The organism is Pedobacter hiemivivus (assembly GCF_005144565.1).
Taxonomy (GTDB): domain Bacteria; phylum Bacteroidota; class Bacteroidia; order Sphingobacteriales; family Sphingobacteriaceae; genus Pedobacter; species Pedobacter hiemivivus.
Genome location: NZ_SWDX01000004.1, coordinates 115,343 through 346,028, shown reverse-complemented (window position 1 = coordinate 346,028; position 230,686 = coordinate 115,343). Strand labels below are relative to the sequence as shown.

Sequence of the window (230,686 nt, the reverse complement as noted above, 5' to 3'; positions counted from 1 at the left end):
CCTCTGGCGTAGTTGCCAATTGGCCAAGTTCCGTCAATGCATCTCCAATTTTTTGGTCTTCCTTTAAAAACTCTGGAAAATTCGCTAAAATCCTTCCGGCTAAAGAAATATCCCTGCTTTCTACGTCAATACCAGCTGAGGCTGTAAAAGCTTGTACAATTGGTAATAATGAATAGGTTGCCAACATTGGCGCTTCATCTGTCTTGGTATAGATAATTTTTGATGTGTTTGACATATTGTTATAAATACGATTATATGAATGAAAAATAAAGCTGATTGTTTATGATAAACATGCTTTTGATTAAATCGCCTAAAGATAGAATAAACTGATGAAATATGAGTGACAAGCTTGTAAAATTTAAATAGCAGATATAAGAGCGTAAATAGCCAAAATGTGAGTTAGAATTATTCGTACTAAATTTTAGCTTTGCTTTAGATGAAAGCAATTTTTACAGGCTGTTTGATTGTGCTTGGTTTTTTTAGCATTGCACAAACAAAACAAGACACCACGAAAAAACTAAATGAGGTTGTTATTCACCCTTATTTCTCGGCGCAACCGCTATTAAGATCAACAGGTTCAATCGGTTTAATAGATCAGGCGGTCATGGATAAGCAACCCTCGGCTTCATTTGTTTCTACAATAAACACCATACCCGGTGTCCGCATGGAAGAACGCTCACCGGGTAGTTACCGCCTTTCTATTCGCGGGAGTTTACTGCGATCGCCCTTCGGAGTAAGAAATATTAAAATATACTTTGATGACTTCCCCTTAACCGATGCAGGTGGGAATACCTATTTCAATGCACTTGATGTATCTGCTGCACAAAATTTACAGATTTTAAAAGGTCCACATGGCAATATCTTTGGCGCAAACTCTGGCGGCGTAATATTAATCCAACCACAGGGGGCCGTTCCAGATAGTACAACGTTAGGTTTGAAACTTGAAGGCGGTTCTTATGGTCTCTTTCGGGAAAACTTAATTTTAAATCAACAGTTTAACAAATACAGCTTTAACCTTACGCAATCCTATCAACGTAGTGATGGCTACCGTGACCACAGTGGAATGGATCGTAAATACTTCCAGACTTTCCACAAATGGGATTATGCAAAGAATGCAACCCTAAAAGCATTTGTATTTTATTCAGATCTCCATTACAATACACCCGGTGGGTTAACCGAAGCGCAATATTTGCAAAATCCAAAATTATCAAGACCTGCAGCGGGGGCCCTAAAAAGTGCGATACAACAAAATGCAGGGATCTATAGCAATACATTATACGGAGGTATTGCCAACAACTGGCAAATCAATGATCAGCTTAAGCATGTAGTGGCTGTTTTTTCTTCCTATACGGACTTTAAAAACCCGTTTATTACCAATTATGAGAAACGCAAAGAACTTACACTTGGCCTGAGGTCATATCTTGAATATGAACGGAAACTGACTGATTTGAACTGGAAATTCGATTTGGGTATGGAGAGTATGCAGACCACAACGGATATAGACAATTACGTAAATAATTTAGGCGTTCCTGCTGCGCTTCAAGCTTCAGATAAATTAAAGGCCGCTGCTAATTTTGCCTTTGCTCATCTCACAGTAGATTTACTTGACAAATGGCTATTTGAGCTTTCTGCCAGTGCCAATTTGTATAAATATGGTTATGAAAGCATCGCTCCTATAGCTATTCCAAAAAACACAAACAGCTTTGACATTCAGGTGATGCCAAGAGCCGCAGTATCTTACCTTGTAGACCAACGTTTATCTTTAAGAGCCTCAGCGAGTAAAGGCTATTCCCCTCCTACACTGGCAGAAATCAGAGCCTCAAACAATGTGATCAATGTTGACTTGCAACCGGAATATGGTTGGAATTTCGAAACTGGCTTAAAATATCAAACGTTAAACAATAGATTATTTATAGATGTAGCGGGCTTCTACTACAATCTGAAAAGTGCAATCGTGAGACGCTTAGACGAGAATAATGCAGAATATTTTATCAATGCCGGCGGCACTAAGCAATGGGGATTGGAAAGTACGCTTGCTTTTTGGGTGATTCCAACTAATGCTTCAAATTTTGTACGAAGCTTGCAGTTTCGCAATGCTTATACCTTAAGTCACTTTAAATTTGACAAGTATCAGGATAAAACGACTAATTTTTCAGGTAATGACCTTACAGGTGTTCCGAAAACTACGGTACTGAGTAGTATTGATCTACAGTTACCTAAAGGTTGTTATGCTTTTTTCCAACACAACTTTACTTCGCGAATTCCTTTAAATGATGCCAACACAGCCTATGCTAAAAAGTACCACCTCCTGCAGGCTAAAGTTGGATACAGAAACTTACGCATTGGCCGTATGCCTGTTGAGATTTTTGCTGGGGCAGACAATCTTTTAAATGAGAACTACAGCCTGGGTAACGACCTCAATGCTTTAGGAGGTCGTTACTTTAATGCTGCTGCTAAACGTAATTTTTATGGGGGCTTAGCGGTAAGGTTTAATAAACCTTAAGCCTCCACTTTTTTTTCTATTTCCACTTTAGACTCCCTTTCCTTTTCCTCCTCCATCTTGTCTTCCTTCTTCCTTTTTATTTCCAAAACGTCCAATTCAATCGCACTTACGACAACCTCAGTAGAATAGCGGAGATCCCCAGCTTTGTCTTTATAACTTTGCATGTTTAGTTTTCCTTCAATACTAAATCGTGTCCCCTTCCTAACCGCTTTTTCCACCAACTCTACTCGTTTGTTCCAGAAAATTAAACTAAACCATTGTGTTTGGTTTACCGAAACTCCCTGGCTATTTTTATAAACCTCATTCACTGCAATACTTAGCCGCGCCATTCTTTTTTCATTTGCAAAATTGATGATAACCGGATCAGTCCCTGCAAACCCGGTTAACCGGACACTGTTTCTTACTTTTTCCATTTTTCTAGATATTTAGTTAGTATTGACTTCATTCACAGCTGTTAGTGCGACTGTCAATTAAGCAAATGTGTATAGAATGGACACAATAAACATGACGTTACACGGGTATATCCGGTTACATCCGTATAATTAAGATAATTGAAATACAACTCTGTATATTTACAATAATTAATCTGAAAAAATATTAACCTATTGTATAGCCCCTGTAAATTAAAGCTATGACCTCACCAATAACACGTTTATGTTTGGATTGCGGCAGCCCCCTACACGGGCGGATTGATAAGAAGTTCTGTGATGATCAGTGTAGAAGTAGCTATAACAATAAGATAAAGGCAGAAAACAATGGTATGATCAAATCCGTTAACCTCATCTTAAAAAGAAACCGCGACATACTGGAAAAACTGAATCCTGCAAAAGAAACAAAAGTTAGCGGGAGCAAGTTAATGGCCTCTGGATTCAATTTTAATTACCATACACATAGCTACGAGAAACATAAGGGTAACATTTACACCTTCTGCTATGAATATGGTTACATCCGGCTACCCAACGACGAATATTTATTGATCAAGGAAGTCCTAAAATAAAATATTTACTACCTTAGGTGCAAACTAATGAACTATGCCTAAGATTTTCACCTCCTTTATAGCAACCAGCCTACTGGTACTGTTTTTTGTAAACCCTGTAGCGGCAAAGAAAAAAATCCTCGTATTTTCTAAAACAGCTGGCTTTCATCATACCTCTATAAAAGTAGGAGTCGCTGCAATTCAAAAATTAGGACTTGAAAATAAATTTCAAGTAGACACCACTATTGATGCCACAAAATTCACCTACAAAAACCTTAAAAAATATGAAGCTGTCGTTTTTTTAAACACAACAGGGGATGTTCTTAATGAGCAGCAACAAGCCGCTTTTGAACAATATATCAAAAATGGTGGTGGCTATGCGGGCATACATGCCGCTACAGATACAGAATATAGCTGGCCATGGTATGGAAGACTTTCCGGTGCTTATTTTACAAGTCACCCCGCCCAACAAATGGCAGATTTAATTGTACTTACCAGAAGTACTATTGCTACCAAACATTTACCTGAAATATGGAAAAGAAAGGATGAATGGTATAATTTCAAAGAAATTGGACCAGATTTGAATGTATTGATAAAGATTGACGAAGGTAGCTATACCGGCGGTAAGAATGGCGATAACCACCCTGTTGCCTGGTACCATAATTTTGATGGAGGAAGGTCATTTTATACTGCACTTGGTCATACAGAAGCATCTTATACAGACCCTCTATTTTTAAAACACATTCTTGGTGGCATCCAATATGCAATGGGGATAAAGAAAATGGAGCAATAGCCTTTTTCTTATACTTGATTATTAACCTTTACAGGGCGCCTGCGCTTCAATATTGGTGTTGAAGGATATTTCCGATGCCTTAAATTGTTAAATATCAATGCAACAGCAAAGAGGATCAGTACTCCGGATAATACTGGCGACAATACATACAAATAACCCAGCTCCTCTATCTTTTTACCACCGGTAACCGCAATTAGCGCCGTTGCTCCACCCGGAGGATGCAAGGTTTTGGTAATTTGCATAGCTACAATGGATAGGGAAACCGCCAGGGCACAGGCAAACCATAGCTCTCCGGCAAAGAGTTTAAAGACAGTCACCCCAATAATTGCGCAGATCACGTGGCCACCAATTAGGTTACGCGGCTGAGCTAGTGGGCTATTGATAATGCCGTAAACCAGCACAGAAGATGCCCCGAACGAACCAATAAGAAATAAATTATCACTTGCTACCAGGTATTGACTATTTAACAACCCTATTAAACCAATACCAACAAAAGACCCTATAAAGGTGAGTACATGTTCCTTGGCATCGATAAGTGTTTCACGATACAAGATGTATCGCGCTTTGCGGTATTGTTTTCTAATAATTCTTCTGGGCATCGCTTTTCTATATTCGCCGCAAAAATAACACAATACCTAGTCATCTACTAGTCATTATTTCTTATCCATCTGATCAATCTTGGCGAAGTTATTGAGTATGCTCAGCCATGGTTAATGCCAGTGCTATTTTACGCTTCTCATCTTCTATTTGTCTGATTTTATTGACACTTTTTTGTGCCTCCTGTAAAAAAGAGCATAAAACATCAATGTCCTTTTATTACTGGAAACAAAACTTTCAGCTAAGCAAAGGACAGACTGATATTTTAACGGAGACTAACAGCAAGAAGCTTTACATTCGTTTTTTTGATATTAAATGGAATACGAAAGCTCAAAAACCTTACCCCGAAGCTATCATTGACTTTCGGCAACAGTCGCCATCTCTGGACATTATTCCTGTAGTATTCATTACCAACCAAACCTTTGAAAAACTGGACCAACAAGGTGTAGACAGCCTGGCTATAAAGTGTAATGAACTGCTAAAAAATCTTTCGGTTAGACAAAAAATCAATTGCAAGACTATCCAGATAGATTGTGATTGGACGGTTGGCACAAAGGATAAATACTTTAATTTTTTACACTCATTAAGGGCCCTTACCAAAAAGACACTGGAGGCGACCATCAGGTTACACCAAGTTAAGTATCAATTTAAAACTGGTATTCCTCCTGTAGATCGTGGAGTACTGATGTTTTACAATATAGGCAAGTTATCTGCTGATCTAAAAGAGCCCAATTCTATCTATAATACCCAGACAGCAGAAAAATATGTGGGCAGCTTAAACAATTACCTTTTACCTTTGGATATTGCATTACCTGTATTTTCCTGGGCTTTACAAATCAGAGCAAACAAAGTGATACAGGTATATGGAAAAATAGGAAGGACTGAACTGAGCAATGCCCAAAACTTTAGTCCCACTGCACAAAAAGACATATATAGAGCGGTACGTAATTTCTTTACAGGTGGCATCTACATAAAAACGGGGGACCTGTTTAAACTCGAAGAAATAGACAAAGCATTATTAAAACAGGCTGCAGTACAATTAGCAGCGCATTTAAAGAAAAACGAAAAAAGAACAATCATCTACTATGAACTGGGCAATCTCAATTTATCAGCATTTAAAGCAAAGGATTTCGAAGAAATTTCTACTTATTTTTAGTCTTTTCGGACTTTCTGCCGGTGGCATAGTGTGGGCCTGCTCAGACTACGGATTTGATTATGAGTATTCAAGCTTCAGTCCCGAAGCCTTCGTAAGCAAAGAATACACCCCCTTCTTTTATACGGAATACATTTCTTACTATGGGGATTACTACTATTCTGAAAACAATACCTCCCGTTACAACGATGTGATTGTAAATGAATGGCAGAGTTATTTTGACGGTAAACTCGATAAAAAGTCCCTCCAATATTTGCTAACAACAGCCACGGCTAAAGGCGTCGATTCGGTATATGAGCACATGAAGGGCAAAATAGCTGTACTGCCCAATGAGATGCCGCAATTAAAGTCTTTAAAGCTTGACAAAAAGAAAGTAAATGCTTTTTTCGATTATCTTCGGCTAGCAAAATCAACAGAGCTTTTTGCAGCTACTGATGTCACCCATTCATGGGAACCGCAGCCACAAATAACTGTACCCGCTGAACTGGAAGAACAGATACTAAAGCATTTTAAAAAGGCAAAAGATCCCTTTATAAAGCAAAGGCTGTGGTTTCAATTGGTCCGCTATTATTATTTTATAGAACGCGGAGACGAGACCATATCAGCAGATGCTTCTAAAACCCTAAATACATTTAACATTTATAAAAATGCATTCCCGCAAAACATGATGTACCATCGTACCTTAGGTTATGTGGCTGGCTGGTATTATAAAAATAAGGACTATGCCAGGTCCAATTACCTCAATAGCTTATGCTACAATTATTCCATGGAAGCAAAGATTCCTGCAGAATGGAGTTTCCATCCGCAGGAGGAGGCCGACTGGATCAGGACACTACAAATGGCAAAAACTACTGCAGAAAAGGCTACGTTATGGCATTTACTCGGCATTCATTATGATACCCAAAGGGCAATTCAGGAGATTATCAGTTTAGATTCGAAGTCGGAGAAACTGGACCTTTTGTTGGCCAGAATTGTAAACATTACAGAACACAGCCTTGGCAACTTTTATCAATCTTCGCCCGACTCGGCTTCCCTACAAACCTTAAAGCAAAACACCACCCTGATCAGCAGCATAGCTTTTAAAAACAATACGGCTAAACCTTATTTCTGGAACCTGGCAGCTGGTTACTTAAATTTCATGAGCAAGGATTATACCGCCGCCAGATCTTTCTATAATACAGCAAAACAACAACTTCCAAAAGACGACAAACTCGTTATGGCCCAATACAAAATACTAGATTGGACTTTATACGTCAAGGAATTGAAAAATATTGATGCAAAGGTCGAGGCCCAAATGATAGAACCTTTAACGTGGTTTGCGAATCTCAAAGATAGAAAAGATACTATCCCTTCATTAAGGTTTTATAAGGCATTGGATGAAAGTATCAGTAACCTGGCAGAGCTCTATAAGAAACAAGGAGATGTAGTTAAGGCTAATGCTTTTAAAAGTTACTACGAATTTTATGCGGATAACAATAAAATAGAACAGATGAAAGCTTTGCTACAAAAACAGCATAAATCAGCTTTTGAACAGATTATGCTCCGTTATTATCCATTCGATATGCACGACCTCTATTATCATCAATCGCAAGTGCTTACCTATCAAGATAAAATTGATGAAGCAATTGTAATGATGAATAAAAGTGAAAGCACCGGTTTTATTATGCCGGCCAATCCTTTTAACATCAGAGTAAATGATTGCCATGATTGTGATCATGAGCGCAAACCTGCTAAGGACTTATACGCTATCGACGTTTTAAAAACCATACAAAGCATAAAAGCTGAAATAAAGCAGGGCAAAAACGTTTACAAAAATGCGTATTTACTCGCCAATGTTTTTTACAACATCACGTTTTACGGTAATTCGAGGACGTTTTATCAAGGAAAAGTGATGCAGGTTGAAGGGAATACTCCTTTTGAAATCCCTAGCACATTCAGAACAATGCTACTATCCAATAAGATTGCCGAAAAATATTACCTGATGGCAGCCAATGTCGCTAAAACCAAGGAACAAAAGGCCAGGTGTATCTTTATGGCGAGCAAATGTGAGCGCAACGAGAGTTACAATCGGTCTTATAATAAACCAGAGAATGCAAACTCCGGTTATTGGGATGTGAATATAGAGCCGGTTTTCTTTGGGAAATATTTCTCCGTTTTAAAGACCCAATATGAGGATACTAAATTCTATGACGAAGCCATAAAAGAATGTGGATATTTCAGGAGTTATGATGATAAATAATAGCTTTTTAAAAAATATGATGTCCCACACAATATTCTCTATTGTAAAGCGTCTATATATGTGAGAGCGTTAATTTAGATGAGCGGGAAGGGTCGGTAGGATCTTTCCCGCTTTCTTTTTATAGGGTAAATGATAGATTAGCCAGTGGCTGTAATTAGTTCTTTTTTATTTTGTTGATGGCCGAGATCCGGTTAGTTACATGAAGTTTTTTATAAATATTTCTAACATGAGTTTTAACTGTCCCTGTACTGATAAAAAGCAGATCTGCAATCTCTTTATTGGAAGTACCCTGAGCTAACAGCTCTATAATTTCCTGTTCTCGAAAGCTCAGACCGTTATCAATTTTCAATACAGATTCATGAAAAGCACATACTACTTTCCTCGCTATAAAGGGACTCATTGGGGATCCGCCATCACGAAGTTCCTTAATAGCCATCTGAACCTGTACTGTAGTAGAATCTTTAAGCAGGTAACCCAATGCGCCTGCTCTTAGCGCCTCAAAAATACTGTCATTATCGTTGTGGGTACTGCAGACCATTAGTTTGGCATCTGGAAGAATCACCTTTAGCTTCATAATGAGTTCAATACCCGACATACCAGGCAAACGCAGATCAATTAGCATAATATCAGCTGGCTGAACATATATTTTACTAAGCATATCTTCTGCTGAGTTGTATATACCACGAACATTAAATCCATCAATTGCATTTATAATATCTCTCAATACCAATCCGAACTCAATATGATCTTCAACGATAGAAACATTTGTCATGTACCAAATATTATTTGCAATTTTATAATGAAAGGTTAAGTAGCATGAAAAATAACCAATTTTCTATTCTAATCATAAGTATCTGAAAAAAATATTACTAACTATATCAATTGTTATTTTGCTTGCAGCGAAAGTGTTTGCACAGGCGTCAGCTTTCAGCTCGATCAAAGGATTTCCAACAAATGAGGTTTATGATCTGCTTGTTGATAAGAAGGGTTTTCTATGGGTGGGTCATGACCTTGGTCTATCCAGATATGATGGAATCTCCATCACCAATTTTTCGAACCCCAGTCAAATGTCGCTCAGCATAACAGATCTTGCAGAAGATAAATACGGACGTGTCTGGTGTCATAATTTTAGTAATCAGATCTTTTATACTAAAAATGAAAGGCTTCAGCTATTAAATGCTTATAATAACAAGTCTGAGTTGAGATTTCCGAGACTAGCGTTAACAGATGATGAGCTAATTGCAACAACCAACAAGGGGCTATTTATTTGTGACTTAAAGACACTAAGTTCAAAATACCTTTCCCTGAAAGGGAAAAATAGCGCTACTACTTCATTAATTAGTTTTAACCGCCTGGTAATTGCCTATGGCAACGGACAATGGTATTGTTATTCCAGAAATAATGGACTAAAGCCACTTAAAGCAGATTTCAAATTAATAAATACACAGGATTTTTATCTTCATCCGGTTCTGTATAAGGATACAATGCTAATCACCTCCTCGTCTTCAGGTGAAATAAAAAAAATAATGCTAAGTGGGGATTCGATCAAATTAGTGAAACCGGAGAAAAAAGGAGATTTTATAAACACCGTAGTTCTCCATCAGCAAAAATTATGGATAAACACCAAATCCGATAGTTATTCGACCACTGGAAACCTACGCATTAGCGGACTGAATTTAACCGATATGGTTACAGATGACGAAGGAAATACCTGGTATAGCAGCCTTAAGAATGGAATAATGGTAAAGTATGGTAAGGCGGGCTTTGCGCTGAATAATTTTATGATTCCAAATAAGGGCGATTTTATTAGATCAATGGCCATGCAAGAAAACATTATTGCAGCGGGAACCCAAAATGGTCAATTGATCATGTATAACGCCATTAAAAAGCAAGAACTTTATCGTCTAGAAATTCCTGAAAAATCTGGGTCAATTGAGCGGATAAGCAGATATTTTAATGGCAACTTCTTGCTTTCGGCTTCAGTCGATAATTTTGTTTTAGATGTAAAGACAAAAAAACTGACATTAATTGATCATACTATATCCAAAGACACAGACTATCATAAAAATCTATTTTTTAATGCCACCTCAAAAAGTATTATCATCAAACCAGCTATTGATGGAGATTATACAGCTACAAATGCAAGATCATTACTTTTCCCTTCAATGGCTATAGGAAATGATGAATGGGGCTCTTTTTTATATAAAGATGTACGTTGCAGGGCCTTGAAATATGATTCTTTATCAAAGAACCTGTATGTTGCACTTATAAATGGGCTACATGTTATTAATAAAAGTGGGATTAAAGCCATTTATTATAAAAATAGAGCCATTAATACATCCTCAATGGCATATAGTAAGGATGGTCTTTTTATTGGTGATTTTAATAGAGGCCTTATAATTTTTAAGGGCGATAGTATTCAAAACTTTTCCGTGGCCGATGGTCTTTTATCAAATACCCAGTTAAAAGTTAAATTATTTGACAATCACCTTTGGCTAATTGGAAAGAAAGGAATTCAGCTATTTAACACCAGAAATAGAAGAATCGTAAACGATTTGCAATTCCCTACTCTAGAGCAGGGAATTGTATATGATGTACATGAATTTAAAAACAATGCTTACATATGTACTTCAGAAGGTATTTATGAAGTCCCCCTTAAAACGAAAAAAGAGCCAAAAACTTTAAACAATAGCCTACTGTATACTTTGGTGAACAATATAGACACCGTTTTTTCTGCATACAAGGAGTTTCCATATTATAAAAACAATATCCTTTTTGAAATAGCTGCACCATGGTTTAGTAACCCTCAGGGTATACATTTTAAATATCGTTTGCTTAATGGATCTAATCAGGAGTGGTTAGTAACAAATCCGGCTGAAAGAAAAATCAATTACCCTTCACTTGCTCCTGGCCGTTATACATTTGAAGCAAGGGCGACTGCGGCCAGCGGCGAAGTGGCTTCAAAACCTATTAAATTTGATTTTATCATTAACAAACCCTGGTGGACCCAGCCTTGGTTTATTTTGCTGAGCTCACTATTTGTATTGGGAATTATTTTTACTGTTGTATGGGCCTATTTCCGGAATCGCTTAAAACAAGAGCGCATATTATATGAAAAGAAGCTTGCAGTAGAAATTGAAAGACAGAGAATAGGCAATGAAATTCATGACGATATTAGTGCAGGCCTGTCTGCTTTACGTCTACATACTAGTCTGACAGAAATAAAAGCTAGCTCAGAACCTGTACAGCAAGACATTATAAAGATTAACTCAGGGATCAAAGAGCTATCTTCTCAGCTGAGGGAAGTTATATGGGCACTAAACACCGACCATGATTCGATCGAAAACCTTATCTATTATATTCATCAGCAATCAATTTCCTTTTTCCAAACATCAGGAATCACTATAAAAGTAGATTTACCTGTGTTCATTCCCGAGCATACTATAGGTGGTGAAAAACGCAGGCACATTTATCTTGCTATTAAGGAATCATTCCAGAATATCATCAAACATTCATCGGCAACACTTGTGAATTTAACTATACATACTGAAAAAAATCAATTAATCATTGTAGTGAAGGATAATGGTATCGGCTTTGTAAAAAAGAGTAGTGTTGAAAGTTCTGGTATCAAAAGCATGACAAGTCGAATGGAAAAAATCGGCGGAAAAATGGAAATCGTTTGCGATCACGGAACACACATAAACTTCTACATACCTATTAGGGCAATATAAACTCTTGCTCATTTGCTTTTAGAAAGTAGAGTTATTTCATTACAATGATCCTCCCCTCTTCAACTTTAAAGTGTACATCGCCTGTTAATTCAAGCTGACTTAACACCTTGGAAACATGAGCAAAACGCGAAACACTTCCGTCAAATAGCTTCTTTTTATCTACGCCCTCGTATACAACATCTACATCATACCATCGGGATACCTTTTTCATGATGCTTTCCAAAGGTTCGCCATCGAATATAAACAGGCCATTCTTCCATGCCAAAACCTCCTGAAGATCAGCCTTAATTACGGTAATGACACGATGATTTATAACAGATTGCTGACCAGGCTTAAGGATTACCTTATTCCCGTTTGTAGCTTGTAGATTATTCACTTTAACAGCGCCTTCAAAAAGTGTAGTTTTCACGAATGAATCATCAGCATAGCTACTGATATTGAAATGTGTACCCAAAACTTGTACTTCTTGTATTTTAGCCACTACTTTAAAAGGATGTTTTGCATTCTTCGTTACTTCAAAATAGGCCTCTCCGCTCAATTCAATCTTTCTTTCGCTCAGAGAAACAAAACTCGTTGGGAATCTAAGGGTTGAAGCGGCATTTAGCCATACTTTAGTGCCGTCCGGCAATATAACCTGATAAGTTCCACCTTTAGGCGTTGAAATCGTATTGTAAGTATATCCCTTATTTTCAGTATCACCACCAACAACTTCATATACCAATTGTCCATTTCCAGTTTTACGAACTATAGTACCCGCATCTTTTGCTAACTCGCCATCAGCAGCCTCATTGAGTGTAATGGTTTTCCCATTGGCTAATGTTAAAGTTGCTCTATTACCACCAGGTGGAATATCATGGGAAACAAATTCGGCGGCCAGATTCTTAAAATTGACATTCGGATAATTCTTATGGAACATTGCGGCTATTCCAGTTACAATTAAAGCAATGCAAGCGATAGAAAGATAAATAAAGGCTCTTTGCTTATAGAAAGGAATCGGAGCAGTCTTGCCATCATTGTCGGCCTTTAACTGCTCTTTATTCTCATTTTCTGATTGCTGTGTTCGCATTTTTATAATTAATGATAAGCTTAGTTAAGATCCGAAAAAATAATGGATCATGCTACCAATATTATATATAATTTCTGGATTAAGTACAATAACGAGCATTTTTGGCACCATTTATCTACAAAAAAGCGTATTTTAGAAACAACTCCCTCATCGACTTGTTATAACCTCATAATTATTTTAGCATGAAATCAACAATCCTAATACTGGCAGCCTTTTCATTAATCATGGTGTCCTGCAACAATGAGAATAAAGAGAAGCATGACGCCAACCAAGCGAAAATAACCGCGAAAGACACTGGTACAGAACCAAAAATAAATAGTAACGACTGCTATGCCCACTTCAAAAACAGGGATACGGCTACCCTTAAAATAAATATTGAAGGCAATAACCTGATTGGAGATCTAGACTATAAATTATTTGAAAAAGATAGCAACAAAGGTAAAATTGCCGGTCAAATAAAAGGCGATACCATCATTGCTGAATATACCTTCATCTCTGAAGGCGTAAAATCGGTAAGAGAAGTTGCTTTTCTGAAAAAAGCAGATGGCAATCTATATGAAGGCTTCGGAGAAGTCATGGAAAAGAACGGCAAAATGGTTTTTAAAAACCACTCTGCCTTAAAATTTGATGATTCAATGGTATTCACCAAAACAGACTGCAAATAAGTCTACGCTCTTATTTTGAGCGACTTCAGATTAGCTCCGGCCCTATAAATCGCTTGTTTTTTTGCTTTTCTTAAATCCCCACCGTCAATGGTAATACCTTCGTTTGAGGTTCCCTCAAGACTTAACAATGCCTGACAAGGTGTTAAAACACGGACAGCGGTAAACAACAGATCCTTTGAGTTCACAACTCTTAACAATGATTCTGCGCTCATACTCCCCTGTACACTTAAACCGTTGATGGCAGCATCTTGTACATTATCCAAAACTACGGCAGGACGGGCATCTTCAGCAGCAAATTCAAAACGTACATTTTGAAGCGTTAAGCCTTTTACATTCCTTGCATATAGTCCATAAGCAGGCGGACCACCCGGAGCAGTGTCCCATACCCCAAAATACTCAGCAGCTACTTTCGGCACATCTCTTTTACCCGCTTGCGCCACAGTACCACCGCCCGCATATTTCACATGAACATCAGTAAAAGATATATTTTCAAGATAATGATCACCCATTGCATTTAAAGTAATGCAGGAGTTTTTTTCCCCTTCCCAGGTATGCAGATCAAAATGAATATCTGGATGCGGAACTGGCAAAGCAATAACCGAAGCCCGGATGCCATTAAATGAAATATTTCGGATATAGGATTTGGTTGTGGGTTGATTATTGTCTGGATTTTTATTACTGCTTACCCCACTAAAACCAATACCAATAGGCCCTGTCACATTCTTCATGATGATATTCGAGAAGGAGAAGTTCTCTATGTTTGCCCTTCCAGAACTAATCTTTATCGGACAGCCATAGGTATCATAAATCAGGCAATTGGAAATAGCTATATTTTGAGAATCACCCCCACCAAAACGAAATATAGACCAACGTGTGCTAAAGCTACAATTGGTAATGGTTACAAATCGGTTGCTCCCAAACAATGCACAGGCATCATCCTGACACTGCACATCGCAATTGGTAATGTGCACATACTGACAACTAGAAAAATGAAAACCATCATTATTTTTATTTACGCGATTATAAATCCTTACCCCATCAATATAAACTTGTTTACACTGCAATAAGCGGATGCAATGATAGGCGCTGGCTTGTAAAAAAACATCATGCAACCGAAGTTCAGTACATTGATGGAAAATGAAAAGATGTGGACGGTCGAAATTGCCACCAACACCATTTTGTCCGGGCCCGGTATTGTCTCCTTTACCAGTATAAAAGGCCAAACCATTGCCATCTACAGTCCCTTTTCCTTCAATACTTAATCTTTCTGCATTTACCGCATATAGAAAGACGATATTGCCGTTGCCCGAAGGGACACCTTTTCCGGCAGTGTAATCTTCTCTTTTCGGACTGCCCAACAACCTACCTCCTGCCGACAAATGAAAGGTTACATCTGACTTAAGTTGCAGTGTACCCGACAAAAAAACTCCGGTAGGAAGCAATACTGTTCCTCCTTTAGCTACATTACATGCATCAATTGCGGCTTGAATAGCTAGCGTGTCCAAGGTTTTTCCATCGCCCTTTGCGCCATAATCCATTACATTATAAACATTGGATTTACCCGGCTCAACACCAGGTATTTTGGCACTTATCATTGCGGCCCCCGCTACTGTTAAGGCAGGAACGGAAACTTTACCCAACCAGGCACGGCGGGATAATTGGTCTGAAGCGTCTTTATTTATCATTCTTTATAGAATTTAAGGGTTAATTCTGCTTTTGGAGCTTCCAAAATTTCTCCGGTATCTTTATCTTCATATTTAATATTGGTAAAATTCGCTTGCCAGGTCATCTCCTTTTCCGTTATATCAGTCAAAGTCCATACACTAGCATTAAATATTTCGGCATCATTCAATTTCATGTAAATCAAGTTCCGCTCTTCTGCCACATTGTATGGCGTATTCACAACTGTGGAATCCTGAGTTTCGATTTTAGCCTTTGCACCCTTTACAAAACTGACATTTGTAGCCTGACTGTTAGCAACCAATACTTCTTCATATTCTTTTTGTCCCGACTGATCAAAATAAATCATATGATTTGATTGAACCGACCACTTCCCTATCAGGTCATCGTTGATTTTAGCCACCTGCGAGCCATCTTTTTTGCACCCAATAGCAACTATTGCCATAAATGCGATAAACAACAACCTAATCTTCATGCTTATTTAGCTGGGAATAATTGAACCATCACCACACCATGTTGAGCGACATCAGTAGAAAATTCCTGATCAAAAGTCCCAAGATCCTTCTGGCGCCATAAGTCGCGCACCACATACTTCCCTTTAATGCCCAGATCTGACCACTTTAACACCATCTTTTGCACACCATTGTCTGCAAGATTAAACAAGCCTGCAGCTTTACTACCATCTTCCATATCCTTTGCCATTACACCAATATCTCCTTCGTTTATAATTACAGTTGCTTGTTTACCCAACGGGTCCTGATTTACAGCATTTACTTCATCATTGGTGAGTAGGCCCAGTGTAAAATCATCCAATTTCGATATATCATTGCCCAACAATAGCGGCACAGACATTAAACACCAGGCGGTCATGTGTGTGTATTGCTCGTCAGGAGTTAATTTTGAACGCCATTTTTCCGGCGCATTCCAACCTACAACCCCCACAATCATCATATCAGGATCATTCCAATGACCAGGACGCGCGTATTTCGCCCATTTATCCTGGGTAAAGATTCTGCTCTTTAAACTTTTCCAATTGTCCTTAATATCGCCACCGGTGCGCCATGCATTGGAAACTTTAGACAAGTCGGCAATGGTTGCAAACGGGGTGCTGTTGGATAAACTATATACAACATCACGCCCGCTGTTTCTGAGGGCGTCATACATCGCCTTTGTCTCGGTTAGTTCTATCGGATTCCAATCGTACTTTAAATAATCAAAGCCCCAATCGGCAAATTGCTTAGCATCATTATCCCAAAAATGGTGTGTTCCTATGGCATAAGGCAATAATTTTTTATTACGCGCTACATTTTCCTTTGTACGCTCAAATGTTCCTTCAGGATTCAAAGCAGAGCCACCAATACGATGTCCATACGACTCGATCCATGGTGTTGAGTAAGTACCTATTTTAAGTCCGAGCCCGTGTACCTGATCGACCAATTTCTGGATATCAGGAAAACGACTGCTGTCCGGAAGGATAGCAAAGTGCTTCCCCCCCCTTTTTCCCTGCCAGCCATCATCAATATTCATATAAGACCAGCCATAGTTAATTAAACCAGTCTCTGCCATTGCTTTCGCTTGTGTTAACACTTGCGCCTGTGTAATTCGGGTACCATAGATATTATAATGATTCCATCCCATTGGCGGAGTCAATGCGATTTCTTCTCCAACGATTATTTTAAAATCCCTATTAGATTTACCTAGAGCGTTGGAAGCCTCAACCTTGATGACATACTTACCAACTTTAGCTATTGATCCGGAAATCCGCCCTGTCTTAGGATCAACTTTAACTCCTTTAGGTAATTGACTGGCAGAAAAAATCATTGGTCTGTTGCCCGAAGCTGGGATGGTAAATAAAATAGGATGCCCCGGACGGACGCCAAATACTTTAGGTCCATTTATTCGAGGTTCTGGCTTAGCCTTAGGTGTTAAAGTAACGGTAGGACTTACTTCCTGAGCAATTACGGAAGGACAATAGCAGCTCATAAAAAGTACTGCTACTGATAACATTTGTTTGGCAGAAGTTAGTTTCATTTACACTTGTGTTAATGAAACTAAAATTAGGTAATCGCCTAAGGAAATAATTGTACTTTATACGCTTAATTGTCAATCATCTTGACATTGATTAGTACGATCGTCATGACGAACCGCATAAAAAAGGGATTCTTTAGAATCCCTCAAATTTTTCCCAGAAGCCATCTACAGGCAACTTTGCAAAAATATTGACCGGTTCCTTTTTAACCGGATGAATAAATTGGAGTCTGCGCGCATGTAGACAGATACTGCCTTTGCGACTACCACGTGGGTAGCCATATTTATTGTCGCCCACAATCGGACAGCCTAATGTAGACAGCTGTACCCTGATTTGGTGCGAACGCCCCGTTAATGGATCTACTTCAATTAAATAATAACCATTTAGTTCTCCAATAAGCTTATAGCTTAATTCAGAACGTTGGCTACCCGGCACTTCCGTATTATAAGGGGTAACTACGTTTTTTTGTGGATTCTTAATCAGCCAATGAACCAGCGTACCAGATGGCTTTGCAGGTTTATTGCGCACCACAGCCCAGTAAGTCTTTTTAACCTCCCGGTTTTTAAACATTGCATTGATCCGTTCCAACGCCTTGCTTGTTTTAGCAAAAAGGATTACGCCACTTACGGGTCTATCCAAACGGTGTACTACACCTAAAAATGCACTATTGGGCTTATTATACTTTGCTGCCAGGTATTTTTTAACCTGTTCGTCTAATGGCTCATCGCCGGTATCATCAACTTGTACAATATCCCCTGCACGTTTCATTACGGCAATAAGGTGATTGTCTTCGTAAAGTATGTCTTTATCAGTTACAGGCATTAATATTGTTCCTTTTCGTTTGGAAAATCGTTCCCTTTAACATCTCTGATATAGGATTGAGCAGCTTCTTTAATGCCTTCATATAAATCCAGGTATTGACGTAGGAAGCGTGGTTTGAAACCTTTCGTCAAACCGATCATGTCATTCACTACCAAAACCTGTCCGTCACAGTCACCACCAGCACCAATACCAATAGTTGGTATATGTAAGTTCTGTGAAACTTCCTTACCTAATTTGGCAGGGATTTTCTCTAATACTATAGCAAAACATCCAGCTTCCTGCAAAGCCAGGGAATCAATTCTTAATTTCTCAGCCTCTGCCTCATCTTTTGCTCTTACCGTGTAAGTACCAAATTTATATATAGATTGAGGAGTAAGTCCCAAATGGCCCATTACAGGAATACCGGCTGTAATGATACGCTGTATAGAGTCTACCACTTCAGTTCCACCCTCAAGCTTCACGCCATGTGCGCCTGATTCTTTCATGATGCGGATAGCAGAGTTTAAGGCTTCTTTTGAATTACCTTGGTAAGAACCAAAAGGCAAATCGACCACTACAAAAGCACGGGCAGCACCTCTAACAACTGATTGTGCATGATAGATCATTTGATCTAATGTAATAGGAAGTGTGGTTTCGTGACCAGCCATAACATTGGAAGCCGAATCGCCGACTAACAATACGTCTAGCCCTGCATCATCGAGGATGGTTGCCATTGAATAATCGTAAGCAGTTAACATGGAGATCTTCTCACCACGTTGTTTCATTTCCTGTAATATATGAGTAGTTATTCTTTTTACTTCTTTATTTACCGACATGCTTTATAGTTTTGTTAGCGCAAAATTAGGTTTTACATTCGTAATAAAGGGAATTTATTGTTTTTCTGACATTCTGCCTTTAATTTGGCAGCAAAAAACTGAACTAAATTAATGAAAACTCAAACCCATCCCCCCACTCTTCAGGTCGAAAACAAAAAAAGATTTGACGAATGCGAGAAAAAAATATATCCCGAAAGGCTATTCCCGGCCAGTATACAGATAGATTTAGGAAATGTTAAAAAAAATCTTGAATAAAACCTACAAAACCCTATCTTTGTACCCCGAAATGCAGGGCTTAATTAACAGCACATTTGTTAAAGACATAATCGGTGTAAAAACCGAAGCGAAGACCTCATTTTTCCTTTTTTTTACACCCATAATTTCTCATTATAATTACCATGACTAACTACACCAAGTTACCTGCTATCTTGTTATTGGCTGATGGAACCGTATACTATGGCAAAGCTGCCGGAAAAATAGGCACTACCACTGGCGAGATTTGTTTTAACACCGGAATGACAGGATACCAAGAGATTTTTACAGATCCTTCTTATTTCGGTCAGATCATGGTAACCACCAATGCGCACATTGGAAATTACGGAATTCATAAAGAAGAGATCGAATCTGAAAGCATTAAAATTGCTGGACTGGTTTGTAAAAACTACAACATCGGCTTTAGTCGTAAAGAAGCTTCGGAATCTATTCAGGATTATTTCCAGAATGAGAACATTGTAGGTATTTCAGATATTGATACTCGTGCACTTGTACGTCACATCAGAAACAAAGGTGCCATGAACGCTATTATTTCTTCTGAGATTACGGATTTAGAAGAATTGAAAAAGAAATTAGCTGAAGTACCTTCTATGGATGGCCTTGAGCTTTCTTCTCAAGTTTCGACTAAAACACCATATTTCTACGGTTCTCCGGATGCTACTTATAAAATAGCGGCTTTAGATCTTGGAATTAAAAAGAACATCCTTCGCAATTTTGAACACAGAGATGCTTATGTACAAGTATTCCCTGCAAAAACCACTTTCGAAGAAATGGATAAATGGGGTGCTGATGGTTATTTCATCTCTAACGGTCCCGGCGATCCTTCGGCCATGCCTTATGCTATTGAAACCGTCAAAAAAGTTTTAGCAGCAGACAAACCTATGTTTGGTATTTGCCTTGGTCATCAGCTACTGGCAGAAGCCAATGGTATCGGTACCATGAAAATGTTTAACGGACACAGGGGATTAAATCACCCGGTTAAAAATATCATTAAAAACCACTGTGAAGTAACTTCTCAGAATCACGGTTTTGGTGTGATTCCTGAAGAAGTAAAAAGCTCTGATAAGGTTGAGATCACGCATCTCAACTTAAACGACCAGTCTATTGAAGGGATCCGCGTAAAAGGAAAGAAAGCATTCTCGGTACAATATCACCCAGAATCTTCTCCAGGTCCTCATGATTCACGTTACTTATTCGATGATTTCATCGAAATGATTAAAGGTGAACTGGCCTGGTAATGTCAACTAAAAATGCCATTATCAGTGTAAAAAACCTGGTAAAAAAATATGATGATTTCACAGCCGTTCAAGGCATTAGCTTTGAAGTGTATGAAAACGAAATCTTCGGACTTTTAGGACCTAATGGTGCTGGAAAAACCACCACCTTAGAGATCATTGAAACACTTCGTGAGAAAACTTCAGGAGAAATCCTGGTAGATGGCTATTCGGTAGAAAAAGACGCCAATAAGATCAAAAGAATTATTGGCGTTCAATTACAAGCTGCCGGCTATTATCCAAACTTGAACTTGGTTGAGCTGATGGAGCTTTTCTCAGGTTTATATGGAGTAGACATTAAGCCAATGGAGATGCTTGAAAAAGTAAACCTTCAGGATAAGGCCAAAGCAAAATACAAAGCGCTTTCTGGTGGACAGAAGCAACGCTTTTCTATTGCAACGACCTTAATCAATGCGCCAAAAATAATCTTCCTTGATGAACCAACTACGGGCTTAGACCCACAGGCTCGTCGCAATTTATGGGACTTGATCATCAGCATTAGAAATAATGGAACAACTGTAGTGATCACTACCCATTATATGGACGAAGCGGAGCAATTGTGCGACCGCGTTGCTTTTGTAGAACGAGGAGAAATCATTGCACTTGATACCCCAGATAATCTAATAGATAACCTGGTGAACAGTGGATTCGAAAGAAAAAAAGAAGTTAAAAAGGCCAACCTCGAAGACGTCTTCATTAACCTGACCGGTAAGGAATGGCGGGAGGACAATTAAAATAAACATGGGCAAACCCTACAATAATACCAAAGCTACCCTCGCACTTGCCAAAGCAAGTTTCCGTTCCATCATGCGCAGTCCTTCTGCAGTTGTTTTTACACTTGCCTTTCCTTTAATATTTATCCTTGTTTTTGGCTTTATAGGAAGTAGTGAGATCAAAGTAAAACTAGCTGTGGCTCCGGGTTCTGATCTGCAAAATCCAGTGATCCAGGCATTGGAACACCATTCAATGGTTAGCCTGGTTAAAGATACAGATACTGCTGACATCAGAAACGGGCTGGAAAAGGGGAATATTGATGCCCTCATTAATGTTAAAAAGAATGAAGCAGGCACACCTGCTTATCTCGCAAACGTTCAATATACATCAGCATCTATGGATAAAGGCAGCATACTTAAATCTGTCCTAAACAATTTGCTAAGTACGCTTAACGCTAAAGATGTAAAACCTACTGTTGCCGAACTTTACGAAAGTACAGTACAAGGTAGGGTTTATCGCAGGATAGATTTTATCTTACCGGGACAATTGGGCTTTTCGCTACTCAGTACTGGTGTATTTGGTACTGCATTCGTGTTTTTCAGCTTACGTCAAAACCTGGTAATCAAACGCTTTTTCGCTACACCAGTTAAAAGATCAAGCATTGTTTTTGGAGAGTGTTTGGCCAGAATAGGCTTTGCCTTATTGGGGGCAATTTTCATCATTGTAATCGGCCATTTCTTTTTTCATTTTACCTTGATACATGGTGCAATTACAGTCTTAAATATGCTTTTGCTTTCTATCATAGGGCTCATTGTCTTTATGGGTTTCGGCTTTGTCGTATCAGGCATCGCTAAAAGTGAAAGCACCATCCCGCCAATCTCAAACATCATTACGCTCCCTCAATTCTTATTATCGGGAACCTTTTTTTCTATTGATGTATTCCCTACCTGGCTTCAACCAATCAGTCGTGCTTTACCCCTAACCTATCTAAATGACGCCATGAGAAAGGTGGCATTTGAAGGTGCCGGATTATGGGATGTAAAACACCAGATTTTGATCATGGCGATTTGGGGAATTGGCATATATGCCGTTGCGGTCAAAACATTTAAGTGGGAGTAAACCCTGTCTGAACCTATAATTTCCCTATTGGAATATTAAATATTTGTAGTTAATTTCATTGTAAACAAACACCTTGAAAACAAACTACATATGAAAAAATTTGCCGCAGAATTTATTGGAACATTTTGGTTGGTATTAGGCGGTTGCGGAAGCGCCGTTTTAGCCTGTAATTACCCAAGTGCCGGGATCGGCTTTTTAGGCGTTGCCCTTGCATTTGGACTAACTGTAGTCACTATGGCTTATGCGATAGGACACATTTCTGGTGCACATTTAAACCCCGCCGTGTCTGTTGGTTGTTGGGTTGCCGGCCGTTTAGATGGCAAAGACCTTATTAGCTATATCGTAGCACAGGTTTTTGGGGGTATAGCCGCCGCAGGTGTTCTGTACCTCATTGCGACCGGCAATGGGAGCTCAATTGGCAGCTTTGCCAGCAATGGTTATGGTGATCTTTCGCCAGGCAAATACAGTCTGGGGGCAGCCATGGTTTGCGAAATCGTAATGACCTTTATCTTTTTACTGGTTATACTTGGCGCTACCGATAGCAAAGCACCAAACGGCTTTGCAGGATTAGCAATAGGCTTATGCTTAACCTTAATCCACTTGATTAGCATCCCAGTAACCAATACTTCAGTAAATCCTGCCAGGAGTACCAGTCAAGCATTATTTGCTGGTAGTGACGCCTTGGGACAGCTTTGGTTATTCTGGCTTGCCCCAATTGCAGGTGCAATTTTAGCTGGTATCGTTTATAAAACCTGCTTTGCTTCTCCACCAGAAGGCAGATAAACCTTCATAAAAACATTAAAATAAAGGGCCGTAAGTAATTACGGCCTTTTTTGCTGATAATTTAAAATTTATTATAACTTTGGATATTGTCTTAGTAATTGTACTTTTTACACTAAGGCAGATTTACTAATAAAAACCAACTAAAATGAGTTTAATAATCGATGTTCATGCACGGCAAATACTTGACTCCCGTGGCAATCCTACAATTGAAGTAGACGTAATGACAGAAAATGGTGTTCTTGGTCGTGCAGCAGTGCCGTCAGGTGCCTCAACAGGTATTCATGAAGCAGTTGAGCTTCGCGACAATGACAAGGCTGTATACATGGGTAAAGGCGTATTAAAAGCTGTTGCCAATGTTAATGATATAATTGCTACCGAATTAAGAGGTGTGGATGTATTTGAGCAAGTTGCAATCGATAACTTACTAATCAAATTAGACGGAACTGAAAACAAGGGTAAATTAGGTGCCAATGCTATTTTAGGTGTTTCTTTAGCTGTAGCTAAAGCTGCTGCACAAGAAAGCCGTCAGCCTTTATACCGTTACATTGGTGGTGTTAATGCAAACACATTGCCTATTCCAATGATGAACATCGTAAATGGTGGTTCTCACTCTGATGCTCCTATTGCTTTCCAGGAATTCATGATCATGCCTGTTGGTGCTGCTTCTTTCTCTGAAGCATTGAGATGGGGAACTGAAGTATTCCATAACTTAAAAGCAATTTTACACAGTAGAGGTCTTTCTACTGCTGTAGGTGATGAAGGTGGCTTTGCGCCAACTTTTGAAGGTACTGAAGATGCTGTAGAAACCATTATGCAAGCGATTGAAAAAGCTGGTTATACACCAGGTAAACAAATTGCCTTAGCATTTGACTGTGCTGCTTCTGAGTTTTACAAAGACGGAAAATACGATTACACTAAATTTGAAGGTGATAAAGGAGCGATTCGCACAAGTGCTGAACAAGCTGAATATCTTGCATCTTTAACTGAAAAATATCCTATCATCTCTATTGAGGATGGAATGGGCGAAGATGACTGGGCTGGCTGGAAATTGTTAACTGAGAAAATCGGTGACCGCGTTCAGTTAGTAGGTGATGATTTATTTGTAACAAATGTTAAAAGATTACAAACTGGTATCGATACCGACACTGCAAACTCTATCCTTGTAAAAGTAAACCAAATCGGTTCTTTAACAGAGACAATCAATGCAGTTTCTTTAGCACAAACCAATGGTTATACTTCGGTAATGTCTCACCGTTCGGGTGAAACTGAAGATGTTACCATCGCTGATTTAGCCGTAGCATTAAACTGTGGTCAAATTAAAACAGGTTCAGCTTCACGTTCTGACAGGATTGCAAAATACAATCAGTTGTTACGTATTGAAGAAGAATTGGGTTCTGCTGCCAGATTTATTGGCAAAGACTTTAAATACGCAATAAAGTAGTTTAAAAACAATACGCTAAAGGAGAGCCTGTTTCAGTCATGATCAGGCTCTTTTTTTATGTCCAGTATTTATTTAATATTTTTTCCTACTTTAGTTCAATGCAAGCTCTACCCGCTCACAAGTCATAGCATATGAACTATAACCATCAGGGTATCATAAAAAATTGGAAACTCCTGATAGAGGGTGAAAAACAAGGTCTATACGCTTGTTTTTCTCTCTTCTACGACGACTTGTATCGATTTGGGATGTCTTTATACAGAAATCATGAATTGATTAAGGAAAGTATCCAGAACCTTTTTATTGAGTTATGGAAAATCAGAGAGAAACTTGCTGAGGTAGAAAACATCCAGCAATATGTCTTTACCATTTATAAACGGATCATCTATAAAACTCATCAAAAACAGATCAATAAGGAAGGCTTGGTAGACATAAACACTGAAGAAATTGCGGAACATTATATCTCAGTTAGTTCTTACGAAGAGATTTTAATCGCAAGCCAAGAGGATGAACACCTTAAAAAACGTTTAACACACGCACTAGCCACCCTTAGTCCCCGCCAGAAGGAGATCATTCAAATGCGATACTTTGAGTGTCTGTCTTTTAAAGAGATTTCGCACAAAACGCTTTTAACAGAAAGAACGGTTTATAACACCCTTCATAATGCAGTTAACGTTTTGCGCGAAACACTTCTTTTTATTTGGATAATGATCAATTTGGACTAAATTTTCAATCGAATATTTCTTTTCTCCAGTAGTCCTGTAATACTGACAATAATCAATGCATAAATAAGTGATTTGAATAGACCGGGCACACCAGTTCTCATGATTTCAGGCAACTGTGCAAGGCCCAATAAACCAATCAATGCATAATGAATATATGGCAACAAATAACAGGTTAATGTACTTGTTCCAGCAGGTTTAATATACTTATACCAGGTTACCATCTTCTTTAAATCAGTAATGTATACAAACATTAAAAATCCAATGACACTTATACCGGAACAAATTGCTGTCCACGATGGAGTTGCCTTAATTTTAGAAATCCCCCAAATGGGACGGGTAACCAGACCAAATACCATAAGGCCAACAGCAAACAAGACCATGATCAACCAGAACTTTTTATTTGCCGAAGTAAGTTTTTTGTAAGTAATTGAAGCTATGATGCCAGCCATACTCAATGCGGGCATAGCCCCATCGCCAACAATCCATACATAATCCTTTATCTTCTCAATCGGAGCAAGCCATCCTAAAAAGTAGCCACAGCTAAAAAGCATAAAGAATAGGAATGCTGCAACCTGAATTATCGGTTTTCCTCCCGAGAAAAGATAAATACAGGAAGCTATCAAATAGGCCCAACCAATCAAGCCAAGAATACCCCACCAGTGGATACCCATCGCGGCCAACCCACTGCCCCTATTTGTTTTATAGAGCATCGCCAATATAACCAGCAGTAAGATCCCTATTATCTTTAATAGTTTTACCATTTGTGATTCTGGATTTTTATAGGCCATCCATATCAGAAAGAAAGCACCAATTAATAGTATTGTCCAGATCCCTTTGGGCAAGATGGCACTTTCAGCATAATTCTCAGCATTGACCAAAAACAGCCCCATAACCAATAATGCTACGGACCTTGATAAGATATGAAAAAAGATTTTTGACGTTGTATCACCTTTTTTTCTTCGATTTTGAATGGCATAGGGCACTGAAAGGCCTACGATAAACAAAAATGCCGGAAATACGATATCCGCCAGTCCCATACCATCCGCATCTGCGGAAACATGGTCCAGCCATTTTGGAATATCAATCAATGTCCAAAGGTCATTCACAAAGATCATTAAGATCATAATCACCGCCCTAAACGCATCTATGGAGACTAACCTAGGCAATGTAATAACTGCGGCCACTGTCATTTAAGGATCTGGCTTATGGCTTTCATTAATGAATTGTCACCCTCTCCATCATAATCACCTGCCCAAAGGTATGCTCCTTTAAAGCCATTTTGTTTGATGTAATTGGCCTTTTGTGTAACCACCGGAATCCCATTAAAATACACCCCCTTTGCTATTGCTCCCGTAAATTCCTTTTGGACAGCAGTAGGATCAGCCTTTAAGATATCCTTAAATGGCAAGTAGTTATAAGATCCCCAACTAAGATTATTACCATTTCCATCCAATTCAAGATACCTTAAACCAAAGGCAGGCATACCTAGAACAATTTTGTTTGCCGCAAAACCTTTATTACGCCATATCCCTGCTCCAGAAATCATCCAATTAAGAGAAGATTGCTGCCCTAGGGTAGCACCTGGGCCCACGTGATTACCATCTTCAAAAGCATGGACATTAACCCAGTCCACTTTCGAAAGATCGGTATAGTCCCAATGTAAGTAATTCACCGTTACAGTAGCAGTAACAAGCTTGCCCGCTGGCAATGCAGCTTTTAATTCAGAAACAAATGGACCAACTGCTGCAAGACTTGCAGAGACATCCCCACCACCTAAATCTGTCATCATGACATCTATACCATCTAATCTTCTATCTGCAACATACGTTACCAATGTTTGAACCAACTGAGCTCTTTTGGCAACATCAGTAATCACCGAGCCAAAATCGGAGCTCGCATATAATGACCATCCATCTACGCCGGATAATCTTCCCGAAACGCCCAATAAAACAGGTACACCAGCAATGTGCCCTCTAGCTACAATTTCATCCAAATTCTGATTTTGATTCCCTTTGGAGAAATCAACACCCCCTTCTGGGAGTACTCTTGCACCATTAAAAGCTACATGAGTAACATTTACCCAATTCACATTTGCTGCAACCCCGCCGTCTGAGAGGTAAGACATATTCACAAAAGGACTAGGTTTTGGCGTATACGTTGTGGGAGACACCAAAACTTTAGATAAGCGCGTTGCAGTTTGTCCATTAAATGTGGCTTCCAGTTTAATTACATACTCTCCACCTGCAGTTGGCGTAAAGGTGAAAGCAGTATCTGTAGACACCTCTTTTCCATCTACTTTCCAGCTTACTTTCATTTTAGCTCCCGGTGCTGGCGAATACTGCAATCTGTTATAGACTGCAGACTCACCTTCCTTTATAATTCTTGAAGGTGATTGAAACACAAGCCCTCCGTCAAAAATCCGGGGATGAAAATCTCCTGCAGATTCAACTTTATCTTTTTTACACCCAAGCATAAATACCAGCAAGGGGAATATAAGGTATATTATTTTTTTCATTTGAATATCTTTAAGTTTTCTCTTAATTATGCTTAACGGATTGAGGTATTTATAGCAGTCAAAAGTGATTTATCACCCGTTGCGTCGCCCAGCAATTGCCAGATCATTACTCCTCCCGCCTGTTTCTTTAAAGCAAAGTCGACCTTTTTCTTTATGGTAGGCAATCCATTATAATAGATTGTTCCCTGATTTGGCACCACAACAAAATCAACCAACTCGGCACCACGGAAACCTTTTACAATATCACCGTAAGTATAACTTTCCTGAATAGCAGGGCCAAAGCCATAGCCATAAAAAGGAAGCCCTAGTGTAAGTTTACTCGCGGGTACTGCTCTCGATTTATTCCAATATGAAAAATCAGTTTCAGCAGCTTCATAAGTTGAATGTGGCCCTGGTCGGTCTTTACCCCATGGTCCCGTTTGATCATAGGACATAATGTTGACCAGATCAAACAAAGCCAATGCTTTATCTGATATCGCACTCCCGTTCCAGGTTGCAACAGCTGCTGTTAACAATTTTTTATGTGGCTTCAAGGCATTGGAAAGCTCAACAATTAAGTCTTCATAATTTAGGTCGATAAAATCCCCTTCCAGATCAACATCTACCCCATCAAAATTGTAGGTATTTGTCAATTTAACCAGTTCCTTAATCAGCTCTGTCCGTTTACCAGGCTTTATCAGTTCTTTTAAATGTACCGGAGCATTTCCTCCACCAAAAGAAAACAACACCTTTACTTTATTTTCATGAGCCCTGGTTATAGCCGCGGCCAGCCCGGTTGAGGGGGCAATTACCCCCTGAGCATCCGGATTTAGGAACGCAATATTTAGATGTGTAATCTTAGTAAAATCAAGCTTTGCCGATTCTGTATCCAGATTACCATGCCCAAATAGGTAACCAACAACAAAAAAAGCCTTACCCTCCTTTTTGTCGGGAATATCTGGCGCTAATGCCTTTGATTTAGCACAAGAAGTAAGTGCGATAACCAAACAGATGACCTGTATAAATATCTTTGAATTTTTCATTAGTTTAAAAATTATGGTTTATCCCACCAAACTCTATTGGCCCAGGTATTACCACCGGGACCAATAGCTGCTATCGCAGCAGCAGCATTTACTGCATTTTGTTCCAATTCAAAAATTGGATATTCAAACCTTCTTGGCGTAATCAAAACTGATGACTCACCATTGAGTGATGAAGCTAAAACGGGGAAACCTGTCCTTCTCCAGTTTGCATAAGCTTCTGGGCCGTTTAAAAGTAATGCTATCCAAAGCTGTGTATTGATCAGCTCAATTTCCCGTCCCGGAAGTAGACTATTACTGGTTATAAAAGCATTGATTTCTGTTGAACTGATAGTCGGTCCGCCCGGAAAAAGACTCAATTGAACCATTGCGCCCTCAATCCCTTTTGCATAATGCTCAGCAGCAGCCCCTCCAAAAAGCACGCCCCATCTCACCGTAGCTTCGGCAAGAAGAAATTCTACCTCTGCATAAGTCTGGTGTAGGAAAGGGGCATTATTACGAATAAGAAAATTAGCAAGTTGTGCTTTTTGATCGTTGTTAACAACCTCTTTTGGCCCTACTCCTGGTATATTTATGGTAATTGGATCTATCCAGCCGTCCCAGACATATTCGTTTGCAGCAACTCCTTTATATCCATTCACCGCCTTTACGGGGTCGGTGATGTCTATCCGGTCAAAAGGCCTGTTCATAATGTCAATGTAGTATCTCGCAATATGTTTAAGACGAGGGTCGTTGGTGCCATTCAATTGATTAATAAAAGGATCCTGCAACCTAGGGATCACTTCGGCCTGGCAAAAGGCAGCCGACACCCCATTTCCCCTGATATCGTTATACCCATTTTGTACATCCTGATGAACGATTTTACACATGTCCGCATTACTTGTAAACACACCAGCTGTATACGCTGCCAGCGCTTCTGCTTTTGCTTTTACAGGGTTAATCTTTACCAGGCGCATGGCATACCTTAACCGCAAAGAGTTCGCAAATTTTTTCCAGGCAACAATCCCACCATTATAAAACAAATCTCCTTTTACAGCATCTTTAGCCGCATCAAGTTGATTCGAAGCTGCTGTAAGCTCCTTGAAAAAGTCGTTGTAAATATCTTCCTGCCTATCAAATTTTGGTTGTATAATCCCGTTTGTAAATGCTTTTCCCGCTTCAAAATATGGAATATCTCCATACACATCCGTCATTCTCGCAAATTCATATACCTTCATGATGCGACAAACGGCATTCAAATTCGTTTTTAATGGATCATTATTCGTTCTGGTAACCGCGTCAACAATATTTACAATATCATCATCGTAAGTATTATTCCATAGGGAAGAAAGATAGTTTCTATCGTAGATATAAAACTGTCCATTTCTATTCAACCAGATTCCTCCAATTTGTTGCACCAGGGGCATCGTAAATACAAGCCCAAATTTTTCATTTACCTCCAAATCTCCAGAAAAGCGCAATTGAACGTTTGTCAACTGCAAGGAAGGATCAAGATTACTTGATCTTGTGGGGTCAATATTTACATCCCCAAATTTCTTACAAGAATTGAGCATTAGTACCAGTATACCAAGTAAGAATGCATATTTTTTTAAATTCGTTTTCATGTTTCTCTCTTAATGAATCTCTTAAAACTTAAAGTTTAAATTAAAGCCCCAGCTGCGTCTTGTTGGCAAGGAACCATATTCCAGACCCTGTCCGTTTCCATTGTTATAATTGGAATCCGGATCCACATTTGGAACATCACTATAAAGAATAAATGGATTACGACTCACCAATGCGATTTGTATATTTCTAACACCCCACTTTGCTGAGATTTTCTCAGGAATGGTGTATCCAATTGTGATTTCACGCAGTTTTACATAAGTACCATCGTAAATATATGGTCTTGCTACTCCTCCGCTTGCCACAATCTGAGGCCAGTAAACAGATGGATCAACGGCTTTTGTGTTTTTAACAAAATTACCCGCTCCGTCTTTCACAACACCCTCAGGAACCAAGCCCCTAACTTTCCCCATATCCTTCCACTGATCAGCAGTATACCCTTGCGCTTGTCTGTCTTCTTCAGATGCGATCCACTCTGCACGACCAGCTAGCGTGGTATTTAAACTACCACGACTGGCGGCAGAAAGATTAGTCATTGAAAACAGATCAGATCCATACTTCACATCAATAAGTGCACTAAAACTAAAGTTCTTGAAATAGATAGCATTACTAAAACCCCCTGTCCAATCGTATATCCCTTTACCAACCACCTGTCTTTCATCGCTCTGCAATGGCAAAAGGGTTACGGGATCTAGTATTACATTACCAGCAGGGTCCTTTTGGTAATCAAATGACAAGATCGACCCATAGTTTTGTCCGGGTTTTGCGATTACAGCAACGCCCATCCATCTTGCTTCAGATAAAGTTAAAAATGGCACTCCTTCTGCCAGAGACTCAACTTTATTTACATTCCTTGCAAAATTGAAACTCACATCCCATCTAAAATCCTTTTTCGCAACAGGACTTGCGGTAAGTAAAACCTCCACTCCCCTATTTAAAACTACTCCAGCATTGATCATCCGGGTAGGGAAACCCGATGATAAAGGACTTGGAACATTATTGATCTGATCTCTTGACTTTTGGTTGTAATAAGTAACATCCAGGCCTATTCTATTCTTAAAAAATTTCAGCTCTGTACCGACCTCCCATGAACGGGTACGTGTAGGCAGTAGGTCCGCATTTGGCATTCTTGATGTGTTTAACCCCCCATATGATAATCCATTAAAAGACAACGGATTTACAGAATAGTACAGATCTAGTAAGTAGGGATCTGTATCGCTCGCTACTTCTGATATCGCAGCCCTTATTTTACCCATGGTTAGTACCTTATTACTCAATTTAAAGGCATCAGAAAAGACAAAGCTTGAAGATAAGGATGGATAAACATAATCTTTGTTTAATGTTGAGTAAGCATCATTTCTAACTGTTGCATCTAAATATAAGTAGCCTTTATAGCCTACGCTAAGCAATCCATAAACAGAATTTAATTCTTTTGAATAAGGTACAGGAGTAATGCTCTTATCGCTAAAGCTTGTCGGAGTGATTGCATCAGGAACGTTAAGGTTAGTGAACAGCATAAAATCTGCCTTGTTATGTACTCTAGAGATACTTCCTCCTATACGAGCGGCGAGATAGAGCGAAGGGGTGACTTGCTTTTGTGCGGTAAGCAACACATCTGCTTCTGTTGTAACGTGTTTTCTGTTGATCTGATCTAAAGCTCCAGTTACAAAGCCTGGGGTTGTTCTAGGCGTAAATTTCTCAAAATTTATATAGGTAAGATCCGTTGATCCTCTACCCTGCAGACTTAACCAGTTTGTAATGTTATAATTGAGTTGCACAGCGCCCAAAAAACGATTTTTACCCGTTGTATTCTTCATCTCATTGATAACCCAATAAGGATTTAAACGGTATTGGCCGCCTCCCCAATCTATATATGAGCCATCAGTATTTTTATATTTATTGGCGAACCATGCCTGATCTACATTATTTGCTAATCCTATAAATGCATTTCCAATATTTCCAGGATCATCCGCAAGAGCCGGGCGATTATCTACATGTTCATCCATATAAAAGGCTCTCGCTTCAAGTGTTACCTTAGACCCAAATTTTGAAGTGCCATTAAAAGTAAAACTATTTCTTCTTATGCCACTTTCAGGAATGATGTCATTGTTTCTTAGATCCGTTGCAGAAAACCGAATAGAGGATTTTTCATTTGCATTGCTAAAAGAAACATTATTTGTAAATGTTGTTCCTGTTCTAAAAAAACCACCAATGTTATCCTCAATCTTTTGATACGGTCGATAAACATCATCATAAGATATCACCATTAAATCAGGATCTAACCTGGCACCAAAATTATTAAACATTGATGTTCTCGCCTCTGCTGCTGTAGCATTAATGGTCTGCTTACGTCCCTGACCATATAAATACTGATACCCATCAAAAGAGGTTAACTGATTCTCAAAAGATGCAGTGCTATTTACTTCTATTCCCAGATCTGAATTGGCTTTACCTCTTTTAGTGGTGATGAGTATAACTCCGTTAGCGGCTCTTGCCCCATACAAAGCTGATGCTGACGGGCCTTTCAATACACTGATCTTATCTATGTCATCCGGGTTTATGGCAGAAATTGCATCTCCAAAATCATACCCTTGCGCATACATTTCAGACCCAGTGCCACCATAATTAGAGTTATCTATCGGAACACCATCCACTACATATAAAGGTTGATTGTTTCCTGTTACAGTGGTATTTCCCCTAATAATTACTCTTGAAGAACCCGCCGGTCCACCTGCGGTACTATTGATAATAAGCCCCGCTACCTTACCTGCCAAAGAGTTTATGACATTTGTTTCTCTTGCTTTTTTTAGTCCCTCTCCATCTACTTCAGATACAGAATAACCTAAAGATCTTTGCTCCCTTTTAATACCCAATGCGGTAACTACAGTTCCCTCAAGATCAAGCGACTCTTCTTTCAAAACTATGGTTACATTTTTTTGCTGATCACTCACCACGATACCTGCTTGCTGAAATCCCATCATTCTAAACCTGATCACATCCCCTTTATCTGCTGGTATCGAGAAATTGCCCTGTGCATTTGTGGCGACTGTCTTATTTTTAGTGACATTAATTACAGTTACTCCTGGAATCCCCGCCTTCTTTTCATCTGTAACTTTACCTGTTAGCGTAAATTCAACCACAACAATTGGCGGAGTAAACGACTGGATCATAATGGTATTCCCATTGATCTGGTACTTGATGCTAACTTGCTTGGAGATGGCATTTAACACTTCATCTATTTTCGCCTTCTCAACATTAAGGTCGATCCGCTTATTTAGATTTAGGTCTAACGGATTATATGAAAAATGAACCTTTGCTTCATTTTCAATTTGCTTAAATGCATTTAATATGGTTGCATTTTTCCATTTAAACGAATATAGTTTTTCTTTAGACTGAGCAAAACCGGACAAGGAAATGATCAGTACAAAGCATAAACATGCTTTGCATAGCAATCCGTAAAAGAAATAGTAAGTTGGTAAGCTTCTTTTCATATCAGTTTGTTTGGTTAGTGATTTATTTTAGTTGAGTTTATTTTTCAAATTCAAGTTTCACGATGTCGTCTTTTATGCTGTAAGTAAAATGATTAGAGAACCCTATGGCATCCAAAACCTCCGTAAGGCTCTCGTTACTAAATTGACCGGTAAATGCGATAGTTTTTCTAGGTTGGTTTGTGGTGTTGATCTCTACACCATAAGTATTCTTAAGGACAGTTTTGATCTCTTTTAATGAGGCCATAGAGAACACAAGTCTACGGTTGGTCCAGTCTTCCACCTCGCTGATCGCAAATTTTGATTTTTTGAATTGTTGCTGTGCATCATCAATATTAACTTGTTCGCCAGGTATCAATTGCAAATGATTGATCACCCGTGTTCCACTAACAGTCCCTACATTAACCTTACCTTTAGTCAACATCACCGATGTTTCTGCAATTCTGCTGTAGTTATTAATTTTAAATGAGGTACCAAGAGCGGTAGTCGCCGTTTTACCAGAGATCACAATAAAGGGCTTATCTTTATTTTTAGCTACTGTAAAATAGGCCTCTCCTGACAGCCATAAAACACGGTTATTCTTGTTATAATCCTGATCGATCTTCAATTCAGTAAGTCCATTCAGGAGCACAGTACTCCCATCCGGCAGCTTTACCGTTCTGCGCTCATTAAACTTGGTCTTTACGGCTTCACTTTTACTGGTTTGGGTATATACAGGAACTTGCGTGCTGTAATCCGTTCTGTTCAATAGGAAATACGTACCTATACAAATTAGTATGGCTGCCGCAGCCGAAAGCCACGCATACTTTTTAAAAGGAACGATCCTTTGAGGAATTTCTGTCACTGAAATATCGATGTATTCATCGTTTTCAATAACCAGTTTTAGTTTTTCCAGCTCTTTTTGCTTTTCCGCTGGATCAACTTTTAAGGCAAAAATTAGGAAAAGAGATTCTGCTTTATTTATCGTATCCGACAATTCTGGATGTTGATGGATGACTTCTTCCCAGTACGATAGGACCTCAGCATCTTCCCGCAAACAGTATTTGATAAAGCTTTCATCTGTTAAAAAGTCTTCAATTTTATATAATGAGTAATCCATGTTCAGCAATCTTGTTGAGTTTATAACTACAAGTGCCAAATAGTTTTCTTTTTTACCAATGATTTAGAAAAAATATTTTCAAGCTTTCTTTAAAACGAAATTACAGTTCATGCAGAATTGTTATTTTTATTTATATTTGTACATCATGAATCGCATATTAGAACTTGTCCGCAACAAATACTTCCTGTCTGTAGCAGCTTTTATAGTATGGATGTTGTTTTTCGACAGAAATGATATGATCTCTCAATATGAGTTCAAATCTGAGGTAAACAAGCTTCAGGAAGAGAAGGACTTTTATGTTAAAGAGATTTCGCAAGTAAAAAAAGACTTAAACGAGCTAAATACCAATTTAAACACCGCTGAGAAATTTGCGCGTGAGAAATACTTTATGAAAAAAGACAATGAAGATGTCTTTGTAATCATTAAAGAAGCACCTAAGGATTAATATCCAAACTTAGGCAGGGCAAGCTTAAAGCGAACTACAATTACCCTTAATATAAATATAAAGGCAATTACAATAATTGTAGATGCACCATCCGTAACCTTAAAATACTTTAATAGAAAAAACAAGACACCTCCTAAAATACAGGCCGTAGCATATATTTCTTTGTGAAAAATTACCGGAATAGTATTTAATAAGGTATCTCTGATCACCCCGCCAAAACATCCGGTAATGGTCCCAAGCGCTACACAAATACCGGGACTTAGTCCAAATGTAATTCCTTTTTGAATACCCAGCATCGTAAACAAGCCTAAGCCCAATGAGTCGAAAAGGAACAATGTTACTTTAAACTTTTTAATGTGCGTTTTAAAGAAGATGGCCGCAAGGCTGGTTAATAAAATCAGCAAACAATAATTCACATCCCGCATCCAGGCAACCGGCGTATCCCCCACCAAAAGATCCCTAACGGTACCACCACCAATAGAAGTTACAAAAGCAATGATCAGTACGCCAAATGGGTCCAATCTTCTTTGCATAGCAGCAAAGGTTCCTGATATCGCAAATGCGACAGTACCCAGTGTTTCAATGGTTTCCATGGTATTGATCTGCATAGCTTTCTTTGTTAAATTTCGCCGTTTCTTTTACGGAAGAACCATTCTATAGTCAGCAATGCCATAATCAGCAAAAACAGCCACTTAAAGTTAATTAATTCTTCGTACTTACGATCTTCATAACTTAATGTTTTGATCTGATCGTTCGACTTTATCACATCAACCAACTTCAATAAATCCTGAGGCATATACATCTTCCCGCCAGTTTGTGCCGACATTGTGTTCAACAGCTGATGGTTGGCTACCGTTTGCTGGTATTCTGCTACCATGGCGTTCACATAAAAAATGCCTTGTGCAGCATAATTTTTATTCCCCAATACTGTCGTTGCCGAATAAGTATAATTACCCGCAGGTAAAGTTCCTGCATCTAGCTGATAAGCTGCATCAGTCCTGGAGAAGAGAAATTTAAAAGCCTTACCGGCATCATTTTTTAGGGTGATGCTCACATCAGGAGCGTTTACAGAGGCATAACTGTCATTATACAGCACTGCATTGAGCAATACATTTTCATTCTCATCAAAAGTATTTTTAGCAGCATATACTTTAAATTTCCTTTTATCATCTTTAACAGAGAGGTACTGAACGATTTTAGAAATCAAACTGTTAAAAACCATTGGCTCTTGCTGCGCGTCTCCCGCTTCAGAAAGCTTCCATCTCCACAATCCCTCTCCTATTAAAAAGCCAGTTTTCTTGCCATTATCCACCATAAAAAACAACTGCGGATAATCGGTATGGATTTTTCCAATGCGTTGGTTTAGCACAACAGCACTATTCCCGTTTACAATGACATTACCAAAAGGAGCCTGTAAAGGATCAAAACCTGCAATCTGTTTAGCCATTGCTTTATCCAGATCAAATGCAGTAAAACCAGCGTTCGCATCACTAAATGTCTCCTGCAAAGTATTGTTACTTCCGCTAAACCGAACTTGTTTTTGCAGCTGATTAAATACATTTATATTACTTTTGGCACCCAAAATATGCCATACAGCGACATTTACAGCACCCAATTTATTGATAAACGCGGAGGCATCATACCCCATCGAAGGTAACTGATATAAGATAACCAGTCCATAATCCTCAGGCCGCAAAGCATTCAACTCTTCTGCTAAGGCAACCTTTACCTCGAAATTCTTTTGAAGCGAAATGGCCTGTCTTAATGCTGTAATATCAGGATGTGGCCCAGCAGCAGCGATAAGCACCTTTTGTTTTGCATCGATAACATCAATAAAAATATGCTGAACATTGTTCTTTTCAGAAATCTCGTGCTGTACAGGACTCAGCTGCACAGTATATTTCTGCAAACCTACCCCTGTTGCTTTTAGTTTTACAGGAATATTTTTGACAAAGGCATCTGAGGTAACCGACAAGCGCTCTTCATAAACCTTTTTTCCATTTGTGCTCACCGAAAGCTGGCTTTCAGCCCCCTTCGTTTCAAAAGCTTGTGCTTGCACCTCAATTGTAAAATCATTATCCCGATAAACCAGACTATTATGATTGATATTGGCGATTAGTAGATCCCTTTTGGGAACAGTGTCTCCAAGCGCAATCGTGTAAACCGGAGCTTTTAATTTATTCAGCTCATAAAGCGGACTACCACCACGATTAAAAATTCCATCCGAAGCTAAAATAACTGCACCAATATTCCTATTCAGGTATTCGTCGTTCAATTTCGTGATCAGCTGTGCAGCATTACTTAACTTGCCTGTATTAGAAAAATCGAAGCCTGTTTTAACACTATCGCTAAAGTTATAAATCCTTACCTCAAACTGTTCAGACAATTGTTTTGCAAGGCGCTGCATTTGTTGTTCGTACAGCGGCTTATTAAAGCCCACAGGCGTAATATTCCCTACAGAAAGGGAATTATCCTGCCCAATAACAATGATAGGTTTCTCGGGGTTATAAGAAACACTCCTGATCAATGGAAAACATAGCAAAAATCCAATTGCTGTTACAACAACGGCACGAGCAGCAGCCAAACCATAACGCAACCTTTTATCCAGATCTTTTGTTTTGCCATACAATAGCCAGGCAAAAAACACACCTATAAGCAGGCAGACAAACAGAGACAAAAAGGTATATAGGTTAAAAGAATCGCTCATAAGTATTTGGATAAAGATGCTAAATTTTAAAATAAACTGCTAAGCATTTTATCTAAGTTTGTTTTACAAAACGCTTGTTAAATATGAAAACCTACTTAAAGCTCATTTTATTATTCAGCATTACCTCACCGGCCTTTGCTCAATCGGAATTTAAAACTAAACAATTATCATTTGAAAGGGTAAAGACTGCCTACACTGAGAAATGGACCAATCTGCAAAAGGAATTGACACAGGCAGGAATCAAGGGTGTTTTTAAACTTTACCTGGCCGCTTACAAAAGTGAAGGGAAACTAGAGTTATGGTTACAATCTGGAAAGGAAAAAACATATAAACTATTTAAAACGTATAATTTTTGCGCCCATTCTGGTATGCTGGGACCCAAAATAAAGGAAGGAGATCTTCAAACACCTGAAGGTTTTTATAGCATCAATGTCTTTAATCCCGAAAGCAAATTCCATTTATCTCTTGGCGTAGATTACCCAAATGAGATCGACACACAAAGAAGTGGGCAGGAAAAGCCTGGTGGCGATATTTATATTCATGGGAATTGCGTCACCGTTGGTTGCATCCCTTTAACTGATGAAAAAATAAAGGAAGTTTATGTATTGGCCGTTGAAGCAAAAAATGCTGGACAGTTACAAATCCCTGTGCATGTTTTCCCTTTTAAAATGACCCAGCAAAACCTCAACAAATACCTGGTTCAGTTTCCAGCACAAAAAGCTTTCTGGAAAAATTTACAACCCGGTTATGCTTATTTCGAACGACGCAATGTGCCACCAAACATTGTAATGCAGAAAGATAAATATCTCTTTAAATAAAGAATGGGCTGTACCATGATGATGATACAGCCCATTCTTATGATAATTTTCCTTATAACATTCCGCCACAAACAGACAATACTTGTCCGGTTACATACGAACTCATATCTGAAGCTAAGAATACACATACATTAGCTACATCTTCAGGCTCCCCTGCTCTTTTCAATGGAATACCCTCTTCCCAACCTTTAACAACTTTAGGATCCAATACATCCGTCATTTCGGTACGGATAAAACCGGGAGCCACCACATTAGTACGAATATTACGTGAACCCAATTCTTTAGCCAATGATTTAGAGAATCCAATGATACCCGCTTTTGAGGCCGCATAGTTGGCTTGCCCAGCATTTCCTTGAACACCTACTACAGAACTCATGTTGATGATAGAACCTTTACGTACCTTCATCATCACCTTAGAAGCAGCTTTACATACGTTAAATACCGATTTCAAGTTAACATTGATCACATCATCCCAGTTCTCTTCGCTCATACGCATCAATAAACCGTCTTTGGTAATCCCTGCATTGTTAACCACAATATCCAAAGCGCCAAAATCAGCTACAATATCGTTGATCAATTGATCTGCTTCATCAAATTTAGAAGCATCAGAGCGATACCCCTTTACTTTTGTTCCAAAACTTTGTAATTCCTGCTCTAAAGCTTGTCCCTTTTCTACAGATGATAAATAAGTAAAAGCTACATTAGCACCCTGTGCTGCAAATTCTTCCGCTATTTTGCGGCCTATACCTTTAGAAGCACCTGTAATAAGTGCTGTTTTTCCTTCTAATAATTTCATATATATAATTTAAATTGGATCACCTGGAGACCTATATCCGCCGTCTTGTCTTGCCGGCTCTTGCTGACTTAAACAGTGAAAGCTTCCAAGTCCCCATATAATGTCTGTTGAATCTATGCCAACCACTTTTCTATCCGGGAATACACTTTGAATGATCTCCAAAGCAATCTCGTCGTTCACATCTCTAAACGTTGGTACAATTACCGCCGCATTAGCAATGTAAAAATTAGCATATGAAGCAGGTAAACGAGTGTCTTCATGAATAACCGGAGAAGGCATTGGCAGCTCCACAATATTTAATGCCCTACCATCAAATAAGCGCATCTCCTTTAAAGCTTCCAGATTCTCCTGAAGAATTAGATAGTTTTCATCCAACGGATTACTCTCTACCACAGTTAACACCGTATCTACACTCACAAAACGCGTAATGTCATCAATATGGCCATCAGTATCATCACCAACTATCCCTTCACCCAACCATAAAATCTGGTCTGCACCATAAAAATTAATTAAGTAAGCCTCGATCTCTTCTTTAGTTAAATGCGGATTTCTGTTCTTATTTAACAAACAAGCAGTAGTAGTTAAAATAGTGCCGTCCCCATTAAATTCAACAGAACCACCCTCCATTACAATCTCAGGATAATATAAAGGCAACTCAAAATGATTTGCAATCTTGGTTGGAATGTCATCATCCAGGTCATACGGAGGATATTTATTTCCCCAGGCATTGTATCCCCAGTCTACGACCGCTTTCTCATGGAAATAAACATCCATCAAAAATGCAGGCCCATGATCCCTGCACCAGGCATCATTGGTCGGAAAAAAATAAAATTCAACCTGACTCATATCAACGCCTGCCTTTTCCATTTCAGAAATAGCAAAAGCCTTCATCTCTTCGTCATTCACGTTAATCCTCACCTTTTCACCTTCGGCAATTATTTTAATAAACTGACAATAGGGTCCATAGATCTTATCTAATTTTCCGGGCCATGACGCTTCTTTGTGAGGCCAGCTAAGCCAGGTAGCTTCATGGGGTTCCCATTCAGCAGGGAAGCTATAGCTTCTGTTTCTAGGGCTGTTGTAAAATTTTACGTCGTTAAATGCTGACATCTGTAAGTGTTAATCTTCGTCAATATACCTTTTTGTAATCTGAGAGTAGCTATCAATACGTCTATCACGTAAAAACGGCCAATGCGTTCTATAACTGTCAGACTTAGACAAATCAAGTTCTACAACTTTTAGTGTTTCCTCATTATGAGGCGCCTGGTACAATAAACTTCCAAATGGATTAGATACAAAAGATCCTCCCCAAAATTCAACCCCTGCTTCTTCACCAACACGGTTAACACTTACTACAGGAACACCATTCGCTATCGCATGCGATCGTTGAATGGTTTGCCATGCATTATATTGTTCGGTGTTAGTTTGCTCATCTTGTGTGGTTGCCCAACCAATAGCAGTTGGATATACCAGAAAATCGGCACCCATTAAAGCCGTAATACGTGCAGCTTCAGGATACCATTGATCCCAGCAAATCAACACGCCTATTTTAGCATATTTAGTTTTAAATACTTTGTAACCTAAATCACCCGGAGTGAAGTAAAACTTCTCATAAAAACCTGGATCATCAGGAATATGCATTTTGCGATATTTACCCAGATAAGTACCATCTGCATCTAAAACAGCAGTGGTGTTATGATACAAGCCTTCGGCTCTTTTTTCAAACAGCGAAGCTACAATAACTACATTCAACTCTGCAGCAACCTTCGTAAGCACATCTGTTGATGGGCCCGGAATCGCTTCTGCAAGTTTAAAATTATCATAGTTTTCTTCATCGCAAAAATATAAAGAGGTAAATAGTTCTTGCAAACACACTACCTGTGCTCCCATTGCTGCAATCTCCCTGATCTTAACAATTGCCTTATCTAAATTTTCTTGTTTATTTCCGGTACAACTCATCTGTACCAGCCCAACCTGTACTTTAGCCATTCTTTAAAATTTGATATGCAAAGTTAAAATAAAAAACCAAGCAGTTCTTTTACTCAATCACAACTTTTTGAACTTTAACCCCAAATTGATCCGACATTGTCGTTCCTTCTATCCAAATGGTATATTTTCCCTTCTGATCGGAACAGAAAAAAGAGACATTCGCTTCCCCCTTTTCATTGGTCGTGATGTTAGGATTCCAGTAAATAGTCGACCGAAAATCTGTAGGCTTTGCCGGTTTTTCTTTTGCTGTGTAAAGCGGGCTATAAAACTGCTCGGCATAATTGACCTTTAATGGGCGATACATGTATATGCCCGGCCTTCTCTTTATAAACGGTCCATCACCATTTTTTGTGGTAATGGCAATAAAGGCAAGATCAGTATCATTTACCGGATCGGCCCTGAATCTCAAATCCGGTGCAAAATTAGCCATGTAATTTTGATTATATCTGGGACTTTGCATCACTTCAATTCCCCTAATATCATCGGCAGTGTAATAACCCATAATTTCCCTTAAAAAATCATAATGATCTCCTGTACCTGCTTCTCTTTCCATATTGAAACTCATATCAGCATCAATACCATCTATAATTAACCGAACCTTCTTATTATTTAAAACATAATCCCTTGCTTTACTCGGATCAAATTGAATGCCCTGACCTGCCTTTCCAGATAACCCAGCAGCAGCCTGCCGTTTGGGATAGCCAGCTCTAAATCCCTTCAAATTCCTCATCAGAAATGATTCCAATGACATTCTAGGTTCTTTTGAAAGTTCCGAATCGGTTAAAATATAATCTGCCTCACCCGGGCCATTCAAATTTTTTGAGCCACGAATCGCTTTTTTCGAATTGATGACAACTTCCTGTAATTGACTTCCACCACCACGTTTATAATTATCACGCTGAGCCGTCGTGAAAGCAGCAAATACAGTATCCAAATGAGTTGATTTACTGCTTAAAATTCTGGATGGCCGATCCAATGCTTTATAATCATAGACTTCCAAGCCCACACCAAATGTCTTTTTATTTTTGTTCAATGCCCTGATTACAAAAGAAGCGCTATCGCTATCAAATACAGGCAGTTTATTGAATGTAAACCGGCCCGACTCATCGGTTAAAGTGTCGATAATAATGGGACGTCTTCCCGAGCCAAATAACATTACACTGGTTCTCGCCATAGGCTTATTGAATACATTTGTAACTTTTCCCGACACTTGATAATCAGATTCGGCACTAAACTTCATTTTGGTAGGTAGGTCATAACTTACCCAGCCCTGGGTAAGCAACAATACATCGAGCGCAGCTGCATGTTGTCCACTAAAATAATAATTTGGGCTTTCTACATTCCCTCTTAAATCTGAAGTTAAAAGTTGATAGTTAACTATATTTTCATCGTTAAGACTATCCTTTAAAACTTGCTGATCATCGGTTACAGCAATAGAAAAAGCTCCTCTTAGCGGTTTTCCAAACTGATCTGTCACATTTATTTTCAGGTCAACCTTATCCCGGATGCTATACTTCTGCTTACTGGGATTTAAGGCAATCTTTAACTGGTCATGATGATTGATAAAGGCGAGACGTTCATTTATAGGCTTCAGTTGCTCATCTAGTAATATTAAACGACTAATGCCTGTCGGAAATGCGTCTTTAGCAATATTGATCTTTCTAGGTTGCCCTTTAAGTCTCAACTTTACGCCAAAACATATCATACCTCTAGACTCACCGATTAAAAAGTAATTTTTAGGAGTCGTCAATACATCCTGAGTTCCATTTATAGTAAGTTGCAAACTATCGGACTTTTCAACATTATTAACTTGTAAAATGATTCCGCTCAACTTCGTTTTTGGTAATGGATAGCGACTACCGTTCTGCAAAACAGCGGAATAAATCTCCCCTGCATTTGGCGTAAAATCTACAAATCCCATTCCTTTATAAATGGGATTAAATGTTGCTACGACTTCATTTTTATCATTTAAAATCTTTCCACTTAGATCTATCCCTTTACCTTGTTCATTAATTGCCTTAAAACCCAAACGTTGTTTAATTCCATTTACCCAAACACCACCTTCAGGAAGGAACTGAAGATCTGGAGAATTGATCTTGCTTTGTGATTTTGAAGAACCTGAAGCAACAGCTACACTATTATCGGAATTGCCGATACGGATTTCCCTTTCAAAGAGCAGGCTATCCCCAAAATTCCGCATCCAATTCGTATAAGCTCTTAAAACATATGTTCCAGACAGCATCATCTGAGGGTCAAGCGCAATTTGCCCCCATGCAAAACCATACTTTGTAGGCGTAGTATAACGTTTAACCAGTTCATTTTTCCCATCAAAAAGTTCCAGATACATAACCCCACTTAATGTGGAATAGTTATTATTTAAGGCTTTTGTTAAATAAGCCTTATACCAGATCGTATCCGTAGCCAGGTAATTTTGCTTATCCAGATGAAGATATAACTTCTCTCTGGGAGCTTTTTCTTGTAAACTATTTCTATTTTTAATTAAATCAGAGATGGTAGAAACCTGTCCTCGGGTGGTCATTGTAACCACAACTAATAAAAAGAAAACAAAAAAATTCTTTTGCATACAGAGCATATATTTGCTCTAATATATACAATAAAAACAAATTACATAACTAGGTATTAAGACGTTACATCAGCTCTATATTCCTGTTGTAGTTCAAACAAACACTTAGCGCAAAGGCAGCCATCATATAGCTCACTAATGTATTGCACCTCGTTTAAATCAAGCTGAATCACACTACACTGGCATTTAGTATACGAGTTCGCCTTACACTCTATAGGAGTATTGCATCGCTCGCAGGGTATAATTTCATGTTTTGCCATTTAAAGGAATCAGAATTAAGAAGCCAATATCATTGATTAGAATGCAAATATACCATAAAAAAAAAGGAGTAAGAATTGCTCCTTACTCCTTTGTAGATATATCAATCTGAATGATTAACCTGAACAGCTGATGCAGCCTTCCTCCATTGAGCAAGTAGGACCTTCTGCAATTTCTTCAGCACTTTGTTCGATGTGCTCAGGAATTACAGGTTCCATATTTTTACCAGCTTGATTTTCTACTGTGAACTTAACAGCTTGAGAAGCTGCCTGAGTACGCAGGTAGTACATTCCAGTTTTCAATCCCTTTTTCCATGCATAGAAGTGCATCGAAGTTAGTTTTGAAGTATTTGGAGCGTTGATAAACAAGTTTAGTGATTGCGACTGGCAGATGTAAGCACCCCTGTCGGCAGCCATATCAATAATGCTACGCATTTTGATCTCCCAAACTGTTTTGTATAATTCTTTGATATAATCAGGGATCTCAGCAATGTCCTGAATAGAACCATTAGCCAAAATAATCCTGTCTTTCATAGCTGGAGTCCATAAACCCAATGCTACTAAATCTTTCAATAAGTGTTTGTTTACAACGATAAATTCACCGCTCAATACCCTTCTGGTATAAATATTAGAAGTGTAAGGCTCAAAACATTCGTTGTTACCCAAAATCTGTGAAGTAGAAGCTGTAGGCATTGGCGCAACCAATAAAGAGTTGTAAGCACCATCTTTCACTACTTTCGCACGTAAAGATTCCCAATCCCAACGACCGCTATCTGGTTGTACGTTCCAAAGATCAAACTGGAATTTACCTTTAGACAAAGGAGAACCACCAAAGGTCTCATATGGACCATGCTTAACAGCCAAGTCATTAGAAGCAGTCATAGCAGCAAAGTAGATCGTTTCAAAGATCTCTTTATTTAAGATCCGAGCACCTTCACTTTCAAAAGGCAAACGCATTAAGATAAAGGCATCAGCTAAGCCCTGTACCCCCAAACCAATTGGTCTGTGACGCATATTAGAGTTTTTAGCCTCTTCTACTGGATAGTAGTTATAATCTATAATTTTGTTCAGGTTTACTGTAGCCTGATACGTTACATCATATAATTTTTGGTGATCAAATTCACCGTTGATTACATATCTTGGTAAAGCAAGTGAGGCCAGGTTACAAACCGCAACTTCATCTTTAGATGTGTACTCAATAATTTCTGTACAAAGGTTAGAGCTTTTAATTGTACCCAGGTTTTGCTGGTTAGATTTGCTGTTGGCAGCATCTTTATACAATAAATAAGGTGTACCGGTTTCAATTTGAGAATCCAGAATAGCAAACCACAACTCTTGAGCTTTGATGGTTTTACGTGCTCTTCCTTCTTTTTCGTAACGCTCATATAAAGCATCAAACTCTTCACCAAAGCAATCTGCTAAACCAGGTGCTTCATGCGGACAGAACAAGCTCCAATCGCCATTCTCTTCCACGCGTCTCATAAACAAATCGCAAACCCAAAGCGCATAGAACAAATCACGTGCACGTAATTCTTCTTTACCATGGTTTTTACGTAAGTCTAAGAAACTAAATACATCAGCATGCCAAGGCTCTAAGTAGATTGCAAAGGCACCTTTACGTTTACCTCCACCCTGATCTACATAACGTGCCGTATCGTTAAACACTTTCAACATTGGCACAATACCATTACTAGTACCATTGGTACCACCAATATAAGATCCTGTAGCTCTAATGTTATGAATGCTTAAACCAATACCACCAGCACTCTGAGAGATTTTAGCAGTTTGCTTTAACGTATCATAAATTCCTTCAATACTATCATCTTGCATGGTTAGTAAAAAGCAAGAAGACATTTGAGGCTTAGGCGTAGCCGCATTAAACAAGGTCGGTGTAGCATGTGTAAACCAACGCTCACTCATCAAATTATACGTTTGAATCGCGCTATCGATATCACCTTTATGGATACCTACAGCAACACGCATAAACAAATGCTGAGGACGTTCCACAATCTGTCCTTCAACTTTTAACAAATACGATTTTTCTAAAGTTTTGAAACCGAAGTAGTCAAAACCAAAATCCCTGTCATATATAATTGTACTGTCTAAAATGTCAGCATTCTTCTCGATCACTTCCCAAACATCATCTGCAATTAGCGATGCCGGTTTACCAGTTTTAGCGTCGATATAATTATATAACATCTCCATAGTTTTGGAGAATGACTTTGTCGTGTTTTTATGAAGGTTAGACACTGCTATACGAGAAGCCAGCAGGGCATAATCAGGATGTTTTGTAGTTAAAGAAGCTGCGGTTTCTGCTGCAAGATTATCTAACTCTGAAGTTGTAACACCGTCATACAAACCCTCGATCACCTTCTTGGCAACATCGATCGGATCTACAAGTTCAGCATTAAAACCATAGCATAACTTCTCCACCCGAGCCGTTATTTTATCAAATCTTACCGCTTCCTTGCGGCCATCTCTTTTTATTACGAACATATTTTCAAGTATTTATAGTGCTTATTGAGTTTTAGAGCAGAAACTCGACATCGGCACCGAATTACAATTATTATTTATTTTCTTATCGTCTAACCCCGATAAGGACTAAAAATCATCATCTAATGAGAATGCAGCTGCTTTATCCTCTGTTGAAGTCAACACACCACTTTTCTGATAATCACCTACTCTTTTTTCAAAGAAGTTGGTTTTACCTTGTAAAGAAATCATCTCCATAAAATCAAACGGATTAGTTGCATTATATACTTTGGTATAACCTAATTCTTGCAACCATCTGTCGGCAACAAACTCAATGTATTGCGACATTAATTTAGCATTCATTCCGATCAAGGCAACAGGCAATGCATCCGTAATAAATTCTTTCTCAATTTCTACTGCATCCTTAATGATCGAATGAACTTGCTCTTCGCTTAATCTGTTTTTAAGCATTTTATACAACAGACAAGCAAACTCACAATGGGCACCTTCATCTCTCGATATCAACTCATTACTAAAGGTAAGTCCTGGCATTAAACCACGTTTCTTTAGCCAGAATATAGAGCAGAAACTACCGCTAAAGAAAATTCCTTCTACTGCAGCAAATGCTACCAAACGCTCTGCAAAAGTACCGTTCTCAATCCAACGTAAAGCCCATTCCGCTTTTCTCTTTACTGCAGGAACAGTATCAATAGCGTGGAACAATCTGTCCTTTTCTTCCGGATCTTTGATATAAGTATCAATCAACAAGGCATAAGTCTCTGCGTGGATATTTTCCATCATGATCTGGAAACCATAAAAGCAACGTGCCTCAGGCAACTGCACTTCACTCATGAAGTTTACTGCAAGGTTTTCATTTACAATACCATCGCTGGCTGAAAAGAAAGCAAGAATATGTGAAATAAAATGTCTTTCTCCATCATTCAGATTATCCCAATGCTTTTGGTCATCCGAAAGGTCAATTTCCTCAGCAGTCCAAAAACTGGCCTCGGTCTTCTTATACATTTCCCAGATTTCAGGATATTTAATCGGCAAAAGAACAAATCTGTCTTTGTTTTCTTTTAATAATACTTCTTCTTCTTGCATAAGCATCTATTTTAATAAGGTAAATGTATATTGACTTTATAAAGCGCTAGTAAATCCGGCAGCCAAGCAATCCATACCTAGTTATAAAAAGTTTAAAAGACATCAATTTATCCAACAACCTTAAGCAACTAAATATTACAACTTTAACTAAAAATCTTTGAGTGGTTTACTAAAGAACTTTATGTAAACAAATATAAAGTCTGCCGCTCTGATAAGAGAACAATAGTTGTTAACAAGCGGGCATTTTTATCAACACTAAAAGGAGAAATTGACACACCCATTACCCTGAAATGTTGGTATTTATTTCTTTTTGTAAGGAGAGAAACTCTGAAAATGGTGTTAATAAATTCAAGAAACTGACTATAATGCAGTTAAAGTTAAAAAACGCTAATCTGTATCAGGAAGGTAACTAATTTCAACCTTAGCCACTCCTTTTCCATAAATACCAATTGCTTTGGCCGCAGCCTCAGAAAGATCTATTTTGAATTTTCTCGAATGTGGCCCCCTGTCATTGATTTCAACATCTACAGATTCACCATTTGTTGGGTTCGTTACCGTCACAATAGTTCCAAAAGGCAACTTCATATGAGCGGCCGTCATTTTACTTCTACGGTACCTTGCGCCACTCGTAGTTTTGCGTCCTTCAAATTTGCGGTGATAATATGTTGCGTAAACAGTTTTTGAGATTAATTTAGAAGAGTGATTGGATGAGGATGCTACTGAATCAACAACCGTTTTTGAATCCGGCTGATCTGAAAGATCCTGAGAAAAACTCAGAAAAGAAATTAGCATACCGCATAACAATAAACAATACTTCATATTTACTATTGTTGGTGAGCTGACAAACATAAGTAAATTAAATACTTAAAAACAAGAAATGCCCGACAAGTTATCATCGGACACTATAATAATATTGTTGATAAAAATATTATTTCTTATCGGGCACAAAATCCATAGAAATAGAATTCACACAGTGGCGCGTATTTTTCTCAGTAAAACTCTCCCCCATAAATACGTGTCCCAAATGTCCTTTACATTTTGCACACACAATCTCTGTACGCATCCCATCTGCATCAGAAATTCTTTCTACTGCACCTTTGATCTCATCATCAAAACTTGGCCATCCACAATGTGATTCAAATTTAGATTCAGAACGATATAAAGGAGCATTGCAACGTCTACAGACATAAGTACCACTTTCCTTATTGTTCAGCAACTTTCCCGTACCCGGATATTCGGTCCCCTTACGAACAATGATATCCTCTTCTTCCTTAGTTAATTTATTCCACTCCATATTTCTGGTTGTTTTTTTTGTATCTTTTTTTTGTGGCTGCTGACCACAGGCTATCAGATTTACTAAAACCAACAGCGCAGCAAACATAAATGTTTTATTGATTGAAGCTTTCATTTGCGTGTATGTTATTTAATACAAGATACGTAAAAAGCATTCCCATGGTTGTAATAAGAATGTCAGTTCTAAATAGCCCAACCTCAGACCTAGATGGGTAACAAATAAAAAAACTCCGATGAAATAAACCACCGGAGCTCTTTAATTTATACAAGAAGGTCTTTATTGTAACAGTTATTTTTTTAATAGCTCAGCCATTGCTGCGCCAATCTCTGCAGGGCTTTCCACAACGCGGATACCACACTCAGCCATAATTTTCATTTTTGCAGCAGCAGTATCATCAGCACCGCCAACAATCGCACCAGCATGACCCATCCTACGTCCAGCAGGAGCAGTTTGACCAGCGATGAAACCAACTACCGGCTTAGTACCGTTTTCTTTAATCCAAAGTGCAGCTTCAGCTTCCATACCACCACCAATTTCACCAATCATGATGATACCTTCAGTTTCAGAATCGTTCATTAACAATTCAACAGCCTCCTTAGTAGTTGTTCCAATGATTGGGTCACCACCAATACCAATAGCAGTAGTGATACCTAATCCAGCTTTCACAACCTGGTCAACAGCTTCGTAAGTTAAAGTACCTGATTTAGATACAACACCTACAGTACCTTTTTTGAAGATAAAGCCTGGCATGATACCAACTTTAGCCTCATCAGCAGTAATTACACCTGGACAGTTAGGACCGATTAAACGGCAATCTTTGTCAGAAATATATTCTTTAACCTGAATCATATCCTTAGTAGGGATACCTTCAGTAATACAAACAATAACTTTAATTCCAGCTTCAGCAGCTTCCATAATAGCATCTGCTGCAAATGCAGGTGGAACAAAAATGATAGATACATTTGCGCCAGCTTGATCAACCGCATCCTTTACGGTATTAAATACCGGTTTATCTAAATGAGTTTGTCCGCCTTTGCCCGGTGTTACACCACCAACAACATTAGTTCCGTACTCGATCATTTGAGAAGCATGATAAGTACCCTCATTTCCAGTAAAACCCTGAACAATAACTTTTGAATCTTTATTTACTAAAACACTCATGTATCTTTATTTTTTTGTGCAAAGCTAAGCTAATTGAAATGCAATGTCAAATGCAATCCGAATTTTATTGCATTTATTCCAGCCCTTGCTTTTGAAGTGTTTTCTCTACCCTTGTATCTGGAATAAACCAAACCACAGCTACCAATATATATCCGGCAACACCAATCCATGAACTGATAAAACTTCCTGCTATAGCCAAAATATAAATCGTCGTCGAAATTTTCCCTTTAACATCGGCGCCATAAGCATGGGCAATTGCAGAATCCGGGCCATGCAGTTTCACTAATATCCTTTCCAAAATAAAATAAGCAATAGAAGCCATCAATGCGACAAATCCATAAATAATTACTGGCCAGGATTCATAATGGTTTTCACCCATCCATGCGGTTGCAAAAGGGAACAGAGAAAGCCAGAAAAGCAAATGCAAGTTTGCCCATAACGCTTTTCCATTTACTTTTTTCACCAACATCATCATATGGTGATGATTATTCCAATATATACCTACATAAATGAAACTGAGCAAATAACTCATCAATACGGGGATCAGCGGAATTAAAGCGGCAACACTAGACCCATGAGGTACTTTTAATTCTAAAACCATGATTGTGATGATAATAGCCAATACACCATCACTAAAAGCTTCCAACCTATTCTTATTCATAAATTAAAGGTAGTATTTTGATTCCAAAACTGAGTCCATAGGCATGCTTCTTCTATCATCTAAGCTGCTAATTGTCAAACTGCATGCTTTAACCGATTGTACTTTGAAGTAATTTAATTCACCACGTATTAAGGGATGTTACGCGGCTGTTAAGCGGATACTACCCGGCTCCAGCCAAGTAGTATCCGGGTAATGTCCGAGTAATGTCCGGGTAATGTCCGGGTAAATAGGGGTTGCAGACCACCTTCATAGAGTTAACTAGAAAGAAATTTTTAATGGAATTTGGGATTGATCGATTAAAAGCAAATTTTATATATTTGGCCATAACAATCCGCTTGTCAATTCAACCGCGCATGAGACCATTAAAAATCTACTTTAAAATATTAAAAGTTGGCAACGGGAAACTCCTGAAAAATAAGGATGAAGTAAACAACCACATTGTAGACCTGATCAACAAGAACCCAAGTCAGCCTGCGGCAGGGCTAAGAACTATTGCGCTCGAATCGCTTAACCATACCGATTTAGGTCAGCAATCACTACAAATCAGTGATCGTTTCTTTATTAGCAAAGCGATAGACATCGAGGTAATCATTACTTTTTTACCCGAAGAAAAAGCAATTCAGGATCAATTTTATACCCAATGGAGGTACATTCAGGTATCAAGCCCTTATCGATTGATACAGTATCTGGACGAGAATAAAATAATCGTATACAGCGAAAAAACAAAAATCCTACACACCATCAAACTCGACAAAGACATTACCGTGGTGGTAGATGAAGATTAAAACTGTGTCTCACTAAACCATTTCTTATAGATATTCTGGTAAGTACCATTTTCTTTAAGCAGGCTGATTGCCTCATTAAATTGGGCTTTAAGTTGTACATCACCCTTTTTCATAGCTATGGCATAGGATGAATCCGTTTTAGGCAGGAACATTCCTATTTTTAGCTTTTTATTCTTTTGCAAAAAGCCCCCTGCTATCGGCGAATCGTCAATCAACAAGTCAATTTTCCCGGCCTGTAACTTTCTATAAAGTTCCTTGTTGGTAACTGCGTATACGATATTGTTTGAAGGAAACTGTTCCCGAACATATTTTTCGGCCTCTGTGGCTTCCCTTACCCCTATTGTCTTATTTTTAAAATGATGCAAACCAGTCAAGGTATCCTGCTCTGACACTACTGCACATAACCTGAAATATAAATATGGATTACTAAATTCAAGAATATGCTGGCGAGAGGCAGTTACTGTTACAGCAGAGCAAATGAGATCAAGCTCGCCTTTAAACAACTTTTCCAATATGGTAGACCATAAAGAAACTTCATACTCAACTTCTAAATTTAGGTGACTGGTAATGGCCCGGAGTAAATCAACCTCAAATCCCTCAAAATTCCCAGTGTTGTAATCGGAATGCATCGGAAAGGGCGCCGCAGAATCCAATCCGACTTTTAATACTTTCTTATTGGCCATACAATAGAGTTTAAATTCCCAGATTTATTCAAAAACAAGAATAAACACCGGTTTTTTCTGCAAATAACAACAAAAAAAAACTAAATACCATTCAATTCACATCCAATTCCATCCAAAAAAAACAATTCGACACAAAAAACGCCCACCCCAACAAACAATTAACACTTAAAAAAATGACGCAATCAAATCTCACAACAAAAAACACGCATTAAAACCAAAAAAAGATAAAACAAGCACAAATCAGTGCCCTCACTTGCCGCTTGGAATTTATTTTCAAAAAAGGCAAGAAAAAGTAAACTAAAAACATTTTAAATTGTTTATAAGCCACCAAACAAGTCAACCAAGAACAAAACGAAAAAAAATTAACCAGATAAATACTTAATCTGATATATTTACATCAAAATATGCCAAATATGAATTATCCATACGAAAACCTTTCACCTGAAGCGCTCCCAGGTGAATTATGGTCCCCAATTCCAAAACTGGATGCGCCATACGAGGTTTCTAACTTTGGGAGAGTACGTAGATTGGAGAAAAACTCTATCGATAAAAAGGGCATCCCCAGGCAAAAACCGGGTATGATTATCAAAACAATCATCTCCGAAAGCCAAAACTCTCAAACTGGTGACACCGCAAAATATGCTGGAATCACTTTATCTGCCAACAAAAAAAGATACTACTTAAGCGTTGCCAGATTAGTTTATTATTGTTTTGTAGACGAATTTGACCTCTCAGATAAGCAACTTTTAGTATTTCCAAAGGACGGAGACAACCTTAACTTAAGCGCAGATAACTTGCTGCTGGGCACGCCAAAAGATAAAGCGGCAAGAATGATGGCCTCCGGTAGAAGGAGATCATTTTTCCCAGAGTTTAGTGAAGAAGTAAAGAAAAAGAGCCGTGACAAAATAACGGCAACCAAAAAAGAGAAAGGTACTTATAATGTCAGCCGCTATTCCTTATCAGGCCAATTACTGGAAACCTATTCCAACGCCCGAATTGCAGCAGAGGCAATGAATACCGCTCAAGGGTACATTTCTATCGCAGCCCGGGACACAGGGAAAGTGGTTACCGCCTGTGGATACCTATGGCGTCGTGGCAATGAGCCTGAGCTAGATTTAAAGCCAATACTGAAGGAAAGATGGTACGGACATTCGCCACTCGCAAAACAACAGCATATTATAGGTCAATACGATCTTGAAGGCAACCTGGTCAATACGCATGTGAATACCGTGGAAGCAGCAAAAGCAGTTAGAGTCCATAAAAATGGTATCCGTAACGTAATCAATGGACGAGGCTTAACCTATGGTGGTTTTATATGGAGTAAAGTGATCAGGAAAAAGATTGCAGTCGACCCAAAAATAACAGAAAGCAGATCGGGCATTTCCCAATATGATTTGGATGGCCGATGGATCCAAACCTTTAAGAATTGTGTTGCCGCAGCAAGAGCAACACAAGTTGACAACACCAACATTCACCTAGCCGTTAATGGACATACGCTAACCGCAGGGGGATATTTATGGCGTAAAGGACAGCAATTAAGGATCAACATCAACGAATTGCGTAAACATCCGCATTATGCTGGATCGGGATTACAAAGACACATGAAAAGAAAAAGGGAAGCTGCAGTACTACAATAGTTTTCCGATATAAGGTATTAAACATTTTAAAGACTGGCGATGCCGGTCTTTTTTGTTATATATAGCCATACTTGGGTACATCCTTGCTATATCGTTCGGGGATAGTCTAAGACTGGTAGGACTCCCCTAGGACTCTGGTAGGACTCTCCTAGGACTCTCGTAGGACCCTAGCCCCTTTGAAACTCCTTTGAAACTCCTTTCCAACTCCTAAGCGCGCAACACCATCCCTGAAGGGAAACCAAAGGACAGTAAAGGCGTCTTTTTATAATTGTATTTTTACATCTTTGTAAGAAATGAGACTCCCGATATACAGTTCAAGGCACTTTATTGTCATAGGAATATTTATGTTTCTGTGCTTTGCAGGGATATGGCAGTTTATGTCGGGTAAGCTGAGCAAGCATACAGAACAGATTAGTATAGAGTTGGCGACAAAAATATACCAGCTAAAATCTAATATCATGCGCAATGAATTTGAGGGATTTACAAAAGGAATTGTTAATTCCGAAACGGTCCTGCCTGAGATTCATACTAAAAAAGAGTTTTTAGCTCATGAAGGAACAATAGAAGCGCTGTTGCTCAGTCATCCAAAAATAAATAAAGGCTGGTATGCCATCGCCAGTAAAAATGATACCGTTTACAAATCGATCCATAAAGATGGTCAGACCTACCACCATACCCCGATTCTAAAACATCAGAAAGACTGGATCCACAACCAACTTAGCCATAAAGAGACCACAGGAAATGTCGGGACATTGGTTTCCGTAACAGATACCTTACACTGGTTAATCGCCTCAAGGCATAAACTCGCAGACTCATCAGTATTGATGTTTGGTCTGGATATTAACCTTAAAAAACTTCAACAATATTTATGGAGTGTAGACACTATTGGTCGCGCTTATGCATTTATAACCGATGAAAAAGGTTATTTTGTAACCAACCAAATTGAAAACCTAATCGGCACAAAAATGCCTGTGCCGGTAAATCCGTTGCTTGGAAAAATCCTCCTGGCGGATAGTATCAGCAGTTACGAAATTGTAACCTCATCCTATTTACAGCTCCCTGTTGTGCGCTATTACACGCCATTAAACATTACCGGCATGAACTGGACAATGGTCATTGACACGCCAGTTTTGACTGTAGATGAGGATGTAAGAATTATTGAAAAGTACATGATGGTCATGTTCATCTCTGCAGCATTAATTATATTATTACTGATTTCCTGGTCGCAGGCCAAATGGCAAAAGGAATTTACGCTTCGCCAACAGTTGGAGATGAACCGCAAGGAGTTATCCCTTGAAAAACAAGCCTTAAGCCTGGTTGCCGAACGTCAGCAAAAGGACAATGCTTTGCTGCAACTCAATACACTTAAAGAGAAAGTAAACCCGCATTTCCTTTTCAATTCTTTAAGCTCATTAAACGCACTGATTGCACAGAACCCTGAGCTTGCACAATCTTTTGTGGTAAAATTATCAAGGGTATATCGCTACGTACTCGAATCTTACCCAAATGGTTTAGCAACCGTTGCCGAAGAGCTTCGTTTTGTAAATGAATATTTCTTCCTATTAAAGATCAGATTTGGTGATGCACTTGAACCATTGGATTTGCAAATTTCTGATGCCCACCTGCAAGAGCACATTCCATTTATGAGTTTGCAGACCTTGATCGAAAACGCTGTAAAACACAATATGCTATCGAAAGAGAAGCCGCTTAAGATCAGTATTGAAAGCCAGGGCGATTTTATTGTAGTCACCAATAACCTCCAGTTACGCAGCGATGTTAGGGATTCGAGTAAGCAAGGTTTGAATTATCTTCAGAGTACTTATGCCTATTTTGGCACTGGGCAGTTGAAGTATGGTACGGAAGGCCAACGCTACAAATGTTACCTCCCGGTACTACAAGTCCCTGAAGCTTAACGAACGGATAACGTTTAGTTAACATTTTTTTCACTCCTTAAAACTGCGCTTTCACTCTATTGAATGAGGTAGCCCACGCGTTATAATTTCATAATACGCAAACATTCAGGCATTTTAGATTTATGATTTTAAATAAGACTTCGCTTATAGCTTTATTTATTCTTATCTCTGTGATTGGTGTAAATGCGCAAACTTCTAAAAAACTTCCTAAAGTTGCAGCAAAAAAACTCAGCACTGATTCGCTAAAAAAGAAAGCGGCTCAGGATACGACTAAAAAAAACACTTTAAAGGATTATAAAACCCTGTTAAAGAAAGCAAAAACTGTCAATGGCATTTTCAAAGTACATCAGGTAGAAACGGATTACTACTTTGAGATCCCATTAAGACTGATGGATAAAGACTTTTTGGTAGTCAACAAAATCTCTTCTGTTCCTATGGCCATTAATGAAGCTGGCGTAAACAAAGGAATGAACTACGAGAATAAAGTAATTCGTTTTCATCCAAATATATTAGCAAAAACTGTTTGGGTAAAAACCATTGTTCCACAGGTAGAATCACCCGCAGGAGATGCCATTACACAATCCGTAAAGGATAATTTTGTAGGTTCAGTCATTGAGTCTTTTAAAATCGAAGCCTACTCCCCTGATTCATCAGCGATAGTGATTAAAGTTAATAAAGTATTTGATGGTACCGAAAAAAGCTTCAACGATGTATTTACCAATATAGGTTTGGGTACAAGTCCAAAACCATCATTATCTGCCATTGAGCATATTAAAAGTTTCCCACAAAATGTCGTGGTACGTTCTTTAATGAGCACATCGGTTACAGAGGGGCAAAGCACCATTGCCATCAGTGTTGCAGTAACGACCAATATATTGTTGTTACCTGAAACACCAATGAAACCCCGCTTTGCAGACAATAGAGTTGGCTATTTCAGCACCCCTAGATGGTATTTTTCAGATGCCCAACAAAAACTGGAAACCAGAGAACTGATTACCAAATGGAAGTTGGAGCCTAAACCGGCAGACAGAGCACGTTATTTAAAAGGTGAACTGGTAGAGCCAGCTAAACCTATCGTATTTTATATAGACCCATCTACTCCAAAACAATGGAGATCATATATCATTGATGGTATACACGACTGGCAAAAAGCTTTTGAAGCCGCTGGTTTCAAAAATGCTATACAAGCTAAATTGGTTACCGACTCTGCTGATTTTGATGGCGATGATATTCGTTATTCTGTAGTTACCTACGCAGCATCTCCAAAATCAAACGCTATGGGCCCTGCAGTAGTAGATCCTCGTTCAGGTGAGATTCTGGAATCAGATGTGATCTGGTGGCACAATGTGATGACTTCTTTACAATACTGGATGCGTGTACAAACAGGCATTATTGATAGCGGAGCAAGAAAAAACAACTTCAGCGTAGAGCAAATGGGGCATGCGATCCGTTTTGTATCCTCGCATGAAATCGGTCATACCTTAGGCTTAAAACATAACATGGGCGCCTCTGTGGCCTATCCTGTAGATTCATTGCGTTCGCCAGCCTACACTTCCAAAATGGGTGGAACAGCGCCTTCTATTATGGATTATGCACGTTTCAACTATGTAGCGCAACCAGAAGATCAGGTGACTAACATTACGCCGCAAATTGGTGTATATGATAAATATGCGATTGCGTGGGGATACAGGTGGCTAGATACTCAAGACCCACGGAAAGAACTGGAAACACAAAAAGAGTGGATCAAGGCGCATGAGAATGATCCTTTGTACCACTATGGTGAGCAGCAAAGCACCATAGTAGATCCAAGAGCACAGTCGGAAGATTTGGGTGACAATGCCATGAAAGCCAGTGAATATGGATTAAAAAATCTAAAACGTTTGGTTCCTCAAATTTTAAACTGGGCAGCTGAACCTGGAGATTCTTATTACCAGGCAGGTAAACTTTACATGGCTACAGTATGGCAATGGAATACCTATGCAGACCATGTGATGAGTAACATTGGTGGCTATTATCTGGAGCACCCTGTAGCGGGCGACGGTAAAAAGGCTTATACACCGGTACCTAAAGGTATACAGGTAGAAGCGATGAACTACTTGAAGAAAGAGCTATTCAATCTTCCAGAATGGTTGTTTAAACCAGCCCTATTGTCTAGTACGTTTGCCATTAAGGATACCCCTCTTGGACCTTTTGAATATGGACCTTACAACTTGAAACGTGAACAACAATCATCATTGATGTACAATTTAGTAGCAGATGATCGTTTATTAAGGTTATTGGAGATGGAATCCATTTATGGAAAGGATAACGTATATACGGTTACGGAACTGCTGAGAGAGATTAGAGAGACATCGTTTAAACAGACGCTAAAAGGCAAATCATTATCGCTTGATGAGCGAATGACCCAACAAAACTATGTGGACGTTTTACTGGTAAGTGCTGACAAACTGATGGAGAAAGTGAACAAAAAATCACTTCAACCGTTAGTTAAAAATAACTTACCCGAATTGTGCGACCTTACTCCTCGTGCTTTTCAAAACAACACCGCTATTAATGGTGATAAGCTTAGAAATATTCATGTGAGCTCTATGACCAGGACGTCTGATGTGGCTTCGGCAAAAAGAGGCGAACTGATAAAAATCCTAACCCTTTTAGAAAAGAATAAAACCAACGGTGATGAGGAAACAAGGAGCCATTATATGGACTTGATACTAAGAATCCGTCAAAGTTTGAAAATCAATTAAACCATCAATATATTAGTACAAATGAATAAACTTTTAATATTCTTTATCCTGCTCTCCCTTAGCCTTAAAGGCTATAGCCAGGAACAAACCACAGTTACCGGTACGGTGCTGTCGGAAGAAGATGGAAAGCCAATTCCCGGGGCTTCTGTTTTCGTAGATAAATCAGGGATTGGCGAGCAGTCGAGCCCAGGCGTAATCCAGAACACCGTGATCGGCGCGATGACAGATATCAATGGCCACTTTACGTTAAAAGTTCCTGCTGGAACTACTTATTTAAAAGTGAGTTATATGGGCTATGCTACGGCCATGGTAAACATTACCAATAAAACTAAGGTTACCGTTTCATTAGTAAATGATGACAAAGCATTAAATGAAGTTATTGTAACCGGTTACGCAGACATTCAAAAACGTAAAAACACAACTTCGGTAGCGAAAGTAGATTACGAGAAGGTTCGTCAGAGCGGTGTTTCTAGTGTTGATCAGATGCTACAAGGACAGGTTGCAGGAGTTTCTGTAACGAGCTTAACTGGTGGTCCGTCTGCGGCACCAAAAATCCGCATCAGAGGTACAGTATCGTTAAATGGTACACAAGATCCTCTATGGGTATTGGACGGGTTGCCACTTGAAGGTACCAATATGCCTAAGCTTCTTGATAAAGACAACATTGATGAGTTACGTAGCTTACCACTAGCGGGTATCAATCCTGATGATATTGCTGACATTACCATCCTTAAAGATGCTGCTGCTACCGCTATTTATGGTGCAAGAGCTGCCAATGGCGTAATTTTAATTACGACTAAAAAAGGTAAAAAAGGACCGATGGCCATAAATTTCAGTGCCAATAGCTTTATTGCTGAGCGTCCGGATTTCAGCAAGCTGAACCTAATGAATGCGACTGAGAAAGTTGATTTCGAATTGGGTATGGCTTCAAGATCAGACCTTGACTACAGAGATAACCTTGGTTCAGTATCAAGAATATTAAAAAAAACAGGCGAACTGGCAGCATACCGTGCTAATGGTTTCTCAGGATTAAAGGCCAGTACACAAGAGCAGATTAATGCATTGAGAACTGCTAACACGGACTGGGGAAAGGAATTATACCAATCGGCCGTTAACCAGCAATACACTTTGGGTTTATCTGGAGGAACGGATCAGGCCAATTACTATTTCTCAGGAGGTTATTACAATGAAAAAGGTTCAACCATTGGTACTGGTCTGACAAGATACAATACTACTTTAAAAACGGACTTTACGATCTCCCCTAAGTTAAAAGTAGGCGTGGCATTATTTGGATCCGTAACTAATCAAAAAAACTATTTAACAGAAACTGGTGCCTTTACTAACCCATCTCGTTACGTTAGAAATGTGAATCCATATTTAACGCCAAGAGATGCAAATGGTGCGTACGTTTATGACCCGGATATTCAGGGTGCCTCAAGTTTTAGTGGAGACATTTTTGTGCCCTTCAACATCCTGGAGGAACGTGAAAATACCAGATATAATCTGAGCAGCAAAAGTTTTAAAGGAATATTTGACGTTAACTACAAGATTATTAAAGACCTGAATTTCCGTTCGGAAATGGGTTTACAATTTGAGGAGAATGGTTCTGAAAAGTACGGTAGTGCTGATACTTACTTTGTACGTAAAATGCGTGAAGGTACCAGATATTATAATTCTGCTACTAAAAAATATGAGTATTTCCTTCCTCAGGGCGGTGTAATACAGAACGGGAATACTTCTTTCTTCCAGTATAACTGGAAAAACATATTCGAGTACAATAAAGTCATCAATGAGAAGCATGAGATTGAAGCCCTTGCTGGTGCAGAAATCCGCAGAACTAAGAATGAGTTGATCAATACAAAAGGTTTTGGTTATAACGACCGCACCTTAACCAATCAAAACATTGTATTCCCAAAACCAAGTGATGCGGCCAACGCGAACTATAGAGGATACCAAAAAACCTTCGTTGAGAACGCTTATGCCTCATTTTATGGTACGCTTTCTTACACTTATGATAGAAAATACACCTTATATGGAAGTATCCGTTACGATGGATCCGATCTATTTGGTGTAGATCCTAAATACAGATTTTTACCTATTTACTCGATATCAGGTGCCTGGAATGCCAAAGAAGAAAACTTCCTTAAAGACGTAAACTGGCTATCTAACTTACGCCTGAGATCATCTTATGGTTTACAGGGAAATATCGACAAAAACACCAGCCCATACGTTGTAGGAACTTATGAAAGTGGAAGTATACTACCAGGTGGAAATGAAGAGAGCATAGTTGTAACCAGTCCGCCCAACCAAAAGTTACGTTGGGAAAAAACAGCAACGTTTAATGCTGCTGTAGACCTTGGCTTGTTTAACAATGCGGTACAGGTAACCGTGGAATACTACAACAGAAATAGTAAAGACCTGATTGGTGTTCAAGAGCTGTCGTTAGAGAATGGCTTCGACTTTACCAATTCCAATTGGGCGCAAGTCAATAACAGAGGATTAGAGTTCAGTATCTCAACCAGGAACATCACTACTAAAAACTTCTCGTGGTCGACAGATTTTAACATCGCACACAACAAGAGCAAAGTAGTGAGAGAAAAAGCAAGCTTACAGTCATTCTCCCCTTCTAAAGAAGGTTACTCGGTAAACTCGTTGTTTGTAATTAAAACAGCAGGATTAGATGCGAATGGTATACCTCAGTTTCTTCAGAATGGCAATGTGGTTTCGATGGAGCAATTTTACAAACTATTTGATCCCTTTGCTGGTGGAGACCTGGCGGGCTTTTTATCTCAAAGTAGCTTGACCAATAAAGAATACCAGGGTTTATTTACTTATGCTGGCGATCGTGACCCAAAATACACAGGAGGTTTAGTTAACCGTTTCAGCTACCGTAATTTCGATCTTTCCATAGCAGCAAGTTTCAACCTTGATCAAATGGTATCAGCTAACCCACTGTTTAACCCTGCTAAGATGGATCGTGGACAGAATTACAGTAAACTTATTTTAAATGCCTGGAGCCCAACAAACACCGGCAGCACTATCCCAGGATTTATTGGTAGTTATACAGATGGTGGCAGCAGGTGGATGGCTAACAACTGGTTAAACGATGGTGATCCTGCAAATTCATTCAATAATCTGGATATCTGGGCTAAAAAAATGAGCTACTTAAGGGTGAACAGTATTCGTTTCGGTTATAGTTTACCAGCTAAGTTAGCCGGTAAAGTAAAAGCAAATAACTTACGAATCAGTGTTGAAGGCCGAAACATGCTAGTATTCGGATCAAACTATGATGGTTATTTCGACCCAGAAACATATGGTAATATTTATGCTCAACCAATCACAAAAAGCATATCTATTGGTTTAAATGCAACTTTTTAATGCAAAATCAAATGAAGAAATTAATCATATTAAGTGCTGTCCTGCTTTCATTAAGCATCAGCAGCTGTAAAAAATATTTAGACATTGAACCAGTTGGAAAGGTAATCCCTACTACTGTTGAAGATTTCAGAGCATTGATGACCTCTGCCTACCTTGGCTTTCCTAAGCATAAAGCTTTATTGGCCTTCCGTACAGACGAGCTGACTTTGAATAATGGCAATGATAATTTTTCAGCAGTAAAGGATATCTACTCCTGGAAAGATGCTGGCCAGGATGGCTTAACAGCCCCTTTCCCATACATCACATTTTATAAAAGTATTTTTTATACCAATCAAGTAATTGCTGATGTAGAGGCTAAAGCAGGTAAATCAGCAGAAACTGCACAATTGAAAGCTGAAGCTTATCTTTTAAGAGCTTATGCACATTTTGAGTTGCTAAACATGTACGCTAAACCTTACAACAGTGCTACAGCAAGCACAGACAGAGGCGTTCCAATTTCTACTACTATTGATATAGAGCAGAAATTCCCCATGGCTACCATAGAAGCGGTTTACAATCAGATCTTTTCTGATTTAGCAGCTGGTCAACAGTTACTGACTGTAGATAAATGGGATAGCGGCAAAAATTATCGTTTTAGCAAAAGAGCAGCGCTTGCTTTATCCGCAAGAATCTATGAATTCAGAAATGAGTGGGATAAAGCATTAACTGCAGCACAAGCAGTGCTAACAATCAACAATGAATTGGAAGATCTGAATGTTGCGGGTAGCCTATTGCCAAATGATTACAAGTCAAAAGAAAACATCATGTCACTTGAAGAGGTAATGGACTCGAGAACTTCTAATGCATCATACATTTCAGCCCATTTATTGAGTATATATGATCAGACCAATGATTTACGTTTCCATAAGTATTTCAGTATCGACGATTTAGACTATGTTTCTGTAAAAGGAAATTCTGATGCATTGAAAATTACTTTCCGCAACGGAGAGATGTATTTAATCGCCGCAGAAGCAGCATTACAAACTGGAAAAAATGATGTAGCCTTACAACGCTTACTGGACTTGAAAGCTAAACGCTTAACGCCAACCTATTTTCAGGCTGAAAAAACTAGAATATCTGGTCTGACTGCACCTGATTTAATGAAAGAGATATTGGCTGAACGTGAGCGTGAACTAGCTATTGAAGGTCATAGATGGTATGATTTAAGACGTTATGGTCAGCCTCAAATCACTCATACTGTAGGCACAGACAATTTTGTGCTTATACAAAACGATCCAAGGTATACCATTCGTTTCCCTAAAGACGCCATTGCAAACAATCCAGATTTGCAATAATCTTTAAAGCGCTAAAGGAATTTAAACTCCGGTCTGTATTTTTCAGACCGGAGTTTTTTTTTACTTTTACACTCAAGCGTAAAAATTAATGAGGGTATTAATTATTGAGGATGAAGAATTGGCGGCGGACACACTGCAGAAAACCCTCATGCACATTAATCCCAACATCCAAGTATTGGCTATTTTAGGCACCATAGAGGCCGCTGTAGCTTGGTTAAAGAAAAATACTGCCGACTTGCTGTTCATGGACATTCACCTTGGCGACGGCGAAAGTTTCCAGATTTTTCAACAGGTGACTGTAAATAGTCCGGTCATCTTTACCACGGCTTACGACCAGTACACACTAAAAGCTTTTAAAAATCAAGGCATCGATTATTTATTGAAACCCTTTGATGAGGATGATGTACGGGTGGCTTTGGCTAAACTAAGTACCATACGCAACGCCTCAGACTTAACACTTCCTCAAATGCAACCAGAGCCTCCGATAGGGAAGCTACGGAATAGGTTTATGGTTAAAATGGGTAAGCTGATAAAGACTGTTCAATCGGAAGACGTGGCTTATTTTATGGCTGATGATAAATACCTTTTTCTGGTTACTAAAGATCAACAAAACTATATCATTGAAGAAACCATTAGCAGTCTGGAACCTCAATTGGATCCTGCTGACTTTTTCAGGGTAAATCGAAAATTCATCATTAACATCGATGCGATTAAAGAGATGTACAAGCTATCGAGAAACCGGGTTAGGATCGTACTTAACCCCGCTCCTGCTGATGGAATTGAGGTAATTGTTAGTGAAGAACGTGCCGAGGCATTTAAAAACTGGCTTGATTTATAAACCTTCCATCCTGTTTAGCATCACCAATTTGTAATCCCTTCGTTAAAATAATCATTAAAATTTGTATTCCTCATTACAACATCGTAATATTGCGATATATAATTATGGGACTTACTAAATCAGAAATATTTACAGCGGAGCAAAACCAACTTTCACAGTTGTTGAAAGCAATGGCACATCCTGCACGTATCGCTATTTTACAGCAGATTATTTCTGCCAATGCTTGTATTTGTGGGGATCTGGTAGAGGAACTTGGTTTAGCGCAAGCCACCATATCTCAACATTTAAAGGAGCTTAAAAATGCAGGTATCATTCAGGGAACGATTGAAGGTGTAACCGTTTGCTACTGCATTAATCCTACAACATGGAAATTATTAGAAACACAATTAGGCGCATTTTTGGGTTCGTTTAAAGATCCAAAAGGCTGCTGTTAACCTTTTTTTACTCAAATCAATCGTAAAATTGCAATATTATGAACACAACAGAATTAACTACCTGGAGCACTTTTAAAACTGCTTTAATACAGCATCCTGAATTGACACTTCAATTTCAATATGCCCAAGATAAGTGGGTAGATGCTTCTTACCACATCACTGAAATTAAACAAGCTCCAATTGTCTCTGTAGACTGCGGAGGTGTAATGAACTCTTGGACAGAAATCATTGTACAACTTTGGGAGCCTACAGTAAAAGAAAGTGACAGAGCAATGCAGGTTAACAAAGCGCTATCTATCATTACGCTAGTAGAAAAAAGCTTACCACTTAACCCTATAGCTATTGTAAAAATAGAATTTGGCAACTCCGCTTTCGATACCCGCCAAATGTATCCTGGTGATATCACCATTGAAGGGGATAATCTCGTTGTTAACCTAAGTCCTGATTTTACACAATGTAAAGCCATTAACAGAGGTGGAAGTTGTGGAACTACAGATACCGGCGAGGAATGCTGCGCACCTGAAGCAAAAACAGAAAAACCTAAACTAGTAATGATGAACCTGGCAGCTGACGGAAATGTTTGTACTCCAGGATCAGGTTGCTGCTAACCAATAAACCCATTATACAAAAATGAAAAAAGTATTAATATTATGTACCGGCAATAGCTGCCGCAGTCAACTGGCCGAAGGATTTATCAGACATTTTGCAGGTGATACTGCAATCGTTTATAGTGCTGGGATTGAAACACACGGTGTGAATCCCAGAGCCATAGCCGTAATGGCTGAACGTGGAATTGACATTTCAAGCCATACTTCCAATAACGTTAGTGAATACGCAAACATAGACTTTGATTATGTGATTACGGTATGTGACAACGCCAAGGAAAGCTGTCCGTATTTCCCTACCAAAGCACAAAAGTTTCATTATAACTTCCCTGACCCGGCTAAAGCTACAGGAACGGAAACTGAGATTATGCAGGAATTCAGGCGCGTAAGAGACATGATTAAAGACTACTGTTCTGATTTCGTTAAAACGCATCTTAGCAACTAAAAACCTCTTTATGTTAGCAAACAACTGCCTGCCTGCGACCGATAGGAAAAAACTGAGTTTTTTAGATCGCTATTTAACTTTATGGATTTTCCTGGCCATGGGCTTAGGTATTGGTATTGGCTATTTTGTTCCTTCTTCGGCAGACTATATCAATTCTTTTTCAAGTGGATCAACTAACATTCCACTGGCCGTTGGTCTGATCTTAATGATGTATCCCCCACTGGCAAAAGTAAGGTATGAGCAAATGGGAGAAGTGTTTAAGGACACCAAGGTATTAACTACATCGCTAGTCCTAAATTGGATTATAGGCCCCATACTCATGTTTGTCCTAGCCATTACCTTCTTAAAAGATTATCCAGAATACATGACAGGGCTCATTCTTATTGGGCTTGCCCGCTGTATCGCCATGGTGGTCGTATGGAATGAACTCGCAGAAGGAAACAGGGAGTACGCCGCCGGATTAATCGCCTTAAATAGCATTTTTCAAGTTCTATTTTATAGTATCCTTGCCTATTTCTTTATCACCGTTTTACCGCCATGGTTTGGCATTCAAGGACTAGAAGTTAACATCTCCATCTTAGATATCGCCCAAAGTGTTGGTATTTACCTGGGAATACCATTCATACTAGGTATCATAAGCCGTTACTCTCTCATGAAATGGAAAGGTGAAGACTGGTTTCAAAATAGATTTGTACCCTTCATCTCCCCTATCACCCTCATTGCGCTCTTATTTACCATCGTGGTGATGTTTAGCTTAAAAGGAGAACTGATTGTTCAAATCCCCTTAGATGTAGCACGAATCGCAGTTCCATTACTTATTTACTTCGTCCTTATGTTTGTCATCAGCTTTTTTGCTGGAAAATACTTCGGCGCGGACTATTCAAAACGAACAGCAATCGCCTTCACCGCTACCGGAAACAATTTTGAATTGGCTATTGCCGTTGCCATTGGTGTATTTGGCATTAACTCAGGACAAGCCTTTGTTGGCGTTATCGGACCACTAGTCGAAGTCCCTGCCTTAATCGCATTGGTAAATCTGGCATTTTGGTTCAGAAAAAAATATCAATAAAATAAAATTCAATTTTGCTAACCAACTTATACCCAAAATATCAGTGATTTACAATATTCTTTTAGGAATCTAAATAATATAAAAATTCACAACAAAATACTTACCTTTAGCGTTAGTATCATATCTCATCAGTATGATTTTATCTTTTGGAAATAGAGAAACTGAAAAAATATATAATGGAGAACGCATAGCAAAGCTTGCTCTTGAAATACAAAGAATTGGGCTAAGAAAACTAATTATACTAGACCAATCTCAAGATATAAAAGATTTAATAATTCCTCCTTCCAATAGACTGGAGAAATTAAAAGGAGATAGAAAAGATTATTATAGTATTAGAATAAATGATCGTTGGAGAATCATTTTCAAATGGATCAACAACGATGCCTACAATGTTGAAATTATAGATTATCATTAAATATCATGGAAAGATTACCGAACATACATCCCGGAGAAATATTACAGGAAGAGTTCTTATTACCTTTAGGAATTACCCCGTATCGTTTGGCAAAAGAAACTGACATCCCTCAAACCAGAATATCCCAGATCATAAAGGGAAACAGAAGAATAACAGCGGATACGGCAATTAGACTAAGTCGTTTCTTTGGCAACTCTGTAAAATTTTGGCTCGGACTGCAAGATGATTACGATATCAGAGTTGAATTAGCTGAGAAAAAAGATCAATTTGACCACATCAAGCAATTGGTTTATTAGTTAGCTGCGCTTCCTACAACCGCCCTGCTTTAGAGAAAAATTACCTTCGCTGAAACGGCCTCAGCGTTCTTCGCTTCTTCAGCGAAGCAATGCAGCCGTAGAAGAGAACGGTTATTTTTATTTTTCGACCCCAATTGAGTTAAACTGCAACTCGTACAACCTTTTATAATACCCGTTCAGCTTAAGCAGCTCCTGGTGTGTCCCCATCTCCTTGATCTCGCCTTTATCCAATACCAATATCTTATCCGCTTTCTGAATTGTAGAAAGGCGGTGAGCAATTACAATAGACGTTCTACCCTGCATCAAATTCTCTATCGCGTGTTGGATCAGCATTTCCGTTTCCGTATCCACAGAAGAAGTGGCCTCATCCAATACCAAAATAGAAGGATTATATACTAATGCACGAATAAACGAAATCAACTGAGCTTGTCCGGCAGACAGCGTAGCCCCACGTTCCATTACATTGTACTGGTAACCTCCCGGCAGACGCATTATAAAATCATGGGCACCTACTTTTTTAGCCGCATCAACGACTTCTTCCATTGTGATAGCTGCATTATTTAACGTAATGTTGTTGAAGATCGTATCAGAAAATAGAAATACATCCTGCAAAACAGTAGCGATATTACTGCGCAGATAATTGAGCTCATAGTCCTGGATCTTTACTCCATCCACCTTTATTACTCCCTTCTGGATCTCATAAAATCGATTCAAAATATTGATCGTAGAAGATTTTCCGGCACCAGTAGCCCCGACAAGCGCAATGGTTTTTCCGGCAGGCACCTCGAAAGAAATATCCTTCAGTACATAATTCTCCTCATTATAAGCGAACCACACTTTATCAAAAGAAATGGCTCCTTTCATTTGCTCAGGTACAAATGATCCCTTATTTTCCGTTACCTCGTCCGTATCCAGCACTTTAAAAACACGTTCGGCACCAACCATTCCCATTTGCAGGGTATTAAATTTATCAGCAAGCTCTCGGATGGGCCTGAACAACATGTTGATGTACAAGATAAACTCAGCAATAATACCTGGCGTTACCGTTAAAGGTTTAGACAAGATACTTCTTGAACCATACCATACCAGTAAGCCTAATGATACGGCTGAAATGATCTCTACAACCGGGAAGAAAATAGAATAGTACCAGTTAGAGCGGATATTTGCATCGCGGTATCGGGCATTGATCTTTACAAACTTTTTATATTCTTGCTCTTCACGGGCAAAATATTGAATGATAGAAACCCCAGAAATGTGCTCTTGCAAGTAAGTGTTAAGATTAGACACTTCAGTACGAATTTCCTGAAAGGCAGACTTAATCGCCTTTTGGAAAACAGAGGTCGCCACAATCAACAATGGCATTGGCAGCAATACCACGAGGGTTAATGCCCAATCTTTATAAACCATTACCCCAATGATCACGATAACCATTAGAATATCGCCAATAATCACAATTAGTCCCTCTGAGAAGATTTCGGCGATGGTTTCAAGGTCTGAAACTGTACGAGTGATCAACTGTCCAATGGGTGTATTATCAAAATATTTAAGCCTTAGCTTGGTGATGTGATTGAAGACATTGATCCTTAAATCTCGAATGGCCGACTGCCCCAAAGTATTAGTTAGTAGAGTATGGCTAAATTGTATCCCGGCTTGCAACACCAACAGTACCAGCATAAGGATAGTCATTCCCAATAAACCATTGTACTGATCCTTCATGATGTAATTATCCAGCGTATGCTGAATAAGAAACGGTCTGGCAGGTGCAATTAAAGCCAGCAATATGGTTAAAACAATAGACAGTATAAAGGTTTTGCGGTAAGGCTTTACGTATTGAAAAACCCTTTTCAATAAGCTTACATTAAACGCGTCACCAGCTATTCTAGACATATTTATTTTACAAAAGGATAAATTACATTTACTAAATATAAACCACAGGCAGGAACAGACTGACCTGCATTACTCCGGTTTTTACTTTCAACAATTTCTTTAAAATCGGCTAAATCAAGCTCTTTTTTACCAATTCTGATCAATGTCCCTACAATTGCGCGCACCATATTTCTTAAAAAGCGGTCGGCCCTTATGGTAAACTGTAAGCCTTCATCTTTCTTTTCAAAAAAGGCTTCCATGACTTTGCAGTTATTGGTAAAAGTTTGGGTATTTGATTTGCTGAAGCAGGAAAAATCAGTATAGCCCAACAACAGTTGAGCTGCTTCATTCATAGCTTCCATATCGAGTTCACCTTTATACAACCAGGAACGGTTGAGTTTAAAAGGATCCTTATGAAAATGAATCTGGTAATGATAAGCGCGTTCAGTAGCACCAAAACGTGCATGAGCTTCATGATCTACTTCAAAAACACGCTTTACAGCAATCTGGTAAGGCAACAGAGAATTGATCCCCGATACCGACCTTAATGGATCTGGTACCTTGGCTGTTATTTTTTCTCCAAATGCTTCTTCATTTGCAATTTCCAAATCGAAATGCGCATAAAACTGCGTAGCATGTACACCGCTATCTGTACGGCCACAGCCTAGCGAAGCAACTGGTTGCCTAAAATAAGTAGATAACGCTTTATCCAGACATTCCTGTACAGTAGTGGCATTAGGCTGTATTTGCCAGCCATGATAAGCTGTGCCGTCGTACGACAATTCAATAAAATACCGTTGCATATTCAATTGTACAAAATTATCTTTTTAATCGGATATCGGATTGGTTACTATTTGCTTTTAATATATTTGTTGAAATTATTGAACTGATATGATACAACGCGTACAATCTATATGGCTACTTCTTGCTTCATTCACCTTGATCTGCCTGTTTTTTATTCCATTAATCACAAAAAGTGTGAATAATACAGAATATTTACTCTATATAGACGGACAGTATCCGTTGATTAAGGGGGCAAATGACGCAGCGATTGCGGTTACTCCTATTGGGGCAATGATCATAAATGGTGTAGCAGTATTATTATCGCTAATCTGTATTTTTCAATTTAGAAACCGCGTGATGCAAAAGCGTTTAATCATGATCGACATGGTATTGATCATTGCTACAGCGGTATTGTCAACGCTAAATGCTTCATTACTACCGGGTGGAATCAGTGGTTCATCTATCCATATTGGCTCTTCTTTATTTATTCTGGCGCTTCTGTTTTGTATGCTTGCCATCCGCGGAATTAGAAAAGACGAGCAATTATTAAGGTCGGCCGACAGACTCAGATAATTAATTGCCTGATTTTTATTTAGTTACAAAGGAGTAAAATACCAATAATTAAACTTACCTTTGCGGCTTAATAAATTATTATACATGATAAACCCATTTAGTAAATTGGGGATAAGTGATGACGTTGTTAATGCCGTAAAGGATTTAGGTTTCGAAAACCCAACTCCTATTCAGGAACAAAGTATTCCTGTACTGTTAGAGGGCAATAACGATTTTGTTGGTTTGGCCCAAACAGGAACAGGAAAAACAGCAGCATTTGGTTTGCCGCTGTTAGAATTGATAGACTTTAAGAGCAATAAGCCTCAGGCATTGATTTTATGCCCTACCAGAGAGCTTTGCTTGCAAATTACTAGCGACATCAAGAATTTCTCAAAAAACATCAGTGGTGCTAATGTCGTTGCCGTATACGGTGGCGCAAACATTATGCAGCAGCTGCGTGAAATTAGAAACGGTGTACAAATTGTAGTGGCTACACCGGGCCGCATGTTGGACATTATTGGCCGTAAGGCTATAGATTTCAGTAACGTGAAATTTGTAGTGCTTGACGAAGCTGACGAAATGTTAAACATGGGTTTCCAGGAAGACATTAACGACATTTTGTCTACTACACCTGACGATAAAAAAACATGGTTATTCTCTGCAACTATGCCTCCTGAGGTAAGAAGAATAGCTAAGAACTACATGGACTCACCTGTTGAGTTAACCATGGGTACTAAAAACACTGGTAACGTAAATATCGAACATGAGTACTACATTGTACGTGCGAGAGATAAATACGCTGCTTTAAAACGTATTGTGGATTTCAATCCAGAAATTTTTGCAGTAGTATTCTGTAAAACTAAACTGGATACACAAGATGTAGCTGAGCACTTAATTAAAGATGGTTACAATGCTGATGCTTTGCATGGTGACTTGTCTCAGCAACAACGTGATAAGGTAATGCAACGTTTCCGCGACCGTAACATGCAGTTGTTAATTGCTACTGATGTTGCAGCCCGTGGTATCGATGTAAACAACGTTACTCACGTAATTAACTACTCTTTACCTGATGAAATTGAAAGTTATACCCACCGTAGTGGCCGTACTGGTCGTGCAGGTAAAACAGGTATTTCAATCTGTATCGTAAACTCGAAAGAGATTGGTAAAATCCGTCAGATTGAAAGAATCATTGGAAAATCGTTCACAAAAGCTGACCTTCCTACTGGTTTTGACGTTTGCGAGAAACAATTGTTTGCTTTGGTACACAAAGTTCACAATGTTGAGGTTAACGAAAGCCAAATTGAGCAGTACATGCCACGCATCATGGATGAGTTTGCTGAACTGAGCAAAGATGAGGTGATCAAACGTTTTGCATCTTTAGAGTTTAACCGCTTTTTAGAGTATTACAAAAACGCACCTGACCTGAACTCTTCTGCAGATGACAGAGGTGAACGTGGAGAACGTGGTGAGCGCGGAGAAAGAGGTCCAAGAAGCAGCGAAGGTTATACCCGTCTGTTTATTAACCTTGGTTCTGTCGATGATTTCACAAGAGGTGACTTGTTATCTTTTGTTTGCAACAACGGTAAAATCAGCGGAAAAGGCATTGGCAAAATTGACTTGAAAGGTGTTTATTCATTCTTCGAAGTTGAAAATGCTGCTGTTGAGTCGTTATTCAACAACTTTAAAGGTGTTGAATTTAACAACCGCGGAGTAAGAATCGAAAAAACAGCTGATGGCGATGGCGGCGGCGGTGGTCGTAGTCGTGGTGGATTTGGTGGCGGTGGCAGACGCGAAGGCGGAAGTTACGGTGGCGGAAGACGCGAAGGCGGCGGCGGTGAGCGTAAAAGCTACGGCGGCGGTAACAGACGTGAAGGCGGTAATAGCGGTGGTGGTTTCAGAGATTTCTCTGGAAGAAGCCGTGAAGATAAAGCTGGTGGAGCTGGAAGACGCGAAGGCGGAAATAGCGGTGGTGCTGATAGAAGACGTAGATCTTAATTAAACCCAACCAACACATTACAAAAGGCCTCTGGAAATTCCAGAGGCCTTTTTACTTTATAAGTTAGCTGTAGGGTTACATTTTATGTTCGGGTCTATTTCTAATCTGAGAAGCTTTCAAATAAACCTTCCCCCCTTTTTTATTGATGTAATATTTTCTGTTTTTACCATCGATATACACATCAGTTCCATCAGGAGCCATTTTACCTTTATAAACCTTATCCGCAACCTTAGAGGCACCCTTCACAGCAACTTCGGCAGTTTTATTCCCAACAGTTGTTGCAGTTTTACCAATCGCCTTACCCGTTTTATCAATCGCCTTACCTACACCGGTCTCTTTCTTCTTATCCTGCGCATTAGCACTAAAGACTAGAGTAGTACACAACGCTATCGTTAGCAGTCCTAATAAATACTTTTTTTTCATCGTCCTATGGTTTTTGTATACAATAAAACCATTAACAATCTCTAGACAGTTTTGTTTGCTTAATTAAGCTGTTCGGTCAGCAGGCGCATTTCAATATGTGGAGAATGTTTTTCATACAGAATAGCATATACAGCCCTACTGATAGGCATATCCACCTTATATTTCTTATTGATGTGATGCATACAACTAACGGCGTAATACCCTTCAGCAATCATATTCATTTCCAATTGAGCAGATTTTACAGTGTAGCCTTTCCCGATCATATTCCCAAAAGTGCGATTGCGACTAAATTGTGAGTAAGCCGTAACCAGCAAATCACCCAAATAGGCAGATTCCTTGATATCTCTAGTAATTGGATGAACCGCATCAACAAACCGTTTGATTTCTCGGATCGCATTGGAAATCAATACCGCTTGAAAATTATCCCCGTAACCTACACCATGACAAATGCCACTCGCTATTGCATAAATATTCTTCAGTACAGCCGCATACTCAGTCCCAAAAATATCATCAGAAACATTCGTTTTGATGTACCTTGTACTTAAAAGATTGGCAAAAAAACCGGCAAGACCTACGTTTACAGAGGCAATGGTTAAATAAGACAGTTTTTCCAAGGCCACTTCTTCTGCATGGCATGGCCCGCTGATCACCAGGATGTCTTCTAATGGAATATTGTATTTCTGATGAAGAAACTCCCCAATAATCTGATTTTCGTCTGGCACGATCCCCTTAATGGCCGAAACGATCTTTTTACCTTTCAGCTGCTCAGGTGTAATTGTACTAAGTGTTTCTTTAAGAAAAGCTGCCGGCACATTCAAGATGATATAATCTGCTTTTTTAATAATTCCAGCAATATCATCAGATATATTATCTTCAGGAATCCTGACTTCAACCGAGCTTAAATAATTCGGGTTGTGCTTATATTTTTGAATATGCGTTATGGCCTCTGCATTTCGCATCCACCAATAAATCTCTTTTGCAGAAAAGTTATCTGAGAGCATTTTTATAATAGCAGTAGCCCAACTACCCCCACCAATCATTGCGACTTTAGGTATCATACATTATAAATAAAAAATCCCGGTCTAATGTTTTAAACCGGGACAATTTACTCATTTAAAAAGTATTGATAAAGTTTACTTCTTACCTGGTTCAGCAAACAATTGATCCTTAGTCACTTTCTTTACTTTCATTCCGTCCTTTAATTTGTTTTGTATGGCGGAATAAGGGCCAGTTATCACTTCCTGACCAGCTTTAAGTCCAGATTTTATGATGATAAACTGATCGTTTTGGATACCTGTAGTTACTTCTACTTGCTTAACAGTCTCATCAGCATTGTAAACGTAAACGTACTGTTTAACTTTCTTATCTGTCAACTTAGTTTTTTGCTTATCAGCGTTCTCCTGATTCTCTTCCGGTTTCTTATCCTTATCATCTTTCTTTTTATCGATCGTAAAAACAGATTGAATAGGAACTGACAGACCGTTTACGGTTTCACTTTCTATATCCACTGTAGCAGATAAGCCAGGTCTGAATGGCGACGGAAGATCCTTAGCTCCACCAGTAACACTACTATAAGATTCTGGAAGGATGCGAACTTTCACAATGAAGTTAGTCACCTGGTCTACCGAACTAGTTGCCGAACCCACATCCTTAGAAGAGCTCGCAATTTCAGTTACAGTACCTTTAAATTTTTTATCTGCAAAGGCATCCACCTCAATAACGGCATTATCTCCAACCTTAACTCTGTTTATATCATTTTCATTTACATCAACATTCACTTCCATAGAAGAAAGGTTAGAAATGCGCATGATCTCTGTACCTGCATTTTGAACAGTACCTAAGATACGATCACCCAATTCTACTGAAAGCTTGGAGATCACTCCATCCACCGGGGCAAATATGGTTGCTTTTGCCAAATTCGCGCTTGCTTCCTGAACATTTGCTCCAGACTGCTCTAAGTTAAATTTAGCAGCGGTAAGGTCTTCTTTAGATCTTCCAAGATTTGTTTTGGCAGTTAAATAAGCATTTCTTGCAGCATCAAATTCAGAAGCTGAAATTACCTTCTTGTTAAATAGTTCTTGATTACGTTTGTAGGTTACTCCCTCATTTGCAAAATTCGCTTCTGCTTGCTTCAGCATTTGGGCGGCTCCTGCCACACTTGCTTTTTGGGAGCTATAAGAAGCCACAGCGCGATCATAGCCCGACTTAAGTACATCGGGGCGTACTTTAGCCAGCAGCTGGCCTTTTTTCACCAAATCGCCTTCTTTAACTAAAAGTTCAGTTACCTCGCCAGACACTTCGGAACTCAGTTTCACTTCAGTTTCAGGCTGTATTTTTCCACTAGCCGTAACAGTTTCTATAACCTTTCTATTTGCGGCCTTTTCAGTGGTTATCTTCTCACGCTTATCACCGCCTATTGCTCCAGTGTATACAGCAACAGCCAATAGTGCGACAATAATACCTACTATAATTAATATGGTCTTTAGTTTCATTCTTGTATATATTATGTGAATCTCTATGAACGTTAAAAAGCAATTTGTTTACCTAAATAATAATCTATCACTTTAGCTCTAAAAAGCAGATCATACTTTGCTCTGATCATATCTATTTCAGCTGTATTTCTTTTGGTTTGTGAAGTACTGTAGTCAAGTGAATTGACCAATCCAACATTGTAGCGTTGTTCCAATACGGAGAAGGCTTCTTTTTGCGCTTCAAAAGCTTTAGTTGCAGATGCGTAAGTACTTTCCGCAGCCTTTAAATCGGCCACTGCCTGGTATATGATTTTGTTTAAGTTATTTTTGGTAATTTGTTCGTCCGCTTGCGTTTGTAATAAATTGATCTTTGCTTTTGTCACTCCAGATCTTGCCTGAAGACCATTAAAGATTGGAATACTAAGATTTAAACCTAGCCCTTTCGAGACATTATTTTCTATCTGGGTTCTAAACGCTTCATTTTTTCTATCAAATGGCATATTATAATTATAGTTATAAAATGAGCCATAACCTCCGCTCAAAGATAACCGGGGATATAGGTTGCCTTTTGCAATGTCGATCCCTTTTTTAGCGGATTGGGTTTGCAGGCCCGCTAACTTGACATCAGGAAACATCCCTAAGGCTTCAGTATATACCTGTTCCGCATCATAAACTGCTGATGAGCGGGCAAAACTAGAAGCATTGGGCGCTGCAACATCAAATCTTGTTGATGAGGGAATGTCCATCAATTGTGCAAGGGTAATGAAAGATATCGTTAATGCGTTCTCTGCCTTCGTCACGTCCAGCTCAGCTATAGCCACCTGTGATTTAGATTCAGCAAGGTCTGCCAAAGTCTTATTTCCTACATCTAAAAGTTGCTGTTGTTGAGTTAATTGCTTGCGAGCAACTTCCAGTTGTTGTTTAGATGCTTTTAAACGATCCTTATTATAGAGGATTTCCATGTAAGAAGTAACGACCTGTAGAATAAGATCATTTTTAATCTTATCGGTGTTTACTTTACCTGACTCTAATAAAATTTTGTTCTGTCGCACCTGATTGATTTTAGAAAAACCATTAAATAGATCAAGCCCTACAGAAACCCTTGGGCTAAAGCTATAATTCTGTGTATTTTCATAAACTCCAGAACTCACATTATTACGTCCCCAATTCATATCTTGCCCTACTGATCCACTTAAAGTCGGGTATTGAGCAAGCTTAGCCTGCCTAAAATTTTCTTCAGCCAAATCTTCACTCAGCTTGGATTTAGTAACCTGCAAGTTATTTTTCAACGTTACTTCAATGGCCCGCTGAACAGTAATCACCTCCTGAGCCACAGTTTTTTGGGCAAAAGCGGTAAAAAAAAGAAATGAGAAAGCCAGAAGAAGCTTTGGAAAAGCATTATAGGAGATGATTGTCTTCATAGATTTTTTTCACAATATTAATATAAACAACTTACATTTGGACATGTACCTAGTCAAATCTCCACTTTTACTAAAATGGTATTACCCATCTTTAACATGGAATAAGCCCCGCAGTGAAAAAATTATTTATTTAACCTTTGACGACGGACCTATCCCTGATGTTACAACCTTCGTTTTAAAAACTTTAAAAAGCTTTGACGCAAAAGCTACATTCTTCTGTATAGGCGATAATATCGTTAAACATCCTGATGTTTTTGAACTCATTAAAAAAGAAGGACATCACATTGGCAACCACACCTTCAATCACCTTAAAGGCTGGAAGACTGAGGATAAGACCTATATTAAGAATTTTAAAGCCTGCCAGCAATTCACCCAAACCCATTTGTTCCGTCCACCTTATGGAAGGATAAAAAAATCGCAGGTTTCAGAAATCCAATCTGCTTTTCCTGAAACGGAGATCATCATGTGGGATGTTTTAAGTGGCGATTTCGACATCAACCTTTCTCCGCAAAAATGCTACGAAAATGTGATTAAAAACACTCGAAATGGGTCGATTATTGTTTTCCATGATAGCTTAAAAGCCTTTGAAAGGTTGGAATATGTGCTGCCTTTGGCTTTAAAATTTTTTAAAGAACAAGGATACGAATTCGGACTACTTTAAGGCATTTTTGCAACTTATTGTCCGCTTTACACTCCCCTTCGTTATTTAGAACAGGTATAAATAATATAATGATCTGCTTATGATCATGATCGCCTGTTTTTTTTTGTAAATTCGCTACCAATTATAGTAATAACTTACCCTTTTAACACATATTATCAATGGCTTTTGATATAGAAATGATCAAAAAGGTGTATGCAAACTTTGGCCCCCGTGTAGAGGCGGCTCGTAAATTAGTAGGCAGACCTTTAACACTTTCAGAAAAAATACTTTATACCCACCTTTGGGAGGGAAACACGAATACTTCTTACAACAGAGGTGTTGATTATGTAGATTTTGCTCCTGACCGTGTGGCCATGCAAGATGCTACTGCACAAATGGCTTTATTGCAGTTTATGCAGGCTGGCAGACCACAGGTAGCTGTTCCTTCTACAGTTCACTGTGATCACTTAATTACAGCTAAGTTTGGTGCTGAGGTTGATTTACCTGCAGCAAACACGGAGAGTAAAGAGGTTTTTGACTTTTTAGCTTCTGTTTCTAACAAATATGGTATTGGTTTCTGGAAACCAGGTGCAGGTATCATTCACCAGGTAGTACTAGAAAACTATGCTTTCCCAGGTGGAATGATGATTGGTACTGACTCACACACTGTAAATGCAGGTGGTTTGGGTATGGTTGCAATTGGTGTTGGTGGTGCTGATGCCTGTGATGTAATGGCTGGCTTACCTTGGGAGCTTAAATTCCCTAAGCTAATTGGTGTTAAATTAACCGGAAAACTGAATGGATGGGCTTCTGCAAAAGATGTAATCCTTAAAGTTGCTGGTATACTAACGGTAAAAGGTGGTACAGGTGCAATTGTGGAATATTTTGGCGAAGGTGCAGAAAACCTAAGCTGTACTGGTAAAGGTACCATTTGTAACATGGGTGCCGAGATTGGTGCAACTACTTCTACATTCGGTTACGATGAGAGCATGGAGCGTTATTTACGTGCAACCAACAGAGCTGATATTGCTGATGCTGCAAACGCAGTAAAAGAACACTTAACAGGTGATGCAGAAGTTTATGCTGATCCGGAAAAATATTTTGACCAGATAATCGAGATCAACCTTTCTGAACTTGAGCCTTATATAAACGGTCCTTTCACTCCAGATTTGGCTACGCCTATTTCCAAAATGAAAGAAGTAGCTGTTGCAAACGGATGGCCATTAAAAGTTGAATGGGGTTTAATTGGTTCTTGTACCAACTCATCATACGAAGATTTATCAAGAGCAGCATCTATTGCTAAACAAGCTATTGATAAAGGCTTAGTTACTAAAGCAGATTTTGGTATCAACCCAGGTTCTGAACAAGTACGTTACACTGCAAACCGCGATGGTCTATTGAAGACTTTTGAAGATCTGAATGCAACGATCTTTACCAATGCTTGTGGACCATGTATTGGTATGTGGGACAGAGTAGGTGCAGAGAAACAAGAGAAAAACACTATCGTACACTCATTTAACAGAAACTTTGCTAAACGTGCCGATGGTAATCCAAATACTTATGCCTTTGTAACTTCTCCGGAAATTGTAGCAGCAATTGCTATTGCAGGTAATTTGAGCTTTAACCCATTAACAGATACTTTAACTAACAATAAAGGTGAGCAGGTTAAATTAGATCCACCAAAAGGTGATGAACTTCCTGTAAACGGTTATGCTGTTGAAGATGCAGGTTATCAGGAACCAGCTGCCGATGGTAGTGGTGTAAATGTAATTGTATCTCCTACTTCACACAGGTTACAATTGCTTGATCCATTTACTCCTTGGGAAGGTACTGACCTTAAAGGTTTAAAACTCCTGATCAAAGCAAAAGGTAAATGTACTACGGATCATATCTCTATGGCTGGTCCATGGTTGAAATTCCGTGGTCACTTAGATAACATTTCTAACAACATGCTAATTGGTGCGGTTAATTACTTTAATGAGAAAACCGATAACGTTAAAAATGAATTGACTGGCGAATACGGTCCGGTACCTGCTACTCAACGTTCTTATAAAGCCGCAGGAATTGGGTCTATCGTAGTTGGTGATGAAAACTATGGTGAAGGTTCAAGTCGTGAGCACGCGGCAATGGAGCCACGTCATTTAGGTGTTCGTGCAGTATTGGTAAAATCTTTTGCTCGTATCCACGAAACCAACCTTAAAAAACAAGGTATGCTTGGTTTAACGTTTGCCAACAAAGAAGATTACGATAAAATCCTTGAGGATGATACAATTGATATCGTTGGCTTAACAACTTTCGCTCCTGATGTTCCATTGACGTTGGTATTACAACATGCTGATCGCTCTAAAGAAGAGATCACTGTTAACCATAGCTACAATGCACAGCAAATCGAATGGTTTAAAGCAGGTGGCGCTTTAAATATCATCCGTAGAGAAGCTGCAGCAAAAAACGCTTAATCAGCAATTGATATAAAAAAAATAGGGGTTGTACCGATGGTACAACCCCTATTTTTTTGCATTTCTGCCTATGTTTTATCTAGTTTATTCTTCTTTTTCTGAAAGGAGATTTCTGGCCGTTTCCGCATCTTTTTCAAAAAGATGGAGCCTAACACCTCCAATAGCCTGATTGTACCCCAACTGACCGCCAATATTTTCGTCAGAAAGGAAGCATTGTATACCAGCATCCATTAACCTCGATTTTACAATATTAGCCTCTATTGGGTTATAAAAAGTTTGAAATACGACGATTTTATCCATTTGATCTTGTGTTTATCCTTAATATAGTAAAAAATATCAATGCCCCAAAAAGTCTTTAAACCAGAGTCCTGAGTCCTTAACAGTACGTTGTTGTGTTTTAAAATCAGTATGAATCAATCCAAATCGTGCATTAAAACCTTCCCCCCATTCAAAATTATCCATTAATGTCCAGGCCATGTAACCGGTTATGGGAACTCCCTCCTGCTTTACCTTTAATAAAGCAGCTAAATATTGTTCGAAGTAAGCAATACGCTCCTGGTCATGAATCTGATGGTTGAGAACCTTGTCGTGATAAGCCGCTCCATTTTCCGTGATCATTAAAGGCGGAATATTTGGATAAGCTGCAAATTGTTTAATGATGTTATAAAAGCTGTTGGCATTAATTTCCCAGCCCATCGCTGTATGTGGCTTTTTTCTACTTTTAGCTTTTACTTCCCAAGCTTGCACTACAGGAATAAAAGCATTGTATTTTATAGTTAAAGGGAAATAATTCTGTAGACCTATAAAATCGAAATCGAAGGTCAGCCGTTCTGTATGTCGCCAGGTAGAGTGCTGGATCGAAAACTTTTCCATCACATCCCAATCTGCCGTTGGGTAACCCATCCCAAGCAAAGGCTCAATAAACAGTCGATTCATCAGGCAATCTACCCGCTTGGCGGCCTGTACATCCGAAGCACTTTGTGTATAGGGAATTATCTCAGAACAGGAAAAGCTGGTTCCTATATTCGCATTCTTGACTTCCGATCTTAATATCCTACCACCATCAGCCTGTGCTATGGCTGCATGATGAACAGCGGAAAAGAAATTGGTTAAGCCCGTTTTCCCCGGCGCATGAACGCCCAACATATAACCTAAAGAGGTAAATCCAAAAGGTTCATTCAATACGATCCAATTCTTCACCTTATCCCCATATTCTCTTGCACAGATAGAGACAAAGAAATTAAAACTATCATTGATAGAAAAAGCCGTCCAGCCACCCTCGTCTTCCAACATCTCCGGTAAATCCCAATGGTATAAAGTAACATAAGGTATAATACCCTGCAATAAACATTCATCAATTACCTGATGGTAAAACCTGATCCCTTCCTTATTGATAGCTCCTTTACCTCTTGGTATAATACGGGGCCATGAGATAGAAAAACGAAAAATACCGAAGCCCAACAGCTTAACCAAGGCAATATCTTCCTTGTAGCGATGATAAAAATCACAAGCTATTGTTGGCTGATGTCCCTTTTTTGTTTTTCCAGATCTTTTAGCGAAAGTATCCCAAATAGACAAACCTTTTCCATACCCCAGCGCAGCACCTTCAATTTGCGCTGCCGCAGTAGCTACCCCCCATAAAAAATCCTTTCCAAAATCAGACGCCTTGATCATATCATTTCTGTATAAAGGGCAATATGGTAATCGCTTATTAAGTTAGTGTTAAGTTCATTCCACAATTTATCATTTTTAAATGCAACATATCATAATAAAGTTTAATTTACATCATATGATTAAAAGTATACATTCAACAATAGCGTTAATATTATTAAGTAGCACTTTGTTTGCTCAGGAACCTATTGGAACATGGTACGGCACATTAAACATCCAGGGAACTTCATTACCTCTGGTTTTCCATATTATAAAAGCCGGAAGCGAATATGTCACGACAATGGATAGCCCTCAGCAAGGTGCAAAAAGTATGCCTACCAGTAAAACTACTTTTACAAATAAGACTTTGACCGTTGAGGCATCAAACATTGGAATGAAATACACAGGAACTTATATACCTGACAGCAATAAAATAAACGGAACTTTTGAACAGAAAACAATACGCACAATGCTAGTGCTGAACACCAAACAGGAAAAGCAAACAAGGCCCCAAGACCCTAAAGATTTCCCTTATAAACAAGAAGAAGTAACTTTTACAAACACTGCTGGCGGAAGTAATCTTGCTGGCACATTGACCCTGCCGGCCAATGGCAAAGCCAGTAAAATTGTAGTCTTAATATCTGGTTCAGGTCCACAGAACCGGGATGAAGAATTGGCACCTTTTAATCACCGCCCATTCCTTGTACTTAGCGATTACTTAACCAGACAAGGTATTGCCGTACTAAGGTATGACGACAGAGGAATTGGCAAATCAACAGGCATTTTTTCTAAAGCAACTACAGCCGACTTTGCCGATGATGCAGAAACTGCAGTAAAGTACATACTTTCCAGACCTGACCTTAAAACTATGACTATCGGGCTTGTAGGCCATAGCGAAGGAGGCATGATTGCACCCATTGTTGCCAGTCGCAATCCAAACGTAAAATTCCTCGTTTTAATGGCGGGACCGGGCATTCCAATAGCGCAGTTATACGCACAGCAGATTGGCGATGCAATGAAGCTTGCAGGTGTTCCTGCCGATGAGGTCGTACAAAAAATGGCCTCCAATTTAAAGATATTTACAGCGATGAATGATGTCAAAGATCTTCCATTACCACATGCAGAGGCTCAAGTTGAGCTTTCATTACGCAAAGAACTCGATTTGGAGCCACTAGAGAGCCTAGATAGAACGGCTAAAGAATCCATCGTTCAACAAACCCTTAATCAATATAAAACACCATGGTTCAGGTACTTCATCAGCTTTGATCCTGCAGTTTATTTGACGAAGGTAAAATGCCCTGTTTTAGCCCTTAATGGCACCCTTGACTTCCAGGTAGAAAGTGCTGCAAATTTAGCTGGCATTAAGGCCGGACTACAAAAAGCAGGAAACAAACGTTTTGAAATTGTTCCAATGGAGGGGCTAAACCATTTGTTCCAAAAGGCAAATACAGGAGCAGAATCAGAATATGGAAATGTTGAAGAGACGCTCAACCCTGCGGCCCTTCAAAAAATTTCAAGCTGGATGAATGGTATATAATGAACAGCGTACTGCTTAATTCAAACTTAAGCCGATCTGCTTTAATAAAATCGCCGCGTTAAAAGTTGTACAAGGCCCATGTTTTATTTTGTAATCGAAATTCATTTCTCCTTCAGAGATCTGTATATCGAAATGGTAGTTTCTAACCTGATGTGCATGATCAGCTTCCATTTCGGACAATTGCAAATCGTGTGTGGCAAATAAAGCAGGAGTTTTTTGCTCAATTAATTTCTCTATAAAAACTTTTGAACCAAGGTATTTGTCCTTGCTATTTGTCCCCCTAAGCATCTCATCGATCAGCACAAAAGAATTTGGATTAGACTGTATCGCATCCAAAATCATTTTAAGCCGGTTTAACTCAGCTTTAAACGTCGAAGTTTGGTCGTTCAATGAATCTTTGATTCGCATGTAGGAAAGGACTTTAAAGATAGACAGCGACATTTGCTCAGCGCATACCGGAGCACCAGCAAAGGCCAAAGTCATATTAATGCCTACAGTTCTCAGAAAAGTACTTTTACCTGCCATGTTAGAGCCAGTCACAATGTCGACTGTAGGTGCAGCTTCAAATTTAAAACTATTGTATACCCTTACCTGCTCCGGAATAAGCGGATGCCCTAGTGCTGTAGCTTTTAAATGAAAAGCAGATGCTATTTCCGGGAAGGTCCATTCTGGTTGATTATGGGTCAATGTGGCAAAAGAAATCAACTCTTCAAACTTTCCGATCCTGTTCATCCCTTCTATCGTTTGCTCTGCAGATTGATCGTGCCAGTTACACAATGAAATAGAACACCTTAAATCCCACAGCGCAAAAAGATTCAGGGCCATGCCCACAATTATATTCAATCTGGCATCAAAGGCCTGAATAATGGAAGATAGCTTAAGGATTTGCTTACTAATAGGTACAACAGCCTTTCCTTCACCAAAAAACTGTCGTATATAAGTACTTTTCCAGCTTACATCTTCCGTCCACTTAATGGTATCTGCAAAGGCGCCCAACAAACTTGATTCTCGGCTAAAACCGTTATGTATCAAATTAATGTGGCGCATATTAAAAATGATTAAGCTCGCGTTAAACAGGGCAACAGCCGCAAAAAGCTGCCATACCCAACCACCAAACACATTACCTAATATAAATACACCAATCGTAATAAAAGGAACAACCTTAACATACAAGCGCAATGATTTCTTGCGGGTAAATTTTAACTGCTCTGGCAATTGATCCTGAAGTTTATTGATGATCACCTGCAGTTGCCCTGGTTTATGATTTTGAAGCTCTGCCCGAAAATGGAAAGTCTCGTCAATGTGACTTTTTAATTCTACAATCGCTTCCTGTCTTTGTTGGATAGTCAACTGATCATTGGGCTGATTTAGATTAGCAGCCAAAATATCCATCCCTTGCTGTATATTACAGCGATTAATAAATGAATATAAAGAACCCTGACCAAAGATATCTAAGTCTGAAGTATAGGGATGATATTCATCTGCATAGGCTTCTCCATTGTTATAACCATTTTTACCACCGCTTAACTGATCAATCTCATTTTGATAAACCCATAGCAATTTACCGGCATAGGTTAATTGTTTCTGTACAACAGTTTGTTTTTTTACTAGAAATAGGAATGCAATTAAAGGTGCACATAACAACACCGCAAACGGCCACCCAAAACCAAAATTAATAATCAAAGCAATGATCAGGATTTCCGCGATGAATAGTCCTAACCGAGAAAATGAGATGTTATTTAACTTACGTTTAAGGCGATCAACCTCGGTTTGTTGCTTGTCTGCATTATTTTGATAGTCGGCTAAGATGCTATGTTTTGTTTTTACCATTATATTTGATTTCCTTAATAATTTATTGGGTCAAGCTTTGACTATGGTCAAGATTAGATGTTACGGATTGTTTAGATGATAAAGATAAAATAAATGAAGATTACTTTACTGGTTGTAGGAAAAACAGAAGATAAGTACCTGATTGAGGGTATTGAGAAATACCTGAGCAGGTTGAAACATTACATTAACTTTAACCTATTGGTTATACCGGAAATAAAGAACACGAAAAACTTAAGTGAGGCGCAGCAAAAATCAAAAGAAGCAGAACTGATCCACAAACAGATTAGCAATCTCGATACCGTGATTTTAATGGATGAAAAGGGGAAGAAATATACTTCGGTGGCTTTTTCAAATTATCTAAACAAACAGATGATTGGGAGTGTTCAGCATTTGATATTCATTATTGGCGGACCTTATGGCTTTGATGAGAGTATATATAAACGAGCCAATGGCAGCATGTCGCTTTCAGACATGACCTTCTCTCATCAAATGGTGAGATTGTTCTTTGTAGAGCAGCTTTATAGGGCATTCAGCATCTTAAAAGGTGAACCCTATCACCACGAATAATTTGAAATTGATTTGTGGAAACTGAAGCCACAGCACATCATTAAACAAAAGGAGGTTATTATGCGTTTACCGTCGGATTATAAAAGAGACTATAAATTTAAAAGCAATAAAAGCAGGGATAGAATGAATTACATCATTGCTATCATCATATCGGCCATTGCATTTTTGCTGATTTGGTATTTATTTTAAAACGCAAACTGGCGGCAAAAACAAAAGGATACCTTGTGGGTACCCTTTTGTAAAATGATTAAGATCAATTAAGGCTAACTAAACACCTTTTTTACTTGTCATACTAGCTTTTTTAGCTGGCTGAGCAGTTTTGCTTGGCGCTTTTGCGTTTGATGGCTTAACTGCAGCTTTAGGTTTTTTATCTACCTCAGCTTTCAATGCTTCATGTTCCTCGCTTAAAGCAGGAGCTTCTTCACTAAATAAAGGCAGATCTTTAAGAATGTGGAACCAGCTTACAATTTTCTTCATATCTGAAGCGTAAACTTTCTCTTCATCATGGCCTGGTGCTACTTCCTTAAAAAAGGTTTTTAACACAGCTGAATCTGCTTTTGCATCAGGAACATTTCCTTTAGCGGCAGTCATATTTGCTAAAACATCAATTAATTTTAAATCCTCATCCTCACCATATACCGTAATATCTTCCAATGACGCCAGTTTAGTTGAAGTCATATTGGCTATAATTTTAACTTTCTGTGCGTCCAGACTTTCAAGAACATATCCTGCTTTATTCTGACCAACAAGTTTAAACAACCCTGGTCTTCCAGATACTGCTACAATTCCTCTTAAATTCATATCGTTTGTTTTTGAGAAGTTTAGAATTAATCTTCTATTACTTCAATACTTAAAATCTTATCGCCTTGTTTAATATCGTCAACAATATCAACATTCTCAATCACTTTACCAAAGCAAGTATGATTTCTGTCAAGGTGTGCTGTATTGTCTCTGCTGTGGCAAATAAAGAACTGTGAACCACCAGTATTTCTTCCGGCGTGAGCCATAGATAATACGCCACGTTCGTGGTGTTGGTTTTCTCCTGTTAATTCGCAATCAATTTTATAACCTGGACCACCTGTGCCTGCTAAGTGTGCTGTAGCAGCATCTTTAGAGTTAGGACATCCTGCCTGAACAACGAAATTAGGGATCACCCTGTGAAATGTTACTCCATTATAAAAACCTTCGTTAGCTAATTTTTTAAAGTTGGCAACTGTATTTGGTGCATCCTGATCGTAAAACTGAACGGTCATGTCACCTTTATCTGTTTTAATTATTGCTTTGCTCATGATAAAATTTTATAAACGGCAAACTTAGAGAAATTTGCGCTGATATGCAAAAGACAGTGCGCTAATCAAAAGGATAGCTGTTTTTAATATTTCAAATATTTATGCAACCGATTGTAACTTTAAAAAAATAGCCTTACTTTGGTCATCCCAAATATAACGTCCTCCAAAATTTAACGCATCACCACAAAGAAAAAAACAATAAAATGAATAAACAGATTGCCATAGTAACAGGCGGTGGAGCTGGATTGGGTCTAGCCATCAGCAAAAAATTGATTCAGGAAGGTCTGTATGTCATCATGATCGGTAGAAATGAAGATAAATTAAAAACTGCTGCTGCCGAATTTGGGGAGCTATGTAGCTATCGTGTATTTGATCTTCAAAACCTTGCAGGTATTCCGGCGCTTATTGAAGAGATTCATGCCTCATTTGGAAAGATTGACGTGCTGGTAAACAATGCTGGCATTAATATGAAAAAGCCTTTTATCGAGGTGACAGATGAAGATTTTGCAAATGTAATTCAAGTCAATTTATCTGCAGTATTTAGCATTAGTCGCGAAGTGGTAAAAAAAATGATTGATGCACAAAGTGGCGCTATTGTAAACATTAGTTCGATGGCAGCGCAATACGGCATCCCAAAAGTAATTGCATATTCGGCAGCGAAGACAGGAATAGAAGGAATGACAAGGGCAATGGCTACTGAACTTTCGCCATTAGGAATCAGGATCAACTGCGTTGCTCCTGGCTTTATAAAAACAGCGATGTCTGCCAAAGCATTAGATGCCGATCCAGAGAGAAAAAACAAGGTATTTTCCAGAACGCCAATGGCAAAAATGGGTGAGCCCGAAGATGTTGCCGACGCGGTTTACTTTCTAAGTTCGGCTAGTGCAAAGTATATCACCGGCGTAGTAATGCCTGTTGATGGAGGAAACTCAATCGGATTTTAACAAAAAATTATAATTCTGTTGATTGTCTTTCTACGATTGTAGGTTCCAGAATAACGTTACGGATGTCATCGTAAGGGTTATCCTGTTTGATCATTTGTAAAAACAGTTCAGCACAATCCTGTCCCATCTGATTCGGATGTTGATCCACCGTAGATAAACTCGGCGTGATATAGGCTGAAAAAGCTTCATTCGCAAACCCGATTACCCCTATCTTCGGTGGAACCAGGTTAACCTCCTTTAGCTTCTTAATCACCCCAAGAGCAGTAAAGTCATCCCCAGCAATAATAGCATCGGGCATATTATCGCCACGTAAAAGTCTGCCAGCACCATATCTTCCATCTTTTATGGACAAGCCACCAAAAATGAGTTGCGCTTCATTCACAGGCAAGTTATTCACTTTCATGGCTTCTCTATAACCTTCCAAACGATCATTAAAAATTTGGATCTGGTGAATAGTAGTTACAAAAGCGATGCGCTTATAGCCTTGATCAATGAGATGTTGAGTTGCTAAAAAACCTGCCCGAAAATCGTTCAGGGTAACGGTTGGGACTTTTAGTTTTGGGCTAATTCTATCAAAAAGAATGAGGGGTTTATTCTGATTTATAATCTCTTGAAAATGTGACACTTCGTTAGTCTCTAGTGACATTGAAGCCATAATCCCATCTACCTGAGCCTCAAGCAGCGTTTTTACACCTTTAATCTCATTTTCGACAGATTCATTAGATTGGTATAGGATGATTCTGTAACCGCTATCTTTTAATCCTTCTTCTATGCTATGGATAATTGAAGCAAAAAAATGTGCCTGAACGCTTGGCACAATTACACCGACAATATAAGTTTTCCCTGATTTAAGAGCAGAAGCTAGCTTATTAGGACTATAGTTAAGTCTTTTCGCTACATCAATTACGCTTTGTCTTGTTGATTCACTAATTGCAGGAAAACCGCTAAGCGCCCTGGACACTGTTGAAACTGTAATGTTCAGTTCCTTAGCAATATCGTATATAGTTGTTTTTTTCTTCAAAATCTGGGGAATAGCAAATTTGTGCAAGTATAATAAAAAGACCGTTATTTGGCATTAGAAACACCAAATAACGGTTAGTATTATTACCAGTATACACTATAAAGTGCGACAAGAATGCCCACTATAATTAAAGCTCCAACAGCAAAACCTGTAGAAGTTTTGAACATAGTTGCATCAATTTCAAGTCCTTTAGCATCTTCCTCACCTTTGTTTTCTACCAGACTGATGATAATCATTCCGATCACACAGAATAAAAACACAAAGCCCATTCTGTCTAAGAAAGGTATTTCATAAATACCAGCCGAACCTTTAACTGCAAAGCCGAATTCCGACAACCAGGAAAGATCGACCATACCAGGTAAAAACTTAAGCAATAAAGAAAGTCCAAAACCACCTATAGTAGCAAATAGGGCTGCATTAGATGTCGTTTTTTTCCAGAAGAATCCTAGAATAAACATGGCAAAAATACCTGGTGATACAAAGCCTGTATATTCTTGAATGTACTGGAAACCGCCCTTTTTGTCAATTCCCAAATGCGGAGCAATCAGTACGCCCAAAATCATGGCTGCTATAATCGCAATTTTACCTGTTACCACTAGATTAGCTTCCGTAGCATCAGGTTTAATTACTTTTTTATAAATGTCCAACGTAAATATAGTCGCAATACTGTTTGCCTTTCCAGCCAGAGAAGCCACTACCGCAGCAGTAAGTGCTGCAAAAGAAAGCCCTTTTAATCCGGCAGGTAAAAGATTAAGTAATACAGGATACGCGCGGTCAGGATTTACAGAACCATCTTGAAGCATTTCGGTTTGAAAGGCTCCATCCTTATATAGCACGTAAGCAGCTATACCAGGCAATACTACGATAATAGGCATCAATAACTTTAAAAACGCAGCGAATAAAATACCCGAACGAGCTGTTTTCAGATCAGCTCCTAAAGCACGTTGCGTGATATACTGGTTACAACCCCAGTAGTTCAAGTTCACAATCCACATCCCCCCTACAAGCACACTCAGTCCCGGAAGGTCGATATAATTTTCATTATCTGGTTTCAGTACCATGTGGAAATGCTCAGAAGCCTTACTGGTCATCAACTTATAACCATCTAAAATCCCTGTTGTTCCATAATGTTCTGAGACTAAACTAAGGGCCAGATAAGTGGTGGCCAATCCACCAAGGATTAAAAAGAATACCTGGATCACGTCAGTATAGCCAATAACCTTCATTCCACCCAAGGTAATGATGATCGCAAACGCTGCGATAGCATACATACAAAGATCGAGGTTGAAGCCCGAAATACTGCTTACCGCCAATGCGCCCAAGTACAGGATAGAGGTTAGATTAACCACTACATACAACAGCAACCAGAAAACAGCCATGATCATCGCTACCGTTCCATTATACCTTTGATGAAGGAATTGGGGCATGGTAGAGATTTTATTTTTCAGGTATACCGGAATAAAGAAAACGGCTACTACAATAAGTGTTGCCGCAGCCATCCATTCATAGGTAGCAATTGCGAGCCCCATTTTAAAGCCTGAGCCACTCATCCCGATAAATTGTTCGGCCGAAATGTTTGAGGCGATTAGAGAAGCTCCAATAGCCCACCAGGTAAGGGAGCCTTCTGCAAGAAAATAATCCTTAGAACCGCTGGCGGCAGATTTTTTCTTATTGTAAATATAGAGCCCATAAGCCGCTACAATTACAAAGTAAATTAAGAATACGATATAATCTTTCGTATCCAGCACGTTGGTTTTCATCAATTTGGTTTAGTTAGGTTTAATAATCGGTTACAAACTACGATTAAAATAAATTTAAATATAGCGATTGATTAAATTTTCCAAGTATTCTTGTTTCCCACTGCGCACTTCAGGCTCACCTTGTTGTACAGCATAGTTCCTTAAATCTTCCATACTTAACTTCCCTTGCTCAAATTCGGCCCCCTTACCACTGTCAAAAGAAGCGTAGCGATCGGCCCTTATAGTTTTATAATCTGACTTTTGAAGAATGGCATCTGCGGTTACCAAGGCGCGGGCAAAAATATCCATACCGCCAACATGTGCATAAAAAAGATCGGCAGGATCAGTTGAATTACGGCGAATCTTGGCATCAAAGTTAACACCACCACCTTTTAAACCACCACCTTCTAAAATAATCAGCATCGCTTCAGTTAATTCATTGATGTCATTAGGAAATTGATCTGTATCCCAACCATTTTGGTAATCTCCTCTATTTGCATCAATTGAACCCAATAAACCACTATCCACTGCAACCTGTAATTCATGCTGGAAGGTATGTCCGGCTAAAGTTGCATGGTTCACTTCCAGATTAAGTTTAAAATCAGCTAGCAAATCATATTCCTGTAAAAAGCCCCTTACTGTTGCTGCATCGTAATCATACTGATGTTTAGATGGCTCACATGGCTTTGGCTCAATAAAAAATGTGCCTTTAAAACCTTGTTTGCGTGCATAATCTTTAGCGGTATGTAAGAACTTAGCCAAATGCTCCTGCTCACGTTTCATATTGGTATTCAATAAGCTCATATAGCCTTCTCTTCCACCCCAAAAAACATAATTCTCTCCACCTAATGCAATTGTTGCATCTAAAGCAGCTTTAACCTGCGCCGCACCGTGTGCAAGTACATGAAAATCTGGGTTGGTTGATGCCCCGTTCATGTAACGTTTGTGGCTAAATAGATTGGCTGTTCCCCAAAGTAATTTCACGCCACTACTGGCTTGTTTTTCCTTCGCATACTCCACCAAAGCTTGCAATCTTCGCTCGTTTTCAGCAATATCATCGCCATAATCTACCACATCCACATCATGGAAACAGTAATAAGGCAATTGCATCTTCGTAATAAATTCAAAGGCAGCATCCATTTTATCTTTTGCCCTTTCTACCACATCTTTCTTTTCATCCCATGGAAAAATGTGTGTAGCGCCACCAAAAGGATCCGCACCATTTCCATTAAATGAATGCCAATAAGCACAAGCAAATTTAAAATGCTCGTTCATGGTTTTTCCTGCTACAACTCTATTTGCATCATACCATCTAAAAGCCAGCGGATTATCGCTATTCAGCCCTTCAAATTGTATCTGATCAATTCCCTTAAAAAATTCCTTTGCTCCTGTTACTACTTTTGTCATGTTGATATATTTTTTGATTCTAATTATAATGCTTTGTTTAAAAGGCTTTTCCATTCAGCGTATATGGGCTCGTAGGCCTCAGAATTTTTAGGCTCCAAATACCTGATCAGCTCATGTTGTGTAAATGCCGCTTCAGGGCTTTCAAAAATCCCCGCTCCAATACCTGCTCCAAGTGCCGCTCCTACGCTACCATCATTTTCATAGAGCTCTACCGGAACGCCGGTTACATCGACAAATGTTTGTGCAAATACCTCACTTAAAAATAAGTTAGCCATGCCTGCCCTGATCACCTTTGGTTGCATTCCATTTTCGCGCATAATATCAAGCCCATAGCGAAATGCAAACGCGATGCCCTCCTGTACTGCTCTAAAAATTTCAGCTTGTTTATGTAAATTGAGGTCGATGCCCAACAATTGTGCTCCTGTATATTTATTATTCAGCATCCGTTCGGCACCATTGCCAAAAGGCAATACTTTTAATCCTTTACTTCCAATGGGTGCTGTAGCTGCAAGATCATTAAGTGCAGCATAGGACAAATGAGGTGCAAAATTATGTTTTGCCCATCTGTACATACTTCCTGTACCGTTGATACATAACAATACACCAGTATGTTTTTGCTCCTTAGCATAAGTAACATGTGCAAAAGTGTTCACCCTCGACTCTGGATCGTAAGTCAGCTCATTGCTTACCCCATAAATTACGCCCGAAGTTCCGGCGGTAGCTGCAACTTCGCCTGGCTTAAGCACATTTAGAGACAAAGCATTGTTAGGCTGATCACCAGACTTATAAGAAACCGGGATCCCTTGCTGCAATCCCAATAACGCAGCTACATCAGCTTTAAGGGATCCATGGATAGAGAAGAGTGGTTTAATGTCGGGGATTAATTTTTGATCAATTCCATAATGTTCCATTACTTCTTTAGACACTTCATCCTTGTCAAAATTCCAAAACACACCTTCAGATAATGATGCAATACTGGTCGTAATCTTCCCTGTGAATTTCATGGCAATGAAATCCCCCGGCAGCATTACTTTATCGGTCTGGCTGTAGATCTCAGGCTCGTTGTTCTTTACCCAGGCCAGCTTAGAAGCTGTAAAATTACCCGGAGAATTTAGCATCTCCTGTAAACACTTATCATGTCCTATGGCATCAAAAGCTTGCGCCCCCAAGTCTACCGCCCTACTATCACACCAAATGATGCTATCGCGCAAAACGTTTTGTTCTTTGTCAACAATCACCAAACCGTGCATCTGATAAGCGATACCTATCGCCTTAATATCCTTAGGATTAAAGATTCCTGTTGCATTTAATTGAAGAATAGCATGAACAGCATTTTGCCACCAGTCAACAGGTGATTGCTCCGCCCATCCAGATTTAAGGGATTTGATTTCCACTTCCTCTTCGGGATATTGAGCCGTAGCCACCCGCTTCTGGGTATCCACATCAACAACTGAAACTTTAATAGAAGATGTGCCTATATCGAGGCCTAATAAATACATATCATTTGGTTTAATAATTAATCGTGCAACCGTTTGCATAAAGGTAATTGTAAATTCATAAATCCCAACTTATTTTGCATAAAAATTGTATTTATTTTTGACCGATGAAAATAAACAGCCCTAAAAGTAACGCAACCGGTTGCACAACATGAAATATACATCTTGACTGATCCTATAATTTCCTTCTTTTTGTGTCGTTATATAATTACATTCGTACCTATGCCAGGGTTTATGATTTCGAAACGATTAAGTATATTATTTTTCTTGCTATTCTTTAGCATTGCGCTTAAAGCATCATCTATTTTAATCTATATGGATGAAGATCAAAAAAACCACCTTAAAGCTTATGGCATAGCCTACTGGGGGATCAAACAGCAAGCTGATGTAAGTTGGCTTTTAAATTATAGAGGAGGAAGCTTTTTAATCAAATACAATAAAGCTATCGAGGATGAATGTAAAACACGAGGGGTATCCTATCAAGTTTTAGCAGACGGCAAAGTTACAGCGATCCTAAACGAGATCAGCGACCCACAGGTAAACATGGAAATGGTAAAGCTTGAAAAAGCGCCAAAAATAGCGGTATACTCCCCTAAGAGTAAATTGCCATGGGATGATGCCGTAACCTTAGTGCTTACTTACGCAGAAATCCCCTACGATGTAGTATACGATGATGAGGTATTAAAAGATAAACTATCTGGCTACGACTGGCTGCACATGCACCATGAGGATTTTACAGGGCAGTATGGACGTTTCTGGAATGCTTTTAGAAATGCAACCTGGTATCGTGAGGATGTAAAGAATCAAGAGGCCGCAGCAAAGCGCAACGGCTTAAAAAAGGTTTCGGAAATGAAACTTGAAGTAGCTAAAAGAATAAAGGAATTTTGCGCTGGTGGTGGTTTCCTATTTGCCATGTGCTCTGGAACCGATAGCTTTGACATTGCTTTAAGTGCCGAAGGACTTGACATTTGTGAAAGCATGTTTGATGGTGACCCCGCAGATCCGCAAGCTCAGGCTAAGTTAAAATTCAATAGAACCTTCGCCTTTAAAGATTTTCAGCTTGATCTAAATCCTTCCAATTACGAATTTTCGGATATTGATGTCACCCAAACCCGTAGTTTAGTCCAAAGCAACGATTTCTTCACCTTATTTGACTTTTCGGCCAAATGGGACCTTGTACCGACAATGCTAACTCAAAACCACGACAAGGTAATCAAAGGCTTTATGGGACAAACCACAGCCTTTAGAAAGCGCCTGGTGAAACCTAACGTTACCGTACTGGGCGAAAACAAGGGAGCTGAAGAAGTGCGCTATTTAAATGGTGAAATTGGAAAGGGACAATTTACTTTTTATGGTGGGCACGATCCTGAAGATTATCAACATGCGGTAGGCGATCCTCCTACAGATTTAAACCTACATCCAAACTCACCGGGATACCGTTTGATATTAAACAATGTATTATTTCCTGCGGCTAAAAAGAAACCGCAGAAAACTTAATCATAAAAATTCCATTGTACGCCAAACTTGAACAATGCCCTATCTTGCATTGGATAGCGATTAACACCGTAATATCCTTTGACTGGTAAACCTTGGTTTACATAATCACACTTCAAAAACAGATTAGCCTTTCTTAAGCTCGCTTTTACCCAAACATCAACAATCGGCGTAGTAGCAAAGCTTTCATCAGATCCTACGTAAAACTGGCCAAGCGCAGGTGAATAAGAATAATTTCTATAAGGTGTATTGTATCTCACATCAAAACCTACATTGGTTTTAAGTGCTTTAAAGAAAGTTTGGTTTACATAGAAACTATTAAAAGTATAAACCTCAGGAGTACGGAGCACACCTGGATTATCTGTCTTCTGATAAACAACGTAACCATCCAAATGGAACTTGCCAAAAGTAAATTTCTTGCCAACAGCAATTTTTAACAGATTTAAACTTGTACCAAGCTGAGTTGGCGTAACAGAAAGAACCTCAGCAACGGTTGGATCTCCGTTTGTTGGTAAATTCGCTTTAAAATACATGTAATTATTAATCAGATAATAATTTGCCGTAGCATCCAGTTTCAATTTTGGATTCTCGTATTTAAAAGAAAAATTAACCGTTTTTGTTCGGTCAAAATCATTGATCCAACGGTAATGGTTACCAAAATATCGGTTATAAATCTCTGCCGGAGATTTATTTTCAAAATATGCTCCCAAAACTACTCGGCCAATTGAATTACTTAGTAAGACATTGCTTCTAGCTTCATAATGAAAGTCCCCCATATTTCGTCCTTGAAATATCTGTTCTACATCCAAATTCAAATCAATACGATTACTGAATCGGTATCCCGCCGCCCCTAGCAAAGTCATATTTTGAAAGGTGGCCTCATAATCATAAAAATTAGTACCATCCCTATATAGGGCCAATTGCGAATAGTTATAATACTCGTGTCTAATTCCTGCATCCAGTTTCAACTCGTTTTTAATGAAGGCGCTTGACTTTGCCCTCAGAAAGAAACTATATAAAAACTCATTTTGAATGCGCGTATAACTAGTCGAATCATTCGTAAATGTACTATCAGCGTATCCTTTTGGAATTACAGTACGATCGTCTGCTTCATCCTTCTGAAAAGAATAAGCATTTTTATCATACTTAAACGTGTAGGTAATTTTATTGGTTGGCAATATCTTATCCGATATTTCTTGAGCCGAGCTGTCTATCCGACCAACAAAATAAGATTGCTTTATAAAAAAAGAACCCTGACGCCATAATTGTTTAGCTGTATTTAACCTTACTTGTTCAGCAATTCTACTGATGACGCGGTTAGCTGGAATCGTAAAAACCGAATCATTAGTAATGGAACCATTTTCCATTGCTTTTAAAGTATTAAAAACGGCATTACTCCATAAGTTATAACGTTTATTAGGAGATTGATACCAGGTAAAAAATGCACCATTAAGATCATCGCCTCTTTGTCTCGGATATATCCCATTTGCGCCTATCCGGTTAAAATTAGCCCCTATGTTCCAGTTCTTTTTAATATTTTGAGAGAGAATCACTTTAAAAACCTGCTCAGCCTCCCCTCCTGAAAGATAATAGAGACTACTAAAAGGAGTTCTGGCCTGATAATATTTAACATCATCCTGGGTCATTGCGTAATAATCGAGCGAATGGAAACCTACATCAAAACCAATAGATTTTGATGGCTCAAACAACATAGGCATAGCGGCTAAGCCTAGATTTCCAATACCTACTGTCGGCGTACGCGGCTGCAACAACACGCTAAAATTTTGAAAGCCATTTAAACTTGTATCCAAAGCCATTGTTTGGATGCTGTCTTTAGACAATTTAAGGGTAGTGTACCTTATATATTTAGAAGTGAATACGACTGAATCCAATCCCCCTTCTTCTTTTTTCCTTAGAGAATCGAGTTCCTTATTATCTCTAACCGTCGTCTTTAAATCCTGCGCGCACAATCGCCCAACACCAATGGTAAACAGCAAACTAACAAATAAAACAATGCGTTTATACATTACAGTGTAGAAATTAACTGGCTTAATATTTTTGTCATCATAGGTTCTGCAGTCCTTGCAGTTTCCAATATTTCATCTAAACTAACTGGCAATAACACTTCTGGAAAGCCTTCATCTGTCAACACAGAAATTGCAAAGACAGGCACATTCATGTGTTTAGCTACAATAACTTCCGGCACGGTGCTCATCCCAACGGCATCACCACCAATTATTCTAAGATACTTATATTCTGCTTTAGTCTCCAGGTTAGGACCTGTTACAGAAACATAAACTCCCTGGTGGCAATCGATATTGTTTTCTTCTGCAATTTGCATAGCAGCATCAATCAGTTTGCGGCTATAAGGCTGGCTCATATCCGGAAACCTTGGTCCCATGTCGGCATCATTATGTCCTCTTAAAGGGTTTTCTGGCTGCAAGTTGATGTGATCATTAATGATCATCAAATCTCCCTTTTTAAAGTTTGGATTTAAAGACCCCGCAGCGTTTGAAACAAATAAACAATGTATCCCCAATGCCTTCATTGCTCTGATTGGAAAAGTAATTTGCTGCATGCTATATCCTTCATAGTAATGTAGGCGACCCTGCATGGCAATTACTTTTTTACCTCTTAAAGTTCCAAAGATTAACTTCCCAGAATGAAATTCAAGTGTAGATATGGGAAAGTTAGGTATATTAGAATACATTAAATTGTACTCGACCTCTATTTCGTTAACCAGGCCACCAAGGCCTGTCCCTAAAACAATTCCAACTTCAGGTTGAAAATTATTCGTTTTGAGTTTTATATATTCAACGGTTTCGTGTAGTGCTTGAAACATAGTCTAAAATCTTTTGATCAAATGTATTTTTATCTTCTTTTTGTAGTTCTATTTTAATCGGCAAATAAAACACAGGTAAATTTAACAGTAATTCTTTGAAACTAACATCTAATAAACGTTGTGCATCCTTTTCTGTTGTAACAATGATTTTTTCTTTCGAAGGATCGTTATTGAAAGCCTGAACAAGTTTCATCACATCTTGCATGCGAAAGTGATAATGATCAGGATAATCATGATGCTGAATCGCACCTGAATAGGTCTTTAAGTAGTTAATTAAAGGTAATGGGTTGGCGATACCAGTAAGCAAAAACACAGTTGTGTTAGAAGTTATTGATGCACAAGGCTGTGTGGCAGACGAAAACAAATGCTTTAATTCGCCATAGGTAATAAATGAAAAAGACAGCTCATTCTTGGCCTTTTCATTAAATCTTTCGACACATTTCAATCTTTCCCCTTCTGCAATTACTATAGGCCCCTTAGTAATGAGCAGTGCTTGTGCTCTTTTATAGCCCGAAAAAGGTTCGCGTAAATTCCCTGCAGGCAACAAAAACTGCGGACTTAATAATTTTTGGTATTCGAAAAGCAAAATGCTGAATCCTGGAGTTACACTCCGGTGTTGGTAGGCGTCATCTAAGATAATCAGGTCATGACTGTCTTTTAACCGATTAATCCCTGTCACTCTATCTTCACAAACGGCGACAGTAATTTGTTTAAATTTGCTATAAAATTGCATAGGTTCATCACCTATGGTTTGTGCCGTAGCGCTTTCATCTGCCAGGATAAAACCTTTAGTTTTCCGGCCATATCCTCTGCTGAGTATCGCGATCTTATGATCAGAAAGCAGGCTTACTAAATATTCGGTTACCGGGCTTTTACCAGATCCTCCTACAACCAGGTTACCCACACAAATTACAGGAATGTCAAAACGTGTTGATTTAAAAAGTCCTAGATCATATAACTTATTTCTTAATACAATGACTATTCCATAGCCAATGGAAAAAGGGAACAGTAGTAATCTTAGATATTTAATCATGTTTAGGGTTCAAAAATAAGAATTATATCAGCGCATTGTATGAAGATAATACAGAATGCAGCATTTTACCACTCTAATAAAAATAAAAACTACCTTTGTAAAAACAACTTATTATATCATGCTTAAAGGATTTTTTAACGTACCAACTCCTGTAAATGAGCCCATTTTGGGTTATGCCCCAGGAAGTAAAGAACGTGAACTTTTAATGGCAGCTATTGCCGATGCCCGTGCTAAACAGATTGAAATACCAATGCATATTGCTGGTAAGGAAGTCCATACTGACAATAAAGGCAAGGTTACTCCTCCTCACGATCACCAACATATTCTTGGACAATACAGCAAGGGCGAGAAAGCTCATGTAACACAAGCAATTGATGCTGCTCTGGCTGCTAAAGCTAACTGGGAAAACCTAGCTTGGGAACACCGTGCAGCGATCTTTTTAAAGGCAGCAGATCTAATTGCTGGTCCTTATCGTTATAAGTTAAATGCAGCGACTATGCTGGGGCAATCTAAAAATGCTTACCAGGCAGAAATTGATGCAGCTTGTGAGCTGATTGACTTCTTACGTTTCAACGTAAGTTACATGTCCGATATTTATAAACAACAACCTCCTGTATCTCCTAAAGGATCATGGAACAGAGTTGAGCAACGCCCACTAGAAGGTTTTGTATTCGCCCTAACTCCATTTAACTTTACAGCTATTGCAGGTAACTTGCCTACTTCGGCTGCCATGATGGGTAACGTAGTGGTTTGGAAACCAGCAAACACGCAGATCTATGCAGCCAATGTATTGATGCAGATCTTTAAAGAAGCAGGTTTACCCGATGGTGTAATTAACCTTGTTTACGTATCAGGTCCTGATGCAGGTGATGTGATTTTTAGTCACCCTGATTTTGCAGGTATACACTTTACAGGTTCTACTGGTGTTTTCCAAAACATCTGGAAAACCATTGGCAACAACATTCATAAATTTAAAACCTACCCACGTATCGTTGGCGAAACTGGCGGTAAAGACTTTATTTTAATTCATGGTTCTGCTGAAGCAGAATCATCTAGTACTGCAATTATCCGTGGTGCATTTGAATACCAGGGACAAAAATGTTCTGCGGCTTCACGTGTATACGTAGCTAAGAGCATCTGGCCAAAGGTTAAAGAATATATGTTACGTGATCTGGCTACCTTTAAAATGGGTGGTACAGAAGATTTCGGTAACTTCATTAATGCGGTTATCGACGAGAACTCTTTTGATAAGCTGACTAAATATATCGACGAAGCGAAAAAAGATAAAGGCGTAGAAATTATGGCCGGTGGTGGTTACGACAAATCTAAAGGTTACTTTATTGAGCCTACAGTTTTAGTTGTTGACGATCCGAAATATACGACCATGTGCGAAGAGTTGTTTGGCCCTGTTTTGACGGTTTACGTTTACGAGGACAAAGACTTTGATCAGGTATTAGAAATTATCGACACAACGTCTATCTACGCCTTGACTGGTGCTGTAATTGCTCAGGATCGTTATGCGATTGAGAAAGCATCACACGCTTTAAGAAATGCGGCAGGAAACTTCTACATCAATGACAAATGTACTGGTGCAGTTGTTGGTCAGCAGCCTTTTGGTGGTGCCAGAGGTTCTGGTACTAACGACAAAGCTGGTTCAATGATCAATCTTTTACGTTGGGTTTCTCCACGAGCGATTAAAGAGACTTTTGATATGCCAAAGGATTATCGTTATCCATTTTTAGGGTAAAAAATAACCGAAGGTTTTTTTTTGTTCAAAATAGAAAAACTCCCGGCGATGAACCGGGAGTTTTTTGTATGTCTAAACTAAAATTGTTAGTTATCAAATCTTATGGACTGGGAACAGCTACATTTGACCGGTTAATTGCAAATAATATACTACAGTTAGTATAATTCCCAAAAACACACCTATAACGGAGGCTGCATTTACTTTAGCTCCCTTTAGCCAGTCGATAACAATGAACAATATACCTAAAGGAGGTACCAACCCTATCAAAGAATAGGCAGCCATCAAATCTTTATAATTTTCCTTTTTCATCTTTATAGATTTCTGATCTGGTTTAAAACTAATTTCTTATATGCTGATCTAAGATAATAATATCCAGGACAATAACCTTACCCGAAACTAAACAAAAAAGGCTCCCGCATTGAAGCATGCTAAGAGCCTTTATTTTTAATGCTAAAATTATTTTTCTGCTATTTTTGGGCTTGCATTTTAAATACCGGAGAAATATCTTCAGGCCCAGAAGCACTTACCTGCAGGTCCTTAATCAATCCAGTTTCTAAACTATACACCCATGCATGAACAGCCAGTTCCTGACCTGATGCCCAAGCATTTTGCACAATAGATGTACTCATAACATTCGCTGCACCTTCTATTGCATTGAGTTCAACCAAACGATTCGATCTCTTTACAGGATCTTTAATTGTTTGCATCTCACGATCATGCATCCGGATAACGTCTTTGATATTCCTTAACCAATTGTCGATCAAACCAACCTGTTTATCACCCAAAGCAGCATTTACACCCCCGCAACCATAATGGCCGCACACAATGATATGTTTTACTTTTAATACATTAACCGAATAATCCAACACACTCAGTAAATTCATATCCGTATGTGTAACTACATTTGCAATGTTACGATGTACAAAGATATCACCGGGCATTGTATTCGTAATTTGATTTGCCGGCACACGACTGTCAGAACATCCAATCCAAAGAACCGGAGGAGCCTGACCAGCAGAAAGTCTGGCGAAAAATGTTGGATCTTCTTTAAGCGTTTCCGCTACCCAATCCTTATTTCCCTGTAATAGACCTTCGTATGTTATTTTGTCTGTATCTTGTTTTTCTAATTTAGCACACATAATATTTTAATTATTAATTTCTTCAATGACTTTATTATTCAATTTTGGTACGGTATACTGCTCCTTTACGTTTTCAAGCATGACAATGACACCCTTTGTATAAGCGTTGTGCTTATAATTAAAAATGGTCTCCAACACATCCGGATCAATATACCGGGAGTTGGTTCCATCAATAATCACATTTGTTTCTTTTGGAATGTTATTTAAAACGACCTGAATAGCAGCTTTGTTTAAGAAAGATACTTCTTCTGCCAGTTTAATTCTGATGTTCTTTTTATTTCCTTCTTCCTGAATTTTGTAGAAGTATGGATTACGCATATTGGTACGTAGCAAGTAAAATACAGAGAATAGCATACCTATGGCTACGCCTTTTAAAAGGTCAGTAAGCAGTACGGCTACGATTGTGATCACAAATGGAACGAACTGGTCCCAACCTTTGTGGAACATGTGCTTAAATAATGCCACTCGTGTAAGTTTATAACCTGTTACCAATAGTATAGCAGCTAAACATGCCAAAGGTATCATATTTATCAAACCTGGAATAAAAAGTAACGATAAAAGCAACCATAATCCATGAAAAATTGCTGACATCTTGGTTCGTCCACCTGCATTTACATTTGCCGAACTACGTACAATAACTGATGTTAAAGGTAAACCACCCAACAAACCACTAGCCATATTACCCGCACCTTGAGCCATTAACTCTCTATTGGTTGGCGACACTCTTTTAATAGGATCAATTTTGTCAACAGCCTCAATACTTAACAAAGTTTCTAAACTCGCTACTACAGCAATGGTGGCAGCTACTACCCAAACTTTTCCATTCATAATTTGCGAAAAATCCGGTGCTATAAACAAATTCTTAAACTCCGACCAGCCACTTACTACTGGTATTTCTACCATTTGTTTTGCCTGTAGGGCATATCCTGTACCTTGAAAAACCAAGCTTAAGCTAACACCTAAAATTACAACTACCAATGGAGCAGGAATTGCACTAAGTTTTTTAAACTTAGGCCAGTAAATAAGCACTAAGATAGACAATCCACTAATCACTACGGCCGCCAAGGTAAAATGATTTAAGGCATTTCCTACAGCGGAAAAGGTATTCTCATTATCGCCTTGGAAAAAACTTTCATCTCCAAAAAAATTTGAATCAACTCCTAACGCATGAGGTAATTGCTTAAGAATCAAGGTTAGTCCAATTGCAGCTAACATCCCTTCAATTACGCTTGACGGAAAATAGTTGCCTATAGTACCACCTTTTAATAAACCAAGCACAAGTTGCATTGCACCGGCAAGAACCACAGCAAGTAAAAAGGTTTGATAACCTCCTAACGTACCTATAGCACCCAAAACAATAGCGGTTAATCCCGCCGCCGGACCACTTACACTTAACTGCGAGCCACTAAGACTCGCCACAATTATTCCCCCAACTATACCTGTAATAAGACCCGCAAATAACGGAGCACCTGAGGCTAGTGCTATTCCTAAACATAAAGGCAATGCTACCAGAAATACTACGATACTGGATGGCAAATCACGCTTTAAATTCTTTTTTAATATATACTTCTTCACTTCCAATCTTGAAAAGACTGAGTTTCCACTTTGCATAAAAATAATTCTAATGTTGTGACTAATTTTTTAAAAAATGCATAGCTATCCCTACGAGGGAGTTATGCAGCAAAAAATCAGCACCTGTTAGGAGGCGGCGTTGGTACCGAAGGGTGGAATGGATCGACGTATCGTTTAAAATGATTAATAAAACTGTTGTTTATACCATAATGACTAAGTACAGCCGAAAAGCTATAGTCGTAGTGCATATCGATTTTAAAATCACAAAGTTTTACTTTTGATTTGCCGCTTTCGCCATCTCCGCTATGCTCTACTTCTATTTGCATAATCACAGCGTTCATAATCTCTTTGTCAATATGATTAAAAAACACAGGCGCACCAGATATCATCATCTTCGCTGAGAAGATGCCAAGAAAGGCGATGATAATAAATAAACGATATTTCCTTAGGAACATTTATCTCTGGTTTTAGTATTAGCTACCTTCAAAAATAACTCCAAAATAGGTTAACTAGCAAATCAAGATGTAATAAAAATGTAATTTAGTTGTGATAAAACAATAGTTTACTTGTATAAAATTGAAAATCAACTCATCAATTTATAGAAAAATGAAGCATTAAGCGTAATTTAGGCCGCTTATATACCTTCATCTGTTTATGAAACAATTATTATTCAGTTTATTGCTTTTATGCCCGTTTTTTGCATTTTCACAGAGCAATAACTCCCCTTCTAGCTACGATCCACACGAAATTGCCATTACAGGTTACCTTCAAACGCAATATCAACGTGCACAATCACCAGGGATATCATCGTTTTCTGGTGGAAATTTTGAAAAAAACTCACAGGATCGTTTCATGATCCGTAGAGGTAGACTAAAAATTGACCGTTCTGACAAATATTCAAGTATTGTTTTTCAAATTGATGCCACACAAAATGGTGTTGCATTAATGGATGCTTTTATACAACTGCATAGACCTGATTCAAAAAACTTATTGTTTACTGCTGGATTGTTCAACCGCCCTTTTGGATACTCTATTGTATATTCATCAGGATATCGCGATTTTCCGGAAAGAGCTAGAGTATTCCAAACCTTAATGCCCCGCGAAAGAGATATTGGTGCTATGGTTACCTTTAGACCAGACCATAAAATGTTCCATTTCTTAACTGCCGAATTGGCCGTAATTAACGGAAGTGGATACTCAGCAAGAGATTATGACACTAAAAAAGATATTGTTGGGAACCTCGGCTTTAAGTTTGACAGTCTCGCCAACAAAAAACTACATATAGGTTTTGGCGGTTCCTTTTATAAAGGCTCGGTACGTAATGACACAGAAACCTATTATACAAGTACAAGCAATGGCTTTGTTAAAAACACAAGCCCAAATAATGTAGGATCGAATGCAAAACGTAATTATTATGGTGGAAACTTGCAAATGCAGTATGACAATACTTTCGGAGCTACATCATTTAAAGCAGAATATGTTGCAGGTACACAACCTGGTGTAGCCAGCACATCGAGCATTACAGGTCCGATTGCCAGCCAGAGTTTTGCGGCACAACCAGCTACCGATCTATATCTGCGCCCATTTTCAGGATATTACCTGTGGCTTTCTCAACGGATAGCAAAAAGTAGGTTCACTGCATTATTAGCTTATGATGTTTACGATCCTAATACTGATGTTAAGGAAAGTGAGATTGGTGCGCCCAACAGCTTCACTACCGCTGGAGATATTAAATTTAGTACTTTAGGCTATGGCATGACTTGCCAGATTGGCCCAAGAATAAAATTAACCGCTTATAACGAGCATGTTGTAAACAACACTACTGAATTACCTGAATATGTAAATGATCTTAAGGATGATGTATTTACGATGAGGTTGCAATATCGTTGGTAATAGATATATTTATAATATTTGATAAAATCATTTTTAATGAAGGATAAGATAGAGTTACTCGAAGATAAAATTCAACAAGCTCTGGCTGGTGGTGGTGCAGCCCGAATTGAAAGTCAACATAAAAAAGGCAAACTTACAGCAAGGGAAAGAATCCATTTTTTAATGGACGAAAACTCTTTTGAAGAAATCGGAATGATGGTTACGCATCGCAGTACCGATTTTGGGATGGAACGCGAAAAATATTTAGGTGATGGTGTAGTAACCGGATATGGCAATATTAATGGCCGCTTGGTATACGTATTCTCTCAGGATTTCACTGTCTTTGGTGGCTCATTATCAGAAACTCATGCCGAAAAGATTTGCAAAATCATGGACATGGCCATGAAGAACGGTGCTCCAGTTATTGGCTTGAATGATAGCGGTGGTGCCCGCATACAAGAAGGCGTGGTTTCATTGGGCGGCTATGCGGATATTTTTTACAGAAATGTTCAGGCATCAGGGGTTATCCCTCAATTATCGGCTATCATGGGCCCTTGTGCTGGTGGAGCGGTATACTCTCCTGCCATTACAGATTTCATATTAATGGTTGAAAACACTTCTTATATGTTTGTTACAGGCCCAAATGTGGTTAAAACAGTAACACACGAGGAAGTGAGTTCAGAAGAACTTGGTGGTGCTTCTACACATGCTACCAAATCTGGTGTAACTCATTTTGCCTGTAGCAATGAGCTTGATGCCATCAATCATGTAAAAAAATTGCTGAGCTATATGCCGCAAAATTGTGAGGAAGTACCAGCTCAATTGCCTTACGAAATGGCCAATGAGAATAGGCCGGCATTAAATGACATTATGCCTCAAAATGCAAATCAACCTTATGATGTGCGGAGTATTATTGAGGCGACTACAGATAGCGAGAGCTTTTTAGAAGTACATAAGGATTATGCGGAAAATATTGTTGTCGGCTTTGCCCGTCTTGCAGGTAGGAGCATTGGTATTGTAGCCAATCAGCCAGCTTACCTTGCTGGGGTTTTAGACAATCATGCCTCAACTAAAGCAGCAAGGTTTGTCCGTTTTTGTGATTGTTTCAACATCCCCCTACTCGTTTTTGAAGATGTTCCAGGATTTTTACCAGGAACAGATCAGGAATGGAATGGGATCATTACTAATGGGGCTAAATTACTTTATGCTTTTAGTGAAGCTACGGTACCACGCATTACAGTAATCACCAGAAAAGCTTACGGTGGAGCCTACGATGTAATGAACTCCAAACATATTGGTGCCGATTTAAATTATGCATGGCCTACTGCAGAAATTGCTGTTATGGGTGCTAAAGGTGCGGCTGAAATCATCTTCAAAAAAGAAATTACTACTGCAGAAAAACCAGAAGAAAAATGGTTAGAGAAGGAAAAGCTTTATTCTGAAACTTTTGCTAACCCTTATCGTGCTGCTGAACGCGGTTTTGTAGATGAGGTGATAGAACCTTCGCAAACCAGAAATAAGCTCATTAAGGCTTTTAAAATGCTGGAAAACAAAGTTGTAAATACACCCCGTAAAAAACACGGAAATATACCTCTATAAAAATTAAAGCCTAACAATTTGGAAACTCAAATTGAGCAGATCAGATTTGATTTAACATGGCCCATCAGACATGAGGCGATGTATCCTCATTTACCTTTTGATGCAATTAAACTAGCTGATGATCCTAATGGTTTACATTTCGGACTATATACAAACCATCAGCTTATCGCTGTAGTTTCCCTATTTAACGTAGGGGATATTTTCCAATTCAGAAAGTTTGCGACTAAAACTACTGGACAAGGTAAAGGTTATGGGACAATATTGCTAAACCATGTGATCAATTATGTAAATGAAATGGGCGGACAAAAACTATGGTGTAACGCCCGGGTTTCTGTCGCAGGGTTTTACAACAAGTTTGGTATGATACAGACTGATCAACCCCATATCAGTAAGGGCATCGAATTTGTCACCATGGAGTTACAACTAAACAATTAACCGGCGACTTATCCCCGGTTTTATATATTTGCTTACAATAAAAAAACAGAATAATGGCTAAAAAGAAAGACGACAAGCAGAATCATGTTACTGTGGTTAATAAAAAATCACTGCAGTTTTTTGAAAAATATATCAACAACCCTTCTCCAACCGGCTTTGAATATCCAGGTCAGAAATTATGGCTTGATTATCTAAAACCATATATCGATGAAAGTTTTATTGACAATTATGGCACCGCTGTAGGTGTAATTAATCCTAAAGCCGAATTTAGAGTAGTAATTGAAGCTCATGCTGATGAAATCTCCTGGTTTGTGAATTACATTACCGAGGATGGATTAATTTACGTGATCCGTAACGGAGGCTCAGATCATCAGATTGCACCTTCTAAAAGGGTTAATATCCATACTGACAAAGGTATGGTAAAGGCTGTATTTGGATGGCCAGCGATACACACCCGTCATGGCGGTGAAAAAGAAGAAGCTCCTGCCCTTAAAAATATATTTCTGGATTGCGGATGTACTTCCAAAGATGAAGTGGAAAAACTCGGAGTTCATGTAGGCTGTGTAATTACCTACGAAGATGAATTTATGATTTTAAACGATCGCTATTATGTTGGTAGAGCACTTGATAACAGAGCGGGTGGCTTTATGATTGCCGAGGTAGCACGTTTACTTCAGGAGAATAAAAAGAAACTTCCATTCGGATTGTATATTGTAAACTCGGTACAAGAAGAAATTGGTTTACGTGGCGCTGAAATGATTGCACACAGAATTAAACCTCATGTTGCGATCATTACCGATGTAACACATGATACGACCACACCAATGATCAATAAAAAAACTCAGGGTGATTTGGCTTGCGGTAAAGGACCAGTGGTTTCTTATGCCCCAGCAGTACAAACCAACCTAAATAAATTGTTGATTGAAACTGCCGAAAAGAATAATATTCCTTTCCAACGCCAGGCATCTTCACGTTCAACAGGTACCGACACTGATGCTTTTGCATATTCTAATGGAGGCGTTCCATCTGCACTGATTTCATTGCCACTACGTTATATGCATACCACAGTCGAAATGATCCACAAGGAAGATGTAGACAACGTAATCAGCTTGATCTATCATGCTTTATTAAGCATCGAAAAAGATCACGATTTCAGATACGGTAAATAATATTAGCTAATAAAAAAAGGAGGGGTGTTTGATTTTTTTCAGACACCCCTCCTTTTTTTAATTCCATGGGTTTTGTTACTTTTATAACATCATCGTTAAAAATCAATTACTTATGAGCGATCAATCAGCAAAATTCACAGAAAAAATTAAAGCTTCGTATAAACCATCCGGTTCATATATTTATTTAGGTGCTGGTATATTAAATGGTGAGGTACTGTCTGACGCTGAAGTAAACTTATCCTTACATATGATGAACAGGCACGGATTGGTTGCCGGAGCGACTGGTACAGGAAAAACCAGAACATTACAACTGCTTGCCGAACAACTATCGGATGCCGGAGTACCCGTTTTTATGTTAGATGTAAAAGGTGATTTATCCGGATTAAACCAACCGGGAGTTAGTAACCCTAAAATTGAGGAAAGATCCCAACAGCTAAATAAACCATTTAATCCATCGGGCTTTCCACTGGAACTTTATTCATTATCAGGTAAGCTTGGTGCACAAATGCGAGCAACCGTTTTGGAGTTTGGCCCCACCCTGTTAGCCAAAATCCTTGATTTAAATGACACTCAATCCGGCGTATTAGCAGTTATATTCAAATATGCGGATGACAATAAAATGCCCATTATAGACCTGAATGATCTTAAAAAATTAGTTAACTACCTGGCCGAAGATGAAGGCGCTGAAGAGATTAAAAGCACTTATGGCAAAATATCAACTGCTACCTCAGGTACCATTTTAAGAAAAATAGTAACCATAGAGCAACAAGGCCTAAGCGCTATGTTTGGGGAACGTTCTTTTGATATTGAAGATCTTTTTGAAAAAGTAGATGGTAAAGGAACAATTAGCTTGCTAAATATTTCTGATGTTCAGACCCAACCAGTTTTATACTCTACATACCTGTTAAGCTTACTGGCCGAAATATTTTACAGTATGCCGGAGGCTGGCGACTTGGACAAACCTAAACTGGTTTTCTTTTTTGATGAAGCCCATTTACTATTCAACAACTCCTCTAAAGCCTTTTTAGAACAAATCGAAACCATCATCAGGCTAATCAGATCCAAGGGCATAGGCGTCTTCTTTTGTACTCAGGCGCCTACAGACGTACCCGAAAGTGTATTGTCACAATTAGGAAATCGTATACAGCATGCTTTAAGGGTATTTACGCCCAATGATGCCGATGCTTTAAAGAAGACAGTCAATACTTATCCCCGCTCGGATTTTTACAAGATTGATGAAATATTAACATCACTGGGAACTGGCCAGGCATTAATTACCGTATTAAACGAGAAAGGTATACCAACAGAGGTAGCAGCAACCATGCTTACTCCTCCCAGAGCCATTATGGGTCCACTAGCACTTGCAGACTACAATTCTTTGGTTCAAGCCAGTCCTATGACTACAAAATACGCAGAAGCTGTCGATCCTGAAAGCGCTTATGAAATACTAACCAAACGTGTTAATGATAAATTAGGAGAACAGGGTGAGGAGGGGGAAGCACCTGCACCTGCAAAAGGAGAAAAGAGTATCATTGAGCAAGTCATGGGCGCGACAATAACCAGGCAAATAGGAAAAGAAATTGTCCGGGGAATATTTGGTATGCTTACTGGTAAAAACCCGCGCAGTAGTGGAGGGAAGGGGATATTTGGATTTTAACTTAAAAAACTATTCTTAGATGAATCAAAAAATGTATTTTAGCCCTTTAAAATTTTAACGTTTACATTGATTATTAACCAATTCATTATTTTAATTGAATGAAACCTACCCTACTAATATTAGCCGCCGGTATGGCGAGCCGTTATGGCAGCATGAAACAAATTGATGGCTTCGGTCCAAACGACGAAACCATTATCGACTATTCAATATACGATGCAATAAAGGCAGGTTTTGGCAAAGTAGTCTTTATCATCAAGGAAGAATTTGTAGATAACTTTAAAGCTATTTTTGAGCCAAAACTAAGTGGTAAAATTGAGACGGACTACGTATTCCAAAACTTTGATTTAAAACAGTTTGGAATTGAAGAAGAAATCTATCGCGAAAAACCATGGGGAACAGCTCATGCCATCCTTGCTGCCAGAAATGCCATTAAAGAACCCTTTTGTGTAATCAATGCCGATGATTATTATGGCTTTGATGCCTTCAGTAAAATGGTAGACTTTTTAAACAATGAGGCTACAGATAGTAATTACTCTATCGTTGGCTACCAAATTGGAAAAACGCTATCTGATTTTGGATCAGTTTCCCGCGGAGTTTGTAAAACTAGTGATGCAGGTTACCTGGAAGAAATTACTGAGCGCACACAGGTTTATAAAAAAGGAGATGCTATCGTTTATGAAGAAAATGGTGTAGAGTATCCTTTAGAATATAATACACCTGTTTCTATGAACTTCTGGGGATTTACACCAGCTGTATTTAAACTAACTGAAGACTTGTTTAAAGTATTTGCTTTAGCGAACAAAGATAAGCCTAAAGCGGAGTTCTTTATTCCTTTAATTGGCGAGAATCTTGTTAAAAATAATGCTGCAAGCTTTAAAGTTATCCCAACAGATAGCCAGTGGTTTGGTGTAACTTATAAAGAAGATAAACCATTTGTACAAAGCTGCATTGATGAGCTAGTTAAAAATGGCACCTATCCTGAAAACCTTTGGAATTAATCTTCATTTAATTATAAAAAGGAAAGGCCCTTGATCATTGATCAAGGGCCTTTCCTTTTTATAGAAATCAACGATTACTTTTTGTCGTCTTTAACTTCTTCGAAGTCAACATCAGTAACGTTATCGCCATTATCAGCAGCATGTCCGCTAGCCTGACCTTCTGCACCAGCTTCTGGCTGTGCACCGTCCTGACCACCTTTATACATCTCTTCTGAAGCAGCATTCCATGCATTCTGCAATTCTTCCTGAGCTGCATCAATATCAGCAAAGTTTCTTGCTGCATGCGCATCTTTAAGTTTTTTCAAACCTTCTTCAATAGGCGCTTTTTTATCAGCAGAAAGTTTGTCACCAAACTCTTTTAATTGTTTCTCGGTTGTGAAAATTAAAGCATCAGCACCATTGATTTTCTCAGCTTCTTCTTTAGCAGATTTATCAGCATCAGCATTTTGCTCGGCTTCTTCTTTCATCCTTTTGATCTCTTCATCAGTTAAACCTGAAGAAGCTTCGATACGGATTTTTTGCTCTTTACCAGTAGCTTTATCTTTAGCACTTACGTGTAAGATACCATTTGCATCAATATCAAATGCCACTTCTACCTGAGGAACTCCACGTGGAGCTGGTGGAATACCATCTAAAATGAAACGACCAATTGTACGGTTATGAGCAGCCATTGGACGCTCTCCCTGTAAAATATGGATCTCTACAGAAGGCTGGTTATCAGCAGCAGTAGAAAAAGTTTCTGCTTTTTTAGAAGGAATAGTAGTGTTAGCTTCAATTAACTTAGTCATTACACCACCCATAGTTTCAATACCTAAAGAAAGTGGAGTAACATCTAATAACAATACATCCTTAACTTCTCCAGTTAATACACCACCTTGAATTGCAGCACCAATAGCTACAACCTCATCAGGGTTTACACCTTTAGATGGTTCTTTACCAAAGAAAGCTTTTACGGCTTCCTGGATAGCAGGAATACGTGTAGAACCACCAACTAAAATGATCTCATCAATATCACTTGTTTTTAAACCAGCATTTTTCAAAGCAGATTTACAAGGATCAATTGTACGTTTGATCAAATCACTAGCCAATTGCTCAAATTTAGCACGGCTTAATGATCTAACAAGGTGTTTAGGTCCTGTTGCATCAGCAGTGATATAAGGAAGATTGATCTCAGTTGAAGTAGTGCTTGAAAGCTCAATTTTAGCTTTTTCAGCAGCTTCTTTTAAACGTTGTAATGCCATTGGATCTTGGTGAAGATCCATACCATTTTCATTTTTAAACTCATCAGCTAACCAATCGATAATGATATGATCAAAATCATCACCACCTAAGTGAGTATCACCATCAGTAGATTTAACTTCAAATACACCATCACCTAATTCAAGTACAGAAACGTCATGAGTACCACCACCGCAGTCAAACACAACGATTTTCATGTCCTTATGAGCTTTATCTAAACCGTAAGCTAAAGCAGCTGCAGTTGGCTCATTGATGATACGTTTTACAGTTAAACCTGCAATTTCACCAGCTTCTTTTGTTGCTTGACGCTGAGCATCATTAAAGTAAGCCGGAACCGTAATAACGGCTTCAGTTACCTCATGACCCAAGAAATCTTCTGCAGTCTTTTTCATTTTCTGCAAAATCATTGCAGAAAGCTCCTGAGGAGTATATTTACGGTCGTCAATTTCTACACGTGGTGTATTGTTGTCGCCCTTTACTACTTTATATGGCACGCGCGCTGCTTCTTTACTAACCTCAGCAAAGCTGCTACCCATAAAGCGCTTAATTGAATAAATTGTTTTTGTTGGGTTAGTTATGGCCTGACGTTTAGCCGGCTCACCAACTTTACGCTCACCATTCTCTGCAAATGCAACAATGGATGGCGTAGTACGTTTACCCTCACTGTTGGCTATAACTACAGGTTCGTTACCTTCCATTACGGCTACGCAAGAGTTTGTTGTTCCTAAGTCTATACCAATAATTTTTGACATGTTATTTATCTCTGTTTATGTTATGAAATCTTTTATTATTTATATCTGTTTAACAAGCAATGTGCCAATTGAGTTTTGGCAGAAAATCATCCTTACAATGAATAATTAACGAATTTTATGTCCGAAAGCGATTACAAAAATGTGACAGTATGACAGAAATGCACATAAAGACTATTTATCTAGTGCAAATAATCTTTCCAAATGATGGTATCCAATTCCAAAATAGGCCTTAGTTTCTTTTATCTTTTCAAGAATCTCTGCTTTTCTAGACTCCGACACACCATCAGCTACCTTAGTGCCTTTAGATTTAATGCCAACTACAAGTACATTCTTAGGGGTATGCGCGTCCGAAATGAATTCAAATACTTTTGTTTTATAACCAAAGTATTCAAGTACCAATGCCCTAAGTCCATCAGTTACCATCTCAGCTTGTCGCTCCATGAAAATGCCATATTTAGTTAAAAAAGAAACACCATTTTTAACTTTACTCTTTTCCATTTCCCTTCTGATCTGTTTATGGCAGCAGGGCGCCACTACAATTAGTCCGGCATTTGCCTTTATCCCCTTAAAAATAGCATCATCAGTTGCCGTATCGCAAGCATGTAGTGCAATCAACAGGTCTATTTCATCTAACGCATATGCTTCAATTGTTCCCTGAACAAAATCAAGTTGTTTAAATTCAGAACTAGCTGCAATACCATTACATAAATTCACCAGATCCTCTCTGATTTCTACTCCTGTAACCTGAGTATTTAGTTTTAATACATTATGCAAGTAATCATACAAAGCAAACGTAAGATACCCTTTACCGGATCCCATATCTACCACCTTGTTAATCTCACCAGCAGGTAGATCTTTAATCAGTGTACTTAGTATCTCAATATATTGGTTGATTTGACGATATTTGTCTTGCGCATTTTTAAATACATTGCCTTCTTGATCAGTGATCTTCAATTCTTGTAAATAAGCCTTTCCAGCTGGCTTAATCAATCTATTCTTTTCCTTATTATGGGCAAGCGTAGGTTGCACAGCTGTACTTACCAATTTCTCCCTTAAAGAGATTTGTTGCTTCTTCCCATGCTCCAATATAACTTCCTTTTCCGTAGTAAACAGCGTGCATACTTTAAAGTCATTACTTACAAAATGAGAGATGAGTGTAATCCCCTCAGTAATTGGAAAATTCTTAAAGATGTCTCTCGTTTTATAACGATAATTAAACGAAAGCATATCTGCTCTCTTAATCTTCACCTTACGCACATAAATATTTTTTAGTTCCTTTTCATTCCCCTGGTAATTACCAAGTGAAGCTTTTAAAAATACATTGGAAGAAATACTATCTGCTAACTGCGACTGAAATTGTTGTAAATGGAGTTGATTGGACATGAATTTGAATTACTTCACAAAGATAACCTTTTGAAATTATAGTAAATTGGCTTTATGAAACACAATTATTTAATTGCCATTTTACCTCCTCCAGAATTAAGTTGGCAAATTGATCAAATTCGAAAAGCATGTTCAGAAAAATACAAAATCTATAAAGCACTACGACCACCAGTTCACATTACTCTCCTATTCCTACAAAACTTAGATGATGTTTTTGAGTCACAGTTGATCAACAGCCTCGAGGCCGCCAGGAATTTCGAACCATTTACCCAGAAATTAGAAAACTATGATGCATTCGTTGGCAATGAGGTCGTATTTATAAAAGCCTTGGTTAATTCAGAAATCACTAAACTATTCAGAAATATTAAAAAAATCCTTGGGGATCTAGCAAAAGAACCGCGAAGCCAGATTAGCCCACATATCACTATTGCCTACAGAGATCTGAAAGATCAGTTTTCTCAAATCTATGCGGAATACAAAAATAAAAGCTTTGAGGCAAACTTTTCGGTAGACCATTTTACATTACTAAAACACGATCGCTCCCACTGGAATATTCTTAGAAATTACAAGAGTAAACCGGGAGATCAACAGTTGGAATTCAATTTATAAACAAAAAGCCCTATCCGACTAACGGACAGGGCTTTCTTGTATTTTGAATCAGGGAATAATTATTCGCCTTTATCTTCTGATTTTTCTTCAGTTGCTGGAGCTTCTTCAACTGCAACTTCTGCTTTAGCAGCAGGAGCATCAGTAGCTTTAGCTTTGCTTCTACCACGACGAGTAGTTTTCTTTTCAGCAGCTTCTGTTTCTTTACCATAAACCTCATTGTAATCAACCAATTCGATTAATGCCATTTCAGCATTATCACCTAAACGATTGTTTAACTTAATGATTCTGGTATAACCACCCGGACGGTTAGCAACTTTCGCTGCGATATCACGGAACAATTCAGTAACAGTTTCTTTATCTTGTAAATAACTAAATACAATACGACGTGAATGTGTAGTATCAGTTTTAGATTTTGTAATAATAGGCTCAACATACATACGTAAAGCTTTTGCTTTAGCTAAAGTAGTTGAAATCCTTTTATGTTTAATTAACGATGAAGCCATGTTAGCCAACATCGCTTTACGATGTGAATCTGTTCTTCCTAAGTGGTTGTTTTTCTTACCGTGTCTCATTTTTTGATTTATTCAGTATATACCGTCTCTATGAATTGAATCCGAGGGAATTATATACTATTAACTATATTGTTATTTATATTCTGTACTTATTATTCTTCGTCTAATTTAAATTTTGACAAGTTCATGCCAAAAGATAAACTTTTAGATTTAACAAGTTCCTGTATCTCTGTTAAAGATTTTTTACCGAAGTTTCTGAATTTTAACATATCAGCAACATCATAAGAAACCAGATCAGCTAAAGTGCGTATATCAGCTGCTTTTAAGCAGTTCAATGCACGAACTGAAAGATCTAAATCCACTAATTCAGTTTTTAAGATCTTACGCATATGCAAGATTTCCTCATCAACTTCTTTAGTTTCTTCTTTAGCTTGAGATTCTAATACTAAATTCTCATCAGAGAACAACATAAAGTGCTGGATTAAAATCTTCGCAGCTTCTTTAAGTGCTTCTTCAGGATGGATTGAACCATCTGTCGAAATATCTAATATTAATTTTTCATAATCTGTTTTTTGCTCAACACGATAGTTTTCAATCGTGTATTTTACATTTTTCATTGGAGTGAAGATCGAATCGATTGCGATCACACCAACTACAGCATCATTGATTTTATTTTCCTCAGCAGGCACATAACCACGTCCTTTATTAATGGTTAATTCCACCTCTAAAGTAACAGATTTCTCCATGTTACAAATAACGAAATCAGGGTTAAGCACCTCGAAGTTGTTTGAGAATTTAGTAATGTCCCCAGCTAAAAACTGATCTTGTCCATTAATTAAAATAAAAACTTTCTCTGAATCGCCAGCATCTCCTGATTTTTTAAAACGTACTTGTTTTAAATTAAGAATAATTTCTGTTAAATCTTCTACAACACCTTTCATTGTAGAGAACTCATGAGATACGCCTGAAAAACGAATACTTGTAATGGCATAACCTTCTAAAGAAGAAAGCAATATTCTTCTTAAGGCATTACCAATTGTTACACCGAAACCGGGCTCTAAAGGGCGGAACTCAAATGTACCATCGAAATCAGTTGATTTCTGCATGATTACTTTATCGGGTTTCTGAAATGCTAAAATTGCCATTTATAATGTTTTTAGATCGTTATTAAATTTATGTAACGTAAAAAAGTTAATTGCCGATAAAGGCAATTAACTAAATATATTACTTAGAGTATAACTCTACTATAAGGTTTTCTTTGATATTTTCTGGTATCTCGTCGCGATTAGGATAAGTTAAGAACTTTCCTGTTAATTCACTTGCGTTCCAGTCTAACCAATTGAATTTATTGATTACTCTACCAGCTACTGAATTAGTAATAGCTTCTAAAGTTTTAGACTTTTCGCGCACAGCGATAACATCACCAGATTTCAATTGATATGATGGTATATTTACTACCTCACCGTTAACTGTCACGTGTTTATGGCTAACTAACTGACGAGCAGCTGAACGTGTTGTAGCAATACCTAATCTGTAAACTGTGTTATCTAAACGAGCTTCTAATAATTGTAATAAGTTATCACCTGTAATACCTCCGCGTGCTGACGCTTTAGTAAATAAGTTACGGAATTGACGCTCTAATACACCATAAGTATATTTCACTTTTTGCTTTTCCATTAACTGTACGGCGTACTCAGACTGCTTACCTCTTCTTTTTGAAGCACCATGTTGCCCAGGAGGGTAGTTTTTTCTGTCTAGTACTTTATCAGGACCAAAAATTGGTTCTCTGAATTTACGGGCGATTTTGGACTTTGGTCCTGTATATCTTGCCATTGCTTTTTGTTTTAAAGTATCATGCAACCTTACGCTGCAGACTCTTAGCTTTAAAAATTAATAAATTAAACTCTTCTCTTCTTAGGAGGACGACATCCATTGTGTGGAAGCGGTGTAATATCTTTGATCGAGGTTACTTCGATACCTGAAACTTGCAATGTTCTAATTGCAGATTCACGACCAGAACCAGGACCTTTAACAAAAACCTCTACTTTACGTAGACCTAAGTCAAATGCTACTTTACCGCAATCAGATGCAGCTTGACCTGCCGCATATGGAGTGTTCTTTTTAGAACCCTTGAATCCCATTTTACCTGCAGAAGACCATGAAATAGTTTGACCATTGTTATTTGTTAAGGTAACAATGATATTGTTAAACGTAGCATTGATGTGTGCCTGTCCAACAGGCTCAATAACAACAATACGCTTTTTGGTAACTTTTTTACTCTTAGCCATAATTATTATTCAGTACTAATTTTATTTAGTAGCTTTTTTCTTGTTTGCAACTGTTTTTCTCTTGCCTTTACGTGTACGAGAGTTGTTCTTAGTACGTTGACCACGTACAGGCAAACCTTTTCTGTGACGTAAACCACGGTAACATCCGATATCCATTAAACGTTTAATGTTCAATTGAACCTCTGAACGCAAAGCACCTTCTACTTTAATGCTGTCGTTAATGATGGTACGGATTGCTGATAACTCATCATCAGACCAATCTTGTACTTTCTTGTTTAAATCGATACCTGCTTCCGTCAATATACGTTGTGCAGTTGATCTACCTACTCCGAAGATATAGGTTAATCCAATCTCGCCTCTTTTGTTTCTTGGTAAATCAATACCTGATATCCTTGCCATATTTTATACTAATGTTTGATTATCTGAATGCAGTACAGATTGAGTAACCTGTACATCCAATCTATATCATACTTCAATAATGTCTTAACCTTGACGTTGCTTAAATTTAGGGTTTTTCTTGTTTATAACGTAAAGTTTACCTTTACGACGAATAACCTTGCAATCAGCACTACGTTTTTTAATTGATGACCTAACTTTCATTTTATTTATATCTATAAGTAATCCTGCCCTTTGATAAATCGTAAGGCGACATCTCTAATTTGACTTTGTCCCCTGGTAAAATTTTGATATAATGCATCCTCATTTTCCCAGAGATATGAGCGATAATCTCGTGGCCATTTTCCAGTTCTACCCGGAACATAGCATTTGATAGTGCTTCTCTTATTACACCGTCTTGTTCAATCGAGGCTTGTTTAGCCATATAATATTGATTTTTACTTAATTAGCTGCTATTAAACAGGGACGCAAAATTAAATAAAAAAATTTAATTATTTACTTTTTTTCTTTTAAAACTTCTTCAATAAATGAAAAGGTTGATAAAACGTCTGCGTTACCCTTTTTTATCGCAACAGTGTGTTCAAAATGAGCGGATGGCTTACTATCCTTACTGGTTACTGTCCAGCCATCTGACCAAAATTTAACACCTGCTGTACCTGCGTTGATCATAGGCTCAATGGCAATAACCATCCCCTCCTCAAGCTTAATTCCACTCCCCCGTCTGCCATAATTAGGCACCTCAGGTTTCTCGTGTAATTTCACCCCAACACCATGACCAACCAATTCTCTTACTACTCCAAATCCATTTGCTTCAGCATAAGCCTGCACCGCATACCCAACATCACCTATTCTAGAACCAACTACAGCCTTTTCAATTGCAAGCTTCAAGCATTCCTGTGTAACATCTACTAGCTTCTTCCGCTCCGCATCCACCTCACCGATTGAAAATGTATAAGCAGAGTCACCAAAAAAATTATTCTTTATTACACCACAATCAACAGAAATCAAATCTCCCTCTTTAATTCTATAATCGCCAGGAAAACCATGAACTACTTGTTCATTTGGCGAAATACATAAGGAATAAGGAAATCCATTATAGTTTAAAAAAGCTGGTATAGCACCATGGTCTCTAATAAACGTTTCTGCAAGATCATTTAGTTCCTGGGTTGTAACCCCTGGACCAATGACTTTGGCCACTTCAGCCAAAGTCTTTGATACCAGTAAAGAACTTTCTCTAATGAGTTCTACTTCTTCTTTTGATTTATAATAGATCTTAGACATTTCTATATATTAAATCACGGCATTACTACCGCTCTCAGCAGGAATTCCTGTGCGACCGGTAACTCTACCTGTTTTCATTAATCCATCATAATGACGCATCAACAAATAACTTTCAATCTGTTGCAATGTATCCAAAACAACGCCCACTAAAATCAATAAAGATGTTCCTCCATAAAAATGTGCAAACTCAGATTTGATTCCAAATTTAACAGCAATTGAAGGAAGTATCGCGATGATCGCTAAGAAAATTGCTCCTGGGAACGTGATCTTAGAAATCACATCATCAATAAATGACGATGTAGATAAACCCGGTTTAATACCTGGTATAAATCCACCATTCTTCTTCATATCATCCGACATTTGAGTTGGATTCACAGTTATAGCAGTATAGAAGAATGTAAATGCAATAATTAAAAATGCAAATGTTAAACTATATGCCAATGAGGTATAATCACTAAACTGAATCAACCAGGTATTTTGTAATGAAGGAAAGAAACCTGTTAAAGTTGCAGGAATAAACATCAATGCCTGAGCAAAAATGATTGGCATTACACCAGCAGCATTAACCTTTAAAGGGATATACTGTCTTACTCCTCCAAATTGTCTGTTACCAACAATCCTTTTAGCATATTGAACAGGAACTTTACGTACACCTTGAACAATCATGATGGTAAACATCACAACCGCAAAAAGAGCAACAATTTCAAGTACAAGCGCGATCAATCCACCACCTTCACCAACAACTCTTGAGCTTACTTCCTGCGATAATGCTACAGGTAAACGAGCAATGATACCAACCATAATGATTAGTGAAATACCGTTACCAATACCTTTATCTGTAATCTTCTCGCCTAACCACATCACAAACAATGTACCTGCAGACAAAACAAATGTTGCAAGAACAAAGAATAAGCCATGATCAATAACGATAGCTTCAGCAGGAACTTGAGTTTTAACATAACCAATCGCCTGAACAGCAGTAATGGCTACAGTTAAATAGCGTGTAATCTGATTAAGTTTCTTTCTTCCGCTTTCACCCTCCTTTTGCATTTTTTGAAAAGAAGGAACGGCAATACCTAATAGCTGAACTACAATAGAGGCTGAAATATAAGGCATAACACCCAAGGCCAATATAGATACCCGAGAGAATGATCCCCCAGCAAACATATCCAACAGACCTAAAATGCCTGACTTAGTATTATCGCCTAAAAGTGTTGCGTCTACACCTGGTAAAACCACGTGAGATACAAACCTATAAACTAAAAGAATCATGAGCGTATAAACTATACGCTCTTTCAATTCTTGAATTTTCCAAATATTACTTAAAGTAGTAAACAGCTTCTTCATTAATTACAATTTTTCGATTGAGCCTCCAACAGCCTCAATAGCTTTTTGTGCAGTTGCAGAAAAAGCATGTGCTTTAACTTCTATCTTAGATTTAACTTCACCACGACCTAAAACTTTAACTAAGTCATTTTTAGATGCCAAACCATGCTCTTGCAAGGTTGCGAAATCTATACTTGTTAAGTTAAACTTTTCTGCCAAACCTTGCAATACGTCTAAGTTTACACCAACGTATTCAACACGGTTAATAGGTTTGAAACCTACCTTAGGTACACGGCGTTGTAATGGCATCTGACCACCTTCAAAACCGATTTTGGTTTTGTGACCAGAGCGAGATCCAGCACCTTTGTGACCACGAGTGGAAGTACCACCGCGACCAGATCCGGTACCACGACCAATTCTCTTACTATTTTTAGTAGAACCTGCTGCAGGTTTTAAATTACTTAAGTTCATTTTGAAACTTATTGTGCTGCCCTTCGCTTTCACTAATCAGGGCAACGGTGAAACAATATACAAAGGTTGCAAATGTAATTATATTAACTACATTAACAACCTTTTAATAAATTATATACTCTCTATTGCTATTAAGTGATTCACTTTTCTAACCATTCCGATAATGGCAGCAGTGGCTTCAACTTCTACGCTTTGGTTCATTTTAGTTAAACCTAAAGCTTGCATCGTTCTTTTTTGGCGTTCGCTTCTGTCGATAATGCTTTTTATCTGGGTTATTTTGATCTTAGCCATAATATTATCCGTTAAAAACTTTATTTAAATCAACACCACGTTGTTGTGCAACGGTATAAGCATCGCGCATTTTTGTTAAAGCATCTACTGTTGCTTTTACCACGTTGTGAGGATTTGATGAACCTTTTGACTTTGCTAATACGTTATGTACACCAGCACTCTCTAATACAGCACGCATCGCACCACCAGCAATAACACCTGTACCTACTGCAGCTGGTTTGATTAATACAAAACCACCCGAGAATTTACCGATTTGCTCGTGAGGAACAGTACCATGTAAAATAGGAACTTTAACTAAGTTCTTTTTAGCATCATCAATTCCTTTTGCAATTGCTTCTGTTACCTCTTTCGCTTTACCTAATCCGTAACCTACGATTCCGTTCTCATCTCCAACAACCACGATGGCTGAAAAGCTGAAAGTACGACCACCTTTGGTTACTTTGGCAACGCGTTGTATGCTAACTAAACGATCTTTTAATTCGATCTCGCTAGTCTTAACTCTTTTTATATTGATAGTTGACATTCTTATCCTATTTTCAGATTAAAATACTAAACCAGCTTCACGCGCACCTTCCGCCAACGATTTAACACGTCCGTGGTACAAATAACCATTTCTGTCGAAAACTACTTCTTTAACACCAGCTGCAATAGCTTTTTCAGCTACTAATTTACCTACAGCTACTGATTGTTCAGATTTGTTTCCAGTTCCAGAAAAGTCTTTTGATAAAGATGAAGCTGAAGCAATTGTACTGCCGGTTACGTCGTTAATGATTTGAGCATAAATTCCTTTATTGCTTCTATATACCGATAAACGTGGACGGCTATCAGAACCTGTAATTCTTTTTCTGATTCCTTTTTTTATACGATCTCTACGAGATAATTTTTTCCCTGCCATGATGATTATTTTTTAGAAGCTGATTTACCTGCTTTTCTTCTTAACACTTCGCCTACAAACTTGATACCTTTACCTTTATATGGTTCTGGTGCACGTAACGAACGGATTTTCGCTGCTACTTGTCCTATCAATTGCTTATCAATACTTTCTAAAATGATTTTAGGAGTCTGACCTTTTTCTGAGGTTGTAGTCACTTTAATCTCTACCGGTAATTGGAACACGTAATGGTGAGAATAACCCAAAACTAAGTCTAATGTATTACCTGTGTTTGTAGCACGGTAACCAACACCTACCAGTTCTTGAGAAATCTTGTAACCTTCTGTTACACCAACAACCATATTATTGATCAAAGCACGGTATAAACCATGTAATGCTTTGTGTCTTTTTTGCTCTGAAGGACGTTGTACTGTTAATACACCTTCTTCTTGACTTACAGTGATATCTGAATCTACTGCTTGAGTTAATTCTCCCTTAGGGCCTTTAACAGTTACTACGTTATCTTTAGATACCGTAATTGTTACGCCTGCAGGTACATTAATTGGGGCTTTTCCTACTCTTGACATTTTGTTATCCTCCTTTAATTAATAAACGTGACACAAAACTTCGCCACCAATGTTAAGTTTAGCCGCTTCTTTATCTGTCATAACACCTTTAGATGTAGACAAGATTGCAATACCTAAACCATTTAATACTCTTGGCATATTCTCTACGCCGGCATACTGCCTTAAACCTGGTTTGCTAATACGAGTTAACGTGCGGATAGCAGGGATTTTCGTGATCGCATTGTATTTCAAAGCGATTTTGATTATTCCTTGAACCGTAGTGTCTTCAAATTTGTAGTTAGCGATGTAACCTTTGTCAAAAAGTACTTTAGTAATTTCCTTTTTCAGGTTTGATGCAGGAATCTCTACAATTCTGTGATTTGCCTTGATGGCATTTCTTACTCTTGTAAGATAATCTGCTATTGGATCTGTATTCATTGTTATATAATTGTGATAGTGGTTTCCTTCCCGACCTATTCGAGACGACCTGCCATCGGTTAATGTTTTTGTTTATTGTTTAGGGCATTGAACCCTAAACACAAGTAAGCTGGGATTACCAGCTTGCTTTTCTTACTCCAGGAATTTTTCCTGCTAAAGCCATATCACGGAACAATACCCTTGATATACCGAAAGTACGCATATATCCACGAGGACGGCCAGTTAATTTACAACGATTGTGTAAACGTACTGCTGATGAGTTTTTTGGTAACTTATCTAATCCTTCGTAATCACCTGCAGCTTTAAGTTCTGCACGTTTTTCTGCATATTTAGCAACCAATTTTTGGCGCTTAACTTCGCGAGCTTTTACTCCTTCTTTTGCCATTATTGTTCTGTTTTTTGGTTTTTAAATGGTAAGCCAAATTGTTTTAAAAGTTCCAATGCCTCAACGTCAGTAGCAGCAGATGTTACAAATGTAATATCCATACCTAAAATCTTGCTGATTTTATCGATGTTGATCTCAGGGAAGATGATTTGCTCAGTTACACCTAAAGTGTAGTTTCCTTTACCATCAAAACCTTTATCATTGATACCTTTGAAATCACGGATACGTGGCAAAGCTACGGAAATTAAACGATCTAAAAACTCATACATGTTGTTATCACGTAAAGTTACACGTACACCTACTGGCATACCTTTACGCAATTTAAAGTTTGAGATATCTTTTTTAGATTTCGCTCCAACTGCTTGCTGACCTGCGATTGTAGTCATCTCTAAAATAGAGCTATCCATAATCTTTTTGTCAGTTACAGAGAAACGACCAACCCCTTGGTTGATAGATATTTTCTCTAACTTAGGAACCTGCATAACGCTTTTGTAATTGAACTTATCTTTAAGTGCAGTTACAATTTCCTCTTTATATTTACTTTTTAATCTTGGTACGTAAGCCATTATTTGATCTCCTCTCCTGATTTTTTAGATACCCTAACTAATTTCCCATCAGCATTAAGCTTTCTGCCAACGCGCGTAGTTGCACCCGTTTTAGGATCAATCAGCGCTACGTTAGAAATATGAAGAGCAGCCTCTTTTTTAATGATACCACCATTAGGGTTAGCAGCATTTGGTTTTGTATGTTTTGATACAAGGTTAACACCTTCTACAAGAATTCTGCTTTTAGAAATTAATACTGAAAGCACAGTTCCTTGCTGACCTCTTGAATCGCCGGCAATAACCTTTACTAAATCACCCTTACGGATTTTTATTTTTGGTGTAGTTACTTTATTTTTCATTTTATAATACCTCCGGTGCTAATGATACAATTTTCATGAATTGTTTTTCACGCAGTTCTCTTGCTACCGGGCCAAAAATACGTGTACCGCGCGGCTCATCTTGTGCATTTAATAATACTGCGGCGTTGTCGTCAAAACGAATATAAGAACCATCCTTACGTCTGATCTCTTTCTTTGTTCTTACTACAACTGCTTTAGAAATGCTTCCTTTCTTAATGTTTCCAGAAGGTAATGCACTTTTAACGGTAACAACGATTTTGTCACCAATAGAAGCGTATCTCTTTCCAGTACCACCAAGTACACGGATAACCAATACTTCTTTTGCGCCGCTATTGTCGGCTACGTTTAATCTTGATTCCTGTTGTACCATGTTATTTAGCCCTTTCTAAAATTTCCACTAATCTCCAGTTCTTGTTTTTACTCAGCGGACGAGTCTCCATGATCAGTACTGTATCTCCAATACCGCAATCGTTTTTCTCGTCATGAGCCATAAATTTGGTAGTTTTCTTAACAAACTTACCATAGATCGGGTGTTTCACTTTACGTTCTACCGCTACAACAATAGATTTATCCATCTTGTTGCTTACCACCAACCCGGTTCTTGTTTTTCTTAATTGTCTTTCCATTTCGACTCTAAAGTTATTTAGTTTCAGTAGCAGACTCAGCTTTACGCTTAGTCACTTCAGTATTTAATCGGGCAATATTTCTCCTAACCTTGCTAATGCGGCTTGGGTTCTCTATAGCCGAAATTGTATGCGCAAACTTTAACTTAACTAAGTTTTCTGTCTCTTCTGCAATCCTGGCTACTAGCTCTTCTTGTGAAAGCCCTGTAATTTCTGAGTTCTTCATTTTATTAATTTTTATATTGCGGGTCCAGAGGTTGTAATAACAAGTTACTTACAACATTCAACCCTATACTAATTATGCTTCTACGTAATCTCTACGTACTACAAATTTTGTTTGGATCGGTAATTTTTGAGCGGCTAAACGCATTGCTTCTTTAGCAACTTCTAAAGGAACACCTTCGGCTTCAAAAATGATACGTCCAGCTCTAACTACTGATACCCAGTATTCTGGAGCACCCTTACCTTTACCCATACGTACTTCAGCTGGTTTCTTAGTAATCGGCTTGTCAGGGAATATTCTAATCCATACCTGACCTTCACGTTTCATGAAACGAGTTACGGCGATACGGGCTGCCTCTATCTGGCGACTGGTAATCCAGGTCGACTCTAGAGATTTGATCCCGAAAGACCCGAATGATAATTCAGCACCACGAGTTGCTAAACCTTTCATTCTGCCCTTCTGCATCTTTCTGAACTTCGTTCTTTTTGGCTGTAACATTGTATTTTAATATTATCGTTAAACGATTTGTTAACTAATTATTTACGAGGACCTCTATTCTGAGTATTTCCGCCTCTATTATTTCCTGCACCAGGACCGCCTTGACCAGGGCCTCTTCCGCCACGATTACCACCACCGCGGTTATCGTTTCTTCTGTCGCCACCGCCACGGTTATCTCTGTCTCTGCCACCAAATGCACCTTCTGGTCTGCCACCTGGTTTACCAGGTGCATTGTTAGTTGCACCGATGTTAGGAGAAAGATCACGTTTACCGTAAACCTCACCTTTACAGATCCAAACTTTAACACCTATTTTACCATAAGTAGTCAAAGCTTCTGCTAATGCATAATCAATGTCTGCACGGAAAGTATGCAAAGGAATTCTTCCTTCTTTATACTGTTCGCTACGAGCCATCTCAGCACCACCTAAACGACCAGAGGTCATAATTTTGATACCTTCAGCACCCATACGCATTGTTGATGCGATAGTAGATTTCATTGCTCTACGGAATGAAATCCTTGCCTCTAATTGTTTTGCAACACCTTCTGCTACTAATTGTGCATCAAGCTCAGGACGTTTGATCTCAAAAATGTTGATTTGAATTTCCTTTTTAGTCAATTTCTTCAACTCTTCTTTGATCTTATCAACCTCAGCTCCTGCTTTTCCAATCACAATACCTGGACGAGCCGTGTGGATTGTAACCGTGATACGCTTTAACGTACGCTCGATAACCACTTTTGACACGCCGCCTTTTGCGATACGTACAGAAAGGTATTTTCTTATTTTTTCGTCCTCAACTAATTTATCAGCATAGTTGTTGCCACCGAACCAGTTAGAATCCCAACCTTTGATGATTCCTAACCTGTTACCTATTGGATGTGCTTTTTGTCCCATTTCTGTTAATTAGTTTGAGTTTCAACGTTTTTACTATCTACTACCAAAGTTACATGGTTTGAACGCTTACGTATTCTGTAACCACGTCCTTGAGGTGCTGGTCTTAATCTTTTTAACTGACGACCACCGCCTACCATTATCGTTTTCACGTATAACTGGTTTTCTTCAGGGCGAGAACCTTCATTTTTAGTTTCCCAGTTTTTGATAGCTGATAATAATAGTTTCTCAACTCTTATTGCTGCTTCTTTATTGGTAAACTTTAAAATATGTAAAGCTTTCTCAACACGCTCACCTCTGATAAGATCTACAACCAAACGCATCTTACGCGGTGAGGTTGGACAATTGTTTAATTTCGCTACTGCTTCCATCTTCTAATTATTTTTTCTTTTCAGAGTGACCCCTAAATGTTCTGGTTGGAGCAAACTCTCCCAGCTTATGACCAACCATGTTTTCTGTTACGTATACCGGTATAAATTTATTACCGTTATGCACTGCAAATGTATGACCCACAAAATCTGGTGAGATCATTGATCTGCGAGACCAAGTTTTAATGACAGACTTTTTGCCTGAATCATTCATAGAGACTACTTTCTTCTCTACGTTATGGTCAATATAAGGTCCTTTTTTAATCGAACGAGCCATTATTTCTTCCTTTTCTCTATGATGAAACGATTTGAGTATTTTTTAAGTGAACGAGTTTTATATCCTTTAGAATATACACCGTTCCTTGAGCGAGGCTGACCTCCTGATGAGCGACCCTCACCACCACCCATAGGGTGATCTACCGGGTTCATCGCTACTGGACGTGTTCTCGGACGACGGCCCAACCAACGTTTACGACCAGCTTTACCCAACACTTCATTTGCATGATCTGAATTGGAAACAGCTCCGATTGTTGCTAAACAAGTAACTAAGATAGATCTTACTTCACCTGAAGGCATTTTCAATGTAGCATATTTACCATCACGAGCAGCTAATTGTGCATAAGCACCAGCGCTACGTGCCAACTGAGCACCACGACCTGGATTGATCTCCACGTTGTGTACAATAGATCCCAAAGGAATATTGCTCAATTTTAAAGTATTTCCCACCTCAGGAGTTGCGGTATCACCCGACACTACCTTCTGCCCTACTTGCAAACCTTCCGGTGCAATAATATAACGCTTCTCGCCGTCTACATAATGTAATAATGCAATACGTGCAGTACGGTTTGGATCGTATTCAACAGTAGCTACTGTTGCAGGAATATCAAACTTATCACGTTTAAAGTCAATTAAACGGTAAGATTTTTTGTGACCGCCACCCATGTAGCGCATAGTCATCTTTCCTGTATTGTTACGTCCTCCCGATTTCTTAGAAGATACAACCAATGATTTTTCGGGCTTGGTTGCTGTAATCTCCGAAAAACTGGCACCTACTCTAAAGCGGGTTCCCGGAGTGACTGGTTTAAATTTTCTTAAGCCCATAGTTATAAATTATTCAATTCTTATTAAATATTCGAGTAATAATCAATTGTTTCGCCTGCTGCCAGGGTTACAATAGCTTTTTTATATTTCGGGGTACGTCCCGTAACTAATCCGCCCTTAGTATTTCTGGACTTAACTTTCCCATTTACAACCATTGTATTAATGGCTAAAATGTGAACGCCGTACATTTTTTCTATGGCTCCCTTAATCTGCAATTTATTTGCTTTGGGTTCTACTTTAAAAGTAAAGCGGTTAGACTTTTCTGTTAATGCAGAAGCTTTCTCTGTTAATATTGGTTTCTTTAAAAATTCCATATTACTTGGCAAATGCCTCCTCGATTGTTTTAACAGAATCCGCAGTTAACAAAAGTTTGCCACAGTTCAATACATCATAAGTATTTAACTGATCTGCAGTAATTACTTTCACTTTCTGAATGTTTCTGCTTGATAAATAGATATTGTTATTTTGTGCAGGTAAAACCAACAATGTCTTTTCGTTAGCCAAGTTTAATGCGCTAACCAAATTGATATAGTTTTTAGTTTTGATCGAATCAAAAGTAAAATCTTCTAAAACCACAACATTATTGTCTTGAGCTTTGTATGATAAAGCAGACTTACGTGCTAATGATTTTAATTTTTTGTTCAATTTGAAACTATAGTCACGTGGCTGAGGGCCAAATACACGACCACCACCATTGAACAATGGAGATTTAATACTTCCGGCACGAGCACCACCAGTACCTTTTTGCTTATATAGTTTGCGGGTTGAACCAGCAATCTCATTACGTTGCTTAGACTTGTGAGTACCTTGACGTTGATTAGCCAAATACTGTTTAACATCTAAATAAATTGCGTGGTCAACAGGCGTTATGCCAAAAACCGACTCAGGAAGTTGCACCTTGGCACCTGTCTCTTTTCCTGAAATGTTTAATACTTTAACTTCCATCTGCTTACTTATCTAAGATTACGTAAGAACCCTTAGCTCCTGGAATGGAACCACTAACTACAACTAGATTTTGATCAGCATAAACTTTCAAAACTTGTAAGTTCTGAACTTTTACTCTGTCTCCACCCATTCTACCCGCCATACGCATACCTTTAAATACACGAGAAGGATACGAAGCAGCACCCAATGAACCTGGAGCACGCATCCTGTTGTGCTGTCCGTGAGTTTGTCCACCAACACCACCGAAACCATGACGTTTTACAACACCCTGGAAACCTTTACCTTTTGACGTGCCAACTACATCCACAAAATCGCCTTCGTTAAAGATGCTTACCGTTACAGTATCACCTAAGTTAAGTGATTCTTCAAACGGTTCAAATTCAACCAATTTACGTTTTGGGGTAGTGCTTGCTTTCGCAAAGTGGCCTTTAAGAGGCATGGTAGTGTTCTTTTCTTTGGCTTCGTCGAAACCTAACTGAACTGAAACGTAACCGTCTTTCTCTTCGGTCTTTACCTGTGTTACAACACAAGGTCCAGCTTCGATCACAGTACATGGTATGTTCTTACCATCTGCGTCGAATATGCTGGTCATTCCTACTTTTTTTCCAATAATACCTGACATTTTCTTTTTTTAAATTAACACCCATCGAAGCAGTAGGGCTTCGTTCAAGGTGGATACACATCCCACTTAAGGGAGGGCAAAAATAAGAAAGAAATCTTAATTTTCAAATAGTTAGCTAAATATATTTTCAAATAATTGCTAAAAATTTGTTTTCACTGGATAGCATACAATTAAAGTTAGTTTTTAACCAACCAACTTATCGCTTAAACTATATAAGATAATGGACAAAACCATCAAACCGATCAAAACATATAGGTAATCACGCTCAATCAAGAAGCTAAACACCGAGAAAACAACCCTGGCTACAGGTGTAAAAATCAATAACAATGTGCCAAATTGGATAATAGCAGCGCCATCCATTGTTTTTAAACCTTCAAAAATTGCCCCAACTGAAGACAATCCAGACTTTCCAGAATCAAACTTATCATAATCAACTACGTTTGCATAGTTAAAGAACAAATAGATAAGTCCACCAATAAACACAACAGTCATAGATGAAATCACCCCAACTCGCAATAGGGTACCCAAAATGACCTGTATATCCTTATCTGCAAAAAAATTCTTACTCTCCTTAATCATAAGTTACCAGATAATCCATTGTAAATCATTTGAATCGCTAAAAATGTAACCACAACAGCAAACACCACTTTTAGCTTATCAGTCTTTGTCTTCACCAATATTTTAGAACCGATCGTAGCCCCAAGCAACACCCCTACAGTTACAGGCATAGCTATTCCAGGATCAATCTGCCCACGATGAAGATAAACAATGGCACTTGCAGCAGCAGTTACCCCCATCATAAAGTTACTGGTTGTTGTAGACACCTTAAACGGAATCCGCATAATATTGTCCATCGCAATTACCTTCAAGGCTCCAGAACCAATCCCTAGCAAACCAGAGATAATACCAGCAACAAACATCATCAAGAATCCTCCGATCACATTGTGTACCGCATATTTCTTAATTCCACCCTCAGTAGGATAAGTACCATTCAACTTAAAGAAAACTGCCAGCTTACCAGAAGTATCATTGTCAGAATGATCTACCTTCTTACGAATCATCATCGCTGCAGAAAACAAAAGGATCAACCCAAAAATAACAGCGATGTAGCTCGGATTAATAAAAACAGTTACTATCGCACCAATTATTGCACTTATGGTGGTAGCGACCTCTAAAAACATACCTATCCGAATGTTTGTGATCCCTTCCTTAACATAAGCTGCTGCCGAACCCGATGAAGTCGCAATTACCGATATGATTGATGCACCTATAGCATAATGAATGTCTACTCCAAGTCCAAGTGTTAACAATGGAATAATAATAACTCCACCACCTAGCCCAGTAAGCGAGCCCACCAATCCGGCCAGAAAAGCCCCTATCAAAACTATAATTGTAAATAGTAATACCGACATTGCTGCAAATATACTATCTCCAGCCAGAACACAATAAAATTAAAATATCATAGTTAAATTAGAGATAAACCAATACCCATATGATGAAAAAAATAATACTCCCTATTATTTCGGCTTTAATACTTAGCTTCAACGCTCAGGGCCAGTTAACCAATGATTCTACTAAAGTTGACCCAAGTTTAAAAGGACAATACCAATTATTGCTTACAAAGTCCAAAACCATAAACGGCTATAAACTTGTAAACCCTGGTAGAATTAGCGCTTTCTGGAAAAACCTTAGCGACACACTCTCCACAACACGCAAACAACTTACGAATGCAAACCAGAAACTTAAAGCACAAGAAAAGGATATCGCCGATTTAAAAAGTCAAATCAGCGGAAAAGAAAGTGCATTGGCTGGCACAAATGCAAAAATAAACGAAATCAATTTCCTGGGGATATCATTTGCCAAGTCAACCTACAACACCATTGTATGGAGCTTGATCATTGGACTGGCTGCTGCCCTTGCCTTTCTCATACTGAGATCTGCTAAGTATATGCATGAAGCAAAATATCGCAGCAACCTATATGAAGAAATCGCGCAGGAATACCAGTCCTACAAAACTAAGGCAAATGATAAAGAGAAAAAACTAGCAAGAGAACTTCAAGATGAACGCAACAAGATAGACGAATTAAAAAGCCGCGGCTAGTAAACATCCACAAATAGAAAAGCCTTCCCGATCATCTCGGGAAGGCTTTTCTATTTAACTGTCAAATATAGTTAAACTTTAATTTCTACTTCAACACCGCTAGGTAATTCAAGTTTCATTAATGCATCAACTGTTTTTGAGTTAGAGCTGTAAATATCTAACAAACGCTTGTAAGCACATAATTGAAATTGCTCACGTGCTTTTTTGTTCACGTGTGGTGAACGTAAAACAGTGAAGATTTTCTTTTCTGTAGGCAACGGAATAGGTCCGCTAACCACTGCACCCGTAGGTTTAACAGTTTTCACGATTTTCTCAGCAGATTTATCTACCAAGTTATAATCGTAAGATTTTAATTTGATTCTAATTCTTTGGCTCATAATATATGTATTAAAGCAACCGGTTAGAGCTATTAATAACCGGTTGCTGATTTATTTTATTATTCAGCAGATTTGATTCTACCTTTTGATTTAGCAATTACTTCATCCTGTACTGTTTTAGGAGCTGGTTCGTAGTGATCAAACTCCATTGTAGAGGTTGCACGACCAGAAGTAATGGTACGTAACTGAGTTACATAACCAAACATCTCAGAAAGAGGCACAGTTGCTTTAATTACTTGAGCACCATTACGTGTATCCATTCCTAAAAGTTGACCACGACGACGGTTCATATCACCGATTACATCGCCCATGTTTTCTTCTGGGGTAAGGATCTCGATTTTCATGATAGGCTCCATCAATACAGGGTTACATTTAGGTAACGCTTCACGGTAAGCCATTTTAGCAGCAAGTTCAAATGATAAAGCATCTGAATCGACTGCGTGGAATGAACCATCAATTAAGCGAACTTTCATGTCTGGTAGTGGATAACCAGCCAATACTCCATTAGCCATAGATGCTGCAAATCCTTTTTCAACAGATGGAATAAATTCACGAGGAATTGAACCGCCAGAAATTTCATTTACAAACTGCAAGCCACCTTTTTCCCAATCCGCATCAATAGGAGAAATAACAACTTGGATATCCGCGAATTTACCACGACCACCAGATTGTTTTTTATAAGTCTCACGATGTTGAACTGTTCCATTGATTGCTTCTTTGTAAGCAACCTGTGGTGCACCTTGGTTAACCTCAACTTTAAACTCACGTCTTAAGCGGTCAATCAAGATATCTAAGTGAAGCTCACCCATACCAGAGATTACAGTCTGACCAGTTTCCTGATCTGTCTGAACTCTAAATGTAGGATCTTCTTCAGCTAATTTAGATAAACCAATACCCAATTTATCAACATCAGCTTGAGTTTTAGGCTCAATAGCTAAACCGATAACTGGCTCTGGGAAATCCATTGATTCAAGAACAATTGGATGTTTCTCATCGCAAAGTGTATCACCAGTTTTGATATCTTTAAATCCTACTACAGCAGCAATATCACCAGCACCTACGTTAGGGATTGGGTTTTGCTTGTTAGCATGCATTTGGAAGATACGAGAGATACGCTCTTTGTTTTCAGAACGCGCGTTATAAACGTACGAACCAGCATCTAAGTTACCTGAATAAACACGGATAAAACATAAACGACCTACGAAAGGATCTGTTGCAATTTTAAAAGCTAAAGCTGCAAAAGGCTCATTTACATCTGGTTGACGAGTTACTTCTAAACCAGTTTCAGGGTTGGTACCAGTGATACCATCCACATCCATTGGCGAAGGCAATAATTCCATTACCAAATCCAACATGGTTTGAACACCTTTGTTTTTGAAAGATGAACCACACACCATAGGAACGATTTTCGCATCTAAAGTTGCTTTACGCAATGCATCAAGAATCTCACGCTCAGTGATTGAGTTTGGATCATCAAAGAATTTCTCCATTAATGACTCATCATAATCAGCAACAGCTTCTAATAAGTTCTCTCTCCATTGTGCAACCTCTTCAACCATATCCTCAGGAATTGGCACTTCAGTAAAGGTCATACCTTTATCATGCTCGTTCCAAACGATACCACGGTTATTGATCAAATCAACAACACCAGTAAAGTTATCTTCAGAACCGATAGGTAATTGCAATGGAACAGCGTGACTGCCCAACATATCTTTTACCTGCTTAACAACTTTTAAGAAGTCAGCTCCTGAACGGTCCATTTTGTTAACGAAACCAATACGTGGAACTGCATAGTTGTTAGCTAAACGCCAGTTGGTTTCAGATTGAGGCTCAACACCATCAACAGCTGAAAACAAAAACACCAATCCGTCCAAAACACGCAATGAACGATTTACCTCTACGGTAAAATCCACGTGTCCAGGAGTATCGATAACGTTTACCTGATATTTGTTACCACGGTAAGGCCAGAAAACAGTTGTAGCAGCAGAAGTAATCGTGATACCACGTTCCTGCTCCTGTGCCATCCAGTCCATTGTAGCTGCACCTTCGTGCACCTCACCAATTTTGTGACTAACACCTGCATAATAAAGGATACGCTCAGTTGTTGTGGTTTTACCCGCATCAATGTGAGCCGCGATTCCAATATTTCTTGTGTATTTTAAATCTCTTGACATTTTATGATTCTATATAATTAGAAACGGAAGTGAGAGAACGCTTTGTTGGCTTCAGCCATTTTATGCGTGTCTTCTTTTTTCTTAACTGCTGCACCTTCACCCTTAGCTGCTGAAACGATTTCACCTGCTAATTTCTCTTTCATTGTTTTTTCACCACGTTTGCGTGCATATGAAATTAACCATTTCATACCTAAAGCAATCTTACGGTCAGGTCTAACCTCTGTAGGTACCTGGAAGTTAGCACCACCAACACGGCGTGACTTAACCTCTACTGCAGGCATTACGTTAGTTAAAGCGCGTTTCCAGATTTCTAATCCGTTCTCACCAACTTTTTTCTCTGCTAATTCTACAGCATCATAAAAAATTGAATAAGCAATAGATTTCTTTCCGTCAAACATCATGTTGTTTACGAAACGGGTCACCTGAACATCGTTAAATTTTGGATCAGGAAGAATGATTCTCTTTTTTGGTTTTGACTTTCTCATTTTGTTTTCCTCCTAATTATTTCTTTTTACCTTTTGTTGGTGCCGCAGCTACTTGTCCTGGCTTAGGGCGTTTTGTTCCGTATTTCGAACGACGTTGGTTACGACCGGCAACACCTGAAGTATCTAATGCTCCACGGATGATGTGATAACGTACACCTGGCAAATCTTTAACACGACCACCACGGATCAATACGATTGAGTGCTCCTGTAGGTTGTGACCTTCTCCAGGGATGTAAGCGTTAACCTCTTTACCATTGGTTAAACGTACACGCGCAACTTTACGCATTGCTGAGTTTGGTTTTTTAGGGGTAGTCGTATATACACGTGTACATACACCTCTTCGCTGTGGACAACTGTCCAACGCCGGAGACTTACTCTTGAACTCCAGTGCTACTCTACCTTTTCTAACTAATTGTTGAATGGTTGGCATTGTTCTTTTTTTGTTTTTCTATTAATGTTTAAAAACTTTACCCCTCAATAAGGGACTGCAAAGGTAAGACAATACATTTTATAAATCAAGGGGTTAACATAAAATTAATCCCCTAAAAGACAATAGTATAATTACATACCAAATATTTCTATAAATTATTCTTGATTTTTCAACGTGTAACCATCAATCCAAACCCTACAAAATCGGCCTCACTTTGATGTAAATACATTTTAGCTTGAACAGCAAGCCCTTCCGTAACTTGATACTTCAATCCGGTAGTCCAATAGCTCTTAATATTCATCAGGCTATTATAGTGCAAATAATAACCATATTTAGTCATCAGCCCCAATCTACCTAACCACAAGTCAGGCCCAATAGCAACACCAACTCTCCATCTATCAAACGAACTTGCTTTAGATTGATAAGTTTGATCATTCTTCAGCGGGTCATAAATAGTATGATAATAAACGGCATCTAACCCTGCACTCAAACCAAGAACAGCATCTAACCTATAGTTGTATCCAGCATATAAACCGGTCTTATACAAACCATCTTTACTCCTATAAACTCCACGCCGACCTATATTAACCCCAACATCCACACTGTGCATTTTATATTCCGCAGGCTTTCTCCATGAAGCCGTATCATTAACCACCTTCTTTACACCCAACGACTGCGCAATACCCAAACTAACGCTACTCACATTCATACCCTTGTTTGGCACCCTTATCCCAGCATTAGAAAAATGGAGAACATCTACCCCAGCCAAAAGCTTTGTTGATGGACCAATTTGAGTGGATAATTTTAATGCAATCCGCGACGAAAAATTAATATGACTACCTACAAGTATATTTTCATTGGTAAACCAGGTTTCCCCCAAATAACCCAATCCAAATCCTGGCGTAAGCAACAATTCGGAACCTTTAGTCTTCAATAACGAAAAATTAAGTGCAGCGATTAATGCATATGAATCACCAAACCTATTTGGTCTTGGATCTGGCACCATTACAATGTCGCTCATATTCTTATAATTAAAAACCAGATCAAGGCTGTTCAAATTCAACATCCTCATCCATGGTCTGTGGCTGGCAACAGTATTCATATGGTAAATCAACTCACCCCCATATGCTGTACCACGTAATTTATGATCAGCAGTAAACACCGCTAAAGAAACTTGTGGAGAGAACTCAATACTGTTTCGAACAGACTGTACCCCCTGGGCCCGTAAATCACCGGCAAATACCAGGAAACCTAAAAAGAAAAGAAAAGCAAATAAATTAGCGAATCTTGGCAAGCTCATTTAAAAAAAGTTCACCATACAATATAGGAGATTAATGAAAAGTATTCAAGTACAATTTTTCTACTTTTTTTCGTGCCCAGTCCGTCTTACGCAAAAACGTCAAACTTGATTTAAGCGTTGGGTTGTTATTAAAACAAGCAATCTTAACCAGCTTCCCCATTTCCTCCCAACCATAATGCCATACCAATTGCTTCAATATAAACTCAAGCGTCTTGCCATGTAGTGGATTATTTACCTGTTCTTGTTCTGCCATAGTGCAAAAATAATAAGAATAACTAGATTTGTATACCGGTTCTACCGATTCGAGATAAAAGACATCACAAGCCGAACGGCAAACCTAATTACAATAAAAACAAATACAACAATATATGGATTTAAAACTGGGTGACTTTGTTCGTTTTGTAGACGAAAACATTGAAGGGTACATTACCCGGATTATTGATAAAACTACCATTGGGGTAACGGACTCAAATGATTTTGAAATTCCCGTTCTGGCCAGCAAAGTAACATTGGTACATGGCGACATCACCGACAATGATGTGGTGACCAACAAACCCAATATCGTTGTCCCGGAGGCCGAATTCAAAAAAGAGGGTATTTACCTCGGATTGGTTGCCGATCAACATAGCAATTCTGTGGCACATTTCCACCTTGTTAATGAAACATCTTACCAACTCTTAATTAGCCTAACCACAGAAAGACAAGAAACTTTTAAAGGAGAATTTGCAGGCATCATTGCCCCTAACACGACTAAAAAGATCTACTCTGCCCAACTGGGTGACATTCAGATCTGGCCTAAATTCAGATTAGAAATCTTAACCAATACACCTGCAAACGTTGAGCCTAAGTCTCCAATTGTCTTCAACAAAAACATTAAAGGAAAAGACCTTTCTGTTGCCAAAGAAGAAATCGATCTGCTTAAACAAAAAGGCTGGATAATTAAATTGGAAGAACCGGAAGCAGTAATAGATGCAGAGAAGCTGAAGGCTAGCTTCTTTAAGTAATGGTCAAAATTAGCCGTTCTATTCATAGTCTGGAATCTTTTACCGATGAAGAATCGGAAAATCTTCCTAGGCCTATTCATAGAAGGCAAATTTTGTTTCAAGCATGATGCAAATAGCCGCTATACTAAGCATAGCGGCTATTTGCATCATGTATCTGCACTATCTCATAAGCTTCATGCTTTTAAGGAAAATATGCCTTCTGTGAAAAGGCCTAGGCGCTCTTTGCTCCGCTTCAGGAGCCTAAGAGATGCCAGCCTTAGAATAGAATGGCTTATTTTCACTCTTATTTTCTCTTTTTAATTTTTGTGCCAAGCATTATTACTCTCATCAACATCCGGCAAAACACGTTTTGGATCTAAAACAACCGAAACAACCTCATCATTCGTCGGATAATAAACCGTCCAGGTCTTATTTCTCATCCATACATCTACAGAAATTTTAATCAGATCAGTCTTACCATTTTTTGTTTTAACCTCCATAATGATAGGCATTGGCATTTTTTCCAAATTAGCCACAACAATATTATAGCCAGCAATAGCCCCTACCTGTTTAACTTCTTTAACACCAGTAATTGCTTGATCCATTTTCCAGTTCTCTAAAAACCAGCCTCTCCAGAACCAGGAAAGATCTTCACCAGCACCATTCTCCATCGCGCGGAAGAAATCAAAAGGTGTTGGGTGCTTGTATGCCCATTGCGAGATATAGTTTCTAAAAGCATAATCAAAACGATCCGCCCCCAAGATTTGGTCCCTTAAAATATCCATTCCCCAACCCGGTTTATAATATAAGTTTATCCCAATATTCCTTTCTTTCATTGCATCTGGAGTCAACATAATGTATTCCAGTTCCGATGAGCCAAGACTTTTACCAATCGCATGCATATCCGCAGGCAAACTTTTGTATTCTCCTTTATTAAAGGCTTCAGTTGATAAACCATTAATAAAAGTATTAAATCCTTCATCCATCCAGCCGAACTTACGCTCATTACTTCCTACAATCATAGGAAACCAGGTATGGCCAAATTCATGATCAATTACCCCCCATGCACTTGCACCTTTGGCAGTCCAGCCGCAAAACACAATACCTGGATACTCCATTCCTCCTACATTACACGCCACATTTACCGCCATTGGATAAGGATATTCAAACCATTTATCAGAATAATGCTCTATCGAAGCTTTCACATACTCCACTGCTCTGCCGTAGCCATCCTTGCCATTACTTTCAACCGGATGAGCCGAAACCGCGAGCGACTTTTTACCACTAGGCAAGTTAATCCGCGCTGCATCAAGTACAAATGCCTTCGAAGAAGCCCAAGCCACATCACGGGTATTTTTGATCTTAAATCTCCAGGTAAGTTTATCTTTTGCTGGACGGGATTTAACATCCATCACCTCCGACTCAGACCTGATGGCTATTGTTTTATCACTCAGTTTCGCCGCGTTCCAACGTTTTAACTGTTCAGCTGTCAACACTTCCTGCGGATTCAACAACTCACCAGAACCCATAACAATATGACTAGCCGGTGCTGTTACCGAAAAATCCACATCACCATACTCACAGTAAAACTCACCAGCGCCCCAATAAGGCAAAGTATTCCATCCAAGGATATCATCATAAACGCTCATTCTAGGAAACCACTGTGCAATGGTAAATACCTCTCCATTCTTTGTGGCCAAGTGTCCCATCCTATCCGAACCATTCGCCGGAATAATAAACGAGAAGTTCATCTTGATCACAATTACATCACCGGTCGCCTCCATCGGCGTTGCTAAGCGAATCTGCATCCGAGTGTCCTCGGTTAGGGTACTGAATTTTACCTGCTTCAATTTTTGTGATACAGTAATCCCATCAATTTTATAGCCACCCACTAGCTTTTCTCCTCTCGAACCATAACGACTACCCGAAGCAATTAAGGTATTCCCACGAGAATCCGTTGAAAATAAATTCTGATCCAATTGCAACCATAAAAAAGGCAGACGATCAGGACTATTATTTTTATAAGTGATAGTAACCGTTCCAGAAACAGTATTTTTTACTTCATCAAGATTTGCAATGATACTGTAATCTGCACGGTTCTGCCAGTACTTAGGGCCAGGCGCACCACTTGCCGAACGATATTCATTCCCATTTTGCGTATAAAACAAGGGGCTAAAAGCTACATGGGGATCGTAATTACTTGTAGGGGGATTGCCTTGCTGTGCCAAACCAGTGAGACACCAGACACATAGCAAAGCACATAATAAAGTGGATTTATGAATCATATTAAATTGTTAGTTACAATTTAATAAAGGTATAAAACGAAATGCTATCCGCCTATATTGTAACGGTATTATTAATCAGCCTTAAGTTTAGACATTGAGGATATCTTTCTTTCCTCCGGAGATAGTTTTAACCAACTATGATAAGCTTTAACCGTATAGTAAGCGTAATTAAAAGGTCTTTCACTTTTCACCAATTCTTCAGGTGGCCTATACATTGCCATGAAATTCTTCAGATCATCTCCTTTAAGTTTTACGAGGTCGGAGACATAAGCCTCCGTAAAAACAGCATTAATCTCCGTTTGAAACCGATCCCTTTCCTCTAGTAGTCTAATCTTTTCCTGCTGTCTCCTGTACTTTCCATAACCAAGGTTAAAAAGTAGTCCTCCAGCTCTATCATTGTTCCCCTTCCCCTGAAGACCATCGGTAGCGACTCGCGTATAAGGTCTAGCCAAGGGATCGGGAGCTAAAATATAGGGATTCATTTTTGCACTTATAATTTCAACCTCTCTCAATGTCGTTGAATTGCCCGGTAGGAATATAATTTTCGACTCCAGGTTAATTAAAAACAAAGTATCCGTATGGTAACCTACCAGCGAAAACTCAATCAAATCACCAACTTTAGCTGGGATTGTAAACTGTCCTGCAGCCTTAGTTGCCTCAACCCTGCTAGTGCTCAGATTCCTCACCTTAACATTCTGCAATGGAAAAGTCCTATTGTCGAAATCATAGACAGTACCAGAAACGGTACCTTGCGCCATGATTTTAAATGGAACAACTAACATAAGGAACAAGAGCAGATTTTTAAGCATAATCAAATGTAGGGCTGTTTAACCAGGCAAATATATAATTTAACAAACTTTAACAGGAAAAGTTTTATGGTAATTATTTAAAAACAGCCTTATATTGATCCTCGTTAAAGCTAATTAAGATAGGCTTCCCATCAACCTCAACTACCGGACGTTTTATGGCACTATTATTTTGAAGCAAAACCTCAATCGCAGTTTTTTGATCTGTTACCATTTGCTGTACATCAGAACTCAATTTTTTCCAGGTCGTTCCCTTTTTATTTAAAACGGCTTCCCATCCAAAAGCATCACACCAGGCGTTCAACTTTTCAGCAGTAATGCCCTTTTTCTTGAAATCATGAAACTCAGGATTAAACCCATTTTCTTCCAGCCAGGTTCTGGCCTTTTTAACAGTATTGCAATTTGGTATTCCGTATACGATCATACCCACAAAATTAAAATTTAATTCATCACATTTTTAAAGGGTTTCGTCACATTTTAAAATTTCAAAACAATAGGGTTTGTATTATTGCATCATAAAGGAAATAAGGTACGCTAAATATAAATCAAATGAACTCAAAGGAAATTGCAAAACTAGAACTATGGATCGTCACCGGCTGCATTACTATTGCATTTTTGTTCTCTCTTGTAGACAGGGCATTAATGCCCATAAGCGCCAGTCTTAATCATGCGACAACGGTAAATGGCATCAGTAAATCCAATATCACAATTATTGGCGAAAACCTTATCCCAATTCTTTTCAACTATCTCATCATTTATATATGCTACCTTTTTCTTGTCTTTCATGTTAGTCCCGAACTAAACAAAAAAGAAGGACGCGCAGTCAGAAGTGTAGCATTTGTATACCTATTTATTACAGCTGCAATATTAATAGACATTATCAATATATATTGGGCAATACTCCTTGCACTTAAGCTATTGTTTATTCTATTTACATGCAATAGGGCAAACAAAGAAAATGGTTTTTACATTGAATCGGGTTTCTTAACCAGTACATGGGTACTTACGGTTTCTACCGTTTTCTTTTTATCACTCCATGATCTGATAAAGGTCTATTTTTTATTGGTAATGCCTATCGCAATAATGATGTACCTATACGCCGTCTATTACCTCATTCCGAAGGTGTGGAATAAGAAATGGAAACTTACAAGCTATTTTTTCAAGATGTTGTTTATCAGCACCACTATAAGTCTTATCCTTGCAGGTATCTTTGGCCTTCTACTTCCTTCCAGAAATATTTATAACAATTCAATCCATATACGATCAACATTTAGCTCAATTTCACTCACACTGCTATATAGCTTAGTTCGCGGAGAAGAATTTATAAAAATGACTGCCTTTGGCACGTTTTTAACTCAAATGCTATTAATCACCCCACTTTCCTGGAGAATCTACAAAGACCGAAATGCCATAAAAGCAGAAGAGATCATTGCACTAAAAACAGAACTTGGCAAGGCCGATGCCAACCTCAACTTCCTAAAATCCCAGATCAATCCACATTTTCTTTTTAATGCCTTAAATACCTTATATGGAACCGCATTGCAGGAAAAAGCAGAACGTACAGGAGAGGGGATTCAAAAACTGGGAGATATGATGCGCTTTATGTTACAGGAAAACATAGAAGATAAAATCATGCTTTCAAAAGATTTAGATTATCTAAACAATTACATTGCCCTTCAAAAGTTAAGGACTTCAACCTCCTCTGATATCATTATAGAAACGCAGATTGAAGAACAAATAAATGATCTTCTTATCTCTCCGATGTTACTCATCCCCTTCGTTGAAAATGCATTTAAACATGGCATCAGTCTCCAATCGCCTTCTCATATTAAAATTACCTTACAAACAAGTGGACATACGCTATATTTTGACGTACATAACAGCATTCATTTAAAACAAGACAATGATCCTGAAAAACTACAAACTGGAATAGGCCTCCAAAATGTAAAACAAAGGCTCGCCCTATTGTATCCAAATCAACACGAACTGATTATCCGGGAAAATGCAAAAGAATTTTTCATTCACCTTACGCTCCAGCTTTCAGGAAATGACTAGCTTTAAAAAATGATTGCTATAGCGATAGATGATGAGCCAATAGCTTTGGATGTAGTACGGTCACACGCATCCAAAGTTCCGTATATAGAACTTGTTGCAACCTTTACAAATGCTTTCGATGCCATTATCTTTCTTCAGGAAAATAAAATTGATCTTATTTTCCTGGATATTAAGATGCCCGATATTAATGGCATTGACTTTCTAAACACGCTAAGCACTCCCCCAATGGTGATTTTTACGACTGCTTATTCCGAGCATGCAGTAAAAAGCTTTGAGTTGGATGCCATTGATTATTTGTTAAAACCTTTTTCCCTCCCCCGATTCTTAAAAGCCTGTAATAAAGTACAAGAACTTTACAGCCTGAGAAATAATTCTGAAGACACACAAACACTCCATCTCTTTATAAAAGATGGATACGAACAAATAAAGGTATTCATTAACGACATTCTTTATATTGAAGCCTCCGGAAATTACACACAAATACACCTCAACGATAACAACCTACTTAGCACAAGAGTTCCACTCAACGAGATGTTGCAACTCCTTCCCGCTAAAAAATTCATTCGCATACATCGTGCTTTCATAGTCGCGAAAGAAAAGATAACTAAATTTGATCGGGGTCAGGTCTGGATTGGAAACAAATCGATCTCTATTGGTGCTACATACGTACTAAGTATACAAGAATTAAGTTAATTTTCCGAACAAATTAGGTATCAGCAGACAGCTAATTAAATATTATCACTAATATTGTCCATTATTATACCTATTGATTTTAATCATCAACATATCACATGTTTAAACTAAATTTTAAACAACAAGTATTAACAGGCTTCATCGTCTCCCTATCATTTGTTCTGGTCTCTGCAATAACCTCTTATTTTAGCATTGATAAATTAAACACCGATACAAAATGGCAGGGGCATACCTACGATGTGATTAGCTTGGTCAAAGATGTAGAATTTCAAATTCTAAACTCAGAAACTGGGCTCAGGGGCTATATCTTGGCCGGAAAACCAGAGTATCTGATTCCCTACAAAGAGAACTCCACCAAGATTTTAAATACGATTCAAGATTTAAAAAATGCCGTTAGTGACAACTCCGCTCAGGAAGTCTACATTGATTCACTTGATTTTTATGCCCATCAGAAAGTAGAAGAAATGAAAGAAGTTCTACACATTTATGAGGCAAAAGGCAAGTATGCAGCAGCAGATCGGGTAATGACTGGCACAGGACAGGCTTTAAAAAATAAGATCCTCAAAATAAGTGACAAAATTATTCAAGCTGAACAAGAATTACTTGTCAAACGGAAAGCAAACATTCATAAAAGTAGCCTTCAAAGCGAAGTTGTGGTTGTACTCAGTTCTGTAATCATATTTTTCCTAATCCTATTCCTCTTATCCTACATCAGACGAACATTTGATCAGCAGAAAGAAACAGAGGCCCAGATCAGAGATTCAAACCTTCAACTGGAAAAAATATCAGCTGAGAACGAGCAAAAAAACTGGTTGCTGTTAGGAACTACCACAATCAACGAAGCTATGCGTGGCGAGCAGGAGTTAGATGAACTGGCTACCAATATCATTACTAAAATCTGCAACTACATCAATGCTCCTATTGGCGCTTTCTTCCTCGTTAATAAAACTAAAAACACCATTAAATTTAAAGGAGGATATGCCTGGCAGAATACAAAAAGCATCAGACATGAATATCATTTTGGTGAAGGTTTTATTGGCCAAGCTGCTACCGAAAAACGAAATAAGCTATTGGAGAATGTACCGGCAGACTATATTAAAGTGCATTCCGGACTAGGAGAAGCCCCACCCAACTGTATTTACGTAATGCCTATAGTTTTTGAAGATGAATCCATTGCCGTTATTGAATTAGGATTAAATGAGCAACCTAATGCAACCGTCCAATTGTTGTTAAATACGGTTGCAGAAAGCATAGGCGTTGGTGTAAACAGTGCTAAGGCCCGCGTAAAACTAAGAGCATTATTTGAGCAAACTCAACAGCAGGCAGAAGAACTGGAAAGCCAGCAGGAAGAATTGCGTACCACGAACGAGGAACTGGTTTACAAATCGGAGCAACTGCAAGCATCAGAAGAAGAACTAAGAGTTCAACAGGAAGAGTTACGCCAAACCAATGCAGAACTGGAAGAAAAAGCGCAGCAACTTGAAGAGCGCAACATCACTGTAAACCAGGCTAAAGAAGCCATAAGTTTAAAAGCAGAGGAATTAGAGATTTCCAGTAAATATAAATCAGAGTTCCTGGCCAATATGAGTCACGAGTTAAGAACACCTTTAAACAGTATCTTAATTCTAGCCCGTATCTTAAAAGAAAACCGTCCTGAAAATCTTAATGAAGACCAGATAAAGTATGCAGGTGTAATCCATAATGCAGGAACAGATTTATTAACATTAATCAACGACATTCTTGACCTCTCTAAAATCGAATCCGGAAAACTAGATCTGAACATATCGCCATTAAAACCAACGGACATCAAACAAGATGTGGAGGCCTTGTTCATGGAATTGGCCAGAAGTAAAAAAATCAACTTCCAGACTATACTTGACAAAGAATTACCAAAGGCAATCCTTACCGATCAATCAAGAGTGAAACAAGTGATCAAAAACATGCTTTCAAATGCTTTCAAATTCACGCCAGAGCATGGAGAAATTACACTCGAAATCCATAAGGCAAAACCGGATACGGTCTTTTTCTCCAGTCAATTAAAAACGACTACTGAAGATATCATTGCCATTACAGTAAAAGACACTGGAATTGGCATCCCTGCAGACAAGCAAAAGCTCATATTTGAAGCCTTCCAACAAGCAGATGGGTCGACCAGCAGAAAATACGGTGGTACAGGGCTAGGCTTATCTATTAGCAAAGAACTAGCGCATATTTTGGGTGGAGAAATTCAAGTTAAAAGTAAACAGGGACAAGGGAGTAAATTCACTTTCTTCATTCCAAAAAACAATGAAGCAAATAATCAACATCATCAGAACACGATAATTGAAATCGAAGAGCCAACCATCAATCCTATCCTTCCCGACCCAAAATTCATCCCAAGTCATCCAAACGAAAAACAAAAATTACTAATAATTGAAGATGATCTGGCATTTGCGGATTTGCTTAATGATTACGCAAAAGAAAAAGGCTTTGCTCCTATTCTTGCCCACAGTGGTGATGTCGCCCTTGAAATGGCCTTCTCCGAACTTCCCGACGCCATAGTATTGGATGTTATGCTACCGGTAATGGATGGCTGGACTATCCTAAAAAAACTCAAAGCTGATCCAAGAAGCAAACACATCCCAGTACACATGATGTCGGCAGGAAATGAAAAAGTTGGTAAAGCAAAAAAAGAAGGTGCGATTGGCTTTTTGAAAAAACCAACAGAAAAAGAACAACTCGATGAGGCATTCGAACTACTGAGTGCTGCACATTTAAAATATAACCTAAATACCGTACTTGTTATTGAAGATCAGGAACTGCATAGCACTATCCTAACACAACAATTAACAGACAAAGGTGTTGAAGTAAAACAAGCTTTTACAGGCAAGGAAGCGCTAGCCCTTTTAGAGGAACATACTTTTGATTGTATTATTCTAGACCTCAAACTTCCAGATATTTCAGGATTCGAATTGCTAGATATCATCAAAGCACGTCCTGAGTGCGCTCATATCCCTGTAATCATCAATACTGCGATGGAATTGGATGAAGAGAAAATGGCCCACATCATGAAGTATACCGAGGCCATGGTCCTAAAATCTAATAAATCTAACGATAGGCTAATAGATGAGGTGAGCTTGTTTATGAACAAACTAAAACAAGATGGTCCTATAACTTCAGTTACCATCAGCAAACATCATAGCGGTAAAGCTTCGTCTACAATGGAAAAGGTTTTAAAAGATAAAACCATTTTAATCACTGATGATGATATGCGTAATATATTCGCGCTATCAAGTGCACTACAGGCCTACGACCTAAAAATTGTCATTGCAAATAACGGACGTGAAGCCATAGAAAAGCTAGACGAATCCAATCAGATCGATCTTGTATTGATGGACATCATGATGCCAGAAATGGACGGCTATGAAGCCATGAAAATCATCAGAAGCAAAAAAGATTTCGCGAAGTTACCTATCATTGCCCTAACCGCTAAAGCAATGAAAAATGATAAGGAAAAGTGTATTGAGGCCGGAGCTAATGATTATATATCAAAACCAGTCGATATGGATAAGCTACTTTCAATGTTAAGAGTTTGGCTAAGCTAAGATGAATAACGACATTGAAACCATAAACTATGGAGAACTCGATAACCTCATTGTCCTGATAAAAAATATTCATGGCTTTGATTTCGGCGATTATTCTGCTGCATCCTTAAAAAGAAGGGTAACCAGAATTATGGAGCTGCAAAAACTAAGCTTGTTCGACTTACGTACCTTATTAACGAATGATCAGGATTATTTTGAATCATTTTTGATTGAAATAACCGTTAATGTAACTGAAATGTTTAGAGATCCATCCTTTTACAAGTCAGTTGCGACTCATGTCATCCCTTATTTAAAATCCTATCAGCGGATTAAAGTATGGAATGCGGGCTGCTCGACAGGAGAAGAGCTCTATTCTTTTGCCATCATGTTCGCTGAAGAGAATTTATATGACCGCTGTTTTTTTTACGGTACAGATATTAATTCCGATGTGTTGGCAGAAGCTAAAAATGGGATTTACAACTTGCAAAAGATGAAACAATACGCGGAAAATTTTCAGAAAACTGAAACAACAAACACATTATCCAACTATTATACTGCGAAATATAACGCGGCATCGATTCATCATTCCTTAAAAAAAAATATTCTGTTCTCAGTACATAACCTCGCTTCGGATGGGGTATTTAATGAGTTCCAGGTAATTTCTTGTCGTAATGTCCTGATTTATTTCAATATCGAACTGCAAAAAAAGGTCATAGAACTATTTTACAATAGTTTGGCTAATTTTGGGTTTTTATGTCTGGGTTCTAAAGAGACATTAAGGAGTAGTGAGCTGGGCCGCTTTAAAGTCATAGACAAAAAGAACAACATTTACCAAAAAATAGCATAGCGATTAAAACCGCTCAATTAAGAATAAAAAGCATGGAAAAAATTAACATATTAATTGTTGATGACAGACCCGAAAATATTATTGCCCTTGAAGCACTTCTGCAAAGAAATGATATTAATATAATCAGTACCACCAATCCCAATGAAGCACTTAGGTTATCATGGGAAATGGATATTGCCATTGCATTGATTGATGTTCAAATGCCTGAGATGGATGGATTTGAATTGGTAGAGATTTTAAAAAGTAACCCCAGAACTAAAGAAATACTGGTCATATTTGTGACCGCCATATCCAAAGAAACTAAGCATGCAGTTAAAGGATTAAATACTGGTGCAGTTGATTATTTATATAAACCCTTAGACCCCTATATCACCTCTGCTAAAGTTGATTCATTTATCCAATTTGTTAGAAATCAAAGGGAAGTAAAAGCTAAAAATAAGGAGCTCGAAGCCAATCAGAAAGAACTGATCAAAGCAAAAGACCTGGCCGAACAAGGCAAACGCATTAAAGATAACTTTTTGGCCAATATGAGCCATGAAATCCGCACACCAATTAATGGAATTATTGGAATTACTCAACTTTTAAAGAGAACAGCCCTTAGCGATGAGCAACTCGAAATGGTTAACCTACTCGAGGTTTCTTCAAACTCCTTACTTGGCGTTATTAACGATGTCCTTGATCTGTCGAAAATAGAATCGGGGAAATTTAAAATCAGTAGAGCACCTACGGACATTGTTAAAATATGCGAGGCGGTAATAGACCTGCTGCGCATACCTTCTGTTGAAAAGAAACTCGATCTAACCCTAAATCTTGATACTGAATTGCCAAAAATGATTTATGCAGATTCCCTTCGTTTAAATCAGATCTTGATGAACCTCATTGGCAATGCCATTAAATTCACGCATGAAGGCTCCGTAAGCCTAAAGGTGGAGATATTGGACAGAAAAGGGAACAACGTTAAACTCAAATTTTCGATTATAGATTCGGGCATAGGCATAGCGAAAGAGAATATTGATAAGATTTTCGAAACCTTTGAGCAGGCAGATGAACAAACAACCATTAAATTTGGAGGTACTGGTTTAGGACTATCAATTGTTAAAAACCTTGCAAAACTTAAAGGCGGCCTACTCGAGGTGCAAAGTGAAGAGTTTAAAGGAAGTACCTTTTGCTTTACCAACTGGTACGAAATATTTAAAGAAACGACCGTGGATATAAAACCTATAGAAGAAAAACTAATACCACTTAGCAATACCAGAATTCTTGTTGCTGAAGACAACCCCATCAATAAATTCCTGATTACTAAAATTCTGCAAAGCTGGCAGATTGAAATGGATGTAGTAGAAAATGGAAAAGAAGCTTTAGAGAAATTGAGAGAGAACGATTACCACCTTATTCTAATGGACACCTTTATGCCGGTCATGAATGGACTAGAAGCGATCAAACTGATTCGAGAAGGCTATGCAAGCGGGAAAGAAAACATACCCATTATTACCTTTTCTGCAGCAGTGATGGATACGGACAAAGCAACCGCTATAGCTGCCGGTGCCAATGACGTGATTAGTAAACCATTCGAACCAGCAGTATTACACAAAAAAATACAAGAATATACCAAAACTATTGGTTAAAGGCCGTCATAGTTTTAGCTGGGCCGACGGTAACAAAGCTTTTGATCAGCTCGGCACTTCTATCTATCAATGCAGGCAACTCAGGTAATTCATCTTTATCGAAGGGAGACAGCACGTAATCAGCCTGTTGTCCCCTGCCAAAATTGTCACTGATACCAAAGCGTAAGCGTGGATAACCCTGTCCACCACAAAGCCCCTCAATGCTCTTCAAACCATTATGTCCCGCACTACTCCCCTGTAATTTCAGCCGCAGTTTACCCAAAGGTAATGCCAGATCATCAACGATCACCAGTACATTCTCTAGCGGAATTTTCAATTCCTGCATATAATAGTTTACCGCCTTACCACTTAGATTCATATAAGTAGTTGGTTTAATCACATGCAGCCTTCTACCTTTAAAACCAACTTCAGCATAATAAGCCAGGCGAGTGTTCGTAAATGTTCCCTCCTGCTGCTTTACCAGCTCGTCAGCAATCATAAAACCAATATTATGGCGGGTATGCGCATATTCAGGACCAATGTTCCCTAAACCAACAATTAAGTATTTCATCTTACCACAAATATAATAGTAAACACAAAAAAAGCAGCACCGATTAGGTACTGCTTTTTATATTTCAATTGCTTAGCAAAAATTATTTTTTACCAGCTGCTTGTTCTGCTTGTTTTAAAGCTCTTGACATACCAACAGAAACGATAGTATCTTCACCAGTATTAGTGATGGCGTAGTTACCTTTTGCAAGATCACGTACACGGAACAAGTTACCAACTTCCATTTTAGCGATGCTCACTTCAATTGCTTGAGGCATATCTTTAGGGAATGCTTTAACACGAAGTTTACGTAATTTTTGAACCAATTTACCACCCATTTTAACACCTGGAGAAGTACCAGTAATTTTAACAGGGATTTCCATTAAGATCTCTTTGTCATCAAATAACTGAAGAAAATCTACGTGCATCAACACCTCTGTTAATGGATGAAATTGTAATTCTTTAATGATAGCTTTTAATTTAGTACCATTAACTTCAATTTCAACAAAATTTGCTTCTGGAGTGTAAATAGCATCCTTTAAATCAGTGATTAAAACAGCGAAGTGAACTTGCTCTTTACCACCATACAATACTGCAGGAACTTTACCTTCGTAGCGAAGCTCTTTAGCATCGCGTTTCCCTACGTTCTCTCTTGGAGAACCGCTAATTGCGATTGTTTTCATTTTTATTTATTTTATTTGTTATAATTCTTAAACATTAAAAAGGTCACTAATAGACCCATGCTCGTTTACATTAGCAATTGCCTTTGCAAACAATGGAGCTGTAGTCAGTACCCTTATTTTTGCACTTTCCTGTTTTAAAGGAATGGTATCCGTAACAATCAGCTCAGTTAACATTGAGTTTTCAATGGTTTCATAAGCTTTTCCTGATAACACTGGATGTGTACAAACCGCTCTTACACTGTTAGCACCTTTTTCCATGATCAGAGCCGCTGCCTTTGCCAAAGTACCTGCCGTATCGCAAATATCATCAATCAAAACAACATCCTGTCCTACTACATCACCGATGATAGACATAGACTCAATTTCATTTGCACGCTTACGTCTCTTATCACAAATCACAACCTCTGCATTAAAGAACTTTGCAAAAGTACGTGCGCGATAAGAACCGCCCATATCTGGCGAAGCAATGATTAAGTTTTCCAGCCCCAAACTTTTAATATAAGGAACAAAGATGACAGAACCATCCAGGTGATCAACCGGAATATCAAAAAATCCCTGTATCTGTGCAGCATGAAGATCCATAGTCATGATCCTGTGAATACCTGCAGATTTTAATAGATTAGCCACCAATTTAGCACCTATTGCTACCCTTGGTTTATCTTTTCTATCTTGTCTTGCCAAACCATAATAAGGAACCACTGCAGTAATGTAATGTGCCGAAGCCCTTTTAGCAGCATCAACCATTAACAACAATTCCATTAAATTATCAGAAGGTTGGTAAGTAGATTGTATGATAAAAACATCACAACCACGTACAGTTTCATCGTAAGAAGGCTGAAACTCACCGTCGCTAAACTTGTTTAAAGTTACATCGCCTAGTGGTTTGCCGTATTGTTCGGCAATTCTTTTTGCTAATTCTTTTGTACCTGTTCCGGCAAAAAGTTTAACGGGGTTAAATTGCAATGGCATGATTGAAGGTATATCAATGCTGGTTAAAAAAAAATCGGATTGCGAACTAAACCACAATCCGAATATTATTAGTTGCCCGACCAGGATTCGAACCTAGACAAACGGTACCAAAAACCGTTGTACTACCTTTATACTATCGGGCAATCTTTCCGATTAAAAGCTTCTTTCGAAAAAGACTTGCTTTGAAAGGGAATGCAAATGTACGCACATTTTTGAATTATGCAAATACAAATTCAAAAAAACTCTAAATATTTCAAGCCTATTTTCAACACCTCAAAATAACCACTTAAAAATGAGCAATTTGCTCTTATAAAAAAACCATTATTTTTTTCAAAATTCACCTTATCTATCCTAACGATAGCACAAGCTATATATACAGCCTATTCAAAACGAGAAAGAGTAAGGAAGGTGTGGTTCTCTATTCCCTATAGGGCTAAGACATTGTGTATACCAAGTCCATAGTAAGTCCATGTTAAGTCCATGGTGAGTCCATATATTTATAGTAAAATATGGATTTACTATTTACTTAAGTAGTATTAAATATGAACTCAGATAAAACTATCCTTGGACAGTCCAGGAACAGTTCCACTGCCCTGAGTCCAATGATGGAGTCAAGAGTTACTAAAAAATGTTAAACTCTTTCATAGATTGCGTTAGTATCAATCTTATTCTTTATTTTCGGCTGCATTTTAATCGCCTCATATAACACATTAACTATTCAATAAAAAAATGAATTATTCAAAAATTAATAATCTTACCGGCTGGCTTTGCTTTCTTATAGCCACTGTAACTTATATTTTAACATTAGAACCATCTGTAAGTTTTTGGGATTGCGGTGAGTTTATAGCTTCTGCTTTTAAGATGCAGGTGGTGCATCAACCAGGTGCTCCATTGTTTTTAATGATTCAAAGATTCTTCTCTCTTTTCGCTTTTGGCGATGTTGAGAAGGTTGCTTATTTTATGAATGTGGGCTCGGCCATTGCCAGTGGCGCCACCATATTATTCTTATTCTGGACCATCACAGCTTTAGCTAAGAAAGTACTGATTAAAGAAAACGAAGAAATCTCTAAGGGTAATTTGATATCCATTATGGGAGCTGGAGCAGTTGGTGCATTAGCCTATACTTTCTCAGATAGTTTCTGGTTCTCTGCAGTTGAATCTGAAGTATATGCTTTATCATCTTTATTTACAGCCATCGTTTTCTGGGGTATCTTAAAATGGGAAGCTGTAGCAGATGAGCCACGTGCCGACAGATGGTTGCTATTTATAGCTTACATTATGGGTTTATCAATAGGTATCCACTTATTGAACTTATTAACCATTCCAGCCATCGCTTTTGTCTACTACTTTAAAAAGACAGATAAGCCCACTACTGCAGGAATTATTAAAACAGGAGTCATAGGCATACTTATTCTTGCTGTTATACAGTATGGAATCATACAATACCTGGTTTCATTCGGTGCATATTTTGATTTATTCTTCGTCAACACATTAGGATTGGGTTTTGGAACAGGTGTACTATTCTTTGCCATATTAGTAATAGCTGGTTTAGTATGGGGAATCCGTTACTCTATCAAACACCAGAAAAAAGTTTTAAACTTAGCATTGCTATCAACCGTACTCATCATATTTGGTTATTGCTCGTTTGCCATGATCGTTATCCGTGCAAAAGCTAGCCCTAACCTAAACAACAGTGATCCTGAAAATGCCTTTTCATTCCTAAGCTATTTAAACAGGGAGCAATATGGCGACAGACCATTATTATTTGGCCCTAACTACAACTCACAAAAAGTTAACCTTACTCAAGGTAAAACCTTATATAGAAAAGGTGATGACAAGTATGAGGTTGCCGGTAAAAAGACGGAGTACGAATACGACAAAACTACTCCTTTCCCAAGGATGTATAGCGACGAACAACGCCATGTTTCTTATTATAAAGATATGATGGGCTTTGATGATGAGCATTTTCCAAGCTTATTTGATAACATTGGTTTCCTTTTCAGATACCAGGTTGGCCAAATGTATATGCGCTACTTTATGTGGAACTTTGTAGGCCGTCAGAATGACGATCAGGGACAAGGAAGTTTATACGAAGGGCAATGGTTAAGTGGTGTTAAACCTATTGACGCCATGATGCTTGGTGATCAGAAGAACCTTCCACCATCTATCGTCGAAAGTAATGCTTACAACCGCTTCTTCTTCCTTCCACTAATATTGGGTTTACTGGGCGCGATATGGCACTTTAAAAGAAATCAAAAAGACGCAGGTATTGTTGCCTTGTTGTTTTTCTTCACCGGTCTGGCCATTGTGCTTTACCTGAATCAAAAGCCGCTTGAACCTCGTGAAAGAGATTACGCCTATACCGGGTCCTTCTATGCCTTTGCCATTTGGATAGGTCTAGGGGTCTTAGCCATCCGCGAGTGGTTGTTTAAAAAATTAACACCCGCAACCGGAGCAGTATTAGCTACTATCACGGGCTTATTTGCCGCACCGATTATTATGGGTGCCCAAGGCTGGGATGATCACGATCGTTCGAGCAAAATGGTAGCTCACGACATTGCAGTCGATTACCTGCAATCCTGCGCGCCTAACGCCATCCTATTTACTTATGGTGATAACGATACTTACCCATTATGGTACGCACAAGAGGTAGAAAACATCAGACCGGATATTAAACTGGTTAACTTAAGTTTGTTTGACACCGACTGGTATATCAATGGAACAAGAAAATTGCAAAACGAATCTGCACCTCTGCCTATAACCATGAAGCCTTCTCAATATGTACAAGGTGTTAGAGATGTAATGTATTACCAGGATTATAAAGTTGCTGGTGCTGTAGAGTTAAGTAATATTCTTGCTATCCTTTTATCAGATGATGCTGAAGACAAACTTCCACTACAAGATGGAACCAGAGAGAACTTTATCCCTACCAAGAATTTTAAACTTACAATAAATAAAGCCGACGTAATTAAAAATGGCGTTGTAAGCCCAGCTGATTCGAGTAAAATTGCTCCTGCATTGGAGTGGACATTTAATAAAAACTATGTAACTAAAGGCACATTGGCTTTCTTTGATATCCTGGTACACAACAACTGGAAAAGACCTATTTATTTTGCCAGTACAGTACCTTCAGATCAATATAATGGTCTCGACAACTATTTATACAACGAAGGCTTAGCCTTGCGTCTGTTGCCATTAAAAGCAGATACATCGGAAAATAGAGCAGAGCTGATCAACACACCTGTTCTTTACAAAAACGTAATGGATAAGTTTGTATGGGGCAACATCAAGAATGCAAAGTACCTTGATCCTCAATCATCAGATGACATCTCGATCTTCACCAACGTATTCAACAATACCATCTCTGGCTTAATCAAAGAAGGTAAAACTGAAGATGCTAAGAAAGTTGTAAACCGCTATTTTGAAGTAATGCCTGAGCGTTTCTACGGAATGCGTTCTATGATGGGCACCTATTTCATGGCAGAAAACCTATACCTATTAGGCGATGCTAAAAGAGCAAATGCTTTAATTGAAAAGTCTGCAGCATACATTCAAAAGGAACTTACTTACCTGGCTGATGTTTCTGAGAGCAAACGTAAATTTGTTGGCGGACAGAATGTCCAATTGGGTCTATCGTTCCTAAATCAGATGTCTAAAACAGCAACACAGCACCAGCAAACAAAACTGAGCGAAAGCTTAAACCATCAATTTGAAGGGCTTGAAGCAAGGTTCTCGCCATACTTTGCCGCTGGGCAATAATGTAACCCAACTTTATTCAGTGCTTAATTATAAGCACTGAATAACTATAGCATGATGCCAACAACAAAATAGGCCTGCAATTTGATTGCAGGCCTATTTTGTTGTTGGCATCATGCTATAGTTCGGTAAAAACGAGTTTTCTGTGAACCGGCCTAGCGTTTGTTTGCCCTTCTTCTGGGCAAATTAATGCAGACGGAGAACAGAATGCGAGTTTTATCCTTCATTGACAACACCCATTGCACAGAATTTATCAATCCTTGTAGCAATCATCTTGTCTGTCTTTTCTTTTTTAAGCACTGCAAGATCCTTTATAATCTGATCTTTCACAGTCTGTGCCATTAACTCAGGGTTTTGATGTGCACCACCTAGCGGTTCTTTAATAATTCCATCAATAAGTTTATTTCTAAACATATCATCAGAAGTTAATTTTAAGCATTCTGCCGCACGCTCTTTGAAATCCCAGCTACGCCATAAAATAGACGAGCAAGATTCAGGAGAGATCACAGAATACCAGGTGTGCTCCAACATATATACTTTATCACCTATACCAATTCCTAATGCACCACCAGATGCACCTTCGCCCACTACAAAGCAAAGAATAGGAACTCTTAGAACAGACATTTCAAGCAAATTACGTGCAATAGCTTCCCCTTGTCCGCGTTCTTCAGCCTCTAAGCCAGGGTAAGCACCCATGGTATCGATGAAAGAAATCACAGGTTTATTGAATTTCTCTGCTAAACGCATTAAGCGAAGCGCTTTTCTATAACCTTCAGGATTGGCCATACCAAAATTGCGGTATTGTCTTTCTTTAGTGTTCTTGCCTTTTTGATGACCAATGATCATTACAGTCTCGCCATTAATTGTTGCAAAACCACCTATAATCGCTTTATCATCTTTAACTGTTCTGTCGCCATGCATCTCGATGAAATCATCGCAAATCATGCTGATATAATCCAAAGTTTGTGGTCGCTCAGCGTGACGAGACATTTGAACTTTTTGCCAACCTGTAAGGTTGCTATATAATGATTGCTGGGTTTTCTCCAACTTTTGTTCAAGCTCAGTTAAGGTAGCAGACATATCTACTTTGGTTTTATCGGCAACTTGTTTAACCTTCTCAATTTGCTGGGCTAGCTCAGCAATAGGCTTTTCAAAATCAAATGATGTTTTTATCTGTTCCATAATCGGGCTGTAAAAATAGACATTTTATTTTAAAAACGTTATTTATTTCAACCGGCGTTCAGCGCTGTTCTACTGTAGATGTGGTACTCACCCGGTGCCAACGTTTTGTTGTACGTATTCCCTGTTAAGGTCATTGTTGTCCCGGTTACGGCATCATACCATATGCCCGAAGCACCAAAGTCTACATTAGCATCTTTGCTACTCACATCGAAATTTCCCACAACTACAACTGTATTGTTGGACTCTATTAGCTTAATATACTTAACTCCGGCCGACAAATTATAAGTTGCATCGGCTGAACTGAAAATACCGTTCTTCTTTTTCAGGTTGATGAATTTTGCATAAGCATTATACAATGCTTTGCGTTCCGTTTGCTGAAAATACTCCCAATGGATAGGTTTATTGCCCGTTCTGCCATTATAGTTTATACTAATGTCATAGCCTAATTCTTCAAACTGCCAGATCATTTTGGGCCCTGGTATTGCAAAGAGAAATGCTGCGGCCATTTCTTCCCTTTTCAGTGCAACAGCAAAGTTTTTCACATCATAACTTCCAGACGCATTGCCAAAAGCTAGATTTTTAAACATGGTGCGTTCCTCATCGTGGCTTTCAATAAAGTTCAGCAGATTTTCTGACTTCCCAAAACCGTGTTTTGCAAAAAATGCCCAAGAGAAATCAGAATTGGCTAGCCAGCCCATCATACCTTCATTCATATTTACGTTTAAACCGTTCCAAAGCATCATACCATCATCAGCCAAAACCTTTTCTTCCGTTGCATCGGAAAAATGCTCTAGTATCACATAAAAGTTATTGGCATCAATACTTTTTATGTAATTGTTATAGTCTTTCCATATCGCTACCCTACTCGCATCATAAGCACTAAATGAGGCATCGTCAGATGATAATTTTTGAGTAAAGCCCTTCGATAAGTCAAAACGGAACCCGTCGATTTTATATTGTTGCATCCAAAACTTCATCACATTTTTCGCAAAGGTTTTTGTGGCCGCGCTTTCATGGTTAAAATCATAACCTACATTATAAGGATGAGTGTTGGAATTTGTGTTAAACCATGGACTGATAGCGAATGGCTTACCCGAAGGCTTGTCAAAATAAAGTTGCACCATGGGCGACTGTCCAAAAGAATGGTTTAGCACCATGTCCAGAATAACTGCTACTCCCCGACCATGACATTCGTCTATAAAACCTTGAAGGGCTGTTTTTGTACCATAATATTTATCCGGAGCAAAATAGAATGAAGGATTATAACCCCAGCTCAAATTCCCTTCAAACTCATTCACAGGCATCAACTCAATTGCATTTATACCCAATCCGACCAAATAATCTAGCTTTTGCAGTGTCGAAGCATAATTATGCTCTGCTGTAAAATCCCTGATCAACAACTCATAAATCACAAGGTTATTTTTCGCTGGTCTGGTAAAACCTGCCGAGTTTTTCCAGGTATATACTGGTTGATTGGCCTGCATTACACTTACAATACCTGTAGTTTTACCAACAGGGTAAGCCTTTAAACCCGAATAAGTGTTGTTATCAATATGAATATCATCAATCGGATCCAGAATCTTTTCGCAATATGGATCGGCAATTTTTAAATCATCATCCACCAAAAACTGGTAAGCATACTCAGTATTAGGATTCAGATTATCTAACTGCAGCCACCAGATATTTCCATCCGGGGTATTTTTCATAGCCGCGCCTTTCCAATCATTAAATTCACCAATTAAAGCCACCGATTTTTTAAATGGCGCATATAGGGTTACAATAGCCGACGTACCATTGTTGATAAATACAACACCATCCTTTGCCGCAGTGGGCAAACCGGGATCAGCCGGATTAACAGGTATTACTGGTATAACCGGGACTACTGGCTCGGGGCTAACCTTTCCTTTTTTGCATGCAGTGGCCAATACCGATAAAATCAGTAACAGGAAATAAATCCTTTTCATAAGCTTATGGTTTAAGTTTTATTGATCTCGTCCTTCTATAGCAAGTTTATCCGCTAAAACCTGATCGGTTTTTCGGGGTTCTCTGATAAAAACATAACAAATAACAGCGGCAATTACCATTAATCCGCCGCCCAACTGCACAGCCAAAAGCCTGTCATTATGCAGCACCTCCCGCATTAACCAACCAAAACCCAATGAGGCAATGATCTCTGGCAGTACAATAAAGAAATTAAAGATCCCCATGTAGATTCCTATTTTATCCTTTGGTAATGATCCGCTGAGCATAGCATACGGCATAGATAAAATACTAGCCCAAGCTATGCCTACCCCTGTCATACATAAATAAAGCATGTTTTTATCATGTACCCAGGCAACACTGATTAAGCCCATTGCCCCACACAGCAGGCATAATGCATGTGTGGTTTTACGCCCCAGTTTATCTGCTATTTTGGGCAAAACCAAAGCAAATAAAAAGGTAATCACACTATAATAAGCCAATGTTAAACTGCCAAAATCAGCACCGTGGGCATACACCGGGTCACTGGCATCTTTACCGCCAAATACATTTACAGCAACAGCAGTAGTATAATAAAACCACATTAAAAACAAACCTGGCCATGTAAAAAACTGCACTAGCGATACAATTTGCATCCTTTTAGGCATATTCAATAAAGAATGCCAAATCTCTTTTGCACCTCCACCAAAGCCCTTATTACTTTCTAAAACCTTTTCCTTAAAATCTACATCGGCGGGTGGATATTCTTTAGTGGTAAAAACGGTATAAAGGACGGCTGCCAGAAAGAAGAAAGCACCAATATAAAAAGAGAACTTTACATTTTCGGGGATACTCCCTTGTGCTGCTGTATTGCTTAAATGAAAAACATTGTTCATTAGCCAGGGCAAGGCCGATGCAATACTTCCCCCTAACCCAATCATCATACTCTGCATAATAAAGCCCCTGTTCACCTGCGAATCGGGTAGTTTATCGGTAACAAAGGCCCGAAAAGGCTCCATAGCTACATTCCCTGCAACATCTAAAATCCAGAGTAATCCCGCAGCCATCCATAAGGCACTGCTATGCGGCATAAAAATTAGTGCAATAGAACTAATGATGGCACCCACCATAAAATATGGCCTTCTTCTGCCCCATTTGGGATGCCAGGTTCTATCGCTTAAATAGCCAATTATAGGCTGAACAAGCAACCCCGTTAAGGGCGCCGCCAAAAACAACAATGGAACCTGATCTGGATTAGCACCCAGGTTTTCATAAATACGTCCCATGTTGGCGCGTTGTAAGTCCCATCCAAATTGAATACCGAAAAATCCGACACTCATATTAATGATCTGAACTAAACTTAGCTTCGGGTTTTCGGTTAATGTTTTTAAGCTCATTTATTTGTTTTAAAATTCTATAATCTGTGCCGAAACAGGTGCTATTTTTACTTGGATACTTGGGCCAGCAGGGATATTCAACTTCTGATTGGTCAACAATTCTGTAACTGGTGCCCAGGATTTAACCTTAAGAATCTCCTCCGGAATCTCTATACGCCCTTCCAAAGTTTGGTTACGGTCGAAGTTTACCATAATCAGCAACCTTTGGTTACCATTATAGCGGATATAACCGTACATCCTGTTATTCATATTTCCTGAAACAGGAACTTCATAAATCTGGCCGTTCCTGATCGCATCAGAAGTTGCGGCAATACCCATTAGTTTCTTGTAGTACTCACGTAAAGCAACCTGCTCTTTACTCAACAAGCCGCCGTTAAAAGCACCGTGATTCATCCATTTCTGATGCTCGGGCACACCCCAATAATCAAATATTGTTGTCCGGTTGTCATCACTACCAAAACCTTCTACACCTTTACCGGGCTCAGCTACCTCCTGTCCAAAATACAACATCACCGGTCCACCAGATAAAGTAGCCGATACCACCATGGCCGGAAGTGCATAAAAAGCGTTACCGGCAAAGCCAGCAGAGGCAATTCGCTCCTCATCATGATTTTCCAGAAAGCGCAACATCCTGTCGCGAAAACCAGCCGTTTCTACTTGCCAAACCTTACTAATATCTTTCACATCTGCATTTTGCTCATTTCTGATCAGCCTTTTTAAACCATCATATAAACCAACCTTATCATACAGATAATCAAAATGTCCCTTATTTAAATATGTTGCGTATACGGCCGAATTGTAAGCCTCACCTATAAATATAAGCGCTGGATATTTAGCCTTTACTTCAGGAATTACCCATTCCCAAAACTCAACGGGGACCATTTCTGCCATATCACAACGGAAACCATCTACGCCCTTTGCGGCCCAGTATAATAAAATATCACGCATTTTTAACCACACCGGAGGCATCGGATCAAAATACTTTTTTTCTCCATTTACATAATCTACCCCATAATTTAATTTTATGGTTTCATACCAGTCGTTTTCAGACGGAGCTTTAGAAAACACGTTGTTTCCAGTAGCCTTAGCAGGCATTTCGGCAAACTTGAAGTCTTTTAAAGTATATAAAGAATCGTTTTTATCTATATGTCCAGGAACGATAAACTGTTCATCAGGAATATAATAATAGTCGTTAGTAGCACTAAACCGCTGTGTAACATCGTCGCTGGCGCCAAAATCCACTACCCCTTTAGGTTTAGCTAAAGAATGGTAATTTCGGGCAACATGATTGGGTACAAAATCAATGATCACCTTCATTCCTTTTTCATGCGTACGAGCAACTAGTGCCTCGAACTCTGCCATGCGGTGCTTAACATCCACTGCCAGATCGGGGTCTACATCATAGTAATCTCTGATGGCATAAGGCGAGCCCGCCCTACCTTTTACCACATCAGCATCACCAGCAAGAATACCAAAAGCGCTATAGTCCGTCATGCTGGCATGAGCAATCACCCCAGTATACCAAACATGAGTTACCCCAAGCTCTTTAATTCCATCCAGCGCTTTTGAATTGATATCGTTAAACTTACCGCTACCATTTAATTGAATGGTGCCATAAGGGATTTGTGTTTCTTGTTTATTGCCAAACAACCGCGGCAATAATTGATAAATAATCGGTTTACTTTGGGCCTGACTTATAGTTTGGCCACCAATAATAGTCAATACAATCAAAGGGATGTTTTTTAATAGCGTCATCATACCAGTTGCTCGTGATAAGTAATTGCCTTTTCACCTGGTAAGACAGTATGAAGCCGATTAAATATACTTATTTCCAATGTCTGCACAGAATTATTTATAATCCAAATCTGCTTAGAACTGATTTTTACTTTTAATTGAACACCTCTAAAGCCGATACTAAAAGAAAAAGAGTCCCATGCTTTAGGTAAAAAAGGATTAAAACACAGCTGTCCATTGCACACCCGCATCCCTGCAAAACCTTCAACAATACTCATCCAGGTACCTGCCATCGAAGTAATGTGCAATCCATCTTCGGTATCGTTGTTATAATCATCTAAATCCAAACGGGCTGTACGAAGATAAAATTCATATGCCTTCTCTTCATCGCTTAGCTTTGCCGCCAAAATACTATGTACGCAGGGAGATAAAGAACTCTCATGCACGGTCCTACTTTCGTAAAAACTAAAGTTCTTCCGCAATGTCTCCAGATCATATTCATCTTCAAAAAAGTACATGCCTTGCAATACATCTGCCTGCTTAATAAAGCCAGAGCGCAAGATCCTATCCCAACTCCACTTCTGGTTCAACGGTCGCTCCTCAGCAGGCAAATCTTTCACTAGTATCTGTTCCTTATCCATAAAACCATCTTGCTGAAGAAATACACCTTCTTTTTCATGGTAAGGATAATACATTTGATCAGCAACAGTCTTCCAGTCGCCAAACTCCTTTGCTTCTACCAGTTTCGTTTTTTTCTGTATGGTTTTATACTTTTCCGGATCCAGACGCTTTACCATATCGGCAGCTTCAATGGTATATTTTAAACACCATGCAGCTAGCTTATTCGTATACCAGTTGTTATTGATGTTGTTTTCGTATTCATTGGGACCGGTTACCCCCAACATTACATATTTCTGCTTATCCTCACTCCAGTTTACGCGTTGCTTCCAGAAGCGGGCAATTCCGATTAATACCTCCAAACCATATTGAGCCAGATAATTTTCGTCCCCTGTATATCTGATATAATTGAATATCGCAAAAGCTATCGCTCCGTTTCTATGAATCTCCTCAAAAGTAATTTCCCATTCGTTATGGCATTCCTCACCATTCATCGTTACCATTGGATACAATGCAGCCCCATTTTTAAAGCCTAGCTTTTCAGCATTCTCAATTGCCTTATCCAAATGTTTGTAACGATAAACCAATAAGTTCTTTGCCACCTCCTCGGGGGCCGTAGATAAATAAAAAGGAATACAATAAGCCTCAGTGTCCCAATAGGTAGAACCTCCATATTTCTCTCCTGTAAAGCCTTTTGGTCCAATATTTAAACGAGCATCCTTACCTGTATAAGTTTGGTTAAGCTGAAATATATTGAATCTAATGGCCTGTTGAGCCGCAATATCCCCTTCAACGATGATATCGCTTTCTTCCCATTTTGCAGCCCATGCCGCAGCATGATCTTTCAACAACTCATCAAAGCCCTTTGTACTTGCTGTTTCTATTTTAACCTTAGCAAGCCTCAACAAATCACTTTTATCGTAATTGAGAGAAGACAGGTTGGTTACTATTTTATAAATATGAATAGTTTCACCTTGCTTAACCGGTATTACGGTTGTCCGTGCAAGATATTTATCGCCTAATACAGCTTGCGAGCTTTGTGCTACGCCATTAAAAAGTACGGTTGTACGACTTGCTGTGCAAACATCAAACTCAGTCTTTTTAGTCTGCAAAGTGAGGTAATCAGTGTCATTTTCCTGATGCTGCGCTACTTCATTCCAAAATTTCTCATCATAGTTCGCATCCTGGTTCTTTATATCACCATCAATAAAAGAGGTAACGGTGATTATACCTTCAAAGTTAAGCGCGCTTATGCTGTAATGTAAAGCTGCCAACTCATCATCGGCGATGCTACAAAAACGAATAGCATCAACTTTAACTACCTTTCCACTGCTAAGCCTCGCCGTAAAAGTCCGGCTTAGTGTCCCTTCTTTCATGTTCAATACCCGTTTAAATTCGAGCACCTCACATTTAAACAGGTCTAACTTTTCACCGTCAATATCGATGTCGATTCCTATCCAATTTGTCGCATTCAATACTTTAGCAAAGTACTCGGGATAGCCATTCTTCCACCAACCCACACGCGTTTTATCGGGATAATAAACACCTGCTACATAATTTCCCTGTAAAGTTTCTCCGGTATATGCCTCTTCAAAATTAGCACGCTGACCTATACGACCATTGCCAATACTGAACAGACTTTCCGATATTTTATTTAAGTGAGGATCAAAACCTTCCTCAATAATATTCCACTCGTCTGCTTTTATGTAATTCTTCATCTTTATACTGCTCTAGCATTGCACCGCTAAAGCGGCTACATACATTATCCTTTTTCTATTCCTTATTTTTTCAAAGCCGAGATTTCGGCAATTGTAATTTCCGAGAGGTCATTAATAACCAGCTGTGCACCTTGCAAATTTTCGGCATTACCAATTCCTACAATGGCCATTCCGGCGGCAATAGCAGCCTGCACCCCAGCCTGAGCATCTTCAAAAACTACACAGTCTTTGTTCAAGGCACCCAACAATTCCGCAGCTTTCACAAACACTTCTGGATCTGGCTTAGAGGCGCTTACTGTATTCCCATCTACAATAGCATCAAAAAAATGAGCCAGGTTAGTGCGTTCCAAAATCAACCCAGAGTTTTTACTGGCCGATCCCAACGCTATTTTAATCCCCTGGTCTTTTAAATCCTGCAATAGCTTTAAGGAGCCAGGTAATACTTCAGCCTCCGTCATTTTACTGATCATGGCTACATACCATGAATTTTTTAGTGTAGCCAAGGCTTCCTTTTCTGCTTCAGACTTTTCTACCCCGCCCCATTTAAGAATCTTATCGAGCGAATGCATCCGGCTTATACCTTTCAATTGCTCATTTTGAGCATGGGCAAAATCAAAGCCTAAGGAGTTTGCCAGTTGCTTCCAAGCCTGATAATGGTATACGGCGGTATCAACCAGAACCCCATCCAGATCAAATATGCAAGCAATATGTTGTGTTGTATTCTTCATTTAATTTAATTCAAGTACCAGCGTTGTTTTGGCCGGTACAGCGATCGTTTTTAACGTATTTAATTTTTCGCCAGTGATGACATTAGTTGCTGATGATGCATTTGCCATGCGTTCTGCAAACCTTGCAGTCTCTAAGCTTTTGGCGGCATCATCGACATTAACAATTATCATTACCGTTTTAGCACCATTAGCGCTCGTGCTACCCCCAGCTTGATACCTGAAATAAGTGTACAGGCCATTTTCTGGCACAAATTGCATCAGCTTACCGGTTTGTAGGGCTGTATTATTTTTACGGTAATTCGCCAATGTTTTAACAAAGTTGAAGGCGTCATTTTCCTGTGCCGTTCGACCGGCAGCAGTAAACTTATCCGATTGATCTCCTACCCATCCTCCCGGAAAATCGGAGCGTACCAAACCATCAGGATTAGAGTAGTTCTTCATCAGGATCTCCGTACCGTAGTACAATTGTGGGATGCCCCTCATGGTCAACAGCAAAGCCATACCTGACTTAAACTTATTCAGATCCTCATTTACCATGGAATAAAACCTACTCATGTCGTGATTATCTAAAAACACTACATTTCGATCTGCATCTTGATAAAGGAAATCCTGTGCAACAGTTGAATACAATCTAAATACACCATCCGTCCAACCCGATTTTCCATTCAAAGCTTCATAAATGGCATTCTTGATAACCGCATCGGTAATACCAGGCAACTCCGTATCAAAACCACGGTTTACGGTATTTCCACCGGTAAAAAAGGCTTGCGCCGCAGCGGTATGTACCAGTGTTTCGCCAAAAATGGAAAGTGTTGGAAACTCGGCTTTAATCTTCTGCGCCCAGTCTTTCATATAGTCAGGATCATTGTAAGGATAAGTATCTAATCTCAATCCGTCAATCCCGGCATATTCTACCCACCAAATGTGATTTTGGGTAAGGTAATTCTGTACATACGGATTTCTTTGATTAAAATCGGGCATACTAGGTACAAACCAGCCGTCAAGCATTTTCTTTTTATCGGCTTCGGAAGTATGTGGATCCATTACCGGCTCATCACGATAGCTAGTTTGTGTGTAAGCAGGCCATTGATTTACCCAATCTTTCATAGGCATATCCGTATAGAGCCAATGCCCTGTACCCATGTGATTGTGCACAATATCCTTTACAATTTTTAACCCCTTCTCATGGGCTTTATCTACATAGGTTTTATAAAGTGCTAGTGTACCATAACGCGGATCAATCTTATAATGATCCGTTGCGGCATAGCCATGATAAGAAACCAATGGCATATCATTTTCAATTTCCGGAGTCATCCATATTGCGGTTACACCCAAATCCTTCAAATAATCAAGCTTATTGATCAACCCCAGAATATCCCCTCCATGACGATAGTACATCGAATCTCGGTTCAATTTCGTTTCCCGCATTCCCTTTACCACATCATTTTTGACATCTCCATTTGCAAAGCGATCCGGCATCAGCAGGTAAATCAAATCCTTGTTGCTTACCCCTTGTATTCGGGAAGGCCCAGTTTCTCTGTTTTTAAGCTCATAGATATATTGCAGCTTCTTTTTCTGCTTATTTGCAAATACAATCGGGAATTTGCCAGCCTTCACATCCGTAGCGATTTCAAGATCAATAAAAAGGTAATTGGGGTTCTCCACCTTATTTACCTTTACCAACTTAACACCTGGGTAGTCCAACCGCACATCCATTGTAGAAATGTCAATCCCGTGCACCAGCAGTTGTAGTTTAGGGTTGTTCATCCCAGCCCACCAAAACATGGGTTCTATACGCTCCAACTGCTGTGCTTGTGACCAGGAAGCCAAAAGACTAAAAAACAATGCAATAAATAATTTTCTCATTTTGGCAACTGCTAAAAATTTACTTGTTATAGAATATATAATCTCCGGTCAAATCGTTGAATAGGATTTTATAAGTCCCGGCCTTTACACTCAAGTTGCCTGCGTTTATAGTTGTCTTACCATATTTAGCATCTGCATTTGCTGCTACGCCCCAGTTTACATCCCAACCGGAAGCAATCCTGAATTTCATCTCCGTATTTGCAGCGATGGTTTGCGTAATTACCCAGATATGTGAGTTAAAAGAACTTTTGCTCATTGCTGTGATATCAGCCCAATCATTAAAGTTTCCTATAATTCCAATAGAAGCATAAGTTGTTGCACCCGCAACACTATATGGAGCAATAGAAAAAGTTAAGGCATTGATATCAATCTTCACCGTATAAAAGCCTGCCGTTGCTACATGATAAGTTCCGGGATCAGGATCAGATCCTTTAGCTTTTAGCGCTACACCATTGCTTCCATTATTGCCATATTGGGTCTCCCAACTGCCAACAACAGTAATAAATTTAAAGTCGCCTACATTCAAATAACCAGTATATATATAAGCTCCCCTATTGGTCGCATCACGGAACATATGGGTTGGGTTACCATTGTCCCAGCCAAACTCGGAAGCATCTCCAACCATAAACAAACTCACATCCCTCAGTACAGAAATGTCATTTGTATAATCAGAGAATTTAGTAAATGTACCCGAACTAGCCTCTACACTCCATTTTAAGGTCGCAATAGCCGATTGATCTGCAAAGCCTGCAGCTGTGAGCTTGGCATCAAAATCCTTATAGCTTACGGATAAATTAGAATCCAGACCGCTATTGTTCGATGTAAATTCAAACAATGGAGTTGTAAAACTACCGTCTGGCTTAATGAATTTCACCTTATAAGTGACATTGGCACCTACTTTTCCTGCAAAAGATTTTTGCCATTTAAAATTCAACGACTGGGCGGTTAAGATCGGATTGATAGTAGTCACATTTGCACTCGAAACCGGGCCATATAGTATAAAATTTGATACCCCATCGCCAAACCTGGTTACCGAAATATTAAAGGTTTCTCCATTTACTTTTAAGGAACCATTATCGGCAATTACCCGCCAAATCAAATCGGCCTTAGCTCCATCGGCTATACCTTTTGCTTTCAATGCATCATCCAGTTGTTTCTGAGTTAAAGTAAGCGTAGCCGCTTTGCCACCATTATCTGAAGGAAATTCAAGGATCGGTTGATCGATTGCGCCTGATTTTAAAGCAACAACCCATTTGTAAGTAGGTGCAGTATTTACACCTGGCTTGGCCGCTGTCCAACTAATTACTATAGTTTTACCCGGTGTTGCCGAATTGAGTACCAACATGGTATTGTTAGCTGGTGCAGTTGCAGTAAAGGCACCTAATGCCTCTCCCTTTGATGCCTCATCAAAAGTTGTTTCTTTACACCCAAAAGCAAATGCTACAAGCACAAGGAGTGTATATAATATTTTGTATTTCATTGCCTTTAGATTAATTGAACACCGTATAAACCACTTCTATTACTGGGCCGCTAGTTGACACATCGAGCCCCGCTGCATCTTTTACAGTGCCACTAAACTGATAAGTAAACTTAGCTAGCTTAGTTCCGGCAGGAACAGTGATCACTCTGTCGGGTATAAAAGAATAAGAGAATAGAATCGTTGACTCCTTTACTGCTGCAATACCTTGTTTCGACCCCACTACGTTATTGGCCTCATTATAAAAGCTAAGATTCACCTTTATGTTAGTCATCCTTTGCAGATTAATATCCGTAGCCAGGTTTTGATGAAAGTAAACTGTAGCCATATCCGTATTATCCAATTTTGCCGGGAATAGTCTAAACTGCGATGCCGTAAACACGAGTGGATCAAACTTAAATGGTTTATAATCGGGTGTTTGTTTTGATCCATCTACACTTTTCCCAAGGAAGCCGAAATTAATCAGCTCAGCAGGACTTTGACCAAAAAGGACAGTCCCTGTAAACTTAAAGGTGAATATATTGGTCGCTGTTTTAGTCATTTTTGCATTTGGAGATGAAGCACCCCATTGCCCATTTGTACTGGCATCCTTACCGCCACCTACGCCATCATTAGAAAATGCCCAGATATAAACATCATTAGCCCCCTCCAATGGACTTCCAGTTACATCAAGTGTAATGGTCACCTCATCTTCGGAAGTAAATGTTGCAGGGCTAAAAGTGACTTTTGATTGTCCAGATGCCCATATTGCACCAAAACAGCATATAATTAATAATAATATCTTTTTCATGATCTGCTTACTTTTTAGTGAATTCGTACTGATAAGACAGGATTACTTTCCCATTCAACTTTTTATCTCTTTTTATCAATAGCTTACCCGATTTCAGGCTTACATAAGAACCTATGCTTAAGCTGTTAGTTACCGTACCATTTTTTAACGAAATAGTAGTCGGCACTTTTACATCATCAACCGTCCAATTACCTGAAGTTAAGTCAGCGATTTTGGGTGAATTGCCTGAGGTGATAGTAAAAGTAGATGGGTTGCCTTGTGCATCGCCCATAAAAGCAATAACCAGGTCGGTATATGGGTACACCGATGTGATGTCTATTTGTTTGTAAGGGAAGCCCTTTGTGGTAGCATCTTGATCAATTTGTGTCACTTTAGTTAAGCCCCAGGTACCTTGAATAGATTTCACAACATTTTGTGGTTCGCCTATCGGTGGAAACTCTTCCGGTTTACAGCTCCATATCGAGAAGATACAGATGGCGAATAGAATATATTGAATACGTTTCATACGTTTATCTTTTAAAATTTAGGATTAAAAACAGTTGCCTTCAGGATTGCGTTGGAAATTTACATTCGTACCCATTTCTTCCTGAGGGAATTGGAGAATAAAGCCTGGACAGTTCCAAACTGAACCCCGTTTATCAATATTCTCGCCCTTAGCTCCAATCCGTTTAATCTCCGAAAGTCTGTTGCCCTCTCCAGCTAGTTCCAAACCGCGTTCAAAGCGAGCATTAGTAATGATAAAGGCAGGGGTCGATCCAACTGGGATACTCTTGGTACCAGCATATGCCCTATTCATAATGTCATTGATATCCTGAATGGCCACTGGTAGATTGGCATTGTTTTCTGCCGCAGCCTCAGCTCTGATTAACTTCATTTGTGTGAGGTAAATCACCGGAACATTAAACCTGTCTTTGTTGTATTTCGTAATCACGATATTCCCTGGATACTTAACCACATCAAATAGTGTTTTTCTAACATCATTTGGCGTGTTTACCATGGCATAAAACGCAGTTGTAAACCTCATATTTGGTAGCCCATTGTCTGAACGGAATTGATTTCTTAATTCTGCGCCCGGTTCAAAAGCTCCCCTGGTACTAATCATCTGAAATATACTCTCTGTTGATCCTGTTTCAGTGAAACGAGCTGCATAAGTTGCATCAAGCGTAAACTTCTTACTTTCAATAACCTGATTTGCGTAATTGTAAGCATTTTGAAAATCGTTCATCTGAAAGTATACTTTTGCGAGTAAACCCTTAGCAGCCCATTTTGTTGGCAACCCATTATTTACATCTGGCAGTTTGTTTTCTGCATCTTTTAAATCAGTAATAATCTGATCATAAACTTGTTTGACCGTTGACCTATTTTTGGTAACTACTGCAGTACTTAACCTAATTGTAATACCCAGGTGAGAATTATCTGCGGTAAAACCCCAAGGCTGAGCAAACAACTTAACCACTTCAAAGTGAACAAGCGCTCTTACAAATTTTGCCTGACCTTCGATGTTATCTTTAGTGGTTGTAGCTTTATCTAAGTTCTCCAACACTAAATTAGCGCGATAAACACCCTGATACATTCCTACATACATATCCCGCTTATAGTCACCAAAAATGGATGATTTACGCCCGTAAAACTCACCAAAATCGCCACTCAAATTGGTGCCATTTAGTTGGTCCGCCATCATTTCATTCACGGCTTGGATTTTCCCACCAAACATCGCATCTCCACCTACAACCTGATAAGCAGAATTCATCACCTGAGTTAACCCAGCTTCATCTCCTATAGCTTGCTCTTTATTTAACGCATCCTGTGGTGGTGCGTCAAGATATTTCTTACATCCTGTTCCGGTACCTGCGAGTACAGCAAGTACGGCAACCGTTTTTAAAATATTTTTATAATTGAATTTCATCTTCTTATCTATTATGGTCAACAATTAAAATGAAGTAGATAACCCAACCGACACACTTTTTTGCTGTGGTGTAGTCAGGTATGTTACATTCGGACTCATGTTTCTATCCTGATTGTTTTCAAAATCTCTGGCCACCTCTGGGTCACCTCCTGGATATTTACTAAAGGTTAGTAGGTTCATGCCTGATGCAAAAATCTTTAAAGTTTGCAGCCTCAATTTATTAGCAAAGCTAGCTGGTAGGTTATAAGCGAGTGTCACTTCTCTCAACCTCACAAAAGTGGCATCGTACAGGAACATGGTCGAATTATACTGCCATTCGCTTGATAAGCCAGGATAAGTTCCCGTGCTCATCGTTAAACGAGGAAACTTAGCAATGTCACCAGGTTTTTGCCAGCGATCAGAGATATCTGAACGGATGTTCCAGTCCGTTACAATACCTAACTGGCGTTTAGCAGAACCATCATAAAGGTTACCACCAATAGCGAAGGTGAATAGCGTGTTTAGCTCAAAACCTTTATAACTAAAGGTATTCGTTAAGCCACCTACATAGTCTGGCAATACCTGACCGGTATTTATACGATCGTCTAATGAGAAAGTTTTTGTTTCATAACCATCCTTGTTTAACCAGATTGGTAAGCCGTCAGCCGGATCAACACCTTTATAACGCACCAAATAGTTTACACCCAATGGATAGCCAATGGAAATTCTGGTATCATTTGTTCCGCCGCGTACAGCATCAGCAGAAAAATCACCAAGGCTAACCACTTCATTTCTATTTTTAGAAATATTTAATCTGGTGATCCATTTAAAATTATCAGATTGAATATTTATCGTATTCAAGCTCAGCTCTACCCCTTCGTTTAGGATTTCGCCAACGTTAACCCAGCCCCTTAAGAAACCAGTTGAAGGCGAAATACCGCCATCCAATAGCGCGCCTTTAGTTTTTTTGTGGTAATAAGAAAACTCCCCACTAATTCTGTTATTGAATAAGCCGAAATCAAGCCCTATATCAAAATTACGCCCCTCTTCCCATTTTAATCCAGGATTTTCTACGTTGTCCGGGGCCACGGTGCCATTTCCGTTATATGATTTACCCTGATAAAAAATAGAATAATATTGACCGGAAGGGAAATTTGAGCTACCTACTACACCATAACTTGTTCTCAGTTTTAAATTTGAGATCACTTTACTGTCACTTAAGAAGTTTTCCTGACTGATGTACCATGAAGCTGAGGCAGCAGGGAAAAATCCATACTTATTGTTTGGACCAAATTTAGAAGATCCATCCCTTCTGGCTAGAACTTGTAAGTAGTACTTATTGTCGTATGAATAGTTGATTCTTGAAAATAAAGAAGCGAAAGTGTTTCTATCAGCCCCCAATACATAGTTCAAAGAATTAGCTTTGATTTGATCAGCCAATGCTTTATCGTAACTCTGTGTATCTTTATTAAAAGGGCCATTTGCATCACCGTAAATACCGTCTTTGTATAAATTGCGATAGCTCTCTTGATTCTCTGCTCCAACAAGGAAAGACAATTTATGTTTATTACTGAATTCCAGATCATAATTTACCGTCCCGGTAAATGTGTGGTTCAATACTTTTACAGGCCATGCATTTGCATAACCAGAGCTTTGGTTTCTAAGGATAGCAGGCTGATATTGGTTCTCCTTCACATCCATGTTATCCATATTGGCAATTGCTTTAATACTTAAGTTCTTAACCGGTTTCAATTCGAATGTAACCCCTGCGATTAACCTATCAGTCACAGTTTTCCAATCCAACAGATCAACATTTTTCAAAGGATTTGCTGCATTGTTATAGTAAGATCCATCTGGATTAAAAGCGGGATAAATAGGCAAAGCAGTTGACATGGCCTCTCCCAATCCACCACCCCAGGCAGCATTTACCCTTTTGTTGGTTCCTCTATCATATCCAACATTGATACTTGTTGTAAAATAAGAAGTAGGCTTAATATCAAAATTTGAACGGAAACCATAACGTTCGTAAGCATTCCCTTTCAAAAAGCTTTCATTATTGCTATAATTAGCAGAGATAAAGCTTTTTATTTTCTCCGTTCCCTGACTAAAGGAAACACTCTGATCGTTAAGATGGCCAGTTTGAGTAACTAAGCCCCACCAATCTGTATTATTTTGCTCAGCCTGTGCCCAGGTTAAACCACCTGGTAAAGGCGCCAATCCAATATTTCCATCATTAGTCCATGCTTCCTGACGCAATTGTAACCATTCTGGTCCATTAACAAACTTAGGTTTGTTGGCATAAGTACTTACACCGTATTTGGTCGATAAGTTAAAGGTTGGCCTACCCAACTTCCCTCTTTTTGTAGTTACTAAAATTACCCCATTTGCACCACGCGAACCGTATATACCTGCAGCACCGGCATCTTTCAATACCTCTACGGATTCAATATCGTTCGCATTGATCGTTGCCAATGGGTTTTGATTCATACCACCACGATTTCCACCAATAAATGGGTCGGAAGTGATGGGAATACCATCTATCACATACAAGGGGTCTCCACCAGCCGAAATTGAGCCAATGCCTCGGATCCTGATGATTGAACCGCTACCAGCCAATCCGCTACCCGTTGTTACCTGAACACCAGGAGCCTGTCCTTGCAAACCAGCTTCGAAACTGGGGGTGGGGATAGCCGTTAGTTTATCTCCAGTTACTTTAGAGATAGAGCCGGTTACTTCACGTCTGGTTTGTGTACCGTAACCCACCACCACAACTTCGTTTAAACTCTGGTCTTCAGGTTTCAAACTAAAATTAGCAACTGTACTGCCGTTTATCTTTACAGATTCTTGTTTAGGCTGGTAACCAACATAGCTGATCAACAGCGATACTGTCCCATTACTTAATCCAACAATCTTGTAAGTACCATCTGCGTTGGTAAGGGTGTTTTTACTTAAACTTTTGATCTGTACAGATGCTCCCGGTAAGGGTAGTCCGGCTTCGTCTAGTACCTTTCCAACCAGCGAGCCGGTCTGGGCATTTGCCCCAAGTGCTATCAAAACCAAAAGCACCAAAAGGTAATGCTTTTTTAGGTAAAATACTTTCATATTTAAACTCGTTTTTAAGGTGTAATATTTGGTTAACGTTAAGTGTATGTAACACTTATGGTAAATTTACAGTCGGAAACGACAATTCAAAATTTTATATCAAATTTATTTTTAACACCATATTTTATATTCCTAAACCTCCAAATCAGGCATGAAAATTTGCAATAAGACTTCTATAAAAACTAGCTTAAAAACAAATAAATAGCTTAAAAACAAATAGTTACAAACTAAAAAAGCACAACCACCCTGACAACTGAAGTCGTGTGTTTTTCTTCGCTTTTCCGGGAACGATCCCGGGATCGTTCCCGGACTTATCAACACTTTTTGATAGGCCCTTCAAAAAAAGGAAGACAAATTCTGCGTGAAATCGCAAAACCTTCAGTTTTTTTTTTCAAAACAGGCTGTTTTTGAGGCCCAAAAAAGCCCTCTTTTTTGACTCGAAATTTTAAAGATTTTAGACGTCTTTTTAGCCCCTTAACTTAGCTCTGTTGACCGTCTTTTAATCAACTTAGAATTTAGCACGATCTTCTCGTTTGGATCTACAGATTCTGGGTTCTCCAGCATCTTAAATAAAAGGTTCGCAGCTTCTATTCCGATCTTGGTAGCAGGCTGGGTAATTGTTGTTAACGAAGGATTTAATAATGGAGCAATCTCCAAACTTGAAAAGCCGATTACTTTTAGTTGATCCGGCACAGAGATATTCAAATCATAACAAGCATAATAAGTAGCAAAGGCCAATCTTTCCACAGAAGTAAAAACCCCATCCGGTTTTAATTCCGTCAGCATTTGCTTCAATATTACGTTATTTTTGGAGTAGCTGTTTGTACAATCAACCACAAGACGGTCATCATAGGGGATATTATATTTCAACAAAGCATCTATATAGCCCTGCATCCTAAATTTACCGATAGAGAGATTCTTATTGATAACCAGGTAAGCAATGCGCTTACAGCCTTGCTTGATTAGGTGCTGGGTAGCAGAAAAGCTGCTATCATAATCATTGGTAATCACCCTTGGCGTAATGATATCCTCATAAACTCTATCGAAAAATACCAGTGGCAGACGCTTTTGCGTTAGTTCGTTCAAATAATTATGGTCATTTGCCTCACCCGATACCGACATGATGATCCCGTCGGCACGGCCATTATGGAGGTGCTGAATAAATGAAACTTCCTTTTCATACACGTCATCCGTAGCATAGATCAGAATATGATACCCCTTTTCACGCGCAACCCGTTCAATACCATGTATTGCTTGCGAGAAAAAATTATTGCCCAGCTCCGGAACAATCACTGCAATCGTTTTACTCCGCTGCTCTCTAAGATTACTTGCGTAATGATTAGGCTGATAATTAAATTCCTTTGCCTTAGAAAGTATTCTTTCCTTAGTTTCCTTATTGATATCGCTATTATCCCTAAAAGCCCTGGACACTGTTGAAGTAGACAGGTTCAGCGCTTTGGCCAACTGCTTAATATTGATGTTCTGCATCTATGTTTAGATAATTATTGATAGAGAACTATTAATTTAGGGTAAATATAATCGAAAATACAAACGTATTTAGATTTAACAGCTAAATAATCATATAACGAACCTAAACAATAACAATATGCTAATCTTGGGTACGTTATAATTATGTTACATTAGCCGAATCAAAAAAGGGACATAACACTGCCCGAGGAATACAATAATTTATGAGAAAAAAGGTTAGGTTCAAGAATGTCAATAGTTCGACATTTTACGTGACAGTGCGGAAAAGGGTAGATGCTTATTTTACGGACAATAATATTTCAATACATGCAAATCGGGCCATGTGGTTCAAAACCCTCTTCTTCCTTACGGGTTTAGTTGCTGTTTATCTAATGGTCCTTCTGGGTGGTTTTAATGCAGCGGTTACACTTGTACTATGTGCCATATTAGGTACGTTTGGCGCTTTTGTAGGCTTTAACGTATGCCATGATGCCATCCACAAATCGTACTCTGCAAATCCGACTATCAACAAGTTTTTCAGCTTTGTTTTTAACCTGATTGGTGCCAGTCCGTATGTTTGGAACATCTGTCATAATATTGTTCACCATACTTATACCAATATAGCAGGACATGATGAGGACATTGATGTTGCCCCCGGATTAATTCGTTTCTCAGAATCAGAAACCGTTAATAAGGTACAAAGCTACCAACATTACTATGCCTTTGTGCTGTACAGCTTCGCCATGCTTTCCTGGGTTTTCAGGAAAGATTATAAAAAATTCTTTCAGAAAAAGATTGGAGAGCATGTTTCTTCACACCCTAGGATAGAATACTTTAAATTGTTCTTCTATAAAGGAATTTACTATTTCCTCTTTATTGTACTTCCATTATTGGTGATGAACATTAGCTGGTGGCAATTTGTAGTTGGCTTTTTGGTGATGCAATTTTCACAAGGACTTGTATTGGGACTGGTTTTCCAGCTCGCACACGTTGTAGAGGGTACGAGTTTTCCTTTTCCTAACGAGGAAGGAAATATTGAGGAGGCCTGGGCCGTACATCAACTGCAAACTACGGCAAACTTTGCGGTAGACTGCAAGGTGACGGGCTTTTTATGTGGTGGACTGAACAGACAGATAGAGCATCATCTTTTTCCAAAAGTATGCCATATCCACTACCCTGCTATCGGTGCAATTGTAAAGCAAACCGCAGCCGAATTTAATCTTGGCTATATTGAGAGTCCTACTTTTAGTGCAGCTTTAGTGTCTCACTATAAAACACTGAAAAGGTTAGGAAAAGAAACTTACAATGAAACTCCTTACATAAACAGGCCTGAACAATATCTGAACAGGCCCGCTATGGCATTTGCAAAAAATAAGATATAAAGAGGGCTACTTTAAATAGCCTCCCTTTTTGAGCACCTCTGCCCAAACCTGGTAACCCTCCGGCTTCAGGTGCAATCCATCGTGTGTTAGATTAGCTTTTAAATGATTTTCTGAGTCTAAGAACGCTGGGTAAAGATCAATGATCGTTACCTTTTTATCAGCTAGCTTTCTGATCTCCGAATTGAGCCACAAAATGTGTTCATCTTTACCATAATGGTTCTTGAACTTATTAAATGAGCTGTTTACTGGCAACAGCGTATAGAAATAGATCTTTGTCTTTTTCGAACCCGCTTTTATTCTGCCAATGATATTTTTATAATTCCTTAAGATGATACTATCAGGAATATTTCTCGACACATCATTGATTCCTATCAATACAAATACTTTTGAAGGTTTGCCAGCTATTACCTGATCCAGACGCTCTAAAACACCAAAGGTGATATCTCCAGAGATCCCCCTGTTTTTAGCATTAGGTAAATCCAATAATTTACCCCAGTCTGTTCCGGCAGTAATGCTGTTCCCTAAAAAAACGTAATCCTTTTTTTTGATGCCTTCTGTTTTAAAGGCTTCAACCTTTTTAAGGTAAGCACCCGGTCTGTAAGTGCTATCCCATTTTACTACCTGAGCCTTTGTACTTGCTGAGGCTAGTATCAGAATTAAACTTAATCCTGCAATGATTTTGTGAAATGAATGGTTCATTTTATGTTTGGTTATATGAAGCGCCTAAAATAATAATTTTACATCGCTGCTAAATTCCTTTTTTCTCTGTTCCAGGTTAATGCGGTAAAGAAGATAGATAAGAGACATGCGGCCACAATCACTTCGAAACCACCATCCCAGCCCCATTTATCCACTACAAGACCAATGGCAATATTGGCAAATAAAGCACCACCCATGTAACCAAAAAGACCAGTCAATCCAGCCGCAGTACCCGCCGCTTTTTTAGGTACCAGATCTAGTGCCTGCACCCCAATAAGCATCACAGGACCATAAATCAAGAAGCCTATCGCAATTAATGCGGCATTATCAATCCAGATGTTTCCTGGTGGATTTTTCCAGTATACCAATACGGCAACCAGCACCAACACCATATATATGATCGTTGCCGGAGCCCTGCGTCCTTTAAATACTTTATCACTGATCAAACCACAAAGTAGCGTCCCTGGAATACCCGCATACTCGTAAAAGAAATAGGCCATACCTGACTCTTTTAAAGAAAAACCTTTGGCTTCTTCAAGGAAAGTAGGTGCCCAGTCTAAAATTCCATATCTAACCAGGTATACAAAAGCATTCGCAAAGGCGATGTACCATAACATTCTGTTGTTAAATACGTATTTGAAAAAGATCTCTTTAGCTGTAAACTCCTTTTCCTGATCTGCAGAATAGTTTTTTGGATAATCGTTTTTGTATTCCTCAATAGGCGGTAATCCACAAGATTGTGGCGTATCTCTAACCAAAATATAGGCTACAACTGCAAAAAACAACGCAATGAAGCCTGGGAAGTAAAACTTACTATGCCAGTCGGCAAAGATCTCTATGGCTAAAATAGCGATAGGTCCTACTAAACCACCGCCCACATTATGCGCTACGTTCCAGATAGACATCATGGTACCACGCTCCTTTATAGAGTACCAGTGTACCACTACCCTACCGCATGGGGGCCATCCCATCCCTTGAAACCATCCGTTAAGGAATAACAAGATAAACATGACAGCAATAGATGAAGTTCCAAAAGGAAACATCCCCATAAAAATCATGGTAAAGGCAGACAGCACCAATCCGGCAGTAAGGAAATTACGGGCATTGCTTCGGTCTGAAACATTCCCCATTAAGAACTTGCTTAAGCCATAAGCAATGGATACGCCTGAAAGTGCAAAGCCCAACTGCGCTTTACTAAATCCTTGATCAATAAGATCAGGCATAGCCAGTGAAAAATTTTTACGTACCAGGTAGTAACCAGCATAACCTAAAAATATCCCAAGAAAGACTTTTAAACGTTGCTTTTTATATTCAGGATCTATCCTGTTTAAAGGTAACAGCTCTTTATGTGGAGCCGGTGAAAATAATTTAATACTCATTTAGATTGGTTAGTCGATATTGTTTTTGGTTAGTTGATGGTATTGGTTTGAGTAGGGTTATTATCTTGAAGAGCGTTATACCTTTATAGTTAGTTGACAAACAGGCCTGGATAATCGGAAATGATGCCATCTACATTTAACTGCTTTAAATTCGCGATATCTTCCTTGGTATTTGCTGTCCAAGGGATCACTTTAATCTTACGCTCGTGGCATTGCTTTACCAGATTAGCAGTTACCATTTTAAAAGCCGGACTTAAAATAAAAGGATTGAAACCAAGATCTTCAAGATTTTGCGCTACAGTTTTTTTATTATCTACCAGGTAAGATGTACGCACATTAGGGTATTTTTTATGTAGAATTTGTAATGTTCTTTTATCGAAAGACTGAATAACTACATAAGGTGTAATTCCTTTTTCGGTGATCACATCCATCAACAGTTTCACAAATTCCTCAGGTCCTGGATTTACAATACCATCACCTTTAGCGCTGCATTTGATTTCTATGTTATAGAACATCTGTTTTTTCCCTTTGGTGTACTGCTGTACATCATCAATTAAGTCTGCTAGTAACGGGATATAGGTCTTAATCTTTTTCTGCTCAGGAAAAAGTAAGTGCGGTTTTGAGCCAAGGTCAAATTGTTTCAATGTGCTATAATCCATCTGGTATACCGGATACTTTTTAGCATCTGATTTTGGGATTTCTTTACCCTCAGGGGTTAGCATAAATGCAGGGCTCAAATAATCATCATGTGTCACTACAACTTTGCCATCTTTGGTAATGTGTGTATCCATTTCCAGTGTAGTAATACCTAAATCGACAGCATAGCGCATCGCGATGATCGTATTTTCAGGCACTATACCTCTTCCTCCTCTGTGCCCCTCGGTGCTAAATGCGGGAAATTCGGCTTTGTCAGTTGAATTGGAATTTTTCATGGTTTTACAGGCCGACAAACTTAACAATGCCGCAGCGGCTACACAAATTACATTCTTCATTGATTTATATTTAGTTTTTTAAATACGAAAAGGTTCTTTCATTAATCCGGTCGTCCTGAATTTGTCATGCCGGCGAAGGCCGGTATCAGGATCTCACAATAGAAGGGTAGTCTTTCTCTTGAGAGATCCCGGTCTTCATCGGGATGACGACCGACTAAAAACAATCTGTCATTGGTAATTCAGGATGACGAAACGCCCTACGCGTTAAGCATACCTGTATACTTTTCACCAAAACGATCTGTTGCAATCACTTTAATGCTTTTTACAGAAGGGCTAAAGTGGGCCATAAATAAATGATCCATCTTTTTAGGCTCAGCAAATGACCTTGTAACCGGTAATTTATCACCTTTATACAATTGGACTGCTAAAGGATCATATCCCTTTTGCTGCTCCAGTGCCCCCATTGGTTTATCATCTAAAAAATATTCAACCTTCCATTCCGGATCCCAGTTCCAAACGTTGGCGATTACCCTTTTCTGATCGGTTAACTCCTCTACGTACATACTCACTTGTTTAGTTTTATCAAATCCAGTTGATTTGTAATACCATTTCATGTCTGTACCCTCTACCTCATAAACACCATAACCACGTGGGGTACCATCTTCACAGATTGGGCCAGTCCACCAAGCACCACATACCGTTCCATGATTGTGTTCGTATATACCGTTGGTTATTTTATTGAGGTTATAATGGGTATGTCCAGACATAATGTGGACGTTTTTATAGCCTTCCAGCAAGGCATACAGTTCTGCGTTATTTTTAACAGAATTGTGTACAGGAATGTGCAGGTTAATGATCAACAGCTGATCTTTGGCTACGTATTTAAGATCCTTAGCCAACCAAGCCAATTGATTTTCGCCAATATAACCATCGTACAAGCGCTCAGTCCCCAGGTAGCGTACATCATCCAAAACCACATAATGTGCTTTACCTCTATTAAAAGAATAATAGGTAGGCCCAAATACTTCTTTAAAGGTCTTATCCGATGTTTCATCACCACCTTGTCGGTAATCCATATCATGGTTACCTAAGGCCTGGAAAAATGGAATCCCCATATCAGCTACCGCCTGATTATAATCAGGAAATAAAGCGTGGTTATCCCATACAATATCTCCTACACAAATACCGTGAATCAAGGCATCAGGGCCCATTGATTTAACCAATTGCTGCACATCTGGCACAGCGGTTTCCATCATTTGTTTTACATCTTTCTTCGATTTAACCTGTGGATCAGCCCAAATGATAAAATTATGCTTGTTATCATTTCTTTTAAGTGCCTTAAGCTTAAAATCATAGCTATTGCGACTACCTAAGGTTTCATATTGCCTGGCCACGCTATAATCTGTTTTAAACTCGTAGCCTGCAGGCGTACTCATAAAAATATTGGTCGCCCTATCATCGGTTGTAATTGTATATTTTCCTTTGGCATCTGTAACCACAACGCTATAGCCATCTGAGATCACCACATTTGCAATTCCTCTTTTGCCATCGGACACTATACCGGTAATTGTTTTATCTCTTCTTAGTTTAGAAAAGGCATTGCTTTGTAAACTGATGAAGGCGCCTCCTGTAATGAGGCCCATTGATTGTATAAAGGATCTTCTATTCACAATTATATATTAAAAAAATAAAAAGATAAGGATGAATTTTGTGCAATAAGGGGTATGAAAGGATCTCTATTATCCTAATTTTGATAGACGGCAAAGTCGTCGATGTTTAAACGACCATTTTTAATAGAAGGTTCTTTTTCCGAAGAGCCTAAACCGATTTTGTTGCCAGCTATTAAAAGAAGCTGTTTATTAAACAGGAGCTACCAATGATAGCTCCTGTTAAGGAAAAATACTAATTTATAAGTTTTGTCATTGGCAATTTGTCGTCCACTGGCCGCTCTTCAATTAGCGTCAAAGGCGAAGTTGTACCAATTGCAACAGAATTATGGGTCCGCTTAGTTATCCATTTCTTAGCAGCAGCATCATACACCCCTCCAAGAAAACTGAATGCATTGACGCCTGGAATCACAAGTATCGCCGTATTCTTACCTTGTCTGAAAAATGGTTGATCAGTATTACCATCCTTTATGTTGTAAAAATCGTTGTTGCAGATAGAGTATCCGACTCCACTACCAAACATGGATCCTCCTGTACCTCCATAGAATATCACATCTGATGGCACTGACTTTAATTCAACATTGGTAAAAGGGAAAATTGCAATACCAGCCGGATTCCCACTATTACCAAGTAGGTTACTCGTTTTAGTGCCAATTCCATCTTCTCCCCCAACATTAGCATACAGCTTACTTACTACCCAATTGGCCTGACTAATATCCCTTGATCCTACACCAGATATCTGTTTATAACCACCAACGTAAAAGAATTTTCCCTTTGCTACAGTACCACGGGTAATTACAAGCTTATAGGTACGTAAATCACCAGTATTCCATCCAGCAACTGGAAAACCAGTAGGGGTAGAGGCTCCAGCGTTATTCGTTGTATATACACTAAAATTCTTTTGTCTGAAATCCAAATCCTGAGTAGCCATGAATTGTATGTATTCATAGTTAGCATCTGTACCAGTCGGATCAGCCAGGTAACCAGTAATAATTGCAGGATGTGGTCCTAATGGAATTGATGGATCAACAACGATACTTGTTGCTTCAAAATCGGCCTTTATTCGTGGCCAAACCTGCGGAACACCTGTTGAAGAAGGAATTAATAGTCCAGTCACATTCGCAGAATAAGGTAACAGCTCATTTTTAAAATTTGCTGTAGCATTCACATGCATTTGCATATCTCCTGAACCCTCATTCAACGTCTTCACTCCTTCAAGTGTTTCAACACCAATATTAGGCTCGAAATTACAATTGTTGATCTTCACTAAGCATCCTTCGAAATTATCAGGTTTGGCAAACAAAGTGATCGCTGAAACTGGCGTATAAAATAATTTTACCCCGGACTTTACCTTTACTATATCACTAGCGGAAACTCCCGTAATTTGCAAAATTCCATTCACACGCTTTAGTACACCACCTTCTATTTTTATCTGTACAGAATCTCCTGGAACATAATTGGCTGCTGCTGCACCTACGTTTATCGCAATCCCCCTTAAGGAGTCGATCCCACTAGACACTTGTCTTAAATTCTGGATAAACAATAACCCTTCAGGTAAATTATGGCCAGAATGATCAGAAGTTACCTGACCTTGTACACTAATTGCCTCCCTGGTTAATTCTTTAGTTAGGGTAACATCAGCACCTTTATAAAGCTTTTTTAAATCTAAATTGGAAATAAATGGACTAGGCGTAACGATCATATAATCACTATCCCTTTTACATGCAGCCAGTGCAACTATAAATGCCCCTATTATCAGTATATGTTTATTTAGTATCTTTCTCATGACTATTTTTCTAAATATTAAAAATTAGGGTTTTTGCCACCACATCAACGTATTGATATCATCTGCACCTTGAATGGCTACAGCTTTCTTATAGTTGGTTGGATTTGTAGATTGCGTTACAAGCGGGTAATTTAACCTTACCGGCATTTTAAGATCCCCTAAGGCTGCTCCTCTTGGTAAAAAAGGATGGCCGGTACGTCTAAATTCAAACCATTGTTGAAAGTCAACCAGGAACATCGCATAATACTTTTGTATATGTATCATTTCCATTTTACTATTTCCCCCAGAAAGATCCTCCAATGGTAAGGCAGCATTCCATTTTAAGTTTGCATCAGTGATGTACTTAACAAATTTAGCATCTGTTGGTCCTGTATATTGTGTTGGCATCCAGTAAGTGATCGCATCAACCATCCCTTTATAATAGTAATTCTCAGCAGAACCATTGATCCAACCTTTTGCAGCTGCCTCAGCTAGAATAAAGCTCACTTCTGCACTGTTCATAATGATACCTGTATTCGGATCCGTTTGCAAAGTGAATTTATTTTCTGCATCTGAATTAAAATGCGCTTGTATAATCACACCAGAACCCGGTTCATAACCACTTGGCACACCTACATAACCATCAATTCCTTTGTCAATACCGAAACGAGATACACCACCAGTACCCAAAGCTGGATCTACCCTTGGATCTTCCCATGTAACCAATTTACCCAAGAAGAAATCACAAATAGGCATATTCCTAAAATCAACTGCTCGTATATTTATCATAAATGGAGAAGAATAAACAGCTGTACTACTATTGGTTCCGTTCCATAAAATTTTAGCAGTCTGCGTATTATTTTCTATAATTGGATATTCAGCAGGGTTAGTATCTACAATCTCTTTAATCTTTGCAATTACTGTACTTGCAACTTCTGCTTTTCCAGAAGCACGAAGTAATAACCTTAAATAAAGTGAATTACCAAATCTTCTCCATTTTGAAACATCCCCCTTAAAAACTGGATCACTTGCACCTTCTATGGCTGTACCTTCTTTTAATAAGTCATTTGCTTCTTCCAGTTTTTTAAACATATCTGCATAGATATCTTTTTGCTTATCAAACACGGGCTGCATGTTGCCGATTTTACCCGTATTCGCTTCAGTATAAGGAACATCACCATAAGTATCTGTTAATAATGATGAAACCCATGTTTGGGAAATCAACGATATTCCCTGATAAGATTTATTAAGGCTTTCAGGTTTACCTGCAATAGTATAGATGTCCTTAAGATCTGTCATATTTGTATACCAGGCATTCCAGGTATAATCAGCCCAGGTTCTTCTCACATCGTAACGAAATACCTTACCTTCAGCATCACTAATTTCTACCGAAACCTGCATCAATTGATTATTGAAGTTCCAGTTACGATTCATATTAGCCGTTACAATATTCACTAAAGCAGGCGCTAACAATCTGCGTGCTTCTACCTCTCTCTCACCAATAGGATCAACATTTACCTTGGTGAAATCTTTTGTACAAGATAGGGTTGACAAACCCAAAACCGTTAAAAGTGTATATACTAGAGTATTTTTAAACTTTTTCATAATTTCTATAAATTAAAGGCCCACAACTAAACGTACACCAAATGTTCTGGTAGATGGTAATTGGCCTGTCTCAAATCCTTGAACAATATCCGAACCAGCTAAGGTTCCAAACTCAGGGTCGAATGCTGGCCATGGCGACCAAATGAACAGGTCACGTCCATAAACACTTAAGGTTGCCTTATTAAAAACGTCTAATCTTTTCAACAACTTCTTACCAAGAGCGTAACCAATACTAGCTTCTCTAAATTTAACATAATCTGTTCTAAAAATACTGCCTTCAGCCTGGCCACTTCCATAAACCGATTCATAAAAAGCAGCAAGGTCAGTAGCGATTACATCATTTTTACGGAAAGTACCATCAGGGTTCTGTAAAACTCCATCTCCAATTACACCATTATATCTACCAGGTAATGTAACTGCATGCTTACCCAAAGACGCCATTCTTGAGAAAGTAAGTGAATGACCAACTCCTCCAACCTGAGCATCAAATAAAACATTTAAGCTAAATTGTTTATAATTAAACCCTGTGCCAAGACTAAATCTCATTGTAGGCATGGTATTACCAAGATATAGCAAATCAGGATTTTCTAAAGCCACACCTGTAACCGGATTGAAAACAATTTGTCCATCTGGCGACCGCAGATAGCCTCTTCCGTATAAATCGCCCATACTACCGCCAACGTTAGCCACAACCTGGCCACCACCCAATGCTCCTGTACGAAGTACCACAGAACTATCTACCAGCTCTTTAATTATATTTTTATTTGCTGAGAAAGTAGCAAAAGTTGTCCATTTGAAGTTCTTGGTTTGTACTGGGGTACCATTAAGCGCAATCTCAATCCCTCTATTATCTACCCTACCAACATTAACCACCTGTACATTGTACCCAGTAGATTTATCTACAATTCTGTTTAATATTTGGTTTTTGGTATTACCTGCATACACAGCAAGGTCTAAGCCTAAACGATTTTTAAACATTTTCAATTCTAATCCCAATTCAATTGTAGTTGTTTTAAGTGGTTTCAAATCATAATTAGGCAATGATCTTGGATTGTTCATTGAAGTATCCGGATAAATTCCATCTGCTGCTTTCAAATAATAATATGCAGTTCTATATGGAACATTACTTCCACTACCAACCTGTGCTATTGAAGCCCTTAACTTAGCAAAGCTAAATGCTTTTGGAAGCGTCCAATAATCAGATGCTACAAAAGCTAAACTAGCTGATGGATAGAAAAAACCTACGTTGTCTGTACTTGTTAATGTTGCCAAAGTACTATTCCAATCCTGGCGCCCCGTAATATCTAAGTATAAAAAGTTTTTATAGGCAAATGATGCTGAAGCATAAAGACTATTGATTCTATACCTTGCGGTATCTGGAACATAAACCAAAGGGTTTTCATTGTTATCCAACATATAAATATTAGGAATTACCAAACCGTCTGCACGAGTTTCCAACTTACCATATTGGTTACGCATCTGACTACCACCAACATTTGCTGTCAAATGCAAGTCTTTGCTAATTTTTTTGTCGTATTTTAACAAGAAGTCAGCATTGATCTCATAAGCATGCATATCAGATACACGATAAGAACCATGCGCAAACTTATTTCCAGAGGCATCCCAAGGGCGACGAGTTTCACGCGCCTCGTCGGTTAAATCTATCGACGCCCGAGCCATTAAACTTAGCGCTTTACTAAATTTGTAATTGGCTTGAACATTACCCAAAAACCCATTTCTTCTTTGTGCATTTATATATTGTTCTGAAATAGCGTATGGACTTTCCGGGTTAGTAGTGGTAAGGTTAATCAATTGCTGGAATTCCTTACCAGGAGTCCAATAGTCCCTATACCAATCCACATTTACGTTAGGCTGCGCAAACATAAACCAATACATCAGAGATTGATTACCATAACCAGTGGCAGGTAAGTTATCGCTATGTTTGTTAGCATATTGTGCTTTTAGATTTAAGCTTAGCTTTTTAGTTAGGTTGGTATTTGCATTAAAGGTAACAGTAGTTCTTTCATAGCCTGTATTTGGTACAATCCATTCATTGCTACCATGACTTGCAGAAAGACGCATACCCACTTTCTTATAGGTACCATCTAAACTTATTGAATTCAACGATTCGAATCCAGTCACAAAAAATGCATCTATTGGATCTTTATAAGCAACCCAAGGCGTGCGCGCAACACCTTGCTTTTTTGTTACAGGATCATATTGATAGAACATACTTCCTGTACTAAATGCAGGTCCAAATGTAGAACTGGTTCCGTTTGTACTTGATCCATCAGGAGATGTACCATAGGAGAAATAAGGAACACCAAAAGTACCTGAACCAAACTCCTGTTGTCTGTCTGGGCCACGATTTATGTCTTGCCATGAGCTGTTCGAGGTAAAGGTGATCCCCATCGTTTTTCTATCCTTAGTGGCAGATTTAGTCGTAATGATAATCGCACCATTAGCACCTCTTTGACCATACAGCGCTGATGCTGCAGGGCCTTTAAGCACAGTAACAGACTCGATATCATCAGGATTCAAATCGCTTATTCCACTTCCGAAATCCGCAGGCATAATATCGCCAGATGTACCATACACACCACCACCAGTAGCAGCAGTACGTCTAGAACTACTAGAGGCCACCACACCATCAATTACAATTAGTGCTTCGTTATCACCTGTAAGGTTATTCTCACCACGTAAAATAATTTTATTGGATCCAGCCGGGCCGTCACTACGCACCATATTTAAACCTGCAACTTTTCCTGACAAAGCATCGGTCCAGTTACTGGAAATCGCATTAGTTAACTGCGTACTGTCAACCGTAGTTGTAGCAAAACCCAAAGATTTCTGTTCACGTTTAATACCTAGGGCCGTTACTACAACCTCATTAAGATCTGAACTTGAACTGTTCAACGTAACGGTCATCGTATTGGTTGCCCCGGTAACCATACGTTTAGCAACCGCATAACCAATCATATTAAAAGAAAGCTCAGTTCCTTTTACAGCTTTCACCGTAAAAGAGCCGTTCCCATCGGTTACGCCCAAAACTTTTCTTTGACTATCCGAAATGGTTACACCAGGTATCGATTCTCCGTCACCTCCGTCTTTAACCGTTCCTTTTACTGTAACAGTTTCCTGTCGAGCCAGATAAATAGGTGTCGGCTCCGTTTCAGCCAGAAGCACTTGGGGCAATTGCATAAAAACCACTATCCATGCAAAAGCAAGGTATTTAAATGGTTTTTTAAACTGCATGTAATTTGTAGAATTTCTAATCATAATGCTATTTAATTATTTGGTTAGTTCTTTTTGTTTTGCAACGTTTCGTTTCATTTCGACTAACTTTAATTCGCTGCAAATATCAAGTTTGCTATTTTAAGCCTATGTTAAGTCTTTATTAATTTAGGCGGTGGCCTTTACCCAGGTTTCACCCCCATCTCCTTTCATTGGTAGCGGATATAATAAGTACTGTCTTACCAGCTCGGTAAACGTTTCAACCTGCGCGCTTACCCATTGCTCGTCCTTACCCAGCGCTTCTGCCATTACGGCAGCTACACCAGGAGCAAGCAGCAAAGCCCCTTTTGCATCCAGAAATAACAACCGCATCCTGCGTGAAAGCACATCCTCAACAGTACGAGCCATTTCATTCCGCACCATCCAAACCACCTCAGCCTTCACATATTTAAAACCAGGATACAAAACTTCGTTTAGTTTCGGTTCAGTTTTCATTAAAGCACGAATCCCATCAGCATCAACACCGTACAGCTCCAGATCTCCAGTCCCCATCTCAGAAAGATACCCGTGTATTTTAACGTCCTGCGTAATGCATTTTTTTGCAGCCAGCTTCCCCAATTCAATCGCCTTATCTACAACATCCATAGCCATCCTGCGATAAGTTGTCCATTTACCACCTGTGATGGTAATCAATCCAGACTTACTAATAATTAACTTATGACTTCTCGAGATTTCCTTTGTACTGTCGGTATCCTTACCTGGAGCTGCCAATGGTCTTAAACCTGCAAATGCAGCAAGCACATCATTTCTGGTAGGTTCTTTTGTAAGGTATTTCCCCGCAGTAGTTAATATAAATTCGATCTCTTCATTCAGTGGCTTAGGCTCTAAACTATGTTCATCTAAAGGCGTATCAGTTGTACCCACCAATACTTTTCCATGCCATGGCACAGCAAACAACACCCTTCCATCTGGAGTTTTAGGGATCATCAATGCACTACTCCCTTTTAAAAAGGAAGCATCCAGAACCACATGAGCGCCCTGACTTGGACGAACAATTGCCTTTCCTGACGGAACATCCATCTTTAAAATCTCATCCACAAAAACACCAGTAGCATTAATCACTACCTTTGCGTTTAGTGTATAGTTTTTATCCGTCTCCGTATCTGTAAAACTTACCCCATTTATATTTCCGCCGGTTTTTGTTAAACCAGTAACCTTAGTATAATTCAACAACACGCCACCATATTCCGCAGCAGTCTGCGCCAGGTTCAATGCCAATCGGGCATCATCAAACTGCCCATCGCTATAACACACCCCACCAACCAAACCATCAGGTTTTAATCCTGGGATAGCTTTCAATACTTTATCGGCTGATAAAAACGTAGACTTCTTGAAACCGCTCTTTCCAGCCAGTAAATCATAAAGCTTTAAGCCAATCAGGTATTTATATTTTGATAACCAGGAATACAATGGTATAATGAAATCTTGATCTTTAACCAGGTGAGGTGCATTTTTCAATAAAAGCCCACGTTCATGCAACGCTTCATACACCAATGCTACATCACCCTGCGCCAAATACCGAACACCACCATGAACCAGCTTGGTACTCCTACTCGATGTTCCTTTCGCAAAATCAGATTGCTCCAGCAACAACGTACTATAACCTCTACTCGCTGCATCCACAGCAGTCCCTAATCCCGTTGCCCCACCACCAATAATGATAACATCCCAACTATTTTTTGCTTCTACTTGCGCTATGAATGATTCCCGATTAAACAACATTTCGTTTTTTTCCAATTTTCAAATAAGATTATTTCGTAATCTTTCGTTTTAAAAACGAAATACAACAAAACGAAACTAAAGAAAGATTTTTATTATTAAAAACAAATTGACATATTTATTTTTTACCGTTAAGTTTGTGGATTAATTAATATTGCAGTTAAAAATTATGTTTATATTACTACTGCTTTACATATAGATAAATGATCAACATAGCCGAAAGACACCAATATATTTTAAATAAAATCCAAACAGAAGGCGCAATAGATGTGCAGTCGCTATGTAAAACGCTAGACGTTTCGTCTGTAACCATACGTAAGGATCTGAAACTTCTTGAAGACAAAAATCTTCTATACAGAACCCATGGCGGGGCCACATTGAACAACCCTTATACAGTTGATCGACCTGTAAATGAAAAGGAACATTTGCAATCGACAGAAAAGATGAGAATCGGAGCGGTAGCTGCAGATCTTATTGAAGACAACGATTCCATTATCATCGCCTCTGGAACAACTGTGCTGGCTATGGCGCGCTGCATCAAACCAAAAGGTAGTTTAACCGTAATCACATCCGCATTAAATGTTGCACTAGAATTGTTGCACCATAACGACATTGAGATCATCCAGCTGGGAGGATTATTAAGAAAAAGCTCTTCTTCTGTCGCAGGACCTTATTCAGACAATGTTTTAGGCACAGTTTTCTGTAGCAAGCTATACCTTGGTGTGGATGGAATAGATCTGGAATTTGGGCTTACTACCACTAATGCGTCAGAAGCGCACCTAAACAGACAGATGATTGAATCTTCTCAAAAAATAATTGTACTGGCAGATTCTACCAAATTTGGAAAACGAGGCTTCGGGAGAATATGCGGAATAGAGGAAGTGGATCATATCATTACCGACAGCGGCATTTCTGAACAAATTAAAAAAGGACTGGAAAGTCTGGGGATTAAAGTTTCTATTGTTTAGGCTATATCAATTATTTCTTGCGTTCGGTGGTATACCGAACCAATTGCTCTAAGCCCGTCCTTGCATCGCAGGGTTCGAAGCTGTATAGAATATCAAAAGCTTCCTGCTGATATTGGATCATTTTCTCATTGGCATAATGCACCCCGTCTTTGGCATTCACAAAGTCGATGATCTCCTGTATCTTGGCCGGCTCATCGTTATGGTTTTTCACCAGACTAATGATTCTTTTCTTCTCCGCCTTATCGGCACGATTTAACGCATAGATCAATGGAAGGGTAACCTTCTTTTCTTTGATATCAATACCAAGGGGCTTCCCTACATCATCGGTTCCAAAGTCAAATGTATCATCCTTAATCTGGAAAGCAATCCCTACCTTTTCGCCAAACAACCTCATTTTCTCCACCGTCTCGTCATCAGCGCCTGCCGAAGCAGCACCACAAGCACAGCAAGAAGCAATGAGAGAAGCCGTTTTTTGTCTGATGACATCAAAATAGAGTGCTTCGCTGATGTCCATCCGCCTTACCTTCTCGATCTGCAGCAACTCACCTTCGCTCATCTGTTTCACCGCTTCAGAAACAATCTGCAGTAAGCGAAACTCTCCATTGTTTACAGAAAGCAATAAACCCTTAGCCAGCAAATAATCACCTACTAAAACAGCAATCTTATTTTTCCATAAAGCATTAATCGAAAAGAAGCCTCTACGTTCGTAGGCATTATCAACCACATCATCGTGTACAAGCGTAGCGGTATGCAACAGCTCTACAAGTGCGGCTCCTCTATGGGTTGATTCTATGATTCCACCACAAAGTTTTGCGGCAAAAAAGACAAACATTGGTCTGATCTGCTTACCCTTACGTTTTACAATATAATGGGTTATACGATCAAGTAATGGTGCATCACTATGCATCGATGCCTTGAACTTTTCTTCAAAGGCAGCTATGTCTGCGGCTATAGGTAGTTTTATCTGATTTATTCCTGGCATTCAGGTTAAAAAATATGTGTGCAAACATAAATTAAATATCTTTAAAAGCGTACTTTTAGTAAAAAGAGTTTATAATGAAAAAAGCATTTAAGGTCTTTATTGCACTTGTTTTAATCGGTACCATCGTTTATTTATTAGGCCCAAAACCTAGACACCCCGAGTATAGCACTCAACTCCCAAATGTCCCTGCTCTTCCTCATCTCGAAGATTATGTAAAACAGATAGAATCACGACACAAAATAAAGCCCGGTAACGAAGCCGAGATCGTTTGGGCGGACAGCACACAAAAACAACAATCAGATTACGCTGTAGTGTATCTACACGGCTACTCCGCCTCTAAAGCCGAGGGCAACCCTACGTACTTTTATCTTGCAAATCTATTACATGCCAATTTATACCTTGCGCGATTAGCGGACCATGGAGTCGACACGGTATCGGCAATGGAATATTCAACGCCCGACAGACTTTGGGAAAGCGCCAAACAAGCATTTGAAATTGGAAAAAGATTAGGCAAGAAAATTATCATTATCGGAACATCCACCGGAGGCTCACTAGCGCTTAAGCTTGCTGCTACCTACCCTGACGCCAATAGCCTTATTTTAATCTCTCCAAATATTGAAATCAACGACAAACTGGCATTTATGCTAAATAATCCATGGGGTTTACAAATTGCGCGCCTGGTATTAGGTGGCAAAGAAAGATTAGCGAAAAATAAAACGCCTGATGAAAAGAAATACTGGTACTCCCGTTACCGGATTGAATCCACGGTACAACTACAAGAACTCCTGGAAACCAGCATGAACAAAACAACTTTCGAAAAAGTAAAACAACCTGTACTGCTACTCTATCATTATAAAAACGAAAAAGAGCAGGACCACGTCGTAAAAGTATCTGCCCAATTACGGATGTTTGATCAACTTGGCACACCTGCACAATTAAAAACCAAAGTTGCAATCCCTAATGGAGGCAGTCATGTGCTCGGCTCTTACATTACTTCAAAAGACATTCCCGCAGTGGAAAATGCAATAGGTAGCTTTGTTAAAAAAACACTAAAGATATCAAGCTAAGCCTTCATGGCTTTAGAAGGACAAGCGAAATCCGTACGCTTTAAGTCTGTATTTTTAATCGCGCCATAACCTCCGGCAATATCTATCACCTGCTCAACTCCCCTAGCTTTAAGGATGGAAGCCGCAATCATAGATCGGTAACCACCTGCACAATGCACATAATAAGTATCGTTGTGGTCAATTTCAGTAGTCCAATCGTTGATATAATCCAATGGACGAGTCATAGTCATTTCCAAATGTTCTGACTCGTATTCGCCCGGTTTTCTTACATCAAGCACCTTGATGGATGTATCCTCATTAACTATGCTTTCAAATTCTTCGGCTGAGATTGATTTAATTGTATCCACATCCTTACCAGCCTGATCCCATGCAGCAACACCACCTTCTAAATAACCAATCGTATTGTCGTATCCTACCCTTGCCAAACGTGTAATCGCTTCTTCCTCTTTGCCAGCTTCAACAACCAGCAATAAAGGATGCTTTAAATCGGTAATCAATGAGCCAACCCAAGGGGCAAACTGACCATTCAGACCTATATTTACAGCAGAAGGAACAAAACCTTTGGCAAATACTTGTGGGTCCCTGGTATCCAGAATTAAAGCTCCGGTTAAATTTGCCATCGCTTCGAACTCCTCCGGAGTCAAAGGCTTTAATCCTTTTTCGTAAACCTCATCAAAGCTTTCATAACCATTTTTGTTCATGGCGGCATTTTTAGCAAAATATTGTGGCGGAGGTAAAATGCCATCCGTAACCTCTTTTACAAACTGCGCTTTCGAAGTTGCCTTAAGGGCATAATTAACTTCCTTCTGGTGACCTAAAGTATCAAAGGTCTCTTTACTCATGCTCTTACCACAAGCAGAACCAGCGCCATGAGCAGGATAAACCAACACATCATCAGGAAGCGTTAATATTTTAGTATGTAATGAATCGTACAAAGTTGCAGCCATATCCTCCATCGTCAGGTCTCCCTGCTGTGCCAAATCCGGCCTGCCTACATCACCAATAAACAAGGTGTCACCAGTAAAAATACAATAAGGTTTCCCATCTTTATCTGTCAACAAATAAGTCGTAGATTCTGGCGTATGCCCAGGTGTATGTAACGCTGTGATCGTCAACTCACCAATTTTAAACTGTTCCCCATCTACCGCAATATGCGATTTGAAAGAAGTTTTGGCTGTAGGGCCATATACAATTTCAGCACCCGATTTCTCAGCCAAATCCACATGACCCGAAACAAAATCAGCATGAAAATGCGTTTCAAAAATATACTTGATTACAGCATTGTCTTTCTTCGCTTTCTTAAGATAAGGATCTACCTCACGCAAAGGATCAATAATTGCTGCCTCCCCGTTACTCTCAATATAATAAGCCGCTTCTGCTAAACATCCCGTATAAATCTGCTCTATTTTCATTGCCTTCTTTATTTACCTACAAATTTAAGATTATAATACCCGCTCTAAAACCTTACGCAAAAGTTTTACTTTAAGCCGTTAATTCTCCGCGAAGCGATTGCTCCATCAATTTCACTACTTCTACATAACTGTGTCCTTGTGCCATCAGATACATGAGTTTAGTGATCGTAGCCTCGAAAGTCATATCATAACCACTTACCACACCCATTTCTTGTAGTTGCTTACTGGTTTCATATTTACCAAGCTCTACCGAACCGCGTTGACATTGAGAAATGTCGACTATGATTTTACCGTTTGCTATGGCCTCTTTCAAACAATTGATAAACCACTCAGCAGTAGTTGTATTTCCAGAGCCAAAGGTCTCTAAAACGATCGCATCTACGGGAGAATGCGTAATCGCCATTACCGCCTGTTGCGATATACCAGGATACATTTTCAATACCCCAATGTTCGAATTAAAATCCAACAATACCTGCAATTCCTTCTCAGGCGGAGGTAAGATATAATTGTTAAAGAAATTTAAATGAACCCCAGCTTCAGCAAGTATAGGGTAGTTTGGAGAGCGGAAAGCCTCAAACTTTTCTGAATTGTATTTAATAGAGCGATTGCCGCGGAACAGCTGTGAGTCGAAATAGATACAAACCTCCGGAACTTTAGCTCTACCATGCTCTTTCATTGCCGCAATTTCAAGTGCAGTAATCAGATTCTCTTTGGCATCGGTCCTGATCTGACCAATTGGAAGTTGCGAACCGGTAAGTATAACAGGCTTACTCAGGTTCTGCAACATAAAGCTCAACGCCGAAGCGGTATAAGCCATCGTGTCCGAACCATGCAGAATTACAAAACCATCAAACTCATCATATCTGGTAAAAATCAGCTTAGCCAACTCCGCCCAAATGTCAGGATGCATATTCGATGAGTCCATAATTGGATCAAAAGAATGAACTTCAAGCTCGTAGTTCAATCTTGCCAGTTCAGGTACATTTTGTTGGATCTGCTTAAAATTAAATGGAATTAGCGTGCCGGTTTCGGTATCATTTACCATACCAATAGTTCCGCCCGTATATATGATGAGTATTTTGGTCATTATTAGATTTTAAAGATGCTGATGGAATTTGCTGTAGTTACAGCGGCTATTTCTTCTACGCTGGTTTCATATATTTCTGCTAGTTTTTCGGCAACGTGCACCAGATAGCTGCTTTCATTGGGCTTACCTCTGTAAGGCACTGGTGCCAGATACGGCGAATCTGTTTCCAAAACCAGCTTTGCTAAAGGCACTTGTTTCAATACCTCATCTAAACCAGAGTTTTTATAGGTAACTACACCACCTATTCCCAAATAAAAACCAAGTTCAATAGCCTTATTGGCTTGCTCCAGGTTTCCGGTAAAGCAATGTAAAATTCCCCTTAGGTCTTTGCCCTTTTCTTCTTCCAGAATTCCGAAGATCTCATCAAAAGCTTCTCTGCAATGAATCACTATTGGGAGCTCCATATCTTTGGCCCACTTAATCTGCTCACGAAAAGCCGCCTGTTGAAAAGGGAGTGTACTTTTATCCCAGTGCAAATCTATACCAATCTCTCCGATGGCATAAATATCTCTGTCTACCATGCGCTCGCAAATTTCATCCAACACCTCTTCATAATTCTCCTTCACATCACAAGGATGTAATCCGGCCATTGCAAAACAGTTGTTAGGGTATTTCTTTACCAGGGCATCAATTTTTGCAATAGATGCAACATCAACGTTAGGCAAAAACAAGCGTTCGATTTGATTGTCAAAGCAACGCTGCATCAGCTGATCTAATTTCTCCTCATCTGTTTCGTAATACAGATGCGTATGGGTATCGGTTAAAAGCATTGGCGAAGTTAATAAAAACCATCGGAGCTTAACAAATAAAAAACCCGGTCTGCATATGCAGACCGGGTTCCTATTTCATCATTACCCAAATCAACGGGCAATACTATATTTTTTATTTTGTTGGAGCAGGAGTTACAGGAGTAACAGTTGCACCTGGTTCAGCAACTGGTGCTGCAGAAGGTTTTTTAATGTCACTTAATTCAACTTCAAATACAAGTGGAGAAAAAGGACTGATACCACCCTGAGGCATACCACCTTCGCCATAAGCAAGGCTTGAAGGGATGATTAAAGTGATTTTTCCACCTTTACCGATCAATTGCAAACCTTCATCAAATCCTGGAATTGCTCTTCCTAAAGTAATAGGACGAGGACCATATTGAGCCATTGCATTGTGTTTACCTGCTGCTTTAGCAACTTTCTCATCACTAGTATCGAAGACATTATCTTTACCGTCAGATTTTTTAGTTGTTAATTTACCAGTATAGTTAACCATCATTGTATCACCTAAAGCAGGTTTTACAGCATCACCAGGTTTGCTGATGATATATTGTAAACCAGAAGCAGTAGTTGTAGTTTTTAGGTTATTATCAGCAATATATTTTTTGATTTTACCAGCTTCAGCGCCTTTCTTTTTCTCGATGCTAGCTTTGTAATCTTGTTCAAAGAAATCTCTTGCTTGTTTTTGGAAGGTAGAATCAGCTTCGCCAGCTTTTTTAGCCAACACTTTTTCTACTTTTATAGTAAACACGATGTATTTATCTTTTGTTCCTGGAGGTTTTGGTTGACCAGAACGAGCAGCCATAGTATCTAAATCCAATTTAAACGTAGCGCTATCACCTTCTCCGAACAATGTTAATACATCGTTCATATCACCTGCATATACTTTTTTAGCAACAGGAAAAACCTGAGGTTGATCCATATCCCATGTATTGAACATCACAGAATCTTTCTCACTTTTTTGGATAAAGTTTAATTTAACGATATCACCTTCTTTAATTTTTGCGCCTCCAGCATCTTTATGAATGATGTACGACAGGCCTCCCGGACCTTTTTTGTAGTTGTTACAAGCAGCTAGCCCAAGTGTCGCTGCGAAAAGAATTACTAGACCTTTCTTCATGTGGTTTTTTAAATTATATTTTTTTTATATGTTTATTTTCTAAATTCTGTTCAATAACTCCATCATTATTGAAACAGTTGGTTTTTATATTCTGGCAAAAGCGCTTTAAAGTCTGTCACTGTATCTACTAAATTTTTATCAGAATACCCGCCAGCAGCATTTCTATGCCCACCACCGTTAAAGTATTTCTTACAAATCTCGTTCGCAGGAAAATCTCCTGTGGAGCGCAAAGATAATTTAACTTTATCAGTTCTTTCAATAATAAACGCGGCCAATTTAACACCATTAATTGACAATGCATAATTCACTATCCCTTCGGTATCTCCGGTTACAATATTATATTTTTTAAGCTCTTCTTTGGTAACAGATATGATCGCCGCATTGAACTCTTTAATCACTTCAAGCTTCTCACTTAAACAATAGCCTAGAAAACGTAAACGGTTTTCGGTAGCGTTATCGTATACCAATTGGTGAATTCTCCAGTGTTCGGCACCCAAATCAATCAAATCCGCAGCAATACGATAAACCGCAGCATTTGCAGATTCGAAACGGAAAGAACCCGAATCGGTCATGATTCCTGTATATAAACAGCTAGCAATGTCTTTATTCATCAGCGCTCCATCCTGCAACTCATTTACAATAAAATCATAAACCAATTGCGCCGCAGCACAAGCCCCTATATTCCAATGACGATAATCATCAAAATCTTCAGGATCCAGGTGATGATCAATCATCAGCTTATAAGCATCCGATGCCCTCACCAATTCGCCTAATTCGTTGATCCTGCCAAGCGCATTAAAATCAAGGCAGAAAATCATCGAAGCCTCCGCTACCAATTTCGCCGAACGCTCCTGCTCATCAGGATAAATAATAACTTCGGCGTTATTAGGCATCCAATGCAAAAAGTAAGGATAGTCACTAGGCGTGATTACATGAACATGATGCCCCTTCTGAATCAGATAAGCATATAAGCCCAAAGACGAACCCATTGCATCACCATCAGGCTTATGATGTGTAGTAATTACAATTTTCTGTGGCGTAGCCAGCAAAGATTTTATTTCTGAAATAGATAGCATAATTTTCGTTGCAAAGCTAATAATTTAATGATAATTGAAGCCTATAATATTTACGCCTTTTAGGGGCAAACTATTTTATCTAAGTTTCGAACTTTAATATTAACAGTATAAAACGTAATTTTGCAAAAAATCATATATATAAAATGAGTACAAACAGAACTTTTACCATGATTAAGCCTGATGCTGTTGCAAATGGCCATATTGGTGCGATCATTAACGACATCACTGCTGCAGGTTTTAAAATCATTGCATTAAAATACACTAAACTAACTCCAGAAACTGCTGGTGAGTTTTACGCAGTTCACAAAGAACGTCCTTTTTATGCTGACTTGGTAAGCTTCATGTCATCAGGACCAATCGTTGCTGCGATTCTTGAGAAAGACAATGCTATCGAAGATTTCAGAAAATTAATCGGTGCTACTAACCCAGCTGAGGCTGCTGAAGGTACTATCCGTCAGAAATATGCTAAATCAATTGATGCAAATGCTGTTCATGGTTCAGATTCTGACGAGAACGCTGCAATTGAAGGTGATTTCTTCTTTACTGCTGCTGAGCGTTTCTAAGAACCCTCTGTCGTATAGAAATTAAAATAAGCACCTCAAAAAAAGGTGCTTATTTTTTTATAAAGTTTGTACCTTTCCTCCACAACAAATAGAACTAATGAAGAAAACACTTATCACCCTTATGCTTCCGTTTTGCGCATTAGCGCTAAACGCTCAAACGAAAGCAAAAACTACTACAGTAAAGAAAACAACGACCACAGTAAAAAAAGCTCCGTCAGCAGTTGTATTTAAATCAACATTAGACTCGGCCAGTTATGCTTTTGGTAATACCATGGCCAGCAGCATGAAAAATGATGGTCTGAACAGCCTTAACTACGATTTGTTAATTAAAGGGTTGAAAGATGCTTTTGGTAATGCCACTCCCTTGATCCCTAAAGAACAATCTCAGGTTGCCATCAACAACTTATTCAAAAATGTAAGCAAACAAAAAAACGCCCCTATTATTGCAGAAGGTAAAGCATTTTTAGAAAAAAATAAAAAAGAAGCAGGTGTACAGGTAACGCCAAGCGGTATGCAGTACCAGGTAATCACCAGAGGTACCGGCATCAAACCTAAGGCTACAGATACAGTATTGGTTAACTACAGAGGGACTTTGCTTAATGGAAAACAGTTTGATAGCTCATACGACAGAAAAGAACCACTTTCATTACCATTAAACGGTGTAATTACAGGTTGGACAGAAGGTCTTCAACTGATGCAAACAGGTTCAAAATACAAATTCTTTATCCCTTACAACCTTGCTTATGGAGAACGTGGTGCTGGACAGGACATCCCACCATATAGCACGCTTATCTTTGAAATTGAGTTGCTTAAAGTAAACGGAAAATAGGCACATCAAACCTTTGGCATTCTCGTTTGTTAGTTTATTACATCAAATAATCAAGCCTATGACAACGAGAAGATATTTTCCCTTAGCAATTATCGCCTTCCTTACTACTACACTTATGAGTTGCGAGTTAGTAAAGGGCATTTTTAAGGCAGGTATTTGGACTGGTGCAATTGTAGTCATATTGGTACTTGCACTCATTATCTGGTTAATCGGCAGAATCTTTGGCGGATAAATCGATGTCTAAAGAAACACCATATCAGTAATCACTTCAGATCCGGCACGTTCATTTATTTTTTGAATGATGCCGGATTTTACCATTAGCAACTCATTCTTTATAACTGACGACTCAATTCTGATGAATAGTTTCCCTTGTGAAACATAAATCTTTGTAGTCCGATTGGCAATAGCAGTCCCCATCAATTCGGGCCACAAAGACACCACCGAAGTTTCATCAAACTTACCTTTCAACTTATAAACATTCAACAACTTGCCAATGCCTTCTTTCAGTGTAATATCGTTTGGTTTACGCATGATTTATTGCTCCATTAGTTACTTCAAATAAAGTTACCGGCACATCAATTTTATTAAATACTGCTGTCACTCTTTCCTTTCCTGTATCTGTAATAAAGATTTGTCCAAAATCATGATGAGATACCATCTCCATCAGTTTATGCATCCTGCTATCGTCCAGCTTATCAAAAATATCATCCAGCAACAGCAAAGGCTTAAATCCTTTATATTTCTGAAGGTAAGCATATTGTGCCAGCTTCAAGGCAATTAAAAAGGATTTCTGCTGCCCTTGTGAGCCAAACTTTTTCAAAGGCATATCGGATAGGGTAAAAATCAGATCGTCTTTATGGATACCAGTGGTTGTCCTTTCCAGAATTTTATCCTTTTCTATAGACTGTTGCAACAATTGTTCAAAAGGAGTATCATTTAGCTGACTCTGATATTGTAAACTTACCTGCTCCTTATCATTGGTTAAGAATTGGTAATACTTATCAAACAAAGGAATAAATTCGATCATAAACTGCTGACGTTTGGCATAAATCTTTGCACCAGAAGCAACCAGCTGCTCATTATAAATCTCCAGCAATGTCGGATCATAGCTTCTTGTGATGGCAATTTGCTTTAACAAGGCGTTCCGGTTTAACAGGTGACGGTTATACAAAATCAATTCGTCCAGGTAATGTGTATCCGTTTGCGAGATCACATTGTCCATAAACCGCCTGCGTTCCTCACTTCCCTCCATAATAATATTGGTATCGTAAGGCGAGATCATCACCAAAGGGAACAAACCAATGTGATTGGCCAGCTTATCGTATTCTTTTTTATTCCGCTTAAATTGTTTTTTCTGATTCCGTTTTACCCCGCAAGTAATCTTCTCATTCTTCTCTTCACGGTCAAAATCACCTTGAATCATAAAAAGGTCATGACCAGTTTTAATCTGCTGGGTATCGATAGGATTAAAATACCCTTTACATAGACACAGGTAATGGATGGCATCTAGTAAATTTGTCTTACCGGCCCCATTATCACCTACAAATGCATTTACAGTTTTAGAAAAACTAACATTTGCGTCCGTATAGTTTTTAAAATTAAGAAGAGTAATGTTTTTTAACCACATAGTATCAATAGCCAAAGTTACCGTTTAGCTTTGTCAATTCTATGATTTGTTTTTCCTCCAGGATACGCTATCCTAATATAAATATTAAGCTTTATCACGGTACTAATTAACGCTCAGTTCATTAATTTTGTTTAAATACTCAGAAAAGGGTTGATACTTTGATGTAAAAATGTATTTTTGCAATCCTTAATTTTTTTAAATAAAATGTCTACAACAGAAAAAGAAATAAATCAGCCGGTAAGAAAGGGCTCTTTTTTAGAAGAAAATTCGAAAAGCCTTTTATTCATTGCAGGTGCAATTGTAGTATTAATAGGCATATACTTCTGGTACCAGAATGTGTATCTTAAAAACAGGGCTGAAGAAGCATCAGCTAAAATGTACAAGGCAGAGCAATATATTGGTGCTGCAGATTCATTGGCCAACAAAGCTATAAACGGCGAAGGTGGTTATCCTGGTCTTGAAAAAATTGCAGAGGAGTATGACAATACAAAATCAGCAAACCTTGCTAACTTATACCTTGGTGGTATTTACTTACGTAAAGGTGAGTACAAAAAAGCTACTGAAGTATTGGGTAAATATTCTGAAACAGGAAGTCCAGTTGCAGATCCATTGGCTTTAGGTTTGTTAGGTGATGCTTATAGCGAGTTGAAAGACTTCAAACAAGCAGCTACTTATTACAAAAAAGCAGCTGATAAGGCAAGCAACAAATTCACTTCTCCAATGTTCCTTAAAAAACTAGGCTTAGTGTATGAAAACCTTAAAGAATTTAAAAATGCTGAAGAAGCATATACTAAAATAAAAACTCAGTATCCTGAGAGCCAGGAAGCAGCTATGATTGATGAGTACATTGCACGTGCAGCTGTACAAGTTAAATAAAGATTGCTTTTAAAATATTAAATAGCCCTGTAGACTTCATGTCTACAGGGCTATTTTTTTACTTCTACGCTAAGGAAATTTGCTTTCCTGATCCCTTGATTGGCACACTGATCAACTGGCCAGTGTACCCGATTCCCTTTTGGTCATAATACCAGCCCTGTAAGCACTGGGCCGTGAAGATGGGGATCTTACTAAAAAGACAAAAGTTTTTGCGTTAGACAGGTTATAATGCACCTTGTCGCAAATCTTACCGACGTCTTCCAGGTAGTGAAAAGCAAGTTAAAAAAGTGGTTATTCCCGTATCTATTCTCTTTCATAATGCCTTTTGTTAGATAAGGCAAAACCACACTAAAAGCCCAAACGCAAAAAAAGCATCCATTTTCATGGATGCTTTGTACAATTATAAAATATTTTAAACCTTAAATAATGCTAATCTTTCCGGTTATCACTTCCTTCCCCTCTTTATCAAGGGCAAAAATATCTATTGACCTGCCGTTTATTTTTCTGATCAAAAAATAATTGGTTTTAAACAATCTTTGATAGGCCGCTGGACCTGAACTGAAATATTCTGCAGGAGTAAATCTGGTCGTTACTTCCCAGAATATTGAATTATACCCTAAAAACGCCACTGGAAAATAGACTGAATAATCGAATTCTATCGGATCTAATTGTTTATTATTAATAACAGTAGGATAACTAGCCTTAAAAAAAGCTATATTTCCTGCTGGTTGATTAAAAAAAGCGATTGTACCCGGGGCAAAAACCTCACCTGAAGCATAAGTTAGCTCGAGTTTCAAATCAACATCAAAAAACTGCCTTTGCGTAATTAGCTTCGCTGTTTCTTGTTGCCAATCTTTAACCCAGGCAACATTCTCATTTCTGATCATTTTATAGACAACCCCGCCTTCACTTGCACTTCCGGTACCTTTACGATAAGTCTGAATTTCGATTACATCTTTGCTTACAGATAAAACCTTAAAGAAATAATCTGTAATATCCATGGTACCGAACTCATAAATATCAGATAAAATAGATCCGGTTGAAAAAGTCAGTAATGGCGCTCCAGTAGCCGCAGAAATATTAAAATAGCTGACCCTATCCTCATTCCCATAAATCGATTTGGTAGTTACTTTACTCGCTACAGTATCAAATTTTAAAACAAATGGTGCTGATGTTTTTACATTAACATCTAGAGTTTTAAGATATATGATCCAACCATCTTTTGAATTTTGTAATTGAGTTTTCAATTCTTTCTCTAACGCGTTAGAACGCTCGATAGACTTGCTGCCATCCAGCAACGCCTCCTTCTTACAGGCGCTCATCGTAAGGACAAAAACAGCCAGAAAAGTGATATGATATATTATTTTCATCTTGATAATATTTAAAATAAGTTTTACAATGGTAATGTACTCGCAACCTGATCCAAGATATCATGCATTTGATGCAGGTCAATCCCCTTATCAAGGTAAAATTTATAAACCATCTGGTATTTTGTAACCAATTTTGGATTTCTAGCTATAATGGTCTGTATTTGCGCCTTAGAATAGCGAATAAGAGACTCTACAGTCGTGGCAAAATCTTCCTCAGGAGCAAAACCGCCATATGGGGTAAAGAACCCGTCATTTTGCGCATCTGTATTACTCCTGGCTGTACCATCTGGCTTCCGTAAATAATTCAGCTGATAATAAGTCCCCTGGGATACTCTGTCGTAAGCATAACCCCTACCGAATTTCTGATCCAATTGGTGTGCATGTTCATGGTACAATGTATTCATGTGATCTCTTACTGAAGCTTTAGTGGCTGGCAACACATCCGCTCCCCCCATACCAAGTCTATAAAACTGGCCGTTCAATCCCGCACCCGCCGCTAATCCTGAACTGATAGAATTAAAATGCACGTAAGTACCGAGAATAAGAAATTCAACAGGTTTTTGGTCATTTAAAAACTTCGGAAAGTTCTTTTTCAAAGGCTCCAGCCAAAGTCTTTCTACAACATTTTTTGTATAAAATCTAGCTTTTTCATATTGCGCGGGTACATAAAAAGTAGTCGGATCTATAATCCTTGGATTAAATTCGTAAAATACCCTTACACCATAATTTTTAAACAGACTGTCCGTCAAGCTATCCAAACCGTTCCATTTGCCTTTTTTAATCGAAAGGTAATCAATGGGGTCATCGATGGCAATTGTCGTGTCTTTTTTGCAACCTGTAATAAATGCACTTGAAGCCAATACAACTACAAGTACAAATGCATATATCTTTTTCATGATCATATCATTTAACATTATTAATAAACCTTATCTTGGGTTTAACTGAATAGCCGGATTCCCTTGTTGCTCTTTTAAAGGAATCTGCAACGCGGTTCTCAAATCATTAGGCATTAAAGTGGCAGTTGGCGCTTCCCCTCTGCCAATCAGATGTTCAACCTTTATACCCAGACGCTTCACATCAAACCAACGCAATCCTTCTCCGATAAACTCTTTTCTGCGTTCCAGTAATACGGTCGTTAAAAGTGCCTCGTTGGTAAATAACGCAGGGTTCAGCGCAACATAATTGGTATACCTTGCTTTACGTAATACTTCAAGATCTTTCAACGCCTCAGTAACCGTACCACCTGTACTTCTTAGCACCGCTTCAGCACGATTGAGCAAAACCTCTTCCATAGAAAAATAAGAAGCCCTGAAAGCCGAGTTCGGATTGTTTGGTTGAGTTTCGTACTTAGCAACCATTACCCTTCTGTCAATAACCGTTCCTACTGGGTAGGTAAGCTTGTTCCTTAAATCGGTTACCGGCAACAATGTGGTTAAGAAATCTGCGACATAAAAACCCGACCTTGTAAACCCTGTAGGCGCAAGGAAGCCAAGGTTTCTTGAAGAGTAATAATTCATCAGTATATTCGGATGGGTAGTAGGATCCATATATTTCACTGTAAAAATCTGTATCCCGTTTGCTGTAATTACAGTAAGGTCAGTTGCAAGATCTCTAACAAAGCGGCCTTTTTCTAGAATCACTGCATCAGCGTATCTGATTGCTTCTGCCCAGTTACCTTTGTACAACATTACCCGGCTCATAAAAGCATTAGCGCTGACCATGTTAAAATGATAAGGGTTTTTAGGCGCAAAAACAGCTCCCTGTTGAAGCAAAGCAATACCTTCGGCAGCATCCTTTTCAATTTGTGCATAAGTTTCCTTTACCGTAGCACGGGTGTAACTTTTTACATTTTCTTCATTTACAGTCGTTACAATCGGAATACCCAGGTCTGTACCTGCAGTAGCTTCATTATAATGCTTAGAAAAAAGGTTAACCAGCATGAACTGGCAATAAGCTCTTAAAACAAGCGCTTCGCCTTTAACCGCCGCCTTAAATTCTGCACTTCCCCGTGTAGAACCATCCACTCCATTGATCACAATATTGCTGCGGTAGATCTTCGCAAAAAATTCGCGGTAAGCCAGATCCGGGTTCGTATAGGTATTATCAGGATATTCGTCTTTGTATAAATAAATCGGCAGAAAATAACTGGTCATAGAAGCCTGAGCCAGATTGGCGTGGTACTCAAAATCATCAGTTAAAATATCGGTAAACATCTCCTGCCTTTCAGGATACGCATCAACCAGAATCTGCTGATAATGCTCTGTAAATTGCAGGTCTATCCTGTTATCGTAAGGTTTTTCGGTAAACTTTTTACAGCCTGTAAAACACAATGCAAGCACGGTTAATAATGAGGCTATAATATTTTTGGAATTGAATAGTTTCATCTTATTATCTTTTAAAACTGTGCAGTTAATCTTAATGTATAGCTCCTTGGATTTGGCAAACTCACACCCGAAATCAAGCTCTGTGGATCGACACCACGCAACTTACTGCTGGCCCAGTAATGGATGTTATTTGCCGAAGCCATTAACCTTGCCCCTTTTATCCATGGCACACCCGTTAATAATTTAGGCGATACATTGTAAGATAACATCACCTCACTCAGGCGGAGTACATTTGCACTAACCACCATTGCATCGCTTCGGTTATAAGCAAACTCATTCTGTATAAATGCAGAAGTATAATACTCATTCTGTATATTAGATACCAGTCCAGGTATATTGGTTAATTTTTCATCTCCTGAAGTACGCCATCTCGAATCAATATCCTTGGATGCAGCCAGATTATCATCATACACACGTTTCACAGTTGGCGACCTAAACACCTTATTACCCATACTATAGGTTAAAAACACCCTCAATTCAAATGACTTATAGTTAAATGAATTGGTTATTGAACCAGTACTTGTAGGAATTCTTGACCCCATATAAGTAATCAGAGAATCGTTTACACTTGAAAACTGTATGTTATTGGTGGTTTTACCTGTATTACCATCATAGAACAAGGGCTGACCATTTGCATCCAGGCTGGCAAAACGATAAGCATACAAGCCATATAAAGGTTTACCAACTATACCATATCCATCCGGACGTGTTTTTTCCGTAAGCAATGGCGAGAAGAGATTTCCGTCAACCATGGTGTTTTTTACATAACCATAAATCAAACCTACATTCCATCTAAAATCTTTGGTTTTCACAACTTCTTTGATATCTAAAGTAATATCAACCCCTTTATTGCTCATGGTAGCCCAGTTAATGGTTTTGCTTGCAAACCCATCCTCATATCCAACAGAGCTCGATCTGATCAGATCTTTGTTACGTCTGGTGTAGTATTCTGCAGTAAGGTTTAACTTGTTGAATAACCCCAATTCTAAACCGAAGTTGGTAATGAAATCTTTTTCCCAGCTTAAGCTAAATAACTCTGGTGCAATGATCCTGATACCGATCTCGCTGTTAACTGCGTCAGGACGGTTCACATTTACATAGTTGGCATTAATATTTGGCGACGACTGATAAGCATTACCACGCAATGCATAACTTGCACGTAGTTTCAGGAAGTCAACTTTTCCTTCAGCATTGATTTGTTTGAAAAAGTTTTCCTGGTCAACATTCCATGATAACCCGACACTGTAGTTTGGTAAGAACCTTGATCTGGTTCTTCTGCCAAACATGTTGTTCCCATCAACCCTTCCGGCTACTTCTATATTGTATTTATTATTAAAAGAGTATTGAGTAGAGAGAAACAAAGCGGTTCTGTTTTCCTGAATAAACCCTTCGGTATAATATCGCTCGTCTTTTTCAATCGCTCTTTTCATCGCCAGCACACTTGGCGATATGATTTTACCCCCATAATATAAATAACCATATCCACGAGTGTAATCGCTTGTGGTTTTATCCGATGCCATCTCAAAACCAGCAAATACATTTAACTTATGTTTATCTTCCCAGTCTTTTTTAAAGGTCAGTGTATTTCTCATGTAAAGAAATCTACCGTCACTACTACGGGCATCCAATATACCTCCACGTGGAAGAATGGTTTCCGGAATAGAATTCGGATCTGAAGGATCTTTATATAGATAGGTGTTCAATTCTCTTAATTTATCGTTTGTGGCCACACGGTATGCAGCTGCTACATTCGAATATTCTGTCATCACGTGATCGTACTTAGCTGCTGTTTTTCTCGCAGAAAGCAGCGTTTCAAAAGTGAGGGCCTTAGATATTTTATAAGTTGGCTTTACAGAGATCCTAACATCATGTGCACTTAATGTGTTGAAGTTTTCTTTCAACTCATCCAAAATATTAAATGGTGCATAATCACGCAGATAATATTGCAGATTTCCATTTGCATCGTATGGAGACATTGCCCTGCTTGTGTTAGAAGCATAACTGGTAGGATTCAGATCAAAAAGCCTCGTTGTATTAAAACTACTTGAACTGGTGGTACTGTTAAATGTACCCGGTGAAAGTTGATCTCGAAATGATGCGTTCAGGTTCAGATCCAGATCTAGTTTAGAGGTTAGATTAAGAACTACACGAAAATCAGACGTATACCGATTCATGTTGTAACCTATTGCCGATCCATTATCACCAGCATAACTTCCTGATAAATAATAAGTAGACTTATCTCCTCCGCCAGAGAAAGACAAACTATGTTCCTGTAACAGGTTGTTTTTAAACAACACGTCAAACCAATCGGTATTTAAGCCCCTTGCGCGATTTAGTCTGTTGTTGAATTCCTGCGGACTGATCTGATTAGACGCATATAAACGGTAGGGCTCTGTAAAAGCACCTGTTGAAGATGGATAATTTAAAACAGACAGGTACCCATAGTTGTATAGATCTTGCGAAAGATTCATCGACTGTTTAGAATCCATCACATTAAACTGATCGATATCAGGTTTTACCCCCATGGTATAAGCGGTACTCAGATTGATACTGGCTGAATTCTTCTTTCCTTTTTTAGTGGTAATGGAAATAACCCCATTTGCCGCTCTGGTTCCATATAAAGCGGTTGCCGAACCATCTTTTAAGATAGAGATATCTTCAATATCTGCAGCATTTAACCCTGCAATTGCCGATCCAAGTAACGATGCCGGATCCCCGGAGTATAACTGATTGACATTTACATTGGCTGGCGACGCAATAGGAATACCATTGATCACATACAAAGGTTCCTGATTGGCACTGATGGAAGCATTACCGCGGATCCTGATTTTTGGAGTTGCCCCGAAAGTACCGGAAACATTCTCTACACTTACTCCTGCAGCAGCACCCTGAAGCATCCTTGAAACATCGGTATACCCAGAGCGGTTAATAATTTCTTTATCCACCTGACTTACAGAGCCTGTAAAAGTTTTCTTGTCTACTTTCTGGTATCCAGTTACCACAACCTCACCCAAACTTTGGTCTCCACCCTCCAGTACAATATTCATAAAGGAAGAAGTTGCAGCAACTTCTTTTCTGTTAAAGCCAATATAGCTGACTACCAAAATAGCACCCTCTTTATCTACCTTCAATGTAAACTGCCCATTGACGTCGGTTTTCGTTACATTTTTAGTATTCTTCTCCGTAATGCTGGCACCAGGAAGTGGACCTTTTCCATCGGTAACTTTGCCGGTAACAACGATTTGTTGAACCGCCGCTACCGCACGTACTTTTATAGTCTTAGGATTAATTAAAATAGTATTGCCTTCGATTTCATAATTAAATGGCTGATTGGCCATTACCTTGTCCATCGTTTCAGTTAAAGTTGCTTCTTTCAATGAAACTGTTACCGGCTGGGCACGTTGTAACACGTCGGTATTGTATACCAACTTTAGGCCGCTTTGCTTGCGGATTTCGAGAAGGACAAACTTTAATGAAGTATTTTTTGCTGAAATCGTAATCCTTTGAGAAAAGGTTTTCGCCGAAATCTGCATACATACAACCATTAATAGGAAAGCTGTGATCTTCATGGTTAGTGAAAATTTTGAGAGTAGGTTTTGCGCAAGGACATAATTCTGCCGTAAGCCAAAAAATAGCTTGCGCTGAACATTTAAATTCATAAATTTGTTAGGTTTAAGGTGATTCTTAACTAGTTGTTTTGTTGACGGGTGCCTTATTCATCACCGATTGCGCTGCTACGCAATCGGTGTCTTTTTTTTAGGCTTTTGTATTGATACTACATAGGCATAGGTTTTAGCTGAGGATTGATTAGCGGTTAATTTTTATCGTATTATTTATTAAAGAGAATTTTATATTCCCCGTTTTTTCAAGCATTCTTAAAACATTTGATAAAGTCTCATTTCTAGAAATAAAGATATTATACCTGGTTTCTGGCAAATTCTTAAGGTCTACTTCTACATCATACCAGCGCGACAATTGTTTCAGGATATCTTTTAGATATAAATCCTCAAACATAAAATTGCCATCTTTCCATGCTGTAGCGCCTTCCACATTTACTTTCTTTACGTGAATAAAAGGATCACCAGCTGTAAGTACCGACTGCTCACCAGGGTTTAAGATCTTACCCTCTTTAGTCGCGAGCGAGTAAACATTTACCTTTCCAGATACCAAAGTAGTTTTTACCACAAGGTCATCATCATAAGCACTGAGGTTAAAATGAGTCCCCAATACTTCAACAATCTGAGTTGGTGTTTCTACCGAAAAAGATTTACGGAAACCATTCTCCATTACCTTTTCCACATCAAAAAAGCCTTCTCCATTAAGCTCTACTTTCCTCCCCACCCCTAATGGAAAAGTCAGCGGATACCTCAATGATGAAGAAGCATTGAGCATTACCTTGGTCCCATCAGATAAGATCACAGTATATTGGCCGCCCTTTGGAGTAGTAATTCGATTGTATAATACTTCCGTACTTTCCGATTGCTGATCTGCGACTTGATAAACAACTAAGCCCTCCTTTGTTACTTTTATGCTTACCCCGGCCTTTTTCAATAGTGTAGTATCACTATTGGCATCAAGAACAATGGATGAACCATCTGCAAGCGTCAGGATCCCCTTGTTAGTCCCAGGCCCCACGTCCTTAGCTAGCTGCTTCCCCTCAAGAAAGTCCGATTTTTTGAGGTGGCTATAAAAAAGCCCCCCCATCAATAAAATACCTGCAAGACTTGCCGCCACCGCGTATTTGGTATACCCAGAAGAAAAAACACGCTGAAGAAAATTCTTTTTGAAAAGCTGCTGTTGCAAATAGCGATCAGTTTTACGAAAAACTGCAATCACTTCAGGCTGTTCTTCAAAATCTGCCGGGACTTCCGCATATAACTGCTCTTCAATTAATAATTTCAGATCAGCATTATCGTTAACATTAAAATAATCCAGCAGCATCCTGATCTCTTCAGGAGTGCATTGATTGTTTAAGTAGCGTTTAAATAATTGTGAAAGTTCTTGCACCTGCGTCTATTTTTATTCTAATACGCCGATGAAGCAAAAACCAACTACTCTTAATTCAAAAAAAAATTAAAAAATTGTAATCAGCATTAGAATAAGAATAATATCAATTTGCGATAAGCGGCTTTTAAGTATCCTGGTGGCCCTTACAATGTGATTATTAACAGTTGCAGTAGAAATGCTCAGTAATACAGCGACCTCCTCATAGCTCTTCCCTTCTATTTTACAAAGCTGGAACACTTCCCTACATTTAGGTGGCAGCAGATTAATCTCCTGGTCAAGTAATTTTATACTTTCCTCTAGCTCAGCCCCTGCATCTATATCATGATGCCGCTCAACAGAAGAGGAAGCGATCAGTTTTTCTTCGAGTTTCTTTTGGCGTGAGGCTTTTCTGAAGAAATCATACACACTATTCTGTGCGATTCGAACCACATACCCTTCAAAAGACTGCTCAACATCCAAACCGGCAGCATGATTCCACACCTTTATAAATACATCCTGCAAAATATCAGCAGCAATGTCTGTAGATTTTACAAGTTTTAAAATATTGCCATAAATTTTGCCCCGATGCTTCTTATAAAAAAAGTCAAAAGCCTCCTCATCCCCCGATTTTAAACGGATAAGCATTTCATTGTCAGAAAAGGATACAATCTTACTCATATAACTCTAATTCTTTTAATCTGAAACTTAAATTTGCTTCCTATTAAAAGAGATCACGTTAATTATTTAAATAGAAACAAGCATTCAATGCTAAATATATTAAAACCGATCCTAAAAACCATTTATTAGTTTAGATGATTTTATTTAAGTTTGCAGCATGGCAACACAACTTAAAAACCTATCCGATTTTTCGCACACTACTATACCTAATGGAAGCGCTTTCAAATTTGCAATTGCTGTTGCTGAATGGAATGCGGAAGTTACAGGTAGCCTATACAATGGCGCATTAGAAACCTTGCTTAAACATGGTGTATCTCCGGAAAATATCATTTCTGTACCAGTACCTGGTAGTTTTGAGCTTACTGCTGCTGCCGAAATACTTTTACAAAAACACAAAGATCTTGACGCAGTAATCTGTTTGGGTTGTGTAATCCAGGGAGAAACCAAGCACTTTGATTTTATCTGTGATGCAGTAGCCAATGGCATTACACAAGTAGGAATTAAACATGCTAAACCTGTAATATTTGGGGTGTTAACTACTAACGACCAACAACAAGCAATAGACAGAGCTGGTGGTAAACATGGTAACAAGGGAGACGAAGCTGCAATTACGGCATTAAAAATGGCAGAATTGAAGGCTACCCTATAACAAACTTTGATTCTTTTGTTAAAAACTGTAGATTAGTATCGATATTTCATTAAAGAAAATAAATACAAATGAAAAAAGTTGCAATATTATTGCTTGGCGTGTTTTTTGCAATAACGGTGTTGGAAGCTTGTTCCAATAAAATTTGTCCGGCGTATAGCTCTTACCCAGAAGGCAAAAGAAGAAGAGGATAAGAAGGGTTAAATTAATAAAGAGATTTTGATGCAGTGGAAAAACATTACTGATCTGACACAGATTAGTCAAATACAAAACCAGGAAGGCTACAGTTTAATATTTAAACACAGTACTCGTTGCTCGGTTAGCTCAATGGCTAAGAGACGTTTTGAAATGGATTGGGATTCAATACCCGAAAACACTTCCCTGTATTTTTTAGATTTAATCAGCTATCGCGACCTTTCGGCGCAGATAGCTGAAACTTTTCAAGTGCATCACGAGTCCCCACAAATTTTGTTAATCAAAGATGGGGATTGCATTCTGGATGCTTCGCATAGCGACATTTCGGCAGTAGAAGTTGCCGAAATGATTAATACTTAAACGTTACTGTTTTCTTAATATCAGGATGTAAACTATACATCACAGGACAGGTATTGGCAGAACGCTCAATGATCGTTTTGTCTTTATCAGAATAGTTATTTGCAGGAAACTGGAAATCAACTACTATCTCAGCCACTCTTCTTGGTTGCTCAGCCATAATCTTAGTAATTTCGCAAGTAGTCCCATCAATATTAAAACCATGCTCATTCGCTGCAATTCCAACAATAGTCAGCATGCAATTACCTAGAGATGTAGCCAATAAATCAGTTGGTGAAAAAGCTTCACCTTTTCCTTTGTTATCTACCGGAGCATCTGTGATGATTTCATTACCGGAACGCTCATGTATAGAAGTGGTTCTTAAACCACCGTTGTAAGTTATTTTTGAAGTGCTCATGACGTAAAATTAAGAGAATTCGCTATAATTTAAGATACTTTCCCGAAAAAGGTCATGTTTACGCATGCCCTTTTTGCGTAATACCCCATTTACAGCTCAAGTTTACATCCTATAAACATTTCATCTTTATAACTATTCAAACCTATTGCTTAACTTTGTGCCATGATCGCACTTCCGGTTGTTTCAGAAAACCCAGTACAACGTAAACCAGATTGGCTTAGAGTTAAGCTTCCTGTAGGTAAAGAATATGCGCAAGTGCGTAGTTTAGTTGATACCCATAAACTCCATACCATCTGCGAAAGCGGTAACTGTCCTAATATGGGCGAGTGTTGGGGTGCAGGTACAGCAACTTTTATGATCTTAGGTAACATCTGTACCAGATCATGCTCTTTCTGCGCTGTAGCTACGGGCAGGCCTTTAGCCGTTGATACTGACGAGCCTAATCGTGTAGCAAACTCAGTTAAACTGATGCAAGTAAAACACTGTGTAATTACTTCGGTTGACAGGGATGACCTGAAAGACGGAGGTTCAATTATATGGGCCGAAACTTTACAAGCCATCAGAAGAGAAAGTCCTGAAACCACATTAGAAACGTTAATACCAGACTTTAGAGGTCAATGGGACAACTTATACCGCGTACTGGAAGAACGTCCTGAAGTCATGTCGCACAATGTGGAAACGGTAAAACGCTTAACCAAACAAGTGCGTATCCAGGCAAAATACGACCGAAGCCTTGAAGCTCTTAAACGCATCTCTGAATTTGGACTAAGAACAAAAACAGGAATTATGCTTGGACTAGGAGAAACTGAAGAAGATGTTTTAGAAGCTATGGATGATCTTGTTGCCAATGGTGTACACATTTTAACCTTGGGACAATACCTACAGCCAACACGTAATCACCACCCTGTGGTTGATTGGATTCACCCTGATCAATTTGCTAAATACAAAGAAATCGGATTGGCTAAAGGATTAAGATACGTAGAAAGTGGACCGCTTGTTCGCTCATCGTATCATGCTGAAAAACACCTGTTTGATTTTTAATAAAAAAATAAATACTTCTTTGTTGTTATAGTTCTTTCACTATATTAGTGAGGAATTGACAAATAACCGAAAAATATCTCTCCCTGAAGATGAGCTGGTAAACGCCCTAAAAAGCCAAAATACCATTGCCATGCACGCACTGTATGATATGTACTCTGCTGCATTATTTGGGATCATCTCAAGAATTATCCCTCAAATAGAAGTCGCCGAAGATCTTTTACAGGAAACTTTCATAAAAATCTGGAATTCGGCTGATGGCTACGACCCCGCTAAAGGTCGCCTATTCACCTGGATGATGAACATTGCCCGCAATATAGCTATAGATAAATTGCGCTCTAAAGATTATAGGAACACTGAAAAAAACCAAGACATCGAAAATAACGTAGATTTTATCGATGCACAGAAGGAAGTAACCTTTAACGCGGATACATTGGGGATTAAGGAAATGGTGAATGGCCTTAAGCCAGAACTAATTGCCGTTCTTGATATGGTCTATTTTAAAGGATATACACATGTAGAAGCGGCTGAAGAGTTGAATTTACCATTAGGAACCATAAAAACAAGGGTTCGAATGGCAATTATAGAATTAAGAAAGAGGTTTAATTAAGGTGGACGAAGGAAGAGCATATATAGAAACAGGCATACTTGAACAATATGTTACTGGGCAATTAACTGCCAGGGAGCGATATGAAGTTGAAGCAATGGCCGCAAAAGACCCTGAAGTAAAGCAGGAAATTGCGTCTATTGAGCTTACGCTGGAAAAATATGCAATGGTTGCTGCTAGAAATCCTCGCGACATACTAAAGGATGAAATCCTTCATAAAATACTTACTAAACCACTCGAAGCAAAATCTGACAAGATCATGCAAAAAATCGAGCCCGCAATTATACCATTGCATGATAACGTTTATGAAGCTAAAATAAGAAAACTTTATATTGCATTAGCTGCTTGTGTTGCTTTATTGGCAATTACTATTATCGCACTCCTATCTACAAGAGGCGAGTTGGGAGAGGCCAAAAATGAAATCATTGCACTAAACCTGGACAAGCAGAAATTTGCTACTGAAGCCAGCTACCTCAAAGAAAACAACACAGATTTACAAGAGAAAAACAAAATAGTTAGTGACCCAGATTGGAAAACCGTAAAACTTGCGGGAACTAAAATGGATCCACAAGCTAATATGATCGTTTATTGGCACCCAGCAGGTAGACATGTTATGGTCGACAATTCTAAAATGCAATTGCCAGCCAATGATCAGGACCATCAGTATCAACTTTGGGCCTTAGTAAATGGCAAACCAGTAGATCTAGGTGTATTTGATGTGAAAGCGGACAGTACCCAGATTTTGCTTAAAATGAAAGAAATCGCCGGAGCTCAGGCATTTGCAGTCACATTAGAGAAACGTGGTGGTAATGTAGGCCCAACCATGGATCAAATGATTGTAATGGGAGCTGTTGGAATCTAAAAAGCTATTTTAAAAACGATTTTACCGTTACAGGAATCTGTGCAGCCAGCTGCGATGCAGTTATATTGTGATGGCTTAAAGCCAATTCATCTCCTGCCCTTCCATGAAAATAACAGCCCAATATGGCCGCTGCCTTTGCGCTGTAACCCTGTGCAACATACGCCGTGATTAAGCCAGTCAACACATCCCCCATTCCGCCCTGCGACATCGCTGGATTACCCGTAGGATTGATCATTACATCACCCTGTTGATCGAGAATGAAGGTGTATTGGTTTTTCAACACAATCACAGAACCCAGTTTCTTTGCCATTCTCCTACCTGTCTGCAACCTATCCCACCAACTTTTATGTTCACCAAAGAGACAATCAAACTCTTTTAAATGGGGAGTAAATATAGAGTTCTTAGCCAAATGCAAAAGCAAGTCATCCCGTTTAGAAAGGATATTTAAAGCATCAGCGTCAACAACAACCGGTACGTTTAAAACAACCAGTTCTTCCATCATGCACACCGCTTCAAATAGTTTACCTAAACCTGGGCCTATAGCAATGGCATTGTATTTTTTTAACGATTTTATTTTGATCAGATGACTTCTCTCTAAATACATTACTTCGGGAAGCGCTGTATTTAAAGCCATCAACCCGCTTTCGGGGATAGATACTGTAGTTAACCCAGCTCCACCATACAAACAGCCACTAGCAGTAAGCAGAGCCGCTCCCATGGTCTTCAGCGCACCGGCAACAATAAGCGCATGCCCATAAGTACCTTTATGAGAAAAGGGCTTTCTGGGCTCAATAATAGCCTTAATATCGGCACTTTCAATTAATTTATAGGGAGAGCTTTCATTTTCTGTACCTGCCTTTTCCAGTCCTTCATCTACAACCTGCAATTTGCTTGAAGCATCAGAATCCGGAAGAAAGGCACTTAAAAAGACTGCCATAACGATTGATTTACAGGCCCATTTCCTTTTTCAGAAACTTGCCGGTTAAGCTGATCGGATTCTGAATCAAGCCTTCAGGAGTACCCTCAAAGATGATTCTTCCACCTCCAGCACCGCCTTCTTCGCCCAGGTCTATTACCCAATCGGCAACTTTTACTACGTCCAGATTATGCTCAATAACCAATACCGTATTCCCGCGCTCCACCAATTCGTTAAGCACACCCAGTAACACATTTATATCCTCAAAATGTAGGCCAGTTGTAGGCTCATCCAAGATATAAAATGTCCGTCCTGTGTCTTTTTTTGAAAGCTCAGTAGCCAGCTTAACACGTTGAGCTTCACCGCCAGACAAAGTCGTAGACGATTGCCCTAAGGTAATATACCCCAAACCAACATCTTTCAATGTTTTGATTTTCCTATAAATAGAAGGCATGTTCTCAAAAAAGACACAAGCCTCTTCAATACTCATATCCAACACATCGCTAATCGACTTGCTACGGTAACGTACTTCAAGTGTTTCGCGGTTGTATCTTTTGCCATGACATTCTTCACAAGGCACCTGTACATCAGGCAAAAAGTTCATCTCTATGACCTTCATTCCGCCACCCTGACAGGTTTCGCAACGACCACCCTTTACATTGAAAGAGAAACGGCCAGGCTTATACCCCCTGATCTTAGCTTCAGGTAGCTGGACATATAAGTTCCTGATATCTGAAAACACACCAGTATAAGTAGAAGGGTTAGAGCGTGGTGTGCGTCCGATAGGAGCCTGATCAATCTCAATCACTTTATCGATCTCCTTTATGCCATTGATCTTCTCGTATGGCAAAGGGTGTTTTTTAGCCCTAAAAAAATGATGATTTAAGATAGGATATAGTGTTTCGGTGATTAAGCTCGATTTACCACTACCAGAAACCCCGGTTACCGTTATAAATTTACCCAATGGAAAATCTACAGAAACATCTTTTAGATTATGTCCACTGGCCTTAATGATAGATAGCTTATGGCCAGTCCCTTTTCTTCGTTTTTTAGGCACCTCAATGCCTTTTTTACCATTCAAATAAGCTGCAGTAAGGGTATCCGATTTCAAAATCTGTGCCGGAGTACCTTGTGCAACGATTTGTCCGCCATGCACACCTGCAGCCGGACCAACATCAATCACATGGTCGGCCTCCAAAATCATGTCCTTATCGTGCTCTACCACCAACACTGTATTACCTAAATCTCTCAGGTTTTTTAATGCGCCAATTAAACGCTCATTATCACGCTGGTGAAGTCCAATACTCGGCTCATCCAGGATGTACATTACGTTCATCAACTGTGATCCGATCTGTGTAGCCAACCTAATCCTTTGCGCCTCTCCACCAGAAAGTGTACGTGCTGTCCGGTCAAGCGACAAGTAATTCAATCCTACATCACTTAAGAAGCCCAACCTTGATCGGATTTCCTTTAAAATTTCTTTGGCAATTGTATTTTGCCTATCGTTTAATCTGCTTTCTAAACCTTCATACCAGGCTCTGATGCTACTGATATCCATTTCTGCCAGCTCAAAAATATTCTTGCCGTCGATTTTAAAATGCAGACTTTCTTTCTTTAAACGAGCACCATTACAAACCGGACAAGTTTTTAGCTTGCGGAAACTCTCCATATCCTCCACAGTAGCCTCACCTTTGCGTTCTTGCTGCTCTTCCAATAGTTTAATGATCCCGTCAAATGTAATCTGATAGTTTTGTACGTTCCACTTATTATACTCGACGGCTACCGAAATCAGCTCATGAGAACCGTTTAAAATGATAGCAATAATGTCATCACCCAGTTTTTCAAGTGGAGTAGACAAAGAGAAATTATACTTCTTAGCCACCGCCTTTAACACCTGGAACATCCATATATCACGGTATTCTCCCAATGGAGCCAAGCCACCATTCATAATGCTCAACTTAAGGTTGGGCATTACTGACTCCTTATCTACCACGAAAATGTAACCCAAACCGTCACAATTCTCACAAGCACCATATGGTGAATTGAAAGAGAAGTTATTGGGTTGTGGCTCATCATAAGAAATCCCTGTAGTTGGACACATCAAGAAACGGCTAAAATGGGCAACATTGTTGTCCTTATCGCTAATCTTAATGATGCCTTTACCCAAACGCATGGCCGTTTGCAATGAATCTTGTAAGCGCTTTAAATCTTTACGGTCGATAATCAAGCGATCTACCACAATCTCAATATCATGAATTTTGTAGCGGTCTACCTGCATTTTAGGTGTAATATCCTGAATATCTCCATCGATACGCACTTTTACATAACCTTGCTTACGAATTTGTTCAAACAACTCCCTGTAATGTCCCTTACGCCCTTTTACTACCGGAGCAAGGATATTTACAGGCATCTCGCCAAACTTATTAAAGATATTTTCAAGAATCTGATCTTCGCTCATCCGCTCCATCTTCTCTCCCGTGTTGTAGGAGAAAGCATCGGCAGTACGAGCGTACAATAGACGCATAAAATCGTAAATTTCCGTAATTGTACCTACTGTAGACCGAGGGTTTTTACTGGTTGTTTTTTGCTCTATGGCAATAACCGGACTCAAACCTGACACTTTATCCACGTCGGGTCTTTCCATCCCCCCCATAAACTGGCGTGAATAAGCACTAAAGGTTTCCATATACCGACGCTGTCCTTCCGCGTAAATGGTATCGAAAGCTAAAGAGGACTTTCCACTCCCACTTAAACCGGTAATGACTACGAGTTTATTTCTGGGAAAGGAGATATCTATATTTTTGAGGTTATGCACCCTGGCTCCATACACTTCTACATCTTTTTGCTCGCCAAGGTCAACAGTATTTTTGCTCATATAATATTAAAAAAAACAACCTATTTAATCCACAAAGATAAGGCATTATCCACAAAAACTACCAAACTAATGTAGTCCCATCTTCGGTTGGATGTCCTGTGCAAACCAATACTCTTCCAGCTGCAATCTCATCATCCATCAGCACTTCGTTATAATCCATTTCAACACCACCTTTAGTACAATTTGCAATGCAGGTACTACATATGCCGGCATGACAACTGTAGGGCAAATTAATCTTCTGTTCTAAAGCCGCATCAAGTATAGTCTTGTTGTAAGGAACAGCCAAATGATAAACTTTGTGTTTAAAATGAAGCTCTACAGTATAAGTATTGGTATGCTTTACTTTTTTTTCTGTCGAATCGTCTTCATCTACTTCATCCTCTGGCAATACAAAAGTCTCTCTCTTGATCTGAGAAATATCAAAGCCCATCTCCAGCAATTTAATCCGACAAGTCACCATATAATCGATTGGTCCGCAGGTATAAAACAAGGCATCTGCCCTATCAAATACCAAATCTTCCTTTACTATCTTTTCGATCAGGAATACATTTAATCTGGCCATTAGTAAATTTTTACTCTGGCTAGACACATAAATGATCTTGAATCTTTCTGGATATTGTTCTTGCAAGGCATTCAATTCATCATGAAAAAGAGTTTCTTCTACAGATCTCCGGCTATAAATCAGCACCAACCTTGAGTTTTCTTCTCTAAGCAGTGCTGTTTTTATGATCGAAAAAAGAGGGGTAATCCCTACGCCTGCACCAAAGAGGAAAACCGTTCTTTTGATTTGTTGATCCGGCACGTAAGTAAACTGCCCATTGGGCTCCAAAGCATGAAGCACATCTCCTACTGCTGTTTTGTGATGAAGAAACCTGGAAATCTCACCATTTTCCACCCGTTTTATAGCAATCGCCAATGGTTCATCCAGGTCTGGAGAACTACAAAGAGAATAAGATCTACGCAATTCGCGGCCTTGCGTATTGAACACGAGCGTTAAGAATTGTCCGGCAAGATACTGTGGCTTCTTGCCATCTAATACTTCAAAGCTAAGCACCAGAGTTTCCCCCGCACCATATTTCATGTCTTTTATCCGCAGTTTCATCAATTCCATAAGACGCTCAAATTAGCAAATTCTGCACGAAAACAAAAAGCCGCTCAGCATAAACTGAACGGCTTTCCCCATTTTCGAGTATTTTATCTCAATATTATTCTGAATTTTTTTCTTCTGCTTTTCCTGCATTATAAGCCAAGAATTGTCTTGGAGCAGTGTAACCATAACGAACAGGATCCACCATAATTTGTTTCATAGAGATCAGTTTGTAAACATAACCCCCAGTTTCATTATTCAACTTCAATTTGAAGTAGTTATCCTGGTTCTGTCTGTTAATCTGGCGTCTCATGTGGCTATCGCCAACATTGTAAGCCGCTGCAACTAATGTCCAGCTATCAAAAATACGATAGAGATCCTTGATGTATTTGGCGGCTGCAATAGTAGATTTACGTAAATTATTACGCTCGTCCACGTTAGAATTAACTTTTAAACCATACATGCGGGCCGTCCCTGGCATAAACTGCCAAACGCCTGCAGCACCCTTAGGTGATACTCCGCTTTGTAATCCTGATTCTACCAAGGCCATATATTTAAAATCTTGGGGAATGCCATAAGCCGCTAGGATCGGTTCGATGATTGGAAACCATTCTGCTGCTTTTCTGTGCAGCTTATTTGTTTGTAGATTACTGAAGTAATGTGCAGCCAGCGTTTTCTTCATTTTACGCTCTACTTTGACATCTCCAATTGGTAATGTCTCTTCTGCAAAATTTAATTGAGCCATTAAAGACAATGGCTTCGTGATGTTAAATGTTAGTGTATCGGTACTCGTTAATTCTTCCTGTTTTGAAGATTTTTCTGCTGCTTGGGGCATGTTGTAAGCAAACACTTTTGCCATAACTAGTAATGATATAATTACCGTACATGTCATTATGTGTTTCTTTATCATTTTCCTCCTTTTTTTGGTTAACAATTTTAAAACTCCTGCAAAGGTACATTATATCGATCTAATTATCAAGCTATTACGAATTTAACTGCAAAAATCGACGTTTAAATAGCTTTAAAGCAAGATTCCAAAAGTGTCAATTTTAGCCATTTTTCCTGTTTCTTTAGCTCGATTTATAAATTCAAAAAACCAGAAGGAGCACTCAATCATGTCACAGTATTCGCTGAAAATTTCGCTTCATAAACTGCATTCAGTAAAGCCAAAATTCATGTAAACACTAGCCTGTAATTAAACTTTTTTTACCCCCTAATCTGAACACAGCAAAAACAATCAAAAGAGTTGAAGAAAACAATCAATTTCAGGAATGCTTTAAGCTTGAACAAACAAAATCAAGAATAAAAACTATAAGATCAACCTAAATCAGCAAGAAATTCAAGATCAAAACGGCTTTTCAAATCCATAAACGGTTATTTCAGGCACTACCATGAGTAGCGGATAAGTAGGGAATGAATAGCGGGTAAGTAGGGGGTTGCTTTACCCTTGCCTTACCCTTCCTTTACCCTTGCTATACCCTTGGTTTACCCTAGGGGTATAGCAACCCTAACTCAACCCTAAAGCAAGGGTAAAGCAACCCCCTATTCATTCCCTACTTATCCCGTACTCATCCCCTATTTATAGCAATGCCTAACAAAAGCACCCATTTTATTTCGTAATTAGAACTAACGCAGTTAGATACACAACAATTTTAAACGCTAAATTGCAGTAATCAGACACTTACAATTGTAAATCCCCGCATTTTTTAGTAATTTTGTCGCCGCATAAATTATGCGGATAAAAGCGTATCATGATAAAAAACAACAACAGGAACAGTCGGGATGACAAGTCCAAACCGGGAAACCGAAGCACAACAGGCAAAAGACCAGGTGGAGCAGAGTCTTCATATAAGGGAAAAAGCAAGTTTGATGATAAAGAGGGGAAGGACAATAAATTTGGCGACGCCAAAGAATTTAAACCAAGACCATTCGGAGCATCGAGACCTCCAAGAGAAGGAGACTCAAGAAGCTTTAAGCCAAGAGGCGAAAACGATTCAAAAGAATTCAGACCAAGAACTTCCAGCAGTGATTTTAAATCCAGACCAGGAAAAGATGGTGATCATAAAAGCTTCGGTTCTAGAAGCACAGGCTCAAGGGATTTCAAGCCTGGTAGCAGAGACAACGACAGCAGAGATTTCAAACCTCGTTCTTTTAGTAAAGAAGGTGGCTCAAGGGATTTCAAACCTGGTAACAGAGACAATGACAGCAGAGATTTCAAACCTCGTTCTTTCAGTAAAGAAGGCGGTTCAAGAGATTTCAAACCTGGCAACAGAGACAATGACAGCAGAGATTTCAAACCCCGTACTTTTAGCAAAGACGGTGGATCAAGAGAGACTCCTGCTGGAGAAAGCAAACGTAGCTATATAAAGAAAGATCATTTTGCTGCTGGAGGTGAAAAACCTTTCCGCAAATTTGATGATAAAAAAAGTTCAACTTCAAGAAGTACTGATAGCAGACCTTTCAGAAAAAGAGAAGATGAAGGTGCACGTCCAGAGCGTTCATTTGAGCGCCCGGAAAGAACTGAGCGCCCAGAGCGCGGAGAACGTGGAGAGCGCACTGCTCGTCAGGATCGCAACAATACATGGGCAGGACCTGAAAAAGCGCCAACCATGCGTGGCAGAAAAGCCGCTCCTGTTCAAAAAGATGACGGACTAATCCGTTTAAACAGATACATTTCTAATGCAGGTATTTGCTCACGCCGTAAAGCGGATGAGCTGATTGCTGCTGGAGTAGTTTCTGTAAACGGTGAGCCAGTTTCTGAGTTAGGACATAAAATTGATCCTGCTAATGATCAGGTTCGTTACAATGGTGAGCTACTAAAACGTGAAAAGAAAATTTACGTAATATTAAACAAACCTAAGGATTACATCACGACTACTGACGATCCACAAGAACGTCGTACAGTTATGCAATTGGTAGAAAAAGCCAGCAGAGAACGTATTTATCCAGTAGGTAGATTAGACCGCAACACAACAGGTTTATTATTGATGACCAATGATGGTGACCTTGCTGATAAGCTTTCTCATCCAAAAAACGGCATCACTAAAATATATAACGTAGAGTTAAACAAGAGCTTAAGTCAAGGCGACTTTAATAAAATTCAGTTCGGTTTAGAATTAGAAGATGGTATTATTAAACCAGATTCAGTATCTTACGTTACCGGAGGTTCTAAACGTGAGATTGGCATACAAATCCATAGTGGTAAAAACAGGATTGTACGCCGTATATTCGAACATTTAGGATACGATGTAGTGAAACTAGATCGCGTTGTTTATGGTAACCTAACTAAAAAAGATCTTCCTCGTGGAAGATGGCGTTACCTGGAAGAGCATGAGCTAATTCAGATCAAACACCTAATTAAGTAATTATAATATGAAAAAAATTCTCTCGCTTTTATTGCTATCATTTTTTACAACGCAAGGCTTTGCACAAAAAAAAGAATACAATTTAATCATTGGGACTTACACCAGTCCGGGTAAAAGCGAGGGAATTTATATTTATAACTTTGATGCGAACACCGCTGAATTTAAATTCAAAAGTGTAGCCAAAGATGTGACCAACCCCAGCTATTTGGCTGTTAGCAAAAATAACAAGTTGGTATACTCCGTAGCAGAGGCACCTGGCAATAGCGCTGCTGCAGCTTTTAACTTTGACGGCCTAAAAGGCGAGCTTTCCTTTATCAACAAACAAGCTACTGGAAGCCCAGGCCCATGTTTTGTACTTGCTGATGAAAAACATACTTTCACAGCCAATTATGGTGGCGGCAGTATTTCTGTTTTCGGCATTGAAGCCAATGGGGCTTTAAGTCCACTAAAACAACTGATACAACATACCGGCAAAAGTATAGATCCAAAGAAAAGACAGGAAAGCGCTCATGCCCATCAGGTTCAATTTACCCCTGACAGGAAGTACGTAACTTGTTCAGACCTGGGTGAAGATCAGATTTACATTTATAACTATAATCCAACAGCAACAAAAGAGGTATTAACCATCAATCAGGTTGTAAAAACTACTCCGGGCAGTGGCCCACGCCACCTGACCTTCAGTCCCAATGGTAAATACGCTTACCTTGCTCACGAATTTAATGGGATAATTACTGTGTTTACGTACAACAATGGCACGCTAAACAAGATTCAGGACATTGGTACGACTAACAAAGATTTTTCGGGAAGAGTTGATGCAGCAGATATACATGTATCACCAGACGGCAAGTTTTTATACGAAACCAACCGTGGCGATGCAAATACCATTTCGGCATTTTCCATACAACCTAACGGAAAACTAACTTTCGTGTCTACCATCAGTACCTTAGGTAAAGGTCCAAGAAACTTTACGATCGATCCAACGGGAAAATACTTATTGGTTGGGCACCAATACACCAATGACATTATCATCTTTGAACGCAATAAAAAAACCGGCACCTTAAAGGATACCGGTAAAAGCATTGAACTGGGTGCTCCAGTTTGTTTAGTATTTGCTCCGATTAAATAACTTCAACCCTGAGCGTTCTTTTTGATTCTTCTATGATCTTATTGTAGTAGTTGATATATTCTGGTAGAATCTTCTTTAAATCGAAGTCCTGCGCCCTTGCAAATGCATTCTCTTTAAATCTATTCAACACCTCATCATTCTCTAAAATCTGAATGGCTTTAATGGCCATATCTTCCACATCGCCTACATTACTCATATAACCCGAAAAACCGTCTATGTTTAATTCTGGTAAACCACCAGAATTAGAGGTAATAGCAGGAACCTTACAAGCCATAGCTTCCAAGGCAGCCAAACCAAAGCTTTCTGAATCGGAAGGCATCAGGAACAAATCAGAGACAGATAAAATCTCCTCTACGGCATCTTGCTTGCCCAAGAAACGAACATTGTCACAAATCCCAAGGTCCCTGCACAATTGCTCATCATAAGCACGTTCCGGACCATCTCCCACCATCAGCAGTTTGGAAGGGATTTTCTCCAGAATTTTATGGAAAATACGGATCACATCTGCAGTCCGCTTTACTTTTCTAAAGTTGGAAGTATGAATAAGAATACGTTCGTTATTTGGCGCAATAGCCTTTTTAAAATGATCTTTAGGTTTTAAACTAAATCTCGTAAAATCTATAAAGTTAGGGATAACCTTAATTTCGTTTGTGATTTCAAAATGCTCCTCTGTATCTTTCTTTAGGCTTTCGGATACTGTGGTTACCCCGTCGGATTTGTTGATGGAGAACGTAACTACCGGCTTATAGGTTGGATCCTTTCCAACCAAGGTAATATCCGTTCCGTGTAAGGTAGTTACAAAGGGAATATGAATACCATAGGTCTCCAGGATTTGCTTAGCCATAAAAGCAGCCGAAGCGTGCGGAATCGCATAATGAACATGCAATATGTCCAACTTTTCAAAGCGCACTACATCTACTAGTTTACTGGCCAATGCCGACTCGTAAGGGGCATAATCAAACAGTGGGTAATCCCTTACAGATACTTCGTGATAGAATAAATTGGCTGAGAAGAAATCCAGACGAGCTGGCTGACTATATGTGATAAAATGTACCTGATGACCTTCATCGGCAAGTGCCTTTCCAAGTTCTGTGGCTACAACACCACTACCGCCAAAAGTCGGGTAACAAACAATACCTATTTTCATTAAAAACAATTTTAGTTTTATGAAGCTATCATGAGCATACATGCGGTTTTAGATTCGCTATGCTCACGATGGTTTCATTGAAATTATTTAACGATGCAAATTACTGTACTTAAACTGATCTTTATGTTAAACAATTGCAATTATTTAACTAATGCTTCATTTCTTCCTGAATAACCAAATACATCTCATTTGGTCGTTGGGTACCGATGTAATATTCCAGGCCATCGCGATCTGTAAGTACAACAGCATCCTTACCCGAAGAGTAAAACCGGATACTTCCCTTACGGTGAAGATTATAAACTGGGTTGTTGAATAAGTAACTGCTATAAGTATCTTTTCTAACCTTAACGATTGTATTTAAGTCTATTTCTACTTTTTTGGCCGACCATAAACCTTCAATAATGATGCGCTTCTGATCGATCGTTGTTTTATACTGAATTAGGAAAAGTAATAAAATAGAAACACCAATGATACCGAAGCCCACTACCAGAAAGAGATCCTGGGTATTGTCGCGATCACGTTCATAAACATAGGCAGCGAAACAAAATGCAGCCATCACCAACCTGATACAGATTCTTATATAATCGCGGCCGATGTATTGTTTTTCATAAAAAGCGTAGCGGTTTCCCATGTGCGTGTGTTTTGTCTATAAAGTTACTGGTTTTTTAATTGCATCAAACCTTCAGTCCTTTTAAGATTGTTTAGGAATTGTAATATGTAGATGACGAAGTTCAAAAATTGTTACATTTTTAGTGGCTTCTGTAAGCTTATACCGATTATCCTGTCTCCAACCTGCAATCCAGATCACTTCACCGTTTCCATTAATCAATACCGGAATCAGATCCTTATCACTTAGCGGAACCTTCTCGTCTATAAAAAAATCACTTAATTTTTTAGATCTACTCATCCCTATCGGCTTAAACTTATCGCCAGCTTGCCAACTTCTTAGCACCAATGGAAAGATCAACTTATCGGTATCGACAAAAGCCTTATTGCTACTTTTCTCAAAATGAACATCCTCAGCGGCAGTAATGAGGATTTGGTTACCCAAAAAATTGACTTGCTCATCATGGGAATGAATCATGAGGTTCTTATTTTCTATGTCCCGATCTCCAATTGAGTCAATGATCAACTCCTGTCGATCTATAACAATGCGATGCGAAATACTAAAAAAACTTGTACCACTTTGCTTCTCCAGTCCTTGTAAAAGCTCAGCAACTACCGATTCTGTAAATCCAAATGGCCTTAACAACTCAAACAATAGTAAATGCTGTGGATTTAACGCTTTTATTTTTTTTATAGATAAATAGAATTTCCCTTGCTTTTCCTCTAGAATTTCGGCTTTAAGGCTTGCGACTACCTGCTGTAAAACCAGCTCGGTATCGGTAAAGCGTTGAATGTTGTGCTGAAAGGTTTCATCGAGATTGGGATTAATCTCTTTGAGGTGTGGAATAACCTTTAGCCTTATTTTATTCCGGGCATAATTAGTGCTTTTATTGGAGCTGTCCTCTACGAAATCAATATCTTGTTTACTGATCAAATCGGCGATCTCTACTGAAGCGAGAAACAACAGAGGCCTAATCAATCGGCCTCGCTTTGGCAAAATACCATGCAAGCCAGCAATTCCTGTCCCCCTGGTGAGATTTAACAAGACAGTTTCAATGGCATCATCCTGGTGTTGTGCCAACGCGATGAGTTCATATTGCTCCTTCTCCCTAACTTCCTCGAACCATTGGTAGCGTAGTGTTCTTGCTGCCATCTGAGTAGATACCTTTTGCGTTTTAGCAAATTCTTTCGTTTTAAAATGGGTGACATAGCATGGAACATCCATCTTTTTGGCTAGCGTGACTACGAAATCTTCATCACGTTGGGACTCAGCTCCCCTTAAATTAAAGTTACAATGGGCAATACCAAATTCAAATCCAGAGAGTTTAAATAAGTGCGCCATAAGGACGGAATCCTTCCCCCCACTCACTGCCAAAAGGATTTTATCTTTTACGTTGAAAAGCGAATGCTGGCTGATGTAGTCTTTAAAATTCTGAAGGGGTAACATGGTCTCAAAAATAATGAATAAAAACTCATCATGGCTTGATAACCTTTAAAAAAACAAATTATAAAACTAACTTTGTAACGTGCAGATATTACGCTATTTCCTGATCCTATTATTACTCCCCTTTTCTGTGCTTTCGCAACAGAAGACAAAGATCAATGTTGACAGTTGGACAACCTCTCGTGTCGATGCAAAAAAGAACATATCCTATTTAAAAAACCCTGTTTTTAGACAAGACAATGCTACACTCACCTGTGATAGTGCTGTTTTTTATATAACTGAGAATGTTTTTGATGCCTATAGAAATGTACACATCAATCAGGGAGATACCATTAATATCTATTCCGATTATTTAAATTATAACGGGAACACTAAAATCGCCCATTTAACGGAGAATGTTAAAATGATAGACCGGGAATCTACATTGACGACAAATATCCTGGATTATAACATGGCGACCAAATATGGGACTTACATAACGGGAGGTAAAATTGTGAGTAAGGATGTAACCTTAACTAGTAAAAACGGTTATTATTTTTCCAATAGTCGCGATGCTTTTTTCCGTTACAATGTAGTCGTGGTAACACCAGAAACTGTGATTAATTCAGATACCTTACGCTACAATACCTTAACTAACTGGACCTATTTCTACGGTCCGACCAATATAAAGGGTAAGGATGACAACCTGTATACCGAAAATGGAGCTTATAACACCAAGACTCAATACGCCTATTTTGGAAAGAAAAATCTGTATACAACAGGCTCAAAATCCCTTAAAGGTGACAGTTTGTATTATGATGGGATAGCTGGTTATGGAAAGGCGGTAAGAAACATCATTTTCAAAGACACCACTGATAAAATGGTGATGTATGGTCAGCTAGGTTATTACTACAAAATAGATCAAAAGACGATAGTAACCAAGAACCCCTATGTAGGTATGGGCACCGCCGATTCTATAAAGGTGAATGACAAATTGCAACCCGACAGTTTGTGGATGGGTGCTGATACTTTGGAGACCCAAATGGTGCTTAAAAAAACCTTAACACTCATTTCATCGCCCGTAATTAAAAAGGACAATGAGCTTGGGGAAGAGGAGAAAGAAGAGAAAAAAGTAGGCTTTTCAAAACCTAAGGTTGCTGCAACTGAGGAGACCATCTCAGAAAAAAAACAGAAAAGGCTGGATAAAAGGAATGGGAAAGGAAAAGAAGCAGCTAAACAAACGCTAAAAAATGACAAGATCACATTAGGAAAAGATAGTTTGGCAAAAGACAGCTCATTGAAGGATAGCCTCGCTATTCCTAAAAAAGCCATCCCATTATTAAAGGATTCTCTCCTCGTTTCTAAAGCTGATTCTTTGACAAAAAAAGGGAAAGACAGCACCGGGAAAGTGTTAAAATCGACCCTACAATTAGCAAAAGGAAAGATTGACACGACCCTAAAAGGCAAGCTACCTAAGGACCAAATAAAGTCTCTACCTAAGGATACTGTACCTTTTAACCCGCAAGACACCGTACGAACCAGGCTGATTAAAGCCTATCACAATGTGCGCGTATTTAAGGCCAATATGCAAGCTACCGCCGATTCTTTATTTT

At 38.8% G+C, this 230,686-nt stretch carries 208 protein-coding genes and 1 tRNA gene (2 of these 209 cut by a window edge); 68 read left to right on the top strand and 141 right to left on the bottom strand.

Annotated features, from left to right (window positions below; genetic code table 11):
- Nucleotides 1–235, bottom strand: partial view of an NADP-dependent isocitrate dehydrogenase gene (locus FBD94_RS11870; protein WP_136880336.1) — the beginning only. It extends 1,985 nt beyond the left edge of the window; 235 of the gene's 2,220 nt are visible here — the first part of the coding sequence; it begins with the start codon at nucleotides 233–235; its stop codon lies beyond the left edge, outside the window.
- Between the two features lie 201 nt (nucleotides 236–436).
- On the opposite strand from FBD94_RS11870, the gene FBD94_RS11865 reads away from it, so the two are divergent.
- Nucleotides 437–2,503: a TonB-dependent receptor gene (locus FBD94_RS11865; protein ID WP_136880335.1), complete on the top strand. Its 2,067-nt coding sequence runs from the start codon at nucleotides 437–439 to the stop codon at nucleotides 2,501–2,503.
- On the opposite strand, the gene FBD94_RS11860 is transcribed toward FBD94_RS11865, so the two are convergent.
- Entirely contained in the window at nucleotides 2,500–2,916 is a 417-nt protein-coding gene (locus FBD94_RS11860) for a single-stranded DNA-binding protein (protein ID WP_136880334.1), read from the bottom strand. The two genes, FBD94_RS11865 and FBD94_RS11860, sit on opposite strands and share 4 nt — an antisense overlap.
- A 218-nt stretch (nucleotides 2,917–3,134) precedes the next feature.
- On the opposite strand from FBD94_RS11860, the gene FBD94_RS11855 reads away from it, so the two are divergent.
- Nucleotides 3,135–3,500: a hypothetical protein gene (locus FBD94_RS11855; RefSeq protein WP_235884447.1), complete on the top strand. Its 366-nt coding sequence runs from the start codon at nucleotides 3,135–3,137 to the stop codon at nucleotides 3,498–3,500.
- Nucleotides 3,501–3,534: 34 nt separating this feature from the next.
- Nucleotides 3,535–4,272, top strand: a complete 738-nt coding sequence (locus tag FBD94_RS11850; RefSeq protein ID WP_136880333.1) for a ThuA domain-containing protein — start codon at nucleotides 3,535–3,537, stop codon at nucleotides 4,270–4,272.
- A gap of 8 nt (nucleotides 4,273–4,280) precedes the next feature.
- Here the strand turns inward: FBD94_RS11850 and FBD94_RS11845 are convergent, their stop codons facing one another.
- Nucleotides 4,281–4,871 (bottom strand): HPP family protein, encoded by a 591-nt coding sequence (locus tag FBD94_RS11845; RefSeq protein WP_136880332.1) that lies wholly within the window; start codon nucleotides 4,869–4,871, stop codon nucleotides 4,281–4,283.
- A 206-nt stretch (nucleotides 4,872–5,077) separates the two neighbouring features.
- On the opposite strand from FBD94_RS11845, the gene FBD94_RS11840 reads away from it, so the two are divergent.
- Entirely contained in the window at nucleotides 5,078–6,025 is a 948-nt protein-coding gene (locus tag FBD94_RS11840) for a hypothetical protein (RefSeq protein ID WP_235884445.1), read from the top strand.
- Entirely contained in the window at nucleotides 5,955–8,261 is a 2,307-nt protein-coding gene (locus tag FBD94_RS11835; RefSeq protein ID WP_136880331.1) for a hypothetical protein, read from the top strand. Before FBD94_RS11840 ends, FBD94_RS11835 begins: the two co-directional genes overlap by 71 nt.
- A gap of 154 nt (nucleotides 8,262–8,415) precedes the next feature.
- Here the strand turns inward: FBD94_RS11835 and FBD94_RS11830 are convergent, their stop codons facing one another.
- Nucleotides 8,416–9,033, bottom strand: a complete 618-nt coding sequence (locus tag FBD94_RS11830) for a LuxR C-terminal-related transcriptional regulator (RefSeq protein WP_136880330.1) — start codon at nucleotides 9,031–9,033, stop codon at nucleotides 8,416–8,418.
- 118 nt (nucleotides 9,034–9,151) lie between these two features.
- Here FBD94_RS11830 and FBD94_RS11825 point away from each other — a divergent pair, with 118 nt between their 5' ends.
- Complete coding sequence (locus FBD94_RS11825) at nucleotides 9,152–11,992, top strand: sensor histidine kinase (RefSeq protein ID WP_136880329.1); 2,841 nt, start codon at nucleotides 9,152–9,154, stop codon at nucleotides 11,990–11,992.
- A 31-nt stretch (nucleotides 11,993–12,023) separates the two neighbouring features.
- On the opposite strand, the gene FBD94_RS11820 is transcribed toward FBD94_RS11825, so the two are convergent.
- Entirely contained in the window at nucleotides 12,024–13,058 is a 1,035-nt protein-coding gene (locus tag FBD94_RS11820; RefSeq protein ID WP_136880328.1) for a FecR family protein, read from the bottom strand.
- 182 nt (nucleotides 13,059–13,240) lie between these two features.
- Between FBD94_RS11820 and FBD94_RS11815 the strand changes: the two genes are divergently transcribed.
- Nucleotides 13,241–13,723 (top strand): hypothetical protein, encoded by a 483-nt coding sequence (locus tag FBD94_RS11815; RefSeq protein ID WP_131611762.1) that lies wholly within the window; start codon nucleotides 13,241–13,243, stop codon nucleotides 13,721–13,723.
- A 2-nt stretch (nucleotides 13,724–13,725) separates the two neighbouring features.
- Here the strand turns inward: FBD94_RS11815 and FBD94_RS11810 are convergent, their stop codons facing one another.
- From FBD94_RS11810 to panB, 5 genes are all read right to left on the bottom strand, one after another.
- Entirely contained in the window at nucleotides 13,726–15,408 is a 1,683-nt protein-coding gene (locus FBD94_RS11810) for a glycoside hydrolase family 28 protein (RefSeq protein ID WP_136880327.1), read from the bottom strand.
- Nucleotides 15,405–15,878, bottom strand: coding sequence for a hypothetical protein (locus tag FBD94_RS11805; RefSeq protein WP_136880326.1), 474 nt, complete (start codon nucleotides 15,876–15,878; stop codon nucleotides 15,405–15,407). Before FBD94_RS11805 ends, FBD94_RS11810 begins: the two co-directional genes overlap by 4 nt.
- Before the next feature lie 2 nt (nucleotides 15,879–15,880).
- Nucleotides 15,881–17,434 carry a putative Ig domain-containing protein gene (locus FBD94_RS11800; protein WP_136880325.1) on the bottom strand — a complete coding sequence of 518 codons (1,554 nt, stop codon included), beginning with the start codon at nucleotides 17,432–17,434 and terminating at the stop codon, nucleotides 15,881–15,883.
- A gap of 133 nt (nucleotides 17,435–17,567) precedes the next feature.
- Nucleotides 17,568–18,254 carry an RluA family pseudouridine synthase gene (locus FBD94_RS11795; RefSeq protein WP_131611770.1) on the bottom strand — a complete coding sequence of 229 codons (687 nt, stop codon included), beginning with the start codon at nucleotides 18,252–18,254 and terminating at the stop codon, nucleotides 17,568–17,570.
- Complete coding sequence (gene panB, locus FBD94_RS11790; protein WP_131611772.1) at nucleotides 18,254–19,069, bottom strand: 3-methyl-2-oxobutanoate hydroxymethyltransferase; 816 nt, start codon at nucleotides 19,067–19,069, stop codon at nucleotides 18,254–18,256. Before panB ends, FBD94_RS11795 begins: the two co-directional genes overlap by 1 nt.
- Nucleotides 19,070–19,467: 398 nt before the next feature.
- Between panB and carA the strand changes: the two genes are divergently transcribed.
- The 6 genes from carA (at nucleotide 19,468) to FBD94_RS11760 (ending at nucleotide 25,395) form a co-directional block, all read left to right on the top strand.
- Complete coding sequence (gene carA / locus FBD94_RS11785; RefSeq protein WP_131611774.1) at nucleotides 19,468–20,580, top strand: glutamine-hydrolyzing carbamoyl-phosphate synthase small subunit; 1,113 nt, start codon at nucleotides 19,468–19,470, stop codon at nucleotides 20,578–20,580.
- Complete coding sequence (locus FBD94_RS11780; protein ID WP_136880324.1) at nucleotides 20,580–21,350, top strand: ABC transporter ATP-binding protein; 771 nt, start codon at nucleotides 20,580–20,582, stop codon at nucleotides 21,348–21,350. The genes carA and FBD94_RS11780 overlap by 1 nt, the downstream gene beginning before the upstream one ends.
- A gap of 7 nt (nucleotides 21,351–21,357) precedes the next feature.
- Entirely contained in the window at nucleotides 21,358–22,449 is a 1,092-nt protein-coding gene (locus FBD94_RS11775) for an ABC transporter permease (RefSeq protein ID WP_136880323.1), read from the top strand.
- Between the two features lie 90 nt (nucleotides 22,450–22,539).
- Nucleotides 22,540–23,232: an aquaporin Z gene (gene aqpZ / locus FBD94_RS11770; protein ID WP_136880322.1), complete on the top strand. Its 693-nt coding sequence runs from the start codon at nucleotides 22,540–22,542 to the stop codon at nucleotides 23,230–23,232.
- Between the two features lie 145 nt (nucleotides 23,233–23,377).
- A complete protein-coding gene (gene eno, locus FBD94_RS11765) occupies nucleotides 23,378–24,673 on the top strand; it encodes a phosphopyruvate hydratase (RefSeq protein WP_136880321.1) in 1,296 nt (431 codons plus the stop codon).
- Between the two features lie 131 nt (nucleotides 24,674–24,804).
- Nucleotides 24,805–25,395, top strand: coding sequence for an RNA polymerase sigma factor (locus FBD94_RS11760; protein ID WP_136880320.1), 591 nt, complete (start codon nucleotides 24,805–24,807; stop codon nucleotides 25,393–25,395).
- On the opposite strand, the gene FBD94_RS11755 is transcribed toward FBD94_RS11760, so the two are convergent.
- From FBD94_RS11755 to FBD94_RS11730, 6 genes are read right to left on the bottom strand one after another with little or no spacing between them, the layout of a single operon-like run.
- Nucleotides 25,392–26,585, bottom strand: a complete 1,194-nt coding sequence (locus tag FBD94_RS11755; RefSeq protein WP_136880319.1) for a DUF5009 domain-containing protein — start codon at nucleotides 26,583–26,585, stop codon at nucleotides 25,392–25,394. The two genes, FBD94_RS11760 and FBD94_RS11755, sit on opposite strands and share 4 nt — an antisense overlap.
- Nucleotides 26,582–27,910 carry a glycosyl hydrolase family 18 protein gene (locus FBD94_RS11750; RefSeq protein ID WP_136880318.1) on the bottom strand — a complete coding sequence of 443 codons (1,329 nt, stop codon included), beginning with the start codon at nucleotides 27,908–27,910 and terminating at the stop codon, nucleotides 26,582–26,584. The genes FBD94_RS11755 and FBD94_RS11750 overlap by 4 nt, the downstream gene beginning before the upstream one ends.
- A 32-nt stretch (nucleotides 27,911–27,942) precedes the next feature.
- The gene (locus FBD94_RS11745) at nucleotides 27,943–28,932 is read right to left on the bottom strand and encodes a glycosyl hydrolase family 18 protein (protein ID WP_136880317.1); all 990 of its coding nucleotides are present in this window, start codon (nucleotides 28,930–28,932) and stop codon (nucleotides 27,943–27,945) included.
- Nucleotides 28,933–28,943: 11 nt separating this feature from the next.
- A complete protein-coding gene (locus tag FBD94_RS11740) occupies nucleotides 28,944–30,533 on the bottom strand; it encodes a SusD/RagB family nutrient-binding outer membrane lipoprotein (RefSeq protein ID WP_131611793.1) in 1,590 nt (529 codons plus the stop codon).
- Nucleotides 30,534–30,554: 21 nt separating this feature from the next.
- Complete coding sequence (locus tag FBD94_RS11735) at nucleotides 30,555–34,022, bottom strand: SusC/RagA family TonB-linked outer membrane protein (protein WP_136880316.1); 3,468 nt, start codon at nucleotides 34,020–34,022, stop codon at nucleotides 30,555–30,557.
- 37 nt (nucleotides 34,023–34,059) lie between these two features.
- Nucleotides 34,060–35,118 (bottom strand): FecR family protein, encoded by a 1,059-nt coding sequence (locus FBD94_RS11730; RefSeq protein ID WP_136880315.1) that lies wholly within the window; start codon nucleotides 35,116–35,118, stop codon nucleotides 34,060–34,062.
- Between the two features lie 145 nt (nucleotides 35,119–35,263).
- On the opposite strand from FBD94_RS11730, the gene FBD94_RS11725 reads away from it, so the two are divergent.
- A complete protein-coding gene (locus FBD94_RS11725; RefSeq protein ID WP_090784879.1) occupies nucleotides 35,264–35,563 on the top strand; it encodes an FtsB family cell division protein in 300 nt (99 codons plus the stop codon).
- Here FBD94_RS11725 and FBD94_RS11720 read toward each other — a convergent pair.
- Nucleotides 35,560–36,171, bottom strand: a complete 612-nt coding sequence (locus FBD94_RS11720) for a trimeric intracellular cation channel family protein (protein WP_131611799.1) — start codon at nucleotides 36,169–36,171, stop codon at nucleotides 35,560–35,562. The genes FBD94_RS11725 and FBD94_RS11720 overlap by 4 nt on opposite strands.
- 11 nt (nucleotides 36,172–36,182) lie before the next feature.
- A complete protein-coding gene (locus FBD94_RS11715) occupies nucleotides 36,183–38,270 on the bottom strand; it encodes a vWA domain-containing protein (RefSeq protein ID WP_136880314.1) in 2,088 nt (695 codons plus the stop codon).
- Nucleotides 38,271–38,353: 83 nt separating this feature from the next.
- Between FBD94_RS11715 and FBD94_RS11710 the strand changes: the two genes are divergently transcribed.
- Nucleotides 38,354–39,088 (top strand): L,D-transpeptidase family protein, encoded by a 735-nt coding sequence (locus FBD94_RS11710; protein WP_136880313.1) that lies wholly within the window; start codon nucleotides 38,354–38,356, stop codon nucleotides 39,086–39,088.
- A gap of 52 nt (nucleotides 39,089–39,140) precedes the next feature.
- Here the strand turns inward: FBD94_RS11710 and fabG are convergent, their stop codons facing one another.
- The 11 genes from fabG to FBD94_RS11655 all read right to left on the bottom strand — a co-directional run bounded on the left by fabG (nucleotide 39,141) and on the right by FBD94_RS11655 (nucleotide 51,406).
- Nucleotides 39,141–39,884: a 3-oxoacyl-[acyl-carrier-protein] reductase gene (gene fabG / locus FBD94_RS11705; protein ID WP_136880312.1), complete on the bottom strand. Its 744-nt coding sequence runs from the start codon at nucleotides 39,882–39,884 to the stop codon at nucleotides 39,141–39,143.
- A gap of 9 nt (nucleotides 39,885–39,893) precedes the next feature.
- Complete coding sequence (locus FBD94_RS11700) at nucleotides 39,894–40,994, bottom strand: agmatine deiminase family protein (RefSeq protein WP_136880311.1); 1,101 nt, start codon at nucleotides 40,992–40,994, stop codon at nucleotides 39,894–39,896.
- Nucleotides 40,995–41,003: 9 nt separating this feature from the next.
- Nucleotides 41,004–41,873, bottom strand: coding sequence for a carbon-nitrogen hydrolase (locus FBD94_RS11695; RefSeq protein WP_136880310.1), 870 nt, complete (start codon nucleotides 41,871–41,873; stop codon nucleotides 41,004–41,006).
- A gap of 49 nt (nucleotides 41,874–41,922) precedes the next feature.
- Nucleotides 41,923–44,457: a carboxypeptidase-like regulatory domain-containing protein gene (locus FBD94_RS11690; RefSeq protein ID WP_136880309.1), complete on the bottom strand. Its 2,535-nt coding sequence runs from the start codon at nucleotides 44,455–44,457 to the stop codon at nucleotides 41,923–41,925.
- Nucleotides 44,458–44,513: 56 nt separating this feature from the next.
- Complete coding sequence (locus FBD94_RS11685; RefSeq protein ID WP_131611814.1) at nucleotides 44,514–44,717, bottom strand: cysteine-rich CWC family protein; 204 nt, start codon at nucleotides 44,715–44,717, stop codon at nucleotides 44,514–44,516.
- Nucleotides 44,718–44,831: 114 nt separating this feature from the next.
- Complete coding sequence (locus FBD94_RS11680; RefSeq protein ID WP_131611816.1) at nucleotides 44,832–47,210, bottom strand: ribonucleoside-diphosphate reductase subunit alpha; 2,379 nt, start codon at nucleotides 47,208–47,210, stop codon at nucleotides 44,832–44,834.
- Between the two features lie 105 nt (nucleotides 47,211–47,315).
- Nucleotides 47,316–48,290 carry a ribonucleoside-diphosphate reductase small subunit gene (locus tag FBD94_RS11675; protein WP_131611817.1) on the bottom strand — a complete coding sequence of 325 codons (975 nt, stop codon included), beginning with the start codon at nucleotides 48,288–48,290 and terminating at the stop codon, nucleotides 47,316–47,318.
- A 387-nt stretch (nucleotides 48,291–48,677) separates the two neighbouring features.
- Nucleotides 48,678–49,082 carry a septal ring lytic transglycosylase RlpA family protein gene (locus tag FBD94_RS11670; RefSeq protein WP_136880308.1) on the bottom strand — a complete coding sequence of 135 codons (405 nt, stop codon included), beginning with the start codon at nucleotides 49,080–49,082 and terminating at the stop codon, nucleotides 48,678–48,680.
- Nucleotides 49,083–49,218: 136 nt separating this feature from the next.
- Nucleotides 49,219–49,698: a methionine-R-sulfoxide reductase gene (locus FBD94_RS11665; protein ID WP_136880307.1), complete on the bottom strand. Its 480-nt coding sequence runs from the start codon at nucleotides 49,696–49,698 to the stop codon at nucleotides 49,219–49,221.
- 174 nt (nucleotides 49,699–49,872) lie between these two features.
- Nucleotides 49,873–50,745, bottom strand: a complete 873-nt coding sequence (gene sucD, locus FBD94_RS11660) for a succinate--CoA ligase subunit alpha (RefSeq protein WP_136880306.1) — start codon at nucleotides 50,743–50,745, stop codon at nucleotides 49,873–49,875.
- A 73-nt stretch (nucleotides 50,746–50,818) separates the two neighbouring features.
- On the bottom strand, nucleotides 50,819–51,406 hold the full coding sequence (locus FBD94_RS11655; protein ID WP_136880305.1) for a TMEM175 family protein: 588 nt from the start codon (nucleotides 51,404–51,406) through the stop codon (nucleotides 50,819–50,821).
- A gap of 353 nt (nucleotides 51,407–51,759) precedes the next feature.
- Between FBD94_RS11655 and FBD94_RS11650 the strand changes: the two genes are divergently transcribed.
- On the top strand, nucleotides 51,760–52,191 hold the full coding sequence (locus FBD94_RS11650) for a hypothetical protein (protein WP_136880304.1): 432 nt from the start codon (nucleotides 51,760–51,762) through the stop codon (nucleotides 52,189–52,191).
- Here the strand turns inward: FBD94_RS11650 and FBD94_RS11645 are convergent.
- Nucleotides 52,188–52,874 (bottom strand): substrate-binding periplasmic protein, encoded by a 687-nt coding sequence (locus tag FBD94_RS11645; RefSeq protein WP_131611829.1) that lies wholly within the window; start codon nucleotides 52,872–52,874, stop codon nucleotides 52,188–52,190. The two genes, FBD94_RS11650 and FBD94_RS11645, sit on opposite strands and share 4 nt — an antisense overlap.
- Nucleotides 52,875–53,287: 413 nt before the next feature.
- On the opposite strand from FBD94_RS11645, the gene FBD94_RS11640 reads away from it, so the two are divergent.
- The 12 genes from FBD94_RS11640 (at nucleotide 53,288) to FBD94_RS11585 (ending at nucleotide 67,982) form a co-directional block, all read left to right on the top strand.
- On the top strand, nucleotides 53,288–54,511 hold the full coding sequence (locus FBD94_RS11640; RefSeq protein ID WP_165503706.1) for an NUMOD1 domain-containing DNA-binding protein: 1,224 nt from the start codon (nucleotides 53,288–53,290) through the stop codon (nucleotides 54,509–54,511).
- A 293-nt stretch (nucleotides 54,512–54,804) separates the two neighbouring features.
- Nucleotides 54,805–56,424, top strand: a complete 1,620-nt coding sequence (locus FBD94_RS11635; protein ID WP_136880303.1) for a sensor histidine kinase — start codon at nucleotides 54,805–54,807, stop codon at nucleotides 56,422–56,424.
- A 122-nt stretch (nucleotides 56,425–56,546) separates the two neighbouring features.
- Nucleotides 56,547–59,168 carry a zinc-dependent metalloprotease gene (locus FBD94_RS11630; protein WP_136880302.1) on the top strand — a complete coding sequence of 874 codons (2,622 nt, stop codon included), beginning with the start codon at nucleotides 56,547–56,549 and terminating at the stop codon, nucleotides 59,166–59,168.
- A gap of 21 nt (nucleotides 59,169–59,189) precedes the next feature.
- Entirely contained in the window at nucleotides 59,190–62,546 is a 3,357-nt protein-coding gene (locus FBD94_RS11625; protein ID WP_136880301.1) for a SusC/RagA family TonB-linked outer membrane protein, read from the top strand.
- A gap of 11 nt (nucleotides 62,547–62,557) precedes the next feature.
- Nucleotides 62,558–63,880: a RagB/SusD family nutrient uptake outer membrane protein gene (locus FBD94_RS11620; RefSeq protein ID WP_136880300.1), complete on the top strand. Its 1,323-nt coding sequence runs from the start codon at nucleotides 62,558–62,560 to the stop codon at nucleotides 63,878–63,880.
- Nucleotides 63,881–63,968: 88 nt separating this feature from the next.
- Complete coding sequence (locus tag FBD94_RS11615; protein ID WP_136880299.1) at nucleotides 63,969–64,718, top strand: LytR/AlgR family response regulator transcription factor; 750 nt, start codon at nucleotides 63,969–63,971, stop codon at nucleotides 64,716–64,718.
- A gap of 104 nt (nucleotides 64,719–64,822) precedes the next feature.
- A complete protein-coding gene (locus FBD94_RS11610; protein WP_090784836.1) occupies nucleotides 64,823–65,152 on the top strand; it encodes an ArsR/SmtB family transcription factor in 330 nt (109 codons plus the stop codon).
- Between the two features lie 38 nt (nucleotides 65,153–65,190).
- Nucleotides 65,191–65,760 (top strand): DUF6428 family protein, encoded by a 570-nt coding sequence (locus tag FBD94_RS11605; RefSeq protein WP_136880298.1) that lies wholly within the window; start codon nucleotides 65,191–65,193, stop codon nucleotides 65,758–65,760.
- A gap of 22 nt (nucleotides 65,761–65,782) precedes the next feature.
- Nucleotides 65,783–66,202 carry an arsenate reductase ArsC gene (locus tag FBD94_RS11600; protein WP_136880297.1) on the top strand — a complete coding sequence of 140 codons (420 nt, stop codon included), beginning with the start codon at nucleotides 65,783–65,785 and terminating at the stop codon, nucleotides 66,200–66,202.
- A 10-nt stretch (nucleotides 66,203–66,212) separates the two neighbouring features.
- The gene (arsB, locus tag FBD94_RS11595; protein ID WP_136880296.1) at nucleotides 66,213–67,271 is read left to right on the top strand and encodes an ACR3 family arsenite efflux transporter; all 1,059 of its coding nucleotides are present in this window, start codon (nucleotides 66,213–66,215) and stop codon (nucleotides 67,269–67,271) included.
- A 133-nt stretch (nucleotides 67,272–67,404) separates the two neighbouring features.
- Complete coding sequence (locus tag FBD94_RS11590) at nucleotides 67,405–67,686, top strand: type II toxin-antitoxin system RelE/ParE family toxin (protein WP_136880295.1); 282 nt, start codon at nucleotides 67,405–67,407, stop codon at nucleotides 67,684–67,686.
- Between the two features lie 5 nt (nucleotides 67,687–67,691).
- A complete protein-coding gene (locus FBD94_RS11585; protein ID WP_136880294.1) occupies nucleotides 67,692–67,982 on the top strand; it encodes a HigA family addiction module antitoxin in 291 nt (96 codons plus the stop codon).
- Between the two features lie 117 nt (nucleotides 67,983–68,099).
- Here the strand turns inward: FBD94_RS11585 and FBD94_RS11580 are convergent, their stop codons facing one another.
- Together FBD94_RS11580 and truA are read right to left on the bottom strand one after the other, a co-directional pair.
- On the bottom strand, nucleotides 68,100–69,869 hold the full coding sequence (locus FBD94_RS11580; protein WP_169472285.1) for an ABC transporter ATP-binding protein: 1,770 nt from the start codon (nucleotides 69,867–69,869) through the stop codon (nucleotides 68,100–68,102).
- Between the two features lie 2 nt (nucleotides 69,870–69,871).
- Entirely contained in the window at nucleotides 69,872–70,651 is a 780-nt protein-coding gene (truA, locus tag FBD94_RS11575) for a tRNA pseudouridine(38-40) synthase TruA (protein WP_136880292.1), read from the bottom strand.
- Between the two features lie 88 nt (nucleotides 70,652–70,739).
- Here truA and FBD94_RS11570 point away from each other — a divergent pair, with 88 nt between their 5' ends.
- Entirely contained in the window at nucleotides 70,740–71,204 is a 465-nt protein-coding gene (locus tag FBD94_RS11570; RefSeq protein ID WP_136880291.1) for a DUF4293 domain-containing protein, read from the top strand.
- Nucleotides 71,205–71,288: 84 nt separating this feature from the next.
- Nucleotides 71,289–73,178 carry a DEAD/DEAH box helicase gene (locus FBD94_RS11565; protein ID WP_169472284.1) on the top strand — a complete coding sequence of 630 codons (1,890 nt, stop codon included), beginning with the start codon at nucleotides 71,289–71,291 and terminating at the stop codon, nucleotides 73,176–73,178.
- 76 nt (nucleotides 73,179–73,254) lie between these two features.
- Here the strand turns inward: FBD94_RS11565 and FBD94_RS11560 are convergent, their stop codons facing one another.
- The 4 genes from FBD94_RS11560 to FBD94_RS11545 all read right to left on the bottom strand — a co-directional run bounded on the left by FBD94_RS11560 (nucleotide 73,255) and on the right by FBD94_RS11545 (nucleotide 77,494).
- Nucleotides 73,255–73,602, bottom strand: coding sequence for a hypothetical protein (locus tag FBD94_RS11560; RefSeq protein ID WP_136880290.1), 348 nt, complete (start codon nucleotides 73,600–73,602; stop codon nucleotides 73,255–73,257).
- Between the two features lie 59 nt (nucleotides 73,603–73,661).
- Entirely contained in the window at nucleotides 73,662–74,660 is a 999-nt protein-coding gene (locus FBD94_RS11555) for an NAD(P)H-dependent glycerol-3-phosphate dehydrogenase (protein WP_136880289.1), read from the bottom strand.
- 75 nt (nucleotides 74,661–74,735) lie between these two features.
- The gene (locus FBD94_RS11550; protein ID WP_136880288.1) at nucleotides 74,736–76,094 is read right to left on the bottom strand and encodes an efflux RND transporter periplasmic adaptor subunit; all 1,359 of its coding nucleotides are present in this window, start codon (nucleotides 76,092–76,094) and stop codon (nucleotides 74,736–74,738) included.
- 32 nt (nucleotides 76,095–76,126) lie between these two features.
- Nucleotides 76,127–77,494 (bottom strand): TolC family protein, encoded by a 1,368-nt coding sequence (locus tag FBD94_RS11545; protein ID WP_131609949.1) that lies wholly within the window; start codon nucleotides 77,492–77,494, stop codon nucleotides 76,127–76,129.
- Nucleotides 77,495–77,537: 43 nt separating this feature from the next.
- Here FBD94_RS11545 and FBD94_RS11540 point away from each other — a divergent pair, with 43 nt between their 5' ends.
- Nucleotides 77,538–78,155, top strand: a complete 618-nt coding sequence (locus FBD94_RS11540) for a polysaccharide deacetylase family protein (protein ID WP_131609950.1) — start codon at nucleotides 77,538–77,540, stop codon at nucleotides 78,153–78,155.
- Nucleotides 78,156–78,313: 158 nt separating this feature from the next.
- Entirely contained in the window at nucleotides 78,314–80,590 is a 2,277-nt protein-coding gene (locus tag FBD94_RS11535) for an aconitate hydratase (protein ID WP_136880287.1), read from the top strand.
- An 84-nt stretch (nucleotides 80,591–80,674) separates the two neighbouring features.
- Here FBD94_RS11535 and FBD94_RS11530 read toward each other — a convergent pair whose 3' ends face one another.
- Together FBD94_RS11530 and FBD94_RS11525 are read right to left on the bottom strand one after the other, a co-directional pair.
- Nucleotides 80,675–80,890 (bottom strand): putative signal transducing protein, encoded by a 216-nt coding sequence (locus tag FBD94_RS11530; RefSeq protein WP_131609952.1) that lies wholly within the window; start codon nucleotides 80,888–80,890, stop codon nucleotides 80,675–80,677.
- A 36-nt stretch (nucleotides 80,891–80,926) separates the two neighbouring features.
- Nucleotides 80,927–82,264, bottom strand: a complete 1,338-nt coding sequence (locus FBD94_RS11525) for a GH1 family beta-glucosidase (protein ID WP_136880286.1) — start codon at nucleotides 82,262–82,264, stop codon at nucleotides 80,927–80,929.
- A 115-nt stretch (nucleotides 82,265–82,379) separates the two neighbouring features.
- Between FBD94_RS11525 and FBD94_RS11520 the strand changes: the two genes are divergently transcribed.
- Nucleotides 82,380–83,777, top strand: coding sequence for an alpha/beta hydrolase family protein (locus FBD94_RS11520; protein WP_169472283.1), 1,398 nt, complete (start codon nucleotides 82,380–82,382; stop codon nucleotides 83,775–83,777).
- A 15-nt stretch (nucleotides 83,778–83,792) separates the two neighbouring features.
- Here FBD94_RS11520 and FBD94_RS11515 read toward each other — a convergent pair whose 3' ends face one another.
- Nucleotides 83,793–85,607: a MutS-related protein gene (locus tag FBD94_RS11515; RefSeq protein ID WP_131609955.1), complete on the bottom strand. Its 1,815-nt coding sequence runs from the start codon at nucleotides 85,605–85,607 to the stop codon at nucleotides 83,793–83,795.
- Nucleotides 85,608–85,700: 93 nt separating this feature from the next.
- Here FBD94_RS11515 and rlmH point away from each other — a divergent pair, with 93 nt between their 5' ends.
- A complete protein-coding gene (gene rlmH / locus FBD94_RS11510; protein WP_131609956.1) occupies nucleotides 85,701–86,174 on the top strand; it encodes a 23S rRNA (pseudouridine(1915)-N(3))-methyltransferase RlmH in 474 nt (157 codons plus the stop codon).
- 267 nt (nucleotides 86,175–86,441) lie between these two features.
- Here rlmH and FBD94_RS11505 read toward each other — a convergent pair whose 3' ends face one another.
- Nucleotides 86,442–86,975, bottom strand: coding sequence for a DUF5606 family protein (locus FBD94_RS11505; protein WP_131609957.1), 534 nt, complete (start codon nucleotides 86,973–86,975; stop codon nucleotides 86,442–86,444).
- Nucleotides 86,976–87,001: 26 nt separating this feature from the next.
- Nucleotides 87,002–87,463 carry a peptidylprolyl isomerase gene (locus FBD94_RS11500; protein WP_131609958.1) on the bottom strand — a complete coding sequence of 154 codons (462 nt, stop codon included), beginning with the start codon at nucleotides 87,461–87,463 and terminating at the stop codon, nucleotides 87,002–87,004.
- Between the two features lie 203 nt (nucleotides 87,464–87,666).
- Between FBD94_RS11500 and FBD94_RS11495 the strand changes: the two genes are divergently transcribed.
- On the top strand, nucleotides 87,667–88,407 hold the full coding sequence (locus FBD94_RS11495; RefSeq protein ID WP_131609959.1) for an SDR family NAD(P)-dependent oxidoreductase: 741 nt from the start codon (nucleotides 87,667–87,669) through the stop codon (nucleotides 88,405–88,407).
- A gap of 7 nt (nucleotides 88,408–88,414) precedes the next feature.
- Here FBD94_RS11495 and FBD94_RS11490 read toward each other — a convergent pair whose 3' ends face one another.
- The 4 genes from FBD94_RS11490 to FBD94_RS11475 form a co-directional block, all read right to left on the bottom strand.
- Nucleotides 88,415–89,428 (bottom strand): LacI family DNA-binding transcriptional regulator, encoded by a 1,014-nt coding sequence (locus FBD94_RS11490; RefSeq protein WP_131609960.1) that lies wholly within the window; start codon nucleotides 89,426–89,428, stop codon nucleotides 88,415–88,417.
- Nucleotides 89,429–89,511: 83 nt separating this feature from the next.
- Nucleotides 89,512–91,188: a sodium/sugar symporter gene (locus tag FBD94_RS11485; RefSeq protein WP_131609961.1), complete on the bottom strand. Its 1,677-nt coding sequence runs from the start codon at nucleotides 91,186–91,188 to the stop codon at nucleotides 89,512–89,514.
- A 54-nt stretch (nucleotides 91,189–91,242) separates the two neighbouring features.
- Entirely contained in the window at nucleotides 91,243–92,574 is a 1,332-nt protein-coding gene (gene xylA, locus FBD94_RS11480) for a xylose isomerase (RefSeq protein ID WP_131609962.1), read from the bottom strand.
- Nucleotides 92,575–92,597: 23 nt separating this feature from the next.
- On the bottom strand, nucleotides 92,598–94,073 hold the full coding sequence (locus FBD94_RS11475) for a xylulokinase (RefSeq protein WP_131609963.1): 1,476 nt from the start codon (nucleotides 94,071–94,073) through the stop codon (nucleotides 92,598–92,600).
- A gap of 312 nt (nucleotides 94,074–94,385) precedes the next feature.
- Here FBD94_RS11475 and FBD94_RS11470 point away from each other — a divergent pair, with 312 nt between their 5' ends.
- On the top strand, nucleotides 94,386–95,567 hold the full coding sequence (locus FBD94_RS11470; protein WP_205945280.1) for an asparagine synthetase B: 1,182 nt from the start codon (nucleotides 94,386–94,388) through the stop codon (nucleotides 95,565–95,567).
- Here FBD94_RS11470 and FBD94_RS11465 read toward each other — a convergent pair.
- From FBD94_RS11465 to lpxK, 3 genes are read right to left on the bottom strand one after another with little or no spacing between them, the layout of a single operon-like run.
- Complete coding sequence (locus FBD94_RS11465) at nucleotides 95,564–97,591, bottom strand: putative porin (protein ID WP_131609965.1); 2,028 nt, start codon at nucleotides 97,589–97,591, stop codon at nucleotides 95,564–95,566. The two genes, FBD94_RS11470 and FBD94_RS11465, sit on opposite strands and share 4 nt — an antisense overlap.
- The gene (locus tag FBD94_RS11460) at nucleotides 97,591–98,406 is read right to left on the bottom strand and encodes a purine-nucleoside phosphorylase (RefSeq protein ID WP_131609966.1); all 816 of its coding nucleotides are present in this window, start codon (nucleotides 98,404–98,406) and stop codon (nucleotides 97,591–97,593) included. Before FBD94_RS11460 ends, FBD94_RS11465 begins: the two co-directional genes overlap by 1 nt.
- Nucleotides 98,378–99,439 (bottom strand): tetraacyldisaccharide 4'-kinase, encoded by a 1,062-nt coding sequence (gene lpxK / locus FBD94_RS11455; protein WP_131609967.1) that lies wholly within the window; start codon nucleotides 99,437–99,439, stop codon nucleotides 98,378–98,380. Before lpxK ends, FBD94_RS11460 begins: the two co-directional genes overlap by 29 nt.
- A 118-nt stretch (nucleotides 99,440–99,557) precedes the next feature.
- Between lpxK and pruA the strand changes: the two genes are divergently transcribed.
- Nucleotides 99,558–101,186, top strand: a complete 1,629-nt coding sequence (gene pruA, locus FBD94_RS11450; RefSeq protein ID WP_136880284.1) for an L-glutamate gamma-semialdehyde dehydrogenase — start codon at nucleotides 99,558–99,560, stop codon at nucleotides 101,184–101,186.
- Between the two features lie 117 nt (nucleotides 101,187–101,303).
- Here the strand turns inward: pruA and FBD94_RS11445 are convergent, their stop codons facing one another.
- From FBD94_RS11445 to FBD94_RS11430, 4 genes are all read right to left on the bottom strand, one after another.
- A complete protein-coding gene (locus FBD94_RS11445; RefSeq protein WP_136880283.1) occupies nucleotides 101,304–101,495 on the bottom strand; it encodes a hypothetical protein in 192 nt (63 codons plus the stop codon).
- Nucleotides 101,496–101,653: 158 nt separating this feature from the next.
- On the bottom strand, nucleotides 101,654–102,325 hold the full coding sequence (locus tag FBD94_RS11440; protein WP_131609971.1) for a carbonic anhydrase: 672 nt from the start codon (nucleotides 102,323–102,325) through the stop codon (nucleotides 101,654–101,656).
- Nucleotides 102,326–102,331: 6 nt separating this feature from the next.
- A complete protein-coding gene (locus tag FBD94_RS11435) occupies nucleotides 102,332–103,936 on the bottom strand; it encodes a SulP family inorganic anion transporter (RefSeq protein WP_136880282.1) in 1,605 nt (534 codons plus the stop codon).
- Between the two features lie 77 nt (nucleotides 103,937–104,013).
- Complete coding sequence (locus FBD94_RS11430; protein ID WP_136880281.1) at nucleotides 104,014–104,352, bottom strand: hypothetical protein; 339 nt, start codon at nucleotides 104,350–104,352, stop codon at nucleotides 104,014–104,016.
- A 199-nt stretch (nucleotides 104,353–104,551) separates the two neighbouring features.
- Here FBD94_RS11430 and FBD94_RS11425 point away from each other — a divergent pair, with 199 nt between their 5' ends.
- The 6 genes from FBD94_RS11425 (at nucleotide 104,552) to FBD94_RS11400 (ending at nucleotide 111,627) form a co-directional block, all read left to right on the top strand.
- Entirely contained in the window at nucleotides 104,552–105,790 is a 1,239-nt protein-coding gene (locus FBD94_RS11425) for a porin family protein (protein WP_136880280.1), read from the top strand.
- Between the two features lie 36 nt (nucleotides 105,791–105,826).
- The gene (locus FBD94_RS11420) at nucleotides 105,827–107,368 is read left to right on the top strand and encodes an acyl-CoA carboxylase subunit beta (protein WP_169472282.1); all 1,542 of its coding nucleotides are present in this window, start codon (nucleotides 105,827–105,829) and stop codon (nucleotides 107,366–107,368) included.
- Nucleotides 107,369–107,386: 18 nt separating this feature from the next.
- Nucleotides 107,387–107,803 (top strand): GNAT family N-acetyltransferase, encoded by a 417-nt coding sequence (locus tag FBD94_RS11415; RefSeq protein WP_136880279.1) that lies wholly within the window; start codon nucleotides 107,387–107,389, stop codon nucleotides 107,801–107,803.
- Between the two features lie 53 nt (nucleotides 107,804–107,856).
- Complete coding sequence (locus FBD94_RS11410; protein ID WP_136880278.1) at nucleotides 107,857–108,972, top strand: M42 family metallopeptidase; 1,116 nt, start codon at nucleotides 107,857–107,859, stop codon at nucleotides 108,970–108,972.
- Nucleotides 108,973–109,084: 112 nt separating this feature from the next.
- Nucleotides 109,085–110,629, top strand: a complete 1,545-nt coding sequence (locus FBD94_RS11405) for a helicase HerA-like domain-containing protein (protein WP_136880277.1) — start codon at nucleotides 109,085–109,087, stop codon at nucleotides 110,627–110,629.
- Nucleotides 110,630–110,727: 98 nt separating this feature from the next.
- Nucleotides 110,728–111,627, top strand: a complete 900-nt coding sequence (locus FBD94_RS11400; protein WP_136880276.1) for a nucleotidyltransferase family protein — start codon at nucleotides 110,728–110,730, stop codon at nucleotides 111,625–111,627.
- Between the two features lie 74 nt (nucleotides 111,628–111,701).
- Here the strand turns inward: FBD94_RS11400 and dnaK are convergent, their stop codons facing one another.
- Nucleotides 111,702–113,618: a molecular chaperone DnaK gene (gene dnaK, locus FBD94_RS11395; RefSeq protein WP_131609979.1), complete on the bottom strand. Its 1,917-nt coding sequence runs from the start codon at nucleotides 113,616–113,618 to the stop codon at nucleotides 111,702–111,704.
- 171 nt (nucleotides 113,619–113,789) lie between these two features.
- Nucleotides 113,790–115,001 (bottom strand): class I SAM-dependent methyltransferase, encoded by a 1,212-nt coding sequence (locus tag FBD94_RS11390; protein WP_136880275.1) that lies wholly within the window; start codon nucleotides 114,999–115,001, stop codon nucleotides 113,790–113,792.
- Between the two features lie 54 nt (nucleotides 115,002–115,055).
- Here FBD94_RS11390 and FBD94_RS11385 point away from each other — a divergent pair, with 54 nt between their 5' ends.
- Nucleotides 115,056–115,610 (top strand): 2'-5' RNA ligase family protein, encoded by a 555-nt coding sequence (locus FBD94_RS11385; RefSeq protein ID WP_136880274.1) that lies wholly within the window; start codon nucleotides 115,056–115,058, stop codon nucleotides 115,608–115,610.
- A gap of 59 nt (nucleotides 115,611–115,669) precedes the next feature.
- Here FBD94_RS11385 and rplQ read toward each other — a convergent pair whose 3' ends face one another.
- From rplQ to FBD94_RS11230, 31 genes are all read right to left on the bottom strand, one after another.
- A complete protein-coding gene (gene rplQ / locus FBD94_RS11380; protein ID WP_131609982.1) occupies nucleotides 115,670–116,182 on the bottom strand; it encodes a 50S ribosomal protein L17 in 513 nt (170 codons plus the stop codon).
- A 92-nt stretch (nucleotides 116,183–116,274) separates the two neighbouring features.
- Nucleotides 116,275–117,267 carry a DNA-directed RNA polymerase subunit alpha gene (locus FBD94_RS11375; protein WP_090777424.1) on the bottom strand — a complete coding sequence of 331 codons (993 nt, stop codon included), beginning with the start codon at nucleotides 117,265–117,267 and terminating at the stop codon, nucleotides 116,275–116,277.
- 79 nt (nucleotides 117,268–117,346) lie between these two features.
- Complete coding sequence (rpsD, locus tag FBD94_RS11370) at nucleotides 117,347–117,955, bottom strand: 30S ribosomal protein S4 (RefSeq protein ID WP_131609983.1); 609 nt, start codon at nucleotides 117,953–117,955, stop codon at nucleotides 117,347–117,349.
- A 65-nt stretch (nucleotides 117,956–118,020) separates the two neighbouring features.
- Complete coding sequence (rpsK, locus tag FBD94_RS11365) at nucleotides 118,021–118,410, bottom strand: 30S ribosomal protein S11 (RefSeq protein ID WP_048907426.1); 390 nt, start codon at nucleotides 118,408–118,410, stop codon at nucleotides 118,021–118,023.
- A gap of 21 nt (nucleotides 118,411–118,431) precedes the next feature.
- Nucleotides 118,432–118,809, bottom strand: a complete 378-nt coding sequence (gene rpsM / locus FBD94_RS11360; RefSeq protein WP_090777426.1) for a 30S ribosomal protein S13 — start codon at nucleotides 118,807–118,809, stop codon at nucleotides 118,432–118,434.
- A gap of 84 nt (nucleotides 118,810–118,893) precedes the next feature.
- Nucleotides 118,894–119,010 carry a type B 50S ribosomal protein L36 gene (gene ykgO, locus FBD94_RS11355; protein WP_008244551.1) on the bottom strand — a complete coding sequence of 39 codons (117 nt, stop codon included), beginning with the start codon at nucleotides 119,008–119,010 and terminating at the stop codon, nucleotides 118,894–118,896.
- A 1-nt stretch (nucleotide 119,011) separates the two neighbouring features.
- Nucleotides 119,012–119,230, bottom strand: a complete 219-nt coding sequence (gene infA, locus FBD94_RS11350) for a translation initiation factor IF-1 (RefSeq protein ID WP_008244555.1) — start codon at nucleotides 119,228–119,230, stop codon at nucleotides 119,012–119,014.
- A gap of 71 nt (nucleotides 119,231–119,301) precedes the next feature.
- Nucleotides 119,302–120,087 (bottom strand): type I methionyl aminopeptidase, encoded by a 786-nt coding sequence (gene map, locus FBD94_RS11345; RefSeq protein ID WP_131609984.1) that lies wholly within the window; start codon nucleotides 120,085–120,087, stop codon nucleotides 119,302–119,304.
- 9 nt (nucleotides 120,088–120,096) lie between these two features.
- A complete protein-coding gene (secY, locus tag FBD94_RS11340; protein ID WP_131609985.1) occupies nucleotides 120,097–121,434 on the bottom strand; it encodes a preprotein translocase subunit SecY in 1,338 nt (445 codons plus the stop codon).
- A 3-nt stretch (nucleotides 121,435–121,437) separates the two neighbouring features.
- On the bottom strand, nucleotides 121,438–121,884 hold the full coding sequence (rplO, locus tag FBD94_RS11335; protein WP_090777431.1) for a 50S ribosomal protein L15: 447 nt from the start codon (nucleotides 121,882–121,884) through the stop codon (nucleotides 121,438–121,440).
- A gap of 111 nt (nucleotides 121,885–121,995) precedes the next feature.
- Nucleotides 121,996–122,175 carry a 50S ribosomal protein L30 gene (gene rpmD, locus FBD94_RS11330; protein ID WP_090777433.1) on the bottom strand — a complete coding sequence of 60 codons (180 nt, stop codon included), beginning with the start codon at nucleotides 122,173–122,175 and terminating at the stop codon, nucleotides 121,996–121,998.
- A 4-nt stretch (nucleotides 122,176–122,179) separates the two neighbouring features.
- A complete protein-coding gene (gene rpsE, locus FBD94_RS11325) occupies nucleotides 122,180–122,698 on the bottom strand; it encodes a 30S ribosomal protein S5 (protein WP_131609986.1) in 519 nt (172 codons plus the stop codon).
- A gap of 18 nt (nucleotides 122,699–122,716) precedes the next feature.
- Complete coding sequence (rplR, locus tag FBD94_RS11320; protein ID WP_131609987.1) at nucleotides 122,717–123,070, bottom strand: 50S ribosomal protein L18; 354 nt, start codon at nucleotides 123,068–123,070, stop codon at nucleotides 122,717–122,719.
- A 5-nt stretch (nucleotides 123,071–123,075) separates the two neighbouring features.
- Nucleotides 123,076–123,633 carry a 50S ribosomal protein L6 gene (gene rplF, locus FBD94_RS11315; protein ID WP_131609988.1) on the bottom strand — a complete coding sequence of 186 codons (558 nt, stop codon included), beginning with the start codon at nucleotides 123,631–123,633 and terminating at the stop codon, nucleotides 123,076–123,078.
- An 18-nt stretch (nucleotides 123,634–123,651) separates the two neighbouring features.
- Nucleotides 123,652–124,050 (bottom strand): 30S ribosomal protein S8, encoded by a 399-nt coding sequence (gene rpsH / locus FBD94_RS11310; protein ID WP_090777439.1) that lies wholly within the window; start codon nucleotides 124,048–124,050, stop codon nucleotides 123,652–123,654.
- Nucleotides 124,051–124,165: 115 nt separating this feature from the next.
- Nucleotides 124,166–124,435 carry a 30S ribosomal protein S14 gene (gene rpsN, locus FBD94_RS11305; protein ID WP_131609989.1) on the bottom strand — a complete coding sequence of 90 codons (270 nt, stop codon included), beginning with the start codon at nucleotides 124,433–124,435 and terminating at the stop codon, nucleotides 124,166–124,168.
- Entirely contained in the window at nucleotides 124,435–125,001 is a 567-nt protein-coding gene (gene rplE, locus FBD94_RS11300) for a 50S ribosomal protein L5 (protein WP_090777441.1), read from the bottom strand. Before rplE ends, rpsN begins: the two co-directional genes overlap by 1 nt.
- The gene (rplX, locus tag FBD94_RS11295; protein ID WP_131609990.1) at nucleotides 125,001–125,339 is read right to left on the bottom strand and encodes a 50S ribosomal protein L24; all 339 of its coding nucleotides are present in this window, start codon (nucleotides 125,337–125,339) and stop codon (nucleotides 125,001–125,003) included. The genes rplE and rplX overlap by 1 nt, the downstream gene beginning before the upstream one ends.
- 1 nt (nucleotide 125,340) lies before the next feature.
- Complete coding sequence (gene rplN, locus FBD94_RS11290; RefSeq protein WP_090777443.1) at nucleotides 125,341–125,709, bottom strand: 50S ribosomal protein L14; 369 nt, start codon at nucleotides 125,707–125,709, stop codon at nucleotides 125,341–125,343.
- A gap of 1 nt (nucleotide 125,710) precedes the next feature.
- On the bottom strand, nucleotides 125,711–125,965 hold the full coding sequence (gene rpsQ, locus FBD94_RS11285) for a 30S ribosomal protein S17 (RefSeq protein ID WP_048907439.1): 255 nt from the start codon (nucleotides 125,963–125,965) through the stop codon (nucleotides 125,711–125,713).
- Between the two features lie 13 nt (nucleotides 125,966–125,978).
- Nucleotides 125,979–126,188, bottom strand: coding sequence for a 50S ribosomal protein L29 (gene rpmC / locus FBD94_RS11280; protein WP_131609991.1), 210 nt, complete (start codon nucleotides 126,186–126,188; stop codon nucleotides 125,979–125,981).
- 72 nt (nucleotides 126,189–126,260) lie between these two features.
- Complete coding sequence (gene rplP / locus FBD94_RS11275; RefSeq protein WP_131609992.1) at nucleotides 126,261–126,683, bottom strand: 50S ribosomal protein L16; 423 nt, start codon at nucleotides 126,681–126,683, stop codon at nucleotides 126,261–126,263.
- Nucleotides 126,684–126,721: 38 nt separating this feature from the next.
- Nucleotides 126,722–127,576 carry a 30S ribosomal protein S3 gene (gene rpsC / locus FBD94_RS11270; RefSeq protein ID WP_131609993.1) on the bottom strand — a complete coding sequence of 285 codons (855 nt, stop codon included), beginning with the start codon at nucleotides 127,574–127,576 and terminating at the stop codon, nucleotides 126,722–126,724.
- A gap of 5 nt (nucleotides 127,577–127,581) precedes the next feature.
- On the bottom strand, nucleotides 127,582–127,944 hold the full coding sequence (gene rplV / locus FBD94_RS11265; protein ID WP_090777451.1) for a 50S ribosomal protein L22: 363 nt from the start codon (nucleotides 127,942–127,944) through the stop codon (nucleotides 127,582–127,584).
- A 7-nt stretch (nucleotides 127,945–127,951) separates the two neighbouring features.
- Complete coding sequence (gene rpsS / locus FBD94_RS11260) at nucleotides 127,952–128,218, bottom strand: 30S ribosomal protein S19 (protein ID WP_008244581.1); 267 nt, start codon at nucleotides 128,216–128,218, stop codon at nucleotides 127,952–127,954.
- Complete coding sequence (rplB, locus tag FBD94_RS11255) at nucleotides 128,218–129,042, bottom strand: 50S ribosomal protein L2 (protein ID WP_131609994.1); 825 nt, start codon at nucleotides 129,040–129,042, stop codon at nucleotides 128,218–128,220. The genes rpsS and rplB overlap by 1 nt, the downstream gene beginning before the upstream one ends.
- Nucleotides 129,043–129,065: 23 nt before the next feature.
- On the bottom strand, nucleotides 129,066–129,356 hold the full coding sequence (gene rplW / locus FBD94_RS11250; protein ID WP_090777455.1) for a 50S ribosomal protein L23: 291 nt from the start codon (nucleotides 129,354–129,356) through the stop codon (nucleotides 129,066–129,068).
- 1 nt (nucleotide 129,357) lies between these two features.
- Nucleotides 129,358–129,987, bottom strand: coding sequence for a 50S ribosomal protein L4 (rplD, locus tag FBD94_RS11245; RefSeq protein ID WP_131609995.1), 630 nt, complete (start codon nucleotides 129,985–129,987; stop codon nucleotides 129,358–129,360).
- A 4-nt stretch (nucleotides 129,988–129,991) separates the two neighbouring features.
- Nucleotides 129,992–130,609, bottom strand: coding sequence for a 50S ribosomal protein L3 (rplC, locus tag FBD94_RS11240; RefSeq protein ID WP_090777459.1), 618 nt, complete (start codon nucleotides 130,607–130,609; stop codon nucleotides 129,992–129,994).
- A 183-nt stretch (nucleotides 130,610–130,792) separates the two neighbouring features.
- A complete protein-coding gene (locus tag FBD94_RS11235) occupies nucleotides 130,793–131,188 on the bottom strand; it encodes a DUF1634 domain-containing protein (protein WP_131609996.1) in 396 nt (131 codons plus the stop codon).
- A complete protein-coding gene (locus FBD94_RS11230) occupies nucleotides 131,185–132,021 on the bottom strand; it encodes a sulfite exporter TauE/SafE family protein (RefSeq protein WP_136880273.1) in 837 nt (278 codons plus the stop codon). Before FBD94_RS11230 ends, FBD94_RS11235 begins: the two co-directional genes overlap by 4 nt.
- Before the next feature lie 80 nt (nucleotides 132,022–132,101).
- Between FBD94_RS11230 and FBD94_RS11225 the strand changes: the two genes are divergently transcribed.
- The gene (locus FBD94_RS11225; RefSeq protein WP_225874742.1) at nucleotides 132,102–132,710 is read left to right on the top strand and encodes a hypothetical protein; all 609 of its coding nucleotides are present in this window, start codon (nucleotides 132,102–132,104) and stop codon (nucleotides 132,708–132,710) included.
- A 71-nt stretch (nucleotides 132,711–132,781) separates the two neighbouring features.
- Here FBD94_RS11225 and rpsJ read toward each other — a convergent pair whose 3' ends face one another.
- The 6 genes from rpsJ to FBD94_RS11195 form a co-directional block, all read right to left on the bottom strand.
- Entirely contained in the window at nucleotides 132,782–133,087 is a 306-nt protein-coding gene (gene rpsJ / locus FBD94_RS11220) for a 30S ribosomal protein S10 (protein ID WP_008244591.1), read from the bottom strand.
- A 59-nt stretch (nucleotides 133,088–133,146) separates the two neighbouring features.
- Nucleotides 133,147–135,261: an elongation factor G gene (gene fusA, locus FBD94_RS11215; protein WP_136880272.1), complete on the bottom strand. Its 2,115-nt coding sequence runs from the start codon at nucleotides 135,259–135,261 to the stop codon at nucleotides 133,147–133,149.
- A 17-nt stretch (nucleotides 135,262–135,278) separates the two neighbouring features.
- Nucleotides 135,279–135,746, bottom strand: a complete 468-nt coding sequence (gene rpsG, locus FBD94_RS11210) for a 30S ribosomal protein S7 (RefSeq protein WP_090777471.1) — start codon at nucleotides 135,744–135,746, stop codon at nucleotides 135,279–135,281.
- A 16-nt stretch (nucleotides 135,747–135,762) separates the two neighbouring features.
- A complete protein-coding gene (gene rpsL / locus FBD94_RS11205; protein ID WP_008244597.1) occupies nucleotides 135,763–136,176 on the bottom strand; it encodes a 30S ribosomal protein S12 in 414 nt (137 codons plus the stop codon).
- A gap of 169 nt (nucleotides 136,177–136,345) precedes the next feature.
- On the bottom strand, nucleotides 136,346–137,476 hold the full coding sequence (locus FBD94_RS11200; protein WP_136880271.1) for an acyloxyacyl hydrolase: 1,131 nt from the start codon (nucleotides 137,474–137,476) through the stop codon (nucleotides 136,346–136,348).
- A 31-nt stretch (nucleotides 137,477–137,507) separates the two neighbouring features.
- The gene (locus FBD94_RS11195; RefSeq protein ID WP_136880270.1) at nucleotides 137,508–137,729 is read right to left on the bottom strand and encodes a VF530 family protein; all 222 of its coding nucleotides are present in this window, start codon (nucleotides 137,727–137,729) and stop codon (nucleotides 137,508–137,510) included.
- A 115-nt stretch (nucleotides 137,730–137,844) separates the two neighbouring features.
- On the opposite strand from FBD94_RS11195, the gene FBD94_RS11190 reads away from it, so the two are divergent.
- A complete protein-coding gene (locus FBD94_RS11190) occupies nucleotides 137,845–138,480 on the top strand; it encodes a hypothetical protein (RefSeq protein WP_136880269.1) in 636 nt (211 codons plus the stop codon).
- Nucleotides 138,481–138,776: 296 nt separating this feature from the next.
- Here FBD94_RS11190 and FBD94_RS11185 read toward each other — a convergent pair whose 3' ends face one another.
- The 3 genes from FBD94_RS11185 to FBD94_RS11175 all read right to left on the bottom strand — a co-directional run bounded on the left by FBD94_RS11185 (nucleotide 138,777) and on the right by FBD94_RS11175 (nucleotide 141,974).
- Nucleotides 138,777–140,744: a M1 family metallopeptidase gene (locus tag FBD94_RS11185; protein WP_169472281.1), complete on the bottom strand. Its 1,968-nt coding sequence runs from the start codon at nucleotides 140,742–140,744 to the stop codon at nucleotides 138,777–138,779.
- A 71-nt stretch (nucleotides 140,745–140,815) separates the two neighbouring features.
- The gene (locus FBD94_RS11180) at nucleotides 140,816–141,502 is read right to left on the bottom strand and encodes a carboxypeptidase-like regulatory domain-containing protein (protein ID WP_169472280.1); all 687 of its coding nucleotides are present in this window, start codon (nucleotides 141,500–141,502) and stop codon (nucleotides 140,816–140,818) included.
- Between the two features lie 124 nt (nucleotides 141,503–141,626).
- Entirely contained in the window at nucleotides 141,627–141,974 is a 348-nt protein-coding gene (locus FBD94_RS11175; protein ID WP_136880267.1) for an arsenate reductase, read from the bottom strand.
- Nucleotides 141,975–142,099: 125 nt separating this feature from the next.
- Here FBD94_RS11175 and FBD94_RS11170 point away from each other — a divergent pair, with 125 nt between their 5' ends.
- From FBD94_RS11170 to FBD94_RS11150, 5 genes are all read left to right on the top strand, one after another.
- Nucleotides 142,100–143,605 carry a sensor histidine kinase gene (locus tag FBD94_RS11170; protein ID WP_205945871.1) on the top strand — a complete coding sequence of 502 codons (1,506 nt, stop codon included), beginning with the start codon at nucleotides 142,100–142,102 and terminating at the stop codon, nucleotides 143,603–143,605.
- 9 nt (nucleotides 143,606–143,614) lie between these two features.
- The gene (locus FBD94_RS11165; RefSeq protein ID WP_136880266.1) at nucleotides 143,615–144,298 is read left to right on the top strand and encodes a LytR/AlgR family response regulator transcription factor; all 684 of its coding nucleotides are present in this window, start codon (nucleotides 143,615–143,617) and stop codon (nucleotides 144,296–144,298) included.
- Between the two features lie 98 nt (nucleotides 144,299–144,396).
- Nucleotides 144,397–147,882, top strand: a complete 3,486-nt coding sequence (locus FBD94_RS11160; protein ID WP_136880265.1) for a response regulator — start codon at nucleotides 144,397–144,399, stop codon at nucleotides 147,880–147,882.
- Nucleotide 147,883: 1 nt separating this feature from the next.
- Nucleotides 147,884–148,708, top strand: a complete 825-nt coding sequence (locus FBD94_RS11155) for a CheR family methyltransferase (RefSeq protein ID WP_131610006.1) — start codon at nucleotides 147,884–147,886, stop codon at nucleotides 148,706–148,708.
- Nucleotides 148,709–148,740: 32 nt separating this feature from the next.
- Complete coding sequence (locus FBD94_RS11150; RefSeq protein ID WP_136880264.1) at nucleotides 148,741–150,333, top strand: response regulator; 1,593 nt, start codon at nucleotides 148,741–148,743, stop codon at nucleotides 150,331–150,333.
- On the opposite strand, the gene pth is transcribed toward FBD94_RS11150, so the two are convergent.
- The 4 genes from pth to FBD94_RS11130 form a co-directional block, all read right to left on the bottom strand.
- Nucleotides 150,323–150,883, bottom strand: coding sequence for an aminoacyl-tRNA hydrolase (gene pth / locus FBD94_RS11145; protein ID WP_131610008.1), 561 nt, complete (start codon nucleotides 150,881–150,883; stop codon nucleotides 150,323–150,325). The genes FBD94_RS11150 and pth overlap by 11 nt on opposite strands.
- A gap of 82 nt (nucleotides 150,884–150,965) precedes the next feature.
- A complete protein-coding gene (locus FBD94_RS11140) occupies nucleotides 150,966–151,544 on the bottom strand; it encodes a 50S ribosomal protein L25/general stress protein Ctc (RefSeq protein WP_131610009.1) in 579 nt (192 codons plus the stop codon).
- Between the two features lie 27 nt (nucleotides 151,545–151,571).
- The gene (locus tag FBD94_RS11135) at nucleotides 151,572–152,513 is read right to left on the bottom strand and encodes a ribose-phosphate pyrophosphokinase (protein WP_090777496.1); all 942 of its coding nucleotides are present in this window, start codon (nucleotides 152,511–152,513) and stop codon (nucleotides 151,572–151,574) included.
- Between the two features lie 72 nt (nucleotides 152,514–152,585).
- A tRNA-Gln gene (locus FBD94_RS11130) sits at nucleotides 152,586–152,656 on the bottom strand.
- Between the two features lie 586 nt (nucleotides 152,657–153,242).
- Here FBD94_RS11130 and FBD94_RS11125 point away from each other — a divergent pair.
- On the top strand, nucleotides 153,243–156,272 hold the full coding sequence (locus tag FBD94_RS11125) for a glycosyltransferase family 117 protein (RefSeq protein ID WP_136880263.1): 3,030 nt from the start codon (nucleotides 153,243–153,245) through the stop codon (nucleotides 156,270–156,272).
- Nucleotides 156,273–156,485: 213 nt separating this feature from the next.
- Here the strand turns inward: FBD94_RS11125 and FBD94_RS11120 are convergent, their stop codons facing one another.
- The 13 genes from FBD94_RS11120 to FBD94_RS11060 all read right to left on the bottom strand — a co-directional run bounded on the left by FBD94_RS11120 (nucleotide 156,486) and on the right by FBD94_RS11060 (nucleotide 176,213).
- Nucleotides 156,486–157,451: an acetyl-CoA carboxylase carboxyltransferase subunit alpha gene (locus tag FBD94_RS11120; RefSeq protein WP_131610011.1), complete on the bottom strand. Its 966-nt coding sequence runs from the start codon at nucleotides 157,449–157,451 to the stop codon at nucleotides 156,486–156,488.
- A gap of 47 nt (nucleotides 157,452–157,498) precedes the next feature.
- Entirely contained in the window at nucleotides 157,499–159,415 is a 1,917-nt protein-coding gene (locus FBD94_RS11115; protein WP_136880262.1) for an alpha-amylase family glycosyl hydrolase, read from the bottom strand.
- Between the two features lie 18 nt (nucleotides 159,416–159,433).
- Nucleotides 159,434–160,807 carry an MFS transporter gene (locus FBD94_RS11110; protein WP_136880261.1) on the bottom strand — a complete coding sequence of 458 codons (1,374 nt, stop codon included), beginning with the start codon at nucleotides 160,805–160,807 and terminating at the stop codon, nucleotides 159,434–159,436.
- 9 nt (nucleotides 160,808–160,816) lie between these two features.
- Complete coding sequence (locus tag FBD94_RS11105; RefSeq protein WP_131610014.1) at nucleotides 160,817–162,565, bottom strand: alpha-amylase family protein; 1,749 nt, start codon at nucleotides 162,563–162,565, stop codon at nucleotides 160,817–160,819.
- Nucleotides 162,562–164,877: a glycoside hydrolase family 65 protein gene (locus FBD94_RS11100; protein ID WP_131610015.1), complete on the bottom strand. Its 2,316-nt coding sequence runs from the start codon at nucleotides 164,875–164,877 to the stop codon at nucleotides 162,562–162,564. The genes FBD94_RS11105 and FBD94_RS11100 overlap by 4 nt, the downstream gene beginning before the upstream one ends.
- 62 nt (nucleotides 164,878–164,939) lie before the next feature.
- Nucleotides 164,940–165,605 (bottom strand): beta-phosphoglucomutase, encoded by a 666-nt coding sequence (gene pgmB / locus FBD94_RS11095; protein WP_131610016.1) that lies wholly within the window; start codon nucleotides 165,603–165,605, stop codon nucleotides 164,940–164,942.
- Nucleotides 165,606–167,471, bottom strand: coding sequence for a glycoside hydrolase family 13 protein (locus tag FBD94_RS11090; RefSeq protein ID WP_136880260.1), 1,866 nt, complete (start codon nucleotides 167,469–167,471; stop codon nucleotides 165,606–165,608).
- 19 nt (nucleotides 167,472–167,490) lie between these two features.
- The gene (locus tag FBD94_RS11085) at nucleotides 167,491–168,951 is read right to left on the bottom strand and encodes a SusF/SusE family outer membrane protein (protein WP_131610018.1); all 1,461 of its coding nucleotides are present in this window, start codon (nucleotides 168,949–168,951) and stop codon (nucleotides 167,491–167,493) included.
- A gap of 10 nt (nucleotides 168,952–168,961) precedes the next feature.
- Entirely contained in the window at nucleotides 168,962–169,738 is a 777-nt protein-coding gene (locus FBD94_RS11080) for a hypothetical protein (protein WP_131610019.1), read from the bottom strand.
- 7 nt (nucleotides 169,739–169,745) lie between these two features.
- A complete protein-coding gene (locus FBD94_RS11075) occupies nucleotides 169,746–170,243 on the bottom strand; it encodes a DUF5004 domain-containing protein (RefSeq protein ID WP_131610020.1) in 498 nt (165 codons plus the stop codon).
- A 24-nt stretch (nucleotides 170,244–170,267) separates the two neighbouring features.
- Nucleotides 170,268–171,644, bottom strand: coding sequence for a RagB/SusD family nutrient uptake outer membrane protein (locus tag FBD94_RS11070; RefSeq protein ID WP_136880259.1), 1,377 nt, complete (start codon nucleotides 171,642–171,644; stop codon nucleotides 170,268–170,270).
- Nucleotides 171,645–171,668: 24 nt separating this feature from the next.
- Complete coding sequence (locus FBD94_RS11065) at nucleotides 171,669–174,725, bottom strand: SusC/RagA family TonB-linked outer membrane protein (RefSeq protein WP_136880258.1); 3,057 nt, start codon at nucleotides 174,723–174,725, stop codon at nucleotides 171,669–171,671.
- A 474-nt stretch (nucleotides 174,726–175,199) separates the two neighbouring features.
- Nucleotides 175,200–176,213, bottom strand: a complete 1,014-nt coding sequence (locus FBD94_RS11060) for a LacI family DNA-binding transcriptional regulator (RefSeq protein WP_136880257.1) — start codon at nucleotides 176,211–176,213, stop codon at nucleotides 175,200–175,202.
- A gap of 203 nt (nucleotides 176,214–176,416) precedes the next feature.
- Between FBD94_RS11060 and FBD94_RS11055 the strand changes: the two genes are divergently transcribed.
- The gene (locus FBD94_RS11055; protein ID WP_136880256.1) at nucleotides 176,417–177,574 is read left to right on the top strand and encodes a fatty acid desaturase family protein; all 1,158 of its coding nucleotides are present in this window, start codon (nucleotides 176,417–176,419) and stop codon (nucleotides 177,572–177,574) included.
- Nucleotides 177,575–177,580: 6 nt separating this feature from the next.
- Here the strand turns inward: FBD94_RS11055 and FBD94_RS11050 are convergent, their stop codons facing one another.
- The 8 genes from FBD94_RS11050 to FBD94_RS11015 all read right to left on the bottom strand — a co-directional run bounded on the left by FBD94_RS11050 (nucleotide 177,581) and on the right by FBD94_RS11015 (nucleotide 190,637).
- On the bottom strand, nucleotides 177,581–178,273 hold the full coding sequence (locus FBD94_RS11050) for a GDSL-type esterase/lipase family protein (RefSeq protein ID WP_136880255.1): 693 nt from the start codon (nucleotides 178,271–178,273) through the stop codon (nucleotides 177,581–177,583).
- A gap of 38 nt (nucleotides 178,274–178,311) precedes the next feature.
- Entirely contained in the window at nucleotides 178,312–179,652 is a 1,341-nt protein-coding gene (gene glpT / locus FBD94_RS11045) for a glycerol-3-phosphate transporter (RefSeq protein WP_136880254.1), read from the bottom strand.
- Between the two features lie 89 nt (nucleotides 179,653–179,741).
- Nucleotides 179,742–180,644 (bottom strand): glycerophosphodiester phosphodiesterase family protein, encoded by a 903-nt coding sequence (locus tag FBD94_RS11040; protein ID WP_136880253.1) that lies wholly within the window; start codon nucleotides 180,642–180,644, stop codon nucleotides 179,742–179,744.
- Between the two features lie 197 nt (nucleotides 180,645–180,841).
- Nucleotides 180,842–182,254 (bottom strand): calcineurin-like phosphoesterase C-terminal domain-containing protein, encoded by a 1,413-nt coding sequence (locus FBD94_RS11035; RefSeq protein WP_136880252.1) that lies wholly within the window; start codon nucleotides 182,252–182,254, stop codon nucleotides 180,842–180,844.
- A gap of 232 nt (nucleotides 182,255–182,486) precedes the next feature.
- Nucleotides 182,487–184,037, bottom strand: coding sequence for a DUF5689 domain-containing protein (locus FBD94_RS11030; protein WP_136880251.1), 1,551 nt, complete (start codon nucleotides 184,035–184,037; stop codon nucleotides 182,487–182,489).
- A 24-nt stretch (nucleotides 184,038–184,061) separates the two neighbouring features.
- The gene (locus FBD94_RS11025; RefSeq protein WP_136880250.1) at nucleotides 184,062–185,621 is read right to left on the bottom strand and encodes a SusD/RagB family nutrient-binding outer membrane lipoprotein; all 1,560 of its coding nucleotides are present in this window, start codon (nucleotides 185,619–185,621) and stop codon (nucleotides 184,062–184,064) included.
- A 12-nt stretch (nucleotides 185,622–185,633) separates the two neighbouring features.
- A complete protein-coding gene (locus FBD94_RS11020; protein ID WP_136880249.1) occupies nucleotides 185,634–188,900 on the bottom strand; it encodes a SusC/RagA family TonB-linked outer membrane protein in 3,267 nt (1,088 codons plus the stop codon).
- 123 nt (nucleotides 188,901–189,023) lie between these two features.
- On the bottom strand, nucleotides 189,024–190,637 hold the full coding sequence (locus tag FBD94_RS11015) for a glycerol-3-phosphate dehydrogenase/oxidase (RefSeq protein ID WP_136880511.1): 1,614 nt from the start codon (nucleotides 190,635–190,637) through the stop codon (nucleotides 189,024–189,026).
- A gap of 200 nt (nucleotides 190,638–190,837) precedes the next feature.
- Between FBD94_RS11015 and FBD94_RS11010 the strand changes: the two genes are divergently transcribed.
- A complete protein-coding gene (locus FBD94_RS11010; protein WP_136880248.1) occupies nucleotides 190,838–191,602 on the top strand; it encodes a DeoR/GlpR family DNA-binding transcription regulator in 765 nt (254 codons plus the stop codon).
- A 10-nt stretch (nucleotides 191,603–191,612) separates the two neighbouring features.
- Here FBD94_RS11010 and FBD94_RS11005 read toward each other — a convergent pair whose 3' ends face one another.
- Nucleotides 191,613–192,584 carry a polyprenyl synthetase family protein gene (locus FBD94_RS11005; RefSeq protein ID WP_131610033.1) on the bottom strand — a complete coding sequence of 324 codons (972 nt, stop codon included), beginning with the start codon at nucleotides 192,582–192,584 and terminating at the stop codon, nucleotides 191,613–191,615.
- 74 nt (nucleotides 192,585–192,658) lie between these two features.
- On the opposite strand from FBD94_RS11005, the gene FBD94_RS11000 reads away from it, so the two are divergent.
- Nucleotides 192,659–193,651, top strand: coding sequence for an alpha/beta hydrolase (locus tag FBD94_RS11000; RefSeq protein WP_136880247.1), 993 nt, complete (start codon nucleotides 192,659–192,661; stop codon nucleotides 193,649–193,651).
- Here the strand turns inward: FBD94_RS11000 and FBD94_RS10995 are convergent.
- The 5 genes from FBD94_RS10995 to FBD94_RS10975 form a co-directional block, all read right to left on the bottom strand.
- Nucleotides 193,648–195,063 carry an MBL fold metallo-hydrolase gene (locus tag FBD94_RS10995; RefSeq protein WP_136880246.1) on the bottom strand — a complete coding sequence of 472 codons (1,416 nt, stop codon included), beginning with the start codon at nucleotides 195,061–195,063 and terminating at the stop codon, nucleotides 193,648–193,650. The genes FBD94_RS11000 and FBD94_RS10995 overlap by 4 nt on opposite strands.
- 70 nt (nucleotides 195,064–195,133) lie before the next feature.
- Complete coding sequence (locus tag FBD94_RS10990) at nucleotides 195,134–196,150, bottom strand: asparaginase (RefSeq protein ID WP_136880245.1); 1,017 nt, start codon at nucleotides 196,148–196,150, stop codon at nucleotides 195,134–195,136.
- Nucleotides 196,151–196,152: 2 nt separating this feature from the next.
- A complete protein-coding gene (locus FBD94_RS10985; protein WP_136880244.1) occupies nucleotides 196,153–196,920 on the bottom strand; it encodes a TatD family hydrolase in 768 nt (255 codons plus the stop codon).
- 112 nt (nucleotides 196,921–197,032) lie between these two features.
- Nucleotides 197,033–198,037 carry an FKBP-type peptidyl-prolyl cis-trans isomerase gene (locus tag FBD94_RS10980; protein ID WP_136880243.1) on the bottom strand — a complete coding sequence of 335 codons (1,005 nt, stop codon included), beginning with the start codon at nucleotides 198,035–198,037 and terminating at the stop codon, nucleotides 197,033–197,035.
- 65 nt (nucleotides 198,038–198,102) lie between these two features.
- Nucleotides 198,103–199,113 carry a DHH family phosphoesterase gene (locus tag FBD94_RS10975; protein WP_131610039.1) on the bottom strand — a complete coding sequence of 337 codons (1,011 nt, stop codon included), beginning with the start codon at nucleotides 199,111–199,113 and terminating at the stop codon, nucleotides 198,103–198,105.
- 143 nt (nucleotides 199,114–199,256) lie between these two features.
- Between FBD94_RS10975 and FBD94_RS10970 the strand changes: the two genes are divergently transcribed.
- The 3 genes from FBD94_RS10970 (at nucleotide 199,257) to FBD94_RS25940 (ending at nucleotide 200,737) form a co-directional block, all read left to right on the top strand.
- Entirely contained in the window at nucleotides 199,257–199,676 is a 420-nt protein-coding gene (locus tag FBD94_RS10970) for a nucleoside-diphosphate kinase (protein ID WP_090777560.1), read from the top strand.
- Between the two features lie 97 nt (nucleotides 199,677–199,773).
- Nucleotides 199,774–200,505, top strand: coding sequence for an FKBP-type peptidyl-prolyl cis-trans isomerase (locus FBD94_RS10965; RefSeq protein WP_131610040.1), 732 nt, complete (start codon nucleotides 199,774–199,776; stop codon nucleotides 200,503–200,505).
- A 58-nt stretch (nucleotides 200,506–200,563) separates the two neighbouring features.
- Complete coding sequence (locus FBD94_RS25940; protein WP_165503626.1) at nucleotides 200,564–200,737, top strand: hypothetical protein; 174 nt, start codon at nucleotides 200,564–200,566, stop codon at nucleotides 200,735–200,737.
- Nucleotides 200,738–200,745: 8 nt separating this feature from the next.
- Here the strand turns inward: FBD94_RS25940 and FBD94_RS10960 are convergent, their stop codons facing one another.
- Together FBD94_RS10960 and recF are read right to left on the bottom strand one after the other, a co-directional pair.
- On the bottom strand, nucleotides 200,746–201,036 hold the full coding sequence (locus tag FBD94_RS10960; protein ID WP_090777565.1) for a DUF721 domain-containing protein: 291 nt from the start codon (nucleotides 201,034–201,036) through the stop codon (nucleotides 200,746–200,748).
- Entirely contained in the window at nucleotides 201,029–202,132 is a 1,104-nt protein-coding gene (recF, locus tag FBD94_RS10955; RefSeq protein ID WP_136880510.1) for a DNA replication/repair protein RecF, read from the bottom strand. Before recF ends, FBD94_RS10960 begins: the two co-directional genes overlap by 8 nt.
- 204 nt (nucleotides 202,133–202,336) lie before the next feature.
- On the opposite strand from recF, the gene FBD94_RS10950 reads away from it, so the two are divergent.
- Nucleotides 202,337–203,008: a tetratricopeptide repeat protein gene (locus tag FBD94_RS10950; RefSeq protein ID WP_131610041.1), complete on the top strand. Its 672-nt coding sequence runs from the start codon at nucleotides 202,337–202,339 to the stop codon at nucleotides 203,006–203,008.
- A gap of 419 nt (nucleotides 203,009–203,427) precedes the next feature.
- Here FBD94_RS10950 and FBD94_RS10945 read toward each other — a convergent pair whose 3' ends face one another.
- From FBD94_RS10945 to FBD94_RS10920, 6 genes are all read right to left on the bottom strand, one after another.
- On the bottom strand, nucleotides 203,428–204,378 hold the full coding sequence (locus tag FBD94_RS10945) for a DUF4302 domain-containing protein (protein WP_136880242.1): 951 nt from the start codon (nucleotides 204,376–204,378) through the stop codon (nucleotides 203,428–203,430).
- A 23-nt stretch (nucleotides 204,379–204,401) separates the two neighbouring features.
- Nucleotides 204,402–205,274 carry a substrate import-associated zinc metallohydrolase lipoprotein gene (locus tag FBD94_RS10940; protein WP_136880241.1) on the bottom strand — a complete coding sequence of 291 codons (873 nt, stop codon included), beginning with the start codon at nucleotides 205,272–205,274 and terminating at the stop codon, nucleotides 204,402–204,404.
- Between the two features lie 30 nt (nucleotides 205,275–205,304).
- Complete coding sequence (locus FBD94_RS10935) at nucleotides 205,305–206,762, bottom strand: RagB/SusD family nutrient uptake outer membrane protein (protein WP_136880240.1); 1,458 nt, start codon at nucleotides 206,760–206,762, stop codon at nucleotides 205,305–205,307.
- Between the two features lie 11 nt (nucleotides 206,763–206,773).
- On the bottom strand, nucleotides 206,774–210,421 hold the full coding sequence (locus FBD94_RS10930) for a SusC/RagA family TonB-linked outer membrane protein (RefSeq protein ID WP_136880239.1): 3,648 nt from the start codon (nucleotides 210,419–210,421) through the stop codon (nucleotides 206,774–206,776).
- 148 nt (nucleotides 210,422–210,569) lie between these two features.
- The gene (locus FBD94_RS10925) at nucleotides 210,570–211,769 is read right to left on the bottom strand and encodes a FecR family protein (protein ID WP_136880238.1); all 1,200 of its coding nucleotides are present in this window, start codon (nucleotides 211,767–211,769) and stop codon (nucleotides 210,570–210,572) included.
- 66 nt (nucleotides 211,770–211,835) lie between these two features.
- Nucleotides 211,836–212,426 carry an RNA polymerase sigma factor gene (locus FBD94_RS10920; RefSeq protein WP_136880237.1) on the bottom strand — a complete coding sequence of 197 codons (591 nt, stop codon included), beginning with the start codon at nucleotides 212,424–212,426 and terminating at the stop codon, nucleotides 211,836–211,838.
- A gap of 157 nt (nucleotides 212,427–212,583) precedes the next feature.
- Between FBD94_RS10920 and ribH the strand changes: the two genes are divergently transcribed.
- The 3 genes from ribH (at nucleotide 212,584) to ytxJ (ending at nucleotide 213,627) form a co-directional block, all read left to right on the top strand.
- Nucleotides 212,584–213,075: a 6,7-dimethyl-8-ribityllumazine synthase gene (ribH, locus tag FBD94_RS10915; protein WP_131610048.1), complete on the top strand. Its 492-nt coding sequence runs from the start codon at nucleotides 212,584–212,586 to the stop codon at nucleotides 213,073–213,075.
- 68 nt (nucleotides 213,076–213,143) lie between these two features.
- Nucleotides 213,144–213,266, top strand: coding sequence for a hypothetical protein (locus FBD94_RS26445; RefSeq protein WP_262710989.1), 123 nt, complete (start codon nucleotides 213,144–213,146; stop codon nucleotides 213,264–213,266).
- A 28-nt stretch (nucleotides 213,267–213,294) separates the two neighbouring features.
- Nucleotides 213,295–213,627, top strand: a complete 333-nt coding sequence (ytxJ, locus tag FBD94_RS10910) for a bacillithiol system redox-active protein YtxJ (RefSeq protein WP_136880236.1) — start codon at nucleotides 213,295–213,297, stop codon at nucleotides 213,625–213,627.
- On the opposite strand, the gene FBD94_RS10905 is transcribed toward ytxJ, so the two are convergent.
- Nucleotides 213,617–214,021, bottom strand: a complete 405-nt coding sequence (locus FBD94_RS10905; protein ID WP_131610050.1) for an OsmC family protein — start codon at nucleotides 214,019–214,021, stop codon at nucleotides 213,617–213,619. The genes ytxJ and FBD94_RS10905 overlap by 11 nt on opposite strands.
- A gap of 162 nt (nucleotides 214,022–214,183) precedes the next feature.
- Here FBD94_RS10905 and lipA point away from each other — a divergent pair, with 162 nt between their 5' ends.
- Genes lipA through FBD94_RS10890 form a run of 3 tightly spaced genes read left to right on the top strand, consistent with a single transcriptional unit; the run spans nucleotide 214,184 to nucleotide 216,528 of the window.
- The gene (lipA, locus tag FBD94_RS10900; protein ID WP_136880235.1) at nucleotides 214,184–215,062 is read left to right on the top strand and encodes a lipoyl synthase; all 879 of its coding nucleotides are present in this window, start codon (nucleotides 214,184–214,186) and stop codon (nucleotides 215,060–215,062) included.
- Nucleotides 215,063–215,117: 55 nt separating this feature from the next.
- Nucleotides 215,118–215,669 (top strand): RNA polymerase sigma factor, encoded by a 552-nt coding sequence (locus tag FBD94_RS10895; protein ID WP_131610053.1) that lies wholly within the window; start codon nucleotides 215,118–215,120, stop codon nucleotides 215,667–215,669.
- Nucleotide 215,670: 1 nt separating this feature from the next.
- Nucleotides 215,671–216,528 (top strand): anti-sigma factor, encoded by an 858-nt coding sequence (locus FBD94_RS10890; RefSeq protein WP_136880234.1) that lies wholly within the window; start codon nucleotides 215,671–215,673, stop codon nucleotides 216,526–216,528.
- A gap of 4 nt (nucleotides 216,529–216,532) precedes the next feature.
- On the opposite strand, the gene FBD94_RS10885 is transcribed toward FBD94_RS10890, so the two are convergent.
- The 4 genes from FBD94_RS10885 to FBD94_RS10870 form a co-directional block, all read right to left on the bottom strand.
- Nucleotides 216,533–217,465, bottom strand: a complete 933-nt coding sequence (locus FBD94_RS10885; RefSeq protein WP_136880233.1) for an NAD(P)H-hydrate dehydratase — start codon at nucleotides 217,463–217,465, stop codon at nucleotides 216,533–216,535.
- 10 nt (nucleotides 217,466–217,475) lie between these two features.
- Nucleotides 217,476–220,319: an excinuclease ABC subunit UvrA gene (uvrA, locus tag FBD94_RS10880; RefSeq protein WP_131610056.1), complete on the bottom strand. Its 2,844-nt coding sequence runs from the start codon at nucleotides 220,317–220,319 to the stop codon at nucleotides 217,476–217,478.
- Nucleotides 220,320–220,377: 58 nt separating this feature from the next.
- Nucleotides 220,378–221,430, bottom strand: a complete 1,053-nt coding sequence (locus FBD94_RS10875; RefSeq protein ID WP_136880232.1) for a 2Fe-2S iron-sulfur cluster-binding protein — start codon at nucleotides 221,428–221,430, stop codon at nucleotides 220,378–220,380.
- A 94-nt stretch (nucleotides 221,431–221,524) separates the two neighbouring features.
- Nucleotides 221,525–222,265, bottom strand: coding sequence for a lytic transglycosylase domain-containing protein (locus tag FBD94_RS10870; protein WP_394347788.1), 741 nt, complete (start codon nucleotides 222,263–222,265; stop codon nucleotides 221,525–221,527).
- Between the two features lie 892 nt (nucleotides 222,266–223,157).
- On the opposite strand from FBD94_RS10870, the gene FBD94_RS10865 reads away from it, so the two are divergent.
- Together FBD94_RS10865 and FBD94_RS10860 are read left to right on the top strand one after the other, a co-directional pair.
- Complete coding sequence (locus FBD94_RS10865; protein ID WP_136880231.1) at nucleotides 223,158–224,771, top strand: pseudouridine synthase; 1,614 nt, start codon at nucleotides 223,158–223,160, stop codon at nucleotides 224,769–224,771.
- Between the two features lie 7 nt (nucleotides 224,772–224,778).
- The gene (locus tag FBD94_RS10860) at nucleotides 224,779–225,897 is read left to right on the top strand and encodes a lactonase family protein (protein ID WP_136880230.1); all 1,119 of its coding nucleotides are present in this window, start codon (nucleotides 224,779–224,781) and stop codon (nucleotides 225,895–225,897) included.
- Here FBD94_RS10860 and bshA read toward each other — a convergent pair.
- The 3 genes from bshA to tilS form a co-directional block, all read right to left on the bottom strand.
- Complete coding sequence (gene bshA / locus FBD94_RS10855; protein ID WP_136880229.1) at nucleotides 225,890–227,044, bottom strand: N-acetyl-alpha-D-glucosaminyl L-malate synthase BshA; 1,155 nt, start codon at nucleotides 227,042–227,044, stop codon at nucleotides 225,890–225,892. The genes FBD94_RS10860 and bshA overlap by 8 nt on opposite strands.
- 148 nt (nucleotides 227,045–227,192) lie before the next feature.
- Nucleotides 227,193–227,675, bottom strand: a complete 483-nt coding sequence (locus FBD94_RS10850) for a hypothetical protein (RefSeq protein WP_136880228.1) — start codon at nucleotides 227,673–227,675, stop codon at nucleotides 227,193–227,195.
- A 60-nt stretch (nucleotides 227,676–227,735) separates the two neighbouring features.
- The gene (tilS, locus tag FBD94_RS10845; protein WP_136880227.1) at nucleotides 227,736–229,097 is read right to left on the bottom strand and encodes a tRNA lysidine(34) synthetase TilS; all 1,362 of its coding nucleotides are present in this window, start codon (nucleotides 229,095–229,097) and stop codon (nucleotides 227,736–227,738) included.
- Between the two features lie 79 nt (nucleotides 229,098–229,176).
- On the opposite strand from tilS, the gene FBD94_RS10840 reads away from it, so the two are divergent.
- A protein-coding gene (locus FBD94_RS10840; RefSeq protein ID WP_136880226.1) for an OstA-like protein crosses the window boundary here: on the top strand, nucleotides 229,177–230,686 show its 5' portion. The gene runs 749 nt beyond the window's last position; only the first 1,510 of its 2,259 coding nucleotides appear in the window; it begins with the start codon at nucleotides 229,177–229,179; its stop codon lies off the right edge, out of view.

What these genes read in the sequence shown, in the direction of transcription:
- FBD94_RS11865 (WP_136880335.1), top strand. Translation starts at nt 437, where the DNA reads ATGAAAGCAATTTTTACAGGCTGTTTGATTGTGCTTGGTTTTTTTAGC.
- FBD94_RS11860 (WP_136880334.1), bottom strand. Translation starts at nt 2,916, where the DNA reads ATGGAAAAAGTAAGAAACAGTGTCCGGTTAACCGGGTTTGCAGGGACT.
- FBD94_RS11855 (WP_235884447.1), top strand. Translation starts at nt 3,135, where the DNA reads ATGACCTCACCAATAACACGTTTATGTTTGGATTGCGGCAGCCCCCTA.
- FBD94_RS11850 (WP_136880333.1), top strand. Translation starts at nt 3,535, where the DNA reads ATGCCTAAGATTTTCACCTCCTTTATAGCAACCAGCCTACTGGTACTG.
- FBD94_RS11845 (WP_136880332.1), bottom strand. Translation starts at nt 4,871, where the DNA reads ATGCCCAGAAGAATTATTAGAAAACAATACCGCAAAGCGCGATACATC.
- FBD94_RS11840 (WP_235884445.1), top strand. Translation starts at nt 5,078, where the DNA reads ATGTCCTTTTATTACTGGAAACAAAACTTTCAGCTAAGCAAAGGACAG.
- FBD94_RS11835 (WP_136880331.1), top strand. Translation starts at nt 5,955, where the DNA reads ATGAACTGGGCAATCTCAATTTATCAGCATTTAAAGCAAAGGATTTCG.
- FBD94_RS11830 (WP_136880330.1), bottom strand. Translation starts at nt 9,033, where the DNA reads ATGACAAATGTTTCTATCGTTGAAGATCATATTGAGTTCGGATTGGTA.
- FBD94_RS11820 (WP_136880328.1), bottom strand. Translation starts at nt 13,058, where the DNA reads ATGCGAACACAGCAATCAGAAAATGAGAATAAAGAGCAGTTAAAGGCC.
- FBD94_RS11815 (WP_131611762.1), top strand. Translation starts at nt 13,241, where the DNA reads ATGAAATCAACAATCCTAATACTGGCAGCCTTTTCATTAATCATGGTG.
- FBD94_RS11810 (WP_136880327.1), bottom strand. Translation starts at nt 15,408, where the DNA reads ATGATAAATAAAGACGCTTCAGACCAATTATCCCGCCGTGCCTGGTTG.
- FBD94_RS11805 (WP_136880326.1), bottom strand. Translation starts at nt 15,878, where the DNA reads ATGAAGATTAGGTTGTTGTTTATCGCATTTATGGCAATAGTTGCTATT.
- FBD94_RS11800 (WP_136880325.1), bottom strand. Translation starts at nt 17,434, where the DNA reads ATGAAACTAACTTCTGCCAAACAAATGTTATCAGTAGCAGTACTTTTT.
- FBD94_RS11795 (WP_131611770.1), bottom strand. Translation starts at nt 18,254, where the DNA reads ATGCCTGTAACTGATAAAGACATACTTTACGAAGACAATCACCTTATT.
- panB (WP_131611772.1), bottom strand. Translation starts at nt 19,069, where the DNA reads ATGTCGGTAAATAAAGAAGTAAAAAGAATAACTACTCATATATTACAG.
- carA (WP_131611774.1), top strand. Translation starts at nt 19,468, where the DNA reads ATGACTAACTACACCAAGTTACCTGCTATCTTGTTATTGGCTGATGGA.
- FBD94_RS11780 (WP_136880324.1), top strand. Translation starts at nt 20,580, where the DNA reads ATGTCAACTAAAAATGCCATTATCAGTGTAAAAAACCTGGTAAAAAAA.
- FBD94_RS11775 (WP_136880323.1), top strand. Translation starts at nt 21,358, where the DNA reads ATGGGCAAACCCTACAATAATACCAAAGCTACCCTCGCACTTGCCAAA.
- aqpZ (WP_136880322.1), top strand. Translation starts at nt 22,540, where the DNA reads ATGAAAAAATTTGCCGCAGAATTTATTGGAACATTTTGGTTGGTATTA.
- eno (WP_136880321.1), top strand. Translation starts at nt 23,378, where the DNA reads ATGAGTTTAATAATCGATGTTCATGCACGGCAAATACTTGACTCCCGT.
- FBD94_RS11760 (WP_136880320.1), top strand. Translation starts at nt 24,805, where the DNA reads ATGAACTATAACCATCAGGGTATCATAAAAAATTGGAAACTCCTGATA.
- FBD94_RS11755 (WP_136880319.1), bottom strand. Translation starts at nt 26,585, where the DNA reads ATGACAGTGGCCGCAGTTATTACATTGCCTAGGTTAGTCTCCATAGAT.
- FBD94_RS11750 (WP_136880318.1), bottom strand. Translation starts at nt 27,910, where the DNA reads ATGAAAAAAATAATATACCTTATATTCCCCTTGCTGGTATTTATGCTT.
- FBD94_RS11745 (WP_136880317.1), bottom strand. Translation starts at nt 28,932, where the DNA reads ATGAAAAATTCAAAGATATTTATACAGGTCATCTGTTTGGTTATCGCA.
- FBD94_RS11740 (WP_131611793.1), bottom strand. Translation starts at nt 30,533, where the DNA reads ATGAAAACGAATTTAAAAAAATATGCATTCTTACTTGGTATACTGGTA.
- FBD94_RS11735 (WP_136880316.1), bottom strand. Translation starts at nt 34,022, where the DNA reads ATGAAAAGAAGCTTACCAACTTACTATTTCTTTTACGGATTGCTATGC.
- FBD94_RS11730 (WP_136880315.1), bottom strand. Translation starts at nt 35,118, where the DNA reads ATGGATTACTCATTATATAAAATTGAAGACTTTTTAACAGATGAAAGC.
- FBD94_RS11725 (WP_090784879.1), top strand. Translation starts at nt 35,264, where the DNA reads ATGAATCGCATATTAGAACTTGTCCGCAACAAATACTTCCTGTCTGTA.
- FBD94_RS11720 (WP_131611799.1), bottom strand. Translation starts at nt 36,171, where the DNA reads ATGCAGATCAATACCATGGAAACCATTGAAACACTGGGTACTGTCGCA.
- FBD94_RS11715 (WP_136880314.1), bottom strand. Translation starts at nt 38,270, where the DNA reads ATGAGCGATTCTTTTAACCTATATACCTTTTTGTCTCTGTTTGTCTGC.
- FBD94_RS11710 (WP_136880313.1), top strand. Translation starts at nt 38,354, where the DNA reads ATGAAAACCTACTTAAAGCTCATTTTATTATTCAGCATTACCTCACCG.
- fabG (WP_136880312.1), bottom strand. Translation starts at nt 39,884, where the DNA reads ATGAAATTATTAGAAGGAAAAACAGCACTTATTACAGGTGCTTCTAAA.
- FBD94_RS11700 (WP_136880311.1), bottom strand. Translation starts at nt 40,994, where the DNA reads ATGTCAGCATTTAACGACGTAAAATTTTACAACAGCCCTAGAAACAGA.
- FBD94_RS11695 (WP_136880310.1), bottom strand. Translation starts at nt 41,873, where the DNA reads ATGGCTAAAGTACAGGTTGGGCTGGTACAGATGAGTTGTACCGGAAAT.
- FBD94_RS11690 (WP_136880309.1), bottom strand. Translation starts at nt 44,457, where the DNA reads ATGCAAAAGAATTTTTTTGTTTTCTTTTTATTAGTTGTGGTTACAATG.
- FBD94_RS11685 (WP_131611814.1), bottom strand. Translation starts at nt 44,717, where the DNA reads ATGGCAAAACATGAAATTATACCCTGCGAGCGATGCAATACTCCTATA.
- FBD94_RS11680 (WP_131611816.1), bottom strand. Translation starts at nt 47,210, where the DNA reads ATGTTCGTAATAAAAAGAGATGGCCGCAAGGAAGCGGTAAGATTTGAT.
- FBD94_RS11675 (WP_131611817.1), bottom strand. Translation starts at nt 48,290, where the DNA reads ATGCAAGAAGAAGAAGTATTATTAAAAGAAAACAAAGACAGATTTGTT.
- FBD94_RS11670 (WP_136880308.1), bottom strand. Translation starts at nt 49,082, where the DNA reads ATGCTAATTTCTTTTCTGAGTTTTTCTCAGGATCTTTCAGATCAGCCG.
- FBD94_RS11665 (WP_136880307.1), bottom strand. Translation starts at nt 49,698, where the DNA reads ATGAAAGCTTCAATCAATAAAACATTTATGTTTGCTGCGCTGTTGGTT.
- sucD (WP_136880306.1), bottom strand. Translation starts at nt 50,745, where the DNA reads ATGAGTGTTTTAGTAAATAAAGATTCAAAAGTTATTGTTCAGGGTTTT.
- FBD94_RS11655 (WP_136880305.1), bottom strand. Translation starts at nt 51,406, where the DNA reads ATGAATAAGAATAGGTTGGAAGCTTTTAGTGATGGTGTATTGGCTATT.
- FBD94_RS11650 (WP_136880304.1), top strand. Translation starts at nt 51,760, where the DNA reads ATGAGACCATTAAAAATCTACTTTAAAATATTAAAAGTTGGCAACGGG.
- FBD94_RS11645 (WP_131611829.1), bottom strand. Translation starts at nt 52,874, where the DNA reads ATGGCCAATAAGAAAGTATTAAAAGTCGGATTGGATTCTGCGGCGCCC.
- FBD94_RS11640 (WP_165503706.1), top strand. Translation starts at nt 53,288, where the DNA reads ATGAATTATCCATACGAAAACCTTTCACCTGAAGCGCTCCCAGGTGAA.
- FBD94_RS11635 (WP_136880303.1), top strand. Translation starts at nt 54,805, where the DNA reads ATGAGACTCCCGATATACAGTTCAAGGCACTTTATTGTCATAGGAATA.
- FBD94_RS11630 (WP_136880302.1), top strand. Translation starts at nt 56,547, where the DNA reads ATGATTTTAAATAAGACTTCGCTTATAGCTTTATTTATTCTTATCTCT.
- FBD94_RS11625 (WP_136880301.1), top strand. Translation starts at nt 59,190, where the DNA reads ATGAATAAACTTTTAATATTCTTTATCCTGCTCTCCCTTAGCCTTAAA.
- FBD94_RS11620 (WP_136880300.1), top strand. Translation starts at nt 62,558, where the DNA reads ATGAAGAAATTAATCATATTAAGTGCTGTCCTGCTTTCATTAAGCATC.
- FBD94_RS11615 (WP_136880299.1), top strand. Translation starts at nt 63,969, where the DNA reads ATGAGGGTATTAATTATTGAGGATGAAGAATTGGCGGCGGACACACTG.
- FBD94_RS11610 (WP_090784836.1), top strand. Translation starts at nt 64,823, where the DNA reads ATGGGACTTACTAAATCAGAAATATTTACAGCGGAGCAAAACCAACTT.
- FBD94_RS11605 (WP_136880298.1), top strand. Translation starts at nt 65,191, where the DNA reads ATGAACACAACAGAATTAACTACCTGGAGCACTTTTAAAACTGCTTTA.
- FBD94_RS11600 (WP_136880297.1), top strand. Translation starts at nt 65,783, where the DNA reads ATGAAAAAAGTATTAATATTATGTACCGGCAATAGCTGCCGCAGTCAA.
- arsB (WP_136880296.1), top strand. Translation starts at nt 66,213, where the DNA reads ATGTTAGCAAACAACTGCCTGCCTGCGACCGATAGGAAAAAACTGAGT.
- FBD94_RS11590 (WP_136880295.1), top strand. Translation starts at nt 67,405, where the DNA reads ATGATTTTATCTTTTGGAAATAGAGAAACTGAAAAAATATATAATGGA.
- FBD94_RS11585 (WP_136880294.1), top strand. Translation starts at nt 67,692, where the DNA reads ATGGAAAGATTACCGAACATACATCCCGGAGAAATATTACAGGAAGAG.
- FBD94_RS11580 (WP_169472285.1), bottom strand. Translation starts at nt 69,869, where the DNA reads ATGTCTAGAATAGCTGGTGACGCGTTTAATGTAAGCTTATTGAAAAGG.
- truA (WP_136880292.1), bottom strand. Translation starts at nt 70,651, where the DNA reads ATGCAACGGTATTTTATTGAATTGTCGTACGACGGCACAGCTTATCAT.
- FBD94_RS11570 (WP_136880291.1), top strand. Translation starts at nt 70,740, where the DNA reads ATGATACAACGCGTACAATCTATATGGCTACTTCTTGCTTCATTCACC.
- FBD94_RS11565 (WP_169472284.1), top strand. Translation starts at nt 71,289, where the DNA reads ATGATAAACCCATTTAGTAAATTGGGGATAAGTGATGACGTTGTTAAT.
- FBD94_RS11560 (WP_136880290.1), bottom strand. Translation starts at nt 73,602, where the DNA reads ATGAAAAAAAAGTATTTATTAGGACTGCTAACGATAGCGTTGTGTACT.
- FBD94_RS11555 (WP_136880289.1), bottom strand. Translation starts at nt 74,660, where the DNA reads ATGATACCTAAAGTCGCAATGATTGGTGGGGGTAGTTGGGCTACTGCT.
- FBD94_RS11550 (WP_136880288.1), bottom strand. Translation starts at nt 76,094, where the DNA reads ATGAAACTAAAGACCATATTAATTATAGTAGGTATTATTGTCGCACTA.
- FBD94_RS11545 (WP_131609949.1), bottom strand. Translation starts at nt 77,494, where the DNA reads ATGAAGACAATCATCTCCTATAATGCTTTTCCAAAGCTTCTTCTGGCT.
- FBD94_RS11540 (WP_131609950.1), top strand. Translation starts at nt 77,538, where the DNA reads ATGTACCTAGTCAAATCTCCACTTTTACTAAAATGGTATTACCCATCT.
- FBD94_RS11535 (WP_136880287.1), top strand. Translation starts at nt 78,314, where the DNA reads ATGGCTTTTGATATAGAAATGATCAAAAAGGTGTATGCAAACTTTGGC.
- FBD94_RS11530 (WP_131609952.1), bottom strand. Translation starts at nt 80,890, where the DNA reads ATGGATAAAATCGTCGTATTTCAAACTTTTTATAACCCAATAGAGGCT.
- FBD94_RS11525 (WP_136880286.1), bottom strand. Translation starts at nt 82,264, where the DNA reads ATGATCAAGGCGTCTGATTTTGGAAAGGATTTTTTATGGGGGGTAGCT.
- FBD94_RS11520 (WP_169472283.1), top strand. Translation starts at nt 82,380, where the DNA reads ATGATTAAAAGTATACATTCAACAATAGCGTTAATATTATTAAGTAGC.
- FBD94_RS11515 (WP_131609955.1), bottom strand. Translation starts at nt 85,607, where the DNA reads ATGGTAAAAACAAAACATAGCATCTTAGCCGACTATCAAAATAATGCA.
- rlmH (WP_131609956.1), top strand. Translation starts at nt 85,701, where the DNA reads ATGAAGATTACTTTACTGGTTGTAGGAAAAACAGAAGATAAGTACCTG.
- FBD94_RS11505 (WP_131609957.1), bottom strand. Translation starts at nt 86,975, where the DNA reads ATGAATTTAAGAGGAATTGTAGCAGTATCTGGAAGACCAGGGTTGTTT.
- FBD94_RS11500 (WP_131609958.1), bottom strand. Translation starts at nt 87,463, where the DNA reads ATGAGCAAAGCAATAATTAAAACAGATAAAGGTGACATGACCGTTCAG.
- FBD94_RS11495 (WP_131609959.1), top strand. Translation starts at nt 87,667, where the DNA reads ATGAATAAACAGATTGCCATAGTAACAGGCGGTGGAGCTGGATTGGGT.
- FBD94_RS11485 (WP_131609961.1), bottom strand. Translation starts at nt 91,188, where the DNA reads ATGAAAACCAACGTGCTGGATACGAAAGATTATATCGTATTCTTAATT.
- xylA (WP_131609962.1), bottom strand. Translation starts at nt 92,574, where the DNA reads ATGACAAAAGTAGTAACAGGAGCAAAGGAATTTTTTAAGGGAATTGAT.
- FBD94_RS11475 (WP_131609963.1), bottom strand. Translation starts at nt 94,073, where the DNA reads ATGTATTTATTAGGCCTCGATATAGGCACATCTTCTATTAAAGTTTCA.
- FBD94_RS11470 (WP_205945280.1), top strand. Translation starts at nt 94,386, where the DNA reads ATGGATGAAGATCAAAAAAACCACCTTAAAGCTTATGGCATAGCCTAC.
- FBD94_RS11465 (WP_131609965.1), bottom strand. Translation starts at nt 97,591, where the DNA reads ATGTATAAACGCATTGTTTTATTTGTTAGTTTGCTGTTTACCATTGGT.
- FBD94_RS11460 (WP_131609966.1), bottom strand. Translation starts at nt 98,406, where the DNA reads ATGTTTCAAGCACTACACGAAACCGTTGAATATATAAAACTCAAAACG.
- lpxK (WP_131609967.1), bottom strand. Translation starts at nt 99,439, where the DNA reads ATGATTAAATATCTAAGATTACTACTGTTCCCTTTTTCCATTGGCTAT.
- pruA (WP_136880284.1), top strand. Translation starts at nt 99,558, where the DNA reads ATGCTTAAAGGATTTTTTAACGTACCAACTCCTGTAAATGAGCCCATT.
- FBD94_RS11445 (WP_136880283.1), bottom strand. Translation starts at nt 101,495, where the DNA reads ATGAAAAAGGAAAATTATAAAGATTTGATGGCTGCCTATTCTTTGATA.
- FBD94_RS11440 (WP_131609971.1), bottom strand. Translation starts at nt 102,325, where the DNA reads ATGTGTGCTAAATTAGAAAAACAAGATACAGACAAAATAACATACGAA.
- FBD94_RS11435 (WP_136880282.1), bottom strand. Translation starts at nt 103,936, where the DNA reads ATGCAAAGTGGAAACTCAGTCTTTTCAAGATTGGAAGTGAAGAAGTAT.
- FBD94_RS11430 (WP_136880281.1), bottom strand. Translation starts at nt 104,352, where the DNA reads ATGTTCCTAAGGAAATATCGTTTATTTATTATCATCGCCTTTCTTGGC.
- FBD94_RS11425 (WP_136880280.1), top strand. Translation starts at nt 104,552, where the DNA reads ATGAAACAATTATTATTCAGTTTATTGCTTTTATGCCCGTTTTTTGCA.
- FBD94_RS11420 (WP_169472282.1), top strand. Translation starts at nt 105,827, where the DNA reads ATGAAGGATAAGATAGAGTTACTCGAAGATAAAATTCAACAAGCTCTG.
- FBD94_RS11410 (WP_136880278.1), top strand. Translation starts at nt 107,857, where the DNA reads ATGGCTAAAAAGAAAGACGACAAGCAGAATCATGTTACTGTGGTTAAT.
- FBD94_RS11405 (WP_136880277.1), top strand. Translation starts at nt 109,085, where the DNA reads ATGAGCGATCAATCAGCAAAATTCACAGAAAAAATTAAAGCTTCGTAT.
- FBD94_RS11400 (WP_136880276.1), top strand. Translation starts at nt 110,728, where the DNA reads ATGAAACCTACCCTACTAATATTAGCCGCCGGTATGGCGAGCCGTTAT.
- dnaK (WP_131609979.1), bottom strand. Translation starts at nt 113,618, where the DNA reads ATGTCAAAAATTATTGGTATAGACTTAGGAACAACAAACTCTTGCGTA.
- FBD94_RS11390 (WP_136880275.1), bottom strand. Translation starts at nt 115,001, where the DNA reads ATGTCCAATCAACTCCATTTACAACAATTTCAGTCGCAGTTAGCAGAT.
- FBD94_RS11385 (WP_136880274.1), top strand. Translation starts at nt 115,056, where the DNA reads ATGAAACACAATTATTTAATTGCCATTTTACCTCCTCCAGAATTAAGT.
- rplQ (WP_131609982.1), bottom strand. Translation starts at nt 116,182, where the DNA reads ATGAGACACGGTAAGAAAAACAACCACTTAGGAAGAACAGATTCACAT.
- FBD94_RS11375 (WP_090777424.1), bottom strand. Translation starts at nt 117,267, where the DNA reads ATGGCAATTTTAGCATTTCAGAAACCCGATAAAGTAATCATGCAGAAA.
- rpsD (WP_131609983.1), bottom strand. Translation starts at nt 117,955, where the DNA reads ATGGCAAGATATACAGGACCAAAGTCCAAAATCGCCCGTAAATTCAGA.
- rpsK (WP_048907426.1), bottom strand. Translation starts at nt 118,410, where the DNA reads ATGGCTAAGAGTAAAAAAGTTACCAAAAAGCGTATTGTTGTTATTGAG.
- rpsM (WP_090777426.1), bottom strand. Translation starts at nt 118,809, where the DNA reads ATGGCAAGGATATCAGGTATTGATTTACCAAGAAACAAAAGAGGCGAG.
- ykgO (WP_008244551.1), bottom strand. Translation starts at nt 119,010, where the DNA reads ATGAAAGTTAGGTCATCAATTAAAAAACGTAGTGCTGATTGCAAGGTT.
- infA (WP_008244555.1), bottom strand. Translation starts at nt 119,230, where the DNA reads ATGGCTAAACAAGCCTCGATTGAACAAGACGGTGTAATAAGAGAAGCA.
- map (WP_131609984.1), bottom strand. Translation starts at nt 120,087, where the DNA reads ATGTCTAAGATCTATTATAAATCAAAAGAAGAAGTAGAACTCATTAGA.
- secY (WP_131609985.1), bottom strand. Translation starts at nt 121,434, where the DNA reads ATGAAGAAGCTGTTTACTACTTTAAGTAATATTTGGAAAATTCAAGAA.
- rplO (WP_090777431.1), bottom strand. Translation starts at nt 121,884, where the DNA reads ATGAACTTAAGTAATTTAAAACCTGCAGCAGGTTCTACTAAAAATAGT.
- rpmD (WP_090777433.1), bottom strand. Translation starts at nt 122,175, where the DNA reads ATGGCTAAGATCAAAATAACCCAGATAAAAAGCATTATCGACAGAAGC.
- rpsE (WP_131609986.1), bottom strand. Translation starts at nt 122,698, where the DNA reads ATGTCAACTATCAATATAAAAAGAGTTAAGACTAGCGAGATCGAATTA.
- rplR (WP_131609987.1), bottom strand. Translation starts at nt 123,070, where the DNA reads ATGGCAGGGAAAAAATTATCTCGTAGAGATCGTATAAAAAAAGGAATC.
- rplF (WP_131609988.1), bottom strand. Translation starts at nt 123,633, where the DNA reads ATGTCAAGAGTAGGAAAAGCCCCAATTAATGTACCTGCAGGCGTAACA.
- rpsH (WP_090777439.1), bottom strand. Translation starts at nt 124,050, where the DNA reads ATGAATACAGATCCAATAGCAGATTATCTTACAAGAGTAAGAAATGCC.
- rpsN (WP_131609989.1), bottom strand. Translation starts at nt 124,435, where the DNA reads ATGGCAAAAGAAGGAGTAAAAGCTCGCGAAGTTAAGCGCCAAAAATTG.
- rplE (WP_090777441.1), bottom strand. Translation starts at nt 125,001, where the DNA reads ATGGCTTACGTACCAAGATTAAAAAGTAAATATAAAGAGGAAATTGTA.
- rplX (WP_131609990.1), bottom strand. Translation starts at nt 125,339, where the DNA reads ATGAAAAATAAAGTAACTACACCAAAAATAAAAATCCGTAAGGGTGAT.
- rplN (WP_090777443.1), bottom strand. Translation starts at nt 125,709, where the DNA reads ATGGTACAACAGGAATCAAGATTAAACGTAGCCGACAATAGCGGCGCA.
- rpsQ (WP_048907439.1), bottom strand. Translation starts at nt 125,965, where the DNA reads ATGGAAAGACAATTAAGAAAAACAAGAACCGGGTTGGTGGTAAGCAAC.
- rpmC (WP_131609991.1), bottom strand. Translation starts at nt 126,188, where the DNA reads ATGAAGAACTCAGAAATTACAGGGCTTTCACAAGAAGAGCTAGTAGCC.
- rplP (WP_131609992.1), bottom strand. Translation starts at nt 126,683, where the DNA reads ATGTTACAGCCAAAAAGAACGAAGTTCAGAAAGATGCAGAAGGGCAGA.
- rpsC (WP_131609993.1), bottom strand. Translation starts at nt 127,576, where the DNA reads ATGGGACAAAAAGCACATCCAATAGGTAACAGGTTAGGAATCATCAAA.
- rplV (WP_090777451.1), bottom strand. Translation starts at nt 127,944, where the DNA reads ATGGAAGCAGTAGCGAAATTAAACAATTGTCCAACCTCACCGCGTAAG.
- rpsS (WP_008244581.1), bottom strand. Translation starts at nt 128,218, where the DNA reads ATGGCTCGTTCGATTAAAAAAGGACCTTATATTGACCATAACGTAGAG.
- rplB (WP_131609994.1), bottom strand. Translation starts at nt 129,042, where the DNA reads ATGGGCTTAAGAAAATTTAAACCAGTCACTCCGGGAACCCGCTTTAGA.
- rplW (WP_090777455.1), bottom strand. Translation starts at nt 129,356, where the DNA reads ATGGAATTTTTAAAGAAACCAATATTAACAGAGAAAGCTTCTGCATTA.
- rplD (WP_131609995.1), bottom strand. Translation starts at nt 129,987, where the DNA reads ATGGAAGTTAAAGTATTAAACATTTCAGGAAAAGAGACAGGTGCCAAG.
- rplC (WP_090777459.1), bottom strand. Translation starts at nt 130,609, where the DNA reads ATGTCAGGTATTATTGGAAAAAAAGTAGGAATGACCAGCATATTCGAC.
- FBD94_RS11235 (WP_131609996.1), bottom strand. Translation starts at nt 131,188, where the DNA reads ATGATTAAGGAGAGTAAGAATTTTTTTGCAGATAAGGATATACAGGTC.
- FBD94_RS11230 (WP_136880273.1), bottom strand. Translation starts at nt 132,021, where the DNA reads ATGTCGGTATTACTATTTACAATTATAGTTTTGATAGGGGCTTTTCTG.
- FBD94_RS11225 (WP_225874742.1), top strand. Translation starts at nt 132,102, where the DNA reads ATGATGAAAAAAATAATACTCCCTATTATTTCGGCTTTAATACTTAGC.
- rpsJ (WP_008244591.1), bottom strand. Translation starts at nt 133,087, where the DNA reads ATGAGCCAAAGAATTAGAATCAAATTAAAATCTTACGATTATAACTTG.
- fusA (WP_136880272.1), bottom strand. Translation starts at nt 135,261, where the DNA reads ATGTCAAGAGATTTAAAATACACAAGAAATATTGGAATCGCGGCTCAC.
- rpsG (WP_090777471.1), bottom strand. Translation starts at nt 135,746, where the DNA reads ATGAGAAAGTCAAAACCAAAAAAGAGAATCATTCTTCCTGATCCAAAA.
- rpsL (WP_008244597.1), bottom strand. Translation starts at nt 136,176, where the DNA reads ATGCCAACCATTCAACAATTAGTTAGAAAAGGTAGAGTAGCACTGGAG.
- FBD94_RS11200 (WP_136880271.1), bottom strand. Translation starts at nt 137,476, where the DNA reads ATGAGCTTGCCAAGATTCGCTAATTTATTTGCTTTTCTTTTCTTTTTA.
- FBD94_RS11195 (WP_136880270.1), bottom strand. Translation starts at nt 137,729, where the DNA reads ATGGCAGAACAAGAACAGGTAAATAATCCACTACATGGCAAGACGCTT.
- FBD94_RS11190 (WP_136880269.1), top strand. Translation starts at nt 137,845, where the DNA reads ATGGATTTAAAACTGGGTGACTTTGTTCGTTTTGTAGACGAAAACATT.
- FBD94_RS11185 (WP_169472281.1), bottom strand. Translation starts at nt 140,744, where the DNA reads ATGATTCATAAATCCACTTTATTATGTGCTTTGCTATGTGTCTGGTGT.
- FBD94_RS11180 (WP_169472280.1), bottom strand. Translation starts at nt 141,502, where the DNA reads ATGGCGCAAGGTACCGTTTCTGGTACTGTCTATGATTTCGACAATAGG.
- FBD94_RS11175 (WP_136880267.1), bottom strand. Translation starts at nt 141,974, where the DNA reads ATGATCGTATACGGAATACCAAATTGCAATACTGTTAAAAAGGCCAGA.
- FBD94_RS11170 (WP_205945871.1), top strand. Translation starts at nt 142,100, where the DNA reads ATGAACTCAAAGGAAATTGCAAAACTAGAACTATGGATCGTCACCGGC.
- FBD94_RS11165 (WP_136880266.1), top strand. Translation starts at nt 143,615, where the DNA reads ATGATTGCTATAGCGATAGATGATGAGCCAATAGCTTTGGATGTAGTA.
- FBD94_RS11160 (WP_136880265.1), top strand. Translation starts at nt 144,397, where the DNA reads ATGTTTAAACTAAATTTTAAACAACAAGTATTAACAGGCTTCATCGTC.
- FBD94_RS11155 (WP_131610006.1), top strand. Translation starts at nt 147,884, where the DNA reads ATGAATAACGACATTGAAACCATAAACTATGGAGAACTCGATAACCTC.
- FBD94_RS11150 (WP_136880264.1), top strand. Translation starts at nt 148,741, where the DNA reads ATGGAAAAAATTAACATATTAATTGTTGATGACAGACCCGAAAATATT.
- pth (WP_131610008.1), bottom strand. Translation starts at nt 150,883, where the DNA reads ATGAAATACTTAATTGTTGGTTTAGGGAACATTGGTCCTGAATATGCG.
- FBD94_RS11140 (WP_131610009.1), bottom strand. Translation starts at nt 151,544, where the DNA reads ATGAAAACAATCGCAATTAGCGGTTCTCCAAGAGAGAACGTAGGGAAA.
- FBD94_RS11135 (WP_090777496.1), bottom strand. Translation starts at nt 152,513, where the DNA reads ATGCCATTGCAATTTAACCCCGTTAAACTTTTTGCCGGAACAGGTACA.
- FBD94_RS11125 (WP_136880263.1), top strand. Translation starts at nt 153,243, where the DNA reads ATGAATTATTCAAAAATTAATAATCTTACCGGCTGGCTTTGCTTTCTT.
- FBD94_RS11120 (WP_131610011.1), bottom strand. Translation starts at nt 157,451, where the DNA reads ATGGAACAGATAAAAACATCATTTGATTTTGAAAAGCCTATTGCTGAG.
- FBD94_RS11115 (WP_136880262.1), bottom strand. Translation starts at nt 159,415, where the DNA reads ATGAAAAGGATTTATTTCCTGTTACTGATTTTATCGGTATTGGCCACT.
- FBD94_RS11110 (WP_136880261.1), bottom strand. Translation starts at nt 160,807, where the DNA reads ATGAGCTTAAAAACATTAACCGAAAACCCGAAGCTAAGTTTAGTTCAG.
- FBD94_RS11105 (WP_131610014.1), bottom strand. Translation starts at nt 162,565, where the DNA reads ATGATGACGCTATTAAAAAACATCCCTTTGATTGTATTGACTATTATT.
- FBD94_RS11100 (WP_131610015.1), bottom strand. Translation starts at nt 164,877, where the DNA reads ATGAAGAATTACATAAAAGCAGACGAGTGGAATATTATTGAGGAAGGT.
- pgmB (WP_131610016.1), bottom strand. Translation starts at nt 165,605, where the DNA reads ATGAAGAATACAACACAACATATTGCTTGCATATTTGATCTGGATGGG.
- FBD94_RS11090 (WP_136880260.1), bottom strand. Translation starts at nt 167,471, where the DNA reads ATGAGAAAATTATTTATTGCATTGTTTTTTAGTCTTTTGGCTTCCTGG.
- FBD94_RS11085 (WP_131610018.1), bottom strand. Translation starts at nt 168,951, where the DNA reads ATGAAATACAAAATATTATATACACTCCTTGTGCTTGTAGCATTTGCT.
- FBD94_RS11080 (WP_131610019.1), bottom strand. Translation starts at nt 169,738, where the DNA reads ATGAAAAAGATATTATTATTAATTATATGCTGTTTTGGTGCAATATGG.
- FBD94_RS11075 (WP_131610020.1), bottom strand. Translation starts at nt 170,243, where the DNA reads ATGAAACGTATTCAATATATTCTATTCGCCATCTGTATCTTCTCGATA.
- FBD94_RS11070 (WP_136880259.1), bottom strand. Translation starts at nt 171,644, where the DNA reads ATGAAATTCAATTATAAAAATATTTTAAAAACGGTTGCCGTACTTGCT.
- FBD94_RS11065 (WP_136880258.1), bottom strand. Translation starts at nt 174,725, where the DNA reads ATGAAAGTATTTTACCTAAAAAAGCATTACCTTTTGGTGCTTTTGGTT.
- FBD94_RS11060 (WP_136880257.1), bottom strand. Translation starts at nt 176,213, where the DNA reads ATGCAGAACATCAATATTAAGCAGTTGGCCAAAGCGCTGAACCTGTCT.
- FBD94_RS11055 (WP_136880256.1), top strand. Translation starts at nt 176,417, where the DNA reads ATGAGAAAAAAGGTTAGGTTCAAGAATGTCAATAGTTCGACATTTTAC.
- FBD94_RS11050 (WP_136880255.1), bottom strand. Translation starts at nt 178,273, where the DNA reads ATGAACCATTCATTTCACAAAATCATTGCAGGATTAAGTTTAATTCTG.
- glpT (WP_136880254.1), bottom strand. Translation starts at nt 179,652, where the DNA reads ATGAGTATTAAATTATTTTCACCGGCTCCACATAAAGAGCTGTTACCT.
- FBD94_RS11040 (WP_136880253.1), bottom strand. Translation starts at nt 180,644, where the DNA reads ATGAAGAATGTAATTTGTGTAGCCGCTGCGGCATTGTTAAGTTTGTCG.
- FBD94_RS11030 (WP_136880251.1), bottom strand. Translation starts at nt 184,037, where the DNA reads ATGAGAAAGATACTAAATAAACATATACTGATAATAGGGGCATTTATA.
- FBD94_RS11025 (WP_136880250.1), bottom strand. Translation starts at nt 185,621, where the DNA reads ATGAAAAAGTTTAAAAATACTCTAGTATATACACTTTTAACGGTTTTG.
- FBD94_RS11020 (WP_136880249.1), bottom strand. Translation starts at nt 188,900, where the DNA reads ATGATTAGAAATTCTACAAATTACATGCAGTTTAAAAAACCATTTAAA.
- FBD94_RS11015 (WP_136880511.1), bottom strand. Translation starts at nt 190,637, where the DNA reads ATGTTGTTTAATCGGGAATCATTCATAGCGCAAGTAGAAGCAAAAAAT.
- FBD94_RS11010 (WP_136880248.1), top strand. Translation starts at nt 190,838, where the DNA reads ATGATCAACATAGCCGAAAGACACCAATATATTTTAAATAAAATCCAA.
- FBD94_RS11005 (WP_131610033.1), bottom strand. Translation starts at nt 192,584, where the DNA reads ATGCCAGGAATAAATCAGATAAAACTACCTATAGCCGCAGACATAGCT.
- FBD94_RS11000 (WP_136880247.1), top strand. Translation starts at nt 192,659, where the DNA reads ATGAAAAAAGCATTTAAGGTCTTTATTGCACTTGTTTTAATCGGTACC.
- FBD94_RS10995 (WP_136880246.1), bottom strand. Translation starts at nt 195,063, where the DNA reads ATGAAAATAGAGCAGATTTATACGGGATGTTTAGCAGAAGCGGCTTAT.
- FBD94_RS10990 (WP_136880245.1), bottom strand. Translation starts at nt 196,150, where the DNA reads ATGACCAAAATACTCATCATATATACGGGCGGAACTATTGGTATGGTA.
- FBD94_RS10985 (WP_136880244.1), bottom strand. Translation starts at nt 196,920, where the DNA reads ATGCTTTTAACCGATACCCATACGCATCTGTATTACGAAACAGATGAG.
- FBD94_RS10980 (WP_136880243.1), bottom strand. Translation starts at nt 198,037, where the DNA reads ATGAAGAAAGGTCTAGTAATTCTTTTCGCAGCGACACTTGGGCTAGCT.
- FBD94_RS10975 (WP_131610039.1), bottom strand. Translation starts at nt 199,113, where the DNA reads ATGCTATCTATTTCAGAAATAAAATCTTTGCTGGCTACGCCACAGAAA.
- FBD94_RS10970 (WP_090777560.1), top strand. Translation starts at nt 199,257, where the DNA reads ATGAGTACAAACAGAACTTTTACCATGATTAAGCCTGATGCTGTTGCA.
- FBD94_RS10965 (WP_131610040.1), top strand. Translation starts at nt 199,774, where the DNA reads ATGAAGAAAACACTTATCACCCTTATGCTTCCGTTTTGCGCATTAGCG.
- FBD94_RS25940 (WP_165503626.1), top strand. Translation starts at nt 200,564, where the DNA reads ATGACAACGAGAAGATATTTTCCCTTAGCAATTATCGCCTTCCTTACT.
- FBD94_RS10960 (WP_090777565.1), bottom strand. Translation starts at nt 201,036, where the DNA reads ATGCGTAAACCAAACGATATTACACTGAAAGAAGGCATTGGCAAGTTG.
- recF (WP_136880510.1), bottom strand. Translation starts at nt 202,132, where the DNA reads ATGTGGTTAAAAAACATTACTCTTCTTAATTTTAAAAACTATACGGAC.
- FBD94_RS10950 (WP_131610041.1), top strand. Translation starts at nt 202,337, where the DNA reads ATGTCTACAACAGAAAAAGAAATAAATCAGCCGGTAAGAAAGGGCTCT.
- FBD94_RS10945 (WP_136880242.1), bottom strand. Translation starts at nt 204,378, where the DNA reads ATGAAAATAATATATCATATCACTTTTCTGGCTGTTTTTGTCCTTACG.
- FBD94_RS10940 (WP_136880241.1), bottom strand. Translation starts at nt 205,274, where the DNA reads ATGAAAAAGATATATGCATTTGTACTTGTAGTTGTATTGGCTTCAAGT.
- FBD94_RS10935 (WP_136880240.1), bottom strand. Translation starts at nt 206,762, where the DNA reads ATGAAACTATTCAATTCCAAAAATATTATAGCCTCATTATTAACCGTG.
- FBD94_RS10930 (WP_136880239.1), bottom strand. Translation starts at nt 210,421, where the DNA reads ATGAATTTAAATGTTCAGCGCAAGCTATTTTTTGGCTTACGGCAGAAT.
- FBD94_RS10920 (WP_136880237.1), bottom strand. Translation starts at nt 212,426, where the DNA reads ATGAGTAAGATTGTATCCTTTTCTGACAATGAAATGCTTATCCGTTTA.
- ribH (WP_131610048.1), top strand. Translation starts at nt 212,584, where the DNA reads ATGGCAACACAACTTAAAAACCTATCCGATTTTTCGCACACTACTATA.
- FBD94_RS26445 (WP_262710989.1), top strand. Translation starts at nt 213,144, where the DNA reads ATGAAAAAAGTTGCAATATTATTGCTTGGCGTGTTTTTTGCAATAACG.
- ytxJ (WP_136880236.1), top strand. Translation starts at nt 213,295, where the DNA reads ATGCAGTGGAAAAACATTACTGATCTGACACAGATTAGTCAAATACAA.
- FBD94_RS10905 (WP_131610050.1), bottom strand. Translation starts at nt 214,021, where the DNA reads ATGAGCACTTCAAAAATAACTTACAACGGTGGTTTAAGAACCACTTCT.
- lipA (WP_136880235.1), top strand. Translation starts at nt 214,184, where the DNA reads ATGATCGCACTTCCGGTTGTTTCAGAAAACCCAGTACAACGTAAACCA.
- FBD94_RS10885 (WP_136880233.1), bottom strand. Translation starts at nt 217,465, where the DNA reads ATGGCAGTCTTTTTAAGTGCCTTTCTTCCGGATTCTGATGCTTCAAGC.
- uvrA (WP_131610056.1), bottom strand. Translation starts at nt 220,319, where the DNA reads ATGAGCAAAAATACTGTTGACCTTGGCGAGCAAAAAGATGTAGAAGTG.
- FBD94_RS10875 (WP_136880232.1), bottom strand. Translation starts at nt 221,430, where the DNA reads ATGGAATTGATGAAACTGCGGATAAAAGACATGAAATATGGTGCGGGG.
- FBD94_RS10870 (WP_394347788.1), bottom strand. Translation starts at nt 222,265, where the DNA reads ATGGCAAAAGTGTTTGCTTACAACATGCCCCAAGCAGCAGAAAAATCT.
- FBD94_RS10865 (WP_136880231.1), top strand. Translation starts at nt 223,158, where the DNA reads ATGATAAAAAACAACAACAGGAACAGTCGGGATGACAAGTCCAAACCG.
- FBD94_RS10860 (WP_136880230.1), top strand. Translation starts at nt 224,779, where the DNA reads ATGAAAAAAATTCTCTCGCTTTTATTGCTATCATTTTTTACAACGCAA.
- bshA (WP_136880229.1), bottom strand. Translation starts at nt 227,044, where the DNA reads ATGAAAATAGGTATTGTTTGTTACCCGACTTTTGGCGGTAGTGGTGTT.
- FBD94_RS10850 (WP_136880228.1), bottom strand. Translation starts at nt 227,675, where the DNA reads ATGGGAAACCGCTACGCTTTTTATGAAAAACAATACATCGGCCGCGAT.
- tilS (WP_136880227.1), bottom strand. Translation starts at nt 229,097, where the DNA reads ATGTTACCCCTTCAGAATTTTAAAGACTACATCAGCCAGCATTCGCTT.